General features: G+C 70.3%; 195 protein-coding genes, 5 tRNA genes, 5 pseudogenes and 1 riboswitch. Of the genes and pseudogenes, 81 read left to right on the top strand and 124 right to left on the bottom strand.

Going from position 1 to position 222,189, the window contains the following annotated elements:
* Positions 1-320: 320 nt before the first annotated feature.
* The 3 genes from ACFY1J_RS33685 to thyX all read right to left on the bottom strand — a co-directional run bounded on the left by ACFY1J_RS33685 (position 321) and on the right by thyX (position 3,968).
* Positions 321-2,006 carry a ribonuclease J gene (locus tag ACFY1J_RS33685; RefSeq protein ID WP_390712438.1) on the bottom strand — a complete coding sequence of 562 codons (1,686 nt, stop codon included), beginning with the start codon at positions 2,004-2,006 and terminating at the stop codon, positions 321-323.
* 128 nt (positions 2,007-2,134) lie between these two features.
* Positions 2,135-3,034: a 4-hydroxy-tetrahydrodipicolinate synthase gene (gene dapA / locus ACFY1J_RS33690; protein ID WP_263213342.1), complete on the bottom strand. Its 900-nt coding sequence runs from the start codon at positions 3,032-3,034 to the stop codon at positions 2,135-2,137.
* Between the two features lie 193 nt (positions 3,035-3,227).
* Positions 3,228-3,968, bottom strand: coding sequence for an FAD-dependent thymidylate synthase (gene thyX / locus ACFY1J_RS33695; protein WP_390712437.1), 741 nt, complete (start codon positions 3,966-3,968; stop codon positions 3,228-3,230).
* A 210-nt stretch (positions 3,969-4,178) separates the two neighbouring features.
* On the opposite strand from thyX, the gene ACFY1J_RS33700 reads away from it, so the two are divergent.
* Both ACFY1J_RS33700 and ACFY1J_RS33705 read left to right on the top strand, forming a co-directional pair.
* Positions 4,179-4,415, top strand: a complete 237-nt coding sequence (locus tag ACFY1J_RS33700; protein WP_390712436.1) for a hypothetical protein — start codon at positions 4,179-4,181, stop codon at positions 4,413-4,415.
* Between the two features lie 90 nt (positions 4,416-4,505).
* Positions 4,506-5,060 (top strand): hypothetical protein, encoded by a 555-nt coding sequence (locus ACFY1J_RS33705; protein WP_390712435.1) that lies wholly within the window; start codon positions 4,506-4,508, stop codon positions 5,058-5,060.
* A gap of 694 nt (positions 5,061-5,754) precedes the next feature.
* Here the strand turns inward: ACFY1J_RS33705 and ACFY1J_RS33710 are convergent.
* The 6 genes from ACFY1J_RS33710 to eccD all read right to left on the bottom strand — a co-directional run bounded on the left by ACFY1J_RS33710 (position 5,755) and on the right by eccD (position 12,911).
* The gene (locus ACFY1J_RS33710; RefSeq protein ID WP_390712434.1) at positions 5,755-6,207 is read right to left on the bottom strand and encodes a hypothetical protein; all 453 of its coding nucleotides are present in this window, start codon (positions 6,205-6,207) and stop codon (positions 5,755-5,757) included.
* A gap of 17 nt (positions 6,208-6,224) precedes the next feature.
* On the bottom strand, positions 6,225-6,977 hold the full coding sequence (dapB, locus tag ACFY1J_RS33715; protein ID WP_390712433.1) for a 4-hydroxy-tetrahydrodipicolinate reductase: 753 nt from the start codon (positions 6,975-6,977) through the stop codon (positions 6,225-6,227).
* Positions 6,978-7,029: 52 nt separating this feature from the next.
* Complete coding sequence (locus ACFY1J_RS33720; RefSeq protein ID WP_390732523.1) at positions 7,030-8,409, bottom strand: M16 family metallopeptidase; 1,380 nt, start codon at positions 8,407-8,409, stop codon at positions 7,030-7,032.
* Positions 8,406-10,652 (bottom strand): polyribonucleotide nucleotidyltransferase, encoded by a 2,247-nt coding sequence (locus ACFY1J_RS33725; protein WP_390712431.1) that lies wholly within the window; start codon positions 10,650-10,652, stop codon positions 8,406-8,408. The genes ACFY1J_RS33720 and ACFY1J_RS33725 overlap by 4 nt, the downstream gene beginning before the upstream one ends.
* 302 nt (positions 10,653-10,954) lie before the next feature.
* A complete protein-coding gene (gene rpsO / locus ACFY1J_RS33730; RefSeq protein ID WP_263213330.1) occupies positions 10,955-11,242 on the bottom strand; it encodes a 30S ribosomal protein S15 in 288 nt (95 codons plus the stop codon).
* 199 nt (positions 11,243-11,441) lie between these two features.
* Complete coding sequence (gene eccD, locus ACFY1J_RS33735; RefSeq protein ID WP_390712430.1) at positions 11,442-12,911, bottom strand: type VII secretion integral membrane protein EccD; 1,470 nt, start codon at positions 12,909-12,911, stop codon at positions 11,442-11,444.
* Positions 12,912-13,073: 162 nt separating this feature from the next.
* Here eccD and eccCa point away from each other — a divergent pair, with 162 nt between their 5' ends.
* The 9 genes from eccCa to ACFY1J_RS33780 all read left to right on the top strand — a co-directional run bounded on the left by eccCa (position 13,074) and on the right by ACFY1J_RS33780 (position 25,850).
* The gene (gene eccCa / locus ACFY1J_RS33740; RefSeq protein ID WP_390732524.1) at positions 13,074-17,036 is read left to right on the top strand and encodes a type VII secretion protein EccCa; all 3,963 of its coding nucleotides are present in this window, start codon (positions 13,074-13,076) and stop codon (positions 17,034-17,036) included.
* A gap of 70 nt (positions 17,037-17,106) precedes the next feature.
* Positions 17,107-17,619, top strand: a complete 513-nt coding sequence (locus tag ACFY1J_RS33745; RefSeq protein WP_390712428.1) for a hypothetical protein — start codon at positions 17,107-17,109, stop codon at positions 17,617-17,619.
* Positions 17,619-19,211, top strand: coding sequence for a WXG100 family type VII secretion target (locus ACFY1J_RS33750; protein ID WP_390732525.1), 1,593 nt, complete (start codon positions 17,619-17,621; stop codon positions 19,209-19,211). Before ACFY1J_RS33745 ends, ACFY1J_RS33750 begins: the two co-directional genes overlap by 1 nt.
* A gap of 32 nt (positions 19,212-19,243) precedes the next feature.
* Positions 19,244-20,638 (top strand): type VII secretion-associated serine protease mycosin, encoded by a 1,395-nt coding sequence (gene mycP, locus ACFY1J_RS33755; RefSeq protein ID WP_390712426.1) that lies wholly within the window; start codon positions 19,244-19,246, stop codon positions 20,636-20,638.
* Between the two features lie 51 nt (positions 20,639-20,689).
* On the top strand, positions 20,690-21,106 hold the full coding sequence (locus ACFY1J_RS33760) for a hypothetical protein (protein WP_390712425.1): 417 nt from the start codon (positions 20,690-20,692) through the stop codon (positions 21,104-21,106).
* A gap of 20 nt (positions 21,107-21,126) precedes the next feature.
* A complete protein-coding gene (locus tag ACFY1J_RS33765; RefSeq protein ID WP_390712424.1) occupies positions 21,127-23,394 on the top strand; it encodes a hypothetical protein in 2,268 nt (755 codons plus the stop codon).
* The gene (locus ACFY1J_RS33770) at positions 23,391-24,023 is read left to right on the top strand and encodes a hypothetical protein (protein WP_390712423.1); all 633 of its coding nucleotides are present in this window, start codon (positions 23,391-23,393) and stop codon (positions 24,021-24,023) included. The genes ACFY1J_RS33765 and ACFY1J_RS33770 overlap by 4 nt, the downstream gene beginning before the upstream one ends.
* Positions 24,024-24,097: 74 nt before the next feature.
* Positions 24,098-24,688: a hypothetical protein gene (locus ACFY1J_RS33775; protein WP_390712422.1), complete on the top strand. Its 591-nt coding sequence runs from the start codon at positions 24,098-24,100 to the stop codon at positions 24,686-24,688.
* Positions 24,689-24,779: 91 nt separating this feature from the next.
* Positions 24,780-25,850 carry a hypothetical protein gene (locus tag ACFY1J_RS33780; protein WP_390732526.1) on the top strand — a complete coding sequence of 357 codons (1,071 nt, stop codon included), beginning with the start codon at positions 24,780-24,782 and terminating at the stop codon, positions 25,848-25,850.
* Positions 25,851-25,932: 82 nt separating this feature from the next.
* On the opposite strand, the gene ACFY1J_RS33785 is transcribed toward ACFY1J_RS33780, so the two are convergent.
* Both ACFY1J_RS33785 and ACFY1J_RS33790 read right to left on the bottom strand, forming a co-directional pair.
* Positions 25,933-26,244, bottom strand: a complete 312-nt coding sequence (locus ACFY1J_RS33785) for a WXG100 family type VII secretion target (protein ID WP_390712420.1) — start codon at positions 26,242-26,244, stop codon at positions 25,933-25,935.
* A 34-nt stretch (positions 26,245-26,278) separates the two neighbouring features.
* Positions 26,279-26,617: a WXG100 family type VII secretion target gene (locus ACFY1J_RS33790; protein WP_390712419.1), complete on the bottom strand. Its 339-nt coding sequence runs from the start codon at positions 26,615-26,617 to the stop codon at positions 26,279-26,281.
* A 285-nt stretch (positions 26,618-26,902) separates the two neighbouring features.
* Here ACFY1J_RS33790 and ACFY1J_RS33795 point away from each other — a divergent pair, with 285 nt between their 5' ends.
* Entirely contained in the window at positions 26,903-27,199 is a 297-nt protein-coding gene (locus ACFY1J_RS33795; protein WP_390712418.1) for a DUF397 domain-containing protein, read from the top strand.
* A gap of 65 nt (positions 27,200-27,264) precedes the next feature.
* On the opposite strand, the gene ACFY1J_RS33800 is transcribed toward ACFY1J_RS33795, so the two are convergent.
* The 3 genes from ACFY1J_RS33800 to eccB are packed head-to-tail and all read right to left on the bottom strand — an operon-like array spanning position 27,265 to position 31,543.
* A complete protein-coding gene (locus ACFY1J_RS33800; RefSeq protein WP_390712417.1) occupies positions 27,265-28,767 on the bottom strand; it encodes a PQQ-binding-like beta-propeller repeat protein in 1,503 nt (500 codons plus the stop codon).
* A complete protein-coding gene (gene mycP / locus ACFY1J_RS33805; protein WP_390712416.1) occupies positions 28,764-30,005 on the bottom strand; it encodes a type VII secretion-associated serine protease mycosin in 1,242 nt (413 codons plus the stop codon). Before mycP (ACFY1J_RS33805) ends, ACFY1J_RS33800 begins: the two co-directional genes overlap by 4 nt.
* A gap of 14 nt (positions 30,006-30,019) precedes the next feature.
* Positions 30,020-31,543 (bottom strand): type VII secretion protein EccB, encoded by a 1,524-nt coding sequence (gene eccB / locus ACFY1J_RS33810; protein ID WP_390732527.1) that lies wholly within the window; start codon positions 31,541-31,543, stop codon positions 30,020-30,022.
* A 186-nt stretch (positions 31,544-31,729) separates the two neighbouring features.
* Between eccB and eccE the strand changes: the two genes are divergently transcribed.
* From eccE to ACFY1J_RS33830, 4 genes and pseudogenes are all read left to right on the top strand, one after another.
* Positions 31,730-33,067, top strand: a complete 1,338-nt coding sequence (eccE, locus tag ACFY1J_RS33815) for a type VII secretion protein EccE (RefSeq protein ID WP_390732528.1) — start codon at positions 31,730-31,732, stop codon at positions 33,065-33,067.
* Complete coding sequence (locus tag ACFY1J_RS33820) at positions 33,064-33,852, top strand: hypothetical protein (protein ID WP_390732529.1); 789 nt, start codon at positions 33,064-33,066, stop codon at positions 33,850-33,852. Before eccE ends, ACFY1J_RS33820 begins: the two co-directional genes overlap by 4 nt.
* Positions 33,853-34,168: 316 nt before the next feature.
* Positions 34,169-34,249: pseudogene (locus ACFY1J_RS33825) on the top strand (SCO5717 family growth-regulating ATPase); the annotation flags it as partial.
* 654 nt (positions 34,250-34,903) lie between these two features.
* Positions 34,904-37,846, top strand: a complete 2,943-nt coding sequence (locus ACFY1J_RS33830) for a MinD/ParA family protein (RefSeq protein ID WP_390732589.1) — start codon at positions 34,904-34,906, stop codon at positions 37,844-37,846.
* Between the two features lie 83 nt (positions 37,847-37,929).
* On the opposite strand, the gene ACFY1J_RS33835 is transcribed toward ACFY1J_RS33830, so the two are convergent.
* From ACFY1J_RS33835 to rimP, 9 genes and pseudogenes are all read right to left on the bottom strand, one after another.
* A complete protein-coding gene (locus ACFY1J_RS33835; protein WP_390712412.1) occupies positions 37,930-38,877 on the bottom strand; it encodes a bifunctional riboflavin kinase/FAD synthetase in 948 nt (315 codons plus the stop codon).
* 127 nt (positions 38,878-39,004) lie between these two features.
* Positions 39,005-42,530 (bottom strand): annotated as a pseudogene (locus ACFY1J_RS33840) (trypsin-like peptidase domain-containing protein).
* Positions 42,531-42,813: 283 nt separating this feature from the next.
* Positions 42,814-43,719, bottom strand: coding sequence for a tRNA pseudouridine(55) synthase TruB (gene truB, locus ACFY1J_RS33845; protein WP_390712410.1), 906 nt, complete (start codon positions 43,717-43,719; stop codon positions 42,814-42,816).
* Entirely contained in the window at positions 43,716-44,177 is a 462-nt protein-coding gene (rbfA, locus tag ACFY1J_RS33850) for a 30S ribosome-binding factor RbfA (protein WP_390732530.1), read from the bottom strand. Before rbfA ends, truB begins: the two co-directional genes overlap by 4 nt.
* A gap of 59 nt (positions 44,178-44,236) precedes the next feature.
* Positions 44,237-44,530: a DUF503 domain-containing protein gene (locus tag ACFY1J_RS33855; RefSeq protein WP_263213295.1), complete on the bottom strand. Its 294-nt coding sequence runs from the start codon at positions 44,528-44,530 to the stop codon at positions 44,237-44,239.
* A gap of 576 nt (positions 44,531-45,106) precedes the next feature.
* A complete protein-coding gene (gene infB, locus ACFY1J_RS33860; protein ID WP_390712408.1) occupies positions 45,107-48,181 on the bottom strand; it encodes a translation initiation factor IF-2 in 3,075 nt (1,024 codons plus the stop codon).
* A gap of 146 nt (positions 48,182-48,327) precedes the next feature.
* Positions 48,328-48,624, bottom strand: a complete 297-nt coding sequence (locus ACFY1J_RS33865) for a YlxR family protein (protein WP_363298644.1) — start codon at positions 48,622-48,624, stop codon at positions 48,328-48,330.
* A gap of 102 nt (positions 48,625-48,726) precedes the next feature.
* Positions 48,727-49,713, bottom strand: coding sequence for a transcription termination factor NusA (nusA, locus tag ACFY1J_RS33870; protein ID WP_390712407.1), 987 nt, complete (start codon positions 49,711-49,713; stop codon positions 48,727-48,729).
* A gap of 2 nt (positions 49,714-49,715) precedes the next feature.
* Positions 49,716-50,219 carry a ribosome maturation factor RimP gene (gene rimP / locus ACFY1J_RS33875; RefSeq protein WP_390732531.1) on the bottom strand — a complete coding sequence of 168 codons (504 nt, stop codon included), beginning with the start codon at positions 50,217-50,219 and terminating at the stop codon, positions 49,716-49,718.
* Positions 50,220-50,440: 221 nt separating this feature from the next.
* On the opposite strand from rimP, the gene ACFY1J_RS33880 reads away from it, so the two are divergent.
* The 3 genes from ACFY1J_RS33880 to ACFY1J_RS33890 are packed head-to-tail and all read left to right on the top strand — an operon-like array spanning position 50,441 to position 52,420.
* Positions 50,441-50,974 carry a hypothetical protein gene (locus tag ACFY1J_RS33880; RefSeq protein WP_390712405.1) on the top strand — a complete coding sequence of 178 codons (534 nt, stop codon included), beginning with the start codon at positions 50,441-50,443 and terminating at the stop codon, positions 50,972-50,974.
* Positions 50,971-51,468, top strand: a complete 498-nt coding sequence (locus ACFY1J_RS33885) for a ferritin-like domain-containing protein (RefSeq protein WP_390712404.1) — start codon at positions 50,971-50,973, stop codon at positions 51,466-51,468. The genes ACFY1J_RS33880 and ACFY1J_RS33885 overlap by 4 nt, the downstream gene beginning before the upstream one ends.
* A gap of 43 nt (positions 51,469-51,511) precedes the next feature.
* Positions 51,512-52,420, top strand: a complete 909-nt coding sequence (locus ACFY1J_RS33890; protein ID WP_390712403.1) for an aminoglycoside phosphotransferase family protein — start codon at positions 51,512-51,514, stop codon at positions 52,418-52,420.
* A gap of 393 nt (positions 52,421-52,813) precedes the next feature.
* On the opposite strand, the gene ACFY1J_RS33895 is transcribed toward ACFY1J_RS33890, so the two are convergent.
* From ACFY1J_RS33895 to dxr, 6 genes are all read right to left on the bottom strand, one after another.
* The gene (locus ACFY1J_RS33895) at positions 52,814-54,517 is read right to left on the bottom strand and encodes a proline--tRNA ligase (protein ID WP_390712402.1); all 1,704 of its coding nucleotides are present in this window, start codon (positions 54,515-54,517) and stop codon (positions 52,814-52,816) included.
* Positions 54,518-54,590: 73 nt separating this feature from the next.
* Positions 54,591-55,160, bottom strand: a complete 570-nt coding sequence (locus ACFY1J_RS33900; protein ID WP_390732532.1) for a GNAT family N-acetyltransferase — start codon at positions 55,158-55,160, stop codon at positions 54,591-54,593.
* Between the two features lie 126 nt (positions 55,161-55,286).
* Positions 55,287-56,135 (bottom strand): GNAT family N-acetyltransferase, encoded by an 849-nt coding sequence (locus ACFY1J_RS33905; protein ID WP_390712400.1) that lies wholly within the window; start codon positions 56,133-56,135, stop codon positions 55,287-55,289.
* A gap of 155 nt (positions 56,136-56,290) precedes the next feature.
* A complete protein-coding gene (gene ispG, locus ACFY1J_RS33910) occupies positions 56,291-57,448 on the bottom strand; it encodes a flavodoxin-dependent (E)-4-hydroxy-3-methylbut-2-enyl-diphosphate synthase (RefSeq protein ID WP_390712399.1) in 1,158 nt (385 codons plus the stop codon).
* Between the two features lie 170 nt (positions 57,449-57,618).
* Positions 57,619-58,908, bottom strand: a complete 1,290-nt coding sequence (locus ACFY1J_RS33915) for a M50 family metallopeptidase (RefSeq protein ID WP_390712442.1) — start codon at positions 58,906-58,908, stop codon at positions 57,619-57,621.
* An 8-nt stretch (positions 58,909-58,916) separates the two neighbouring features.
* Entirely contained in the window at positions 58,917-60,185 is a 1,269-nt protein-coding gene (gene dxr, locus ACFY1J_RS33920) for a 1-deoxy-D-xylulose-5-phosphate reductoisomerase (RefSeq protein ID WP_390712398.1), read from the bottom strand.
* Between the two features lie 189 nt (positions 60,186-60,374).
* Here dxr and ACFY1J_RS33925 point away from each other — a divergent pair, with 189 nt between their 5' ends.
* Positions 60,375-60,833, top strand: coding sequence for a lamin tail domain-containing protein (locus ACFY1J_RS33925; RefSeq protein WP_363298655.1), 459 nt, complete (start codon positions 60,375-60,377; stop codon positions 60,831-60,833).
* A gap of 1 nt (position 60,834) precedes the next feature.
* On the opposite strand, the gene ACFY1J_RS33930 is transcribed toward ACFY1J_RS33925, so the two are convergent.
* Together ACFY1J_RS33930 and ACFY1J_RS33935 are read right to left on the bottom strand one after the other, a co-directional pair.
* Positions 60,835-62,766 (bottom strand): acyl-CoA dehydrogenase family protein, encoded by a 1,932-nt coding sequence (locus ACFY1J_RS33930; protein ID WP_390712397.1) that lies wholly within the window; start codon positions 62,764-62,766, stop codon positions 60,835-60,837.
* 334 nt (positions 62,767-63,100) lie between these two features.
* Positions 63,101-63,265, bottom strand: a complete 165-nt coding sequence (locus ACFY1J_RS33935) for a hypothetical protein (RefSeq protein WP_390712396.1) — start codon at positions 63,263-63,265, stop codon at positions 63,101-63,103.
* 210 nt (positions 63,266-63,475) lie between these two features.
* Here ACFY1J_RS33935 and ACFY1J_RS33940 point away from each other — a divergent pair, with 210 nt between their 5' ends.
* Entirely contained in the window at positions 63,476-64,498 is a 1,023-nt protein-coding gene (locus ACFY1J_RS33940) for a LacI family DNA-binding transcriptional regulator (RefSeq protein WP_390732533.1), read from the top strand.
* A 52-nt stretch (positions 64,499-64,550) separates the two neighbouring features.
* Complete coding sequence (locus tag ACFY1J_RS33945) at positions 64,551-66,593, top strand: TIM-barrel domain-containing protein (protein ID WP_390712394.1); 2,043 nt, start codon at positions 64,551-64,553, stop codon at positions 66,591-66,593.
* Between the two features lie 52 nt (positions 66,594-66,645).
* Here the strand turns inward: ACFY1J_RS33945 and ACFY1J_RS33950 are convergent, their stop codons facing one another.
* The 7 genes from ACFY1J_RS33950 to ACFY1J_RS33980 all read right to left on the bottom strand — a co-directional run bounded on the left by ACFY1J_RS33950 (position 66,646) and on the right by ACFY1J_RS33980 (position 76,110).
* Positions 66,646-67,317, bottom strand: a complete 672-nt coding sequence (locus tag ACFY1J_RS33950) for a chorismate mutase (RefSeq protein WP_390732534.1) — start codon at positions 67,315-67,317, stop codon at positions 66,646-66,648.
* A gap of 34 nt (positions 67,318-67,351) precedes the next feature.
* Entirely contained in the window at positions 67,352-68,065 is a 714-nt protein-coding gene (locus tag ACFY1J_RS33955; RefSeq protein ID WP_390712392.1) for a hypothetical protein, read from the bottom strand.
* Between the two features lie 34 nt (positions 68,066-68,099).
* Positions 68,100-70,304 carry a glycoside hydrolase N-terminal domain-containing protein gene (locus ACFY1J_RS33960; RefSeq protein ID WP_390732535.1) on the bottom strand — a complete coding sequence of 735 codons (2,205 nt, stop codon included), beginning with the start codon at positions 70,302-70,304 and terminating at the stop codon, positions 68,100-68,102.
* Positions 70,301-72,268 carry a beta-galactosidase gene (locus ACFY1J_RS33965; RefSeq protein ID WP_390712390.1) on the bottom strand — a complete coding sequence of 656 codons (1,968 nt, stop codon included), beginning with the start codon at positions 72,266-72,268 and terminating at the stop codon, positions 70,301-70,303. Before ACFY1J_RS33965 ends, ACFY1J_RS33960 begins: the two co-directional genes overlap by 4 nt.
* A 132-nt stretch (positions 72,269-72,400) precedes the next feature.
* Positions 72,401-73,339, bottom strand: coding sequence for a carbohydrate ABC transporter permease (locus ACFY1J_RS33970; RefSeq protein ID WP_390712389.1), 939 nt, complete (start codon positions 73,337-73,339; stop codon positions 72,401-72,403).
* Positions 73,336-74,370 (bottom strand): ABC transporter permease, encoded by a 1,035-nt coding sequence (locus tag ACFY1J_RS33975; RefSeq protein WP_390712388.1) that lies wholly within the window; start codon positions 74,368-74,370, stop codon positions 73,336-73,338. The genes ACFY1J_RS33970 and ACFY1J_RS33975 overlap by 4 nt, the downstream gene beginning before the upstream one ends.
* Positions 74,371-74,397: 27 nt before the next feature.
* Positions 74,398-76,110 (bottom strand): extracellular solute-binding protein, encoded by a 1,713-nt coding sequence (locus ACFY1J_RS33980; RefSeq protein ID WP_390732536.1) that lies wholly within the window; start codon positions 76,108-76,110, stop codon positions 74,398-74,400.
* Between the two features lie 343 nt (positions 76,111-76,453).
* On the opposite strand from ACFY1J_RS33980, the gene ACFY1J_RS33985 reads away from it, so the two are divergent.
* Entirely contained in the window at positions 76,454-79,285 is a 2,832-nt protein-coding gene (locus ACFY1J_RS33985) for a glycoside hydrolase family 3 C-terminal domain-containing protein (RefSeq protein ID WP_390732537.1), read from the top strand.
* 106 nt (positions 79,286-79,391) lie between these two features.
* Here the strand turns inward: ACFY1J_RS33985 and ACFY1J_RS33990 are convergent, their stop codons facing one another.
* The 3 genes from ACFY1J_RS33990 to ACFY1J_RS34000 form a co-directional block, all read right to left on the bottom strand.
* Positions 79,392-80,837, bottom strand: a complete 1,446-nt coding sequence (locus ACFY1J_RS33990) for an aldehyde dehydrogenase family protein (protein WP_390712441.1) — start codon at positions 80,835-80,837, stop codon at positions 79,392-79,394.
* 328 nt (positions 80,838-81,165) lie between these two features.
* Positions 81,166-82,839: a PucR family transcriptional regulator gene (locus ACFY1J_RS33995; protein WP_390732538.1), complete on the bottom strand. Its 1,674-nt coding sequence runs from the start codon at positions 82,837-82,839 to the stop codon at positions 81,166-81,168.
* Positions 82,840-82,957: 118 nt separating this feature from the next.
* Positions 82,958-85,105 carry an ATP-binding protein gene (locus ACFY1J_RS34000; protein ID WP_390732539.1) on the bottom strand — a complete coding sequence of 716 codons (2,148 nt, stop codon included), beginning with the start codon at positions 85,103-85,105 and terminating at the stop codon, positions 82,958-82,960.
* A 249-nt stretch (positions 85,106-85,354) separates the two neighbouring features.
* On the opposite strand from ACFY1J_RS34000, the gene gabT reads away from it, so the two are divergent.
* From gabT to ACFY1J_RS34015, 3 genes are all read left to right on the top strand, one after another.
* The gene (gabT, locus tag ACFY1J_RS34005) at positions 85,355-86,689 is read left to right on the top strand and encodes a 4-aminobutyrate--2-oxoglutarate transaminase (RefSeq protein ID WP_390732540.1); all 1,335 of its coding nucleotides are present in this window, start codon (positions 85,355-85,357) and stop codon (positions 86,687-86,689) included.
* A 353-nt stretch (positions 86,690-87,042) separates the two neighbouring features.
* Positions 87,043-87,873, top strand: coding sequence for a serine hydrolase domain-containing protein (locus tag ACFY1J_RS34010; RefSeq protein ID WP_390732541.1), 831 nt, complete (start codon positions 87,043-87,045; stop codon positions 87,871-87,873).
* Positions 87,873-88,532 (top strand): phosphatase PAP2 family protein, encoded by a 660-nt coding sequence (locus ACFY1J_RS34015; protein WP_390712382.1) that lies wholly within the window; start codon positions 87,873-87,875, stop codon positions 88,530-88,532. The genes ACFY1J_RS34010 and ACFY1J_RS34015 overlap by 1 nt, the downstream gene beginning before the upstream one ends.
* Here the strand turns inward: ACFY1J_RS34015 and ACFY1J_RS34020 are convergent.
* From ACFY1J_RS34020 to ACFY1J_RS34055, 8 genes are all read right to left on the bottom strand, one after another.
* Positions 88,471-90,282 (bottom strand): chitinase, encoded by a 1,812-nt coding sequence (locus tag ACFY1J_RS34020; RefSeq protein ID WP_390732542.1) that lies wholly within the window; start codon positions 90,280-90,282, stop codon positions 88,471-88,473. The two genes, ACFY1J_RS34015 and ACFY1J_RS34020, sit on opposite strands and share 62 nt — an antisense overlap.
* Before the next feature lie 539 nt (positions 90,283-90,821).
* Positions 90,822-91,274 (bottom strand): bifunctional DNA primase/polymerase, encoded by a 453-nt coding sequence (locus ACFY1J_RS34025; RefSeq protein WP_390712380.1) that lies wholly within the window; start codon positions 91,272-91,274, stop codon positions 90,822-90,824.
* Between the two features lie 121 nt (positions 91,275-91,395).
* Positions 91,396-92,814, bottom strand: coding sequence for an NAD(P)/FAD-dependent oxidoreductase (locus ACFY1J_RS34030; protein WP_390712379.1), 1,419 nt, complete (start codon positions 92,812-92,814; stop codon positions 91,396-91,398).
* Between the two features lie 29 nt (positions 92,815-92,843).
* On the bottom strand, positions 92,844-93,644 hold the full coding sequence (locus ACFY1J_RS34035) for an ABC transporter permease (protein WP_316757771.1): 801 nt from the start codon (positions 93,642-93,644) through the stop codon (positions 92,844-92,846).
* Positions 93,644-94,567 carry an ABC transporter permease gene (locus ACFY1J_RS34040; protein ID WP_390712378.1) on the bottom strand — a complete coding sequence of 308 codons (924 nt, stop codon included), beginning with the start codon at positions 94,565-94,567 and terminating at the stop codon, positions 93,644-93,646. The genes ACFY1J_RS34035 and ACFY1J_RS34040 overlap by 1 nt, the downstream gene beginning before the upstream one ends.
* A gap of 1 nt (position 94,568) precedes the next feature.
* A complete protein-coding gene (locus tag ACFY1J_RS34045) occupies positions 94,569-95,720 on the bottom strand; it encodes an ABC transporter ATP-binding protein (RefSeq protein WP_390712440.1) in 1,152 nt (383 codons plus the stop codon).
* 5 nt (positions 95,721-95,725) lie between these two features.
* The gene (locus ACFY1J_RS34050) at positions 95,726-96,973 is read right to left on the bottom strand and encodes a PotD/PotF family extracellular solute-binding protein (RefSeq protein WP_390712377.1); all 1,248 of its coding nucleotides are present in this window, start codon (positions 96,971-96,973) and stop codon (positions 95,726-95,728) included.
* 54 nt (positions 96,974-97,027) lie between these two features.
* On the bottom strand, positions 97,028-98,563 hold the full coding sequence (locus tag ACFY1J_RS34055; protein WP_390712376.1) for a gamma-aminobutyraldehyde dehydrogenase: 1,536 nt from the start codon (positions 98,561-98,563) through the stop codon (positions 97,028-97,030).
* Between the two features lie 209 nt (positions 98,564-98,772).
* Here ACFY1J_RS34055 and ACFY1J_RS34060 point away from each other — a divergent pair, with 209 nt between their 5' ends.
* Complete coding sequence (locus ACFY1J_RS34060) at positions 98,773-99,333, top strand: NADAR family protein (RefSeq protein ID WP_390712375.1); 561 nt, start codon at positions 98,773-98,775, stop codon at positions 99,331-99,333.
* Positions 99,334-99,380: 47 nt separating this feature from the next.
* Here ACFY1J_RS34060 and ACFY1J_RS34065 read toward each other — a convergent pair whose 3' ends face one another.
* Positions 99,381-100,148 carry a DUF4190 domain-containing protein gene (locus ACFY1J_RS34065; RefSeq protein WP_390732543.1) on the bottom strand — a complete coding sequence of 256 codons (768 nt, stop codon included), beginning with the start codon at positions 100,146-100,148 and terminating at the stop codon, positions 99,381-99,383.
* A 534-nt stretch (positions 100,149-100,682) separates the two neighbouring features.
* Between ACFY1J_RS34065 and ACFY1J_RS34070 the strand changes: the two are divergent.
* Together ACFY1J_RS34070 and ACFY1J_RS34075 are read left to right on the top strand one after the other, a co-directional pair.
* Positions 100,683-101,864 (top strand): annotated as a pseudogene (locus tag ACFY1J_RS34070) (adenosine deaminase).
* Positions 101,865-101,883: 19 nt separating this feature from the next.
* Positions 101,884-102,597 carry a glycerophosphodiester phosphodiesterase gene (locus ACFY1J_RS34075; protein ID WP_390732544.1) on the top strand — a complete coding sequence of 238 codons (714 nt, stop codon included), beginning with the start codon at positions 101,884-101,886 and terminating at the stop codon, positions 102,595-102,597.
* On the opposite strand, the gene ACFY1J_RS34080 is transcribed toward ACFY1J_RS34075, so the two are convergent.
* Positions 102,579-104,249 (bottom strand): RNA polymerase sigma factor, encoded by a 1,671-nt coding sequence (locus ACFY1J_RS34080; protein WP_390712372.1) that lies wholly within the window; start codon positions 104,247-104,249, stop codon positions 102,579-102,581. The genes ACFY1J_RS34075 and ACFY1J_RS34080 overlap by 19 nt on opposite strands.
* Positions 104,250-104,542: 293 nt before the next feature.
* Between ACFY1J_RS34080 and ACFY1J_RS34085 the strand changes: the two genes are divergently transcribed.
* Entirely contained in the window at positions 104,543-105,706 is a 1,164-nt protein-coding gene (locus ACFY1J_RS34085) for a serine hydrolase domain-containing protein (RefSeq protein WP_390732545.1), read from the top strand.
* On the opposite strand, the gene ACFY1J_RS34090 is transcribed toward ACFY1J_RS34085, so the two are convergent.
* Positions 105,699-106,220, bottom strand: a complete 522-nt coding sequence (locus ACFY1J_RS34090) for a hypothetical protein (protein ID WP_390712370.1) — start codon at positions 106,218-106,220, stop codon at positions 105,699-105,701. The two genes, ACFY1J_RS34085 and ACFY1J_RS34090, sit on opposite strands and share 8 nt — an antisense overlap.
* A gap of 403 nt (positions 106,221-106,623) precedes the next feature.
* On the opposite strand from ACFY1J_RS34090, the pseudogene ACFY1J_RS34095 reads away from it, so the two are divergent.
* Positions 106,624-107,103: pseudogene (locus ACFY1J_RS34095) on the top strand (NADase-type glycan-binding domain-containing protein); the annotation flags it as partial.
* Positions 107,104-107,227: 124 nt separating this feature from the next.
* Positions 107,228-107,926 carry a LuxR C-terminal-related transcriptional regulator gene (locus tag ACFY1J_RS34100; protein ID WP_390732546.1) on the top strand — a complete coding sequence of 233 codons (699 nt, stop codon included), beginning with the start codon at positions 107,228-107,230 and terminating at the stop codon, positions 107,924-107,926.
* A gap of 25 nt (positions 107,927-107,951) precedes the next feature.
* Here the strand turns inward: ACFY1J_RS34100 and ACFY1J_RS34105 are convergent, their stop codons facing one another.
* Both ACFY1J_RS34105 and ACFY1J_RS34110 read right to left on the bottom strand, forming a co-directional pair.
* The gene (locus ACFY1J_RS34105; protein ID WP_390732547.1) at positions 107,952-109,145 is read right to left on the bottom strand and encodes an extracellular solute-binding protein; all 1,194 of its coding nucleotides are present in this window, start codon (positions 109,143-109,145) and stop codon (positions 107,952-107,954) included.
* A 508-nt stretch (positions 109,146-109,653) separates the two neighbouring features.
* Positions 109,654-111,102 carry a gamma-aminobutyraldehyde dehydrogenase gene (locus ACFY1J_RS34110; protein ID WP_390712368.1) on the bottom strand — a complete coding sequence of 483 codons (1,449 nt, stop codon included), beginning with the start codon at positions 111,100-111,102 and terminating at the stop codon, positions 109,654-109,656.
* 170 nt (positions 111,103-111,272) lie between these two features.
* On the opposite strand from ACFY1J_RS34110, the gene ACFY1J_RS34115 reads away from it, so the two are divergent.
* From ACFY1J_RS34115 to ACFY1J_RS34145, 7 genes are all read left to right on the top strand, one after another.
* Entirely contained in the window at positions 111,273-111,794 is a 522-nt protein-coding gene (locus ACFY1J_RS34115; RefSeq protein WP_363298690.1) for an Lrp/AsnC family transcriptional regulator, read from the top strand.
* A 2-nt stretch (positions 111,795-111,796) separates the two neighbouring features.
* The gene (locus tag ACFY1J_RS34120) at positions 111,797-113,161 is read left to right on the top strand and encodes an aspartate aminotransferase family protein (protein ID WP_390712367.1); all 1,365 of its coding nucleotides are present in this window, start codon (positions 111,797-111,799) and stop codon (positions 113,159-113,161) included.
* 255 nt (positions 113,162-113,416) lie between these two features.
* Positions 113,417-114,157, top strand: a complete 741-nt coding sequence (locus tag ACFY1J_RS34125; RefSeq protein ID WP_390712366.1) for an ABC transporter ATP-binding protein — start codon at positions 113,417-113,419, stop codon at positions 114,155-114,157.
* Entirely contained in the window at positions 114,139-115,578 is a 1,440-nt protein-coding gene (locus tag ACFY1J_RS34130) for a hypothetical protein (protein ID WP_390732548.1), read from the top strand. The genes ACFY1J_RS34125 and ACFY1J_RS34130 overlap by 19 nt, the downstream gene beginning before the upstream one ends.
* Before the next feature lie 96 nt (positions 115,579-115,674).
* Complete coding sequence (locus ACFY1J_RS34135) at positions 115,675-116,082, top strand: VOC family protein (RefSeq protein ID WP_390712364.1); 408 nt, start codon at positions 115,675-115,677, stop codon at positions 116,080-116,082.
* 46 nt (positions 116,083-116,128) lie between these two features.
* Positions 116,129-117,253: an LOG family protein gene (locus ACFY1J_RS34140; protein WP_390712363.1), complete on the top strand. Its 1,125-nt coding sequence runs from the start codon at positions 116,129-116,131 to the stop codon at positions 117,251-117,253.
* A gap of 159 nt (positions 117,254-117,412) precedes the next feature.
* Positions 117,413-118,099, top strand: coding sequence for an LAETG motif-containing sortase-dependent surface protein (locus tag ACFY1J_RS34145; RefSeq protein ID WP_390712362.1), 687 nt, complete (start codon positions 117,413-117,415; stop codon positions 118,097-118,099).
* 68 nt (positions 118,100-118,167) lie between these two features.
* On the opposite strand, the gene ACFY1J_RS34150 is transcribed toward ACFY1J_RS34145, so the two are convergent.
* From ACFY1J_RS34150 to ACFY1J_RS34175, 6 genes are all read right to left on the bottom strand, one after another.
* Complete coding sequence (locus ACFY1J_RS34150; RefSeq protein WP_390732549.1) at positions 118,168-118,965, bottom strand: maleylpyruvate isomerase family mycothiol-dependent enzyme; 798 nt, start codon at positions 118,963-118,965, stop codon at positions 118,168-118,170.
* Between the two features lie 25 nt (positions 118,966-118,990).
* Complete coding sequence (locus ACFY1J_RS34155) at positions 118,991-120,013, bottom strand: ABC transporter ATP-binding protein (protein WP_390712612.1); 1,023 nt, start codon at positions 120,011-120,013, stop codon at positions 118,991-118,993.
* Entirely contained in the window at positions 120,013-121,614 is a 1,602-nt protein-coding gene (locus tag ACFY1J_RS34160) for an ABC transporter permease (RefSeq protein ID WP_390732550.1), read from the bottom strand. Before ACFY1J_RS34160 ends, ACFY1J_RS34155 begins: the two co-directional genes overlap by 1 nt.
* 56 nt (positions 121,615-121,670) lie before the next feature.
* A complete protein-coding gene (locus ACFY1J_RS34165; RefSeq protein ID WP_390732551.1) occupies positions 121,671-122,744 on the bottom strand; it encodes a thiamine ABC transporter substrate binding subunit in 1,074 nt (357 codons plus the stop codon).
* A 69-nt stretch (positions 122,745-122,813) separates the two neighbouring features.
* Positions 122,814-122,921, bottom strand: a riboswitch (TPP riboswitch).
* Between the two features lie 35 nt (positions 122,922-122,956).
* The gene (rlmN, locus tag ACFY1J_RS34170; protein WP_363298699.1) at positions 122,957-124,063 is read right to left on the bottom strand and encodes a 23S rRNA (adenine(2503)-C(2))-methyltransferase RlmN; all 1,107 of its coding nucleotides are present in this window, start codon (positions 124,061-124,063) and stop codon (positions 122,957-122,959) included.
* A 261-nt stretch (positions 124,064-124,324) separates the two neighbouring features.
* Positions 124,325-124,459: a hypothetical protein gene (locus tag ACFY1J_RS34175; RefSeq protein WP_390732552.1), complete on the bottom strand. Its 135-nt coding sequence runs from the start codon at positions 124,457-124,459 to the stop codon at positions 124,325-124,327.
* A gap of 460 nt (positions 124,460-124,919) precedes the next feature.
* On the opposite strand from ACFY1J_RS34175, the gene ACFY1J_RS34180 reads away from it, so the two are divergent.
* Both ACFY1J_RS34180 and ACFY1J_RS34185 read left to right on the top strand, forming a co-directional pair.
* Positions 124,920-125,564: an HAD family hydrolase gene (locus ACFY1J_RS34180; RefSeq protein WP_390732553.1), complete on the top strand. Its 645-nt coding sequence runs from the start codon at positions 124,920-124,922 to the stop codon at positions 125,562-125,564.
* Between the two features lie 138 nt (positions 125,565-125,702).
* A complete protein-coding gene (locus ACFY1J_RS34185) occupies positions 125,703-126,305 on the top strand; it encodes a hypothetical protein (protein ID WP_390732554.1) in 603 nt (200 codons plus the stop codon).
* A gap of 172 nt (positions 126,306-126,477) precedes the next feature.
* Here ACFY1J_RS34185 and ACFY1J_RS34190 read toward each other — a convergent pair whose 3' ends face one another.
* The gene (locus ACFY1J_RS34190; protein ID WP_390732555.1) at positions 126,478-127,329 is read right to left on the bottom strand and encodes a DUF1932 domain-containing protein; all 852 of its coding nucleotides are present in this window, start codon (positions 127,327-127,329) and stop codon (positions 126,478-126,480) included.
* A gap of 254 nt (positions 127,330-127,583) precedes the next feature.
* On the opposite strand from ACFY1J_RS34190, the gene ACFY1J_RS34195 reads away from it, so the two are divergent.
* Positions 127,584-127,838, top strand: coding sequence for a hypothetical protein (locus ACFY1J_RS34195; protein ID WP_390732556.1), 255 nt, complete (start codon positions 127,584-127,586; stop codon positions 127,836-127,838).
* 71 nt (positions 127,839-127,909) lie between these two features.
* Here ACFY1J_RS34195 and ACFY1J_RS34200 read toward each other — a convergent pair whose 3' ends face one another.
* Together ACFY1J_RS34200 and ACFY1J_RS34205 are read right to left on the bottom strand one after the other, a co-directional pair.
* Complete coding sequence (locus ACFY1J_RS34200) at positions 127,910-128,926, bottom strand: AAA family ATPase (RefSeq protein ID WP_390732557.1); 1,017 nt, start codon at positions 128,924-128,926, stop codon at positions 127,910-127,912.
* A gap of 231 nt (positions 128,927-129,157) precedes the next feature.
* Entirely contained in the window at positions 129,158-129,529 is a 372-nt protein-coding gene (locus ACFY1J_RS34205) for a GntR family transcriptional regulator (protein WP_390732558.1), read from the bottom strand.
* Between the two features lie 572 nt (positions 129,530-130,101).
* Between ACFY1J_RS34205 and ACFY1J_RS34210 the strand changes: the two genes are divergently transcribed.
* The 23 genes and pseudogenes from ACFY1J_RS34210 (at position 130,102) to ACFY1J_RS34320 (ending at position 145,705) form a co-directional block, all read left to right on the top strand.
* Positions 130,102-130,485, top strand: a complete 384-nt coding sequence (locus ACFY1J_RS34210; RefSeq protein ID WP_390732559.1) for an ATPase — start codon at positions 130,102-130,104, stop codon at positions 130,483-130,485.
* 122 nt (positions 130,486-130,607) lie between these two features.
* Entirely contained in the window at positions 130,608-130,901 is a 294-nt protein-coding gene (locus ACFY1J_RS34215) for a hypothetical protein (RefSeq protein WP_390732560.1), read from the top strand.
* Entirely contained in the window at positions 130,898-131,221 is a 324-nt protein-coding gene (locus ACFY1J_RS34220; protein ID WP_390732561.1) for a hypothetical protein, read from the top strand. Before ACFY1J_RS34215 ends, ACFY1J_RS34220 begins: the two co-directional genes overlap by 4 nt.
* On the top strand, positions 131,218-132,213 hold the full coding sequence (locus ACFY1J_RS34225) for a DUF2637 domain-containing protein (RefSeq protein ID WP_390732562.1): 996 nt from the start codon (positions 131,218-131,220) through the stop codon (positions 132,211-132,213). Before ACFY1J_RS34220 ends, ACFY1J_RS34225 begins: the two co-directional genes overlap by 4 nt.
* A pseudogene (locus ACFY1J_RS34230) lies at positions 132,210-132,859 on the top strand (GGDEF domain-containing protein). The gene ACFY1J_RS34225 and the pseudogene ACFY1J_RS34230 overlap by 4 nt, the downstream one beginning before the upstream one ends.
* On the top strand, positions 132,856-133,185 hold the full coding sequence (locus ACFY1J_RS34235) for a hypothetical protein (protein WP_390732563.1): 330 nt from the start codon (positions 132,856-132,858) through the stop codon (positions 133,183-133,185). Before ACFY1J_RS34230 ends, ACFY1J_RS34235 begins: the two are co-directional and overlap by 4 nt.
* A 28-nt stretch (positions 133,186-133,213) precedes the next feature.
* On the top strand, positions 133,214-134,713 hold the full coding sequence (locus ACFY1J_RS34240; RefSeq protein WP_390732564.1) for a DNA cytosine methyltransferase: 1,500 nt from the start codon (positions 133,214-133,216) through the stop codon (positions 134,711-134,713).
* Positions 134,714-134,874: 161 nt separating this feature from the next.
* Entirely contained in the window at positions 134,875-135,192 is a 318-nt protein-coding gene (locus ACFY1J_RS34245; RefSeq protein WP_390732565.1) for a hypothetical protein, read from the top strand.
* 2 nt (positions 135,193-135,194) lie between these two features.
* Entirely contained in the window at positions 135,195-135,365 is a 171-nt protein-coding gene (locus ACFY1J_RS34250; protein WP_390732566.1) for a pRL2-8, read from the top strand.
* A gap of 69 nt (positions 135,366-135,434) precedes the next feature.
* Positions 135,435-135,761: a hypothetical protein gene (locus ACFY1J_RS34255; protein WP_390732567.1), complete on the top strand. Its 327-nt coding sequence runs from the start codon at positions 135,435-135,437 to the stop codon at positions 135,759-135,761.
* A gap of 80 nt (positions 135,762-135,841) precedes the next feature.
* The gene (locus ACFY1J_RS34260; protein ID WP_390732568.1) at positions 135,842-138,070 is read left to right on the top strand and encodes a cell division protein FtsK; all 2,229 of its coding nucleotides are present in this window, start codon (positions 135,842-135,844) and stop codon (positions 138,068-138,070) included.
* 141 nt (positions 138,071-138,211) lie between these two features.
* Entirely contained in the window at positions 138,212-138,484 is a 273-nt protein-coding gene (locus ACFY1J_RS34265) for a hypothetical protein (protein ID WP_390732590.1), read from the top strand.
* A complete protein-coding gene (locus ACFY1J_RS34270; RefSeq protein WP_390732569.1) occupies positions 138,481-138,675 on the top strand; it encodes a hypothetical protein in 195 nt (64 codons plus the stop codon). The genes ACFY1J_RS34265 and ACFY1J_RS34270 overlap by 4 nt, the downstream gene beginning before the upstream one ends.
* 14 nt (positions 138,676-138,689) lie before the next feature.
* Complete coding sequence (locus ACFY1J_RS34275) at positions 138,690-139,292, top strand: hypothetical protein (protein ID WP_390732570.1); 603 nt, start codon at positions 138,690-138,692, stop codon at positions 139,290-139,292.
* Between the two features lies 1 nt (position 139,293).
* Positions 139,294-139,443 carry a hypothetical protein gene (locus tag ACFY1J_RS34280; protein WP_390712591.1) on the top strand — a complete coding sequence of 50 codons (150 nt, stop codon included), beginning with the start codon at positions 139,294-139,296 and terminating at the stop codon, positions 139,441-139,443.
* Positions 139,444-139,446: 3 nt separating this feature from the next.
* Complete coding sequence (locus tag ACFY1J_RS34285; protein ID WP_390732571.1) at positions 139,447-139,632, top strand: hypothetical protein; 186 nt, start codon at positions 139,447-139,449, stop codon at positions 139,630-139,632.
* Between the two features lie 5 nt (positions 139,633-139,637).
* A complete protein-coding gene (locus ACFY1J_RS34290) occupies positions 139,638-140,099 on the top strand; it encodes a single-stranded DNA-binding protein (protein ID WP_390732572.1) in 462 nt (153 codons plus the stop codon).
* 85 nt (positions 140,100-140,184) lie between these two features.
* Entirely contained in the window at positions 140,185-141,108 is a 924-nt protein-coding gene (locus ACFY1J_RS34295) for a bifunctional DNA primase/polymerase (RefSeq protein ID WP_390732573.1), read from the top strand.
* The gene (locus tag ACFY1J_RS34300) at positions 141,105-142,517 is read left to right on the top strand and encodes a phage/plasmid primase, P4 family (protein WP_390732574.1); all 1,413 of its coding nucleotides are present in this window, start codon (positions 141,105-141,107) and stop codon (positions 142,515-142,517) included. The genes ACFY1J_RS34295 and ACFY1J_RS34300 overlap by 4 nt, the downstream gene beginning before the upstream one ends.
* Positions 142,518-142,580: 63 nt before the next feature.
* Positions 142,581-142,853 (top strand): helix-turn-helix transcriptional regulator, encoded by a 273-nt coding sequence (locus ACFY1J_RS34305; RefSeq protein WP_390732575.1) that lies wholly within the window; start codon positions 142,581-142,583, stop codon positions 142,851-142,853.
* A gap of 74 nt (positions 142,854-142,927) precedes the next feature.
* The gene (locus ACFY1J_RS34310) at positions 142,928-144,169 is read left to right on the top strand and encodes a tyrosine-type recombinase/integrase (RefSeq protein ID WP_390732576.1); all 1,242 of its coding nucleotides are present in this window, start codon (positions 142,928-142,930) and stop codon (positions 144,167-144,169) included.
* A gap of 95 nt (positions 144,170-144,264) precedes the next feature.
* On the top strand, positions 144,265-144,924 hold the full coding sequence (locus ACFY1J_RS34315; protein ID WP_390732577.1) for a DUF4145 domain-containing protein: 660 nt from the start codon (positions 144,265-144,267) through the stop codon (positions 144,922-144,924).
* 280 nt (positions 144,925-145,204) lie between these two features.
* Complete coding sequence (locus ACFY1J_RS34320) at positions 145,205-145,705, top strand: hypothetical protein (RefSeq protein WP_390712582.1); 501 nt, start codon at positions 145,205-145,207, stop codon at positions 145,703-145,705.
* Positions 145,706-145,787: 82 nt separating this feature from the next.
* Here the strand turns inward: ACFY1J_RS34320 and ACFY1J_RS34325 are convergent, their stop codons facing one another.
* The 5 genes from ACFY1J_RS34325 to rpsB all read right to left on the bottom strand — a co-directional run bounded on the left by ACFY1J_RS34325 (position 145,788) and on the right by rpsB (position 150,537).
* Entirely contained in the window at positions 145,788-146,939 is a 1,152-nt protein-coding gene (locus ACFY1J_RS34325; protein ID WP_390712581.1) for a phosphatidate cytidylyltransferase, read from the bottom strand.
* Positions 146,939-147,496, bottom strand: coding sequence for a ribosome recycling factor (frr, locus tag ACFY1J_RS34330; protein ID WP_067041614.1), 558 nt, complete (start codon positions 147,494-147,496; stop codon positions 146,939-146,941). Before frr ends, ACFY1J_RS34325 begins: the two co-directional genes overlap by 1 nt.
* Before the next feature lie 143 nt (positions 147,497-147,639).
* Entirely contained in the window at positions 147,640-148,398 is a 759-nt protein-coding gene (gene pyrH, locus ACFY1J_RS34335; RefSeq protein ID WP_390712580.1) for a UMP kinase, read from the bottom strand.
* Between the two features lie 200 nt (positions 148,399-148,598).
* Positions 148,599-149,444: a translation elongation factor Ts gene (tsf, locus tag ACFY1J_RS34340; RefSeq protein WP_390732578.1), complete on the bottom strand. Its 846-nt coding sequence runs from the start codon at positions 149,442-149,444 to the stop codon at positions 148,599-148,601.
* A gap of 181 nt (positions 149,445-149,625) precedes the next feature.
* On the bottom strand, positions 149,626-150,537 hold the full coding sequence (gene rpsB / locus ACFY1J_RS34345) for a 30S ribosomal protein S2 (protein ID WP_390712578.1): 912 nt from the start codon (positions 150,535-150,537) through the stop codon (positions 149,626-149,628).
* 282 nt (positions 150,538-150,819) lie between these two features.
* Between rpsB and ACFY1J_RS34350 the strand changes: the two genes are divergently transcribed.
* Positions 150,820-151,389 (top strand): murein hydrolase activator EnvC family protein, encoded by a 570-nt coding sequence (locus ACFY1J_RS34350; RefSeq protein ID WP_390712616.1) that lies wholly within the window; start codon positions 150,820-150,822, stop codon positions 151,387-151,389.
* Between the two features lie 7 nt (positions 151,390-151,396).
* On the opposite strand, the gene ACFY1J_RS34355 is transcribed toward ACFY1J_RS34350, so the two are convergent.
* From ACFY1J_RS34355 to proS, 18 genes are all read right to left on the bottom strand, one after another.
* Complete coding sequence (locus ACFY1J_RS34355) at positions 151,397-151,954, bottom strand: TetR/AcrR family transcriptional regulator (RefSeq protein WP_390732591.1); 558 nt, start codon at positions 151,952-151,954, stop codon at positions 151,397-151,399.
* A gap of 93 nt (positions 151,955-152,047) precedes the next feature.
* Complete coding sequence (whiG, locus tag ACFY1J_RS34360; protein WP_390712577.1) at positions 152,048-152,890, bottom strand: RNA polymerase sigma factor WhiG; 843 nt, start codon at positions 152,888-152,890, stop codon at positions 152,048-152,050.
* 301 nt (positions 152,891-153,191) lie between these two features.
* Positions 153,192-154,367: a DNA-processing protein DprA gene (dprA, locus tag ACFY1J_RS34365; RefSeq protein ID WP_390712576.1), complete on the bottom strand. Its 1,176-nt coding sequence runs from the start codon at positions 154,365-154,367 to the stop codon at positions 153,192-153,194.
* The gene (locus ACFY1J_RS34370; protein ID WP_390712575.1) at positions 154,364-155,989 is read right to left on the bottom strand and encodes a YifB family Mg chelatase-like AAA ATPase; all 1,626 of its coding nucleotides are present in this window, start codon (positions 155,987-155,989) and stop codon (positions 154,364-154,366) included. The genes dprA and ACFY1J_RS34370 overlap by 4 nt, the downstream gene beginning before the upstream one ends.
* Before the next feature lies 1 nt (position 155,990).
* Positions 155,991-156,353: a YraN family protein gene (locus ACFY1J_RS34375; RefSeq protein WP_390712574.1), complete on the bottom strand. Its 363-nt coding sequence runs from the start codon at positions 156,351-156,353 to the stop codon at positions 155,991-155,993.
* Between the two features lie 88 nt (positions 156,354-156,441).
* Complete coding sequence (locus tag ACFY1J_RS34380; protein WP_008745401.1) at positions 156,442-156,750, bottom strand: DUF2469 domain-containing protein; 309 nt, start codon at positions 156,748-156,750, stop codon at positions 156,442-156,444.
* A gap of 56 nt (positions 156,751-156,806) precedes the next feature.
* On the bottom strand, positions 156,807-157,310 hold the full coding sequence (locus ACFY1J_RS34385) for an NUDIX hydrolase (protein ID WP_390712614.1): 504 nt from the start codon (positions 157,308-157,310) through the stop codon (positions 156,807-156,809).
* A 52-nt stretch (positions 157,311-157,362) separates the two neighbouring features.
* Positions 157,363-158,142, bottom strand: coding sequence for a signal peptidase I (gene lepB, locus ACFY1J_RS34390; RefSeq protein ID WP_390712573.1), 780 nt, complete (start codon positions 158,140-158,142; stop codon positions 157,363-157,365).
* Between the two features lie 184 nt (positions 158,143-158,326).
* Entirely contained in the window at positions 158,327-159,322 is a 996-nt protein-coding gene (lepB, locus tag ACFY1J_RS34395; protein WP_390712572.1) for a signal peptidase I, read from the bottom strand.
* Positions 159,210-160,301, bottom strand: coding sequence for a signal peptidase I (lepB, locus tag ACFY1J_RS34400; RefSeq protein WP_390712571.1), 1,092 nt, complete (start codon positions 160,299-160,301; stop codon positions 159,210-159,212). The genes lepB (ACFY1J_RS34395) and lepB (ACFY1J_RS34400) overlap by 113 nt, the downstream gene beginning before the upstream one ends.
* Complete coding sequence (gene lepB / locus ACFY1J_RS34405) at positions 160,294-160,989, bottom strand: signal peptidase I (protein WP_390712570.1); 696 nt, start codon at positions 160,987-160,989, stop codon at positions 160,294-160,296. Before lepB (ACFY1J_RS34405) ends, lepB (ACFY1J_RS34400) begins: the two co-directional genes overlap by 8 nt.
* Before the next feature lie 45 nt (positions 160,990-161,034).
* Positions 161,035-161,385 (bottom strand): 50S ribosomal protein L19, encoded by a 351-nt coding sequence (rplS, locus tag ACFY1J_RS34410; protein WP_030612790.1) that lies wholly within the window; start codon positions 161,383-161,385, stop codon positions 161,035-161,037.
* A 135-nt stretch (positions 161,386-161,520) separates the two neighbouring features.
* Positions 161,521-162,354 carry a tRNA (guanosine(37)-N1)-methyltransferase TrmD gene (trmD, locus tag ACFY1J_RS34415; RefSeq protein ID WP_263213190.1) on the bottom strand — a complete coding sequence of 278 codons (834 nt, stop codon included), beginning with the start codon at positions 162,352-162,354 and terminating at the stop codon, positions 161,521-161,523.
* Positions 162,354-162,968, bottom strand: a complete 615-nt coding sequence (rimM, locus tag ACFY1J_RS34420; protein ID WP_390712569.1) for a ribosome maturation factor RimM — start codon at positions 162,966-162,968, stop codon at positions 162,354-162,356. The genes trmD and rimM overlap by 1 nt, the downstream gene beginning before the upstream one ends.
* A gap of 81 nt (positions 162,969-163,049) precedes the next feature.
* Positions 163,050-163,289 carry an RNA-binding protein gene (locus ACFY1J_RS34425; protein ID WP_003973401.1) on the bottom strand — a complete coding sequence of 80 codons (240 nt, stop codon included), beginning with the start codon at positions 163,287-163,289 and terminating at the stop codon, positions 163,050-163,052.
* Between the two features lie 5 nt (positions 163,290-163,294).
* Entirely contained in the window at positions 163,295-163,714 is a 420-nt protein-coding gene (rpsP, locus tag ACFY1J_RS34430; protein WP_390712568.1) for a 30S ribosomal protein S16, read from the bottom strand.
* 304 nt (positions 163,715-164,018) lie between these two features.
* Positions 164,019-164,621, bottom strand: coding sequence for a hypothetical protein (locus ACFY1J_RS34435; RefSeq protein WP_390732579.1), 603 nt, complete (start codon positions 164,619-164,621; stop codon positions 164,019-164,021).
* A 313-nt stretch (positions 164,622-164,934) separates the two neighbouring features.
* Positions 164,935-166,350: a proline--tRNA ligase gene (gene proS, locus ACFY1J_RS34440; RefSeq protein ID WP_390712567.1), complete on the bottom strand. Its 1,416-nt coding sequence runs from the start codon at positions 166,348-166,350 to the stop codon at positions 164,935-164,937.
* A gap of 199 nt (positions 166,351-166,549) precedes the next feature.
* Between proS and ACFY1J_RS34445 the strand changes: the two genes are divergently transcribed.
* Positions 166,550-167,407 (top strand): SAM-dependent methyltransferase, encoded by an 858-nt coding sequence (locus ACFY1J_RS34445; RefSeq protein WP_390712566.1) that lies wholly within the window; start codon positions 166,550-166,552, stop codon positions 167,405-167,407.
* Positions 167,408-167,450: 43 nt separating this feature from the next.
* Here ACFY1J_RS34445 and ftsH read toward each other — a convergent pair whose 3' ends face one another.
* The 6 genes from ftsH to ACFY1J_RS34475 form a co-directional block, all read right to left on the bottom strand.
* A complete protein-coding gene (ftsH, locus tag ACFY1J_RS34450) occupies positions 167,451-169,388 on the bottom strand; it encodes an ATP-dependent zinc metalloprotease FtsH (RefSeq protein WP_390712565.1) in 1,938 nt (645 codons plus the stop codon).
* Between the two features lie 114 nt (positions 169,389-169,502).
* The gene (gene ffh, locus ACFY1J_RS34455) at positions 169,503-171,053 is read right to left on the bottom strand and encodes a signal recognition particle protein (RefSeq protein ID WP_390712564.1); all 1,551 of its coding nucleotides are present in this window, start codon (positions 171,051-171,053) and stop codon (positions 169,503-169,505) included.
* A gap of 120 nt (positions 171,054-171,173) precedes the next feature.
* Positions 171,174-173,624: a [protein-PII] uridylyltransferase gene (locus ACFY1J_RS34460; protein WP_390712563.1), complete on the bottom strand. Its 2,451-nt coding sequence runs from the start codon at positions 173,622-173,624 to the stop codon at positions 171,174-171,176.
* A 40-nt stretch (positions 173,625-173,664) separates the two neighbouring features.
* The gene (locus ACFY1J_RS34465) at positions 173,665-174,003 is read right to left on the bottom strand and encodes a P-II family nitrogen regulator (RefSeq protein ID WP_003997576.1); all 339 of its coding nucleotides are present in this window, start codon (positions 174,001-174,003) and stop codon (positions 173,665-173,667) included.
* Positions 174,000-175,340, bottom strand: coding sequence for an ammonium transporter (locus ACFY1J_RS34470; protein WP_390712562.1), 1,341 nt, complete (start codon positions 175,338-175,340; stop codon positions 174,000-174,002). Before ACFY1J_RS34470 ends, ACFY1J_RS34465 begins: the two co-directional genes overlap by 4 nt.
* Positions 175,341-175,683: 343 nt before the next feature.
* Positions 175,684-177,165, bottom strand: coding sequence for a hypothetical protein (locus tag ACFY1J_RS34475; protein WP_390712561.1), 1,482 nt, complete (start codon positions 177,163-177,165; stop codon positions 175,684-175,686).
* Between the two features lie 457 nt (positions 177,166-177,622).
* Here ACFY1J_RS34475 and ACFY1J_RS34480 point away from each other — a divergent pair, with 457 nt between their 5' ends.
* Complete coding sequence (locus ACFY1J_RS34480) at positions 177,623-178,279, top strand: bifunctional DNA primase/polymerase (RefSeq protein WP_390712560.1); 657 nt, start codon at positions 177,623-177,625, stop codon at positions 178,277-178,279.
* 323 nt (positions 178,280-178,602) lie between these two features.
* Here ACFY1J_RS34480 and ftsY read toward each other — a convergent pair whose 3' ends face one another.
* Complete coding sequence (ftsY, locus tag ACFY1J_RS34485) at positions 178,603-179,814, bottom strand: signal recognition particle-docking protein FtsY (protein WP_390712559.1); 1,212 nt, start codon at positions 179,812-179,814, stop codon at positions 178,603-178,605.
* A 180-nt stretch (positions 179,815-179,994) separates the two neighbouring features.
* Between ftsY and ACFY1J_RS34490 the strand changes: the two genes are divergently transcribed.
* The gene (locus ACFY1J_RS34490; RefSeq protein WP_390732580.1) at positions 179,995-180,966 is read left to right on the top strand and encodes an LLM class flavin-dependent oxidoreductase; all 972 of its coding nucleotides are present in this window, start codon (positions 179,995-179,997) and stop codon (positions 180,964-180,966) included.
* A 156-nt stretch (positions 180,967-181,122) separates the two neighbouring features.
* Here ACFY1J_RS34490 and ACFY1J_RS34495 read toward each other — a convergent pair whose 3' ends face one another.
* The 4 genes from ACFY1J_RS34495 to ACFY1J_RS34510 all read right to left on the bottom strand — a co-directional run bounded on the left by ACFY1J_RS34495 (position 181,123) and on the right by ACFY1J_RS34510 (position 187,981).
* Positions 181,123-182,541 carry a sugar porter family MFS transporter gene (locus tag ACFY1J_RS34495; RefSeq protein ID WP_390732581.1) on the bottom strand — a complete coding sequence of 473 codons (1,419 nt, stop codon included), beginning with the start codon at positions 182,539-182,541 and terminating at the stop codon, positions 181,123-181,125.
* Positions 182,542-182,751: 210 nt separating this feature from the next.
* The gene (locus tag ACFY1J_RS34500; RefSeq protein WP_390732582.1) at positions 182,752-186,870 is read right to left on the bottom strand and encodes an AAA family ATPase; all 4,119 of its coding nucleotides are present in this window, start codon (positions 186,868-186,870) and stop codon (positions 182,752-182,754) included.
* A gap of 243 nt (positions 186,871-187,113) precedes the next feature.
* Positions 187,114-187,317: a hypothetical protein gene (locus ACFY1J_RS34505; protein ID WP_058922942.1), complete on the bottom strand. Its 204-nt coding sequence runs from the start codon at positions 187,315-187,317 to the stop codon at positions 187,114-187,116.
* A gap of 382 nt (positions 187,318-187,699) precedes the next feature.
* On the bottom strand, positions 187,700-187,981 hold the full coding sequence (locus ACFY1J_RS34510) for an acylphosphatase (RefSeq protein ID WP_390712555.1): 282 nt from the start codon (positions 187,979-187,981) through the stop codon (positions 187,700-187,702).
* 168 nt (positions 187,982-188,149) lie between these two features.
* On the opposite strand from ACFY1J_RS34510, the gene ACFY1J_RS34515 reads away from it, so the two are divergent.
* On the top strand, positions 188,150-189,265 hold the full coding sequence (locus tag ACFY1J_RS34515) for a CAP domain-containing protein (RefSeq protein WP_390712554.1): 1,116 nt from the start codon (positions 188,150-188,152) through the stop codon (positions 189,263-189,265).
* 121 nt (positions 189,266-189,386) lie between these two features.
* Here the strand turns inward: ACFY1J_RS34515 and ACFY1J_RS34520 are convergent, their stop codons facing one another.
* Positions 189,387-189,842 (bottom strand): hypothetical protein, encoded by a 456-nt coding sequence (locus ACFY1J_RS34520; protein ID WP_390732583.1) that lies wholly within the window; start codon positions 189,840-189,842, stop codon positions 189,387-189,389.
* Positions 189,843-190,063: 221 nt separating this feature from the next.
* Here ACFY1J_RS34520 and ACFY1J_RS34525 point away from each other — a divergent pair, with 221 nt between their 5' ends.
* Positions 190,064-190,513: a hypothetical protein gene (locus tag ACFY1J_RS34525; RefSeq protein ID WP_390732584.1), complete on the top strand. Its 450-nt coding sequence runs from the start codon at positions 190,064-190,066 to the stop codon at positions 190,511-190,513.
* A 212-nt stretch (positions 190,514-190,725) separates the two neighbouring features.
* Here the strand turns inward: ACFY1J_RS34525 and ACFY1J_RS34530 are convergent, their stop codons facing one another.
* Positions 190,726-191,313 carry a flavodoxin family protein gene (locus ACFY1J_RS34530; RefSeq protein ID WP_363298756.1) on the bottom strand — a complete coding sequence of 196 codons (588 nt, stop codon included), beginning with the start codon at positions 191,311-191,313 and terminating at the stop codon, positions 190,726-190,728.
* A 108-nt stretch (positions 191,314-191,421) separates the two neighbouring features.
* On the opposite strand from ACFY1J_RS34530, the gene ACFY1J_RS34535 reads away from it, so the two are divergent.
* The gene (locus ACFY1J_RS34535) at positions 191,422-191,817 is read left to right on the top strand and encodes a winged helix-turn-helix transcriptional regulator (RefSeq protein ID WP_390732585.1); all 396 of its coding nucleotides are present in this window, start codon (positions 191,422-191,424) and stop codon (positions 191,815-191,817) included.
* A gap of 13 nt (positions 191,818-191,830) precedes the next feature.
* On the opposite strand, the gene mutM is transcribed toward ACFY1J_RS34535, so the two are convergent.
* The 8 genes from mutM to ACFY1J_RS34575 all read right to left on the bottom strand — a co-directional run bounded on the left by mutM (position 191,831) and on the right by ACFY1J_RS34575 (position 200,334).
* Positions 191,831-192,694 carry a bifunctional DNA-formamidopyrimidine glycosylase/DNA-(apurinic or apyrimidinic site) lyase gene (gene mutM / locus ACFY1J_RS34540; RefSeq protein WP_390712552.1) on the bottom strand — a complete coding sequence of 288 codons (864 nt, stop codon included), beginning with the start codon at positions 192,692-192,694 and terminating at the stop codon, positions 191,831-191,833.
* Positions 192,695-192,778: 84 nt separating this feature from the next.
* On the bottom strand, positions 192,779-193,639 hold the full coding sequence (rnc, locus tag ACFY1J_RS34545; protein ID WP_390712551.1) for a ribonuclease III: 861 nt from the start codon (positions 193,637-193,639) through the stop codon (positions 192,779-192,781).
* 8 nt (positions 193,640-193,647) lie between these two features.
* A complete protein-coding gene (gene rpmF, locus ACFY1J_RS34550) occupies positions 193,648-193,821 on the bottom strand; it encodes a 50S ribosomal protein L32 (protein WP_003951102.1) in 174 nt (57 codons plus the stop codon).
* Positions 193,822-193,823: 2 nt separating this feature from the next.
* Positions 193,824-194,474 (bottom strand): YceD family protein, encoded by a 651-nt coding sequence (locus tag ACFY1J_RS34555; protein WP_390712550.1) that lies wholly within the window; start codon positions 194,472-194,474, stop codon positions 193,824-193,826.
* Positions 194,475-194,637: 163 nt separating this feature from the next.
* Positions 194,638-195,738: an ATP synthase F0 subunit B gene (locus ACFY1J_RS34560; protein ID WP_390712549.1), complete on the bottom strand. Its 1,101-nt coding sequence runs from the start codon at positions 195,736-195,738 to the stop codon at positions 194,638-194,640.
* A 120-nt stretch (positions 195,739-195,858) separates the two neighbouring features.
* Complete coding sequence (gene coaD / locus ACFY1J_RS34565) at positions 195,859-196,338, bottom strand: pantetheine-phosphate adenylyltransferase (RefSeq protein WP_390712548.1); 480 nt, start codon at positions 196,336-196,338, stop codon at positions 195,859-195,861.
* A 26-nt stretch (positions 196,339-196,364) separates the two neighbouring features.
* Positions 196,365-196,952, bottom strand: a complete 588-nt coding sequence (gene rsmD, locus ACFY1J_RS34570; protein WP_390712547.1) for a 16S rRNA (guanine(966)-N(2))-methyltransferase RsmD — start codon at positions 196,950-196,952, stop codon at positions 196,365-196,367.
* 160 nt (positions 196,953-197,112) lie between these two features.
* Complete coding sequence (locus ACFY1J_RS34575; RefSeq protein ID WP_390712546.1) at positions 197,113-200,334, bottom strand: helicase-related protein; 3,222 nt, start codon at positions 200,332-200,334, stop codon at positions 197,113-197,115.
* 165 nt (positions 200,335-200,499) lie between these two features.
* Between ACFY1J_RS34575 and ACFY1J_RS34580 the strand changes: the two genes are divergently transcribed.
* Both ACFY1J_RS34580 and ACFY1J_RS34585 read left to right on the top strand, forming a co-directional pair.
* Positions 200,500-202,329 (top strand): HSP90 family protein, encoded by a 1,830-nt coding sequence (locus tag ACFY1J_RS34580; protein ID WP_390712545.1) that lies wholly within the window; start codon positions 200,500-200,502, stop codon positions 202,327-202,329.
* Positions 202,326-205,247 carry a tetratricopeptide repeat protein gene (locus tag ACFY1J_RS34585; RefSeq protein ID WP_390712544.1) on the top strand — a complete coding sequence of 974 codons (2,922 nt, stop codon included), beginning with the start codon at positions 202,326-202,328 and terminating at the stop codon, positions 205,245-205,247. Before ACFY1J_RS34580 ends, ACFY1J_RS34585 begins: the two co-directional genes overlap by 4 nt.
* Here ACFY1J_RS34585 and ACFY1J_RS34590 read toward each other — a convergent pair.
* The gene (locus tag ACFY1J_RS34590; protein WP_390712543.1) at positions 205,231-206,940 is read right to left on the bottom strand and encodes a DAK2 domain-containing protein; all 1,710 of its coding nucleotides are present in this window, start codon (positions 206,938-206,940) and stop codon (positions 205,231-205,233) included. The genes ACFY1J_RS34585 and ACFY1J_RS34590 overlap by 17 nt on opposite strands.
* Positions 206,941-207,197: 257 nt before the next feature.
* Here ACFY1J_RS34590 and rpmB point away from each other — a divergent pair, with 257 nt between their 5' ends.
* Positions 207,198-207,383: a 50S ribosomal protein L28 gene (gene rpmB, locus ACFY1J_RS34595; RefSeq protein ID WP_003993230.1), complete on the top strand. Its 186-nt coding sequence runs from the start codon at positions 207,198-207,200 to the stop codon at positions 207,381-207,383.
* A 123-nt stretch (positions 207,384-207,506) separates the two neighbouring features.
* On the opposite strand, the gene thiD is transcribed toward rpmB, so the two are convergent.
* Positions 207,507-208,298, bottom strand: a complete 792-nt coding sequence (gene thiD, locus ACFY1J_RS34600; RefSeq protein ID WP_390712542.1) for a bifunctional hydroxymethylpyrimidine kinase/phosphomethylpyrimidine kinase — start codon at positions 208,296-208,298, stop codon at positions 207,507-207,509.
* A complete protein-coding gene (locus tag ACFY1J_RS34605; protein WP_390712541.1) occupies positions 208,295-209,260 on the bottom strand; it encodes a thiamine-phosphate kinase in 966 nt (321 codons plus the stop codon). Before ACFY1J_RS34605 ends, thiD begins: the two co-directional genes overlap by 4 nt.
* A gap of 206 nt (positions 209,261-209,466) precedes the next feature.
* Here ACFY1J_RS34605 and ACFY1J_RS34610 point away from each other — a divergent pair, with 206 nt between their 5' ends.
* Positions 209,467-209,700, top strand: a complete 234-nt coding sequence (locus ACFY1J_RS34610) for an Lrp/AsnC family transcriptional regulator (protein WP_003997603.1) — start codon at positions 209,467-209,469, stop codon at positions 209,698-209,700.
* A gap of 20 nt (positions 209,701-209,720) precedes the next feature.
* Positions 209,721-210,239: a DUF3515 domain-containing protein gene (locus ACFY1J_RS34615; RefSeq protein WP_390712540.1), complete on the top strand. Its 519-nt coding sequence runs from the start codon at positions 209,721-209,723 to the stop codon at positions 210,237-210,239.
* Between the two features lie 63 nt (positions 210,240-210,302).
* Here the strand turns inward: ACFY1J_RS34615 and ACFY1J_RS34620 are convergent, their stop codons facing one another.
* The 3 genes from ACFY1J_RS34620 to ACFY1J_RS34630 are packed head-to-tail and all read right to left on the bottom strand — an operon-like array spanning position 210,303 to position 213,309.
* Positions 210,303-211,460, bottom strand: coding sequence for a D-alanine--D-alanine ligase family protein (locus tag ACFY1J_RS34620; protein ID WP_390712539.1), 1,158 nt, complete (start codon positions 211,458-211,460; stop codon positions 210,303-210,305).
* 59 nt (positions 211,461-211,519) lie between these two features.
* The gene (locus tag ACFY1J_RS34625) at positions 211,520-212,530 is read right to left on the bottom strand and encodes an NAD(P)H-dependent glycerol-3-phosphate dehydrogenase (RefSeq protein WP_390712538.1); all 1,011 of its coding nucleotides are present in this window, start codon (positions 212,528-212,530) and stop codon (positions 211,520-211,522) included.
* Positions 212,527-213,309 (bottom strand): lysophospholipid acyltransferase family protein, encoded by a 783-nt coding sequence (locus tag ACFY1J_RS34630; protein ID WP_390712537.1) that lies wholly within the window; start codon positions 213,307-213,309, stop codon positions 212,527-212,529. The genes ACFY1J_RS34625 and ACFY1J_RS34630 overlap by 4 nt, the downstream gene beginning before the upstream one ends.
* 155 nt (positions 213,310-213,464) lie before the next feature.
* Here ACFY1J_RS34630 and cofC point away from each other — a divergent pair, with 155 nt between their 5' ends.
* Both cofC and ACFY1J_RS34640 read left to right on the top strand, forming a co-directional pair.
* The gene (gene cofC, locus ACFY1J_RS34635) at positions 213,465-214,103 is read left to right on the top strand and encodes a 2-phospho-L-lactate guanylyltransferase (RefSeq protein ID WP_390732586.1); all 639 of its coding nucleotides are present in this window, start codon (positions 213,465-213,467) and stop codon (positions 214,101-214,103) included.
* A 210-nt stretch (positions 214,104-214,313) separates the two neighbouring features.
* Positions 214,314-214,526 carry a hypothetical protein gene (locus ACFY1J_RS34640; RefSeq protein WP_390712535.1) on the top strand — a complete coding sequence of 71 codons (213 nt, stop codon included), beginning with the start codon at positions 214,314-214,316 and terminating at the stop codon, positions 214,524-214,526.
* A gap of 78 nt (positions 214,527-214,604) precedes the next feature.
* Here ACFY1J_RS34640 and ACFY1J_RS34645 read toward each other — a convergent pair whose 3' ends face one another.
* From ACFY1J_RS34645 to leuC, 4 genes are all read right to left on the bottom strand, one after another.
* Positions 214,605-215,234: an HU family DNA-binding protein gene (locus tag ACFY1J_RS34645; RefSeq protein ID WP_263213129.1), complete on the bottom strand. Its 630-nt coding sequence runs from the start codon at positions 215,232-215,234 to the stop codon at positions 214,605-214,607.
* 136 nt (positions 215,235-215,370) lie between these two features.
* The gene (locus ACFY1J_RS34650; protein WP_390712534.1) at positions 215,371-215,601 is read right to left on the bottom strand and encodes a hypothetical protein; all 231 of its coding nucleotides are present in this window, start codon (positions 215,599-215,601) and stop codon (positions 215,371-215,373) included.
* A 263-nt stretch (positions 215,602-215,864) separates the two neighbouring features.
* Positions 215,865-216,458: a 3-isopropylmalate dehydratase small subunit gene (gene leuD, locus ACFY1J_RS34655; protein WP_390732587.1), complete on the bottom strand. Its 594-nt coding sequence runs from the start codon at positions 216,456-216,458 to the stop codon at positions 215,865-215,867.
* Positions 216,459-216,464: 6 nt separating this feature from the next.
* A complete protein-coding gene (gene leuC, locus ACFY1J_RS34660) occupies positions 216,465-217,892 on the bottom strand; it encodes a 3-isopropylmalate dehydratase large subunit (protein ID WP_390712532.1) in 1,428 nt (475 codons plus the stop codon).
* Between the two features lie 187 nt (positions 217,893-218,079).
* Between leuC and ndgR the strand changes: the two genes are divergently transcribed.
* Entirely contained in the window at positions 218,080-218,796 is a 717-nt protein-coding gene (gene ndgR / locus ACFY1J_RS34665; protein WP_145883474.1) for an IclR family transcriptional regulator NdgR, read from the top strand.
* Positions 218,797-219,434: 638 nt separating this feature from the next.
* Here the strand turns inward: ndgR and ACFY1J_RS34670 are convergent.
* Positions 219,435-219,959 carry a DUF4188 domain-containing protein gene (locus tag ACFY1J_RS34670; protein WP_390712531.1) on the bottom strand — a complete coding sequence of 175 codons (525 nt, stop codon included), beginning with the start codon at positions 219,957-219,959 and terminating at the stop codon, positions 219,435-219,437.
* A gap of 86 nt (positions 219,960-220,045) precedes the next feature.
* On the opposite strand from ACFY1J_RS34670, the gene ACFY1J_RS34675 reads away from it, so the two are divergent.
* Positions 220,046-220,690 (top strand): MerR family transcriptional regulator, encoded by a 645-nt coding sequence (locus ACFY1J_RS34675; RefSeq protein ID WP_390712530.1) that lies wholly within the window; start codon positions 220,046-220,048, stop codon positions 220,688-220,690.
* Between the two features lie 42 nt (positions 220,691-220,732).
* Here the strand turns inward: ACFY1J_RS34675 and ACFY1J_RS34680 are convergent.
* From ACFY1J_RS34680 to ACFY1J_RS34705, 6 genes are all read right to left on the bottom strand, one after another.
* A tRNA-Glu gene (locus tag ACFY1J_RS34680) sits at positions 220,733-220,805 on the bottom strand.
* Between the two features lie 28 nt (positions 220,806-220,833).
* Positions 220,834-220,905: transfer RNA gene (locus ACFY1J_RS34685), tRNA-Gln, on the bottom strand.
* Between the two features lie 21 nt (positions 220,906-220,926).
* Positions 220,927-220,999 (bottom strand) — tRNA-Glu (locus ACFY1J_RS34690).
* Positions 221,000-221,028: 29 nt separating this feature from the next.
* Positions 221,029-221,101, bottom strand: a tRNA-Glu gene (locus tag ACFY1J_RS34695).
* A gap of 39 nt (positions 221,102-221,140) precedes the next feature.
* Positions 221,141-221,212 (bottom strand) — tRNA-Gln (locus ACFY1J_RS34700).
* A 91-nt stretch (positions 221,213-221,303) separates the two neighbouring features.
* Positions 221,304-222,035, bottom strand: coding sequence for an HAD family hydrolase (locus ACFY1J_RS34705; protein ID WP_390712529.1), 732 nt, complete (start codon positions 222,033-222,035; stop codon positions 221,304-221,306).
* Positions 222,036-222,189: the final 154 nt, after the last annotated feature.

Consider the following 222,189-nt stretch of genomic DNA (forward strand, 5'->3'; position numbering starts at 1 on the left):
CGCTTCCTTTGTACTCACCCTCTCGGGCTTTCCTCCGGGCGCTTCCCTTCGGTCTTGCGTTTCCGACTCTATCAGATCTTTTCTCGACCCGATTTGCTCGGCGCTTTCCAGGTTTCCGCTCTCGCGGTTCCCTTTCCGGCGGCTCCGACTTTATCAGAGATTCTGAGTCGGAATTTCCACCCGCTCCGGGACGACCTCCCGCGCGCACACGGCGGCGGGTTCCCGTTCAGGCGGAGCCGTAAACGTACTGGAGCGGGGCGCCCCGATGCAAATCGGGGCGCCCCGCTCCGGGTTCACGCGTACGAGGGGTCGTACGTGTGTCAGACCTCCACGACGACCGGCAGGATCATCGGCCTGCGCCGATAGGCGTCCGAGACCCACTTGCCCAGTGTGCGGCGGATGAGTTGCTGCAGCTGGTGGGGTTCCACGACGCCGTCCTGCGCCGACCGCTCCAGTACTTCGGTGATCTTCGGGATGACCTCTCCGAAGGCAGAGTCGTCGATCCCGGAGCCGCGGGCGTGGACGTGCGGGCCGCCCGTGATCTTGCCGGTGGACGAGTCGACCACCACGAAGACCGAGATGATGCCCTCGTCGCCGAGGATCTTGCGGTCCTTGAGCGCCGGCTCGCCGACGTCGCCGACCGAGAGGCCGTCGACGTACACATAACCGGCCTGGATCTTGCCGGAGATCTTCGCCTTGCCCTCGACGAGGTCGACGACCACGCCGTCCTCGGCGATGACGATCCGGTCGTGCGGTACACCCGTCAGGGCGCCCAGCTCGGCGTTGGCCCGCAGGTGGCGCCATTCGCCGTGGACCGGCATCAGGTTCTTCGGGCGGCAGATGTTGTAGAAGTACAGCAGCTCGCCTGCGGAGGCATGGCCGGAAACGTGCACCTTGGCGTTGCCCTTGTGGACGACGTTCGCGCCCCAGCGGGTCAGGCCGTTGATGACGCGGTAGACCGCGTTCTCGTTGCCGGGGATGAGGGACGAGGCCAGGATGACCGTGTCGCCCTCGACGATGCGGATCTGGTGGTCACGGTTGGCCATCCGGGACAGGGCCGCCATCGGCTCTCCCTGGGAGCCCGTGCAGACCAGGACCACCTCGCTGTCCGGCAGGTCGTCCAGCGTCTTGACGTCGACCACCAGTCCCGGTGGGACCTTCAGATAGCCGAGGTCGCGGGCGATGCCCATGTTGCGGACCATCGAGCGGCCGACGAAGGCGACCCGGCGGCCGTACTCGTGTGCCGCGTCCAGGATCTGCTGGATGCGGTGGACGTGGCTGGCGAAACTCGCCACGATGATCCGCTTGCGGGCACCCGCGAAGACCTGGCGCAGGACGTTGGAGATGTCCCGCTCGTGCGGGGTGAAGCCGGGGACCTCGGCGTTCGTGGAGTCGCTGAGGAGGAGGTCGATGCCTTCCTCGCTCAGGCGCGCGAACGCGTGCAGGTCCGTCAGACGGTTGTCCAGCGGCAGTTGGTCCATCTTGAAGTCGCCCGTGTGCACCACCATGCCGGCGGGGGTGCGGATGGCCACGGCCAGGGCGTCCGGGATGGAGTGGTTGACCGCGACGAACTCGCAGTCGAAGGGGCCGACGCGCTCGCGGTTCCCTTCGGCCACTTCCAGGGTGTACGGGCGGATGCGGTGCTCCTGGAGCTTTGCCTCGATGAGTGCGAGGGTCAGCTTGGAGCCGATCAGCGGGATGTCCGGCTTCTCGCGGAGAAGGTACGGAACGCCGCCGATGTGGTCCTCGTGGCCATGGGTGAGGACGATGCCCTCGATGTCGTCGAGGCGGTCCCTGATGGACGAGAAGTCCGGCAGGATCAGGTCGATTCCGGGTTGCTCCTCCTCGGGGAAAAGCACTCCGCAGTCGACGATCAGCAGACGGCCGCCGAACTCGAAGACCGTCATGTTGCGGCCGATCTCGCCGAGGCCACCGAGCGGGGTGACCCTCAGACCACCTTCGGGGAGCGGCGGGGGCGGGCCCAGTTCAGGATGCGGATGACTCAAAAGACTCTCCTCACCACGCACGCCACGTACCGGTAGGGCACGTGGCGCGCGTGACGTTCGTGCAGAAGCAGTTGTCGTTGTGGGGTGCAGGCACCGGTGTCCTGCCTATTCAGTTGTGAAGTCTGGTGTCAGAGCTGTACCCCGCCCGCGGCAAGATCGATCTTGAGCTGGGCAATCTCCTCGGTCGAGCACTCGACCATGGGCGCGCGCAGCGGCCCGGCGGGCAGGCCCTGGAGGGCGAGCGCGGCCTTCGTCGTCATGACGCCCTGGGTGCGGAACATGCCGGTGTAGACCGGGAGCAGCTTCTGGTGGATCTCGGTGGCCTTCTGTACGTCGCCGGAGGTGAAGGCCTCGACGAGGGCCCGCAGATCCGGGGTGACCACATGGCCGACGACCGAGACGAAGCCGACCGCGCCCACGGAGAGCAGCGGCAGGTTGAGCATGTCGTCGCCGGAGTACCAGGCCAGGCCGGACTGGGCGATGGCCCAGCTGGCGCGGCCGAGGTCGCCCTTGGCGTCCTTGTTGGCGACGATTCTCGGGTGCTCGGCGAGGCGGACGAGTGTCTCCGTGTTGATCGGGACGCCGCTGCGGCCGGGGATGTCGTACAGCATGACCGGCAGCTCGGCGGCGTCGGCGACGGCCGTGAAGTGCCGGTACAGGCCCTCCTGCGGGGGCTTGTTGTAGTACGGGGTGACGACCAGGAGGCCGTGTGCGCCCACGCGCTCGGCGGCTCGCGCCAGCTCGATGCTGTGGTGGGTGTCGTTGGTGCCGACGCCGGCCACGATGTGGGCCCGGTCGCCGACGGCCTCCAGTACGGCTCGTACGAGGTCCGATTTCTCCGCGTCGCTGGTGGTGGGGGACTCACCGGTGGTGCCGTTGATGATCAGGCCGTCGTTGCCTGCGTCCACCAGGTGGGTGGCGAGCCGCTGCGCGCCGTCGAGGTCAAGTGCGCCGTCCGCCGTGAAGGGCGTGACCATGGCGGTGAGGACCCGCCCGAAGGGGGTCTGCGGAGTGGAGGTCGGAGCCATGGGTAACACGCTACTCGCTGCTCAATGCGTGGTCTGCCCTTGGGGTGCGGGGAAAGTCATGACAAATGCGGAGCCCGGCACTGCCTGCTCGGGGGTTCAAGCAGTGCCGGGTCCGTTTGATCAGGCTAGATGAACTTCTACAAATGCCGCAATACGGACACTTCACCAGGCTGACCCGCACACGTGTACCGCGCTACGGCGCGACGCGGCCGTTGCCGTTGAAGGCGGCGTACGTCAGCGGCATGAGCTCGGCCCATGCGGCCTCCATTCGCTCGCCGACCATCTCGATCTCCCGCTGCGGGAAGGACGGCACCCTGGCCAGCTCGTGCTGGGTGCGCAGGCCGAGGAAGTGCATCAGCGACCGGGCGTTGCAGGTGGCGTACATCGAGGAGAACAGGCCGACCGGAAGAACCGCGCGGGCCACCTCGCGGGCGACACCCGCGGCGAGCATCTCCTGGTACGCCTCGTACGCGTGGACGTACGAGTCCTCCATCACGCGGCCGACCAACTCCTGCTGGGCCTGGGTGCCCTCCACGAAGACGTACTTGCCCGGGCGGCCCTCCTGGACCAGCTTGCGGGACTCGTCGGGGACGTAGAAGACCGGCTGGAGCTCGCGGTAGCGGCCGCTCTCCTCGTTGTACGACCAGCCCACTCGGTGCCGCATGAACTCGCGGAACACGAAGATCGGGGCGCTGATGAAGAACGTCATCGAGTTGTGCTCGAAGGGGCTGCCGTGCCGGTCCCGCATCAGGTAGTTGATCAGGCCCTTGGAGCGCTCCGGGTCCTTCTTCAGCTCGTCCAGCGACTGCTCGCCGGCGGTGGAGACTCGGGCGGCCCACAGCACGTCGGAGTCGGCCGCGCTGTGCTTGACCAGCTCTACGGTGACGTCGCTCCGGAAGCTGGGCTTGAGGGCGTCGGCGGGGGTGTCGGTCACGGCTCGGAGGGTCCTTCCATCACTTCTCTCGGGCGGCGCCCACTCTACGGCCCGGCACTGACATCGGGGCGTTCGGTACCGGGGCGCGACATCTTCGGCGAACTTCGGAGAACTTCTGTGAATTCGGGGCAAGAGGGCACCTTTTGCGTCTCTCGCTCGTCTGTGTTGGTGAGACCCACTCGTTCGATCCCCGAAGGGAGACGCAGTCCGATGTTCCGTCGGCGCGAACCCGTCCCGTTCGCCTTCCTCGCCGAAGCCGACACGTTCCGCAGCAATGTCGCTCCACCGCCCCGTCAGCGGTCCTCCGTCGGTCAGATGGCCGGGCGCTGGCTGCTGGGGCTCACGATCGTCGCCGGGCTCGTGGGCTCCGTGGTCCTCGGTGGGCCGGCGCTGTCCACTCCCTCCACCACGCAGACCCAGCAGTCCCAGGCGTCCCAGGGGCACTGACCCTTCCGGCCCCCCAAGGGTGGTGAGCGTGTACCCAGGCGGATAGCCTCACCGGGCACAGCCCATGCATGGAATGAGTGAGGACCAGCCGTGCCCCTGCCCTTCCTGACGGCCGACCGCACCTTCGAGGCAGCCGACGACGCCGCCCTGCCGTACGACGACCGCACGCGCTGGCGGCGCCCCTACCGGCCCGGGCCGTGGCGAGTGGCCGTCGCGGCGCTGTGCCTTCTCCTCGCCTCGTATGTGCTGTTCGCGGCGGTCCTCATCGCCCTGACCGGCTCGTCCTCCTCCGCCGCGGTGATCCTCTGCATCGCGCTGGCCATCATCGCCAGCGCGCTGCGGCTGCTGCGCATGGGCGTGTGGGTGAGCGCGCGCGGGGTGCGCCAGGTGGCCTTCTTCGTGACGCGTACGGTGCCCTGGAAGCGGGTGGTCTCGGTGCGCACGGTGCAGCAGCCGGTGCGCTGGCTGGGTCTTCCTCGCACGGTGCAGGGCCAGGCGCTGACCTTCGTACGGAAGGACCGCCCCGCCGAGGACACGGCCCCGCTGCTGAGCACACACGGCCTCGACTTCCTGAGCCGCGCCTCGGCCTTCGACAGAGCAGCGGACGCGGTGGAGGCATGGGCGGCGGAGTGCCACCGGGGCTGACGGGGGCTGCTGGGGGCTGCCGCTCGGGGCGACGCGAAGGACCGGTCCGCTGCAGGGCGGGCCGGCGTCTGCTTCGTGCAGGTGCCCCGCGGGTCCGCTGAAGGCGTGGATGACGAAACCCGGCGGGTCTGCCACCCGGGGCAACGCGATGGGACCGGTCCGCCGTGATGCGGACGACCTCTCGCGCAGGCGCGGCCGAGGTCCCGCTGGAGGCGCGGACGGCGGAATGCGGCGGGGCTGACGCCCCAGGCAAAGCGAAAGACCGGTCCGCGATGGTTCGGGCCAGCCCCTCCCTCGTACACACGTGCGGATAAAGGTCCGCTCCGGTACATCCACGGCCAAGGCCGGTTGAAGACATGGCGGCTGAGGACCGACGCAGACGCCGGAAGCAACGCGAAAGGGCCCCGCGGTGATGCGGGCAGACCGGGCAGACCGTCCTGCTGCACCCGGGCCAAGGCCCGCCGAAAGCATGCGCGGCCCAGTGCCGACCAGTTGCCACCCGGGGCAACGCGAGAGGGCCGCCCCCTCCTGCGTACACGTGCGGACATAGATCCGCTCCGGTGTGGCCACGGCCAAGGCCCATTGAAAGCATCCGCGGCTCAGTGCCGGCCGGGCCAACGGTGGGACCAACGCGAAGGGGCCCGTCCGCGGCGGTGCAGGCCGGCCCCCTGATGCGTACGCGTACGCCTCCCTGTCAGGGCTGGGTCGGCTTGGCTGCGTGGAGGGTGATGGCTCGTTGCATTGCCTTGCGGGCTCGGGGGGTGTCGCGGGCGTCGTGGTAGGCGACGGCCAGGCGGAACCAGCTGCGCCAGTCGTCGGGGGACGCCTCCGTCTCGGCCTTGCGCTTGGCGAAGACCTCGTCGGCCGAGTCACGGTCGATGCGGCCGCCGGGGGTGCGCCTGAGCTCGTCGACGGGCAGGCCGCACTCCGCGTCGAGCTCGGCGGCGAGCCGGTTGGCGTTGCGGACGAACTGGGTGTTCTTCCACAGGAACCACAGACCGATCACCGGCAGGATCAGCACCGCGACCCCGAAGGTGACGGTGATGAGCGTGCCGGACTGGATGAGCATCACGCCGCGGCTGCCGACCAGGACGAAGTAGAAGACCAGGACGGCGGCCGTCACGGCATAGGAGATCTTCGCGCGCATGTGCTGGGGTCCTCGAATCAGCCCAGGTCCAGGAAGTGCTCCAGGCCGAACGTCAGGCCCGGGGTCGACACCACGCGGCGGACGCCGAGCAGGATGCCCGGCATGAAGCTGCTGTGGTGCAGGGAGTCGTGGCGAACGGTGAGGGTCTCGCCCTCGCCGCCCAGCAGGACCTCCTGGTGGGCCAGCAGGCCGCGCAGACGGACCGCGTGCACCGGGATGCCGTCGACGTCGGCGCCCCGGGCACCCTCCAGGGCCGTCACGGTCGCGTCCGGCGCCGGGGCCGTGCCGGCGGCGCGGCGGGCCTCGGCGATGAGCTGGGCGGTGCGCGTGGCGGTGCCGGACGGGGCGTCGACCTTGTTCGGGTGGTGGAGTTCGACGACCTCCACCGACTCGAAGTACGGTGCCGCGATCTGCGCGAACTTCATGGTCAGAACGGCCCCGATGGAGAAGTTCGGCGCGATCAGCACGCCGACCTCCGGGGACTGGGCGAGCCAGCCCCTGAGCTGCGCCAGGCGCTCGTCGGTCCAGCCGGTCGTGCCGACGACCGCGTGGATGCCGTGGCGCACGCAGAAGTCGAGGTTGCCCATCACCGAGGCGGGGGTGGTCAGTTCGACCGCGACCTGGGCACCGGTCTCCGCCAGGGTCTCCAGCTTGTCGCCCCGGCCGAGGGCGGCGACCAGCTCCATGTCCTCGGCGGCCTCGACGGCCCGTACCGCCTCGGAACCGATCCGGCCCTTGGCACCGAGGACCGCCACGCGCAGCTTGCTCATCTTCTTGTTTCCTAACCGGAGAAGTTTGGCCGGGGTGTTCAGCCGGAGGGTTTCAGGCGACGGCGTCGTGCAGCCGGGAGGCCTGCTTGTCCTTGAGCGGGCCGATGACCGACAGCGACGGACGCTGTCCCAGGATGTCGCGGGCGACCTCGCGGACCTCGTCCGGGGTCACGGCCGCTATCCGGGTCAGCATGTCGTCGACGGACATCTGCTCGCCCCAGCACAGTTCGCTCTTGCCGATACGGTTCATCAGCGCGCCGGTGTCCTCAAGCCCCAGGACGGTCGAGCCCTGCAACTGCCCTATGGCGCGGCCGATCTCGTCGTCCGACAGACCGTTCCCGGCAACGTGGTCGAGTTCGTCGCGGCAGATCTTCAGCACGTCGTGGACCTGCGAGGGACGACAGCCCGCGTACACGCCGAAGAGGCCGCAGTCGGCGAAGCCCGAGGTGTACGAGTACACGCTGTAGGCCAGGCCGCGCTTTTCCCGGACCTCCTGGAAGAGACGGGAGGACATACCGCCGCCGAGGGCCGTGTTCAGCACGCCGAGCGCCCAGCGGCGGTCGTCCGTGCGGGCCAGGCCGGGCATGCCGAGGACGACGTGCGCCTGCTCGGTCTTGCGGCCGAGGAGCTCGACGCGGCCCGCGGTGCGGATGCTGCGCCGGCCGTTGCGGGGCGCGACGGGCTCGGCCGCGGTGCTCTTGAAGGCGCCCGCCCTGTCGAAGGCGGCACGGACCTGTCGCACGACCTTGTTGTGGTCGATGTTGCCCGCGGCCGCGACCACCAGGTGGGTGGGGTCGTAGTGCTTCTTGTAGAAGCGGCGGATGCGGTCGGCGGTCAGGGCGTTGACCGTGTCGACCGTGCCGAGGACCGGGCGGCCGAGGGCGTTGTCGCCGAACATCGTGTGCGCGAACAGGTCGTGCACACAGTCGCCCGGGTCGTCCTCGGTCATCGCGATCTCCTCGAGGATCGCGCCGCGCTCGACGTTGACGTCCTCTTCGAGGATCAGCGAGCCGGTGAGCATGTCGCAGACGACGTCGATGGCGAGCGGCAGGTCGGTGTCGAGCACGCGCGCGTAGTAGCACGTGTACTCCTTCGCCGTGAACGCGTTCATCTCGCCGCCGACCGCGTCGATGGCGGAGGAGATGTCCAGCGCCGACCTGCGGCCGGTGCCCTTGAAGAGCAGGTGCTCCAGATAGTGCGTGGCGCCGTTCAGCGCGGGCGTCTCGTCGCGGGAGCCGACGTGCGCCCAGATGCCGAAGGTCGCCGAGCGCACGGAGGGCAGGGTCTCCGTGACGATGCGCAGGCCGCCCGGGAGGGTGGTCTTACGGACCGTACCGATCCCACCGGCGCCCTTGATCAGGGTTTGGGTACGGGCGACGGCCCGCGCCTCCGAAGAGGTGCGGGCCGTCGTCTTGGAGCTACTCGACGTCACTTGTCGGTGTCGTCCTTCTTGTCCTCGCCGCCCGCGGCGGAGCCGCTGTCGGCTGCGGATTCCTCGCCCTCGATCACGGGGATCAGGGAGAGCTTGCCGCGGGAGTCGATCTCGGCGATCTCGACCTGGACCTTCTGGCCCACGCCGACGACGTCCTCGACGTTCTCCACGCGCTTGCCGCCGGCCAGCTTGCGGATCTGCGAGATGTGCAGCAGACCGTCCTTGCCGGGCAGCAGGGAGACGAACGCACCGAAGGTGGTCGTCTTCACGACCGTACCGAGGTAGCGCTCGCCGACCTCGGGCATCGTCGGGTTGGCGATGCTGTTGATCGTGGCGCGCGCGGCCTCGGCGGACGGGCCGTCGGCGGCACCGATGTAGATCGTGCCGTCGTCCTCGATGGTGATGTCGGCGCCGGTGTCCTCCTGGATCTGGTTGATCATCTTGCCCTTGGGGCCGATGACCTCACCGATCTTGTCGACCGGGATCTTGACGGTGATGATCCGCGGGGCGTGCGGGGACATCTCGTCGGGCCGGTCGATGGCCTCCATCATCACGTCGAGGATGTGGAGACGGGCGTCGCGGGCCTGCTTGAGGGCCGCGGCCAGGACGGAGGCCGGGATGCCGTCCAGCTTGGTGTCGAGCTGGAGGGCGGTCACGAACTCCTTGGTGCCGGCGACCTTGAAGTCCATGTCACCGAAGGCGTCCTCCGCACCGAGGATGTCGGTGAGGGTGACGTAGTGCGTCTCACCCTCGATCTCCTGGGAGATCAGACCCATGGCGATACCGGCGACCGGGGCCTTCAGCGGCACACCGGCGTTCAGCAGCGACATGGTGGAGGCGCAGACCGAGCCCATGGACGTCGAGCCGTTGGAGCTCAGCGCCTCGGAGACCTGGCGGATCGCGTACGGGAACTCCTCGCGCGCCGGCAGCACCGGCACCAGCGCGCGCTCGGCGAGGGCGCCGTGGCCGATCTCGCGGCGCTTCGGGGAGCCGACGCGGCCGGTCTCACCGGTGGAGTACGGCGGGAAGTTGTAGTTGTGCATGTAGCGCTTGCGGGTCACCGGGGAAAGGGTGTCCAGCTGCTGCTCCATGCGGAGCATGTTCAGGGTGGTGACGCCCAGGATCTGGGTCTCGCCACGCTCGAACACCGCGGAGCCGTGCACCCGCGGGAGGGCCTCGACCTCGGCGGCGAGCGTACGGATGTCCGTCACGCCACGGCCGTCGATGCGCTTCTTCTCCTTGATCACGCGCTCACGGACCAGCTGCTTGGTCAGCGAGCGGTACGCGGCGGAGATCTCCTTCTCGCGGCCCTCGAACTCCGGCAGGAGCTTCTCGGCGGCGAGCGCCTTGACGCGGTCCAGCTCGGACTCGCGCTCCTGCTTGCCCGCGATGGTCAGCGCGGAGGCGAGCTCCGGGCGGACGGCGGCGGAGAGCGCCTCCAGGATGTCGTCCTGGTAGTCGAGGAAGATCGGGAACTCGCCGGTCGGCTTGGCGGCCTTCGCGGCGAGGTCGGCCTGGGCCTTGCACAGGACCTTGATGAAGGGCTTGGCGGCCTCGAGGCCGGCGGCGACGACCTCTTCGGTCGGCGCCTCGGAGCCGCCCGCGACCAGCTGGATGGTCTTGTCGGTGGCCTCGGCCTCGACCATCATGATCGCGACGTCGCCGTCCTCCAGGACGCGACCGGCGACCACCATGTCGAAGACGGCGTCCTCGAGCTCGGTGTGCGTCGGGAAGGCGACCCACTGGCCACGGATCAGCGCGACGCGGACGCCGCCGATCGGGCCGGAGAAGGGCAGACCGGCCAGCTGCGTGGACGCGGACGCGGCGTTGATCGCCACGACGTCGTACAGGTGGTCGGGGTTGAGGGCCATGATCGTCGCGACGACCTGGATCTCGTTGCGCAGGCCCTTCTTGAAGGACGGGCGCAGCGGGCGGTCGATCAGGCGGCAGGTGAGGATCGCGTCCTCGGAGGGACGGCCCTCACGGCGGAAGAAGCTGCCGGGGATCTTGCCGGCGGCGTACATCCGCTCCTCGACGTCCACCGTCAGGGGGAAGAAGTCGAGCTGGTCCTTGGGGTTCTTGGATGCGGTGGTGGCCGACAGCACCATGGTGTCGTCGTCCAGGTACGCAACGGCGGAGCCGGCGGCCTGCTTGGCCAGGCGGCCCGTCTCGAAGCGGATCGTACGGGTGCCGAAGGCGCCGTTGTCGATGACGGCCTCGGCGTAGTGGGTCTCGTTCTCCACTAGCGTTTTCTCCTCGTCTTCGTCCCTGGCTGCCCGTATGACAGGGGGACGGTTGCGGAGAAGCGCTCCGTGCGGTGCGGGCCGGTCTTCGATCGAAGCACCCGGGGTTCGCTTCCCCCGGGGGCCACTACCGAGGACCGGCGGCGGCTTGGTGCGCTTCTCCTCTTCTTGTTGTGCTGTGTCGTCCGTAATGCGTTGTGCTACCACACTACAAAGCGTGAGTGACACTCCGCACGTTTCCGCACGTACGGCAAAGGGAGCGGCCCCCGAGTCCTATCGGGAACCGCTCCCTTCACGACGTCTTACTTGGCGCCCGCAGCACCGCGGCGGATGCCGAGGCGGTCGACCAGCGTACGGAAGCGCTGGATGTCCTTCTTGGCCAGGTACTGCAGCAGCCGACGGCGCTGACCGACCAGGATGAGCAGACCACGGCGGGAGTGGTGGTCGTGCTTGTGGGTCTTGAGGTGCTCCGTCAGGTCGGAGATCCGACGGGAGAGCATAGCGACCTGGACCTCGGGGGAGCCGGTGTCACCCTCCTTGGTACCGAACTCGCCGATGATCTGCTTCTTCGTAGCGGCGTCGAGCGACACGCGTACTCCTCATAGTCTGTGAGTGGCCGACCGAGCGCCCCCGGTCTTCTGCTCGGGGGAACTTCCGTCACTCGGAAGGCGGGGATCCGCTGCGCGCGGCCTCCAGGGCTTGCAGGGGGTGCCTGCGGGGCTCCGGGGGTGCGTACACAAACGGCCGTCACTCAGGGTACCAGTGCCCACGGGCTGCAATGCCGTCGGCCTAGCCGACCATGGATCGTACGTCGGTGAGGACGCCCAGCACCGCGAGGCACAGGGGGACCAGAGCGAGCAGAACGGCTCCCTCGGCGAGGTCGAGGAAGCGGCCCCAGAAGGGTGACAGGCCCTTGCGCGGTACGACGAGACCGATCGCGGTGATCAGTGCGGCACCGGCGGCGACGGCCGCCGTGAGCCAGGCCGTGCGCAGGTCGAGGGCGCCACGGTCGCCGTGCAGGACGAAGTCGGTCAGGGCGTCGGACGGCGGGTTCAGCGCGAGGCCGAGCAGCAGGAGCGCGACGGCCGCGAGGCCGGCGACCAGGACGCAGGCCACCTGGGCGGTGTACCGGAAGAGCCGCGCGCGGATGAGCATGGCCAGGCCCGTGGTCAGCGCCAGGAGCTGGCCCCACAGGTTGTCGGAGAAGCCGAGGACCGCGGCGGAGGCGACGACGACGGCCGCCGTGCCGCCCACCAGTCCGAGCAGCATCTCGTGACCGCGCCTGGCCTGGGCGGCGATGCGTTCGGCGTCGAGGGGGTCCGCGTCCGCGCCCTGCGTGGGGTCGGGGTCGAAGTCGTCGTGGGTGGCGGAGCGCGGCGAGGCGTAACCGATGGGCAGCCGGGCGAAGCGTGCCGACAGGCCCGGCAGGAAGGCGACCAGTCCGATCGCGACGGGGGCGCACACCGAGGCGGCGTCGGTGGCGGAGGCGTCGGTGAGGACGGCCGCGAAGGTCGCCAGGGTGCCGACGGTCGCCAGGAAGGAGGCGGCCACGAAGGGCGCGTCCCCTCCGGGGGTGAGTGCGACCAGGGTGACCGAGGCGACCAGGACGGCCACACAGCCGAGCATGAACTGCAACTTGCCCGGTCCCTGCCCACCCGCCGGCGCGACGACCCCGGAGCCCGCGATCATCAGCAGGGGCAGCGCGCCGAGTCCGAGGGCGACCGCCGAGGCCCGGTCGGCGTACACCCGCGCGCGTACGCCCGCGAAAGCCGTCAGCAGCAGGCCGAGACCGCCGGCGATGATGCCGGGCAGGCCGTGCATGTCGTGGCGTACGGGGTCGGCGTACCAGAGGACGAATCCGCACAGCAGCAGGAGCAGCGCACCGGCGGTGAGTCCCGCGACGCGCAGCAGTTCGTCGCTCCACAGGTGCCGGTCGCGTACGACGGCGGAGGCAACCGCGTCCGAGACGTCGTCGTAGACCGCGGGCGGCAGCGACTCGGCGAAGGGGCGCAGGCTCAGCACCTCACCGTCGAGCACCCGTTCGTCGGCGAGGGTGCGGGCGCCGTCGAGGACGCTGCCGTCACGGCGGACCAAGTGGTACCCGGTCGGGGCGCCGGCGGGCTGGGTCTGGCTCGTGAGGCGGAGGATCTCGGGGTAGACGTCCGCGACGGCGATGTCCACCGGGAGAGCCACGTCGATCCGGCTGTCGGGCGCCACCACCGTGACCCTGCAGAATCCTGTCGCCGCGGTCGTACTCACCTTCACTGACCCCCTGTTCGCGGATGCGTACGCTGCGGGCGTCACCCTACCGGCACTCAGTGTCAGTGGTGGCAAGTAGGATCGCCGGCAAGCGGACGACGGCCGTCACCACGGGGGTGCCGGTGATCAACCGATCGTCCGTATAGGGAGATTGATGCTCCGGTGAGCCAGCTCGTCATCAGGCGCCCACCACGCTCCCTGCCGCCCGAAGTGTCCTCGGACGAGCTACAACTGGAAGCTCCTCCCGAGCTGCCGCGCGGGCAGCAGGAGGGCATGCTGATGCAGGTCCTGCCCACTCTCGGCATGGGCTCGTCCGTGGTGTTCTACTTCGCGTCTCCGAACGCCCACCCGTTCATGCGGATCATGGGCGTGGTGATGCTGATGTCGACCGCCGCGATGGTGGTCTCACAGATCGTCCGCTACCGCCGCGGTACGCAAGGGCAAATGGCAGATGTGCGCCGCGACTACCTCCGTTACCTCGCGCAGACCCGGCGTACAGTGCGCAAGACCGCGCTGCGCCAACGCGACGCGCAGCTGTACCTCCACCCGTCTCCCGAACAGCTGTGGTCGGTGGTCGCCGAGGGCAGCCGGGTGTGGGAACGGCGCGTCGGCGACGGTGACTTCGGGCAGGTGCGGATAGGACTCGGCCCGCAGCAGCTGTCCACTCCCCTGATGGCACCGCACACCGCGCCGGTGGACGAGCTGGAGCCGCTGTGCGCCGGTGCCATGCAGCGGTTCCTGGCCGTGCACGGCCAGATGGACGGCCTGCCGGTGGCGGTCTCGCTGCGCGCCTTCTACCACGTCACGGTGTCCGGCGCGCCGGAGTGCGCCCAGTCCGCGGCACGCGCGCTGGTGGCCCAGGCCGCCACGTTGCACTCCCCCGACGACCTGATCGTGGCCGTGGTGACGGCGCCGGGCGCGGTCGCCCGCTGGGACTGGACGAAGTGGCTTCCGCACTGCCAGCTGGCGGGGCAGTTCGACGGCGCGGGCACGCGCCGCCTCTTCGGAGACGACCTCGGCGAGCTGGAGCAACTGCTGGCGGCCCGCCTGGACGGCCGGCCGCGCTTCAGCCGGGACGGTCAGCCGCTGCTGGACCAACCGCACATCCTGGTGGTTCTCGACGGCGGCATGGTGCCCCCGACTTCGGCGTTCGCGGCGGCCGAGGGCCTGCAGGGCGTGACCATCGTCGAGGTGGTCTCCGGCGACCTCGACCAGCCCCGCGGTGATCTGTCGATCGTTGTACGGCCGGAACGCCTGTGGCTGGACTCCGGTGGCGGGGTCGCCTACGAGGGTGTGCCCGACGGGCTGTCCCTGCCCGCCGCGGAGGCGCTCGCACGCCAGCTCGCACCGCTCCGTATGGGCGGCGGGGACGATGACGAACCCCTGCTCGCCAACCTGGACTTCACGGATCTGCTGGGTCTCGGCGACGCTGCCTCCGTGGACGTCACGCGCACGTGGCGGCCCCGTTCGACACCGGAGCGGTTGCGGGTGCCGATCGGTGTCGGCGAGGGCGGCCAGCCCGTCATGCTGGACCTCAAGGAGGCCGCGCAGGACGGCATGGGCCCGCACGGCCTGTGCGTGGGCGCAACCGGCTCCGGCAAGTCGGAGCTGCTGCGGACCCTGGTGCTGGGCCTGGCGGTCACGCACTCCTCCGAGACGCTGAACTTCGTGCTCGCCGACTTCAAGGGCGGCGCGACCTTCGCCGGCATGTCGCAGATGCCGCATGTCGCCGCCGTGATCACCAACCTCGCCGACGACCTGACCCTGGTCGACCGCATGGGCGACGCGATCCGCGGTGAGCTCCAGCGGCGCCAGGAACTGCTGCGCGCGGCCGGCAACTACGCCAACATCCACGACTACGAGAAGGCGCGCGCCGCCGGTGCACCCCTGGAGCCACTGGCCTCCCTCGTCCTCGTGATCGACGAGTTCAGCGAACTCCTCACGGCTAAGCCGGACTTCATCGACATGTTCATCCAGATCGGCCGCATCGGCCGCTCCCTGGGTGTGCACCTGCTGCTGGCCTCGCAGCGTCTCGAGGAGGGCAAGCTCCGGGGCCTGGACACCTATCTGTCGTACCGGATCGGTCTGCGGACGTTCTCCGCGGCGGAGTCGCGCGCGGCACTGGGCGTGCCGGACGCCTACCACCTGCCGTCGGTGCCCGGTTCCGGGTACCTGAAGTTCGGCACGGAGGAGATGGTGCGCTTCAAGGCGGCGTACGTCTCCGGGACGTACCGCGCGGGCGGGCCCGAGGTCACGCAGGGCAGCCTGCCCATAGAGCGCCGCCCGGCGCTCTTCACGGCGCCACCCGTGCCGGTGGCGTATGTGGCTCCGGATCCGGCGCAGACGAACGCACCGGCCGCCCGTCCGGAGGACGACGCCCTGGCCGACACCGTCCTGGACGTCATCGTGCAGCGGCTCGAGGGCCAGGGCGTACCCGCGCATCAGGTGTGGCTGCCCCCGCTGGACCAGGCACCGACGCTGGACCAGTTGCTCCCGGCGCTGGCGGTCACCCCCGAGCGCGGCCTGCAGGCGCCGGAGTACACGCGCCTGGGCGGCCTGACGGTTCCGCTGGGTCTGATCGACAAGCCCTTCGAGCAGAAGCGCGAGGTGTTGTACCGGGACTTCTCGGGTGCCGCGGGCCACGCGATGATCGTGGGTGGTCCGCAGTCCGGAAAGTCGACGTTCCTGCGCACCTTGGTGACGTCGTTCGCGCTGACGCACACGCCGCACGAGGTGCAGTTCTACTGCCTGGACTTCGGTGGCGGCGGTCTGGTGACGCTGGCGGACCTCCCGCACGTGGGCGGCGTGGCGTCCCGGCTCGACCCCGAGCGCGTGCGCCGTACGGTCGCGGAGGTGGCGGGCATCCTCAACCGCCGCGAGCAGTTCTTCCGCGCCAACGGCGTCGACTCCATCACGACGTACCGCAGGCGCCGCGCGGCGGGCGAACTGCCCGGCGAGGCCTGGGGTGACGTGTTCCTCGTCATCGACGGCTGGGGCAACTTCAAGACGGACTACGAGGGCCTCGAAGGCATCGTCAACGACATCGCGGGCCGGGGCCTGGGCTACGGCGTCCATGTCGTCATCTCGGCCTCGCGCTACATGGAGGTCCGTGCGGCCCTCAAGGACCAGATCCTGGGCCGCCTGGAACTGCGCCTGGGCGACGTCATGGATTCCGAGTTCGACCGCAAGGTCGCAATGAACGTACCGGCGGGCGTCCCCGGCCGCGGCCAGGTGCCGGAGAAGCTGCACTTCATGACGGCGCTGCCGCGCATCGACTCGTCACCGTCCCCGGACGACCTGGCGGAGGCGACGGCACAGCTGGTCCAGGCGGCGAAGGCCAACTGGCAGGGCCCGGCGGCCCCCACGGTCCGCCTGCTCCCCCGCAAGCTGCCCGCCGACCAGCTGCCCAAGGGCTTCGAGTTCCCGCAGCACGGCATCGCGATCGGCATCGACGAGGCGAACCTGGAGCCGGTCTTCATCGACCTCGACAGCGACCCGTTCTTCCTCGTCTTCGGTGAGAGCGAGTCCGGCAAGACGAATCTGCTGCGGCTGATCGCGCAGCAGATCGCGGAGCGCTACACGCCGGCGGAGGCGCGCATCGTCGTCGGCGACTACCGGCGCACGATGCTGGAGGCGGTGTCCGAGGAGCACCTGCTGGAGTACGCCCCGATGGCGTCGGCGATGCAGGTCCACATGGACGCGATCCGTCAGTTCATGGAGATGCGTGCGCCGAAGCCGGACATCACGCCCCAGCAGCTTCGCGACCGCAGTTGGTGGAACGGCCCGCAACTGTTCGTCCTCATCGACGACTACGAGCTGGTCGCCAACAATTCGGGCAACCCGCTGTCCCAGCTGGTCGACCATCTGCCCTTCGCACGCGACGTGGGTGTCAAGTTCATCATCGCCCGCAGCGCGGCCGGTGCCTCCCGTGCCATGTACGAGTCCTTCATGCAGCGGGTCAAGGAGCTCGGCGCGCAGGGCGTGGTCCTTTCGGGCGACCCGAGCGAGGGCGACATCCTCGGCACGGTGCGAGCGCGGCCGATGCCGCCGGGACGTGGCGTGTTCGTGTCGCGCAAGCGCGGTACGTCGCTGATTCAGGTGGGGTTGCTTCCGCAACGCCATTAGAGTGATCGATCGAGTCTTTACTTCGTTCGGGTGAACGGAGCGCAACGGGGAGAACGGGGAGGCAGCTGAAGTGAGTTCGAACGGGGGCGGCGGGTCGGGCGGTGCCCACGACGCGCCGGACACGGGCAAGTCCTTCGACAGCCTGGCCGGAGTGAACCCGCAGATGGCGCTGGACATTCAGCACAGCGCCATGAAGAACTTCAAGAAGCGCGTCGACGAGCTCCTGATCGAGCTCGACAAGTCGGAGGCGGCCCCGGGCAAGGTCGGCCAGGACCGCCTGTCCCGCGCCCAGCTGGGCTCCTCCGACTTCAAGGAAGCACAGTTCCTCTACGACTCGTACACCCTCGTCCACGACGAGTTGGAGAACCTCTCCAAGGCGCTCGGCGCGCAGATCGAGGGGATGGGACTGGCGGTGCACGCGTCGCGGGTGGGTTACGCGAACCTGGACGACGACATCCGGACGCGGATGAAGGAGGTCAACGCGGAGGCGGAGAAGTACTACGTGGTTGACCGGGATCCGTACGTGGAGCAGCCGGACACCTCGACCACGTCCGGTTCCGAGGGCACCAAGGAGAAGTGGTGATGGGCGAGCAGCCGAACAGGCGGGAACCGCAGCCGGCCCGCACCGACTTCGAGTCGATGACGCACGAGCAGCTCGCCGCCCTGATCGACTCGGCAAGCTCGTCGGGCGCGTCACACCTGACCGGCAAGTTGGCCAAGGCCGCCTCGACGATCACCAAGATCGGCGACGACCTCATGAAGCACGTCAAGGGCCTCGAGTGGCAGGGCGAAGGCGGCGACGCGTTCCGGGACTGGGGCGGGCAGACGGCAAGCGCCACGCTGCGCCTGGGGCAGTACGCCGAGGTGGCGTCCCGCTGGATGGGCACGGTGTCGCAGGCCATCGCCGAGGCGAAGGCGGCCATGCCGGACGTCTCCGAGACGACGCGGGCCAAGACGGATCTCGCCGATGCCCACGCCACGATCGCAGCGGCCAAGCAGCCCGGCGCCCACAACGATCCCGACGCGCGGAAACTGGCCCAGACGGCCAAGACCGACGCCACGGCGGCACAGGGACGGATCGAGGCAGCTCGGGCTGAGGCGGCTCAGCAGATGCGGAAGCTTGCGCAGACGTACGAGTACTCTGCGCAACAGGTGAACAGTGTGACTCCGCCTACGTTTTCGCCGCCGGCAGGGCGGGCGGGGTCGGATCGTTGGTGGTACGGCGGCGGCAAAGAGCACATGTCGGCGAGCGACACGTCTCTGGAGGGCGGCACGTCGTCGTCCATGGCCCATGGTTCAGGGATGGCTGCCACGGGGTCCGGTGGCCGTGGCGTCGCTGCTTCCCACACCATCCCCGAGCAGACCACATCGCACGTCGCCACGCCGCGCATTCACGCCTCGGAGCCCGCGTCCCTCGGCCTTGACGGGGTGGACACGCTCCCGCGGACCCCAACTCCGAGCACGACGGTTCCTCCCACGCCTCATACAGCCGTCCCCCACCAGGACCTGCCGGTGACCGGCCAGCCGACCACCGTGCCACCTGTCTTCGGCAGCGGCAACCGTGTACCCGGCCCGGCCTCCACGCCGCGGCTTCCATCGCCCTCCCAGCTTCCGCAGACAACCGCATCCGGTGGTACCGCGAACGGGCGAACACCGCGTGTCCCGCGAGAGACCGGTATCACCGGAGGCCGACCTGTCACGTCGGGCCCGGCCCGGCCGCAAAACGGCATCCCGCGTGGAACGGTCATCGGTAAGGAAGGCATCCAGGGCCGGACAGGCATGACACGCGGGGTCCCCACGGGGACCGGGACCCCTGGCGAAGGTCCGGGCTCCGCCAAGGGCCTGGCCGGCGGCCGTCGCCTTGCGTCGGAGACGGGCGGCGTCGTCGGCAATCGGCCGGTGCAGCAGGTCCGCGGCGGTGGACGTCCCTTCACACCAGGAGGCTCGGGTCTCGTCCGCCCGGCATCCAATGCGGCCGAAGGAGCGCACGGTGCGGCGACCGGCCGCGCAGGAACAACGACCTCCTCTGGCCGTACGGGGACGGTGGCGAACGCGGCGCAGCCCTCGGGCTCGCGTAAGGACCAACAGCATGGTCAGCGCCCGGACTACCTCGCCGAGGACGAGGAGACCTGGGTGCGCGGCGACCGTCGGCCCCTCCCCCCAGTCGTCGGCTGAGCCCGGGCCACCCCTTGCCACCAGGAAGGCATATGCGTACCAACAGCAAACAAAGGACACGGCTCTGGTCGGCGGTGTCGGCCGCTCTCGGCCTGTTGCTCGTCGGCATCGGTGCCACTCCTGCCCATGCGGACTCCGTCCGCGCACAGCAGTGGCATCTGGATGCCATGCACGCCACCGAGATGTGGAAGAGAAGCACGGGGCGTGGCATCACCGTGGCCCTCATCGATTCGGGAGTCGACGGCTCTCTCACGGACCTCAAAGGGCAGGTCCTGGACGGCAAGGACTACTCCAGCCAGCGCGGCGACGAACACACCGACATCGACGCCCATGGCACGGACATGGCCGCGCTCATCGCCGCGACGGGTGCGCGCGGGGCACTGAACGGTTCATACGGTCTCGCACCCGGCGCCAAGATCCTTCCTATCCGAATGCGCTACGCCACGGAGGACTTCGGGCAGGTAGACGCGGGGGCCGAGTTCTCCAGGGTGTTGTCGCAGGCCATCCGGTACGCCGCGGATTCCAGGGCCCAGATCATCAACATCTCCATGGGTGCCAACAACTCTCCCGGCCGGACGAACGTGAGCACTCCCCAGCTCGCGGCTGCCGTCAAGTACGCGCTGGCCAATGGAAAGCTGATCTTTGCCGGTGTCGGTAACAGTGGAGACAAGTCCAATCTGCCGGCGTACCCGGCCGCCACACCCGGCGTAGTCGGCGTCGGGGCCGCGGACGAGAACGCCAAGGTGGCTCCGTTTTCCCAAACGGGGATTCAGGTCGACTTGGTGGCACCGGGCGTGGACATGGTTCACGCCTGTCTCGGTGGAAGCGAGATCTGCAAGTCCAAGGGAACCAGTGACGCAACCGCCATCGCCTCCGCGTCGGCGGCCCTCATCTGGGCCAAGCACCCCAACTGGACCAACAACCAGGTCCTCCGCGTCATGCTGAACACGGCCAGCAAGCCCTCGGGCGGCGAGAAGCGGAGCGACTTCGTCGGCTACGGCGGCGTGCGGCCCCGTGTCGCACTGGAGAATCCGGGCGATCCGGGTCCCGCCGGCGAATATCCGCTCCCCGACCTGGCCGCAGCGGGATCCAAGTCACCGTCTCCCGAGGCATCCCGGTCCGCTGGATCCGCGGGTGACAACGAGACCGACGACAAGCCCGCAGCCGCACAGTCGAAAGACGACGGGAACACAACCCTCTGGATCGGCCTGGGAGCCGGAGCAGCCGCGCTCCTCGGCACAGCCATCGCGATCCCCGCGATCCGCGCACGCCGCCGACGCTCCACTCAGCGGTCGGCCGTCCCGACGCTCCCACCCGGGTACCCTCCGAACGCTCCCCAGCAGCAGTACCCGTCCTTCGGCCCATCCCAAGGCCACGTCACTGGCACACCAACCGATAGAGCACCCCACCCAGGACAACAGCCCTGAGCGAGCGTGCATGCAATCGATCAGTCGGCAGTGACAACCGAAAGGACCACCATGTCATTCGATGAGATGTGGGGCCAGGCTCGCACCAGTGCCGTGGCTCGTCAGCACAGCAGTATGGAGCTGAACCAGCTGCCGGCGGATCCTGGCGGTGATTCCTCGGGGAAGAAACTCGTGACAGACTCCGGATTCCTGAGGCACCGGGCAACCAATGCGGATACGGTCCGCGATGACTTCACGAAGGCAGACAACTCGGCTGCCAAGGAAACCGATCAAGTTGGCCCCAGCTTGAAGGGGTTCAAATCAGGACCGGCATTCTCCACGTTCATGACCAGGTGGCGCGGACAGATGAAGTACGTAGAGAGCCTGCTGAAGAACGACATCGCAGGCGCATTGCGCTCCAGCGCGAATGACTACGCAGCACGTGAACAAAAAGAAAAAGCCCGCCACGGTCACGAGAAGCTCAAGTAGTACCACCGAACGGGGAAAACATGCTGGACTATCAGACACTCCTTCATGCAGATTTCAGTGAGTTGAATGAAGCTGTGACCAAGTGGCGCAAGCTTCCAGAAGAATTCAAGAAGGTTCACAAACAGTACGAAAACACTGTCGAAAAGGACCTTGAGGGATCTGACTGGAAGGGCAAAGCCGCCACCGCCGCTCTCGAAAAGGCCAAGGTCGTCGGAAATCAGATCAGTGCGGCGGCGGACGAAGCCGATGACGTGTACAAGCTGTTGGACAACGCTCGTGAAATCTTCACCAGCTCCCAATCCAAGCTGAAGAGTCTGAAGCACGACATCGAGTCCGACAAGTATCTCTCGATCAAGCCTGACGGCGAGGTCTATTTTGACCCGCCAGAGGATACCCCCACCGAAAACATTGCGGCACTTAACAAAGGGTACCAGGAAACGCTGCAGGCTTATCGGAGTAGCATCCGTTCGGTCATCGATACCGCTCAGGAAGCAGACGACACCCTTTCCTGGGCTCTGAGTCAGGACTACAACGGCCGCGGAAAGGGATTCAACTCGAATACCTATCACAGCATTGCCGATGCCAAGAAGGGTCGCGAGCAGGCCGACAAGGACCTGAAGGAACTTGAGAAGCTGACGGGCGACAAGAGCAAACTGGCACTGGCCGGGGCTGACGACTCTTTGGATCCCGCCACGCTTCGTCGCATTAATACACTCATGGCTCGACATGAAGGCGACCCATACTTCGCAGAGAAGTTCGCAACCCACTTGGGTGGTAAGGGCACGCTGGAACTCTGGACCCGGATTGCTGACCGAGTGCAGACCGGTGGCGACCAGAGCAAAGCGTCTGCGGCCATTCAGAAATCGCTGAGCGTCACCTTGGCGACCGCTTCACACTCCGATAGCAAAGCCATGGAGCGCTGGAAGCATGACGTCATTGCCATGGGAGGCAAGCAGGTCGACTACCTGGACATGGAGAGGGGGACAGTACAGAAGGGACCCTACGGGTTCCAGGTAATGAGTAGCCTGATGCGCTACGGGGACTACGATCGTAATTTCCTGGATGACTACGGCCAGAAACTCATCGGTTTCGAGAAGTCACACAAGGACGAGAAACCCAACGACCTATGGCGAGCGGATGGGGACCCTTCGCCTTTCTTGAACTTCGGCTCAGGCAACGATCAGGGGGTCGATCCCATGGCCGGATACATGGAGGCTCTGGGGCACAACTCTGATGCCGCCAAGGATCTATTCTATTCAAAGGACTGGGACAACCACAACAAACTCGACCCTGACCTGGACTACCTCCTGAACAAGCGCGAATGGCCGAATGGTAACCCTCTGGCCGAGAACAGCAGGGGCTACGGATACGACGAATTTGGCCATGCGCTCGAAGCCGCCACACTCGGCGTTCCTTACGACTCCTCAGACGGATTGCTGCAGCGCGACAATCGCACTGCAAACATCATGGAACAGGTCGCATTCACCGTTTCTGGCGACATGGGCTTTGTGGACGATAAACCGGGAATTGGCGACAGCCTTGCTCGAATGGGGGCAGGGTATATGGACGATCTCAACTGGTCCGCCATTGACGAAGGCGGACGCGGCGACATTTTGGGCCGCAATGACCTTTACCACCACCAGGGCGAAGGACACATCAACCTCAAACAGTCAACAGCGAGCAATTTCCTCTATAACGTCGGCCAGCACGACAGCGGCTACAAGATCCTTTCGTCTGCTGAACAAGCATTCACCTTCAGCGCCCTGCAGGCGCATGGCGACTCACCAGAGGACGCACGCAAGATCCTCAACAATGGGGGATATGTGCACGGCATCCTGGATGAGTCCCGAATCTCCTATCTCGACAAGCAGTACGGAGACGCGACAGACAAGATCAATGACAAGCTCGCGGAATCGGCCGAGTGGAAGAAGTTCGGAATCAGCCAAGGCATTGGTGTAGCAACGGGGCTTGTACTTCTCCCAGTAGGGGGGCCAGCTGTTTCTGCCGCCGCGGCATTTGTCGTCCCCACTCTGGTCGAAGGAGCAGCTGGAGCTGCAGAAACGCAGTGGGGGATCGATATCGACGCGGAAACCAAGGAGAAAGAGGCTGATCTCTCCAACAAGAATCGCATGACCGAGATCCGCTTCAATGAACTCGGGAAACTTCGAGCGTCGACGCCGGCACTTCTCTACATGAAGGAACATCCCGGTGACTACACGGAAAGCGTCCTGAACGCATACGATCGCGGAGCAAATACTACAGATCGCACAGACGGAGGTCGTCGGTGAGGCGCTACCAAATTGCCATCCTTCCTGCAGCGCTCATCGTGATTGCCTGCGCAGGATGCGGAGACGACAAACCACCTCATGGATCCGCCGCACTCAAAGAGGCATGCGGTGCTGTTCTGGACTCCACAACCATCAAGGAAGCCCAGAGGAGCGAGAACTTCAGTCGCCTGTACGATGCTACGGCCTCGGCTGATTCACACTCATCTGCCGCGAAGACTCTACTCACTAAGGATCACGCCGCTTACGTATGTCAGATTGCCCTCGACGATGACCCGACGCCTGGCTCTGCCGGCCTGTCGATCAAATTCACGCCGGGCCAAGGCAGATTGTTCTCAGAAGAGCAGAAGTACAGCATGACCTCGTACAAGGCTTACAAGCTGGGTTCAGGTATGCAGGCGACCACCGAAGCGGGTAGTGCCGACGTATATTTCCCGTGCAAGTTGGAGGATGAGGATACTCCGCTTTACGTGACGGGCAACATCTACAACGACCTGGATCTCTCCGTTCAATCGCGATTCAGGGTCCTCTTCCGCTCCTCCTTGAAGATGGCGAAGCTCCTCAAATGTGAGAACAAGATCAGCTTTCCGTCGACGGAATCGATGAAACCTCTCCCCCTCGACAAGGGCTGACGTCTTCCATACTTCGCCAAGCACTTGGCCAGTGTGGCCGCAGTTGTCGTCCTCTTTGGGTTGGTGTACTTCCGGTGACCGGGATAGTTGTCCTCTTCTTCGTACTCGCGGCTGTGCTCATGGCGGTTGGGCTCGCCGATCAACGCAAGCTCTACTGGCGCTTCGCCGCCTGGCGATTTCGGAATCCGGAGGCCAATGAGCCGTCGGATGCCGCCTTTGCCTGGCAGCGTGGGGTGTTGTTCGTCGGGGCCGCGGTGATGGTGTTCCAAGGGTGCAGCGCGATGGACGACGCCGACAAGAGTTCTTGGAGTAGGGAGGAGCTGCGGCAGGCGGTTACCCAAGCCGCCTCCTCGATTGAGGATGAGCCTCAGGTCAGTGAGCCCTCCGCGGACTACTCCACGCTGATCGAGGACGCGGTCACCGATGCCGGCAAGGGGCTGGGGCCCAGTTACGCGGTGAGCGTCGAAGCCACCGATTCCGACCCCGAGTCGAAAGCCGGGGACTATGTCGTGACCGCCGACGGCGCCGGTGCCGCCTTCTGCATGAGCATCACCCGGACCCTGTCCGACGACGGTGGGTTCAGCGTGCCCGGCGTCGATGATCAGTCGGGGACTTACGTCCCGGCGTACGACCTGAAGGCCAGTGTGAGTGAGGGACGCTGCTGATTGGCGCAGGCCCGTCGGACCCAGCCACCCCGCCGTCTGCTCCGTCGGCCCGAACGCAGCGGAGATGGCGGACAGGAAGCAGTAAAGGTTGATGAACAGCATCAAGATACGACGCTCACACATCTGGGTCGTCGTCGCCCTCGCAGTCCTCTTTGGCGGTGGCTACGCCTGGTACTGGAACTTCGCGCCCAGCGCCCGGGTCGGCAGGGCGTGTGATGGGATGTTGCCGGTCGACGACACGCTGGCGATGAGCGGGAAGCACGCGCGTCTGGGTGGGCAGGCCGGTCTGAAGGTGTCCACCTGGCACTACGATCCGTCGTCCGACGTGAGCGAACGGACGGGGCTGTCGGTGGCCTGCCAGGTCAACGGCGTCGAGGTGCACGTCGAGCCGTCCGCCGGGAGTTTCAGTCCCTTCGGCAGTTACACCTTTCAGCAGGGCAACGATGTGTTGCCGGTCCCCCTCGGCGACGGCTGGTCGGGGTTCCTGGTCGCCGGCCACGAGGACGGCCTCGGCGTGTCGGTCCTGCTGAACTGCACGAACTGGGAGCCGAGTCGGGGTAGCGGCATCCTGGTCACCGCCGACGCCGACAACGACAGCGACAGCGCCTCGGCCAGGGCCCGGATTGCTCGTATCGCCACGCTGACGGCGAAGAAGGCGGCTGAGAAGACCGACTGCGACGCGGAGCCGGGAAGCAGAATCTCCCGGGTCGATCCCCAGTCGACGACCGCCCGCAAGAGCGCTGACCGAGCCACCGGCACCTGCGCAGGTACGCGCTCGCGATCGAGCGTGCGGGAAACGGCGGCGCGCTCGGCGCCGGTCGAGTACTGCCTGCTCGGGGACGAGCTGCGGCTGTGGGCTTCGTACGGGCCGTTCACCAATAGCGCCGAGACCCGGTACGACGGCCCGTACGGCGGTTACGACAAGCCCTCGGGGCTCAGGCCCGGCACCGCATGGGGAACCGCGACGTGCGCGGGAGCGCAGGGCATGGGGCTCTATACGGTGGCCCCCGTCGAGGGCTCCGACCGTCGCTTCGATTCCCGGCCACTCACGACGCGGGAGTGGCAGGACCTGCGGCAGTTCGCCCAGCGCTCCGCCGCACGCCATCACTGCTCGTCGCCCGTCCTGCCCCGGGCCACCGCTGTTCCCGCGTCCGGTACCTGACCACCAGTCGGATCAGCAGGATCAGCCACCGAGGGGAGGCGGTATGGCGCCGCCTCCCCTTTCGTTCGTCCGGGATCAGCGATCAGCCCATCAGCATCCGGAACCGCGCCGCGTTTCCCTTGTCCGTGTCCTGGTAGCCGATGACCGAGTCGTCGAGCAGCTGGGCGATGCGGGCCAGCTTCTGGCACATCTGGTCCATCTGGGCGTTGCTGTCCCGCTGGATCTCGCCGTAGGCGGTCTTCGCCTCGCCCTCCCAGGTCTCGGCCACGGCCTTGACCCGGCGCATGAGGCCCTCGAGCTGCTCGGACAGGTTCTTGGCCGTGCTGCGGACGTCGCTGGCGGCCTGGGTGACCGTGTCGTAGTTGACTGCTGTGCGATCGGCGTTGTAGCTCATGATTCGTATCTCCGTCGTGGATGCGGCGTCGGGCTCAGGCGAGGTTCGTGATGCTGCTCTTGACCTCGTAGGAGTTGTCCACCTTCCGAATGTCGGAGATGCGCTCCTGCTCCTGGTCGGTGAAGCCGCCGACGCTTGCCCGCATCGCTTCTTCGAGGTCGACGAGATCGTCCTGGAGCTTCTTGAGGTGCCTGTTCACACCTTGCTGAACGGTGTCGAACTCCTTGCCCGCCGCGCCCTTCCAGCCGGCCTGGATCATGTCCACGACGCGGTTGAGCGAGGTGACCCGCTCACTCACCTGGTGGTGGAAGTCGCGGATGTCGTTCGCCAGACCTGTGAGCGCGTGCGCGCTGAGGTCAACGCCTGAAGCCATGCGTTCTTGCCCTCCTGGTTGAAGCGATGGTGACCTTCACCACCGCGACGGGTCCGCCTGGACTCATGTCCCAGCTCTCCTGGCGGGCAAGACCTGCTGCGTTCTCCACGCGACGCGTGGCCGCAACGTCGCGCCGCCCCCGTGCGGTACCACATGCGTGATACCCGCAGCCACTCTAGTCAGTTGACGTTGCGCTTCCAACTGCAAAGGGGAGACAGGGGAGTTCCGGCGGCCAGTAGTGTGGCCTGGCACAGCGTTCGTACGGCGGGAAGGGGTCGCTGCGTCATGGCGGAGACGGCTGAGGAGATCAAGGCACGCAAGGAGCGCGAGCGCGACGAGCTGTACGCCCTCGACATCTCCGGTGTGGAGTGGCACTGCGCTCCGGGCACGGAGGAGCACGAGGAGCGGGTCGAGATCGCCTACCTTCCCGAGGGTGCCGTGGCGATGCGGTCCTCGCTCGACCCGGGGACCGTACTGCGGTACACGGAGGCGGAATGGCGAGCCTTCGTACTGGGCGCGCGGGACGGGGAGTTCGATCTGGAGCCCGGGACCCACAACGGAGGCCTCACAGGCGCGGAGTGATTGAGCGACCAGGGGCGGTACGCGTGCGCGTGCCGCCCCTGGTCTCGCGGTGACGACCGTCCGCGTCAGTGCTTCAGCCCGGCGCTGCCCACCCCGAGAACCGACAACACCGGATACGTGGGATGGTCGTCGTCGCGGACCAGCTCACGTCTCGCGAAGAAGATCCGGCCCTGCTCATAGACGATCTCCGTCTTCTCCGGATCGCTGAGTTCGTACTCGTCGTCCTCCGGAAGCTGGAACAGGAGGTACGGGGTCTCCTTGTCGGTGCGAGGGTTCCACGTCACCACGGCCGCAGGCTGGACGGAGTCCATGCTGCGGCGGTAGATGAGCAGGTCGTTTCCGCTCATGCGCAGGGGGACGACCATCTGGAAGGGGCGGCCCTCGAATTTGCGCGCCGAGTGGCCGTTCTCGATGTCGAAGGCCACGATCCAGTCGGAGGGCTGTTTGATGTCGGTCTCCTCCTTGCTCATCACAAAGATCTGGTGGCGCCCCACAACCATGCCGTCGCAGTTGTCCGCCACGCCGAAGAACGGCGAGAAGTAGTACCGCTTGCCGCACTTGGGGTCGTAGCCGCTCATCGAGATGGTGGCGAGGCGCTTGCCGTTCTCGGAGTCGAGCGTGATCAGGTCCGTGACCTCGTTGTCGCCCGCCTCGACAGCGAGGACGGGCGGGTCGGAGGAGGGCAGGTAGACGTCCGAGACGCCGTTCGCGACCTTGTAGCTCCACTCTGTCTTGCCGGTGCGCGCGTTCAGCTTCTCCACGCGGTAGGTGGCGTCCGTGGACTCCCCGCAGGAAACGAGCACCAGCAGCGCGCGGCCGCCGGCGAAACCCTTGTCCTCGCACTGGGACAGGGTCGTGCTGTCCCAGAGCTGCTTGCCGCTCTTCGTGTCGTACGCCACCGAGCCCCGGCCCCATGCGACGGCCACGACGCCCTTCGTCAGGGTGAGGTCGGTGTTGCTGACGTAGGCGAAGTCGGCCGCGGGCATCTTCTTGCGCCACAGCTTCTTGCCGGTGTTCAGGTCGAAGAAGACCACCTCGTCACAGACGCCCTTGGTGGCGGATTTCGTGGCCTTCGCCGGCTGGACGACGACCGCGGTACGGCCGTCCGCCGTGACGTGCCGGCTGGTGGCGCAGATGTGGCCGTCCAGGTTAAGCGTCCATGCCTTCTCGTCGTACGTGGGCTCGATCTTGTAGCCCTCGATGCGGTTGGCGACGCCCCGCGCGAGAATCTTGCCGGTGGCCCAGGTGCCGGGCGCGTACCGCGGGTTGGCCTCGGTGTTCTTGGAGAGCTTCTCCTCGTCGTGCTGGATCACGATCTGGCCCTCGGGCGAGCGGGGGGCCTTCTCGGCACTCTCCCGGATCTCGTCCGGGGCCTGTCGGACCGCCACCGGGTCGGTCTTGGCCTTGGCCTTGTCAGCGGACTGGGACCAGAGCAGACCGGCGCCCAGACAGAGGACCGCGGTGACAGCGGCGGTCGTTCCCAGGACGCGTCTGCGCCGTCTCGTGCGTGTCTTGTCCGCCGCCAGCGCGGACTCGGTGTAGAGGGACGGGGGCGGGCCGAAGCTCACGCTGACAGGTCCTTTCGGTGGCGGCGACGTATGTCGCGTGTGACTACGGCCGTGCCGGTGATGATCGCCACGAGGACCACGGTGATACCGAGGGCGTAGGTGGCGTACCGCTGGTTGCGTTCCTCCGGTGTCTCGGCCAAGGAGAACCGTGCCACGTCCGGGGCGGGGGCCTTGGACGGGCCGGGGTCGGGCACCGGGGAGGACGCCCCGTCGGCGGTGTCGGACTCCTGGACGGCGCGGACGGGGTCGACGACGCCCCAGCCGACGTAGTTGTCATGGCCGTTGATGGAGCGCTCCGCCGTCTGTTCGATCTGGGTGACGATCTGGGCGGTGCTCCACTCCGGATGCTTCTCCTTGAGCAGGGCCGCGACGCCGGCGACGAACGGGGCCGAGAAGCTCGTGCCGTTGTCCGTGCACTGGCCGCCGCCCGGGACGGTGGAGACGATGTCCACGCCGGGGGCCGCCACGCCCACGAAGGTGCCGGCCTGGGAGAAGGTGGCGCGTTCGTTGTTGCGGTCGGAGGAGGCCACGGCCAGGACACCCTTGAAGGCGGCCGGGTAGGTGTTCTTGGCCTTGCCGTCCAGGCCGTCGTTGCCCGCGGAGGCGACCACGACGACCTTCGCGTCGATCGCCTTGCGTACCGCTTCCGCGAGTCTGGAGGTGGCCGACAGGGGCTTCGTCGTGTCCTGGGAGATGTTGATCACGTCGGCGCCCTGGGTGACGGCGTAGGTGATGGCCTGCGCCATCGTGTCCGAGTCGCCGCTGTTGTCGGCGTCGTTCTGCCGGATGGGGATGATGGTGGCGTTCGGTGCCAGACCGACGAAGCCCGTGCCCGAGCGGGGCCGGGCCGCGATGATGCCGGCGACCTTGGTGCCGTGACCGACCTCGTCGTTCGTCGGGTCGGCGCCCTTTCCCTTGGTGAGGTAGTCGCGGCCGGCCGCCGTGTCGACGGCCGGGGTGAGCTGCTTGTTCTTGTCGTCGACGCCCGTGTCGATGACCGCCACCCGGATGCCCTTGCCCTTGTCGGTGCCCTGCCAGAGCTGGTCGAGCAGGACCCGTTGCAGGGACCAGGGAGTGCCCTTGATCTGGTGGGCGGGGAAGGTGCATTCGCCGCTGCCGTCCAGTGCGTCCAGCCGTGCGGGTGCGGGCGGGGCCGCGCCGAGTGTGGTCAGGAGTACGGCCGCGGCCAGCAGAGTTGCCTTCATCGGCGACACCGGTAGGTCGCTCCTGTTCGTCATGTCCGTTACGGGGGTCACGAACCCTGCGGCTGCCGGGCGCTGTTGGTGTCGAGGCGCGGTCCCTTGGCGAGGAACTCCGACCAGGCGAAGGGGACCTTGGCGGGCCTGACGTTCTCGTAGCCGAGCTTGACCCGGGCCTCGCTCGGTTCGGGGCTGCCGTCCGAGGTCTTCTTGCCGTCGGAGCCGATGTCCGACCTGTGGCTGTCGCTGTCCCCGTTGGACTGGACGGCGTACCGCAGTCCCGTGTCGGTGACGAGGAAGAGGGCTCCGGCGCCGGTCTCGGTGCCCTGGATCTGTGTGTAGAGCAGACCGGTTCCGGGTGTGACGTAGGTGCTGGTGCCGTCGGCGGTGATCTCGGCGGGGTAGTCGGTGCCCGCCCAGGTGCTGAGCGTCGCCGTGTTGTCGTTGTCCACGTCGCGCAGCACGCTGCACACCGTGTCGCGGCCCGAGGTGGTGGCGGCCGAGTTGACCTGCCGGGTCCGCTGGGTGGGCCACTTCGCGGGCTGGCCGGCGAAGGCCTCGGTGTCGGCGGTGAAGTCCTGCAGGTCCACGGTGCGGGCCTCGCCGTTCATGTTCAGCGGGGCCGTCTGGGGCGAGGCGATCAGCAGCCTGGCGGTGAACTCGCTGATCGGCTGCGCCTTGCCGGGCAGGACGACGAAGTGCTTGGTGCCCTCGCCGGTCTCCGTGCTGAGGACCATGCCGACCTTGTTGTCGTCCGCCGAGAGCTGGCCCGGGACGTGCGCGGCCGTACCGACGCCGGAGGGGAGCCGGGGGAAGCCGATGGGGGCGCCCTGGTGGAGGGTCCCGAGCCATTTCTTCGTGACGAGCTGCGGCTTGCGGGAACCGACGAGGGCGGTCGTGAGCGTGTCGGACTCGGTGCCGGTGACGGCGTACGACGTTCCCCCCGCGTCGACCAGATAGCGGTCGCCGGTGCGGGTCTTGACGTAGAGCACGTCGCCGCCGGACAGACGACGGGAGCCGTCCGTCTTCGCCGTGTCCCGCTGGGCGAGGACGAATGTCGCCTCCTGCACGGTGTCGCCCTTGCCGCCGGGCTGCTCGCACACGGCCCAGCGCTTGGCCTTCCCGGCCTCGTCGGCCGAGGGCAGGCGGTCCGGGGCGTAGGGGATGCCCAGGATCGGGCCGCGCGGCAGCTTGCCGGAGTCGAGGATGTCGTCGCTGACCTGGATGACCTGGTAGCCGGCGTCGTTCATCAGCAGGCGGGCGGAGGCCAGGTTCAGGACGGGGTGCAGGCGCGTGGTCCCGCCCGTCTTGAGGACGACGTAACGGGTCGTCGACTGTTTGCCGACGATCACACGGGTGCCGGGCTCGTCCCAGCCGGAGGGCGCGGAGGGCTGGAACATGCCCCAGGCCCCGAACGCGGCGAGTGTCAGCGCGCCGGCGACCAGGCTCGGTACGACCGCGCGCAGCGGCTTGGGCGCGCCTTCTTCCGAACCGGACGGTGACGGCTGGAGGAAGGCCGCGAGCGTGCGCCTCTTCGCGAACGTATAGGCGTTGAGTTCATCCCGCCGTGATGCCATGAATGCCTGTTTCTCCCCGTTGTCGCACCCGCGGGTGAGCGTCCCCGCCCTGCGATGTCAGACCAGCCCCCTACTATGCATGGTGTCCGCATGGACTGGTGGAGCGGGTAGGGTACCGGGGCCTTCTGGAGGCCCAAGTGTGAGTGCCGTTCCAGTGAGTTGTGAGCAAAACGGGGGGATGGAGTGATGGCTTCCGCTACTCGGGCGCGGTCGCGCGGCCAGGCGCGGGCCCAAGGTTCCCGGGCGCGGGGCCCGGAGCCCGCGGGGCGGTCGGCGGCGCCGGAGCCACGACCGCAGGGTCTGGGGACGCCGCATCTCAGGACACGCCCGGGTGGGGGCAGTTCGTTTCGGCTGCAACGGCTTGTCCTGCTGGAGTTGGCGGCCGCCGTGCTGGTCGTCGGCTGGGCGATCGGCCCCGTCGCGCTGGTGCCCACGGCGCTCGTCGCCGTCGCGCTCGTGCTCCTCGCCCTGGTCCGCCGTCGGGGCCGTGCCCTGCCCGAATGGCTCGCCACCGCAAGGGAATTGAAGGCCCGGCAGCGGCGTGCCGCGAGCACGCCGATACCGCCGGGCACGGAGCCCGCGCTGGTGCCCGCCGTGGAGTGCGAGCCGGGCCTGCGGACTTACGCCTACGGAGTACGGGACAGACGTCCCGTCGGCATCGTCGGGGACGGGACGTTCGTCACCGCCGTGCTCCAGGTGGAGGCCGACGCGACCGCGCTGCGGGCCGAGCGGAGCCGGCGGCCGCTGCCGCTCGGGCTGGTGCGGGACGCGCTCGAAGTGGACGGGATCCGGCTGGAGTCGGCGCAGATCGTGCTGCACACGCAGCCCGCGCCGGCGCTGCACCTGCCGCAGCAGTCCGTGGCCGTCGCCAACTACTTGCCGCTGCAGGAGCAGACCGGCGCTCCGGCGGTGCGCATCACCTGGATCGCGCTGAAGCTCGATCCCGAGCTGTGCGCGGAGGCCGTCGCCGCGCGCGGGGGCGGGCTGCTCGGGGCGCAGAAGTGTGTCGTGCGGACGGCCGACCACCTCGCGAGCCGGCTGACGGGGGCCGGATTCCGGGCGACCGTGCTCGACGAGGAGGAGCTGGTCGCCGCCCTCGCCACGTCGGCCTGTGCCAATCCCCTGGTGACGGCCGACGCCGGGCGCACCGGGGCCAGGGAGCGGCGGACGCAGGAGTCCGGCCGGAGCTGGCGCTGCGACAACCGCAGACACACGACGTACTGGATCCGCCGGTGGCCCCAACTGGGCGGCGGCAGAGAGGCGTCGCTGCCCCAGCTCGTCGCCCAGGTCACGGCCGTACCCGCGCTGGCCACCACCTTCAGCCTCACCCTCGCGCGCGGTGAGCGTCAGGAGGTGTCGCTGTGCGGGCACCTACGGGTGACCGGACGCAGTGATGACGAACTGGTCGCGGCCCGGCGCGCGTTGGAGGGTGCGGCACGACAGGCGGGTGCGGGACTCGCCCGGCTCGACCGGGAGCAACTGCCCGGAGTGCTGGCCACGTTGCCCCTGGGAGGTGCGCGGTGACGACCCCGGTGACTCAGCGGACCGGTGCGCCGCAAGCGGCTCCGGAGGGCGGCTCGGCCTCCGGAGGCCGGCGGCTGGGTGAGCGGCTGCGCAACGGCTTCGGCCTGATCGGCCCCCGGCACGGGCGGCACGCGTTGTCCGCGCAGTTGCTGGACGCGCTTGCGCTGCCGATAGGTGACGACGGGGTGGTCGCCGGGGTGGACACGGAGGGGCAGCCCGCCGTGCTGGGGCTCAACCGGCCCACGCCGTACGACGTCGTGCTGATCGGCGGGCTGTGGACGGCTCAGGTGCTCGCGCTGCGCGCCGCCGCGACGGGGGCGCGGGTGGCCGTGGAAACGGGACGGCCGCAGGCCTGGACGCAGATGGTGCACGCCATGGGCGGCGGCCAGAACGGCCTCGCCGTGTACGACGTGGGACGCGTCCCGCCCCAGGGCGCGTCCGCCGGTACCCCCGTCCTGGTGGTACGGGACTGCGGCATGCGGCCTCCGCGGGGGCGGGTCGCGTCCGGTCCCTGGCAGTCGGTGGTGACGCTGCTGCCGTACCTCAGCCCGGTCGCGCCCCGGCTGCTGAAGCAGGCGCGGCTCGCCGGCATCCAGCGGGTCTCCCCGGACGAGGCCGCGCAACTGGGGCGCACCATGGGGCTGTCCCGGACCGAGGTCGAATCCCTGCCCGCGCTCCCCGACGGCGTCACGCTGTGGTGCACCGACCGGGACCGGCAGTACGTGATGACGCAGCCCACCGAGGCCGAGATCGGGCTGTTGGGTACGCCACGGCGGATGGACTGACCGGATGGCCTGAACTGGCCAGTCTTGCCCGTTATGTTCGCCAATTGTTCGCCAATAGGAAGGCTGCGTACGGCTCTTCCGGGCAAGGTGTGCGGTGATGGGCGGGTGCTGACAGGTGGACGGGCCTGCCGAGGTGGGGCGTGCGGTGATTAGGCTGGGACCGGGCGCGATGCCAGAACCCGTGGACCGGGCGTCGGCGGCCCCGGGGGAGAGCCGGTGGATCGGACTGCCTCGAACGACTTCGGACGACTGAGAACGACACGAACATGGTCGGCCCGGCACGGCATGAGGGTGCTCGACCACACCAGGAGGAACTGTGAGCAGCGATCGGGACGGGATCCGCGGGGGCTGGGCCACACCCGGCGATGACCAGCCCGACGCCGAGTCCGCCATCGAGACGACGGGCGAGTTCACCATCGACTACGCACCGCCCGCCTGGTACACGCAGAACGCGTCGCCCGGGGCGTCGGGAGCCTCGGGGGATTCGGGGAGTTCGGACGCGGGTGCGGGTGCCGGCGGGGCCTCCGGGGCGCCGGCCCGGCCCACGGGGGCGGCCGGGCCGGGGGGTTCACCGTTCCCGGCGGGCGCTCCGCTTCCGGGGCTGACCCCTCCCCCGCACGCGACTCAGGCGGCCGGGGCTCCGGCACCCGGTGCGCCGTTCACTCCGCCTCCGCCCGCGCCCGCACCTGGTGCGCCGTTCACTCCGCCCGCTCCGCCCGCTCCGGCGGCCCCTGCGCCCGGGGCGCCTTTCACGCCGCCGGCTCCTCCGGCTTCGGGTCCCGGCGCGCCGTTCACGCCGCAGGGCGGGAGCCCCGTCGCCGTGCCCAGGCTGCCGGTGGGGAGCGGGTTCGAGCCGCAGCGGCCGCAGGCGGAGTCACCGGCGCAGCGGCCCGCGGAGCCCGTGTCGCCGACGGCCGTTCCGAACATTCCGGCGGGTGGGTATCAGGCTCAGTGGGCTCCTTCCACGCCCCCGGCACCTCCGGCTCCGCCTGCCGCTCCTGTCGCGGACGAGCAGGAGTCCGGCAGTGGTGACCTGGAGAGCGGCGCGACCATGCGGTTCTCCGCCGTTGCGCTGAAGCGCGAGATCGCCGAGGTCGCGGAGCGGAAGGCCGCGGCCGAAGCCGCCGTCGGGCCGGAGGAGCCCGAGGAGTCCGAGGAGTCCGAGGAGTCCGAGGAGTCCGAGAAGGGTGCGGGTGACGACGACTCCGCGGACGCCGATGTGGTCGCGAACGGGGCCGACGAGGAGGACACCGGGTCCGTGTCCGCGGAGGCCGAGGCAGAGGCGGAGGCGGCGGCCGAGGAGGTCGCGCCGCAGGCTGCCGCTGCGGAGGACGTGGAGGCGGACGAGGATGTCGAGTCCGACTCCGTGGAGATCGAGGCCGAGACCGAGTCCGCCGAAGCCGAGACCGAGTCCGCCGAAGCCGAGCTCACGGAAGACACCCCTCAGGGTGACGCCGTGTCGGATGACGCCGATGACGTGGCTCAGGTCGTGACGGACGACGCGATCACCACTGAGGCCGAAATCGCCGACGAGGCGCCCGCGGAGCCCGAGTTCGACGAAGACGCGTCGCCTCAGGACTCCGCCCCTGCCGACGTCGAGCCCATGGACGCCGTACCGCAGGACAGCGCGCCCGAGGACGAGGTCCCCCAGGACGCCGTACCGGCCGCACCCCCCGCGCCGCAGGACGCGCCGCCCGCCTGGGCCCCGCCGCCGGCACCGCAGGGCGGGCTGCCGCCGCTGCCGCCGTCGTACCAGTCCGCCGCTCCCGCTCCGGCGGCCCAGTGGCCCGTACAGCCCGCGCCGCAGCAGCCGGACCCGGTGCCCGGTCCGCCGCAGCCCGCGGCCGCACAGGGCCCGTCCGCCGTGCCGCCGACCCCGCAGCAGCCGTTCCAGCCTCAGGCACCGCAGCCCGCACCGGCCGCCTGGAACCAGCCCGCGCCCCCGCAGCCTGGGCAGCCTTACGCCCCCGGTGTCCCGGCGGCACAGCAGCCTCCGGCGCCCCAGGCTCCCGTCGCACCCAACCCCCAGGCCGGCTACGGCTTCCCGCAGCCGGGCGCCCCCACCCCGCCGGCACCGGATGGCTACGGCTTCCCGAACCCCGGCGCCCCGGCCCCCGCCCCGGCAGCCCCTCAGCCTCCGGCACCGCAGCAGCCCAACGCCGTTGCCCAGCCCCAGGCCCAGCCGCCGGCCGCCACTCCGGCTCCGGCTCCGGCTCCCAACTCGCCCGTCGGCTACGGCTTCCCGCAGCCGCCCGCCCCGGCTGCGCCGGCACCTCAGCCGCCCAACCCCCAGAGCGGCTACGGCTTCCCGAACCCCGGCGCCCCGGCCCCCGCCCCGGCAGCCCCTCAGCCTCCGGCACCGCAGCAGCCCGACGCCGCTGCCCAGCCCCAGGCACAGCCGCCCGCCGCCACCTCCGCTCCGGCTCCCGACGCGCCCGCCGGCTACGGCTTCCCGCAGCCGGGCGCCCCCACCCCGCCGGCACCGGATGGCTACGGCTTCCCGCAGCCCGCAGGCACCGCGGACGCCCCCGGCATCCCCGGCGCGCCCAACTCCCCTGCTCAATCGGGCGGTTACGGCTTCCCGCAGTCACCCGCCCCTCAGGGGCAGCAGCCCGGACAAGCACCGCAGGCACCGCAGGTCCCGCACGACCCCCAGGCACCGCAGGCGCCCCAAGCCCCCCAGATGCCGCAGCAGCCGGTCGACCCCCGGGCCGGAGCCGCCTGGCCGCAGCCCATCCGGCACGATCAGCGGCAGCCGACCAACCCGGGTGCCGCGCCGCTCGGTTACACCGCGGCCGTGGAACTGTCCTCGGACCGGCTGCTCAACAACAAGAGGCAGAAGGCGAAGAGCGGACGGCCCGCGGCGGCGCCGAGCCGGTTCAAGATCGGCGGCAAGAAGGAGGAGGCCGAGCGGCAGCGCAAGCTCGACCTGATCCGGACGCCCGTGCTGTCCTGCTACCGGATAGCGGTCATCAGCCTCAAGGGCGGTGTCGGCAAGACCACCACGACCACCGCCCTCGGCTCGACGCTCGCCACCGAGCGCCAGGACAAGATCCTCGCCATCGACGCCAACCCGGACGCCGGCACGCTCGGCCGCCGGGTGCGTCGCGAGACCGGGGCCACCATCCGTGACCTCGTCCAGGCGATCCCGTACCTCAACTCGTACATGGACATCCGGCGGTTCACCTCGCAGGCCCCCTCCGGCCTGGAGATCATCGCCAACGACGTCGACCCGGCCGTGTCCACGACCTTCAACGACGAGGACTACCGGCGCGCCATCGACGTGCTCGGCAGGCAGTACCCGGTCATCCTCACCGACTCGGGCACCGGACTGCTGTACAGCGCCATGCGCGGTGTGCTGGACCTCGCGGACCAGCTGATCATCATCTCGACGCCGTCGGTGGACGGTGCGAGCAGCGCCAGTACGACGCTGGACTGGCTGTCCGCGCATGGATACGCCGACCTCGTGTCCCGTTCGATCACCGTCATCTCCGGTGTGCGTGAGACCGGCAAGATGATCAAGGTGGACGACATCGTCAGCCACTTCGAGACGCGGTGCCGCGGTGTCGTGGTCGTGCCCTTCGACGAGCACCTCGCGGCCGGTGCCGAGGTCGACCTCGACATGATGCGGCCGAAGGTGCGGGAGGCGTACTTCAACCTCGCGGCCATGGTCGCCGAGGACTTCGTACGGCACCAGCAGGCGCACGGGCTGTGGACCAACGACGGCAACCCGCCGCCGGTGGCCGCCCCGCCGATGCCGGGCCAGCCCCTTCCTGGCCAGCCGGGTCAGCAGGGGCAGCCGTATCCGGGCCAGCCGTACCCGCAGCAGGCCCCGGCGCAGCCGTACCCACCGCAGCAGCCCCAACAGCCACAGCAGCCGCAGCCGCCGGCCCAGCCCTACCCCCAGGCTCCGGCGCCCGGCCAGCCGTACCCGCCGCAGCAGGGGCAGCCCTACCCGCAGCCGTACCCGCCGCAGGCCCCGCCCCAGCAGTAGGGCGACGGCGACAGAACGCGAAGGGCGGCCGGTGCCTCGAAGGCACCGGCCGCCCTTGTGCGACGCCGCTTGTCGTCGCGCGCCTACTCGTCCGCCGCGATCAGCTCGCGGCAGCGCTTCACGTCCTCGGCCATCTGCTCCAGCAGGGCATCGAGGGAGTCGAACTTCGCCTGACCGCGCACATAGGACAGGAAGTCGACGCCGACGTGCAGGCCGTACAGGTCGAGCCCCACGCGGTCGATGGCGTACGCCTCCACCGTGCGCTCGGTGCCGTCGAACTGCGGGTTCGTACCGACGGAGATCGCGGCCGGCATGATCTCGCCCTGGGCGTGGAGGTAGCCCGCGTAGACGCCGTCGGCGGGGATCGCGGTGTGCGGCAGCGTCTCGACGTTGGCCGTCGGGAAGCCCAGCTCACGGCCGCGCTGGGCGCCGCGGACGACCACGCCCTCGACGCGGTGCGGGCGGCCCAGGATCTCGCGGGCGCCCTCGACGTCGCCCTCGGCGACCAGACGACGGGTCAGGGTCGAGGAGAAGGGCTCGCCGCCGCCCGCGGCGCCGGTGACGTACAGATCGACGACCTCGACCTCGAAGTCGTAGACCTTGCCCTGCTCGACGAGGAACTCGACGTTCCCCGCGGCCCGGTGCCCGAAGCGGAAGTTCGGGCCCTCGACGACCGCCTTGGCGTGCAGCTTGTCGACCAGCACCTTGACGACGAACTCGGCGGGCGAGAGCTTCGAGAACTCGGTCGTGAAGGGGAGGATCAGCACCGCGTCCACGCCGAGGTCCGCCATCAGCTCCGCACGGCGGTGGTGCGGGGCGAGCAGCGGCGGGTGGCTGCCGGGGCGGACGACCTCGCTGGGATGCGGGTCGAAGGTGACGACGACGGAGGGAACGCCCAGCTCACGGGCGCGGTCCACGGCGTGCTTGATGATCAGCTGGTGACCGCGGTGGACTCCGTCGTAGGAACCGATGGTGACGACGCTGCGCCCCCAGTCCTGGGGGATGTCCTCCAAGCCACGCCAGCGCTGCACTGTGACCGCTCCTCGAACCCGTGTCCGTATCTACCGACCTGTTACGCAGGTCTAAGGGTGCCATGCCGTGCGCCCCGGGCCCGCATCGGCATGGGGGCTGTGACGGGGCGCACGTGCGGAACCGGGGTCAGGCCGGGACCCCGACGCCCGCCAGGTCCCCGATCATGCGCCGGGTGCCGGGCCCCACGACCGCGGCCCACTCGTCCGGGGTGTCGGTGAGCCAGCGGGCCATCAGCACGGCGAAGCCGGGGACGTGGCGGCCCAGGTCGACCAGGCCGCGGTCGAAGCGGGTCGCTCCGTCCGGGGTGCGGACCAGGAGGAGGCCGGTGCGGTGGACGAGGTCACGGACGTCCTCGCCGCCGTATGCGACGGAGTGCAGCAGGGCGTCCAGGACGTCCGGCTCGCGCTCATGGGTGAGCAGGAACTCCAGGAGCTCGCGGCGCAGCGGGCGGGAGGCCGGGGTGCCGGGCGCGGCGAGCACGGCCGTGGTCGAGGCTGCGGTCGACGTACGCCGCCACGTGCCCAGCGATGTCCGGCCGCAGCTCGACGGCCTCGCGGACGAGCACGGCGACCCGGCGGGCCAGCGCGGGTGTGGTGACGTCGGCGAGGGCGCACAGCGCCTCGCCCGCGTCCGGACCGACGCGCACCCGGTCACGGAAGGCGTCGAGGACCGGGTCCGCGTGGGTGGCCAGGGCGGGGACCAGGGCGCTCGGCGGGATCCGGGGGTCGCCGGACGCGAAGTGCCGCAGGGCCCGGGGGAGGTGGCGGGCCCGGGTGCGCGGGTCCCGGACGAGGAGGGCGAGCGCGCCGCCGTGCAGACTGCGGTCCGCGGGGTGGGCCAGCAGGGCGAGCGCGGCGTAGCGCAGCAGCTCGCGGTCGGCATCGGTACGGACGTGGGGTGCGACGCTCAGCCCGTACGCCACCGCAGCCGCCCGCCGGTCCGGGCGCGCGTCGTGCGCCCACCGGTCGACCGCCCGGCACACGGCCGACGGCTCGTCCTCGGCCAGCACGGAGAGCAGCTCGTCGGACCGCCGGTGTGCGCTGTTCACCAGCAGCTCGGTGAGCTCGTCCAGGGCGCCGTGCCGATGGGTGTGCAGCAGCGCCTGCGCGGCCGTGGCCACGGTGGCGTGCGGGGTCGCGGGCAGCGGGCGCTCGTCGTCGAACCAGCGGGTCAGGTGGGGTTGTACGGCGGTGGGGTCGGCGGCGAGCAGACGGGCCACGGCGTCGAGGTGGCGGAGGTACCGGGTGCTGCCGGGACGGGCCCCGAGGACGTCGAGGGCGCTTCCGCCCAGGCCTTCGGGCCGGCCCCCGTCCGCTCCCCCGGGCTCCGGAGCCTCGTCCGCCAGGACCAGCCCGCGCAGCAACTCGAAGCGCTCGGCGTCCGGGACGGGCAGGGCGGTCCAGAAGGAGGGGCCGAACTCGGCCGGTACCGGGCGCTGTCGGCGGCGCCAGGTGACGATCCGGTCGGCCAGCATACGCAGCACGTCGGTGTACGGCGTCGCGTCGGGCACGCGCAGCAGCGTCTGGGCGAGCAGTCGGGCGGCCCACCAGGAGGCGGGGGCGGCGTCCAGGGCGTGGATCAGCTCTTCCATGCGGCGGGCCAGTCGGCAGGCGCCGTGCTGACGGGCGAGGAGGAGCAGGGCCTGGACGACGGGGCCGACGCGGTGGTGCGGGACGGGCAGGGGGTCGGCCGCCGGTGGGGTGCGGCGGCGGTGGACCAGGGCCCGCAGGGCCTCGTCCAGGTCGAGGTGCATGCCCTGGATCCAGTCGGCGAACTCCTCGTGGGCGAAGCGGTAGCCGGCGCCGGCGGGGACCAGGAGGCCCTCGGCGAGCACGGCGTTCGCCCAGCCGGTGCCGCCGCCCAGCCGGGCCGGGGCGGGGCCCCAGGGGAACACCGCCTCGAAGGACTCCCGGTCCAGTTCGCCGTGCCCGGGACCCAGACTGCGCCGGGCGGCCTCGTGGATCTGTCCGGAGACCCGGGCCGCGAGGCGGCGTACGGCCGTGCCCCGCAGTCCGTTCTCGGCGGCGAGCCGGACCGCGACGCGCAGGCACATCAGGTCGAGGTGGGCGGAGAGGACGTCGTGACGGTCGAGGCCGGTGATGGCCGGGGCGTCCGGGAGCGCGGCGCGGACCTCCGAGAGGAGCCGGAGGGTGAGGGGGTGGCGGGCGTCGCGCTCGGCGAGGGCGCCGACCGGGACGGCGTAGCGGGAGCGGGCCCGGTGGGCCTCGTCGGGGGTGAGGTCGGTCAGGTGCACGCAGGGTGGCAGGGTGTGCGGGGCGTCGGCCGGGACGTACGGGTGCAGCAGCTCGCGCGGGAACCGCGCCCCGGCGCCCTCCCAGTACTCCTCCCGGCATGCGACCACCAGCCGGGCCCCGGTCTCGCGCAGCCACGCCGCCGTCTTTTCGGTCCACTCGCGCAGACGGTGGGCGAGGACGGGCGGCATCTCCTCGGGGCCGTCGAGGAGGAGCAGCAGGGGGCGGCCGGTCCGCCGGGCGAGGCGGGCGAGGCGCTCCGGGGTGATGTCGCCCAGGTCACCGGGGTGCAGGGACCGGGAGGCGGTGACGATACGGGCCGCCCGCTCCAGCGTCCGGCGCACCGCGTCGGCCACCGACTCGTCGCCGTCCTTGAGATCGGCGCCGCGCAGCCACAGCGTGGGGGCCGGTTCCGTGCCGCGGTTGCGGCGGGCGGCGAGGGCCGCCAGCTCCGTCGTACGACCGCTGCCCGGGGCGCCGACGAGGCCGAGCACGGTGGCTCCGACAGGGCCGGGCGCGGTGGCTCCGCCGGCCGCGAAGGCGGTCAACTCCCGTGCCGCATCCGCCCGTTCGACCGGATCCACCGGGACCGGTCCCTCGGCGCCGACCCGGCCGACATGGCCGTCGAGCGCTCCCGGCGGGCCGTCCTGCCCGATCGAGGTGGCCGTGAGCTCCAGTACTCCCGCCAGGTTGAGGTCGGCGCCGTAGGCGGGCACGGTCGCCGCGTTGCGGGCGAGCAGCTCGGCCAGCGGGCCCGAGGCGGCGCGCAGCCGCACCGCGAAACCGGCGTCGCGCTCGCCCGACTGGAGCGCCGTGCCGAGCACACCGAGCACGGCGCCGGTCTCGGCGTCGAGCACGGGCCCGCCGGCCGCCCCGCCGCCCAGCCGCAGCGCGTCCCGCCCGGCCGTGCCGATCGCCAACTCCAGTGCGTCGCCGAGGAGATGGGTACGGTCCGTGGCCGTGTACGTCACCCGGGTCGCGCCGAGCACCCGGGCCTCGCGCCAGCGGTCCGCGGCGATCCGCACATACGTACCGGCCTTGATCCGCTCCCGCACGGTGATCGGAAGCGGGTCCCCGCCCAGGCCCTCGGTGCGCACGAGGGCCAGGTCGAGGGCGGGCAGCGGGGTGAGGGCGTCAGCGGTGACGACGCAGGTCCGCTCGCCGGCGGTGTGCAGCACGAGCCGGGACAGGCCGTCGACTGTCTCGTGACTGGTGACGACCGTGCCGTGGTGATCGGCCAGGAAGCCGGTGCCGCGCGGTCGGCCGGCCAGGTCGCTGATCCGCACCAGGGAGGCATACGAAGGACGCGACCGATCCGGAAGAGCCAACTGATCCGTCGCCTCCGGCGCACCGGCCGCCGATCGGCGGCCGCACCCGGTCCCGAGCCCCTGTACCGCCATGATCGAACCTCCCCGCCCGTACATCCGTGCCCTGTCCTCGAAGGTAGGCGCGGAATGATCAGCGGGACAGATCACGCAGGGAAAGCGCCCCCTTCCGCTCCCCCGGTTCACTCCGAGCGCCTGCTCGGTCGGGTGAATAGGCGGGGGCGGGTGGATACACCCTAGGGGTGGGGGAACCGAGGGGGGACCGTGGAGCGGCGGCAGTGGATGTACCCCGTGGTCGCCGCTCCACGGGCAGACACCCGCGGGTCCCCGGACCGGCCGGCCCGGCCGGTCCGCCGGGTCAGCCGAAGACGGCCAGGCTCTTCGCCTTGCCCTTCTGCTCCTCGACGAGCGCGAGGAAGCGGCCCTCGGGGTCGAAGACGGCCACGGGGCCGGTGCCCGCGTACTCGTCGGGCATCTCCAGCCGCACGCCGTTGGTGAGCAGCCGGGCCCGTTTGGCGTCCACGTTCCAGCGCGGGAACGCGGCCGCGGCGGCCTCCGCGATCGGCATCACGGTCAGCTCCTGCTGGAGCTGGTCGAGGGTGCGTGCCGAGTCCAGCTTGTACGGTCCGACACGCGTGCGGCGCAGGGCGGTGAGGTGTCCGCCCACGCCCAGGTCGGCGCCCAGGTCACGGGCGAGGGCCCGGATGTAGGTGCCGGAGGAGCAGACCACCGAGACCACCAGGTCGAGCACCGGGGTGCCGTCCTCGGCGACGGCGTCCCGGACGTCGTACACGGCGAAGGACGAGACGGTCACGGGCCGTGCGGGGATCTCGAAGTCCTCGCCCTCCCGCGCCCGCTTGTACGACCGCACACCGTCGATCTTGATGGCGCTGACCTTGGACGGCACCTGCATGATGTCGCCGGTCAGCTTGGCGATGCCGGCGTCGACGGCTTCGCGGGTGACCTTGGAGGCGTCGGTGGACGAGGTGATGTCGCCCTCGGCGTCGTCGGTGACCGTGTTCTGGCCGAGACGGACGGTGCCGAGGTACTCCTTCTCGGTGAGGGCGAGGTGCCCGAGGAGCTTCGTCGCCTTCTCGATGCCGAGGACGAGGACGCCCGTCGCCATGGGGTCGAGGGTGCCGGCGTGACCGACGCGGCGGGTCCTTGCGATGCCCCGCATCTTGGCGACGACGTCGTGCGAAGTGAAGCCCGACGGCTTGTCGACGATGACGAGGCCGTCGGGCGGGGTGGGCTTGCTGGTCATTCGGCGGCGTCGTCCGTCTCGTCGGCCTCGTCCTCGGCATCCGGCTTCTTGTACGGGTCCGCCTCACCGGCGTAGGCGGCGCCGGCGGAGGCCTCGCGCACCTTCGCGTCGGAGGCGCGCGCCTTGTCCAGGAGGTCCTCGATGTTCCGGGCGGTGTCCGGGAGGGCGTCCGCGACGAAGGCCAGGGTCGGCGTGAACTTCACGCCGGCCGCACGGCCGACCTCGGAGCGCAGGATGCCCTTGGCGCTCTCCAGGCCCGCGGCCGCGGACTTCCGCTCCTCTTCGTCGCCGTAGACGGTGTAGAAGACGGTCGCCTCCCGCAGGTCCCCGGTGACCCGGGTGTCCGTGATGGTGACGTGCGAGCCGAGCCGCGGGTCCTTGATCCCGCGCTGCAGCTTCTGGGCCACCACCTCTCGGATGAGGTCCGCCAGCCTTTTCGCCCGCGCGTTGTCGGCCACTGGTCCGTCTCCCGTTCTTTCTTCTCTGCGTTGTGTGGAGTTCTGTGGAGTTCTGCGGTCTAGTCGTCGTCACCGTGGAAACGCCGTCGCACGGACAGCAGTTCCACCTCGGGGCGCGCGGCGACCAGTCGCTCGCACCGGTCCAGCACGTCGGTGAGGTGTGCCGCGTCTCCGGAGACCACGGCGAGGCCGATGATGGCTCGCCGGTGGAGGTCCATGTGGTCCACCTCGGCCGCGCTCACGGCGTACTTCCGCTGGAGTTCGGCGACGATCGGGCGGACGACGGAGCGCTTCTCCTTCAGCGACCGTACGTCGCCGAGGAGGAGGTCGAAGGACAGAGTCCCCACGTACATGTGTGTAGCCGGTTCACCCGCCGGTACGGGATCGATGGCCCTGCGTTGGTGTGGGCAGGGACATCAGAACCGTACAACGAACCTGCCGGTGGCTCGACGGGGTTTATCTTTGCCCGCCCGCCCACCCGACTCGGTCGGCGGGATGGTCACCCACCCTGGGGCTCCCGCCCCAGACCCCGGGCGGGGGCTCCGCCCCCTGCACCCCCGAACAGGGCCGACCGTGCGGTCGAGGAGGCGCGAGGGCGCCCTGCCGGCCAACCAGGCCCGGCGGACGGACCCCCACGAGGGTGCCGGGGACAAGGTCCCCAGCCGGGCTCCGAGGCAAGCCCCGGGACCACCCCGGGTGCGGGGCGAAGCCCCGAGACCGGGCCGGCTGGCCCTTCCGGCCAACCGAGACAGGTGGGCGGCTGGGCAATCCAAAAGGGTGCAGCGGACCGTGTCCCTGCCCGGGTTCTGGGACCGAGCCCCAGGGCCGGGCGGGCACCTGTCCAGCTGACCGAGTCAGGTGTGCGAGTGGGCAGACTGCTGGCCGACAGGGAGTGATCCCCGTCGGCCAGCATCAGCCGTCGGCCGAAATTACGCCCGCGGCTTCTCGCGCATCTCGTACGTCGCGATGACGTCGTCGACCTTGATGTCGTTGAAGTTTCCGAGGTTGATACCGCCCTCGAAGCCTTCGCGGATCTCGGTGACGTCGTCCTTGAAGCGACGCAGACCGGAGATGGTGAGGCTCTCCGCGATGACCTTGCCGTCGCGGATGAGGCGCGCCTTGGTGTTGCGCTTGACCTCGCCCGAGCGGATGAGAACACCCGCGATGTTGCCGAGCTTGGACGACTTGAAGACCTCGCGGATCTCCGCCGTACCGAGCTCGACCTCCTCGAACTCCGGCTTGAGCATGCCCTTGAGGGCCGCCTCGATCTCCTCGATCGCCTGGTAGATGACCGAGTAGTAGCGGACGTCCACGCCCTCGCGCTCGGCCATCTGCGCCGCGCGGCCTGCCGCACGGACGTTGAAGCCGATCACGATGGCGTCCGAGCCCATCGCCAGGTCGATGTCCGACTCCGTGACCGCACCGACGCCGCGGTGCAGGACGCGGATGTCGACCTCTTCGCCGACGTCCAGCTGGAGCAGGGAGGACTCGAGAGCCTCGACCGATCCGGACGCGTCGCCCTTGATGATCAGGTTCAGCTGCTGGACCTCGCCGGCCTTCAGCACCTTGTCCAGGTCCTCCAGGGACACGCGGCGCGTGCGCTTGGCGAACGCGGCGTTGCGCTCACGGGCGGCGCGCTTCTCGGCGATCTGACGGGCCGTACGGTCCTCGTCGACCACCAGGAAGTTGTCGCCCGCACCCGGGACGTTGGTCAGGCCCAGGACCTGCACCGGCGTCGACGGGCCCGCCTCGGCGACGTTGTTGCCGTTGTCGTCGAGCATGGCGCGGACTCGGCCGTAGGCGTCGCCCACGACCATCGTGTCGCCGACCCGCAGCGTTCCTCGCTGGACGAGGACCGTCGCCACGGCACCACGGCCGCGGTCGAGCCGGGACTCGATCGAGATGCCCTGCGCGTCCTGGGCCGGGTTGGCCCGCAGGTCGAGCGAGGCGTCTGCGGTGAGGACGACGGCCTCCAGGAGGCTGTCGATGTGCAGACCCTGCTTGGCGGAGATGTCGACGAACATCGTGTCGCCGCCGTACTCCTCGGCCACCAGGCCGTACTCGGTCAGCTGACCGCGCACCTTGGTCGGGTCGGCGCCCTCGACGTCGATCTTGTTGACCGCGACGACGATCGGGACGTCGGCCGCCTTGGCGTGGTTGAGCGCCTCGACCGTCTGCGGCATGACGCCGTCGTTGGCCGCGACGACCAGGATCGCGATGTCGGTCGACTTCGCACCACGGGCACGCATGGCGGTGAACGCCTCGTGACCCGGGGTGTCGATGAAGGTGATCTTGCGCTCTTCGTCGTTGACCTCGGTCGCGACCTGGTAGGCACCGATGTGCTGGGTGATGCCGCCGGCCTCGCCCGCGATGACGTTCGTCTTGCGGATGGCGTCGAGCAGTCGGGTCTTGCCGTGGTCGACGTGACCCATGACGGTGACGACCGGCGGACGGACCACCAGGTCCTCCTCGTCGCCCTCGTCCTCGCCGAACTCGATGTCGAAGGACTCGAGCAGCTCGCGGTCCTCCTCCTCGGGGCTGACGATCTGAACGCCGTAGTTCATCTCGCCCGCGAGGAGCTGCAGCGTCTCGTCGGAGACGGACTGCGTGGCCGTGACCATCTCGCCCAGGTTCATCATGACCGCGACGAGCGACGCCGGGTTGGCGTTGATCTTCTCCGCGAAGTCGGTGAGGGAGGCACCGCGCGACAGGCGAATGGTCTCGCCGTTGCCGCGAGGCAGCATCACGCCGCCGACCGACGGGGCCTGCATGGCCTCGTACTCCTGGCGCCTCTGCCGCTTCGACTTGCGGCCACGACGCGCGGGACCACCGGGTCGGCCGAAGGCGCCCTGCGTGCCACCACGGCCACCGGGACCACCCGGACGACCGCCGAAGCCGGGACGGCCACCGCCGCCACCGCCGAAGCCGCCGCCACCACCGGCACCGGGGCCACCGCCACCGGGACGACCGGCGAAGCCGCCGCCACCCGGACGGGCACCGCCGCCGCCACCGGGACGACCGGCGAAGCCGCCGCCGCCCGGACGGCCACCGCCGCCACCGGGACGACCGGCACCGGCCGGACCACGCCCACCACCGGGGCCGCCGCCGGGACGCGGGCCGGCAGCGGGACGCTGCGGCATCATGCCGGGGTTCGGACGCGGACCACCGGGACCGCCGCCGGGACGCGGACCGCCCTGCGGACGGGGCATACCGGACGGGCTCGGACGGGAACCGCCCGGAGCCTGCGGACGCGGACCGCCGCCCTGGGCGCCGGGCGCCTGCGGACGGGGACCGGCGCCGCCGGGACCGCCATGGCCGCCGGGACGGGGGCCGCCCTGCGGACGGGGCGCCTGCGGACGCGCCATGCCGGTGGAGCCACCGGACGTGAAGGGGTTGTTGCCCGGACGCGGACCGGCCGGACGGGCACCCGGACGCGGGGCCTGGGCACCGGGACGCGGACCACCCTGACCGGGACGGCCCTGGCCCTGGCCGGGACCGGCCGGACGGGCACCGGGCTTCGGGCCGCCGGGGCCGGGACGGGCACCGGGGCGCGGACCCTGCGCGGCGGCCGGGGCCGGAGCCGGGGCCGACGGCGGGGCCGTGAACTCGGGCGCGGCCGGAGCCGGACGCGGCGCGGGCTTGGGACCCGGGACCGGACGCGGACCGGAAGCGGCCGGCGCGGGGGTCACCGGGGCCGGAGCCGCGGGGGCCGCGGGCTGCTGGGCCACGGGAGGCTTGGGGGCGGCCGGCTTCGGTGCAGCCGGACGCGCCGCCTGCACCGGAGAGGGCGCGGCGGGCTTGGGGGCAGCCTTGCGCGGGGCGGGCTTGCCGGCGGACTTGCCGTTGCCACCCTGGAAGGCGTCAGTCAGTTTGCGTACTACGGGCGCCTCGATCGTCGAGGACGCCGAACGGACGAATTCACCGAGTTCCTGGAGCTTGGCCATGACGACCTTGCTCTCAACCCCGAACTCCTTGGCGAGTTCGTATACCCGGACCTTAGCCACTTCGCTCCTTTTAGGTCCGGGTGTGTCCGGACCGTCGCTACTTCATGGGCGTACTCATCGCGTGCTCATCGAGTGCTCATCGCAATCTCGACCTACTTCCAACTCGCGGGGTACCAGAGCCGCGCGGACGTTCCGTGCGACGCTTCTTACGGTGTTGCCTGCTCGGCAACTGTCGTCTGCTCGACGTACCGGCGCAACGCCTTTGTGTCGAGCGCTCCCGGGGCGCGAAGCGCCCTCGTGAACGCCCGGCGGCGTACCGCCTGGTCGAGACAGACCAGGGCAGGGTGCACATAGGCACCCCGGCCGGGCAGCGTACCGCGAGGATCGGGGACACATGTGTCCTTGATCGCCACGATGCGCAGCAGTTGCGTCTTGGCCGATCGCTCCCGACACCCCACACAGGTGCGTTCAGGGCATGCTCGGGCGTGCATCCGGCCAGACACAGCTAAGTCTACCTCCCCGCGGCAACCTCACCCTTTTGGGTAAGGTCTCGAACAGTTGCCGCGTTGTAACCTGACGTAATCTGAGCCACCGCAGGCCGAGATCTATTCCCCGGACTGCTCCGTGTCCGGACGGATGTCGATCCGCCAGCCGGTGAGCCGGGCCGCGAGCCGGGCGTTCTGGCCCTCCTTGCCGATCGCCAGCGACAGCTGGTAGTCCGGCACGGTGACCCGGGCGGACCGGGACGCCAGGTCGACGACCTCCACCTTGGTCACCCGCGCGGGTGACAGCGCGTTCGCCACCATCTCGGCCGGGTCGTCCGACCAGTCGACGATGTCGATCTTCTCGCCGTTCAGCTCGCCCATCACGTTGCGCACCCGGCCGCCCATGGGACCGATGCACGCGCCCTTGGCGTTCAGACCCGAACGGGTGGACCGGACGGCGATCTTCGTGCGATGACCGGCCTCACGGGCGATCGCCGCGATCTCGACGGACCCGTCGGCGATCTCCGGCACCTCCAGGGCGAAGAGCTTCTTCACCAGATTGGGATGTGTACGCGAAAGAGTGACGGACGGACCGCGCACACCCTTCGCCACCCGGACGACGTACGAGCGCAGGCGCATGCCGTGCTGGTACGACTCCCCGGGCACCTGCTCCTGCACCGGCAGGATGGCCTCCAGCTTGCCGATGTCGACGAGCACGTTCTTGGGGTCGCGCCCCTGCTGGACCACACCGGTGACGATGTCGCCCTCGCGGCCGGCGTACTCACCGAGCGTCGCGTCGTCCTCGGCGTCGCGCAGCCGCTGCAGGATCACCTGCTTGGCGGTGGTCGCGGCGATGCGGCCGAAGCCGGACGGGGTGTCGTCGAACTCGCGGGGCTCCTGGCCCTCTTCGAGGTCCTCGGGGTCCTCCTTCGCCCACACGGTCACATGCCCGGTCTCCCGGTTGAGCTCCACGCGCGCGTGCCGGCGGCTTCCCTCGGTGCGGTGATAGGCGATGAGGAGGGCCGACTCGATCGCCTCGACCAGCAGGTCGAAGGAGATCTCCTTCTCCCGTACCAAGCCCCGCAGGGCACTCATGTCGATGTCCACGGCTACGCCTCCTCTTCCTTCTCGTTCTTGTCCTTGCGGCTGAACTCGACCTGCACGCGCGCCCTGTCGATGTCGGGGAAGGCGAGTCTGCGGGCGGTGGCCTTGCGGCCCTTCACTCCGGGGACTTCCAGGTCGAGGCCCTCGTCGTCGACCTTCAGGATCCTGGCGACCAGTTCGCCGCCCTCGGCCAGCTGGAACTTGACCAGCCGGTCCATGGCGCGCACATAGTGCCGGTGTTCCGTGAGGAGGCGCTCCGCGCCCGGGGTTCCGACCTCCAGGTCGTAGGCCCCCTCGCCCATCGCTTCCGTCTCGTCGAGCTTCGCCGAGAGCGCGCGGCTCACATCGGCGATCCGGTCCAGGTCCGCACCGGTGTCGGAGTCGACTACCACGCGCAGCACCCGCTTGCGTCCGACGGAGTCCACGGCGATCTCTTCGAGATCCAGGCCCTGTGAGGCGACGAGCGGTTCCAGCAGTTCCCGCAGCCTCTCGCTCTGGGTGGTGCTCATCCGGGTGACTCCTCGGCCGCGTGTGCTGTTGTGGGATGGGTCGCGTGTCTGGTCAAAGGGTATCCGGTCGCGGACGGTGTTGCCGTCCACCTGGGGCCGGGCGGTGCCGATGAGGGGTGTCGGGCGGTGCCGGTGACTGGTGCCGGACGGGTGCGCGGGTACCGTGATCACTGGCGTGCCCGCCCCCCCTTCTTCGTACGAGTTCCCCGAGGACGTCTGCCGTGCCGTTCCCCCCGCTCTCGCGCACCCCCTCGGGGCCGCGCAGAAGGTCCCTGCTCGCCTCGGCCGCGGGGGCGGCCCTGCTCGTGGGCTGTTCCTCGGGCGCCGATCCGGACGGCGACACGGGCGGCGGTCCGTCGGCCACCGAGCGGGCACGCGCGCGTGCGGCCCGGGACAGCCTGGGGCTGGTGGAGCGGTACGACGCGGTGATCGCCGTGCATCCGGCGCTCGCGGAGCGGCTGCGGCCGCTGCGGGCCGAGGTCGCGGCGCACGCGCAGGCGTTCACGGACGGCACGCCCACGCCCACGCCGTCGAGCTCGCCGAAGGAGTCCGGCTCGGCCTCCCCGTCCGCCTCCCCGATCGTCCCGGCGGTCGAGAAGGACGCCCTCGCCGATCTCGCCGCCGCCGAGCGGTCGCTGGCCGACCGGCGGGCCAAGGCCCTCTTGGACGTCCCGGGCGAGCTGGCCCGGCTGCTGGCCTCGGTGGCGGCGGCCGGGGCGGCGCACGCGTATCTGCTGACGGAGGGTGGCAAGTGAGCGACGAGGCCAAGAACGGCGAACTGAAGGCCCTGCAGGCGGCGCTGGCCGCCGAGCACGCGGCGGTGTACGGCTACGGGGTGGTCGGCGGGCGGATCGGCAAGGAGCGGCGGACCCAGGCGCAGACGGCGTACGACGCGCACCGGGCCCGGCGCGACGCGCTGGTGCGCGAGGTGCGCGACCTGGGCGGTGAGCCCATCGCCGCGAGCGCCGGGTACGCACTGCCCTTCCCGGTGCCGGACTCGGCCGCGGCGGTCCGGCTCGCCGCCGAACTGGAGGACCGGGTGGCCGGGGTGTACTCCGACCTGGTGCGGGCGGCGGTGGGCGAACGACGCGGCGCGGCCGCCGCGGCGCTGCGGGAAGCAGCGGTGCGGGCGGTGCGCTGGCGCGGGGAGAGCGTAGCCTTCCCTGGTCTCGCCGAGCGGGCGGGCCAGGCGGCCGGTACGGCATCGCCCTCGGCCCCGGCCTCGGCCTCGGCGACCGCGTCGGCGTGACCGAACACGCCGCCCCGTACAGCAGGAAGGGAACGACTCGCGCATGGCTTTCGAACCGCCGCAGCGCCTGGTGAGGGCGCTCGGTGAGACGGCGCCCGAGGGCGACGACTGGTTGGAGAAGCTGCCGGAGGCGGCACAACAGGCCGTCGCGCTACGCGAGTTGACCGTCGAGCGGGTCCAGGTGCCGGGCGGCCGCAGCAGCCTCGTCGTGCTGGTGCGGCGGCCGGACGGCACCCCTGCCGTGCTGAAGCTGGCCCCGCCCCGGGCCCGGCCGGAGAGCGAGCGGGCGGCGCTGCGGCACTGGGACGGCCTGGGCGCCGTACAACTGCTGGAACCCGCCGCGACCGAGGGCGTGCTCCTGCTCGAACGACTGCATCCGGACGTGTCCCTGCGGTCGCTGCCGGAGGCGAAGGCACTGCTGGAGGCGGCGGGGACGCTGCGACGGCTGTGGGTGGAGCCTCCGGGTGACGACGCCGCGCCTCGCTTCGAGACCGTGGCCGAACGGACCGGCCGGCAGGCGGAGGCGATGCGGGCGAGCGCCGGTACGGATCCAAAGGCGGCACCGCTGGTCGACGCGGCGCTCGCGGTCCGTGCGGAACTGCTGGCCGCACCGCCCGAGCACCGGCTGCTGCACGGCACCTTCCGGCAGAGCAAGGTCCTCGCCGGTGAACGTTCGCCGTGGCTGGCCGTGGGCCCGGACCCGGTGGTCGGCGAGTGCGCCTTCGACCTGGCCCGGCTGGTGCGCGACCGCGTGGAGGACCTGATCGCCTCACCGTCGGGAGCGGCGACCACCCGTCGACGGGTCAAACGGCTCGCCGAGTCCCTGGACGTGGACCAGGACAGGCTGCGCGGCTGGACCCTGTTCCGGGCCGTGGAGTCCGGGGTACGAGCGCTCCGGGTGGGACGGCCGAAGGATGCCGAGCTGTTGCTGGAGTTCGCCGGGTGGCTTTAGGGCGGTTCCGGGAGACGCGGTGAGCGATCCGGTGATGTCCTGAACGCGGATCTGCCGGCCGCCCGCCGGGGGCTCCCCCGCAACGGCCGGGTCGCTGTTGAGCCTGACCGGGAAGCCCGCGGCGCGCACCAGCAGGGCGGCGGCCCAGGCCTTGACCGTGGCGCCCGGGTCGAGGCGGACGCCCTCCGGGACGGTGACCGTTCCGGTCGCGCGGTCGAGCCACACAGGAGTCGATCAGGGCAGGTGGCGTCGGCTGAGCCGTCGGCACAAGACGCCGGCAGGCCGGTGGATGACGAGGTGTCGGTGTCCGTGGTGCCGCCGGGCGAGCCGGAGTTGGTGCCGGCGGCGGCCGTCAGTGTGACTGCCGCCGCCGTCGGGTTCTGAGGAGTTCCCTTACCGCGCCGTGAGGCGGGCGATCGCCTCGTCCACCGTCAGTTCCTCGCGCTCACCCGTCTTGCGGTCCTTGAGCTCCAGGACACCCTCGGCGGAGCGGCGGCCCGCCACCAGAATCTGGGGTACGCCGATGAGCTCGGCGTCCGTGAACTTCACGCCCGGGGAGACGCCGGCCCGGTCGTCGACCAGGACGCGCAGGCCGGCCGCCCGCAGCTTCTCGGAGACGTCCAGGGCGAGTTCGGTCTGCAGGGCCTTGCCGGCGGCGACGACGTGCACGTCGGCCGGGGCGACCTCCTTGGGCCACACCAGGCCGTGCTCGTCGGCGCTCTGCTCGGCGATGGCGGCCACCGCACGGGAGACACCGATGCCGTAGGAGCCCATGGTCACGCGGACCGGCTTGCCGTTCTGGCCGAGCACATCGAGCTTGAGGGCGTCGGTGTACTTGCGGCCCAGCTGGAAGATGTGGCCGATCTCGATGGCGCGGTCGAGCTTGAGACCGGTGCCGCACTTCGGGCACGGGTCGCCCTCCTGCACCACCACGACGTCGACGTACGTGTCCACCTCGAAGTCACGGCCCGCGACGACGTTCTTCGCGTGCATGCCCGCCTTGTTGGCACCGGTGATCCAGGAGGTGCCGGGGGCGACGCGCGGGTCGGCGAGGTACTTGACCTTCTCCAGGCCCTGCGGGCCGACGTAACCGCGGACCAGGTCCGGGCGGTCCGCGAAGTCGGCCTCGGTGACCATCTCGACGACCGCCGGGGCGAAGTGCGCCTCGACCTTGTCCATGTCGACCTCGCGGTCGCCCGGGACGCCGACGGCGACGATCTCGCCGTCGACCTTCACGAGGAGGTTCTTGAGGGTGGCGGAGGCCGGGACGCCGAGGTGGGCGGCGAGGGTCTCGATGGTCGGGGTGTCCGGGGTCGGGATCTCCTCGGCGGCGGGCACGTCGGTGGCGTCCACCGGCTTCAGCTCGTACGTGATCGCCTCGGTGTTGGCCGCGAAGTCGCAGTTCGGGCAGTCCGCGAAGGTGTCCTCGCCGGCCTCGGCCGGGGCGAGGAACTCCTCGGACTTGGAGCCGCCCATGGCGCCGGCGGTCGCGGCGCAGATGCGGTAGTCGAGGCCGAGGCGCTCGAAGACCCGCTGGTATGCCTGGCGGTGCAGGGCGTAGGACCGGGCGAGGCCCTCGTCCTCGGTGTCGAAGGAGTACGAGTCCTTCATCAGGAACTCACGGCCGCGCAGGATGCCGGCGCGGGGACGGGCCTCGTCACGGAACTTGGTCTGGATCTGGTAGAGGATGACGGGCAGGTCCTTGTAGGAGGACGCCTGGTCCTTCACCAGCAGGGTGAAGATCTCCTCGTGGGTCGGGCCGAGGAGGTAGTCGCCGCCCTTGCGGTCCTGCAGCCGGAACAGCTCGGCGCCGTACTCGTCCCAGCGGCCCGTCGCCTCGTAGGGTTCCCGCGGCAGCAGGGCGGGGAGCGACACCTCCTGGGCGCCGATCGCGTCCATCTCCTCGCGGACGATCCGCTCCACGTTGGAGAGGACCTTCTTGCCGAGCGGCAGCCAGCTCCAGATGCCGGCCGCGGTACGGCGGACATAGCCGGCCCGGACGAGGAGCTTGTGGCTGAGGACCTCGGCGTCCGCCGGGTCGTCGCGCAGCGTCTTCGCCATCAACTGGGACATGCGCTGGACCGGTGCGTTCGCCATGGTTCTCGTACTCCTGCCGGGAAAGGGTGATGGCAAGGAGGTTAGCCGGGCTTGCTGTGCCGGTGGAAATCGGTTAACGGCGGCGCAGGGGCAGCGGGGCGCCCATGACGGCGTACGGCTTGGGGGCGCTGGGGAAGAGGACCTGGCGGGCCAGGTCCTGGTAGCCCAGGGAGTGGTAGAGGCCGCGGGCCGGGCTGTCGGTGTCGATCGCCGAGAGGATCGAGCGGGGTTCGGCGGCGCCGTCGGTGATCGTGGTGATCAGGGCGCGGCCGATGCCGCGGTTCTGGTAGCGCGGGTGGACGTGCAGCTCGGTGATCACGAAGGAGTCGTCGAGCCATTCGTCGTGGCCCTGGGCGCGCAGATAGGGCTCCACGACGGTGGACCACCAGTGGGCGCGGTCGTTGGGCATGCCGTACACGAATCCGGCCAGGCGGCCGTCGGGGGTGGTGGCCCCGAGGGCGCGGGCACCCGGGAAGGTCATGTGGCGCAGGACGATCTGACGGCGTACGGCGATCTCGTCCGCGCCGAGCCCGAAGGCGACGGCCTGTACGGCGAGGGCCTCGTCGACGCGGGCCGGCAGGTCGAGCGGGCCGATCACGATGTCCTCGGGATGGCGGTGACCGTGACCGGGAAAGCGCAGCATGCGGGGAGACTACAGGTCTCGCACCGGGCTCAGAACTGCACTGCGGAGCGCGGCCGGATCACGCTGCGCGGGAGCCGGCGGCAGGCGTCGGAGGCACGAGCCGGATGCAGGAGCTGGAAGCACGAGCTAGAACAGGATGCTCATGAACGCGCCGACCTCCTGGAACCCCACTCTTCGGTAGGTCCGCCTGGCCGCCGTGTTGAAGTCGTTGACGTACAGGCTCACCATCGGCGCCACGTCCGCCAGCGCATACCGCAGCACCGCCGCCATGCCCGGCGCCGCCAGCCCCTTCCCCCGGTGCTCGGGGGCCACCCACACGCCCTGGATCTGGCAGGCCTGGGTGGTCGCCGCGCCGATCTCCGCCTTGAAGACGACCTTGCCGTTCTGGTCGAGGCGGGCGAAGGAGCGCCCGGAGCCGACGAGTTCGGCGACCCGGGCCTGGTAGAGCAGCCCGCCGTCACCGGCCAGCGGGGAGACGCCGACCTCCTCGGTGAACATCGCCACGCACGCCGGCATGATCGTCTCCATCTCGTCCTTGCGGATGCGGCGGACGTAGGGATCTGGGGCGATGTCGGCGGGCATGCGGTCGGTGACCATGAGCGGCTGGCGGGCTCGGACGTCGCGGGCCGGACCCCAGTGCGGCTCCAGGAGGCGCCACAGCTCGGAGGTGGACTCGGCGGGGCCGACGATGGAGGAGCAGCGGCGGCCGGCCCTGCGCGCGCGGTCCGCGAAGGCGCGTACGGCCCTCGGGGTGGCGCAGATGGGGACGAGGTTGGCGCCCGCGTAGCACAGGGACGTCAGCATGCCGTCCTCGTACCAGCCCCACATCTCGCCGCCGAGTCGCCACGGGTCGAGGCCTGCGATCTGGACCCGGGAGGTCACGAAGGCATTCGCGACGGGCTCGCGGTCGAGGACCGCGAGCGCCGCGTCCAGGTCGCTCGGTTCGAGCACCCGAGAGGTGGTCTGGGTCAACACGTGCGGGGCCTCACCCTGGGGTTCTGCTGATCTCCGCACTATAGCTGCGCTGCTTTGGCTGTGCGCCTTCGAGCTCGGGGGGCTGGGTTCGCTTGGCGAGTGCCGGATCGTCGTGGCTTGTCGCGCAGTTCCCCGCGCCCCTTCGGGGCGCGGGCTCAGCCCGCCACCGACACCGACGGCTCGCCCGACGCGGTGCCCTCCGCCTCCATCTTTTCGGCCAGCTTCATGGCCTCCTCGATGAGGGTCTCCACGATCTTGGACTCGGGCACGGTCTTGATGACCTCGCCCTTGACGAAGATCTGGCCCTTGCCGTTGCCGGAGGCGACGCCGAGGTCGGCCTCGCGGGCCTCGCCGGGGCCGTTGACGACGCAGCCCATGACGGCGACGCGCAGCGGGACCTCCATGCCGGTCAGGCCCGCCGTGACCTCCTCGGCCAGCTTGTAGACGTCGACCTGGGCGCGGCCGCAGGACGGGCAGGAGACGATCTCCAGGCCGCGCTGGCGGAGGTTGAGGGACTCCAGGATCTGGTTGCCGACCTTGACCTCCTCCACGGGAGGCGCCGACAGGGAGACGCGGATGGTGTCGCCGATGCCCTGGCTGAGCAGCGCGCCGAAGGCGACCGCCGACTTGATGGTGCCCTGGAAGGCCGGGCCCGCCTCGGTCACGCCGAGGTGGAGCGGGTAGTCGCACTGGGCGGCGAGCTGGCGGTACGCCTCGATCATCACGACCGGGTCGTTGTGCTTGACGGAGATCTTGATGTCCCGGAAGTCGTGCTCCTCGAAGAGGGACGCCTCCCACAGGGCCGACTCGACGAGCGCCTCGGGGGTGGCCTTGCCGTACTTCTGGAGCAGCCGGCGGTCGAGGGAGCCCGCGTTCACGCCGATGCGGATCGGGGTGCCGTGGTCCTTCGCCGCCGTGGCGATCTCCTTGACCTTGTCGTCGAACTGCTTGATGTTGCCGGGGTTGACCCGGACGGCCGCGCAGCCCGCCTCGATGGCGGCGAAGACGTACTTCGGCTGGAAGTGGATGTCCGCGATCACCGGGATCTGCGACTTGCGGGCGATGGCGGAGAGCGCGTCGGCGTCGTCCTGCGTGGGGCAGGCGACTCGGACGATCTGGCAGCCGGACGCGGTCAGCTCGGCGATCTGCTGGAGGGTGGCGCCGACGTCGGACGTGCGGGTCGTGGTCATGGACTGCACCGACACCGGCGCGTCTCCGCCGACCGCCACGGAGCCGACCATGATCTGCCGGCTCCTGCGCCGCTCGGCGAGCTTGGTCGGAACGGACGGCATGCCGAGAGAAATCGCAGTCATCTGCTGTGCAACCCCAAGTCGTGGATCAAGGTCCGGTCCCGTGACCGGCGGGCTCCAGGCTTCGAGATTACGGCACTGGCCAAGGGCCGAGCACATCCCACCCGGTTAAACCCACTCATGGGAAGGCGGCCCGGAGCGCAGGGCTGCGGGCCGCCTCGAACGTGACGTGGCTATGAGATCTTCACCGGGTTGACCACGTCCGCGATCAGCACCAGGATCGTGAAGCAGATGAAGATCCCGGCCACCACATAGGCCACCGGCATCAGCTTCGCCACGTCGAACGGACCGGGGTCCGGGCGGCGCAGCACCTTGGCCAGATGACGGCGGACGGACTCCCACAGGGCGCCCGCGATGTGCCCGCCGTCCAGCGGGAGCAGCGGGAGCATGTTGAAGAGGAACAGGGAGAGGTTGAAGCCGGCGACCAGCATCAGGGCCATGGCCAGTTGCTGGGTCGGCGGGATGTCCAGCGTGAAGATCTCGCCGCCGACGCGGGCCGCGCCGACCACGCCCATCGGGGAGTCGGGCTGACGGGGGGCGCCGTCGAAGGCCGCGTCCCACAGGGCCGGGATCTTGCCGGGCAGGCCCGCGATGGAGTCGACGGCCTCGCCGAGCCGGTCGCCCATCCAGGTCAGGGACTGGCCGAAGTCCTGGCGGACGACGCCGCTCGCGGCGCTGAAGCCGAGGAAGCCGGCGTAGGTGTAGCCGTCGACGATCTGCCCGTGGCCGTCCTTCTTGGCGACCTTGTTCCTGACGAGCTTGGCCTGCAGGGTCACCTCGTGGCCCTTGCGTTCGACGACGATGGACACGTTCTTGTCGGGGTTGGCCCGGATCAGGTCGGAGAGCTGGTTCCAGCTTTCGGTCTTCACCCCGTCGAAGGAGACGATCTTGTCGCCGGCCTTCAGTCCCGCTGCCGCCGCCGGGGAGACGGGGTCGGACTTCTTGCACGTGTCGCGCTTCTCGGTCTGCGCGATCACGCACTGGGAGACGGAGCTGACGCTCGTCGTCTGCTGGGAGATGCCGAAGCCCATCAGGACCGTGAGGAACAGGGCGACCGCGAGGACCAGGTTCATGAACGGGCCCGCGAACATCACGATGACGCGCTTCCAGGGCGCGCGCGTGTAGAAGAGGCGGGTCTCGTCGCCCGGCTTGAGCTCCTCGAAGGCGGCCGAGCGGGCGTCCTCGATCATGCTGCGCCAGGGCGAGGTGGAGCGCGCGGTGATCCGCCCGTCCTCGCCCGGCGGGAACATGCCGATCATCCGGATGTAGCCGCCGGCCGGGATCGCCTTGATCCCGTACTCGGTCTCGCCCTTCTTCCGCGACCAGATGGTGGGGCCGAAGCCGACCATGTACTGCGGTACGCGGATGCCGAAGAGCTTGGCGGTGGACAGATGCCCCAGCTCGTGCCAGGCGATCGAGACCAGCAGGCCGACCACGAAGACGACTATGCCGAGGATCATCATCAGGGCTGTCATGCACGCGCCTCCGCGGTCGCCTTGTGCGCTGTCAGTTCCCGGGCCCGGGTCCGTGCCCAGGTCTCCGCTTCGAGGACGTCCGACACCGTGAGTGGAGTTCCCGTACGGGGCGTTCCGTGCTCCTCGACCACCCGTGTGACGGTCTCCATGATCCCGTTGAAGGGCAGGGCACCGGCACGGAACGCCTCGACGCACTCCTCGTTGGCCGCATTGAACACCGCCGGTGCGGTGCCCGCGAGCTGTCCGACGTGCCGGGCGAGGTCGACCGACGGGAAGGCCTGGTTGTCCAGGGGGAAGAACTCCCAGGTCGAGGCCTTGGTCCAGTCGAAGGCGGGCGCCGCGTCCGGTACCCGTTCGGGCCAGCCGAGACCGATGGCGATCGGCCCACGCATGTCGGGGGGCGTCGCCTGGGCGAGTGTGGATCCGTCGGTGAACTCAACCATCGAGTGGACATACGACTGCGGGTGCACGACAACCTCAATGCGGTCGAAGGGAATGTCGTACAGCAGGTGTGCCTCGATGACCTCCAGGCCCTTGTTGACGAGGGTCGCGGAGTTGATCGTGATGACCGGGCCCATGGCCCAGGTGGGGTGCGCGAGGGCGTCCTCGACGGTCACCCGCGCCAGCTCCGCCTTCGTACGGCCGCGGAACGGGCCGCCGGAGGCGGTGACGACCAGCTTGCGCACATCCGCGCGGGTACCGGCGGCCAGCGCCTGGAAGAGCGCGGCGTGCTCGGAGTCGACCGGGATGATCTGGCCGGGCTTGGCGAGCGCCTTGACCAGCGGGCCGCCCACGATGAGCGACTCCTTGTTGGCGAGCGCGAGGGTGCGGCCCGCCTCCAGGGCGGCGAGGGTCGGGGCGAGGCCGATGGAGCCGGTGATGCCGTTGAGGACGGTGTGACACTCCGAGGAACCGGCGGCCAGCTGGGTGGCGGCGTCCGGTCCGGCGAGGATCTCGGGGAGCGTCTCCCCGGCGCCGTACTGCGCGGAGAGCGCCTCGCGCAGGGCCGGTACGACGTCCTCGCGGGCCACGGCGACGGTCCGCACCCGCAGCCGGTACGCCTGCTCGGCGAGGAGGGCCACCCGTCCGCCGTTGGCGGACAGGGCGGTGACCCGGAAACGGTCGGGGTTGCGCAGCACGAGGTCGATGGCCTGGGTGCCGATGGACCCGGTGGAGCCGAGGATCACCACGTCCTTGGGCCCGTCCCCGGTGTGAGGGTCGTGGACGAGGTGCGGGTCGGCGAGGGGCGCTGGACTGTCGCTCATCCCCCCATTGTTGCCGCAACCGGTGTCCGGCAGGACAAGTGCGTCCCTCGGGAGGGTGCCTTATCAGCTCTCGTTGCCGAATGGGGCGAAATCGCCTTTGTGAAGTCGGCGTGAAGATCTTGTGATAACTCTTCTGTTCTGGCCGGTGGAACAGCCGGCCCGCGGACGACATCCTGGGGGGATCTCTCCATGCGTACCCTGCGCATACGCGCTGCCCTGCCCGCTCTCGCGGGCGCGGCGCTGCTCACCGGCACCCTGCTCAGCAGCCCGGCCGAGGCCGCCGGTGGCGTGATCATCCATCACGTCTGGTTCGACAGCCCCGGCTCGGACACCGGGTCCAACACGAGCCTGAACGGCGAGTGGGTGCAGATCAAGAACACCAGCGGCTCGGCGATCTCGCTGAGGGGCTGGATCCTGAAGGACGCCTCCAACCACAAGTACGTCTTCCCGAACGTCAAGATCGGTGCCGGGAAGTACATGAAGATCCACACCGGCAAGGGCACGGACACCGCGTCGAACAAGTACCAGGGCCGACGCGCCTACGTGTGGAACAACACCAGCGACACGGCGACGCTGACCAAGGCGAGCGGCACCAAGGTCGACTCCTGCTCCTGGACGACGCGGGATCCGAGCGACAAGTACTGCTGACCTACCGGATGGGGCGGTGCACGTTCTCCCTCATGCTGGGACCCGGGGTCGCGTCGGCGATCCACGGGCCCTCGCCCGAGGGGTCGACGATCCCCTGCTCCAGCCACTCGTAGTCGCCGCCGAGGACACCCTTGACGATCTTCCGGTCGTTGTCGTCGGTGTTGCTCCACAGGCGGCCGAAGAGCTCGTCGACCCGGATGCGGGACTGCCGGCAGAAGGCGTCGGCGAGCCGGTAGGCCTCGCGGCCGTGGTCGCCCTGGCTGCGCAGGAGCTCGGCCCGGACACAGGCCGCGCTCATCGCGAACAGCTCGGCGCCGATGTCCACGATCCGGCCCAGGAAGACCTGCTTGGTCTCCATCCGGCCCTGCCAGCGGGACATGGCGTAGAAGGTGGAGCGGGCCAGCTTGCGGGCGTGCCGCTCGACGTAGCGCAGATGCGGGGCGAGGTCCACTCCGTGCTTGAACCGGCCGTAGGAGGACGGGAGTTGGCCGGGTCCGGCGACCAGCTTGGGCAGCCACTTGGCGTAGAAGACGCCCGCGTTCGCGCCGGCCTTCGCCTTGTCCGACAGGGACTTCTCGGGGTCGATGAGGTCACCGGCGACCGAGAGGTGGGCGTCGACGGCCTCGCGCGCGATCAACAGATGCATGATCTCGGTGGAGCCCTCGAAGATGCGGTTGATGCGCAGGTCGCGCAGGATCTGCTCGGCGGGGACCGCGCGCTCGCCGCGGGCCCCGAGCGACTCCGCCGTCTCGAAGCCGCGGCCGCCGCGGATCTGCACCAGCTCGTCCGCCATCAGCCAGCCCATCTCGGAGGCGAACAGCTTGGCGAGCGCGCCCTCGATGCGGATGTCGTTGCGGTTCTCGTCGGCCATCTGGCACGACAGCTCGCTCACGGCCTCCAGGGCGAAGGTGGTGGCCGCGATGAAGGAGATCTTCGACCCGACCGCCTCGTGCTGGGCGATCGGCTTGCCCCACTGCTCGCGCGCCGCGGACCACTCCCGGGCGATCTTCAACGACCACTTGCCGGCGGCGACGCACGAGGCGGGCAGGGACAGCCGCCCGGTGTTCAGCGTGGTCAGCGCGATCTTCAGGCCCGCGCCCTCCGGCCCGACACGGTTGGCGGCGGGCACCCGGACCTGGTGGAAGCGGGTGACACCGTTCTCGATGCCGCGCAGCCCCATGAAGGAGTTTCGGTTCTCCACGGTGATGCCCGGCGAGTTCGTCTCCACGATGAAGGCCGTGATGCCGCCCTTGTGTCCGTCGCTCTTCGGCACCCGGGCCATGACCACCAGCAGGTCGGCGACCACGCCGTTGGTGGTCCACAGCTTGACCCCGTCGAGGACGTAGTCGTCCCCGTCGGGCACCGCGGTCGTGGCCAGGCGGGCGGGGTCGGAGCCGACGTCGGGCTCGGTGAGCAGGAAGGCGCTGATGTCGGTGCGGGCGCAGCGCGGCAGGAAGGCGTCCTTCTGCTCCTGCGTGCCGAACAGCTTCAGCGGTTGCGGTACGCCGATCGACTGGTGCGCCGAGAGCAGCACGCCGACCGCGGGGCAGGCAGAGCCGACCAGGGCGAGCGCCTTGTTGTAGTACACCTGGGTGAGGCCGAGCCCGCCGTACTTGGTGTCGATCTTCATGCCGAGGGCGCCGAGCTCCTTGAGCCCGTCGATGACCTCGTCCGGGATCCGCGCCTCGCGCTCGATGCGGGCCGAGTCGATCCGTGTCTCGCAGAAGTCGCGCAGCTTGGCGAGGAACTCCTCGCCGCGCTGCACATCCTCGTCCGCCGGGAGCGGATGGGGGTGGATGAGGTCGAGCCGGAAGCGGCCGAGGAACAGTTCCTTGGCGAAGCTGGGCTTGCGCCAGTCCTGTTCCCGGGCGGCCTCCGCGACCTGCCGGGCCTCCCGCTCGGTGACCGTGGGTTTGGTGATGGGGGCGGACATGAGGCTCACCTCGCCGCGAATAGGGTTGTCGGGGACCGTTCGCTACTGACCAGTGCTACTGGATCGTTGGTACCCGAAACGGGCCGCCCCCACCAGTCCTCGTGCGTCCGATCGGCGCGTGTATCAGCCGATGTCGACGGAGTACGACTTCGTATCGAGCCGCCCGGAGCCCTTGAACACCTCGGTCCCGGCCTCGATGCCGGAGACGTACTTGTCATTGCTCATCAGCTTGCGCCGAACGAGTGCCTGGGTGAAGTCGTCGAGGTTCAGTGTGGCGCTGGGAGCGCGACAAGGTGCGACCAGCCGGGGGCGTTGCCTACACAGCCTCGGCCGGTCACGGCCGAGAGGTGACGTAGTACTTGCCGAGCATGGCGCAGGCCGCGCACGTCTTGCTCGCCCAGCCTGCCGCCACGGTGACGCCCGCGGCGGCCGCCGGGGCGACCGAGGCCGCGACGAGCGTCTTCGCCTTCGTGGACAGGCGCGGTCTGCGGTGTTGCATCGGGGGTCCTTCCGGGGGACGGTTCGTGTGCCGCCTGTCTGTGGTCGCCACCGGCCGAAAGGCTGCCGCCCTTTCGCCACACCAAAAACTGTCGAAGCGCTTCGACACCTATGGACACCCACCCCCGCTGAAGCTACTGTCGAGACACCCTCACTCACCCTTGCCGGCAATGCGCACTGTCGAAGCGCTTCACACAACTTGGAGAGCTGGATGGTCACCCTCGCCGAGGTCGCCCAGCACGCCGGAGTCTCGGCGAGCACGGTGAGCTATGTCCTCAGCGGCAAGCGGTCCATCTCCGCCATCACCCGGCAGCGGGTCGAGCAGAGCATCCGGGAGCTCGGCTACCACCCGAACGCGGGCGCCCGTGCCCTGGCCAGCAGTCGGTCGAACATCATCGCGCTGATGATTCCGCTGCGGACGGACATGTATGTGCCGGTGATGATGGAGATCGCCATCGCGGTGGCCACCACGGCGCGCACGCACGGGTACGACGTCCTGCTGCTCACCGGCGAGGAGGGCCCCGACGCGGTGCGCCGGGTCACCGGCAGCGGGCTCGCGGACGCGATGATCCTGATGGACGTCGAGCTGGAGGACGAGCGGCTGCCGCTGCTGCGCGGGACCGACCAGCCGTCGGTCCTCATCGGGCTGCCCGCCGACACCACCGGTCTGACCTGCGTCGACCTGGACTTCGCGGCGACGGGCGCCCTGTGCGTCGAGCACCTCGCAAGGCTCGGTCACCGCGACATCGCTGTCGTCGGAGAGGCGCCCGCGGTCTACGAACGGCACACCGGCTTCGCCGAGCGCACCCTCGTCGGACTCCGTTCCCGCGCGCGGGAGCTGGGCCTTCGGGTGCTGCACCGCCCGTGCGAGGGCGGGTACGACGCGATGGCCGTCACCCTCGCCCGGATCTTCGACGAGCGCCCGGGCACCACCGGGTTCGTCGTGCAGAACGAGTCCGCGGTCGAGCCGCTGCTCGCCCTGCTGCGCCAGCAGGGCCGGGCCGTGCCCGAGGACGTGTCCGTGGTCGCGATCTGTCCGGAGCAGGTCGCCGTCCAGGCGTCGGTGCGGCTGACGTCCGTCGCCATCCCCGCGCAGGAGATGGGCCGGTACGCCGTGGAGCACCTGGTGGCCAAGCTCGACGGCCGTGGAACCGACGAAGTCGTGCTGATCACACCCGAGTTGACGGTACGGGCCAGCTCGGGTCCGGTCCCGGCCGCCCCCGCCTCCTCCTGACCAGCCTTCGCTGCCCTCCGGGGCACCTCATGTCGTTTCGGGAGCACCCTTCGTGAATCAGCCTGCCGAAAACCAGCCCCAGGTGAGCCTCGCGCAGTCGTCACCCACCGTCGGCACCTTCCGCGAGCGGGACGGCGCGCTGGAGTGGAGCGGCCGTCAGGAGACCGTACGCATCGAGCCATGGGGTCCGGACGCGGTCCGGGTCCGGGCACGCATCGGTGGCCCGATACTCCAGGGGCTCCCGGGCGCGCTGCTCGACGACGCCCCGGCGACGCCGTACACCGTCAAGACCGAGGACGGACAGGGGCGGTTGACGGTCGGCACCCTCACCGTCGAGGTGAGCGCCGAGGGCCTGATGCGCTTCGTCCGCACGACCGACGGGAGCGAACTGCTCGCCGAGGAGCGCGCCCACTTCTGGTGGCCCGGCCCGCGCCTGTACACCGCGGTCGGCAACGGTCACCACCGCCTGGAGCAGCGCTTCGCCGCCTACGACGACGAGATGCTCTACGGCCTCGGCCAGCACCAGCACGGCCGGCTCGACCAGAAGGGCCTGGTCCTGGATCTGGTCCAGCGCAACGCCGAGGTCGCCATCCCGGTCCTCACCTCCAGCCGCGGCTACACCCTGCTGTGGAACAACCCGGCGATCGGCCGGGTGGAGCTGGCCGGCAACGGCACCCGCTGGGTGGCGGACTCGGCGCGCCAGATCGACTACTGGATCACGGCGGGCACCCCGGCCGACGGCCAGCGCCGCTACAGCGAGGTGACCGGCCGCACGCCGATGCTGCCTCAGTGGGCGGCGGGCTTCTGGCAGTGCAAGCTGCGCTACCGCACCCAGGACGAACTCCTCGTCGTGGCACGGGAGTACAGGCGCCGTGGGCTGCCCGTGTCCGCCATCGTCTGCGACTTCTTCCACTGGACCCATCTGGGCGAGTGGAAGTTCGACCCGAAGGAATGGCCGGACCCGGCGGCGATGGTGCGGGAGCTGGCGGAGCTGGGCATCAAGCTGGTGGTGTCCGTGTGGCCGTCGGTGTCCCCGCTGTCCGAGAACCACTCGGTCATGGAGCAGCGCGGCTACTTCATCGGCACGCAGTACGGCCCGATGGCGCACGCCGACTGGCCCGACAAGGAGGTCGCCTCGACCGTCCAGGTGGCCTTCTACGACGCCACGAACCCGGACGCCCGTGACTTCCTCTGGTCCCGGATCAAGGAGAACTACCTGGACCCGTACGGCATCACGGCCTTCTGGCTGGACGCCTGCGAGCCCGAGCTGAAGCCCGGCTTCCAGGAGAACCTGCGTTACTGGGCCGGTCCCGGCCTGGAGGTCGGCAACCTCTACCCGCGCGAGAACGCCCGTGTCTTCGACGAGGGCCTGCGCGCGGCCGGCGAGACCGAGGTGATCACCCTCAACCGCTCGGCGTGGGCGGGCAGTCAGCGCCATGGTGCCGCCCTGTGGTCCGGTGACATCGGCACCGACTTCGCGACCCTGCGCCGCCAGATTGCGGCCGGCCTCAACACCTCCCTCTCCGGCATCCCCTGGTGGAACACCGACATCGGCGGCTTCCACGGCGGCGACCCGGACGACCCGGCGTATCGCGAGGTGATGGTCCGCTGGTTCCAGTTCGGCGCGCTGTCCCCGCTGATGCGGCTGCACGGCTTCCGCGACCCGGGCAGGCCGCTGGGCCCGGACATGACGGGCGGCCCCAACGAGGTCTGGTCGTACGGCGAGGAGGCGGGCGCCGTGCTGGAGAAGTACCTGCGGCTGCGCGAGCGCCTCAAGCCGTACGTCCTGAGTGTGATGAGGGAGGCCCACGAGGAGGGCCTGCCCGTGATGCGCCCGCTGTTCCTGGAGTTCCCCGAGGACCAGGCGTCCTGGTCGGTCGACGACGCCTACCTCTTCGGCCGCGACCTGCTCGTCGCCCCGGTGCTGACGGCGGGCGCCACGGCCCGCACGACCTACCTCCCGGCGGGCGCGTGGTGGACGGACGCGTGGACCGGTGACCCGTACGAGGGCGGCACGGCGGTGACGGTCGACGCCCCCCTGGACCGCATCCCCCTGTTCCTGCGGGACGGAGCGAAGCTGCCGATCACAAAATGAGCGCGCCGAGGCGCCGGCCCCTGCCCGGAACAGGCGCCTCGGCACAGCGGGGTCAACTTCCGCAGACCGAACGCAGGGACCTGGCCAGCGCCTTGGTGTGCAGGTGATCCAGACCTTTCTCGTGGTGGACCTGGAGGGCGGCGAGGACGAGTTCGGGCACACACATGACCGCGGACCGGTCCGTCGCTGTGTCGGCGAGGGCCTGGACGAGCGCCGTGTTGATGCGGTTGATCTCCTTGCGGATCACACTCAGGTCCGGGCGGGTGGTGGGCGCCTGGTCCGGGTGGTCGGTCCAACGCCGGAACAGGGCACGCTGCACGATCTTGTTCGCCTCGATCTGGTCGCGGAAGATCCGCCGCGCCTCGTCCGGGTCGGCGCCGAGCTGCTGCGCCTGGGCGGCCACGGAATCGAGGACCTGCTGTTCGCGGGCGGGGTCGTCGATGGGGCTGTCGGTGCCCCACTTCGCGGCGGCCACCAGGTCGGCGGTGGCGAGCCGCTCGGCGGAGAGGTCGGCGATCGGACGGAGGGCGGCCGGGTCGGCGACGGCTGCGGTGATGCGCGCGGGGGCGGGCCCGGATGCGGAAGCCGCGACCGCGGGTCCCGGCGCGGTGAGCGCGACGGCCGCGACCGCGGGGCCCGGCGCGGTGAGCGCGACGGCCGCGATCGCGGTGACGGCGGTCAGGACGCGGCGCACAGGGGTGGCGTGGGAGGTGGTGATTCGCATGCCCCCATCAAACTCGACACCGCTCCCGTCCGCATCAACTGCTGCTGACCGTCAGACTGTTGGTGGTGAAGTTCAGGCCGCCGGACGAGCTGGTGATCTCGTAGCCGAACTGCACGTCGCCGATGGTCACGTTGCCGAACCAGCCCTTGGTGTCCTTGATCCACTTCAGGATGGGCAGGACGTTGACCGTGCCGGAGGTCGAGTGAGAGGTGCGGACGAACGAGAAGACGTCGTTGGAGCCGTTGTTGCCCTTGTAGACGGTCCAGGTGTGCCCGCCCAGCGTCAGATTGCCCTGCGAGGTGCCGAGCGGGCCGACGGCTCCGGTCTTGTTGACCCAGAGCATGATCTCGTAGTGGTAGGCCGTGTCCCAGATGTCGTACGAGGTGTTGTACGCGCCGGACGACGGCACCGTGACGTTGTAACTGCTGGTGAGCGATCCGAGGGAGGTGATCGGCTTATTGATCACCTTCTTGGCGTTGGGGTAGGACTTGATGCCACCGGTGTTGGGGTGATTGGCCCAGACGCCCCAGTTGGTACCGGAGTTGGCCCAGACGCACTGGCTGCCGGCGCCGGAGCCCCAGATGTTGTTGTAGAGGGTGTAGCCGTTCAGGGTCGTGTTGCCCCACTGGTCGCAGGAGCTCCACACGGCGGCGGAGGCGGGGGCGGAGGCGAGTGCGACGGTGGCGCCGAGCGCCAGGGCGGGGGCGAGCAGGGCCTTGGTGACCCGGCTCAGGGTGCTGGTTGCCATGGTGTCCCTTCCATGGGTGGGGGATGGGGTGGGGTCACCGCGCCCTCAGGGTGAGGACGCGGTCTTCTCCGGCGACCAGGTCGAGCGGCTGTGCGCCGGAGGAAGTCCGCAGGTCGATGCGGTGGGTGCGGGTCGGTCGGACGACCGCCATGGCACCGCCGGGGCTCCAGGCCAGGTCGATCTCCGCGCCGAACCTGGTGCGCACACCGCGGAGTTCGCCCTCCGGGTACGCCGCCGGCAGCGCGGGCAGCAGGACCAGCCGGTCGGGGGTCGACTGGACGAGCGTCTCGATCAGCACGGCGGGCAGGGTGTGCGCGGCGTCCGCGTTGTAGACGTCGCGGCCGGGGTAGTGGGCGCTCATCAGGGATGCGTGGAAGAAGTCGCCCTCCAGCACCCAGGCGAGGGCGTGGGCGACCCGGTCGGCGTCCCTGAGCCGGGCGGCGATCAGGGCGTGGTGCAGATGGCCGTGGGCCGAGTGGTTCTCCGAGCCGCGCAGTTCGAGGGCGCGGTGGGCGGCCTTTGCCAGGTCCGGGGTGTCGTACGGGTTGATCTCGTCGAGGGGCCAGACCCCGTACAGATGGCTGAGGTGGCGGTGGTCGTAGGTGTCCTCCAGGCCCGGCCGGGCCCATTCGGCCAGGGCGCCGTCGGCGTTGACGCGGTGCGGGGGGAGCCGGCCGGCGAGGGCACGCCAGGCGGCCGCGTGCTCCGGATGGCGGTCGGCGGCCGTGAGCAGGGCGTGCCGGGCGGCGGAGAGGTCCATGGCCGCGTTGATCGCGCCCCAGCTCCCGTTGGCGGGCCGGTTCTCGGGTGAGTAGGAGGGGACGACGACCAGGTGCCCGTGCTCGTCGGTGCGGGTGAGGAAGTCCTCGTAGAACCGTGCGACCTCGGCGAGGGCGGCGGCGGTGCGCGGGTCCCGCTCACCGCTGGTCTCCTCGTGGTCGACGAGCGGCTTGAGCAGCCAGTCGGCGCCCGCGGTCCACAGGTGCAGCGGGTACTCGCGGCTGAAGTGGTACGACAGCCCGGACTCGCCGTCGGTGTGCGAGGGCGCGACCACGCCCCGGGTGCCGAAGATCGTGCGGGCGTTGTCCCGCCAGTCGAAGAGTTGACGGTGTATCAGCTCGACCTGTGCCGCGGTGACTTCGGGGAGCGCGGCGGACGCCGCCGAGGCCGTCTGGAGGTTGAGGTTGGCGTCGGTGGTGAAGGCGCCGGACCAGGCGGTGTTCCAGTCACCGGTCCACAGGCCGGTGAGCCTCGGCGGAAACAGGCCGCTCGCGGAGAGCAGGTGGTAGCGGCCGGCCGCGAAGAGCCGCTCCAGGAGGGCCGGGCCGAGCGGGTGCTCCAGCAGGGCGGAGCCGGGCAGGGCGCGTTCCGCCGGGTCGGCGGCGAGGTCGAGGGTCACGCGGCGGTAGGCGGTGCGGTGGAGGGAGAGATGGCGGTCGAGGAGGTCCTCGTACGACCGTGGTCCGGGCGCTTCCGTGAGGAGGTCGCGCAGGGCCCGTGCCTCCTCGACGACGGCCGGTTCCCCGGTGTGACGCCGTACCCGGGTGAGCAGCAGGACGGACTCGCCGCCCTTCAGGCGCACCCCCGGTGGGACGAGGGTCGTCGTACCCCCTCCGGTCGCGACCAGGGTCACGCCCGTGTAGGCGCGGTCGCTGCCGGGATAGCGGGCATGGAGGCTGAGCACGGCGCCCTCGGGGATGCGCAGGGCGCCGTGGCCGACGCCCAGGCCGGTGGGCGCGCCGGGGAGCCGATGGTCCAGCCGGATGTCGAGCGTGAGGTCGGTGGCGGTGACCTGCTGGACGATCACGTCGTCCGCGCGGGAGACGAAGACCCGGCTGCTCCAGCCGTCGCAGTGGGCCGTCGCCTCGCCGGTGGCGAAGTCGAGGGACCGACGGTAGTCGTGCCGGTCGCCGGGAGGCCGCCGCAGCCGTATCTGGAAGGCAGGGTGGAACGGCTGCACCCACTGCAGCGGACGGCCGTCGGTGAAGCCCTCGGCGGCCGTCCGGTCGCCCGCGAGCAACCGGTCCTGGAGGGCGGGGAGTTCGGCGGCGAGCTGCGGAGGACGGGCCGACTCGCCGCCGTTGGGGCGGACGAGGGTGTGATGGGTGACGATGACACGGTCGGCGTTCGGATCACCGAACACAAGGGTGCCGTGGTGGCCGTTGCCGCTGAGGAAGGCTTCCTCCCAGCGGGCGGCCGGGAGGGGCTCCCAGGTTCCGTGGACGGGTCCGGTGGTCATGACCTGAGCACCGCCGCACCGTAGCGGCCGAGGGTGACCTCGTCCGTGACCGTCGTGCCGGTGAGCAGGTCGCGGTGGGTGCCGGGGCACTCGACGGTGACCGACTCGCGCCCGTGGTTGAGCAGGAACAGCAGATCGCCGCGGCGGACGGCCTCCACGCCCGGCGGGACTCCGTCGAGCACCGGGCGGACACCCGCGTCGGCGGCGACACGGGCGAGCAGTCCGCGCAGCGCCTCGGGCTCCGGGAGCGTGGAGACGTACCACGCCTGGCTCTTGCGCAGGACGGCGGGCAGGCCGTCGAGTTCCCCGCCCTTGTAGCGGACCGTCTCGGTGGCGTCGGGCGCGGCCTCGATCTCCTCCGACCACAGGGTCCCGCGGAAGCCGTCGCAGGCGACGGTCTCCCCGGCGTCCAGGGGCCACCACTCGTGCAGCGTGCGGATGCCGAACAGCTCGCGCAGCCGGGCGTCCATGCCGCCGGGCCGCACCCGGTCGTCCTTGTCGGCGACGCCGGTCATGAAGCCGCAGACCAGGGTGCCCCCGCCGCGGACGTGGGCGAGGAGGTTCTCGATCGCCGTGTCGGTGAGGAGGTAGAGCTGGGGGACGACGACGAGCTTGTAGCCGGACAGGTCGTGCTCGGGGTGGGCGAAGTCGGTGGTGAGGTGGGACTCCCACAGGGCGCGGTGCCAGGCGTGCAGGAGGGCCGGGTGATCGACCTCGGTGGAGGGGCGGCCCTCCTGGGCACCGGCCCACCAGGCGTGCCAGTCGTGCAGGATCGCGATGTCGCAGCGGATGCGGCCGCCCACCGCTTCGGGTCCGATGAGCGCGAGTTCGGCGCCGAGCCGTCTGATCTCCTGGTACGTACGGCCCCGCTCCCCCGCGTGGCCGACCATCCCGGAGTGGAACTTCTCCGCGCCCTGCCGGGACTGGCGCCACTGGAAGTAGCAGACGGCGTCGGCACCGCGGGCCACGGCCTGGAGGGACCAGAGGCGGTTGAGGCCGCGGGGCTTGGGGTGGTTCACACCCCGCCAGTTGACGGGTCCGGCCGCCTGTTCCATGAGCATCCAGGGACCGCGGGCCTGGGACCGGGTGAGGTCCTGGATCAGCGCACCGTGCTGCGGGCCGAGGGGGTCGCGCGGGTCGGGGTAGAGGTCGACCGAGACGACGTCCTCCTCCTCGGCCCAGCGCCAGGCGTCCTGGCCGGTCCACAGCGGCATGAAGTTGGTGGTGACCGGGATGTGCGGGGTGTGCCGGGCAACGATGTCGCGCTCGGCCGTGAAGCACTCCAGGAGCATGTCGGAGGTGAAGCGGCGAAAGTCCAGCACCTGGGCCGGGTTCTTCAGGTAGTGGGTGTGGCGCGGGGGGAGGATGCCGTCCCAGGTGTCGTATCCCTGGCCCCAGAAGGCCGTGCCCCAGGCCGTGTTGAGGGCGTGGAGGGTGCCGTACCGGTCGCGCAGCCAGCGGCGGAAGGCGGCGGCCGCCTCGTCGCCGTGGTCGAAGGTGCAGTACTCGTTGTTGATGTGCCACAGGGTGAGGGCCGGGTGGCCGGCGTAGCGGGCGGCGAGGTCCTCGGTGATGGCGGCCGCGTAGCGCCGGTAGGTGGCGCTGGAGTGCGAGAAGTGCTGGCGGCCGCCCCACCACTCGGTGCACCCGTCGGCGTCGCGGGGCAGTGTGTCCGGGTGGAGCCGGCCCATCCAGGGCGGGGGCGAGGAGGTGGGGGTGGCGAGGACGACGCCGATGCCGGCCGTGTGCATCAGGTCCATGAGGGTGTCCAGCCAGCCGAAGTCCCGCTCCCCCGGCCGGGGTTCGAGCTTCGCCCAGGAGAAGACGCCCATCGTCACCGAGTTGACACCCGCGTCCCGCATGAGCCGGACGTCCTCGTGCCAGGTCTCCTCGGGCCACTGCTCGGGGTTGTAGTCACCGCCGAAGAGGACGCGGCCACGGGTGACGTCGCTCAGCTTGGGCATCTTGGGGTTCCTCGCAGGTGGGTTGGGATCGGGACGCGCCCCGAAGGGGCGCGGGGAACTGCGCGACCAGCCACGACGCGGCAGCAGACGCATCGCGGCCGGCACCCCGACGGCGCTCACCCGGGTCGGGCTTCAGCCCTTCACCGCGCCGGTCAGCATGCCCTTCTTGAAGTGCCGCTGGACGAACGGAGACAGCACGGCCACCGGCAGCAGCGCCATCACCATGACCGCCATCTGTACCGCGAGCCCAGACAGCTGGCCCGTCTTGATCGCCTGGCCCAGGCCCACCGGGGCCTCCTGTTTCTGGACCAGTTGGATCATGACGTTCTGCAGCGGCATCATTTCCTGGTCGTTGAGGTACAGCGAGGCGTTGAACCAGGCGCTCCAGTAGCCCACCGCGTAGAACAGGGTGATCACGGCGAGCACCGCCCTGGAGAGCGGCATGACGATCTGCCACAGGATCCGGACGTCACCCGCGCCGTCGATCCGCGCGCTGTCGATGAGTTCCTGCGAGATGCCCATGAAGAACCCGCGCAGGACAAGGATGTTGAAGACGCTGATCGCGCTCGGCAGGATCAGGGCGAGGTAGGTGTCGGTCAGCCCCAGGGACTGCACCAGCAGATACGTCGGGATCAGGCCCGCGCTGAAGAACATCGTGGCCAGCAGGATCATCAGCAGCCAGCGGTGACCGAGCGACCCGGTGCGCGAGAGGCCGTACGCGCACAGGACGGACACCGTCATCGAGAACAGCGTGCCGACGAGGGTGATCAGGATGCTGATCACCGCCGCGCGGGTGACCTGTCCGCCGCTGAGGAGTTCCTGGTAGGCGACGAAGGTGATGCCCTTGGGGATCATCACCAGACCGCCGGCCTCGTCGATGGTCCTGCGTGAGGAGAGGCTGGTGACGAGGACGATCCACAGCGGGAAGAGGATGCCCAGGCAGGCGAGCGCAAGGACCAGGCCCTTGCCCGCGAGGCCGGCCCTGCTGGGTCGCTCCTCCCACACCGGGCGAGGCGGCGCCTGCCACCGGCGGGGCTCGGCGTTCGGCGGCCTGTCGATCACGGCGGTCACTTCTTGTACACCCCCTGCTCGCCCATGAGATGGGCCACTTTGTTCGCGGCGAGGACCAGGCCGAGGCTGACGACGCCCTTGATCAGTCCGGCGGCCGCCGCATAGCCGAAGTCCTGGTTGCGCACGCCGTTCCACCACACGAAGGTGTCGAGGACCTCCGCCGCGCCCGGCCCGACGGCATCGCGTTGCAGCAGGATCTGTTCGAAGCCGACGGTGAGGGCGTCGCCCACGCGGAGCACCAGGAGCAGGGCGATCACCGGGCGCAGCGCGGGCAGGGTGACGTGCCACATGCGGCGCCACCGGCCGGCGCCGTCCATCGCGGCGGCCTCGTACAGGTCCGGGCTGACCGAGGCCAGCGCGGCGAGGAAGACGATGATCCCCCAGCCGGCGTCCTTCCACACGCTCTGCGCGGTGATCAGGAACTTGAAGGTGTCCGGGTCGGTCATGATGTCGAGGCCGTCGTACCCGTGCTGCCGCAGCAGTTGCGAGAGGATGCCCGCGCCGCCGAAGAGCTGCTGGAAGACCGCGATGACCAGCACCCAGGAGAAGAAGTGCGGCAGGTAGAGGATCGCCTGCGACAGCGCCCGGACCCGGGGCCTGACCACGCTGTTGATGAGCAGCGCGAGCCCGATCGGGATCGGGAAGTACAGCACCAGCTGGAGGAAGAACAGCACCAGCGTGTTGCGGACGGCGTCCCAGAAGGCCGAGTCCTCGAAGATCCGCTGGAAGTTCTCGACGCCGACCCAGGGGCTGTGCAGCATGGAGACGCCGCCGTTGTCGCTGACGTACGGGTCGTAGTCCTGGAAGGCGACGATGTTGCCGAGGATCGGCACATAGTTGAAGAGCAGGACCAGCAGGACGGCCGGCAGCGTCATCAGGAGCAGCGTGCGGTCACGTCTGAATCTGAGCCGCACGCTCGGCTTCCCGGACTGCCGTTTCTCCCGGGAGCCGGTGGCGCCGCCTGACGCCACCGGGGTGCTTCCCGTCGTGTCGGCCTCGGCCCTGCTCCGAGGCACCGTGCTGTGGGACACGGTCGTTCTCCTTGCCTCGGTGCCCGGTCAGCCGGCCGCGGAGCCGTTCTCGTCGAGCAGCTTGCGGTACCAGTCGCGGAGCTTGTCCCCGCCCTTGCTCTTCCAGTCGGCGACGGCCTGCTGCATGTCACTGATCTTCTTGCGGCCGCGGACGATGTCGTCCTCCAACTGCTCGAAGTCGTTGGAGAGATTGGTGTAGCGGGTGGGCTCGGTGATCTGCTGGCCGTAGAAGGCCGACTTCTTGGTGAAGGCGCCCATCCGCTGCTGCCACTCGACCTGGCCCTTGGCGACGTCGGGGAAGTCGGGGTGGGCGATGGTCGCGGCGGGGCTCGCGACCATGACGTAGGCGTTCAGGACCTCGTTGTTGCCCTGGGTGGTCTTGGTGGGCACGCCGTTCCTGACGGTGTAGTGGGTGCCCTCGACGCCGTAGTTGGTGAGCATGTACTCCTCGGTGCCGTACGGCGCGGCCGTGACGTTGGCGACGGCCAGCGCGTCCCGGATCACGGACTCAGGGGCCTTCTTGCTGATGAAGGCGAAGATATTGGCGGGCTGCGTGGCGAACAGGGCCGGGTCGCCGCCGTCGTGGCCCCAGATGTCCATCCCCCAGATCTTGTAGTCCGGGTTCTGGGTGGCCTGTTCGGCGGTGCGGCTCCACCACTGCGAGATGTCCTGGTTGTAGATCAGGAACTCGGCGGCGGCGAACTTGGGGCCGGGGTCGGTGGCGCTGCTCTTGCCGAGCTCGGCGTCGGGGTGGACGACGCCGGCCGCGAACAGCTTGCGGGTCCACTCCAGCGCCTCCAGGTACTCCTGGGTCTCGATGCGGTTGATCAGCTTGCCGTCGACGAGGTTCCAGCCGAGCGGCTTCTCGCTGCCGGAGAGCACCCCGAAGCTGTTGAACGCCGTCCACTTCATGTCCGTGCAGGCCCAGCGCTTGGCCCTGGCGTTGGTGATCTCCTTGGCCAGCGCCATGAACTCGTCGGCCGAGCGCGGGATTTCGTACCCCTCCTTGTCGAAGATGTCCTTGCGGTAGAGGGGCACGATGTTGGTGACGTAGGAGGCGGGCATCGGCAGGCCGCGCAGCCTGCCGCCGAAGATGCAGCGCCGCCAGGCGTCGGTGGGGATGGCCGCGAGGTTCGGGTAGTCCTTGACCGCGTCCCCGGACAGATAGGGGCCGAGGTCGGCGAACTTGCCGATGATGGCGCTGGGTATCTTGCCGCCCATGTTCCAGCCGGGGACGACCACCATGTCCGGTACGTCGCTGGAGGCGAGGACCGCGCCGAGCTTCTGGTCGTAGGTGTTGCCGTCCTGGTTCTGCCAGGCGACGTCGACGCCGATCCGGTCGTTCATCGCCCGGTAGTAGGCGTTGTCGGCCTTGGGCGGGGTGCCCCAGAACGGCGACATGATGCTGACCTTGCCGCCCTTGCCGAGTTTCTTCGGCACCGACGTCTTGAGGGTGGCGAGGTCGAGCTTGCCGGTGAAGCCGACCGCCGAGCCGTTCTTCGAGGCGATGTCCGGGGTCACCACATTGCCCGCGACGTAGGCCGGAAGCAGCTTCTTCGCGCCCTTGCCCGACGAGGATCCCCCGCCCGAGCCGCTGTCCGCACCACCGCAGGCGGCGAGCAGCGGCATCCCTCCCGCCACCGCTGCGGCGGCGACCGCCGTGGAGGCGAGGAAGCTTCTCCGGCTGGGCGCGGAGGAGGCGGGGGAGGCGGAGGAGGCGGAGGAGGCGTTCGGCGTCATTGCGTCAACCCTTCGTGGCGCACCAGGGACACCCGGCGGTGGCGGCCGCGGTGTCTCGAGTGGAACTGGCTGAGCCGAAGCGGTCCTCCGACGCGTGCCCCGGTATGCGCACCTCCCGGCCGCAGACCTCTTCGTCGAAGCGCTTCGATGTGCTGCGAGGTTAAGTGAACACCCAGGGGCGCACAAGGGTCGCTTCCAAGATTCCTCCGAGGCGTACGAGGCGACCTCTCCTTATGTGCTGCTTGAAATATCGGCGAGGACGTCTTGACACCCACCCCTGTGTCGAATGAGCATCGAAGCGCTTCGAAAGCAGCTCGTCGCTCCGTAGCAAGGGGAACCGCACGTGACCGCATACACGCCGCCCACGCCGCCCTTTCGCGATCCGCACCTGCCGTTCGCGAAGCGCGTCGACGACCTGCTGGCGCGGCTCACCCCGGCCGAGAAGGTCTCCTTCCTGCACCAGTTCGCTCCCGCCGTCGAGCGGCTCGGCATCGCCGCGTTCCGCACCGGCCAGGAGGCATTGCACGGTGTGGCCTGGATGGGCCCGGCCACCGTCTTCCCGCAGGCGGTCGGCCTCGGCGCGACCTGGAACACCGACCTCGTGCGGCGCGTGGGCGAGGCGGTGTCCCGGGAGGTCCGCGCGCTGCGCGCCCACGACGACCGCGTGGGCCTCAACGTCTGGTCCCCGACGGTCAATCTGCTGCGCCACCCGCTGTGGGGCCGCAACGAGGAGGGCTACTCCGAGGACCCGAAGCTGACCTCGGCGATCGCCACCGCGTACACGCACGGCCTGCGCGGCGACCACCCGGTGTACTGGCGCACCGCGCCGGTCCTCAAGCACTGGCTGGCGCACAACAACGAGACGGGCCGGGACGTCACGTCCTCCTCGGTGCGCCCGCGCGTGCTGCACGAGTACGACCTGCGCGCCTTCAGGGAGACGGTGCGGTCGGGCGCGGTGGCCGGTGTGATGCCCGCCTACAACCTGGTCAACGGCCGCCCCAATCACCTCTCCCCGCATCTGCGCGAGCAGCTGCGCGCCTGGACCGACGAGGACCTCCTGGTCTGCTCGGACGCGGGCGCGCCCTCCAACCTGGTCGACACCGAGCACTACTTCGACACCCATGAGGAGGCGACGGCGGCGGCCGTCCTGGCCGGCGTCGACAGCTTCACCGACCACGGCACGGACAGCTCGAAGATCACCGCCCGGCTCCGGGGCACCCTCGAACAGGGCCTGCTGACCGAGTCGGACATCGACACCGCGGTCCGCCGCCAGCTCTCGGTCCGCTTCCGGCTCGGCGAGTTCGACCCGCGCCACGACCCCCACGTGGGCACCGGCGAGTTCGACACGCCGGCGCATCGCGCGCTCGCCCAGGAGGCCGCCGAACAGGCGGTGGTCCTGCTGAAGAACGACGGTCTGCTGCCCCTCGCCCACGACACCCGCGTCGCCGTGGTGGGCCTGCTCGCCGACGAGTGCAAGCTCGACTGGTACAGCGGCACGCTCCTGCACCGGTCCACACCGCTGGAGGGGCTGTACGAGCGGTTCGGCGCCGAGCGTGTGGAGTTCGCGGAGGGCGTGGACCGGATCCGGCTGCGGACGTCCGCCGGTACGTTCCTCCATGTGCCGCCGGCTCCCGAGGCGCCCGAGGAGGCGCGCGGGGCCGAGGGCGCCCTCGATCCCGCCCTGCTCTGCGGCCGCACCGATCTGCCCCCGCTCACCACCGATGCCACCGGCACCGAACTCGCCCTCGTCGACTGGGGCGAGGGCGTCCTCACGCTCCGCGCCCCCGACGGCCGCTACCTCTCGGTCGCCGAGGACGGATATGTGCGCGCGTCCGCGGACCAGCCCGGCGGCTGGGTCGTCCAGGAGACGTTCCGCCTCGAACCCCACGACAACGGTCACCTCCTGCGGCATGTCGGCACGGGTCGCCCCGTCCGTGTCGCCGCCGACGGAGTGAAGGTTGCCGAGGGGGAGCCGGAAATCTTCGAGCTGGTCGTGACCGAGCGCGGCGAGCAGGTGGTGGCCGCCGTCGCGGCACGGGCCGATGTGGTCCTGGTGGTCGCGGGCAACGACCCGCACATCAACGGCCGCGAGACCGAGGACCGTACGACCCTGGGCCTGCCCGCCCAGCAGGAGCGGCTGCTGCGCGCCGCCCGCGCCGCGAACCCCCGTACGGCGCTGGTCCTGGTCTCGGCATACCCCTACGCGGTGGATGTCGCGCGGCTGCCCGCCGTGCTGTGGACCGCGCACGGCGGGCAGGCGGCGGGCACCGCGCTGGCCCGGGTGCTGGCGGGTGACGCCTCCCCCGCGGGCCGCCTCCCGCAGACCTGGTACGCGGCCGACTCCGACCTGCCCGACCTGCTCGACTACGACGTCATCGGCGCCCGCCAGACCTATCTGTACTTCGAGGGCACCCCGCTGTTCCCCTTCGGCCACGGCCTGTCGTACGCGTCGTTCGCGTACGCCGATCTGTCGGCCCGCGTCGAGGACGACTCCGTCCAGGTGTCCTTCACGGTCACCAACACCGGTGATGTCACGGCGGACGAGGTCGTCCAGCTCTACACCCGTGCCGTGGAGCCGTCGGCCGTCCGTCCGCGCCGCGAACTGGTCGCGCACCGCCGCATGACCCTGGCCCCGGGCGCGCGGACGGAGCTGACCTGCCAAGTCCCGCTGTCCGCATTCGAGTTCTGGGACGTGGCCCTGGGCCGGTGGCGTCTGGAGCAGGGCCCGTACGACCTGCTGGTCGGCGCGTCCAGTGAGGACGTCCGGCTGCGTACGACCGTCCTCCTCGACGGCGAGCCCGCGGCGCCGCGCCCGGTGTGCGAAACCGGCCTGGACGCGGCCGACTTCGACGAGCAGTCCGGCATCGCCATAGTCGACCGCACGAAGGTGTCGGGGGACGCGGTCACCCCGGTGGACGGCGGCAGCGGCGAACTCGTCTACCGGCACTGCGACTTCGGTGACGGTGTGACGGAGGTGACGGCGCAGGTGGCGGGCGAGGGCGTGGTCGAGCTGTTCCTGGACGGCGGCCCGGTGCCGGTCACGCTGATGCCGGGCACACCCGGTCCGTACGACTACCGGACGCTCGGCGCCGGGATCGTCGCCGAGGGCGTGCACGACGTCCGCGTCAGGCTGCGCGGGCCGGTGCGGCTCGCGCATGTCGGCTTCTCCGGTTGAGGGTCCGGAGGAGGCCGACACAGAGAAGGGGCCCGGCACCGGAAGGCATCGGTGCCGGGCCCCTTCGGGGGACCTGTGTGCAAACGGTCCCCGCGAACCACGTGAGCTAGAGGGCGAGCCCGGTGAGGACCAGCACGCGCTCGTAGGTGTAGTCGTCCATCGCGAACTTCACGCCCTCGCGGCCGACGCCGGACTGCTTGGCGCCGCCGTACGGCATCTGGTCCGCGCGGTAGGACGGCACGTCGCCGATGACCACGCCGCCGACCTCCAGCGCGCGGTGGGCGCGGAAGGCGACCTGGACGTCATGGGTGAACACGCCCGCCTGAAGGCCGTACTTGGAGGAGTTGACCGCCGCGAAGGCCTCGGCCTCGCCGTCCACCTTCTGCACGGTGAGGACCGGTCCGAAGACCTCCTCGCAGGCGATGGTGGTGTCGGCCGGCACGTCGGTGAGGACGGTCGGCGCGTAGGAGGCGCCGTCGCGGTCACCGCCGGTGAGCAGGGTGGCACCGGCCTCGACGGCCTCCTTCACCCAGGATTCGACGCGCTCGGCGGCGGCCTCGCTGACCAGCGGGCCGACATCCGTCCTGTCGTCGGACGGGTCGCCGGTGGCCTGGGCCTCGACGGCGGCGACGATGCGCGGCAGCAGACGGTCGTGGACGGAGGCGTCGACGATCACGCGCTGCACCGAGATGCAGGACTGGCCGCCCTGGTAGTTGGAGAAGGTCGCGATGCGGGTCGCGGCCCAGTCCAGGTCCGCGTCGCTCGCGAAGTCACCGAGGACGACGGCCGCGCCGTTGCCGCCCAGCTCCAGGGTGCAGTGCTTGCGCGGCACCGAGTCCATGATCGCGTAGCCGACCTTGTCGGAGCCGGTGAAGGAGATGACCGGCAGGCGCTCGTCCTGCACGAGGGCGGGCATCTTGTCGTTGGCGACCGGGAGGACCGACCAGGAGCCGGCGGGCAGGTCGGTCTCGGCGAGCAGGTCGCCGATGATCAGGCCGGAGAGCGGGGTGGCGGGCGCCGGCTTGAGGATGATCGGGGCGCCGACGGCGATCGCAGGGGCGACCTTGTGGGCGCACAGGTTCAGCGGGAAGTTGAACGGCGCGATGCCGAGCACGACGCCCTTGGGGAAGCGGCGGGTCAGCGCGAGGCGGCCCTGGCCGCCGAGGTCGGTGTCGAGGCGCTGGGCCTCGCCGCCGTTGAACCGGCGGGCCTCCTCGGCCGCGAACCGGAACACGGACACGGCGCGGCCGACCTCGCCGCGGGCCCACTTGATCGGCTTGCCGTTCTCGGCGGAGATCAGCTGGGCGATCTCCTCGGTGCGCTCGGCCAAGCGCTTGCTGACGTGGTCCAGGGCGGCGGCGCGCACATGGGCCGGGGTGGCGGCGAACTCGTCCCGCACGGCGTAGGCGGCGGCCACGGCCTCTTCGACCTGGGCGTCCGTCGGCACGCTGACCTTGCCGACCAGTCGGCCGTCCCACGGGGAGGTGACGTCGAGGGTGTCCTCGCCGGTGACCTGGCGGCCGGCCAGCCAGAAGGCGTGGGTGGCCCCCACATTTTTTGTCTGGGGCATGTGCGAGTCCCGGCCTTTCCGCGTTGGGGGATGTGCGTTCGTGTCCCACGGTAGGACGGGGGTGAGCGGCGGGCGCTTGTCCGAGTCGTAGTGGTGGGGGGTGGGGATGCGCCGTATTGGCGTGGTGGGGGGGCTGGGGCCGCGAGTTTTTCGCCCCCGCCGCCCCTACCCGTCCCGTCCCGTCCCCAAGGGCTCCGCCCCTTCGACCCCGCCAGAGGGCTCCGCCCCCTGGACCCCACATCGGCCTGAACGGCCTCGTCCTCAAACGCCGGACGGGCTGTCTTTGTACGGACGGGCTGTCTTTGTACGGCTACTCCGGGGTGGTCGCCTTCAATGCCAGCCACAGCTCCATCCGGACGTCGGGGTCGTCGAGACTGCGCCCCAGGATCTCCTCGACCCTCCGCATCCGGTACCGCAACGTATGCCGGTGCACACCGAGGTCCGCCGCGGCCGCGTCCCACTGGCCGTGGCGGGAGAGCCAGGCGCGCAGGGAGGCCACCAGGTCGCCGCGCCCGGTCGCGTCGTGCTCGTACAGCGGGCGCAGCAGACCGTCCGCGAACGCCTTCACCGCGTCGTCGGCCAGCAGCGGCAGCACCGAGCCCGCCGCCAGCTGCTCGTGCTCCACGAGCACCCGCCCCCGCCGCCGGGCCACCGACAGCGCCTGTTCGGCCTGCTTGTACGCGGCGGCCGCGGCGATCGGCCCGGCCGGCGCCGACAGGCCCACGACCAGCTCGTCCTCGTCCACGGCGGCCTGATCGGGTACGGCCCGTGCCGCCTCCAGCGCCGCCGCGTACTCGGCGCAGGCGGCGACCGCCGCTCCCCCGTCCCCGGCCAGTACGACCAGCCGCTCCCCCTCGGGGACGACCAGCACGGCCTCACCGGAGCGCGCGGCCGCGGCCTCCACGGTCTCCGCGAGCCCGCCCAGCGGATCGCCGCCCGCGTCGGCGGCGGCCAGCGCGCCGGCCGGGCTGGGCTTGGCCACCGGCATCGGTACGCCCGAGTGGGCGTGGGCGTCCGCGTGCGCCCGGGCGGCCGACGCGGACACCGGCTCGGCGACGATCACCCGGAAGGGCGCGTCGAGGAGCCCGCCGTACAGGTCACCGGTGACGGCCCGGGCGTGGTCCGGCTGACCGGCCAGCAGCATCCGCAGCACGGCCGCGCCGATCCGCTGCTCGGCCGCCTGTAGCGAGCGGGAGCGCTCGGTGGTGAGGGTGAGCAGGGCGATCGCGGAGTGGACGGCGTACCGTTCGGCGGTGCCGAGGGCGGCGGCGGTGCCGACGGCGAGCGCGGCCCGCGGGCGCCTGCCCGTGCCCAGGGAGTGCAGTTCGACGCGGTCCTCGGTCTCCGGGCTGCCGACCACCGACGAGGCGGGCGCGGGCCGCTCCCGCAGCCGCTCCACGTCCGCGGTGATCCGTGCCGCGCGCCGCCCGGCCCATTCCGGCGCGGTCGCGACGACGGCGCCCGAGGCGTCGTACAGGGCCGCCCAGCCGTCGACCTGTGCGGCGAGCGCGGCGAGCAGTCCCTCCGGGCCCGCGCTCAGCGCCTGCCTGGTCAGCTCCCGCTGGGCGGCGAACCCGGCCGTGACCGCGCGGTACTGGTCGGCGGCGATCGCGGCGGACACCGCCTTGCTGATCGCGAGGAAGGGGGTGCGGCGCGGCACCTCCAGCAGGGGCAGGCCCTCCTGTTCGGCCGCGTCGACCAGGGCCTTGGGGATCTCGTCGTAGTTGACGCCGACGGCGAACCCGAGCCCGACGACTCCGGCGCCGACCAGCCGCTTCACATAACGGCGCATCGCCTCGGGGTCGTCGGCGTCCAGCTTCAGCGCGGTGATCAGCAGCAGTTCCCCGCCCTCCATGTAGGGCACGGGGTCGGCCAGCTCGCTCACATGCGCCCAGCGGACGGGCACGTCCAGGCGGTCCTCGCCCGCCCGCACGGTCAGCTTGAGCGCGGAGTGGTGGACGAGCGAGGCGAGCGTCGGGGGCATGAGGCCTTCAGGTCTGGGGAGATCGGGTGATCATTGCGATCATTTGGCCGCTTCGTATGAACAGCCTATGCCGATTCTGCCGCACCGTATGGAGACCGGGTGACCTTATGGACGGACCTCAGCCGCGGAGGTCCACCAGCAGAGGCGGGGCGTGCTCGCCCTTGACGTTCGTGAGCGACAGCACCGCATGCCCCGGCGGCACCCCATGCGCCAGCTCGGACGCCGACCAGCGCTCCCGCTCGACCTGCCGGACGGTCACCGCCCGCGCGGTCGGCGCCTTGCCGGTGATCACCCGGCGCAGCACGTGCACGGCCTTGCCGGCCGGGGTCTCGGCGATGATCTGCCGGTCGGTCACGTCCCGCGCCTCGGTCCACTCCTTGCCCCACACCTCGGCGAAGTCCTGACCGTCCCACGGGGTGAGCCCGGACAGGGCCATCCGGCACCCGGCGGCGCCCAGCAGCGGCCCGCGCAGCGGCCGGGGTACGTCGTCCAGGGTGCGCAGGGTGAGCACGGCACCGGCATTGGCGGAGCGCAGCCGCTGGATCCCGCGCACGGCCTCCGGGGTCACCGCTCCGGTCGCGTCGTCCAGCAGCAGGCAGGCGAACAGCGACCGGTCCTCCCGTACCGCCACGCTCGCCGTGAACTGGGCGAGCACCAGCCGCGCCAGGATGCGCGAGGCGTCCGCGTGCCCGCGCTCGGGCAGGTCGATACGGACCCGCACCGGGTGGTCGAGCGCCTTGAGCGAGAAGGGCCGGGACTGCCCGGAGGTGTCGAAGAACCCGGCGAAGGCGGGCCGGTCGAGCAGTGCGATCCGGTCGGCGAGCACCGCGCCCACGTCCCCGGGGTGGCCCAACTGCCGCTCGCGCGCGTCGAGTTCGCGCAGCAGCGACTCCTGCCCGGTGTCCTGCAGCGCCTTGCGGAGCGCGGCCAGCGGACCGGGGGTCCCGTCGAGCAGCTGACGCAGCTCCGGTACGGAGGGGAAGCGGGCGTGGACCGCCCGGAACGGGCCGAGCAACTGGGCGAGGACGGTGGTGGAGCGGCGGCTGTCGCCTCCCGGGTGCGGGTCGGCGAGATCGCCGACGAGGGCCTCGGCGAGTATGGCGGCGGCCTCGTCCGGGTCGGTGGTGCCGCCGTACAGATCGAGGTCGTACACCGATTCGGGATGGGCGATCCGTACGACGACGTCGTACGCGTCGGACGTGCCGAGCCCGGCGCCCGCCGCGCCGACCACCACGACGGAGGCCCGTCCGGCGAGCGCGTGCAGGCACAGCGACTCCGCGAGCGGCCGGACGACGCTGCCGGTCTTGCCGGAGCCGGCCGGGCCGACGGCGAGCAGGGAGGTGCCGAGCAGGTCGGTGCCGAGGGCGAGTCCGGAGCCGCGGTAGTGGTAGGGGTTGCGCGGGTCGTCCGCGGTGGTCCCGAGCCGCACCTGCCCGGTGACCAGGTCGTGCCGGGCGAGGCGGCCCGGCAGGTCCCGCTCCCCCGAGGGGTGCAGACAGGCGGCGGCGCCGTCCTTGACGACGGCGGTGGTGAAGGCGGCGAGGCTGTGCCGGCCGCTGCGCACGCCCTGCCAGGCGCGGGCGATACGGGCGAGGTCGACGTCGCGCATCAGCCCGGAGCGGGCCTCGGCGGCGAGCCGGTCGGCGGCGTCGGCGGCCCCGGCGGCGCGCAGGTGGGGCCACTGGGCGGGGTCCTCCTCCGGGGCGGGCGGTTTCTCCGCGGTGGGCACGGCCCGGGTCCAGGCAGGGGGGCCGTAGCGCCGCCAGACCTCGCCCCAGCGGCCGAGACGGCCCACGGCGAGCATGATCGCGCCTGCGATGAGCGTGTAGTAGCCGTACCAGAGGACGGCGTTCCCGACCCGGTCGCCGCTGTGCCGCCAGGAGTCCGGGGTGAGGAGTTCCAGGGGCAGCACCCACCAGCCGCCGAGGTAGCCGTTCCACAGCAGCGACCAGAGCAGCCACCCCACCAGGAAGGCGATGAGCGCACCGCTCAGCAGCTGCCGCGCCGGAATCTGCTCGGGCTCCTCCTTCGGCCGCGGCCGGTGCCCGAACCGCCACACTCCCGGTGCCGCGTCCGGCCGGGGCGCCCGCAGCCAGGCCAGGAACGCCGAGCCGTCGGGCAGCGGGGGAACCCCTGGGGCCCGGGTCGGCCGGGGCGGTGCCGAGGGCGCCTCGCGGGGCACCGCGGGAGCGTCCTGCGGCATCGCCGGACGCGGTACGGGATTCGCATGCGTACCCCGCGTGTCCTGCGTCCCGTCGCTGTCCATCGCCCTTTCCCCCTGACCAGCCGTATCGTGCACCATCAGCGAGTCAATCTAACGCCCCCGCAAGGGGAGTTCACCGCTTACGCGGCCGAGCGGTCCGGCCCGGGCCCGACCGTGCCGTCACCCCGCTATGTCCACCGCGGACAACCGCAGGTCCTGACAACGCCCACATGGAGCATGCCCACCCCCCATTCCCGGTCCTAGCCTGCGAGAAAAGAAGACAAGAGTCCGTAATACCCCCGGGAGCCCCTCATGAGCGCACTTCCGCAGGAGCGCCGCGTCGTCACCGCCATCCCCGGCCCGAAGTCGCAGGAGCTGCAGGCCCGCCGTACCGCCGTGGTCGCGCAGGGCGTCGGCTCCGTGCTGCCCGTGTTCACCGCGCGCGCGGGCGGCGGCATCATCGAGGACGTCGACGGCAACCGCCTCATCGACTTCGGCTCCGGCATCGCCGTGACCTCGGTCGGCGCCTCCGCCGAGGCCGTCGTACGCCGTGCGAGCGCCCAGCTGGCCGACTTCACCCACACCTGTTTCATGGTCACCCCGTACGAGGGCTATGTGGCGGTCGCCGAGGCCCTCGCCGAGCTCACCCCGGGTGACCACGCCAAGAAGTCCGCGCTGTTCAACTCGGGCGCCGAGGCCGTCGAGAACGCCGTCAAGATCGCGCGTGCGTACACCAAGCGCCAGGCCGTCGTCGTGTTCGACCACGGCTACCACGGCCGGACCAACCTGACGATGGCGCTCACCGCCAAGAACATGCCGTACAAGCACGGCTTCGGTCCCTTCGCCCCCGAGGTCTACCGCGTCCCGGTCGCCTACGCCTACCGCTGGCCGACCGGCCCTCAGAACGCGGGCCCCGAGGCCGCCAAGATGGCCATCGACCAGATGTCCAAGCAGGTCGGCGCGGACAACATCGCCGCGATCATCATCGAGCCGGTGCTCGGCGAGGGCGGCTTCATCGAGCCGGCCAAGGGCTTCCTGCCGGAGATCGTGAAGTTCGCCAACGACAACGGCATCGTCTTCGTCGCCGACGAGATCCAGTCGGGCTTCTGCCGCACCGGCCAGTGGTTCGCCTGCGAGGACGAGGGCATCGTCCCCGACCTGATCACGACGGCCAAGGGCATCGCGGGCGGTCTGCCGCTCGCCGCCGTCACCGGCCGCGCCGAGATCATGGACGCCGCGCACGCCGGCGGCCTCGGCGGCACCTACGGCGGCAACCCGGTCGCCTGCGCCGGTGCGCTCGGTTCCATCGAGACCATGAAGGAGCTCGACCTCAACGCCAAGGCGAAGAACATCGAGGCGGTCATGAAGGCGCGCCTGGGCGCGATGGCCGAGAAGTTCGACATCATCGGCGACGTCCGCGGCCGTGGCGCGATGATCGCCATCGAGCTGGTCAAGGACCGTACGACGAAGGAGCCGAACCCGGAGGCCACCGCCGCCCTCGCCAAGGCCTGCCACCAGGAGGGCCTACTGGTCCTGACCTGTGGCACCTACGGCAACGTGCTGCGCTTCCTGCCCCCGCTGGTCATCGGCGAGGACCTGCTGAACGAGGGCCTCGACATCATCGAGCAGGCGTTCGCGCGTATCTGAGGCGCAGTCCGACGCCCAGCGTCAGGCCGTGTGAAGAAGGTGTGCGAGGTGGATGGCGGGACGCGATTCCGTCTGTCTTGGAGCCACCCCCTGCCGTAGGTTCTTCCTCAGATGAGAGATACACCCGCCCACAGGGGACTGTGGGCGACATCAGGCCGTCGCCTCCCCAGCTTCGACCTGGTCGTGCCCTCGCGCACACAACCGGGGCCTTCGGCTTCGGAATCTCCTCACCGATCGGACAGTCGCCCGCCCCAAACCCCCCGGGGCGCGCGGCGTTCCGATCCGGACGGCCGCCCCGGAACTACCCCCCCCTGTTCCGGGGCGGCCGACCTCCTTCTCCGACACTGGTGACCATGCGTCGCATTCCGACATGTGTCCTCAGTGACTCCGAGCCGCCGAAGGTCGGCGACGGCCATGCCGTCGACCGTTTCGTACAGATCGGCTCCCTCACCAAGGTCCTCACGGGCACCGCGCTCATGCGCTTGGCGGCAGCCGGCGCCCTCACCCTCGACGACCCCGTGGAGCGCTGGCTGCCCGCCGCCCCCGGGACCGGGATCACCCTGCGGCAACTGGCCGACCACACCTCCGGCCTCCCCCGGCTGCCACCCCAGGCCGCCGGCCGGGACCCGTACACGCCGTTCGACGACCGCGCGCTGCGCGACGTGCTGAACCGGCTCGACTCGATCGCGATCCGGCCCGCGGGCCAGGAGGAGGAGTACTCCAACCTCGGCTACGCCGTTCTCGGCGCGGCCCTGGCCGCCGCCACCGGCACCTCGTACGAGGAACTGGTCACCGAGCATGTGCTCCGGCCGCTGGACGTGGCCGAGGTGAGCGCCGACCCCGATCCCGCGCGGTGTCTGCTGGCGCCGGGTCTGTTCGGGGGGACCCGCAGGCCCTGGACGATGCGGGGCCCGATCCTGCCGGCCGGGGGTCTGTGGGCCACTCCGCGAGCGGCCGCAGATCTGCTCGTGCGTCTGCTCGTGGAGCGCCGGCTGGGCGATCCCGCCCCGACCTGGCAGACGGCCGGGCCGCTGCGCTGGCACAACGGGGCCACCCGCGACGCGTCGGTCTTCGCCGGGGCGACGAACGACGGCCGCTGGGTCGTGGTCCACCGGCTCAACGGCGATCCGGAAGACACCGATCGGGTGGGAATCGAGGTTCTCAAGGAGTCGCGGCAGCGCTGATGAGGACTCCTGAGAGGCTGTGGCCCGTGACCGCTGTACCCATCCTCCTGTTCGTGCTGATCACCTGGCAGGTCATGGCCGACGGCCCGCTGCTTCGCGTGGACGAGCGGGTGAGCCGCGCCCTCGTCCATCCCGACCGGTTCTCGGCGGCCCTCTCCGACCTGGGCAATGTGCAGGTGGCGGTTCCGGTGCTCGCGGTCGCCATAGGCCTCGTCCTCTGGCTGGGCCGCCGCGACGGCGGCGACCGCTGGTGGCTGCCACCGGTCGCCGCCGCCGTCCTGATGGCGCTGGTCCCGGCGATCGTCGTGCCGTTGAAGGCGTGGACCGACCGTCCGGGAACCCCGGTCATGCCCTGGGCGGGCGGCTTCTACCCGTCCGGCCATACGGCCACCGCGACCGTCGCATACGGCGCGGCGACGCTGATCCTCCTGCCCTGGCTCGTCACGGCGCTCGCCCGGCGGCTGCTGGTGGCCGGGTGTGCCGTGGTCAACCTCGGTGTCGGTTTCGGGCTGATCCGACGCGGCTACCACTGGCCGCTGGACGTCGTGGCCAGTTGGTGTCTGTGCTCCGTGCTGCTGTTCGCGCTGTGGGTGTTCCTCAGCCGAAGTACGCGTCGAAGGTCTTCTGGAACTCCCAGTTGGCGAACCGGTCCCAGTTGACCGACCACGTCATCAGGCCGCGCAGGGCGGGCCAGCTGCCGTGGGTGGCGTACGAGCCGCAGTTCGACCTCTTCGTCAGACAGTCGAGGGTCTTGGTGACCTCCGACGGGGAGACATAGCCGTTGCCCGCGTTGGTGGACGCCGGCATGCCGATCGCCACCTGGTCGGGGCGCAGCGGCGGGAAGACGTTGTTGGCGTCGCCCGCGACCGGGAAGCCGGTGAGGAGCATGTCGGTCATGGCGATGTGGAAGTCGGCGCCGCCCATCGAGTGGTACTGGTTGTCGAGGCCCATGATCGGGCCCGAGTTGTAGTCCTGGACGTGCAGGAGCGTCAGGTCGTCGCGCAGGGCGTGGATGACCGGGAGGTAGGCCCCGCAGCGCGGATCCTGGCCGCCCCACTTGCCGGTGCCGTAGTACTGGTAGCCCAGCTGCACGAAGAAGGTCTCTGGGGCCATGGAGAGGACGAACTTCGCGCCGTAGCGGGCCTTGAGGGTCTTCAGGGCCGAGATGAGGTTGACGACGACGGGTGTCGTCGGGTTCTTGAAGTCCGTGTCGTTGGCGTTGAGCGACAGCGAGTGGCCCTCGAAGTCGATGTCCAGACCGTCGAGGCCGTAGTCGTCGATGATCCTGGAGACGGAGGAGACGAAGGTGTCACGGGCCGCCGTGGTGGTCAGCTGCACCTGGCCGTTCTGGCCTCCGATGGAGATCAGCACCTTCTTGCCGGCCGCCTGCTTGGCCCTGACCGCCGCCTTGAAGTCGGCGTCGCTCTCGACGTTCGGGCATTCGGTGACCGGGCAGCGGTTGAAGCGGATGTCGCCGGAGGTGACCGTGGTCGGCTCGCCGAAGGCCAGGTCGATGACGTCCCAGCTGTCGGGGACGTCGGCGAGACGGGTGTAGCCGGAGCCGTTGGCGAAGGTGGTGTGGAGGTAGCCGACCAGGGCGTGCGCAGGCAGGTCGGTCGAGCCGCCGGATCCGGCGGTCGTCGTGGCGGTCACCGTCGCGGACTTCGCGGACTCGCCCGCGTCGTTGACGGCGGTGACCTGGAAGCCGTACGCCGTCGAGGGCGTCAGGCCGGTCACGGTCGCCGAAGTGCCGCTCACCGTCCGGTCCTTGACCCCGTTGCGGTAGACCGCGTAGCCGGTGGCGCCGGTGACCGCCGTCCAGGACAGGGCGACGGTGGAGGAGGTGACAGTGCCCGCCTTGAGACCGGTCGGGGCCGCGGGCGGCCGGCCCGGGTCGACGCCGGGGCCGGTCAGGGAGATGTCGTCGGCGTAGTAGGCGCCGGTGCCGTACCAGCCGTGGGTGTAGATGGTGACCTTGGTGGTGGCGGCGCCGGTGCGGAAGGTCGTGCTGAGCTGCTGCCAGGCGGGGGCCGACTGGGTCCAGGTGGAGACATCGGTGGTGCCGGTGCCGCCGGCGCCGAGGTAGACATAGGAGCCGCGGACGTAGCCGGACAGCGTGTACTGGGAGTCGGGTTTCACCGTCACGGTCTGCGCGCACTGGGCGTTGTCACTGCCGGCCGGTGTCGCTTGGAGGGCCGAAGTGCCGCCGTGCACAGGAGAGTTGACGGTGGCACCACTGTTCGCCGTACAGCTCCAGCCGTCGAGACCGGACTCGAAGCCACCGTTCCTGGCGAGGTCGGCGTCGGCCGCACGGGCGGCCGTCGAGAGCACGGTGATGCCGGGTACGGCCAGAAGCGCCGCCGTGAGCGCGGCGAGGAGGGATCTGGTGCGAGGTCTGACGCGATCCACAAGTGCCTCCGGGCATGGGGGGATTGGAGGGTGGAGTGCGCTCAACTTGGTCCAGACCAATCCGGTTGTCAAGACCTCCGGCGAGCGACTGCGGGCCACGGTGCCCTGGGCCACGCCCGGAGGGGTGCGCGCCCTGGCGCCGGACGCCGGTCACCGGCACGAGCCCGTCGCTGCGCGTCGGGGAACCGCCCGTGCGGATCGGGGCGGCGAGCATGGCCGAACCGCGCGCCGCCCCCGGTGACGGCCCGTGCCTGCACGCCCGCCGGGGCGCCCGCGCCCATGTGCACCCACGACTCACGCCCGGCCCCGCCGTGCTGCACGCCGACGACCACGACGGACAGAGCATCAAAGACGCGCCGCAGGACCGCCGTACCCACTACCCGCCCTCATCCATCGCCAGACGCGCCCCCGCCTCGTGCAACGCAACTTCCAACAGCACCGGATCGGAGAGCGCGCCGGAACCATCCGGCGAAACCAGCCGGCGGACCACGCCGGCCGAACGCACCCGGCACGACGACCGTCTACCGCCGACCGGCCCACTACCCGCCCTCATCCGTCGCCAGGCGGGCCGCCGCCTCGTGCAACGCCACTTCCAACAGCGCCGGATCGGTGAGCGTGCCGGAGCCGTCCGGGGGGATCAGCCAGCGGAGCGCGTCGGTCGGACGGGTCGGGTACGGGACGGTGATCCAGGTGCCCGCACCGATCGTGCGGATGCCCGTGCCGAGCCAGCATTCGGCTGTGCCCGGTGGTACGAAGAAGCCCATCCGCTCGTCGGCGAGGTCGACCAGCACCGGGCCGGGGTGGTCGAGTATGCGGGTGAGCACGTCGAGGGCAGGGCGGCCGAGCGCGCCCGGCACGTCGAGCACGTCCCACGCCTTGCCTGCCGGAAGGAGCGTGACCCCACGAGGGTTGCGTTCCCACTCCCAGCGGCAGGCCTCGGGATCCGGTGCGACCGATGCCAGCCACTCGACCGCCGACTTCACTCCAGCCATGGGAAGACCTCCCTCTCTCCCGTCGACGCGGTCGCGTCAGCAGGAGAGAGGGAGGTCCTCAGCAGGCATTACGCGGGTTGCGGTCCCTCCTTGGAGTGAACCGGACCTCGCCCGGCAGGGCTCAGCTGTCGAAGCCCAGCCCCAGCCGGTCCATCGTCCGCAGCCACAGGTTGCGCCGCCCGCCGTGCTCGTCCGCGCGGGCCAGCGACCACTTGGTGAGGGCGATGCCGGTCCAGGCGAAGGGCTCGGGCGGGAAGGGCAGCGGCTTCTTGCGGACCATCTCCAGGCGCGTGCGCTCGGTGTCCTCGCCCGCCAGCAGGTCCAGCATCACATCGGCGCCGAACCGGGTGGCGCCCACGCCGAGGCCCGTGTAGCCCGCCGCGTACGCCACCTTGCCCTGGTGGGCGGTGCCGAAGAACGCCGAGAAGCGTGAGCAGGTGTCGATCGCGCCGCCCCACGCGTGCGTGAAGCGGACGCCCTCCAGCTGCGGGAAGCAGGTGAAGAAGTGCCCGGCGAGCTTGGCGTAGGTCTCGGGGCGGTCGTCGTACTCGGCGCGGACGCGGCCGCCGTAGGGGTAGATCGCGTCGTACCCGCCCCACAGGATCCGGTTGTCGGCCGACAGCCGGAAGTAGTGGAACTGGTTGGCGCTGTCCCCGAGGCCCTGGCGGCCCCGCCAGCCGATCTCGGCGAGCTGTCGCTCGGTGAGCGGCTCGGTCATCAGGGCGTAGTCGTAGACCGGCACGGTGTAGGCCCGGACCCGCTTGAGCAGGCTCGGGAAGATGTTGGTGCCCAGCGCGACCCGGCGGGCGCGCACCGAGCCGTACGGGGTGCGTACGGCCATGCCCGCGCCGTACGGCTTCAGGTCCAGGGCGGGCGTGTGCTCGTAGACGCGCACGCCCAGTTGGAGGCAGGCGCGCTTCAGACCCCAGGCGAGCTTGGCCGGGTGGAGCATGGCCACGCCCCGGCGGTCCCACAGCCCCGCCTCGAAGGTCGGCGAGTTCACCTGCTCGCGCACGGCGTCCGCATCCAGGAACTCGATGCCGTCGGCCAGGCCCTTGTCCTTCAGCTCCCGGTGCCAGTCGCGCAGCTCCCGCGCCTGGTAGGTCTCGGTGGCGACGTCGATCTCGCCGGTGCGCTCGAATTCGCAGTCGAGGGAGTGCCGGGCGACCGCCTTCTCGATCTCGTCGAGGTTGCGCTCGCCCAGCTCCTGGAGCGTGTGGATCTCGTCCGGCCAGCGGGCGAGACCGTTGGGCAGTCCATGGGTGAGGGAGGCGGCGCAGAAGCCGCCGTTGCGGCCCGAGGCGGCCCAGCCCACCTCGCGGCCTTCCAGCAGCACCACGTCCCGCTGCGGGTCGCGCTCCTTGGCGCCCAGCGCGGCCCACAGTCCGCTGTAGCCACCGCCGACGACCAGCAGGTCGCAGGTCTCGGCGCCGGTGAGGGCGGGCTCGGGGTGGGGCTTGCCGGGGTCTTCGAGCCAGTACGGGACCGGCTGTGCTTCGGAAAGAGACTTGGTCCAACGGGTCATGGCGCTTGGGGCCATGATTTCAACTCCCTACAGAGTTCTTCCGGTCATGCCTTTTGCTTGTTGCGGCGATTCGTGACGACCATCGAGGTCAGCACGAGCAGTACGGCGACCAGGAACATGGCCGTACCGATGACGTTGATCTGAACGGGCGTGCCGCGCTGCGCCGAGCCCCACACGAACATGGGGAAGGTGACGGTCGAGCCCGCGTTGAAATTGGTGATGATGAAATCGTCGAAGGAGAGCGCGAAGGAGAGCAGCGCGCCCGCGGCGATTCCGGGGGCCGCGATGGGCAGGGTGACCCTCAGGAAGGTCTGCGCGGGACCGGCGTACAGGTCCTGTGCCGCCTGCTCCAGGCGCGGGTCCATCGACATCACGCGCGCCTTGACCGCGGTGACGACGAAGCTGAGGCAGAACATGATGTGCGCGATCAGGATCGTCCAGAAGCCCAGCTGGGCGCCCATGTTGAGGAACAGGGTGAGCAGCGAGGCGGCCATGACGACCTCGGGCATGGCCATGGGCAGGAAGATCAGCGAGTTCACCGCGCCGCGTGCGCGGAAGCGGTAGCGGACCAGGGCGAAGGCGATCATCGTGCCGAGGAGCGTGGCGCCGATCGTCGCCCACAGGGCGATCTGGAGGCTGAGGGACAGCGAGCCGCACATGTCGGCGACGCCGCACGGGTCCTTCCAGGCGTCCGTGGAGAACTGCTGCCATTCGTAGTTGAAGCGCCCCTTCGGTTTGTTGAAGGAGAACACCGTGACGACGACATTGGGCAGCAGCAGATAGGCGAGCGTCAGAAGTCCCGCGATGACGACGAGATGGCGCTTGAGCCAGTTGACGAAGGGCATCAGACCAGATCCTCCGTCCCGGACCGGCGAATGTAGATCGTGACCATGAGCAGAATCGCGGCCATGAGGATGAAGGAGAGGGCGGCGGCCGTCGGATAGTCCAGAATGCGCAGGAACTGCGTCTGGATGACGTTGCCGATCATTCGGGTGTCGGTGGAGCCGAGGAGTTCGGCGTTGACGTAGTCGCCGGCCGCCGGGATGAACGTCAGCAGCGTTCCGGAGACCACACCGGGCATCGACAGCGGGAAGGTGACCTTGCGGAAGGTCGTCCAGGGCTTGGCGTACAGATCGCCCGCGGCCTCGTGCAGCCGGCCGTCGATGCGCTCGAGCGAGGTGTAGAGCGGCAGGATCATGAACGGCAGGAAGTTGTACGTCAGACCGCACACCACGGCGAGTGGCGTCGCGAGGACGCGGTCGCCCGCGGTCCAGCCGAGCCAGTTGGTGACGTCCAGGACGTGCAGCGTGTTGAGGGCGCCGACGACCGGGCCGTTGTCCGCGAGGATCGTCTTCCAGGCCAGGGTGCGGATCAGGAAGCTGGTGAAGAACGGGGCGATCACCAGGATCATGATCAGGTTCCGCCAGCGGCCCGCGCGGAAGGCGATCAGATACGCCAGCGGGTAGCCGAGCAGCAGGCACAGGACGGTCGCGGCGGCGGCGTAGAAGACCGAGCGCAGGAACTGCGGCCAGTACTCGGCCAGCGCGTCCCAGTAGGTCACGAAGTGCCAGGTGACCTTGTAGCCCTCCTCCAGGGAGCCCGTCTGCACGGACGTGGAGGCCTGGTAGAGCATCGGCAGCGCGAAGAAGATGATCAGCCAGAGGATGCCGGGCAGCAGCAGCCAGTAGGGGGTCCACCTGCCGCGCTTGCGCGGGGGCTTCTTCTCGGGGGTCGGCGTCAGGGGTGGCGCCTCGGTGACAGCGGCCATCTCAGGCGGCCTCCTCGTCGACCGTCTCCACGCCCGCGTCGATGTCCTGGTCCGCGTCCAGACCGAAGGTGTGGGTGGGGCTCCAGTGCAGGACCACGTCGGCTCCCGGCACCAGACGGGCGTCGCGCTCGATGTTCTGGGCGTAGACCTCGAACTCGGGGCAGACGGCGCTGTCGATGACGTACTGCGTGGAGACGCCGATGAAGCTGGAGTCGGCGATCTTGCCGCTGATGCGGTTGCGGCCCTCGGGGATCGAGCCCGCGTCGTCGGCGTGCGTGAGGGAGATCTTCTCCGGGCGGACGCCGACGAGCACCTTGCCGCCGGTGCGCGTCGGGGCGGAACAGCGCGCCTCGGGCAGCACCAGCTTGCCGCCGCCCGCCTTGAGGACGATGTCCCCGCCGTTCTTGCCGTCGACCTCGGCCTCGATGAGGTTGGAGGTGCCGAGGAAGTTGGCGACGAACGTGGTCTGCGGGTTCTCGTACAGGTCGGTGGGCGCGCCGAGTTGCTCGACCCGGCCCGCGTTCATCACGGCGACCGTGTCGGCCATGGTCATGGCCTCCTCCTGGTCGTGCGTGACATGGATGAAGGTGATGCCGACCTCGGTCTGGATGCGCTTGAGCTCCAGCTGCATCTGGCGGCGCAGCTTGAGGTCGAGGGCGCCGAGGGGCTCGTCCAGGAGCAGCACCTTGGGGTGGTTGATCAGCGCGCGGGCGACGGCGACGCGCTGCTGCTGACCGCCGGAGAGCTGGTGCGGTTTCTTGCGGGCCTGCTCGCCGAGCTGGACCAGGTCGAGCATCTCCTCGACCTGCTTCTTGACGCTCTTGATCCCGCGCCGGCGCAGGCCGAAGGCGACGTTCTCGAAGATGTCCAGGTGCGGGAAGAGCGCGTACGACTGGAAGACGGTGTTCACCGGCCGCTTGTACGGCGGCAGGTGCGTCACCTCCTGTTCGCCGAGGTGCACGGTGCCGGAGGATGGCTCCTCCAGGCCGGCGATCATGCGCAGGGTGGTGGTCTTGCCGCAGCCCGAGGCGCCGAGCAGGGCGAAGAAGGAGCCCTGCGGCACGGTCAGGTCGAGCGGGTGTACGGCGGTGAAGGAGCCGTAGGTCTTGCTGATCCCGGTGAGGCGGACGTCGCCGCTGGTGTCTGTCGTCATCATCGTCACGCCCCTGTGAGCTTCGCGAACTTCTCTTCGTAGGCCGTCTCTTCCTTCTGGCTCAGCGAGCGGAAGGCATGGGACTTGGCCTGCATGGCCTTGTCGGGAAGGATCAGCGGATTGTCCGCCGCGCCCTTGTCGATCTTCGCCAGGTAGGGCTTCACGCCGTCGACCGGGCTCACGTAGTTGATGTAGGCGGCGAGTGCGGCGGCCTGTTCGGGCTCGTAGTAGAAGTCGATGAGCCGTTCGGCGTTCGTCTTGTGGCGCGCCTTGTTGGGGATCAGCAGGTTGTCGGTCGACGTCATGTAGCCGCTGTGGGGGATGACGAAGTCGACGTCCGGGCTGTCCGACTTCAACTGGACGACGTCTCCGGCCCAGGCGACACAGGCCGCGAGGTCGCCCTTGGTCAGGTCGGACGTGTAGTCGTTGCCGGTGAAGCGGCGGATCTGGCCCTTGTCGACGGCCTTCTGCAGCCGGGCGATCACGGCGTCGAAGTCGTCGTCGGTGAAGTTCGCCGGGTCCTTGCCCATGTCGAGCAGCGTCATGCCGATGCTGTCGCGCATCTCGGACAGGAAACCGACGCGGCCCTTGAGCTTGGGGTTGTCGAGCAGGTCCGAGATGGACTTCACCTCGATGCCGTCGAGCGCCTTCTTGTTGTAGGCGATCACGGTCGAGATGCCCTGCCACGGATACGAGTAGGCGCGGCCCGGGTCCCAGTCGGGGTTGCGGAACTGCGGCGACAGATTGGTGTACGCATGCGGCAGGTTGGACGGGTCCAGTTTCTGGACCCAGCCCAGGCGGATCATCCGGGCGGCCAGCCAGTCGGTGAGGACGACGAGGTCGCGACCGGTGTCCTGACCCGCGGCGAGCTGCGGCTTGATCTTGGCGAAGAACTCGTTGTTGTCGTTGATGTCCTCGGTGTACTTGACCTGTATGCCGGTCCGCTTGGCGAACGTCTCCAGCGTCGGGTGGTGCTTGCCGCTGTCGTCGAGGTCGATGTACTCGGTCCAGTTGGAGAAGTTGACGACCTTCTCCTGCTTCGAGTGGTCCTCGGCGGACGTGCCGCCCTGGGTCTTGCCGGCCGCGGGGATACCGCAGGCGCTCAGCGCCCCGAGTCCGCCGACTGTGAGCGCGCCCCCTGCGGAGGCGCGCAACAACGATCGGCGGGTCATGGCCGCCCTGCCATTGCGGAGGCTGCGCCGCATGGCGGCCGCTTGGGCCGCGGTCAGGCGGTCGGGCTCGTACTGCTCCATGCGCTTGGTGCCCTTTCGGGAGGTGGTGGCCGCGGGTCGTGCGGCCTGTTGTCGCTAGCGGTCCCCGAAGATCGTGCGGTGCCAGTCCTTGCGGACTACCGCCGCATTGTCGAACATAACGTGCTTGACCTGCGTGTACTCCTCGAACGAGTACGTCGACATGTCCTTGCCGAAGCCGGACTGCTTATAGCCGCCGTGCGGCATCTCACTGATGATCGGAATGTGGTCGTTGACCCATACACACCCCGCCTTGATCTCGCGGGTGGCGCGGTTCGCCCGGTAGACATCCCGGCTCCATGCCGAGGCGGCGAGGCCGTAGGGGGTGTCGTTGGCCAGCCGGATGCCCTCATCATCACTGTCGAACGGCAGAACGACCAGCACCGGACCGAAGATCTCGGACTGGACGATCTCGCTGTCCTGGGGCGCGTCGGCGACGAGGGTCGGCCGATAGTACGCGCCGTTCTTGAGCTCCGCCTGGGGAGCCTCGCCGCCGGTCACCACGCGCGCGTAGGCACGCGCCCGGTCGACGAAGGCGGCCACGCGGTCGCGCTGGACGTGCGAGATGAGCGGGCCGAGATCGGTGCCGGCGGCGAACGGGTCGCCGAGCCGGACGCTCTCCATCAGTTCCGCGGTCTTCTCGACGAACGCGTCGTACAGCGGCCGCTGTACGTACGCGCGCGTGGCGGCCGTGCAGTCCTGCCCGGTGTTGATGAGCGCACCGGCGACCGCGCCGTTGACCGCCGCCTCCAGGTCCGCGTCGTCGAAGACGACGAACGGGGCCTTGCCGCCGAGCTCCAGGTGGATGCGCTTGACGGTGGCGGTGGCGATCTCGGCGACGCGCTTGCCGACGCCGGTGGAGCCGGTGAAGGAGGTCATGGCCACGTCGGGGTGGCCGACGAGGTGCTCACCTGCCTCCCTGCCCGTGCCGGTCACGATGTTGACGACACCGTCGGGGATCCCGGCGTCCGTGGCCGCCTGGGCGAACAGCAGCGAGGTCAGCGGTGTGAGCTCGGCGGGCTTGAGCACGATGGTGTTGCCCGCGGCGATCGCCGGGAGGATCTTCCAGGCGGCCATCTGGAGCGGGTAGTTCCAGGGCGCTATGGACCCGACGACCCCGATGGGCTCACGGCGGATGTACGACGTGTGGTCGCCGGAGTACTCACCGGCGGACTGCCCCTGCAGATGCCGGGCCGCGCCCGCGAAGAACGCGATGTTGTCGATCGTGCCCGGGACGTCGAACTCCCGGGTCAGCTTGAGCGGCTTGCCGCACTGCAGGGACTCGGCACGGGCGAATTCCTCGGCGCGGTCGGCGAGCACGGCGGCGAAGCGGTGCAGCGCGTCGGAGCGCTCGCCGGGGGTGAGACCGGCCCAGCCCGGGAAGGCGGCACGGGCCGCGGCGACCGCGGCGTCCACGTCGTCGGTCCCGGCCAGTTCGTAGGTGTACACCTCCTCGCCGGTGGCGGGGTCGACCACGGCGTGGCGGCGGCCGGACGTCCCCTTGGTCAGGCGTCCGGCAATGAACTGTGCACCGTCCGCGAGGCGCTCCTGCGCCGGGAATCGTTCCGGGATCGCGGTGCCCGGGTTGTCCATGTCGCTCTCCTCCGCCGTCGTCCCGTCCCAGGGGGGCGGGTGGCGTAGCTCCAGCTCGATTTGAGTGCCGATCCTGACAGAGCAAGGGGAGTCCAACAAGTGATTCCGTTGTTGCCTTTTGGTTACGCGACGGAATCTGTCGACCAGGTGTCGAGTCGGCACGGAAAAGGCAGGACGGAGTGTCAGTGGTGCGTGCCACACTCGCATGCATGGGGAAGATCGCTAGTTTGGAATCCCTGACCAGGGAAGTTCGCGCGGGTACGCGCATCAAATATCTGCACTTCTGGGGGCACCGGCCGCGCCCCGACGGGCAGATCGGGGCGAGCTGTCTCAGTCAGTGGTGGCCGTCACCGTTCGTGGTCGACGACGTCGCCTACGCGACGGCCGAGCACTGGATGATGGCGGGCAAGGCGCGGCTCTTCGGGGACGCGGAGGCGGAGCGACGGATTCTGGCGGCCGGCCATCCCTCCGTGGCCAAGAAGGCCGGGCGGCTGGTGCGCGGCTTCGACGAGGCGATATGGGAGCGGGAGCGCTTCCGGATCGTCGTGGAGGGCAGCGTCCACAAGTTCACCGCGCACGCCGACCTGCGCGGGTTCCTGCTGGGCACGGGCAGCCGCGTGCTGGTGGAGGCGAGCCCCGTGGACCGTGTGTGGGGCATCGGGCTCGCGGCGGACGACGAGGCGGCCATGCACCCGGAGCGGTGGCGGGGTCCGAATCTGCTGGGGTTCGCGTTGATGGAGGCGCGGGAGCGGATCGCCGGGGGCGTCTGAGGTCTCCCCTACGGGCGTCGTCGGCGCTTGTCGGCTCTCTGCGAGGGTCAGGTGGCGTTCGCGATCTCGAACGCGACCATCACCAGGGCGAGGACGATGCCCGCGGAGCCGCAGATGATGCCGGCCAGGGACTGACCCGGGTTCGTGGCCTCACCGCGGCGGGCCTTGCCACGGCCTATCCCGCCGAAGATCACGCCCAGCACGCCCAGCACGAGGGCCAGCGGCCACAGGCAGAAGGTGATGGCCGCCAGAATGCCCAGCACCAGCCCGGCCGTACCCATGCCGTTGCTCGGCATGGGGTGCATGCCCGGCCATCCGTAGTAGCCGGCCGGGGCGCCGTGCGGTGCCGGATAGCCGTACCCGGCGGGCCCGCCCGGGTAGCCGTACCCGGCGGGCCCGCCCGGGTAGCCGTACGGCAGCTGCCCCGGACCGTCGGGGGCTATGGGCGGCGGCGGAACGAGGGCGTCCCGGGGGTGAGGTCCTGCCGCGGCGGGCGGGGCGAAGGGGTTTCCCGCGGCGGAGGCGGGGGCCGGCGGGGCGAAGGGGCTCGGTGCCGGGGGCGTCGGGGACGCGAAGGGGTTGGCCCAGGCCGGGGGTGCGGCCTCGTTCGGGAAGGACGCGATCGTCTGCTGGTCGTGGACGGAGGGCGGAGGCGGGGTCCCGGTCCCGCCGGAGAACACCGTGTCACCGGGGCCGGGGCGGGCCGCCGGGGTGTCGTCGGCCGGGGGCGCCCAGGGGTTGGGGTCGGGCCGGTGCGCCGCCGGTGGCACGGGGCCCTGGGCCCCGGTCCCGCTCGCGGGCTTGTCCAGAGGCACCCCGGAAGCCACACCCCACGCGGGAGAACCAGGCGACCCGGACGACGGAACCGCGTCGGCAGGTCCCCCATCGGCGGGTGGCGCCCAATGGCCGGAGTCGGGCCGGTGCGCCGCCGGTGGCACAGGGTGTTCGGCCCCGGTCCCGCTCGCCGCCTTGTCCAGGGGCACCCCGGGGGCCGCACCCCACGCGGGAGAACCAGACGACCCGGACGACGGGACCGCGTCGGCAGGTCCCCCATCGGCGGGTGGCGCCCAAGGGCCGGAGTCGGGCCGGTGCGCCGCCGGTGGCACAGGGTGTTCGGCCCCGGTCCCGCTCGCGGGCTCGTCCAGAGGCACCCCGGAAGCCACACCCCACGCGGGAGAACCAGACGACCCGGACGACGGGACCGCGTCGGCAGGTCCCCCATCGGCGGGTGTCGCCCAGGCACCCGGGGAGCCTGAGTCGTGCGAGGTGTCGTCCCGAGGAGTCGGCCGGTTCTCGGCGGTGTTCTCCGGTGACTGCGGCACCTCGTCGGCCATTGCCTGGGATCCCCTCTGCTCTGCGTCCCGTCATGCTACGGGGCGCACCCGCCGCTCTCGGGCCCGGCCTACGATGACCCCGGATCACCGATCAGCCGATCACCCGCGCCCGGACCACGGTCCGCCGGCGCCGTTCCCGGGGAGGGACCCTTGACCGACACCGCCGCCCGCGATCCGCACGCCTTCATCGCCGGACTGCCCAAGGCCGAACTGCACGTCCACCACGTCGGCTCCGCCTCCCCGCGCATCGTCTCGGAGCTGGCCGCCCGCCACCCCGACTCCAAGGTCCCCACCGACCCCGAGGCCCTGGCCGACTACTTCACCTTCACGGACTTCGCCCACTTCATCGACGTATATCTGTCCGTCGTCGACCTCGTCCGCACTCCGGAGGACGTACGTCTGCTGACCTACGAGGTGGCTCGTGACCTGGCCAGGCAGCAGGTGCGCTACGCCGAGCTGACCATCACGCCGTTCTCCTCGACCCGGCGCGGCATCGACGAGCGCGCCTTCATGGACGCGATCGAGGACGCCCGGAAGGCGGCCGAGGCCGAGTTCGGGACCGTGCTGCGGTGGTGCTTCGACATCCCCGGCGAGGCGGGTCCGGAGGCCGCCGAGGAGACGGCACGGCTCGCCACCGACGACCGGATCCGCCCCGAGGGACTGGTGTCCTTCGGGCTCGGCGGGCCGGAGATCGGCGTACCGAGGCCGCAGTTCAAGCCGTACTTCGACCGCGCCATCGCCGCCGGACTGCGGTCCGTGCCGCACGCCGGCGAGACGACGGGGCCCGAGACGGTCTGGGACGCCCTGCGGGAGCTGGGCGCCGAGCGCATCGGGCACGGCACCAGCTCGGCACAGGACCCGAAACTGCTCGCCCACCTCGCCGAGCACCGCATCGCCCTGGAGGTCTGCCCGACCTCCAACATCGCCACCCGCGCGGTCCGCACGCTCGACGAGCACCCGATCAAGGAGTTCAGCCGGGCCGGGGTCCTGGTCACGATCAACTCCGACGACCCGCCGATGTTCGGCACCGACCTGAACAGCGAGTACGCGGTGGCCGCCCGGCTGCTCAAGCTCGACGAGCGGGGCCTTGCCGACCTGGCGAAGAACGCGGTCGAGGCCTCCTTCCTGGACGCGGCCGGCAAGGCCCGGATCGCGGAGGAGATCGACACGTACACCTCTGCGTGGCTCGCGCCCTGACGCGCAGCACAATGGGCCCATGCAGACCCTGACCGCCGTGGCCCACCGCGGCGCCCCCTACCGCTTCCGCGAGAACACGCTCGACTCGCTGCGTTCCGCGCTCCAGCAGGGCGCGGACGCGGTCGAGTTCGACGTACGGCTCACCCGCGACGACGTACCCGTGCTGCTGCACGACGAGACGCTGAAGCGGCTGTGGGAGCACGACCGGCCGCTGCGGTCGCTGTCCGCGGACGAGGTGCGCGGGCTCACGGCGGGCGGGGTGCCGACGCTGGCGGACGCGCTCGCCGCGACGGACGGCAGCCGGGTGCTGGTCGACCTGCCGGGGCGGGTCGACCGCAGGACCGCTCGCGCCGTCCTGGACGTCGTCCGCCAGTGCGGGGCGCAGGAACGCGCCTACTACTGCGCGGACGCCGAGGCGATGCTCGCGGTGCGCGCGGCCGACCCGTCCGCCGAGATCGCCCTGACTTGGAAGAGCCTCGCCCCGCCGCGTCCGGCGCTGCTGGCGGCGGTGCGCCCGCGCTGGCTCAACTACCGCTTCGCGCTGGTGGACCACGACCTGGCCGCCCGCGTCCATCGCGGCGGCCACCTCCTGTCCGTCTGGACCCCCGACACCCGCCGCTCCATGCGCCGCCTGGTCGACCTGGGCGTCGACTCGATCACCACGAACCGCATCGACTCCCTGTGCGCACTGCGCGGCGCCGGCGAGGGCGAGGGTCACACGCGCGAGCGCTGAGCGACCGTCGCCGCGTCGGCCGGGGTCGTCCGGGTGACGTACTGCGGCACGGGTGCCGAGTCCTTGCCGTCGTCGCGCACCAGGCCGTAGCGGATCGCGCCCTGCGCGGGCCCGGTGTCGATGTCCTGGCTCACCGCGTCCCAGGTCGACGGGAAGACGATGATGCCGTAGTCGCAGCCCCGTTCGTTCTGGGTGAGGGTGACCGTGCCGTCGAGGTAGAAGTACTCGTTCTGCCACATCTGCTGGGTGCCGTCGGGCAGCACGGCGTAGCCGATGGCCGGGCCGCCCATGCCGGTCGCGTAGCCGTCGGGGCTGCCCGCGAGCGCGTCGTCCATCCGGCGCCCGCCGCCCGACGCGACATGGAACAGCCTGCCCTCCAGTCCGGTCCAGGCCGGCATGACCAGTGCTCCGGGCCGGTACTTCGGTGATATCTGCCAGCGGACCAGGACGTATCCCTTGCCGCTGAGCGTCACGTGCTCCCCGCGGTGCTGCATGACGGCCTTGGCCCCGCCGGTGCTGGTGATCCCGGTCTCGGGGCGGCGCGGGAGAGCGGCGGGCCGTGCGTTCGGGTCGGGGGCCGTATCGACGGCGTCGACGACCGAGCCGTAGAGCTCGGCCTTCGCGGTCCGCTGCGAAGGAGAGGGTGAGGCCGACGGGGTGGGCGAGGGCGGGCGTGTGCGGGCGGGTGGTGCGCCGGTGACGGCGGCCGTGGGGGTGACGGCCACGCGCGGCGGCGGGTCGTCCGGGGTCTGTACGACGACGTAGGCGCCCCCCGCGACGATCGTCGCGCCCGCCGTCACCGCCACGGCGGGCTTGGTCAGGGCGCCCAGGACCTTGGCGGACCAGCCCGCGGAGGTGGCGGCGACCGCCGTCTTGCCGCCGAGGGCCAGCGACAGCGTGAACCCCACCGGGACCGGCACGAGGGCGATGCCGGCCAGGAGGCGCTCGGCCGGTACGACGGACTCGCGTGTGTCGCCGCAGTAGCCGCAGCCCCTGATGTGCCGGGCCAGCCGCTTGCGCCACACCGAGTCGGGCCGCCCGTCCCAGCGGACGGTCAGCTCCCGCAGTTCGGGGCACGCCCCGTCGAGGGCGCGCACGATGCCGCGCGAGGTCTCCAACCGCTCCTTCATCCGCTGGACCCGTACGGCCGCGTGCTGTCGGCTGATGCCGAGGGCCGCCGCCAGCTCGCGCCGGGTCAGCCGGCCCGCGACCTCCAGCCACCACAGCGACAGCAGTTGCCGGTCCTCGGCGTCCAGCCAGCGCACCGCCTCCGCGACCTCGCGCCGCTGACCCTCCAACTGCAGTCGCAGCACGGTGAGTTCGGCGAAGTCGGCGGTGTCCTGCGGCACGCTCTCGTCCAGCGGCTGTGTCGGTCTGCGGCGGGCCCGGTCCCGTATCTGCCGCATGGCGATGGCCATCAGCCAGGACCGGAAGCTGTCCGGGTCGCGGAGCGCGCCGAGGTTGCCGACGGCGCGGATCATGGTCTCCTGGACGACGTCGTCGACATCGGCGTGGCCGTTCAGGGCGCGGCCGACGACGTTGTACACCAGCGGCAGCCAGCCCTCGACCAGTTCGTCCAGCGCCCGCCGGTCGCCCGCCTGCGCGGCCTCGATGGTGGCGCGCCACTGCCGCCCGTGCACGTCCGTCCTCATGCCCGCACCCTCTCAACCGGGGACGTCATGTTGGCAATGTCCGGGATCACAGTGCGGAGACGGAGTGAGTGCCTCCGGAATAACACTTTTTCGCCGGCCGCGATGTCCGACGGTCTCCGCAATCCGCGCCCCTAGGGGGCCGACCCGGACAACACCCTTGCGGAACAGGCGACTTGCTGGGGGAGGTACCAGGGCCGCATGCCCTCCCCGCCGACGATCCGGGCGTCGCCGAACGACCGGAGGATGATCACGAACTTCTCGCAGCCCGGCCCCGATCTCCTCAGGAGCACCCGATGCACGTCAGTCGCCGCGCCACCGTCCTCACCGCCTCCTCCCTCGTCCTCACCCTCTCCCTCGCGGCGGCCCCGTCCTTGGCCGCCCCCGCCTTCGCCACCACGGCCCCGGTCTCGGCACCCGCCACGGCCGGCCCGGACGCCGAGGCCCTGCGCGCCGCGCTCGCGGGCCTGCCCGACGCGGACGCCACGGTCGCGCTGGTCCGGGTCGGCGGCACCGACGGCAGCTGGCGCGGCAGCGCGGGCGTGCACGACCTGGCGAGCGGCCGGGCGGCGGACCCCGACGCCCGCTTCCGGGCCGGCTCGACGACAAAGGTGGTGACGGCCGCGGCCGTTCTCAAACTCACCGCGCAGGGCCGGATCGACCTGGACACGCCGATCCAGCACTACCTTCCGGGGCTGCTCACCCGGGACTTCGAGCCGATCTCGGTACGGCAGCTGCTGAACCACACCAGCGGCATCCGGGCGTGTGACGGCTGGGGCGACTCCTTCGAGGACCAGTACGCGCACCGCTTCGACACGATCACCCCGGAGCAGGTCGTGAGGTCGGCGGTGGCCAAGGGGCCGGAGTTCCGCCCGGGCCGGAAGCAGGACTACCTCAACATCAACTACACGATCCTCGGCCTGCTGATCGAGAAGGTGACGGGACACTCGTACGCCTCGGAGGCCACCCGGCTCGTGCTGCGCCCGGCCGGGATGCGGGACACGTACTTCCCGGGCACGGACCCCCGTATCCACGGCCCGCACAACCACGGCTACCAGGCGGTGCAGCGGCCCGACGGGACGACGCAGTTCGTGGACGTGACGGAGTGGAACCAGGCGGACCGGTGGGCGGCCGGCGACATGATCTCCACGACGGCGGACCTGGAACGCCTGCTCACCTCGCTCTTCCGGGGCCGGATCGTGCCCGGATCGCAGTTGGAGGAGATGTTCACGGTCCCGGCGGGCATCAAGGGCGCCACCTACAGTGCCGGGCTCCAGCGGTTCGCGTACCAGGGCCGGGTCTACTGGCTCAAGTCCGGTGCCCGGTACGGCTACAGCGCGGTGCTCGGCGGGACCCGCGACCTGAGCCGGACCCTCGTCTACTCGGTCGGCTCGACGGACGCCAAGGGCGAGGACATGAACCCGGTGGCGCAGCGGATCGCCCTGGCGGCGCTCAAGTAGCGAGCGCGGTCGCGGGAGCCGGGGTCAGTGCCTCCAGCCGCTTGATCTTCTTCCGTACGACGTACAGCGGGACGATCCCGAACACCCCGAACGACATGTCGATCAGGCTCCACCAGAAGGGGATCTGGCGGATCGGTCCGCAGATCAGCGCGAGCGGGACGATCCCGGCACAGGCGATCATCCCGAACTCGACCACCCAGATGTTGCGGACCGGATCGCGGTAGGGACCGTAGAAGGCGACGGCGATGACGAGGTGAGCGAACGCCAGCCAGTCCGTGCCGTACAGGACGAAGGGGTACTCGGCGTCGGCGGTGTCCAGGCCCTGCCTCACCCGCGAGATCCAGTCCATCAGGCCCGGCAGATGCTCCGGCACGGACAGGGACCGCAGGGCGTCCTCCGTCCAGCGCAGTTCGTGCACCAGCGCGAAGGCGGTGGCACCGCTGAGCACCAGACACACGACGAAGGAGACCAGCCAGACGCGAATGCCCTTGAGCAGGGCGGCTCTGTCGCTCATGACCAGAGCGTACGCCGAGAATTGAACATGTTCAAAACTGCCTCGGGGTGCGGTCGTGTCCGTCGCGGGCGCGGTGATGCGGACCGGCAGGTGTACGGGAGCCGACGTCCCGGTGTGGCCCGGGCGGCAAAAGGATCAGGAGTCCGTGGACGGCCCGCCCGCCGTACCTGCCGCGGCTGCGTTGAGGCGGTGCGGACACAGCAGCAGTCGGGCAAGGGCCGGACCGGGGACGCACCGCAGACCCCCCGCAGCCCTCTCCCCGCCGGACCGGCTCCCTCCGGCACCGCCCACCACTGTCAGTGAAGGCCTCATGGGCCGGGGTCCAGGAAGGCGTGACGGTCCCGCTGTCGAACAGCCAGGTCGACTTCGAGAAGCCAACCCGCGCCGCTATCAACGAATTAGGGTCCAGGCGACCCGCGACCACTTCGCCAAGCGTGCCCCGGTGGCCCCGGACGGTGTGAAGGCATCCCACTCCTACCCGGGCCACAAGCCCGAGCCGGCCTTCGACAAGCTCAACAACACATGGTGTGGACCCGGGGTTTCGGAGTCCGGCCAAGGTCAGTGGATCGAGGCACGCTTCGCCGAGCCGACGCGGCTCCTGGACCTGGTCGTCACGCCGGGGGTCTCGACCCGCCCCGACCAGCTCTCCCAGTCGGCGCTCCCGCACCATGTCGAGGCGCGTGTCACCACGGCCGACGGCAGGACCACGACCCGTGAACCCACCCTCGACCAGGGCGCGGGCGGCCAGCGCCGGGCGTTCCGCGTCGGCGACGTCACCGCGGTCCGCTTCACCATCGAGTCGGCCTACCAGACCTCCGCGAGCAAGCAGGCGTCCATCGCAGAGATCGAGTTCTTCGGCCCGTCGAACGCAAACTCGTCCTGACGCCACCGGCCCTGGCGGAACTCGGGCCCGCTCCGGCTCTACGTGAGGCACGACACCTTGATGAACGAAACGGTTTCGTTCAGGATGGGGGTGAACCCGCGCCTCCAGCAGGGAGAAGACAGCCATGGTCTCCGTACTCGTGGTCACCGACCAGTCCCTGCAGCGCCTCGCCCTGCGCACGCTCCTGGCCGCCGAGCCCGGCCTGAGCGTCGTCGGGGAGGCGGCGAGCGGGGCCGAGGCCGTCCGCAGGAGCGCCTCGCTCCGTCCCGATGTCGTCCTGGTGGACAGCCCGCGCTCCCGGGCGGACGGCATCGAGACGGTCCGGCGCATCGCCCAGCCGGCCCGCCTCCCCCGCCTTCTCGAACCGGCGGAAGCCGGAGCGCACGCTCCCCGCGTCCTGGTACTCACCCCCGCCGACCACGAGGAATACGCCTACGCCGCCCTGCGCGCCGGAGCGGACGGGTTCCTCCTCGACGACGCCGACCCGGCCGAACTGACCGCTGCCGTCCGCGTGGTGGCCGTCGGTGACGCCGTCATCACTCCCGGCCTGACCCGCGCCCTGATCGACACCGTCCGGCACCAGCGCACCCCCCACCCCCTGCAGCGGGCATCCACGCTCGACACCCTCACCGCACGCGAACGCGACATCCTCGTCGCCGTCGCCGCCGGCTGGTCCAACGCCGAGATCGCCCACTGGCTGTCCATCGCCCCGACCACCGTCAAAACCCACGTCAGCCATGTCCTGGCCAAGATCGGCGCCCGCGCCCGGGTCCAGGCCGTGACCTTCGCCTACGAGTCGGGACTCGTCCGGCCCGCGGCGTGAGGGGGAGAAACGGCGCCGGCTGTCGCTACAGCCCCACGATCTTGTTCCAGCGCTTCGCGAACTCCACCCGCTCCGTCGCCTTGATGTCCCGGGGGATCGCCAGGCGGTTGCGCATCGCGGTGTCCGGGAAGATCAGCGGGTTGTCGGCGAGGGCCGCGGTGTCCTTGTCCTTGGAAGCCGCCAGTACCTCCCTGGCCGCCGGGACCGGGCAGACGTAGTTGACCCAGGCGGCGAGCTCCGCGGCGACCTCGGGCTCGTAGTAGTAGTCCACCAGCCGCTCGGCGTTGGCCTTGTGGCGGGCGCGGTTGGGGATCATCAGGGAGTCCGACCAGAGCTCCGCGCCCTCCTCGGGGACGACGAAGCGGATGTCGGGGTTGTCGGCCTGGAGCTGGATGACGTCGCCGGAGTAGGCCTGACAGGCCAATACGTCCCCGCTGACCAGGTCCTTGGTGTAGTCGTTGCCGGTGAAGCGGCGGATCTGGCCCCGGTGGACCTCCTTCTCCACCTGGTCGCAGACCCGGTGGAAATCGCCGGCCGTCCACTTGGTGACGTCCACGCCATTGCCCTGCATCAGCAGCGCGAACGCCTCGTCCAGGCCGGACAGGAGGGTCACCCGGCCCTTGAGGTCGCTCGCCCACAGGTCGGAGACATGACGGATCTCGCGGCCCAGCTTGCGGCGGTTGTACGCGATGCCGGTGATGCCGGACTGCCACGGCACGGTGAACCTGCGGCCGGGGTCGAAGGCCGGCGAGCGCAGAAGCGGGTCGAGGTACTTCGCCACGTTGGGCTGCCGGGCCCGGTCCATCTTCTGGACCCACCCCAGCCGCACGAACCGCGCGCACATCCAGTCGCTGATGACGATCAGGTCGCGGCCCGTCGACTGGTGGTTCATCAACGACGGGCTGATCTTGCCGAAGAACTCGTCGTTGTCGTTGATCTCCTCGATGTAGTCGACGGATATCCCGGTGCGCTTCCCGAAGGCCTCCAGCGTGGGCCGCTTGTTCGGGTTGTCGTCGTCCGTATCGATGTAGAGGGGCCAGTTCGCCCAGGTCAGCTTCTTGTCCGTGGCGGACAGGTCGGCTACGGCACGGTCGCCGGGCTTCACGTACGCGGCGGGCACCCCACAGCCGGCGAGAGCGCCGAGCGCGGCGGTGCCGCCCAGCGCGCGCAGCAGGGAGCGGCGGGAGAGCGCGGGCGTGTGAGAAGAAGTCCGGGGCACCCTGGCAGCATGCCTGCCCGCCCCGTGGACGGACAATCGACGGTGCGTCGAGCAGGCCCGGGCGGAGCCGACACCTTGTCGATTCGATCACGTCCCCGCGCGGGGTGAAGCACCGACCGGAGCCAGACCGACCCCCACGGCCGGCCCACCGTGCGGATGCATCCACCCCGGTCCGGACAGCGATCCAACTGCCCTCCCCCGCCGGGAGGTTGAGCCGTACGGAATGGTCGGCAAGGCTGACGACCAGGCGCTCCGGCAACTGTGGATCGCCCAGCGCCGTCGCGGAGTCGACCCGCGCCTCCACCTGGGGACCTCCGGTCGGCAGCCGCCCCTTGACCGGCTCCGCCAAGTCGACGCGCTCCCGCCGCTCCAGCCCCCGCAGCAGACCGCCCTCAGGGACGACAGGCCCTCCCCCGTCGCGCCTCCCACGACCGTGCGACCACCGCGCAGAAGGAACACCGCGGCCCCGGGCGGGCTGTCCTCCGTCCGGGGCCGCGGGGTTGTGGTGTCAGCCGTCCAGGGACGTCATGACGTGCTTGATGCGGGTGTAGTCGTCGAAGCCGTACGCCGACAGGTCCTTGCCGTAGCCGGACTTCTTGAAGCCGCCGTGCGGCATCTCGGCGACCAGCGGGATGTGGGTGTTGATCCACACACAGCCGAAGTCGAGCTTCTTGGACATCCGCATGGCGCGGCCGTGGTCCTTGGTCCAGACGGAGGAGGCGAGGGCGTACTCGACGCCGTTGGCCCACTCGACGGCCTGGTCCTCGTCGGTGAAGGACTGGACGGTGATGACCGGGCCGAAGACCTCGTTCTGGACGATCTCGTCGTCCTGCTTCAGGCCGGAGACGACGGTCGGGGCGTAGAAGTAGCCCTTGTCGCCGACCCTCTGGCCGCCCGCCTCGACCTTGGCGTGGGCGGGGAGGCGCTCGATGAAGCCGGTGACCTGCTTGAGCTGGTTCGGGTTGTTGAGCGGACCGAACAGCACGTCCTCGTCGTCCGGCTGACCGGTCTTGGTCTCGGCGGCGGCCTTGGCGAGCGCTGCGACGAACTCGTCGTGGATGGACTCCTGGACGAGGACGCGGGTGGCGGCCGTGCAGTCCTGGCCGGCGTTGAAGAAGCCCGCCACGGAGATGTCCTCGACGGCCTTGGCGATGTCGGTGTCGTCGAACACGACGACCGGCGCCTTGCCGCCCAGCTCCAGGTGGACGCGCTTGACGTCCTTGGCCGCGGACTCCGCGACCGACATGCCGGCGCGGACGGAGCCGGTGATGGAGGCCATCGCCGGGGTCGGGTGCTCGACCATCCGGCGGCCGGTCTCACGGTCGCCGCAGATGACGTTGAAGACGCCCTTGGGCAGGATCGAGCCGAGGATCTCGGCGATCAGGACCGTGGAGGCCGGGGTGGTGTCCGAGGGCTTCAGGACGACGGTGTTGCCCGCCGCGATCGCCGGGGCGAACTTCCACACGGCCATCATCATCGGGTAGTTCCACGGAGCGACCTGGGCGCAGACGCCGACCGGCTCGCGGCGGACGATGGAGGTCATCCCCTCCATGTACTCACCGGCGCTCCGCCCCTCCAGCATGCGGGCGGCGCCCGCGAAGAAGCGGATCTGGTCGACCATCGGCGGGATCTCCTCGGAGCGGGTCAGCCCGGTCGGCTTGCCCGTGTTCTCCACCTCGGCCGCGATCAGTTCCTCGGCGCGCTCCTCGAACGCGTCCGCGATCTTCAGGAGGGCCTTCTGCCGCTCCGCGGGCGTCGTGTCGCGCCAGCCGGGGAAGGCCGCGGCGGCGGCCGCCATGGCGGCGTCGACGTCCGCCTGCCCGGACAGCGGCGCGGTCGCGTACGCCTCGCCCGTCGCGGGGTTGACCACCTCGGTGGTCCGTCCGTCGGCGGCGTCCCGGAACTCGCCGTCAATGTAGTTCCGTAGTGTGCGCAGCCCACGCAGCTCGGTGCTCACTGCCGGCCTCCTGATCAGGTTCAAGCTGTCCAATCGCTGAGACACCCACCCTAATCCGCAGTCCCACGTTTTCAACACCCCCGTCCGGGCAACTTCTGCGAAATCCGCAGGACCAGGTCACGAAAACAACGAATTTCATCGATACGGCCTTGCGGAAGTGTCGAGACGTCGTGCACAGTGAGCTCGTGGCCAGTCGAAGCGCAGACCAGAGGGACTCGTCCCGCGAGTCCAGGAACGGCAACAGTCCCCAGCTGGACGCCGTCTCCCTCGCCATCATTCAGCAGCTCCAGGAGGACGGCCGCCGGCCGTACGCCGCGATCGGCAAGGCCGTCGGCCTCTCCGAAGCGGCCGTGCGCCAGCGCGTCCAGAAGCTGCTGGACCAGGGCGTGATGCAGATCGTCGCCGTCACGGACCCGCTCACCGTGGGCTTCCGCAGGCAGGCGATGGTCGGGATCAACGTCGAGGGCGATGTCGAGTCGATCGCGGACGCGCTGACCGCCATGTCGGAAGTCGAGTACGTGGTGATGACCGCGGGCTCGTTCGACATCCTCGCCGAGATCGTCTGCGAGGACGACGACCACCTGCTGGACGTCATCAACAAACGCATCCGGGCCCTGCCCGGGGTGCGCTCCACCGAAAGCTTCGTCTATCTGAAGCTGAAGAAGCAGACCTACATGTGGGGAACCCGATAACCGTGACCCAGAAGGACCTCAGCCGCACCGCGTACGACCACCTGTGGATGCACTTCACCCGCATGTCCTCGTACGAGAACTCCCCCGTCCCGACCATCGTCCGGGGCGAGGGCACCTACATCTACGACGACAAGGGCAAGCGCTACCTCGACGGTCTCGCCGGTCTGTTCGTGGTCCAGGCCGGTCACGGCCGCACGGAGCTCGCCGAGACCGCCTTCAAGCAGGCCCAGGAGCTGGCGTTCTTCCCGGTGTGGTCCTACGCCCACCCGAAGGCCGTGGAGCTGGCCGAGCGCATCGCCGACTACGCCCCGGGCGACCTGAACAAGGTCTTCTTCACCACCGGCGGCGGCGAGGCGGTCGAGACCGCCTGGAAGCTGGCCAAGCAGTACTTCAAGCTCACCGGCAAGCCGACCAAGTACAAGGTCATCTCCCGCGCGGTCGCCTACCACGGCACCCCGCAGGGCGCCCTGTCCATCACCGGCCTGCCGGGCCTGAAGGCCCCCTTCGAGCCGCTGGTGCCGGGCGCGCACAAGGTCCCGAACACCAACATCTACCGCGCCCCGATCTTCGGCGACGACCCGGAGGCCTTCGGTCGCTGGGCCGCCGACCAGATCGAGCAGCAGATCCTCTTCGAGGGCCCCGACACCGTCGCCGCGGTCTTCCTGGAGCCCGTGCAGAACGCCGGCGGCTGCTTCCCGCCCCCGCCCGGCTACTTCCAGCGGGTCCGCGAGATCTGCGACCAGTACGACGTGCTGCTCGTGTCGGACGAGGTCATCTGCGCCTTCGGCCGCCTGGGCACGATGTTCGCCTGTGACAAGTTCGGCTACGTCCCGGACATGATCACCTGCGCCAAGGGCATGACCTCGGGCTACTCCCCGATCGGCGCCTGCGTGATCTCCGACCGCCTCGCCGAGCCGTTCTACAAGGGCGACAACACCTTCCTGCACGGCTACACCTTCGGCGGCCACCCGGTCTCCGCGGCCGTGGGCCTGGCCAACCTGGACCTGTTCGAGCGCGAGGGCCTCAACCAGCACGTCCTCGACAACGAGTCCGCGTTCCTGTCCACCCTGCAGAAGCTGCACGACCTGCCGATCGTCGGCGACGTCCGCGGCAACGGCTTCTTCTACGGCATCGAGCTCGTCAAGGACAAGGTGACGAAGGAGTCCTTCAACGACGATGAGACCGAGCGCGTCCTGTACGGCTTCCTCTCCAAGGCGCTCTTCGAGAACGGCCTGTACTGCCGTGCCGACGACCGCGGTGACCCGGTCGTCCAGCTCGCCCCGCCGCTGATCTCCAACCAGGACACGTTCGACGAGATCGAGCAGATCCTGCGCGCGACGCTCACGGAGGCGTGGACGAAGCTCTGATCTTCCGCCTGGATGATCAACGCCGACCCCGGTGCCGTCCGTTCGAGTGAGAACGGACGCCCGGGGCCGTGTGCTGTCCGGCCTCCCGCCGGGACCTGCCTAGCGTGCCAGTGACCGATCGGCCCGGCTTTCGTTCCCCCGGAAGGCCCTTTCGTCATATTCCCGTCGCCCGTCCGGAGGGCAGGCGGGCGTGCGACGAGGGGGCCTCACGGGGGACCGGGCACGGGAAAACGGATCAGAACCGAGGTGTACGCCATGGAGGCCCCGCCGGACAACGACGTGCTCTGGGCACGCTCCCTGCACTACCGGCACCCCGACGGCTCGCCCGCGCTCGCCGGCGTCTCGGTCGGTGTGCGGGAGGGCGAGATCCTCGCCGTCAGCGGCCCGCGCGGCAGTGGCAAGACCACCCTGCTGCGCTGTCTGTCCGGCCTGGTGCCGGTGCGGCACGGCGAGGTCTGGTTCAACAGCGTGCCCGTCCACACCATGGGTCCCGTCGGCCGCGAGCGGCTGCGCCGGGACCGCTTCGGCTGGATCGATCCGGCACCGCTGCTCGTCCCCGAGCTGAACGTCTGGGAGAACGCGGCCCTCCCCCTGATGCTGCGCGGGACCAGCCGTCGCCGGGCCAAGATCGCCGCCCTGGAGTGGCTGGAGCGCCTCGACATCGGCGACAAGGCACGCAGGCGCCCGCACGAACTGCTCCAGGCCGAACGGCAGCGCGCCTCGATCGCCCGGGCCCTTGCGCCCGCCCCGACCGTCCTGTTCGCCGACGAGCCGACGGCGCCGCTGCACCGCGCCGACCGCTCCCATGTCCTGCGCACGCTGATGACGGCGGCCCGCTCGCACGGCATCACGGTGGTGCTGGCCACACACGACTCCGAGACCGCGGCCCTGGCCGACCGCACGGTGTCCCTGCTGGACGGGCGGCGCGTGAACACCGTGCATCTGCCTCCGGCGCCCGATACGGAAGGCCGGGCCGCGTGCTCGCTCTCCGCCTGAGCCGGGTCGCCCACCCCGCGGTCCAGCTGCGCCGCCTCCTCGTGGCCACTGCCGCCGCGGGCACCGGCTTCCTGCTCCTGGCCGCCCTCGGCTACGCGCTGAGCCATCCCGATGACCCCGCCGCCCCCGCCGCCGGATCCCTGCGCCTGGCCTGGTGCGCGCTGCCCCTGGCGGCCACGGTGCATCTCGCGGTCGGCGTCGCCCGCACCGACCCCGGCACGAAGCCCCGCCCCGGCCTGTCGGCCCTCGGTCTCGGCCCGGCCCGGCTGATGGCGATCTCGGCGCTCACGACGGCCCTGTCCTGCGCGCTGGGCTCGATGCTGGCGCTGCTGTTCTTCCTCCATCTGCGCGGCGATCTCACCGGCATGCCCTTCGACGGCGCCGCAAAGGAGTTCCTGGCGGCGGGCGAGCCCCTCCCGCTGCCGGCCGCGCTCACCCTCCTCGCGCTGGTACCGGGGATCGCGTCCGCGGCGGTGGCCCTCACGCTGCGCCCCCGCGACGCCCGTCCCGCGGCCGGCCGCAGCGCTCGCACGGGCGGCCGCTTCGGGTCGCACGGCCACGCGGCATCGCGGGAGACGTTCGGGGCGTACGGCCGCTTCGGCACACGCCTGAGGATCGGCGGCGGCCGCCCGGCCCCAGGCGGCCGGGACACGGGGACGGACGCCCGCCCGGCCACGGGCGTCCCGGCACCAGGTGTCTCGGCACCAGGTGTCCCCGCACCGGCGGACGGCACCTCGCACGACCCGGACCACGAGTCCGACCCCCACGCAGCGGCTCCGCACGCCGCGCGCTGGACCGGCACCCTCGCTCCCGCCCCGCACGGCTCCCCGGCCGGCCTCCCCTGGGGCTTCGCCGTTCTCGCCGCGGGCCTCGCCGTCGAGGCGTACACGAGCCGCTCCGGCCCCGTGACCCTCCCCGGCGACGCCGTCGGCGGCACGGCCGGAGTACTGGCCGGCTGGGCCCTGACGGCCCTGGGCCTGATCCTGGCCGCCCCGGGCCTCACCCACCTGTGCGGCCGCCTGCTGCAGGCGGCGCGCCCGGGAGCGCTCCGCCTCCTCGCCGGCCGTGTCCTCATGGCGGAGGCCGGCCGCATCGGGCGCCCCGTGGGCGTGGTCTGCGCGGTCGCGTCGGGCACGTACACCATGACCGCGCTGTACGGCGGCGCCGCACCCTCCTTCTTCGGCCCGCTGACCGTCCTCGGCACCCTCCTGGTCACCGGCTGCACCGTGGCCACCCTGTTCACGGCGGCCGTGGAGGCCAGGCAGTCCCGCGCCGACACCACCGCCGCCCTGCTCCGGCTCGGTGCACCCACGCGCATGCTGCGCAGTGCCGCCGCCCTGCGCGCGGGCGCCCTGCTGGCCCTCTTCGCCCCGCTCGCGCTGGTGACCGCGCAGCTGACGGCGCTCCCGCTGGCCCGCTGAGAATCCGCGGAAAAAAGTTCGCGGACCTCCGATGATTTCTCCGGCGGCCCGGTGTCTACCCCTGCGAACGGCACGAACCCCGAGGGAGAGAACGGCATGTACCAGCAGATGATCTTCGTGAACCTGGCCACCAACGACGTCGACGCCGCGAAGAAGTTCTTCACGGAGCTCGGCTACTCGATCAACCCGCAGTTCAGCACCGACGACTGCGCCTGCGTCGTGATCAGCGACACGATCATCGCGATGCTGCTGAGCAAGCAGCGCTACGCCGACTTCACGAAGAAGGAGATCGCCGACTCGACGAAGACCAGCGAGACGCTGATCTGTCTGAGCGCCGAGAGCCGCGAGAAGGTCGACGAACTGGTGGACAAGGCGATCGCGGCCGGCGGCTCGGCGACCGGCGAGACCCAGGACCAGGGCTTCATGTACGGCCGCGCCTTCGACGACCTCGACGGCCACACGTGGGAGGTCATGTGGATGGACCCGGCCGCGGTGCAGAGCTGACGGGACACCGGTCCGCCGCCCCGAACGCCTGTGCCAGCATGGGCGGGTGCATCCGACACCCGCCCAGCCCAACCGCGCCGCCCACGACCATGAGATCGAGTCGCTCGCCGAGTTCGACGAGGTCGTGGCCGGACCCGGCTCGCTCGCCAGGTTCCGTGTCCAGGCCGTCGATCTGACGGACCGTACGGACGCCCTGCTCTCCGTCGACTCCGCCGGGGCCGTCTTCCTCGGCTGCCCGATGGACCCCGAGGCCGCCGCCCGGGTGCGGGCTGCAGGCGCGCTGGTGTTCCCGCCCGTGCCGGACCTCCCCTTCGACCCGTACCGCGGATTCGTCTACTCCCCCGACGAGCTGTTCGAATCGCTCGACGAGGGGTACGAGGCGACTCCGGACGCACGGGCCTACGGCTGGTTCCAGCGGACGAAGGCCGACGGGGACGTGTACGCCTCCATGCTGCGCGCGGTCCACGACGACGCCGTCTCCGACGCGCTCGACGAACTCCTCGCGGACACCCGGGTGGTGGGCGTCATGGGCGGACACGCCATGGCCCGCGGCACGGAGGCCTACGGCGACGCCGCCCGCCTCGGCCGCGAGCTGACGCGCGCCGGTCTCACGGTGGCCACCGGCGGCGGACCGGGCGCCATGGAGGCGGCGAACCTAGGCGCGTACGCCGCCCCGTTCGACGACGGGATGCTGCCGGAGGCGCTGCAACTCCTCGCCAAGGCACCCTCGTTCCGGCCGTCCGTCACCGACTGGGCCCGCGCCGCCTTCGAGGTGCGCGACCGCTGGCCGGGCGGCGGCGGCTCCGTGGGCATCCCCACCTGGTTCTACGGCCACGAACCGCCCAACGCCTTCGCCTCGCTCATCGCCAAGTACTTCGCCAACTCCGTGCGCGAGGACGGCCTGCTGGCCCGCTCCACCGGGGGCGTGGTGTTCCTGCCGGGCGCCGCCGGGACCGTACAGGAGATATTCGACAACGCGACTCCCAATTACTACGAGTCGCGCGGTGAGCCCACGCCGATGGTGCTGGTGGACCGGGCGCACTGGACGGAGCGGCTGCCGGCCTGGCCGTTGTTGCAGGCGCTCGCCAGGGAACGGCGGATGGAGGCCAGAATCGCCCTGGTTGACCGGATCGAGGAGGCTTCGGAGGCGCTGAAACGTCTCGGCGGTTAATGAGCGGGCAAAGTCAACACCTGTAGGCGGCATATGCATTGACACTGCCGTTGAGGCGCTTATAAACCTGTGAGTCACCTGGGGCGGTGGAGCCTCGCCTCGTCATTGCTTCATCTGCCCCTCAGCCCCCCGCAGTTGTGCAATCCGTAAAGGACAAACGTGTCCATAACCCGCCGCAGTGCACGTTCCGCGCGCATCCTGGGTGTCGCCTCCGCTTCCGCCGCGCTGGTACTGGGCGTCGCCAACACCGCGCTCGCGTGCAACATCAAGGAGTTCTCCGCCGAAGCCACCTGTGACGGCTCCAAGGGCGTCATCGTCGTCACCGACAAGGACCCCTCCGGTACCCCGGCCGTCATCACCGTGTTCCTGGAGAACAACGGCGCCGACGCGAAGAAGGTCGGCAAGCCGGAAAACATCAAGGGCTCCAAGGAAGGCACCACGGTCACCTTCGCCGAGGACTGGAAGCCGAACGCGACGTACCGCATCCACGTCAAGGCCGGCAACCAGGTCAACGCGGACATCACGCCGAACCTGACCACCCCGTCCACGGCCTGCAAGACCGAGGACAGCCCGACCCCGACCCCGTCGGCCACCCCGTCGCCGTCGAAGTCCACCCCGGCCGAGTCCGACTCCCCGACCCCGTCGGCTTCTCAGAGCACCAGCACCGCCCCGGCGGCGACCCCGAGCAACGCACCGTCCCCGGCGGCCGGTGACTCGAACCTCGCCGAGACCGGTGCGAACTCCAACACCGGCCTGATCGCCGGCATCGCGGCCGCCCTGGTCGTCATCGGCGGCGGCGCCGTGTTCTTCGGCATGCGCCGCCGCGGGACGAACAACGGCCGCTGAGGCCGCACTTCACTCCCGTACACCGTCGTGGCCCGTCCCCGCAGCCCCGGGGGACGGGCCACGCCCGTTCAGCCGAACGTGGTCTTCTCCAGCCAGAACTCCAGCAGCTCCCGCTCGCCGAGGACCTCCAGCTCCAGGCTGTCGAGCGGCAGCCGGCGGTAGAAGGCGAGCAGGACCGAGGTCAGCGGGCCGCGCAGGGCGACGGTGGCCTTCTCGTGACCGCGGCGCCAGTGCACACCGTCCTCGGCGAGTTCCACCAGCCATTCCGCGTTCAGGTCCGGCGCGGTGTCCGTGGCGTGCAGATGGATGCTGCGGGCGGGTCCGCGCAGTTCCTTCGCCGCTTCGTGCGGCGCGTTCCGCTGCACCCACTCCACCAGTTCGAGCCACTCGTCGAGCGCGTCGGCGGCGATGTCGGGCGCGACGTCGTAGGGCAGTCCGGCCGCGAGCGTGGCGTCCGCGCGGTGGACGGTGATCTCGTGCGCCATACGGCGGGCCCAGAAGCCTGAGGTGGCAACCCCGGCCCAGGCCCAGACCTCGGCGTCGGGCCCGGCCTCCCGGAGCGCCTCGACGACCAGCCGGCCGCTCTCCGCGAGCCAGGCGTCCAGCACGGCGGGGGCGCAGCCGGGCTCCGGTCCGTCGTACTCCGGGACCTGCTCGGTCGGGATGTTCTCCCGCCCCCGGGTCCGCACCAGCAGGTCGACCCAGCGCAGGGCGCCGCCCATGTGGCGGACCAGTTGCTCCAGCCGCCAGTCGGGGCAGGTCGGCACGGTCGCGGACAGATCGGCGCCGGACGTCACGACGGCCCTCAACTGCCCCACCTGGTGGGCGATCTCGTCGACGTAGCGATCATGTGCGAGTAGCGTCATGACCGTCACCCTAGGACGCAGATGATCAGCCGAGTACGACGATTTCGGTCGTGTCGAACTCCACGCCGACCGCTGTCCCGACCTCCGGTGCCTCCCGCAGTGCGCACGCCGCTTCCAGGCGTGGGGTGCCGTCCTCCGGGCGGAGGTGGAGTGCGACATGGGTGCCCTTGAAGGTGCGGGCGGTCACCGTGCAGCGCAGGCCCTCGTCGGCCGCCACGAGCCGCACCCCGGCGGGCCGTACCAGCAGCGAGCACGCACCCTGCGGCGCGTCCTCCGGTACCGGGAGCTTGCCCCACGGCGTGACCGCGGCCGTCCCCGCGACCGTCGCCGGCACCACGTTGTCGAAGCCGAGGAAGCGGGCCACGAACTCGTCCGCCGGGCGCTGCCACACATCGAGGGGCGTTCCGGACTGGGCGATGCGTCCGTCCCGCATCACCACCACCCGGTCGGCGAGCGCGAACGCCTCGCCCTGGTCGTGCGTCACGGCCAGCACGGTGGTGCCCAACCGGCCGAAGAGCTCCCGGAGTTCGACCACCAGCCGTTCCCGCAGCGAGCGGTCCAGCTGGCCGAGCGGCTCGTCCAGCATCAGCAGCCGGGGCCGGGGCGCGAGGGCCCGGGCCAGCGCCACCCGCTGCTGCTCACCGCCGGACAGCCCGGCGACGGCCCGGCGGGCGGCGCCAGGAAGTCCGACGAGCTCCAGCAACTCCCGTACCTGGGCGTCCTGTTCCCCCTTGGCCGCCCCGTGCATCCGCAGCCCGAACGCCACGTTGCCGCCCACGTCCCGCTGCGGGAACAGCTGATGGTCCTGGAACATCAGCCCGACCCCCCGCTTGTGCGCGGGGATCCGGGCCTGGTCGCGCCCGTCGAGCGACACCCGTCCGAGGTCCAGCGGCTGGAGCCCGGCCACCGCTCGCAGCAGCGTCGACTTGCCGCTGCCGCTGGGCCCGAGCACACACACGATCTCGTGCTCGGAGACATCGAGGTCGACGGCGTCGAGCACGGCCCGCCCGCCGAAGCGCACGGTCGCGGACTCAAGGCTCAGCAGCATCAGAACTCCCCCGTCCGGTCGGTCCGCAGCCGCTCGAGCACCAGCAGCGCCACCGCGCACACCACCATCAGAATCGTCGACAGGGCCATCGCCTGCCCGTAGTTGAGATCACCGGGCCGGCCGAGGAGCCGCGCCACCGCGACGGGCAGCGTCGGGTTGTCGGGCCGCGCGATGAACACGGTCGCGCCGAACTCCCCCAGCGACACGGCGAAGGCGAACCCGGCCGCGATCAGCAGCGCCCGCCGCACCATCGGCAGATCGACCTCCCGCCACACCCGCCACGGCGACGCCCCGAGCACGGCCGCCGCCTCCCGAAGCCGACCGTCCACCGCCCGCAGCACGGGCAGCATGGTCCGTACGACGAAGGGCACACCGACCAGCGCCTGCGCGAGCGGCACGAGGATCCAGGACTGGCGCAGATCCAGCGGCGGCCTGTCGAGGGCGATGAGGAATCCGAAGCCGACGGTCACCGCGGACACGCCCAGCGGCAGCATCAGCAGCGCGTCGAATCCGCGGACGATCCGGCCCGCGTCACGGCGGGCGAGCGCGGCCGCGGCGAGCGCGCCGATGACCACGGCGATGGCGGTGGCGGCGACGGCGTACTGGAGCGAGTTCCCGATCGCGCTGACCGGCGCCACCAGGAACGTACCGCCGTCGTCGCGGGTCAGCGCCCGGTAGTAGCCGAAGCCGGGGGTGTCGAAGGACCGCTGCACCAGGACCGCGAGCGGCAGGACGAGGAGGACGGCGACCGTGGCGAGGACACCGGCCAGCAGCGCCCACTGCCCCGCACCGCGCGGCCGGCGCGCCGTCACCGACGCGTCCACCAGCCGCAGCGCCGTCTCCCGGCGCCGTACGGTCCACGCGTGCACGGCGAGGATCGCGCCCACCGCGACGAACTGGACGATCGTGAGGACGGCGGCCGTGGAGAGGTCGAAGATCTCTGAGGTCTGCCGGTAGATCTCGACTTCGAGGGTGGAGAAGGTCGGACCGCCGAGGATCTGCACCACACCGAAGGAGGTGAAGGTGAACAGGAACACCATCAGCGCGGCGGCGGCCACGGCGGGCGCCAGCGCCGGGAGGGTCACCTTGCGCCAGGCCGCCAGGGGCGAGGTGCCCAGCATCCGCGCGGCCTCCTCCTGGCGCGGGTCGAGTTGCGACCACAGACCGCCCACCGTGCGGACGACGACCGCGTAGTTGAAGAAGACGTGCGCCAGCAGGATCGCCCACACGGTCGTGTCCAGCCGTACGCCCCACAGGTCGTCGAGCAGCCCGCCCCGGCCGACCAGCGCGAGGAACGCCGTACCGACGACGACGGTGGGCAGCACGAACGGGACGGTGACGACGGCCCGCAGGACCTGCTTGCCCGGAAAGTCGAGGCGCGCGAAGACATACGCGGCGGGCAGCGCGACCAGCAGGGTGAGCGCGGTGGAGGCGAGCGCCTGCCAGGTGGTGAACCACAGCACGTGCCGGATGTCGGACTGCGCGAGTACGTCCGTGATCCGCCCCAACCGCCAGACTCCGTCGGCCTTCAGACCGCGGGCGACGATCGCGGCGACGGGGTAGGCGAAGAACAGCGCGAAGAACGCGACCGGCCCGGCCATCAGCCCGAGCCGCGCCGCGCTCTTCGTACCGCTACGAAGGGTGCCCTTCCGTGGGGCTACTTCAGTACGAGCGACGTCCACGACTTGACCCACTGGTCACGGCTGGCGGCGATCTTGTCGGGGGCCATGATCTCCGGGTCCTTGGCCTGCGGGCCGTACTTCACGAACTCGGCGGGCACCTGGGCGCCCTCGCGCACCGGGTAGACGAACATGTTGAGCGGCATGTCCTCCTGGAACTCCTTGCTGACCAGGAAGTCGAGGAACGCCTTGCCGCCCTTGGTGTTGCGGGCGTTGCTCAGCAGGCCCGCGTACTCGGTCTGCCGGAAGCAGGTGCCGGCGGCCACGCCGGTGGGGGCGGCGCCGGGCTTCGGATCGGCGAAGATGACCTCGGCGGGCGGCGAGGAGGCGTACGAGACGACGAGCGGACGGTCGCCGCCCGCCTTCTTGCCGCCGGCCGAACCGGAGAACTCCTGGTTGTAGGCCTGCTCCCAGCCGTCGACCACCTTGACGCCGTTGGCCTTCAGCTTCTTCCAGTAGTCCTGCCAGTTGTCGTCGCCGAACTTCGCGGCGCTGCCGAGCAGGAAGCCGAGGCCGGGCGAGGAGGTCGCCGCGTTCTCCGTGACGAGGAGGTTCTTGTACTCCGGCTCGACCAGGTCGTCGAAGGACGACGGCGGGGTCAGCTTGTGCTTGTCGAAGTACGCCTTGTCGTAGTTGACGCAGATGTCGCCGGTGTCGATGGGCGTGACCCGGTGCTTGTCCTGGTCGACCCGGTACTGGGGCAGGATCAGATCGGAGCCCTTGGCCTCGTACGACTGGAACAGCCCGTTGTCGAGGGCGCGGGAGAGCAGGGTGTTGTCGACGCCGAAGAAGACGTCGCCCTGCGGGTTGTCCTTGGTCAGGATCGCCTTGTTGACGGCCTGGCCCGCGTCGCCGTCCTCGAGGACCTTGACCTTGTACCCGGACTGCTTCTCGAAGTCCTTGAGCACCTTCTTCGAGACGGCCCACGAGTTGTGGCTGACGAGGGTGACGGTCTTGGAGTCCGCGGACCCCTTGCCGTCGGACGACCCGCACGCGGACAGCGTGACCAGGCCGAGCCCGACGGCTACGGCGACGAAAGTCTTGTTGTGCACTGGATTCCTCCTGGGGTTGACCAGGAAGAGACGCGGCCCTGCCCGGATTGTCCGGGCAGGGCGCAACAGCTTGAGTAGTGACCGAACTTCCTACCCAGAATGACCTGGGCGAGGTTCAGAGGGTCTGCGGCCCGATTGCCGCACTCTCAGCGCTGTGGCGCTCCCCTGTCGGAATATGAAGATGTGGTGAGACGCAATGGAACTCAGCCAGATTACCTCTCGGTGGCCGCGAGCTGACCACACGCTCCGTCGATCTCCTGGCCACGGGTGTCCCGGATGGTGACCGGCACCCCGTGAGCCGCGATGGCCTCGACGAACGCCTTCTCGTCCTCCGGCCGCGACGCGGTCCACTTGGAACCCGGCGTCGGGTTCAGCGGGATGAGGTTGACGTGCACGGGCTTGCCCTTGAGCAGCCGGCCGAGCCGGTCGCCGCGCCAGGCCTGGTCGTTGATGTCCCGGATCAGCGCGTACTCGATGGACAGCCGGCGCCCGGACCTGGCGACGTACTCGAATCCGGCGTCGAGCACCTCGCGCACCTTCCACCGCGTGTTCACGGGGACGAGGGTGTCGCGCAGCTCGTCGTCGGGAGCGTGCAGGGAGATCGCCAGCCGGCACTTGAAGCCCTCGTCCGCGAAGCGGTGGATGGCCGGGACGAGCCCGACCGTCGACACGGTGATCCCGCGCTGCGACAGCCCGAGCCCGTCCGGCTCGGGATCGGTGAGCGCACGGATCGCCGCCACGACCCGCTTGTAGTTGGCGAGCGGCTCGCCCATGCCCATGAACACGATGTTGGACAGCCGGGCCGGGCCGCCGGGCACCTCGCCGTCCCTGAGCGCCCGCATCCCGTCCACGATCTGGTGCACGATCTCGGCGGTGGACAGATTCCGGTCGAGGCCCGCCTGCCCGGTCGCGCAGAACGGGCAGTTCATCCCGCACCCCGCCTGCGAGCTGATGCACATCGTCACCCGGTCCGGGTACCGCATCAGCACCGACTCGACGAGCGTCCCGTCGAACAGCCGCCACAGCGTCTTGCGCGTGGTCCCCTGATCGGTCGACAGATGCCGCACGACGGTCATCAGCTCGGGAAGCAGCGCTTCCTGCAGCTTGCCGCGAGACGCGGCCGGAATGTCGGTCCACTCGGCCGGGTCGTGCGCGTACCGCGCGAAGTAGTGCTGAGACAGCTGCTTGGCACGAAACGGCTTCTCCCCGACGGCGGCAACGGCCTCCTTCCGCTCGGCGGGCGAGAGGTCGGCAAGATGCCGCGGCGGCAGCTTGGCTCCGCGGGGGGCGACGAAAGTGAGTTCTCCGGGCTTAGGCATGGCTGTACCAGTGTCGCAGATCAATTCCTGTGACCTGCGGTCGTCGCCTCCGGGGGTGGTCGTTGACGGTCGTTGTTGGTCGTCGTTGATCTCCCTCGGACGGCCCACAGACGGCCCGGCCCATGGGGCCAGACGGGACGTCTGCGCAGGTGAAGCGGCCTCGCTCTGGCGCGCGGGCTCGGAGGCTTTTCCGGGTGTGGCTGAGCGTCTCAGCTGGCCACTTCGACCAACTGAGACGCTCAGGAGATGCTGGGCGGCGGATTACCGCTCGACGATGCCCTTGCTCGTGCGGCGCCGGTAGCGAATGCAGCGGAGGGCTCCGAGGGCCACGCCGACGGCGCCGAGCTCGGGGATATCCGGCTGGAGGTGGAGCAGGTAGTAGAGGGCGCCAGCCACGAGCGCATCAGCGGCGTGAGGGCGTCGCCACTCGACTCCTAGGCCGCGCCACCCTTGTGGTTCCATGGGCAGAGTCCTTCCTTCTTCTTTCGCGGGGAGAGGGTTCTGGACGTTCGCGAGGGGTCGCCTGGCCGGGCGGCCCCTCGCTTCGTGATGAAACACGGTAGTCACATTCGAGGGTGGCGCGTGCCACGTGCGTGTTACGGATTCCCCGATCACGGCCCCTGCCTTCCCCTGGTCAGCTGCGCGTTTGGGCTGACAGGCTGCTTGACCAGGGTTGCTCTCGATCAGGAATTTGCACAACGGCTATCCACCAGGTACCGGGCGCAGCTCCGCGTTGACCGGTCGTAGAACGGCATACTCGCCACATCTTTGTGGTTCTCGACGTCCGCACCTGTGCCGTGCACGGCTATGAAGGAGACGGAAACTGAGACGGGCGCCCGTCGCGTACCGTCACCCTGTGCTGGCACTCTTCGACCTAGACAACACTCTGATTGACCGACGTGGCGGCCTGGAGGACTGGGCACGACGCTTCGTGCACTCGCGGCGACTGCCCCGCGCGTCAGAGTTCGTCATCTGCGATCGGCTAAGTGAGCGGGCATACCCCGCAGACTTCGTAGAGCTGCGGGAAACGCTGAGGCTCAGCGACGACCCGGGTGGCCTCTGGCATGAGTACGTCGACGGCATCGCTCGCTCCGTGCACTGTGCCCCGGAGGTTCGGAAGGGCCTCGAAGAGCTGCGCGGCGCGGGGTGGACGCTCGGGGTCGCGACGAACGGCGCCGGGGACATCCAGCGGGCCAAGCTCGCCGCGGCAGGGCTCACGTCACTCTTCGACGGCATCTGTGTGTCGGAGGAAATCGGCGCCCGGAAACCGGCGTACGAGCACTTCGAGGCTGCGGCGTCGTTGTGCGGCACCCGACTGAGCGCGGGCGGGTGGATGGTCGGGGACAACCCCGAGACGGACATGGAAGGCGCACACGCGGTTGGGCTGCGTACGGTGTGGGTGTCCTCCGGCCGTGGATGGACGGATGGCCTCCGTGAGCCCGACATCGTGGTTCGGGGCGTGCTAGAGGCCATCGGGGCAATGCGGGCATTGGCTGATTAGTCTGCCCACCCGATGGCAGGTCGGTCGAGACTTCTCGGCTGCACTGCGTTCTGCCTCCACTTTGCGCGACCGCAGACATGAACCTAGTCTGAAAAGAGGTTCCGAGCGGCTACCTTGACCTCCATGGGGAGCGTCTTAATGGACGTCGGCCTGACAGCTAGGGCAGTGAGCGACTTCGCAACTGCTGGCGCCGTGGTGGTCGGCGGAGTCTGGTCTTACTTCAAGTTCATCCAAGGTCAGACATTCGCAGGCAGGGTCGAAATCAAAATCTACCAAGAGCTGCATACTTATCGCAATTGCCACACCCTCGACGTAGACATCACGTTGCGCAACATCGGAATATCGAGAATCAATCTAGCCACGGAATCGTGCGTGGTAGAGATTTATGGCGCGGACGCATTTCCAGCAAACAATGAAGTCGAGTGGACCAGATTCGGGGGCGCGCTCGCCTTCCCACTCGACGATGCGGTCGAGTCGGGAGAAGCGATACATCACAAGACTGTGGCCCCCATACCGACCACAGGACAAAACGGCTCTTGGCTGGCATTCCGTGCAGATGTGACCGTCGTTGCGGCGAAGAAGAGGTTCCGCAGGATTTCCGACGAGTGGCACGACCATGACATTTTCCATCCGCCGAAGCCCCGAGGGAAATCCCCATCAGGAAGCATTCACGATCATGACAGGCCACAAGCGGATCACAGACACAGAGAAACAAGAGATCGCACAAAAGGCCAAAGGTAAAAATGCCTTGACGCGAAAGAGCGATCGGGCAATCCATTCAATCGTTAAAAAGGACGGGAATTTGTTGCGGGTCCGTGCACTCACTAACCCTCCGCCCCCTGCCCCGCGCGCCTCGTCTCAGAAGTAGAAACTGGGGCGCCCAGCGATCCGGTTTGCCCGCGTAGCGTCCGACCTAGCTGGGCTCACCGTCCGCGGCGTCGTGTAGATGGTCAAGCGCTTGCGGGATACCCAGAGACGAATCCTTCAGACCGTCCCATCTACTCATGATCGCGGCCGACGCATCGGCTAGGTCGGGAGGAAGCCCGGCTTCCTGGAGGGCCTGCGCCACCTCTCGCATTTCGGGACCCCAGCGCCAGGACCGCGCGGCCACCTTCGGGATGTAGGCCGTCTCAGCGAGATAGCTGGTCGTGCGGTCCTGCGCAACGTCGAGTAGTTCGTCTTCCACGCCGTAGTCACGGGCGAGGGCGTACGAGACCGCCGCCAGTACGCGGCTCGCCTTCTGGTAGCTGCTGTACGACAGCTTCAGTGCGGACGCACGACCGATACCCCCGGGTAGGAGGTGAGGCCGTACCGCTGAGCCTGTGAAGAGGGCAGCAACAGGCGTCAGTGCGTCCGCGGAGCCAGACAGGTACAGGCGAGTCGACCTTGAAGCGGACGGGGGCGAACCAATGAGGGAGCCGTCGACGACGGTTGCTCCGGTCCGGGCCACGATGGCGCAGACGCGCGCCGTGCTGGCCGGTGAGATCGCGTTGCCGTCGACGTAGATTCCCGTGAACGGGTGAGCCGAGACTTCGACGGCGACGTCCTCCGCGTACTCAGGGGGACAGATGCTGAGGATGATGTCGGCTCGCTCCGTCAGCTCTGCAAGGTCATCCACTGCCGTCAGTCCGTACCGCTGAGCCCGTTCCCTGGTCGCGGAGCTACGGCCGTGGGGACACCACAGAACCTCGGCTCCATTGAGGCTGGCCTGCGCGGCCACGGCCGCGCCCATGCTGCCCGGATGAAGGAGCCCGACGACAGTCATCCGACCAGCCCACGGATATCGCGCTCTTCGGCAGGCACGCCGGCCGATCGGGCGTCGTCGATGGCTTGCGCTGCCTGCGCTGGACTCATCTGGTCAGTTCGGATTACGAGTGACCAGGGCTCTGCCGCGTGATCCAAGAGATCCTGCCGGGTCTCGTGCCACACCTTCAGCCGGGTGTCCAAGTCTCTGTCCCCGCGTCCCTGGCAGCGTTGCCGTGTGACTTCTTCGGGGCACCACAACAGGACCCGCACCCAGTGAACGGGGAAGACGGTGACTGCGTGTGCCCCGGCAACCTGACCCATGTGGAGGACAGGGAAGCGTCCGCTGTCGACGAGGGCGGAAACCGCACCGCGATCGATGGCGTATTCAGCGTCGTACCGGCTGTTCCGGTACAGGATTTCACCGGCCTGTGCCATTACCTCAATGTGCTGTGCCGTGGTGAGCCGGTATCCCGTGGTGCGCCCAGGACCCGCCTTGAGCCGCTGGAAAAGCGCGTATTCCGGCCGTAGACGCGATAGCCCGGCTGTGATCGTGTCCTTCCCCGCCCCCGGGGGGCCGTAGAGGATGACACCGGAAGGGTTCACAGCCCGCCTCCACTCAGCACGTCACGAGCTTCGTCGACCAGAGCCACGGCGGCGCCAAGCCGGTTGTCGACGATGAAGTGCGGCCCCTGCGGTCGCATCTCCAGGTTGAGACCCGAGACGTACTCCTCCCATGATTCCATCTTCCAAGCGTCCCGCGCCGCTCCGCGGAATTCGATGTACTCACGCATCGACTCAGGGTCACACTGAACCCATATCGTCGCGACGGCAACCCGCTTGGACCGGCAACGGTTCTGGAAGCGCTGCATCCATTCAGTCTGGGAGAATTCAGAGATGAACGGCGCGTCGAGGATCACGGAAGTTCCGCAGTCCACGTTGTCCCATGCCGCTTCCATGAGGCAGCGATATTCGAGCGGTCGCACCTTTTCCCGGTAAAGCTCTGAACTTCGATCGTGGGCCTGCCCACCCATGGCAACCAAGAGTTGGTCGACGAGTGGACGCGTCAAAGAGTCTTTGTCCAGGATCGGCCAGCCGGTGAGCCCTCCGAGGAACTTCGCGAACTCGGACTTCCCGGAGCCTGCAAATCCTCCGACCAGGATCACAGTGGGGCCGTCGACGCTCCCACCTGTTGCGTGGCGATGCCATGCGTCAACCACACGGTTAAGCAGAGCCTCACTGTCCACGTCATCCGTGCCTTCACGGATGCTGCTCAGCGCTCGGCGTACAACGTCTGGTTGGTCCGAGAGCTTTCGCTCAGTGGATGTGGGCGCCGATACGGATTCCACAGGGGCATCCTCTCCGGGCAGGGCGCGACGGAAGCCGAGTTGGGCCTCATTCCGATGGTAGAGGCGGCAATACGCCCGGCGGTAATGCGGGCCCGGATACACCGTTCCCTTCTCGTGACCCCAGATCGTTTGGAAGTTTGCGGCGATATTGAAGCCGTGACGCTCCGCGATTTCACGGAGCTTTTCCCCTGTGTCCTCCAGGGTGAGCCCTACTTCCTCGCGATGCATTCGCAGGAGATCGGGCTTCCAATCTGGGTGCTTCCGAGCCATCTGCCCCTCCTATAGCTAGTCGAGCCGCGAGTGTAGCGGCTCGACTAGAGCTGTGGAAATTCGTGATAGCGCATGTGTAAGCGGATGTATAAAACCGCTGGGACTTTCTCAGGTAGCGGGACGTGATACCGGTTTTCGCGCCTCGGCGGTGAACTTGTGCTCACACCGAACGAGGAGGTTCAGATGCCCCGCGACACGGCCGTCCGGCCCCACCCTCGGCTTACCGGAGGCTCAGTCCCCTTCCAGGGTTGCGACGCGCCGGCGCAGGTCCCCGACCTCACTCCGCAGTTTCTCGACCTCCGCGCGCAGTTCGGTCACCAGCTCGGCGGGATCGGCAAGCTGTGCGGCGCGGTCGGCGTTTGGCGTCAAGAACGCACCCTTGCCCTGGTGGCTCACCGCAAGGCCGTCTGCCTTCAGCTGGTTGATGGCGGCGCGGGCCACGGTGACCGTGACGTCGTACTTCTCCTGGAGCTGCGCAAGCGAGGGGAGTTGCCCGGTCTTGGCAAACTCACCGGCCGCGATGCGCCGCCGCAGGTCATCGGCCACCTGCTTGTAGGCAAACCTGCCGGTCCACTCGACCATCTGCACCCCAAGTTTCGTCACGGTCTCTGCCTCATAGTGCCCAAGTCGCAGAGGTAGAACCAGCGCCCCATCCCGCTTGTTCCGCGAGAAGACTTGACGCACTCTGCCTCACAGTGCACTCTGAGGCAGAGTTGACCAAGCGGCTTCAGCCCCGGAAGGGACGGAGCGCTTGCACGACCGGTTTGACCTGCACGAATGCACAGGGCGGGGACGCTGCAATCCCGCTAAAGGCCAGGCAGAACAGGGTTTCGGCCCGTACTGGCGAGGTGGCCCGGCGACCGCGAGCAACGGCCGGAGAGTGGGGACTCAAGTCCCCCTTGCAGTGCGTATCCCCTGTTCAGCGACTTGAAGGAGTGGCAGTGAGTCAGCGAAAGCGATGGGCGCGGCCGTGATCGACCGGCACGGCGGCGCCGTTCCATCTCTGGCCCGTGAACACCTCAGGGTGCAGCGGGCGACCGGTCACCTTCCACCGAATCGCGGCGGATAGCGCCGCGCCGGTTGCTCGCCCTGCCCGTCCGGGCGCTCTGCGGAGCGGTCCCGTACGGGCGGGGTTGAGAGGAGCCGGAACATTCCTTCGCTTCCTGGGAGTCCTCATGACCGTCGCTGTTGAGATCGTCTCGTTCGGCTACCTGCACGACGAGCCCCCCACCGCGCACCTGACCATCGACCTGCGCCACCACTTCCGCGACCCGCACGTATCGCCGGAGCTGCGGTACCTGACCGCCGATGACGAGCCGGTCAGGGCCGCGGTGCTGGGCACTCCGGGCGTCGCGGCTCTCGCGTTGGCGACGGCCGCCGCGGTGGAGGCGTTCGCGTCCGGTCCGTCCGCCGGAACCATCACGGTCGCCGACGGATGTGCGGGCGGTCGGCACCGTGCGCCGGCCTTCGCTCGGGCCCTCGCTGAGTTGCTGCTGGATGCCGGACACGACGTGACGGTCCGACACCGCGACCTGGACAAGCCCGTCGTCCAGCGCTGACGCCCTGTCCCTCCCACCGCCCCTCCCCTGCCGCGTTCGCGGCGGGGGCTCCGGAGTGGTCGCCGTCTCACCACACGCCTGCGACCGCTCCGGCTCCAGTCCCTCCGAATCAGGAGTCTCCTATGCGTACGTACATCGGCGGTCATCAGGCCGTCTCCGTGAACGACTTCATCGAACTGGCCCTGGGTACCCCGGCTGAGCTGTGGCTCGGGGTGGAGGGCGAGACCGACAAGGAGCGCGCGGCCCGTCTGGACGCCGCGCGCGACATCCTCGCCGACAACCCCCACCTCCCGGATGGCGTGTCCTGTGTCGTCGCCGAGGTGATCGAGGCGCACGCCCCGGAGCTGTTCAATGTCATCCCGCTGATCCGCCCGGCTGGGCGCCGGCGGCCCTCGCGGAGGGGAGCGGCGGCGTGAACGAGCTGCTGACGCTGGACGGGCTGGCCGCTCCACTGCGCGTGCTGCGGCTGCTGGCCGCTGACTTCGGGCACCTGCCCGCCCCGGACGTCGACCTGTCCCGCATCTACCCCGAGCAACTGACCCTGCGGTTCCACGAGGGTCTGCACGCGTTCGAGGCATGGCGGGAGGCCCTGGCCGTGCCACCGGAGAAGGTGGCTCACAGGGTGCAGAGCGACGGCATGACTCGCGTGCTGAAGGCGTCGACCGACTACGCGGGTGCAGAGCTGCACCTGATCGGCTACACCGACGTGCCCGCTGCGGACGGGGGTGCGGAATGACCACCCCCGAGACGACACCCACCGCTGAACGTCCGGCCGTGCCGCCGCTGACGAAGCCGGAGATGGGCCTTGCCGGCGTCGGCGCGCTCGCCGCCGCCGCGGTCGGCGCCCTGGGACTGATCTCCTCCTTCGACGCGGTGTCCCTCGCCGCAGCCCGCTGGGGCTTCACTCAGCCTCACATCCTGCCCGTCGCAATCGACGTGGCCATTCCGGTGTTCACGCTGGCCAACCTGCTGCTGATCCGGCTGGACATGGCGTTGGCGTGGGTGCGGTTCGTGCCCTGGGTGCTCACCTTGGTCACCTGCTGGCTGAACGTCGCGGCTGGGCAGTCCCTGTCCGCGAAGGTGGCGCACGGCACGATGCCGCTGCTGTGGGTGGTCTTCTCCGAGATCGGCGCGCACGTCTACGCCGTGCGTATCGGCGCCGCCACCGGACGGCGCATGGAGAAGATCCGGTTCTCTCGCTGGCTGCTGGCCCCGGCGTCCACGTTTGCGCTCTGGCGCCGGATGACGTTGTGGGAGGTCACCTCCTACACCGACGCCCTCGCGCTGGAAAAGGAACGGTTGCTGGCCCGCGCGGACCTGCGCGAGCGCTACGGCCGCACCTGGCGCCGCCAGACCCCGCGCCGCGAACGCGTCCTGCTGCGACTGGGCGAACTGGCCCCGGCCGCCACCGCCATCCCGCCCGCCCCGACGCCTGACCAGGCCCCGGCGGAGCCGAAGCGCAAGGCATCCAAGCCGCCGCGCAAGCGGCCGACCAAGGGCAAAGCCACCGCGTCGCAGCGCAACCCGGCCGAACTGCTCGCTGAGGCGCGCACGGTCACGGCCGACTGGACGGACGCCGCGATCAACGCCGAGTCGCTGCGCAAGGCCCTGCACTGCGGCTCCGGCCCCGCCCGGCAGGTGCGTGACGCCCTCCTCGCCGAACGGGCCGACGGACGTGCCCTGCACCCCGTGGACGCGTCCGACGACCGCGAGGAGGTGGCCGCGTGAACACCCTGGCCACGGTCCTGCTGTCCGCACTGCCGCTCGCCGCAGGTTGGGCGCTTCACGTGTGGTGGCTGCGCGCCTGCCTGAACACCGCCCGGCTTGACCGCTCACCGGGTTACGCACCCGCGACGGCTTCACCCGCCGCGCCACGGCCCTGCTCAAGGACCCGCGCGCGGTCGTCGTGCTCGCCGACGTCGACAGGTTCAAGCACGTCAACGACACCTACGGGCACGCCGCCGGAGACGCCCTGTTGAAGGCGACCGCCGACCGCCTCGCCCACCACGTCGGACGCAATGGGGTCGCTGGACGGCTCGGGGGCGATGAGTTCGCCGCCGTCCTCATCGACGACCTCAGCACCGCTGGCGACCTGCTCGCCGTGCTGCACGGCGTGCTCGCCCGGCCGGTCGACGGCCAGGACCCCGCCGCCTGCACCACGGTCAGTCTCGGGTGGGTGCGTGCCGTGGACTTCCCCGCCGATGACCTGTCCGGCCTTCTGCGGCGGGCGGATGAGGCGATGTACGCGGCCAAGCAGGCCCGTGCCGGAGCCCGCCGCGCGGGCTTGGGCCGGCTGTTCGCCACCGTCGCCGGCCGCCGTGCCGGTCGCACCGGCGCCCGCGCCGAAGTGCCGGTCGTGGGGGTGGTCGCATGAGTGAGCCGCTGGCTGGGGTCGGCACGTGGCGGCCGGTGATGGAGGCAGCGGGTCACCGCTGCCAGTGCGCGGGCGAGTGCGGTAACCCGCACGCCAAGAGTGAGGGCCGCTGTCCGCGTGAGCACGACGGCTACACCAGCAAGCACGGTCACCGTGTCCGTCTGATGGCCGCGCCCGCCGACCCGCTCATGCCCGCCGTTGAGGCCGTCGCGCTGCCGGTGGGGGAGTTGCGGGCCTGGTGCCCGGAGTGCCACACCGCCGCCGCCCGCAAGGCACGCACCGCCACGGCGCCCGCCGAGGGTGCGCCCGGCCTGTTCGAGCTGTGAATCCCCTGCTGTGAAAGGAAGTTCAGGCATGAGCCTGACGTTCACCGATCTGTTCTGCGGTGCCGGTGGCTCCTCCACCGGACTGGTCGCGGCCGGGCTGGAACTGCGGCTCGCGGCGAACCACAGTGCGGTGGCCATCGAGACCCACGCGGCCAACCACCCGGACGCCGACCATCTGTGCGCCGACATCGACCACTACGACATGCGCCGCCTGCCCCGCACTAACGTGCTGTGGGCCTCGCCCATCTGCACCGAGCTGTCCCCGGCCGGCGGGCGCCGCCGCAACAAGGTCTCGCCGGGCCAGCTCGCCCTGGAACAGGACGGGCCGGTCTCCTCCGGCCTGTACGAGCGGACCCGGGCCACGTTCTGGGACGTGATCCGGGCGACCGAGGTGCACCGCTACCCGGTGGTCCTGATCGAGAACGTGGCGGAGGCCGCCGACTGGGAGCTGTTCGACGTCTGGCTGTCCGGGATGCGCACTCTCGGCTACCGGCATCAGTTCGTGTCCGTCTCCTCCGCCCACATCGGCGGCCCCAGCAACCTCCCGGCGCCGCAGTGGCGCGACCGGATCTATGTGGTGCTCACCCGCGAGGGCATCCCGCTGCCGGACGTGCAGCCGCGCCCGCCGGCCTGGTGTGCGGTGTGCGGGGAGACGGTGGCCGCGTTCCAGTCCTGGAGGAAGCCCGGCGGTAGGCAGTTGGGCAAGTACGGGCAGCAGTACGACTACCGCTGCCCCAACGGCCCGCGCTGCCGCCACGCCCTCGTGGAACCGTACGTGCGGCCCGCGGCGGACATCATCGACTGGACGAACCTCGGGGTACGCATCGCGGACCGGCCGCGGCACAGGCTGCCGCCGCTGGCCGCGAACACGCTGCGGCGCATCCGCACCGGGCTGGATCTGCTCGGCACCCGGCGGATGGTGCTCACGGTCAACCACGGCGGGCACGACGGCCGCCCGGTGCCCGCCGACGCGGCGCCGCTGGCCGCGCGCACGGCGAAGATCGGGGACGCTCTGTTGGTCCCGGCCGGAGGCACCTGGAACACCACACCGACCAGTACGGCCGAGCCGATGCGCACCCGGCTGGCGAACCCGAAGGGGTTCGAAGCGCTGGTCACCCCGCCCGAGGCGGCCGAGGACGCGTTCATCGTGACCCTGCGCCGCAACGCCACCCCGACGCCGGTCGGCGAGCCGGTGGACACTGTTACGGCCAAGGGGCGGCATCACTGGCTGGTGATCCCCTACCGCAACGCGGCGACCAAGACCACCGCGGAGCCGCTGCACACCCTGGGCACGGTCGATTCGGCCGCGATCGCCTCCCCGGCCGCGGTGCTGGAGGAGTGCCACTACCGGATGATCCAGCCGCGCGAACAGCTGCTCGCGCAGCGCTTCCCGGCCGACTACATCGTGCACGGCACCAAGGGCGAGCAGACCATGCAGGCCGGCAACGCCGTCTCCTGCAACGTCGCCCAATGGCTCGGCGAACGCGTGGTCGGCGCCCTCAGCCGCACGGCCGCGAACGCGGCCTGACGACCTGCCCTGTTCGCGAGGAACGGCGCAACGGGCTCGGCCGACCACCTCCCACAGCGGCGGCCGCCCGCGCCGGCATCACGCCCACGCCCGAAAGCGCGGCCGCCGCATCCGGTCGATGACCGCGCCGCGACGACACACACCCCGAGGAGGGGTTGACCATGGCCAAGCCCGACACCCGCCGCCTGGACCGCGAGATCCAGCAGACCACCCGCAAGCTCAAGGCCGTCCAGCAGCGCGAGATGTGGCCGCTGACCGGCCGCGAGCGGCGCACCGTCCTGGCCGCACTGGCCGGCGGCTCCTACAAGGTCGTGCGCAGCAACAGCCCCGCGCGCGCCGAACGGAAGCTGGACACCGCGTGGGGCGCCGCCGAGACACGGCTGGCCGCGGAGATCACCGCCCTGCAGAACGAGCGGCAGCGGGTCGTGAACGAGGCCGCCACCGCGAAGGCTGCCAAGAAGTCCTCGGGGTGGTGGTGACCATGGCCGCTCCGGAGACGCCTCCTGGCGAGTGCCCGCAGTGCTGGCAGCACGCCCACGATCCGCGCGCACACCGCAACCTCGGCCCCCGCGAGGACTGCCCGCAGTGCGTGGACCACATGATCAACGGCCACCCCTACATCGTGCCCAAGAAGGCGTCCCGCTGGTGGTAGCCGCCGCGACCGGCGACGCGCCGGGCCTGTCTGGCCTGTAACCCCTGTGCTTTCGGAAGGAGTTCAGGCGTGAGCCTGAAATGGATCACCGGTCTGTTCCGCGGCTCGGGTGGCTCGCTCGGTCGGCCGCTCCCCGCCGACTCGGCGCGGTTCGTCTGCCTATCTGGCAGCAAGTTCGGTGTTCACGGCGTGATCCCGGCGTCCTACGCCCGCTTCACGGTCAGCCGACGCCGGGCATGGGGACACGACGTCCGCGCCTATCCGACCACCGCCCGCGACGGCACCGGGTTGACGGTCATCTACACCCGCGTCGCCTACGCCGACGACCCCGGCCTTGAAGTCCTGGTCACGGTCTTCGAGTTCCCCGCCGGCAGCGCACTCCCACCCGACATGTAAGCAGACGGGCCCGGCCGCCCACCTCCTACAGCGACGGCCGGTCCCGCTCTCCCTCACACCCAAAAGTGGAAGGAAGCTCAGTGAACCACCCCGACGACAACGAACTGTTCAACCGGCTCGAAGCCGAGATGGCCGCCGACTCCCGCCCCGACTCGGGGGGAGAGGTGGTCGACCTCGACAAGGCCCGATCGGCCCGTACCGAGTCGGCCGACCCGACCGCCCGACCGGATGCCGACCGGTCGCCCGACTCGCACGCCGACGAGTCGGCCGACCCGGCCACCCCCGTCATGGTCGACCAGCCGACCGCGAGGGCGGCCGGTCCGGGCTACCTCGGTCGGCTCGCCGCCGCCAAGCGCCGCGACGTGATCCCCATCTGGCTGCGCTCGACCGCCGAACTGCGCACCGCCGCCCGATGGGTGGCCCGCCACTACACCCACACGGCTGGCTACCACGCCGTCCGCTCCCCGGTGTACGCCGCCCGCCTGACCATGCAGGCACCGACCGGACTTGCCCGGTTCGTCGGCGGCACCATGCGGTGGGTCGCCGACCGCGAGGGCGAACCGGTCCGACTCGCCGCGGTCCGGCGCGAGGACGCCGCCGAGTACCTGAAGCTGTCGCGGCAGCGCGACGGACGGGTCCGGATGCGCACCCTCGTGGCCGTGCTCGCCATGTTCGTCGGGCTCGGCTCCGCGCTCGCCATCTACGTGCTGGCCCCCGACTGGTTGCAAGACCTCGCGGTCGGCGCCCTGGTACTGGCGCTCGGCTACAACGGCCGCCAGGCCGACAGCCCCGTCATCCACCGCGCGGTGGATGTTCCGAAGGCATCCAAGCTCACCTCGGACATCGTCCTGCGGGCGCTCGGGGCGATCGGCGTTCCTGCGATCAACCAGGCGCAGGCCAAGGGGCGGGACGGGTTCGAGTTCACCGCCCCGATCACCCGCGACGGGCCCGGCTGGCGTGCGGAGGGCAACCTCCCCTTCGGCGTCACGGTCACGGACGTGATCGAGAAGCGGGAACGCCTCGCCTCGGGTCTGCGCCGGCCGCTGGGCTGCGTGTGGCCGGAAGCGGAGTCAGAGGAACACCCCGGCCATCTGGTGCTGTGGGTCGGTGACCAGACCCTCAAGGCCGCCCCGAAGCCCATGTGGCCGCTGCTGAAGTCCGGCACCGTGGACTTGTTCCAGGCCATCCCGTACGGCACCGACCAGCGCGGACGCTGGGTCGCGGTCACCCTGATGTTCATCGCCGGGATCATCGGCGCGATCCCCCGCATGGGCAAGACGTTCCTTCTGCGGCTGCTGCTGCTCATCGCCGCGCTGGACCCGCGCGCGGAGCTGCACACCTACGACATGAAGGGCACCGGCGACCTCGATCCGGTCGGCGAGGCCGTCTCGCACCGCCATGGCGTCGGCGAGGAGGACGAGACGATCTTGTACGCGCTCGCCGACTTCCGCGCCCTGCGCGAGGAACTGCGGCGCCGCACCAAGGTGATCCGGTCGCTGCCCCGGGACATCTGCCCCGAGTCCAAGGTGACCAGCCAGCTCGCCGACAAGCGCTCCCTCGGCCTGCACCCCATCATCATCGGGGTGGACGAGTGCCAGGTCCTGTTCGAGCACGCCGAACACGGCAAGGAGTTCGAGGCCATCGCCACCGACCTGGTCAAGCGCGGTCCTGCCACCGGGATCGTGCTGCTGCTGGCCACCCAGCGCCCGGACGCCAAGTCGCTGCCCACCGGCATCAGCGCGAACGCCAGTACCCGGTTCTGCCTGAAGGTGATGGGCCAGACCGAGAACGACATGGTGCTCGGCACCTCCAGCTACAAGCGCGGGGTGCGAGCCACGATGTTCGCGTGGGGCGACAAGGGCCTGCACTACTTCGTCGGCGAGGGCTCTGACGCCCGGATCGTCTCCAGCACCTTCCTGGACGCGCCCATGGCCGAACGCGTCGCCACCCGCGCCCGCACCATCCGCGAGAAGGCCGGACGGCTGTCCGGCTACGCCCTCGGGGAAGCCCCCGAGGTGGTCACCGGCCCGTCCTACGACCTGCTCGCCGACGTTGCCGTGGTCGTCCCGTCCTTGGAAGAGCGGGTGTGGAACGAGCGGATCGCCGCCCGCCTCGCCGAGCTGCGGCCGGAGGTCTACGGCGGCTGGAAGGGCGAGAACGTCACCAGCGCGCTCAAGCCGCACGGCATCCGCACCCGCGACGTGGCCGGCACGACCGACGACGGCAGCCGCACCACCCGCCGGGGCATCGTCCGCGCCGACCTCATGAAGGCGATTGCGGAGCGTAACGAAAACCCGGGCGCCGCATAGCCCCGGCACGGTGCTACCGGTAGCAGGCACACCTGCTACCGGTAGCACCCCCGCTAGCACCCCAAACCCGCCCCCACCTGTGATCTAGCGGATAGCACCCCACCTGCGGAAACACCGGAAAACCCGCCCGGAGGGCCCATGATGACCCCCATCCTCCTTGCTATCACCTGCCTGCTCGCCGTCACCCTGAGTTACGGCGGGCTGTGTGCGGCCTCGCCGTTCGGCAACTGCCGCAAGTGCCGCGGCATGGGCCACAAGCTCAAAACCGACCGCAAGGGACGCCTCAAGCGCGGCAAGGACTGCCGCCGCTGCCACGCCACCGGCAAGCGCATACGCATCGGCCGCTGGCTCTACAACCGCTGGGCCCGCATCTACCGCGCGGGCACCGACACTCGCCCGGAGACACCGCGATGACCCTCACCTTCTCCGCCGTCCTGCTGTTCGGCGTCGCCTCCGCCGTCGCCGTCAAGACCAGGGCCACCGGCGCGGGCGCCGCGGTGCTGCTGTTCCTGTTCGGGTTCTTCACCGCCGGGACCGGCGCCTACGGGCCCATCCACGACCTGGTGGCGTCCTTCGCCCGCTTCCTGTCCCAGCTCGGCAACTGACGGGAGACACCCCCGTGAACCTACCCATCATCGCGCGGCACTGGCTTGTCGCTGCCGCGCCCAAGGCCGCCCCCGCCATCACCACCACGACCGTGCTCGCCCTCGCACGGATCTGGAACGCCAACGGCGCCGAACACTCCGTCGGCAACGCCGCCCTCATGACCGTCCTCGCCGCCGGGGCCGCAGCGGGCGGCGCGTCGCTGGCCCGTGCCGGAGAACCCGTGCTCGCCGCTGTCGGCTACGCCGTCTCCGGCAGCCTCGCCCTCGCGGGCGTCGCCGGATACTCCGACGGCCTGTCCCTGCCCCTGCTGCTGTGGGCACTGGCCACCGTGCTCGCCTACTGCTTCGCCGCCCGCCACTGGCGCCAGGAGCGCCGCGACACCCTCGACCACGAGCGGCACCTGAGCGAGCGGCGCGAGGAACACGCCCACATCGAACGTGTCGAAACCATCCGCGCCACCACACAGATCGAGGTAGCCCGCACCGGCGCCGCCTACGCCGAACAACTCGCCGCCGCCCTGGTCCACCGCGCCGCGCTGCCCGGCTTCGACCCCACCGCCCTGGAGCGCTCGGGACTGCCCGCACTGCCCTCCCTCGACATCACCAAGGAGCACTGAGGTGGACATCGACCCGGACGAGATCGTCACCGTCGAACTGCGCTGGGACAACGGCGGATGGCTGCCGGAGACCTACAGCCGAGACCTCACGCGCCGTCAGCTCGGAGACCTGCTCTTGCAGGTCGACGACATGGCCGCCGAGGCGGAGTGAGTCGTGTTCGAGATCCGCGTCATCTGCCCGCCCGGCGACGCCGACCGCGTCAGCGCCGCTCTGGCCACCGCATTCGCCACCGGCCAGGCACGCCGGTACCCCACCCGCGACGGCAAGCGGCTACGGCTGTACGTCACCGCCGACCACCACGACTCCAGCACCAACCCCCACCACACCGAAAGCGAGTGATCCCCATGGCCGTGGGAGAGACCCCCATCACCGTCGTCGGCAACCTCACCGACGACCCCGAACTCCGCTTCACCCCCTCCGGGGCCGCACTGGCGAAGTTCTCCGTCGCCTCCACCCCGCGCACCTACGACAAGACCTCCGGCCAGTGGCAGGACGGCACCGCGATGTTCCTGCGCTGCACCGCATGGCGTGACCTCGCCCAGCACGTCGCCGAGAGCCTGACCAAGGGCATGCGCGTGGTCGTCACCGGCCGCCTGCGCCAGCACAACTGGCAGAACGACCAGGGAGAGAACCGCTCGATGCTCGGCCTGGAAGTCGACGACATCGGCCCCTCGCTCCAGTTCGCCACGGCCAAGGTCGAACGCGTCCAGCGCAAGGGCGCCACCCCCGCCCCGGCCGCCGACCCGTGGAACACCGCCGCCCCCGCCGGCGGCGACCGGCGCCAGGGCGACGAGCCGCCCTTCTAGATACGCCCGGGGCGGGCGCCGTCTCACCACAAGCCTGCGCCCGCCCCGGTTCTCCCGTCCCTCCAAGAGAACAGGAACCCCCAGCATGCCTCAATTCGCCGAGACCTCGCGAGAGCGCACCAAGCCGCGTCCGGGCGCCCCGCACAGCCATCTGTGCGCCGCGCTGGCGCTCGCCGCGCGCGGTGTGCCGGTTCTGCCGCTGCGCGCGGGGAAGGTGCCGTTCGGGAACTGCCGCGCGTGCGCCAAGAACGTCTGCGGCGGACGCCCGAACATGAAGTCCGCCGGCCCCTGCCGCTGCCCCGCCCCCTGCCACGCGTGGGCCGCCGCCACCACCGACCCGGCCGTCATCGGCTCCCCCCGGTGGGCAGTGGCATGGGAACACGCCGTCTGCGTCGGCTACCACCCCGGCGGGGTGCGGCTGACCGTGGTGGACCTGGACAACGCGGCGGCCGTCGCATGGGCCCGCGGGGCCCTGCCCGACACCCGTACCGTGGTCACGACGCGCGGCGAGCACTGGATCTACCGGGACGCCATGCGCTCCCACAACGCCGTTCGGCCCGGCGTCGACATCAAGTCGCTCATGGCCTACGCCCGCTGGCTCGGACCCGGCACCGGCACCATGACCGGCCTGCCACCCGCCGTCCGCGCACTGGCCGAACGGGAAGACACCACCCCCGCCCGTGGGGAGGTGGTCTCTTCCACCCCCGCCCGCGCCGTGTGGGACCGGTCTGTTGCCACCGGATGCCGCCACACCGAGCGCTTCGTACGCACCGGTCTCGAACACGGCCTCGCCCTAGTCCGTGAGCGCACCGAATCCGGCGCCGGATCCCAGGCGTTCGGCGTGGCCCGGTTCCTCGCCGCGCAGCACACCGACTGCCCTGGGCCCTGCGGGCTTCCCGTCCTCGCCGAGGAGATCGTGTCCGCCGCCGTGGCCGTGGGGGTCCCTGAGGCCTACGCCCGCCGCGCCGTCGGCAACGGTCTCGACACGGGCCCGGGAGCCGCAACGTGACCGGCACGGAAGAACTCCCCCCACCCACACACCCGATGGCCGTCGCCCGCCGTCTGCTGCCGGACTGGCAGACCGACGACGGCCGGCTCACCTACCGGCGCTGGCGCGCCTCATGGATGCGCTGGAACGGAACCTGCTGGCGCGAGATGGACGAAGCCCAGGTACGCAAAGCCATGTACGAGCGGCTCGAACACGCCGTCTACCTCGCGCCCGGCAAGGACGGCGGACCCGAGGAACGCGACTGGGCACCGACCAAACCGAAGATCAGCAACCTGCTCGATGCCCTCGGATCCATCACCCTCCTGCCCACCGACACCGACGCCCCCGCCTGGATCGACACCGACGGCACCACCGTGGACGCCGTCGGCGAGGGGCCAATCGTGGCGTGTGAGAACGGGCTGTTGCGGATCCGGGACCGCGCGCTTCTGCCGCACGGCCCCCACTTCTTCAACCTCGTCTCCGTCCCCTTCGCCTACGACCCCACCGCCACGGCACCCACCTGGGAACACTTCCTGGGGCAGATCTGGCCCGAGGATCCCGACGCCATCCACGCCGTTCAGGAGTGGTTCGGCTACGTCCTCTCAGGCCGCACCGACCAACAGAAGATCCTTCTCATGGTCGGCCCGTCCCGCTCCGGCAAGGGAACCATCGCCCGCGTCCTCAAAGAGCTGGTCGGCAAGGAGAACCTCGCCGGGCCCACCCTCGCCGGTCTCGGCACGAACTTCGGCCTGTCCACCCTGGTCGGCAAGCCGCTCGCCGTGATCTCCGACGCCCGCCTGTCCGGCAACGACAACACTGCCGTGGTGGAACGGCTGTTGACGATCTCCGGTGAGGACACGATCGACGTGGACCGCAAGTACCGCGCGGTATGGACTGGCAAGCTCCCCACCCGGCTGATGATCCTTTCCAACGAACTGCCGCACTTCGGCGACTCCTCCGGCGTCATCGCCCGCCGGTTCGTGGTGCTCAGCATGACGGTCTCCTGGCTCGGCAGGGAGGACCCGACGTTGTTCGGCCGGCTCATCACCGAGATGCCCGGGATCCTGAACTGGGCCCTGGACGGGCTCGCCCGGCTCCAGGCCAAGGGCCGCATCACGGAACCGGCGTGCAGTCGTGAAGCGATCACCTCCATGCAGGACACCGCCTCACCCACCAGCGCGTTCGTCCGCGAACGCTGCACCACGGGACCCACATGCAGCATCCCCGTGGACACGCTGTGGGCCGTCTGGCGGGACTGGGCAGAGGACAACGGCGTGAAGCCCGGCACGAAACAGCTCTTCGGCCGCAACCTCCAGTCCGTCATCCCCCAGCTCAACCGCACCCGGCCCCGGGACGCGTACGGCCGGCAGGTAGCCACCTACACCGGCATCACCCTGAACGCGTCCGAACCACATTGGCCTGAGTCGTGACTCATCGCGACTCAAGCCCCCTCCCAACCCGCTCTGAGTCGCGATGAGTCACGACTCAGAGCAATGTCACTCCAACTCATGGAGGACCCCGTGAGCGCGACCGCCCCTTCCCCGGCCGACCCTCGCGCCACCCTTCGCGGCGGACTCCCCGACCGGTACCTCACCCCCGACGACATCGCCGAGATGTTCGAGGTGCCGAAAGAGACCGTCTACCAGTGGCGGAAGAAGCGCACCGGCCCGCCCGGATTCCGCGTCGGCAAGTACGTCCGTTACGACCCCGCTGACGTCCGTGCCTACATCGTCCAGCGCAAGAACGCCGAGCAAGAAGCCGCATAACTGAACCATCACAACACACAGCAGGGAGAGCCTTGGGCTCTCCCTGCTGTGTGTTGAGAGAGGACCGCCGCCACATGGCAGGCCACATCCAAGACCGCTGGTTCAAGACCGAGACCGACGCCAACGGCAAAGAGGTTCGTGTCAAGACCGACCGCTACGGCACGGGCATGCGCTACCGGGCCCGGTACATCGGCCCCGACGGCACCGAGAAGTCCAAGAGCTTCCCTGACGGACAGAAGCGCCTCGCCGAGAAGTGGCTCACCAACACCGCGTCCGACATGTCGCGCGGCCACTACATCGACCCGCGCGCAGCGCGGATCACCTTCAAGACCTACGCCGAGAAGTGGCTCAAGGCTCACACAGCCGACGTGTCGAGCCAGATCGTCACCGAACAGCGGCTGCGCCTGCACGCGTTCCCCGTCGTGGGCACACGACCGCTGGACTCGTTCCGCCCCGAGCACATCCGCGAACTCACGAGCACGCTGGAGGCGAACCCTGCCGTGAGCGGCGCGTACGCACGCAACATCTACGGCGACGTTCGCGCCGTGCTGAGCGCGGCCGTGGACGACGGCCTCTTGCCCCGTAACCCCTGCTCCGCTAAGTCCGTTCGCCCGCCGGCGGCCGAGCGGCGCCGCGTCATACCGTGGCTTCCCACCCAGGTGCACGCGGTCCGCGCGGCGCTCCCCGAGCGGTACCGGACCATGGTCGACACCGGAGCAGGGTGCGGACTGCGACAGGGGGAGATCGTTGGTCTCGCTGAGGACGCGATCGACTTCGAGGGCGGCATCCTGCGGGTGGTCCGGCAGGTGAAGCTCATCCGGGGGAAGGCCGTGTTCGCCCCGCCGAAGTGCAACAAGGAGCGGGACGTACCGCTGCCGTCGTCGGTGGCTGAGGCCCTGCGTGTCCACATGGACGCCTTCAAGCCCGTTGGGATCACGTTGCCGTGGCGGAAGCCGGACGGCCCGAAGGTGTCGGCCCGCCTCCTGTTCACGAACACCGCGAGCGGGGTCGTGTGGCGCAGCAACTTCAACATCCAGGAGTGGAAGCCCGCGCTCGCGGTCGCTGGCCTCATCCCGGACGCTGGGGAAGACGGCAAGTACGCGTCGGCACGCGAGCACGGCATGCACGCGCTGAGGCACTTCTACGCGTCCGTCCTGCTGGACGCTGGAGAGAGCATCAAAGCCGTTAGCCAGTACCTCGGGCATACCGACCCGGCGCTGACGCTGCGGGTGTACGCGCATCTCATGCCGAGCAGTCAGCAGAGGACCCGACGAGCCATAGATGCAGCGCTGCGGCAGCAGCCCATAATTCCGTGACGGGCACAACTTGCGGGCCCTAGCCTTCCGTTATGGGAGAAGCTAGAACGTGCGGCTGGTGCGGTGATCGCTGCAACATGCAGATAGTTCACGAGGTGGCCATCGCGGGTGGCTGGGGCGGAGACGCCGTCAACGTAGTGTTTCAGTGCGATGGCTGTGACCGCCTCAGTCTCGTCACCGGACAGCGACAGGGAGACCCCTTCGCGGGCGTCCGGCGTCTGGTGCTCAACCACTCCGACTGGCTCCCACGCCAAGTTGGTAAGCGCACGTTCGAGGATGTCCCGGCGCCCATTGCCGACATGGCTGCAGAAGCTCATCAGTGCCTCGGTATCGAAGCTAACCGTGCAGCCGTAGCGCTGGCACGTGCGGTTGTGGAAGCAACGGCGAAGGAACGAGGCATCGTCAGGGGCAGCCTCGAAAAGAAAATCGACAAACTGTTCGATGACAAGCTCATCCGCGAGTACGTCCGGGATGCCGCTCACGAAGTTCGCTTCGGCGGAAACGAGGTCGCGCATGGCGACCTCGTTTCAGAACCGATGGACAACGCCACCGCAACGGAAATTCTGGGTCTGATGGACGAGATTCTGGACGAAGTCTTTCAGTCTCCCGCTCGTGTAGCGCGTCTCAAACAACAGCGACTGGAGCGGGAGCAACGTCTTAAGGCGGGGGGAACCGACTCCCCCTCCGACCCCGACGCGCCGGACGGCGCTTCCATAGCGGAGATTGCGCTCCCCGATGTCAACGAACCTCTCTAAGGAGTCTTGACGGCCCAGCGACGGCCCAGCAACCGCCGATCGGCTCCCGCTAGCGGCAAACGCGCAGGTAAGAGGCCGGTTCCCGCCGGAACACTGCAAGTTCTCCGGGCTTAGGCATGGCTGTACCAGTGTCGCAGATCCACATGGGTGGCCCGGGGGCCCACCGTTTCGCCGTGGATGGATCACAGTCGCCGCGCTTGGCGCGAACATGACCGAAGAGACATGACGTGTTCACGTTTGATTTGCACGGACACCTCCCCTGCCCTCAATTCTCGCGATCATGAAACCGCTGAAGACCCTGCGCCTGACCGTGCCCATGGGACTCGCCGCCCTCATGCTCACCGTGGCGGGCTCGCTGTCCACGGCGTCCGCGGCGACCGACTGGACGTACAAGAACGCCTACGAGGGCAACTGCCTCACCGCGTCGACCGTGACCGACAGAGTCTGGTCGGGCTCCTGCAACCAGTCGCCGGGCACCTACTGGAACTGGGGCGGCGAAACCTGGCAGGACTACCCCTCCGGGCGGACGTACCGCCGGCTGGTGAGCGCGGCCACCGGCCAGTGCCTCACCACGGACACCAAGTCCGCCACCAACGCTCTGTGGATGTCCGCCTGCGGGAACGGTCCCGATCAGTTCTGGAACGCCGACTACGACGACCTGCGCAACCTCGACGGAAACCTTCTGCGCACCTCGGCCAACGGTGATGCCGTCTACTCCACCCCCTGGGGCCAGGACGGCATCGAGACCTCACGCTGGACCTGGTACGGCACGCACTACTGACGCCGACCGCTCCACGACGCACACGCAGGCGAGCCCCCGTCCTCGGTGAGGGCGGGGGCTCGCTCGCGGTGGTGGGCCGTGGCTATGCCGAGCCGACGAACAGGACCAGCAGCAGCCATACCACCGGTGCCGTCGGCAGGAGCGAGTCCAGGCGGTCCATGATGCCGCCGTGGCCGGGGAGCAAGGTGCCCATGTCCTTGATGCCCAGGTCCCGCTTGATCATGGATTCGCCGAGGTCGCCGAGCGTGGCGCTGGCCGCGACCGCGAGGCCCAGCACCAGGCCCTGCCACCAACTGCCGCCGTCGATCAGGAACTGCATGCACAGGGCGCCGGCCACCATCGCGAAGGCGACCGCGCCGAGCAGGCCCTCGCGGGTCTTGCCGGGGCTGATGCGCGGGGCGAGCTTCGTCCTGCCGAAGCGCCAGCCGACGGCGTACGCGCCGGTGTCGCTGACGACCGTCAGGAGGAGGAAGGTCAGGACGCGGAACGGGCCGTCGTCGGCCGTCAGCATCAGCGAGACGAACGTGGCCAGGAACGGCACGTAGAACGCCGCGAAGACACCGGCCGTGACATCCTTGAGGTAGCCCTCGGGCGGCTCCGTCATGCGCCAGACCAGCACCGCGAGCGCGGTCAGCGCCATCGCCACCCAGGCGCCCTCGACACCCCGGACGTACCCGGCGACGACCATCGCGGCGCCGCCGAGCGCCAGCGGCACCAGGGGCGCCTTGATGCCCTTGCGCTCCTGGAGACGGCTGGTCAGCTCCCACAGGCCCACCACGACGGCGACCGCTATGACGCCGACGAACACGGCCTTGACGATGAACAGAGAGGCGACGATCACCACACCGAGCCCGACGCCGACGCCTATGGCAGCACTCAGATCGCGGCCCGCACTCTTTTTCTGCGGTGCGGGCGCCGGCTGCGGTGCGTCGGGCATGGGCTCCGGATTCTGCGGCGTCACCGGGTAGGGCTGCGCCGTCGGGGTCTCGTCTCGGAACAAGGGGCCGCTCAGCCGGGCGGCCCCCCGGTCCTCATCCTGGTCTCCGCCGTACGCGGGTACGTCGTCGGGCACGATGGGCATGGGGCGAGTGTGCTGCGCGTCAAGCGCATCGTACGCGGGACCCGCCGGGGCGGCTCCCTGGGCATGGCCCTGGACGTAGCCGTGGCCATGCCCCTGGTCGGTGGGCCCCCAGTACCCGGTCTGTGGCGGCGCCCCCCAGGAAGAGTCGTTCATCAGACCTCGAGCAGCTCCGCTTCCTTGTGCTTCAGGAGCTCGTCCACCTGAGCCACGTATTTCGCGGTGGTGTCGTCGAGCTCCTTCTCCGCACGGCGGCCCTCGTCCTCGCCGACCTCGCCGTCCTTGATCAGCTTGTCGATGGCGTCCTTGGCCTTGCGGCGCACGGAGCGGATGGACACCCGCGCGTCCTCGGCCTTGCCCTTGGCGACCTTGATGTAGTCGCGACGGCGCTCCTCGGTGAGCTCGGGGAACACCACGCGGATGATGTTGCCGTCGTTGCTCGGGTTGACGCCCAGGTCGGAGTCGCGGATCGCCTGCTCGATGTTGCGCAGGGCGCTCTTGTCGAACGGGGTCACGACCGCCATGCGCGGCTCCGGCACGGAGAACGAAGCCAGCTGGTTGATCGGCGTCGGCGCGCCGTAGTAGTCGGCCACGATCTTGTTGAACATCGCCGGGTGCGCACGGCCGGTGCGGATCGCGGCGAAGTCCTCCTTGGCGACCACGACGGCCTTCTCCATCTTCTCCTCGGCTTCGAGGAGGGTCTCTTCGATCACCACTTGCTCCTGCGTGTCTTGAGTAGGCCCGGCTGCGTTCCTTGGCGGTGGCGGCGGCCGGCTGCGTCGCGTCTTCTTCCTGCACGGTTCCCGACCGGCAGGACATTGTCCATCCCCCGGTCAGGGACCGGGTGCATCTACGGTCAGTCCCGGGTGCCCTGGTCACCCACCAGCGTGCCGATCTTCTCACCCTTGACGGCCCGCGCGATATTGCCCTCCGCGAGGAGCTCGAACACGAGGATCGGCAGCTTGTTGTCGCGGCACAGCGTGATGGCGGTGGCGTCGGCGACCTTGAGGTCGCGCGTGATGACCTCGCCGTAGCCGAGGGAGTCGAACTTGACGGCGTCCGGGTTGGTCTTGGGGTCGGAGTCGTAGACCCCGTCCACCCCGTTCTTGCCCATCAGCAGCGCCTCGGCGTCGATCTCCAGGGCGCGCTGGGCGGCGGTGGTGTCGGTGGAGAAGTACGGCATGCCCATACCGGCGCCGAAGATGACCACACGGCCCTTCTCCAGGTGGCGCACGGCGCGCAGCGGGATGTACGGCTCGGCGACCTGACCCATGGTGATGGCGGTCTGCACCCGGCTGTCGATGCCCTCCTTCTCCAGGAAGTCCTGGAGGGCGAGGCAGTTCATCACGGTGCCGAGCATGCCCATGTAGTCCGAGCGGGCCCGGTCCATGCCGCGCTGCTGGAGTTCGGCGCCGCGGAAGAAGTTGCCGCCGCCGATGACGACGGCGATCTCCGCGCCGTCCCGCACGACGGCCGCGATCTCGCGGGCGATCTTGTGTACTACGTCGGGGTCCACGCCCAGGCCCCCGCCGCCGGAGAATGCCTCACCGGACAGCTTCAGCAGAAACCGGCCGTGTACTTTGCCGTCATCGCTCTTCTGGGGCTTGGTGGTCATGGAGATCCCGCCTCTTTCACGTGTTGCACATACGAAGAAGGCCATTGCCGATGGGGTCGTTTTTCGCTCCCATGCGCGGCAATGGCCTCCTCGTCAGATCTGCTGTCGTCCGTCACGCGCGTGTGCGGGGCGGCATACGCGAACGGAACGGCCGACTGCTGTCGACCCTATCGGGGTCGCGCGTCGATCGCGGTACGGACTCAGATGCCGACCTTGATGCGCGTGAAGCGCCTCAGGGTGACACCGGCCTCGTCCAGCACCTTCTGGACCGACTTCTTGTTGTCCAGCGCGTACGGCTGGCCGAGCAGCGTGGCGTCCTTGAAGAAGCCGTTGACACGACCCTCGACGATCTTGGCGATCGCGGCCTCGGGCTTGCCCTCGGCGCGGGTGGTCTCCTCGGCGATGCGGCGCTCGGACTCGACGACCTCGGCCGGGACGTCCTCCTTGGAGAGGTACTTCGGCGCGAAGGCGGCGATGTGCTGGGCGACGCCCTTGGCGACGGCAGCGGCCTCATCGTTCTGCTTGTCGAGCTCGACGAGGACACCGATCTGCGGGGGCAGGTCGGGCATCGTGCGGTGCATGTAGGCGGTGACGAAGCCGTCGGAGAACTGCGCGAAGCGGTCCAGGACGATCTTCTCGCCGAGGTTGGCGTTGGCCTCGTCCACGAACGCCTGGACGGTCTTGCCGGGCTCGATCTCGGAGGCGAGCAGGGCCTCCAGGTCGGCCGGGGAGGTCTTGGCGACGTGCTCGGCGATGGTGTTGGCCACGGCCTGGAACCTGTCACCCTTGGCGACGAAGTCCGTCTCGCACTTCAGCTCGACGAGAACGCCGGAGGAGTTGTCGTCGGCGATGATGGAGACCACGGCGCCGTTCTCGGCGGAGCGGCCCTCGCGCTTGGCGACGCCCTTCTGGCCCTTGATGCGCAGCGCCTCGACAGCCTTCTCGACGTTGCCCTCGGCCTCGTCCAGCGCCTTCTTGCAGTCCATCATGCCGGCGCCAGTGAGCTCACGAAGCTTCTTGACGTCGGCGGCGGTGTAGTTCGCCATGAGTCTGTGAATCTTTCTCGAAGTCTGGAGGATCGAAGATCAGGGGATCTGCAGTTCCCGTATAGCCGGGGCTGCCGACGCGCCGCTGATCCGCGGGTGAACGGCGGGGGCGGACTTCACCGCGCCGGAGGCGCTGATGGATGGAGTGCCGCCCCCGCCGTCAACACTGACGCTGACGGAGTCAGGCCTGCTCGCCCTCGGCGGCCGGGGTCTCGGCAGCGGGAGCCTCGGCAGCGGGAGCCTCGGCGGCGGGGGCCTCGGCAGCCGGAGCCTCGGCGGCGGGGGCCTCGGCAGCCTCGGCGGCCGGAGCCTCGTCCTTCTTCTCGCCCTCGAGCAGGTCGCGCTCCCACTCGGCGAGCGGCTCGCCCGCGGCCTTCTCGCCCTTCTCGCCGGTGGCGACGCCGGAGCGGGCGATGAGGCCCTCGGCGACGGCGTCGGCGATCACACGGGTGAGCAGGGTGACGGAGCGGATCGCGTCGTCGTTGCCCGGGATCTTGTAGTCGACCTCGTCGGGGTCGCAGTTGGTGTCGAGGATGGCGACGACCGGGATGTTGAGCTTCCGGGCCTCACCGACCGCGATGTGCTCCTTCTTGGTGTCCACGATCCAGACGGCGCTGGGCACCTTCTGCATCTCGCGGATACCACCGAGGGTCTTCTCCAGCTTGGCCTTCTCGCGCGAGAGCACGAGAAGCTCCTTCTTGGTCAGACCGGACGCGGCGACGTCCTCGAAGTCGATCTGCTCGAGCTCCTTGAGGCGCTGCAGACGCTTGTAGACGGTGGAGAAGTTGGTGAGCATGCCGCCCAGCCAGCGCTGGTTGACGTAGGGCATGCCGACGCGGGTGGCCTGCTCGGCGATGGCCTCCTGCGCCTGCTTCTTCGTGCCGACGAACATGACCGTGCCGCCGTGGGCGACGGTCTCCTTGACGAACTCGTAGGCGCGGTCGATGTACGACAGCGACTGGAGCAGGTCGATGATGTAGATGCCGTTGCGCTCGGTGAAGATGAAGCGCTTCATCTTCGGGTTCCAGCGACGGGTCTGGTGACCGAAGTGGACGCCGCTCTCCAGCAGCTCCCGCATCGTGACGACGGCCATGGCCGTTCTCCTTGAGTTTCTCGGTTGTGCCGCGGGTACCGGCCGGCACCCGCGCCTGACGCCCGAGTGCGCCTTGCCGCGAGGGACCGAGAGGCGCTGACACCTGTTTGTGATCATCAGGTGTCGGGGCGTGCGAAGTCGACCCGGTGGCCCGGATCGCCAAAAGAAGTGTACGGGACCCGCGAGGCACCGGGTGACGCCGCCGTCCACAACCGGTGAGTTGTCCACAGATCCCAGCCATGATCGACGGGGCTGCGGGACCGTTCTGACATGCGACGAGTGATGCGACGAGCGAGGCCTTGCGGGTGGACGTGGGCGGCGTTGCCGCTGGGACTGGCGGCGGTACTACTCGCCCCGTTCGCCCGGGCGGACGCACCGCCACCGGCTCCGCCACCGCCGGTACCCGCGATCGGCCGCGCCTGGCCGGTGGGGACGCGTCCCGCGGTGGTACGGGGCTGGGAGCCCCCGGCGACACCGTACGGTCCCGGCCATCGCGGAGTGGACCTGGCGGCGGCACCCGGGACACCGGTGCGCTCGGTGGCGGCGGGCCGGGTGTCCTTCGCGGGCCGGGTGGCGGGCAGAGGTGTGGTCGCCGTGCAGCTGGCGGGAACGGATCTGCGGACGACGTACGAGCCGGTGCGCCCGTCGGTGAGGAAGGGCGACGAGGTGGCGGCCGGGGAGGTGGTGGGGGTGCTGGAGCCGACCGGGTCGCACTGCGGGAGTGCGTGCCTGCACTGGGGCCTGATCAGGGGCGAGACCTACTTGGCCCCGCTGTCCCTGCTGCCGCCGTGGCTGCTGAACCGCGGGCCGTCGAGACTGCTGCCGGTGCTGGGCGTGCCGCTGCCCGCCTGAGCGGGGCTCAGCCCCGCACACCCCGCAGCGCCATCGCCACGGCCGCGTCCGTGATGTCGGCGGGGTCCTCGGCCGCACCCAGCTCGATGCGGCGCACCGCCGCGTCCACGACCCCCTGGAGCAGCATCGCCGCCAGCCGGGGCTGCGCGTGTCCCATCTCCCCCAGCGCCTCGACGATCATCGCGACGAGCCCGCCGTGCGCGGCCCGGATCTTCTCGCGTGCCCCTGTGTCCAGCTCACTCGCCGAGATCGCCACGACGGCCCGGTGCCGGCGGTCCCCCACCAGCGCCAGCTGCTTGCGCACATACGCCTCGACCTTGTCCTCGGCCGACTCCGTCCGCTCCATCGCCGCCGCGACCTCGGCCGCCCACACCGGGAAGTCGACCTCGCACAGCTCCTCGACCACGGCGGCCCGCGACCGGAAGTACTCGTACACGGACGACCGCGCAAGCCCCGTCCGCTCGGCGAGGGCCGGGAAGGTCAGCGCCTCCGTCCCGCCCTCGGACAACAGGGACCGTGCCACGTCCAGCAGGGCGGCTCGCTGCATCGACCGGTGCTCGGCCACGGAGGCCGCTCGAATCCTTGGCACGTCAACCACTTTACGGATGTATCACCCCGGACGGGAGGCACTCCGGCCTCACACGGCGTTTCCGCCGGCTCACCGGCCGAAGCTCGCCAGCTTCGCCCGCAGCTGCAGCACCGACTTGGTGTGGATCTGGCTCACCCGGCTCTCGGTGACCCCCAGCACGTTCCCGATCTCGGCGAGTGTGAGCCCCTCGTAGTAGTAGAGGGTGACGACGGTCTTCTCCCGCTCCGGCAGCGTGTTGATCGCCCGCGCCAGGAACCGTCGCAGTTCCCGGTCCTCGGCGACCTCCACGGGATCGTCGGCGGCGGTGTCCTCCAGCGTGTCCATCAGGCTCAGCCGGTCCCCGCCCTCACCCCCGACGTGCAGCAGCTCCTCCAGGGCCACCACGTTCGCCAGCGACAACTGACTGAACACCGCGTGGAGTTCGTCGACCTCGATGCCCAGCTCCGACGCCACCTCGTGCTCCGAGGGGGTGCGTCTGAGCCGTGCCTCCAGCGTGGCGTACGCCCGCTCCACGTTCCGCGCCTTCTGCCGCACCGACCGGGGGATCCAGTCCAGCGCCCGCAGCTCGTCGATCATGGCGCCACGGATCCGGGTGATCGCGTACGTCTCGAACTTGATCTCCCGCTCGATGTCGAACTTCTCGATCGCGTCGATCAGCCCGAACACCCCCGAGGACACGAAGTCGGCCTGCTCCACGTTCGGCGGCAGCCCGACGCTCACCCGTCCCGCCACATACTTCACCAGCGGCGAGTAGTGCAGGATCAGCTGTTCCCGCAGCCGATCGTCCCCTGTCGCCTTGTAGGACCGCCACAGCTCGTCGAGCGTCGACGGAGCGGGCGGCCGCACGCTGCCACCGTCGCGGGCGGCTGGGGGGATCGCCGCCCGGTCGGACCCGGAGGTGTGCTGGGGCATTCGTCGCCTTGTGCCGTTCTGCAGTGAAGTGCCGGGAAAGGGTGAAAAAGGGTGAAAGTGATTGCCTGCGTGAGCTGTCGGTCTGGTGTCGAGTTGGCGCGGTCTGCGTCGGGGTCTTCGTGAGCGTAGCGTGACTGGGGAGTCGCGGTGTGCGAACAACGAGGCACCACCCCTGCGCGAACCCCCTCCGAGGCGCACCCCACCGAGCTCCGCACGTCGCTCTGCGTGACGGAGCGGGGGTGTCAACTGGGGGAAATCCCAAGGGCGTCGGGGATTCCCCCGGACGGCCGAACCCATTCGGTCAGCACCGACTGTGACCGCCCCGGACCGAGATCAGGGCCTGGCGTGTCAACTTCCAGCCAACGCCGTGTCGTTCGACATAGCCAAGTGATCGGAGTTCGTACAGCCTCGCGATCGCCTCGTCCTCCGTCGTCTGCGCGCCGCGCGCGATCTCCCCGGGCGGTGCGGCACGGCCCCCGGGCACGGCGGCCAGGACCTGCCCCGCGGCCGGTTCCAGCAGGTCGCGGGGAAGCACCGGGCCGCGCCGGGCCGGGGCCAGCTCACCCATGTCACCGATCAGCTCGACGACTTCCGCGGCATCGGTGACCAGGGCCGCCTCCCCGCGCAGCAGCTCGTGCACGCCCGCGGAGAGTCCGCTGGTGACGGGTCCGGGCACCCCCATGGTGTACCGCCCCAGGCGCTGCGCCGCCCGCGCCGTGACCAGCGAGCCGCTGCGGTAGGCGGCCTCCACGACCACCGTGCCCCTGGTGAGCGCCGCGATCACTCTGTTCCGCAGCACGAACCGGCTCGGCGTCGGATGGTCACCGGGCGGCAACTCCCCCACCACCAGGCCCTGTTCCGCGATCCTCGCGATCAGCTGGGTGTGCCCGCGCGGATAGGGCCGGTCGACCCCGCAGGCCAGTACGGCGACCGTGGCGCCGCTCGCGCCGAGGGCGCCCCGGTGAGCGGCGCCGTCGACCCCGTAGGCGCCGCCGGACACCACCACCCACCCGTGTTCGGCGAGCCCCGCGGCCAGCGTTGACGCCATGTGGGCGCCGTATTCCGTGCAGGCCCTGGCCCCGACGACGGCGACCGACCGGAGCGCCCACATCCGCAGGCTGGGGCTGCCGCGCACCCACAGTCCCGTGGGCCGGGCGTCCCCCAGGTCGTCGAGCTGGGCGGGCCACTCGCCGTCCCCGGGGCACACGAACCGCACGCCGGCGTCCCGCGCGATGTCCAGATCCCGCCGGGGCTCGGCCTGCGCGGCCCGCGCCACCAGCCCCGCCCAGCGCGTCCCGCTCACCCCCGGCAGCGGCTCCCCACCGGCCCGCAACCGCCGGGCGACCTCCCGCACCCCGTACTCCCGCAGCCAGCGCCCACCGGTCTCGTCGCCGGGTTCGATGACACGGGTGAGCAGGACGCGGCAGAGCAGGTCGCGGGCGTGCGGGTCGCCGCCGGGATCGTCGCCTGCGCTCACGTCAGTGCCCCGATGGCCATGGGCACGCCCCGTGGGACTCCGGTGCGCAGTTGAAGGGCGAGGGCGACGTCCGTGGCGTCGGGCCGGTCGTGGCCGACGAGGTCCGCGACCGTCCAGGCGACCCGTAGGACGCGATCCAGCCCGCGGGCGGTCAGCACGCCTCGTTCGAGGTTCCGCTCCGCCTCGTCCATGGCGCCGGTCGTCGCGTGCCAGGTGCTGCGCAGTTCCCGCCCCGGCACCTCGCTGTTGGTCCGCCACGGCGTTCCGACGAGGCGTGCCGACGCTCGTTCCCGGGCTGCCCTGACCCGGTCGGCGACCGTCGCGGTGGACTCGCCCCGGGCGCCGGGGTCGGTGAGCTGGGCCCGGGTCACGGGGTCGACCTCGACGCGGAGGTCGACCCGGTCGAGCAGGGGGCCGGACAGTCGCGCCTGATAGCGGCGGATCGCCGACGGCGGGCATTCGCACAGGGTGTCCCGCTGGGAGAAGCGGCCGCAGGGGCACGGGTTGGCCGCGAGCACCATGAGGAACCTCGCCGGGAACCGCACCACACCCGCGCTGCGCGCGATCACGACGTGCCCCGACTCCAGGGGCTGGCGCAGGGAGTCGAGCGTCTGGCTGTGGAACTCCGGGGCCTCGTCGAGGAAGAGCACTCCCCGGTGGGCCAGTGACACGGCACCGGGCCGTGCGACGCCCGGGCCGCCGCCGACCAGCGACTGCATGGTGGCCGAGTGGTGCGGGGCGCAGTAGGGGGCGACGTCGATGAGCGGCTTGCCCGGGGGCAGGAGTCCGGCCACCGAGTGCACGGCGGTGACCTCCAGGGACTCCTCCCGGGTGAGCCGGGGCAGGACGGCGGGCAGCCGCTCCGCGAGCATCGTCTTGCCGGCACCGGGCGGCCCTTCCAGGAAGAGGTGATGGCCGCCCGCGGCGGACACCTCCACCGCCGTGCGCGCCGAGCGCTGGCCCACCACGTCGGCCAGGTCGTGGTCCTGATCGTGCTGGGCGGTGCCCAGGCTGTGCATGCCCGTGGCGGCTCCGGTGCCGGGCACGCGCAGACCGGCCAGGAGCGGATCGGGGCGGCCCTGCTCGTCCGGTACCTCCTCGGGCACCGGCTCGTCCGTCAGCACGGCGATCAGCTGCCGCAGGCTGCGGATGCCCAGCACCGACACCCCGGGCACCAGTGAGGCCTCCGCGGCGGCGCACTCCGGCACCACCACCTGCTCGTATCCGGCGTCGGCCGCGGCCAGCACCGCCGGCAGGACACCTCGGACCGGGCGCACCCGGCCGTCCAGCCCCAGCTCTCCGATCATCACGATGTCGGCGAGCACCCGCGGGTCGATCCGCTCGGCGGCGCCGAGCACCGCGCAGGCGACGGCGAGGTCGAAGCCGCTGCCCGCCTTCGGGACCGACGCCGGGCTCAGGCCGACCGTGAGCTTCTTCGAGGGCCAGGAGGCGCCGGAGTTCACCACGGCCGCCCTCACCCGGTCCTTGCTCTCCGTCAGGCTCTTGTCCGGCAACCCCACCAGCGTGAACGCCGCCACCCCGGGTTCCAGGTCGGCCTGGACCTCGACGACCACGCCCTCGACGCCCACCAGCGCCACCGAGCACGTACGGGCGAATCCCATGTCAGGCCACCCCCCGCGCATGCTCGACGACCGGCGCGCCGCGGTCGGGCACCAGGACGCCGACCAGGTCGATGCGGACGCCTCCGGGCGGGGCCCCGCCGTGGGCGTGGATCCACCGCTCGGCCAGGCCGCGCAGCCGTCCGGCCTTCTCGGGCGTGACCGCCGCCATCGGATGCTCGAAGCCACCGCTCCTGCGGGTCTTCACCTCGCAGACGACCAGCACGTCGCCGTCCCTGGCAACGATGTCGATCTCGCCCGTCCTGCCACCGCGCCAGTTGCGCTCCAGGACCGTCATCCCGGCCTCGACCAGCCGCCGGGCGGCCAGTTCCTCGCCGTACCTGCCGAGTGCACTGCGTGCGTTCATGTCGGCACCACCTCCGGCGCCAACGCTCACGCATCCGCCCCCAAGAAGTGGATCTTGGTGGACGGCTCAGCGGTTGTGGACAACTCCGTCACCCGCCCGGGAGTTCCAGATCGGTCTTGTTCAGCTCCTCGATGTTCACGTCCTTGAACGTGAGGACGCGTACCTGCTTCACGAAGCGGGCGGGCCGGTACATGTCCCAGACCCAGGCGTCGGCCATCGACACCTCGAAGAACACCTCGCCCTGGACCGAGTGCACCTGCATCTCGTAGTCGTTGGTGAGGTAGAAGCGCCGCTCGGTCTCGATCACGTATTTGAACAGACCGACGACATCGCGGTACTCCCGGTAGAGCTTGAGCTCCATCTCGGTCTCGTACTTCTCGAGGTCCTCGGCGCTCATGGCATGTTCCCCTTCACCCGTGCGATCCCACCATTGTGCGCCAGTCCCGCGGGCCCCTAGACGATTTCCGGGTCAAGGGTCACGGGCCTGGCCGGGGGACCTTCGTCGAGCAGCCTCCGCAGCAGCTCGGCGAGTCTGGTCGGATACACCGTCTCATGCGCCCGGGTCAGTTCCTGGCACGTCCACCATCGAGCTCCGGCGACGCTGCGCCGCTCCAGCTCGGTCAGACCGGCCGCCTCGGTCACCGTCTGGGCCGTACGAGCCAAGTAGTACCACTCGTCCTGGTCCCAGCGGCGGCCCGCGAACGGGAACGAGCACATACGCCGCCACAGCACCGGACCGAGTTCGACCTCGGTGATACCGGTCTCCTCGGTGAGTTCCCGCAGCGCGGCCTGTTCACGGGTCTCGTCGCCCTCCAGGCCGCCGCCCGGAGTGAACCACCAGTCGTCGGCCGGATCGTCCGGCTCATGCCCGTGCAGCAGCAGGATACGGTCCTCGGGGTCGAGCAGGACGACCCTGGCGACCTTGCGCAGACCGCCCTGGTACGAGTCCTCGTACACGTCCCCCGGGCCCCCGTCGTCCCTGGCGGCCGTCTCGCCCGCGTCCGTGGCCTCAGCCGGCACTGGCCGGCTCCGGCCGCGTGCCGGTGCGGGAGCGGGCAGCCCGCTTGGCGATCGGGCCGTACGCGCCGCCGCCGAGGACGAGGACCGCACCGCCGACGATCAGACAGAAGATGATGCGCAGCGGGCCGGGCTGGGACAGGGCGCCGAGGGCCTCGAAGCCGGTGGGGCGCTTGAGCATGCCGTCCATCGGCCAGATGACGGCATCCACGCGGGCGCTCACGGCGTTGCGCGAGACGGTGCCTCTGGCCGCGTCCGTGAGGTGGGCGGTGGAGTCCAGGGAGCCCTGGCGTTCGTCGCCGAGGAGGAAGAGCCGGCCCTGGGGGACCTTCACGGTCGGGATGTTCTTGGCCTCGGCCAGGCTGCCCTTGGGCAGATACGGCTCCTCGATCTGCTTGCCGTTGACGGTGAGCTTTCCGTCGGTGCAGCAGGAGACCGTGTCACCGCCGACCGCGACCACGCGCTTGACCACGTTCGCGTTGGTGACCCAGGACTTGTCGCGGAAGACGACGACGTCACCGCGGCGCACCTCGTTGCCGTCGACGCGCTGGGCCAGGACGCGGTCGCCCATGTTGATCGTCGGCGCCATCGAGCTGGTGGGGACGGTGTACGGCCGGTAGATCACCGCTGCCCACGCGAATCCGCCGAGGAACAGCACGAGACCCAGCGCGACGGCCAGCCCAGACAACCGCTGTCCCAGCCGGCTGCCGACCTGCGCCGTGCCTGTGCCGCCGCTGCGCGGGGCCGTACGTGTAGTGCTCTCGCCACCCATGGACCCGCACCCTACCCGGCGGTACGGGGCCGGGGGAGCCCCTCTTTCGCGACCCCGGTCACAAGCTTTCCAAAGCTTCCACGGCTCCCGGAGGACTTCACCGCCTCCTGGGGGCTTCACGAGGGTCATGTCTGGGCCCCCGACCCGTCACCGGACCGGGGGCCGCGAGTCGCCGGTTGTGGGCCTAAGCCCTGGTGCCGGGCTCGGTCGTCCGGGCGGCGGTGCGCCTGCGCCGCCACACCGCCACCGGCAGCACGCCCACGAGCGCGAGGCCCTGCGGCGCGACCGAGAGGGACGCGGCGGCGGAGGACTGCTGGTCGAGGGGCTGGTCGAAGGTGTCCGGGACCGGCAGCGTGCCCCAGCGGTTGATCGGCCAGGCCTTGACGATGGCGCGGCCGACGACCTTGTCGACCGGGACCATGCCGTGGTTCTTGTCGTCCTGGTTGTAGCGCGAGTCACGCGAGTTCTGGCGGTGGTCGCCCATCACCCAGATGTAGCCCTTGGGGACCTTCACCTTGAACTGGCCGCCCTGGTCGTCGACGCTGCACGGCGTGTTGCCGGGGTAGACATAGGGCTCGTTCAACGCCTTGCCGTTGACCTTCAGCGGGCCCGAGCCCTTGCACTCGATCGTGTCGCCGCCGACGCCGATGACCCGCTTGATCAGGTCCTTCTCCTCAGCGGAGGGCATCAGGCCGATCCAGCTGAGGACCTGCTGCACGGCGTTGGGGGTGGGCGTCGGCTCGCCCTTGAGCCACTCGGCCGGGTCGTGGAAGACGACGACCTCGCCGCGCTCGGGCTCGGAGCCGAACCAGGGGGTGAGCTTGTCCACCAGGACGCGGTCACCCTGCTGGAGGGTGTTCTGCATCGAGTCGGACGGGATCGAGAACGCCTGCACCAGGAACGTCTTGATCAGCAGCGCCAGCACCAGCGCGATACCGACCAGGATCGGCAGCTCCTTCCAGAAGGAGCGGGGCTTCTTGGGGCCGGCGGCCGAGCCGCCCGGCCCGTCCTCCCCGCTCCCCGGCCGCTGCCCGCCCGAGGACGGGCCGCCGCCGGCCGGTCGGGGCTCATTCCCTGAGGTCATGTCGCCGTCCGGGCCGGGGACACTCTCTTCCGCGGGGCGCCCGGGGTGCTCCTCGCCGTCGTGTCCCGACCGTGCGCCAACCGCTACATCCCCCACGCCAACTCCTTACTCTGTGCCGCCGCCTGCCCCATGCACGACGCAGGCCCACCACTCCCATAACGAGCGGGAGTTCCGCAGGGGTCGGGAGTTGGATGAATCCGTTCGGTTCGTCGGAGGCAACCCTATGCGACAGTTCGGGAGCGGCGGTCGACCCCGACACGGAGTTCGACACGCTTGCGAAGGTTTTAGGTTCCTGCAGCCTGGTCCAGTGCCCGACGGGCCAGCCGATCACCATGGCCCGGCCCACCACGGAGTCCTCGGAGACCGTGCCGCCGTAGTCGGTGTTCTGGTGCGCGCGGGAGTCGGCGGAGTTGGCCCGGTGGTCGCCCATCACCCACAGCCGTCCCTGCGGGACGGTGATGTCGAACGGGGTGGTGGAGGGGGCGTTGCCCGGATACAGATAGTCACCCTCGGTCAGGGGCACGCCGTTGACGGTCACCCGTCCCTGTGCGTCACAGCACTTGACGTGGTCGCCGCCGACCCCGATGACCCGCTTGATGAGGTCCTTCTCGTTGTCGGAGGGCAGCAGACCGATGAAGGTGAGCCCTTCCTTGAACTGCTTGACGACCACCGGATCGTTCTTCTTGGTGGTCTGCTCGTCCGCCAGCCAGCCGCCCGGGTCGTGGAAGACGACGACGTCCCCGCGCTGCGGCTTGGAGCCGAACCACGGGGTGAACTTGTCGACCAGGACGCGGTCGCCGATCCGGATCGTCTGCTCCATGGAGCCCGACGGGATGACGAAGGCCTGGACGAGGAACGTCTTCAGTACGAGGGCTATCAGGACGGCCACGCCGACCAGCAGCGGTATCTCACGGACCGCGCTGCGCCTGCGCTTGCGCTTGACCTTGCGCTGGAGCTTGCGCCGCTCCGCGCGGGAACGGCCGCCGGCCGGGCTTGCGGCGCGCCGGGTCCCGGTGGGCAGCAGGTTCTCCGCGGCGCTGCTCGGCACGCCGCGCGGTTTTCCGCGGTTACCCATGCGCGCCCTCCGCCGCGGGCACGCGCGCGTAGGCGGCGGGGCGGTTCAGGTGCCTCCAGTGGCCCGTCGGCCAGACGATCCAGTCGGCGCGGCCGATGACGTCCCCGACGGGGATCATGCCGCCGCCCGGGGAGCCCAGGTGGTCACGGGAGTCGCTGGAGTTGCTGCGGTGGTCGCCGAGGACGAACAGTGTGCCGCTGGGCACGACGACGTCGAAGGGGACGGCGGACGCGCTGTCCCCCGGGTGGAGGAACGCCGTCTCGTCGACCGGCCGGCCGTTCACTTCGATCCTCCCCTCCTTGTCGCAGCAGACCACATGGTCTCTCCCCACACCTACGACGCGCTTGATGTAGTCGGCGTCCCCGAAATACCCGGTGCCGTCGAACACGACGACGTCACCGCGCCGCGGCTCGGCACCGAAACGGTACGCCAACTTATTTACGAGAACGCGGTCCCCGATCCTCAATCCCTGTTCCATGGATCCGCTGGGAATCTGGAAGGGTTGCACCACGAAAGTGTTGAGAAGCAGCAAAAACAGCAGGCAGACGAAGAGCGTGAGGGTGATCCACCCGCCCGGCAGCCACTCGGTGATCCGCGACACCAACGCGAAACGCGACCGTTCCTCCACGGCCCCCGTGTCGGGGCGGGAGGAGCGGTCGCGTTCCGTCGGCTGTGCTTCGGTGTCCATCGGAGCCAGATGCTATCCGGCCCCGCTGTGACTTCCGGGAAGCGCTCAGCTCTCGCGCTTCTCCTTGATCTTCGCGGCCTTGCCACGCAGCTCGCGCAGGTAGTACAGCTTCGCGCGACGCACGTCACCACGGGTGACGAGCTCGATCTTCTCGACGATCGGGGTGTGCACCGGGAAGGTGCGCTCGACGCCGACGGAGAACGAGACCTTGCGGACCGTGAAGGTCTCACGGACACCGGAGCCCTGACGGCGGATCACAACGCCCTTGAACTGCTGCACACGGGAGCGGTTGCCCTCGATGACGCGGACGTGGACGTTGACGGTGTCACCCGGACGGAAGGCCGGGATGTCGCTGCGCAGCGACGCGGAGTCGACGGAGTCGAGCAGGTGAGACATTTCGTCTGCTTTCTTCGCTGATGCCACAGGTCATCAACGGGAACTAGGTTTCCATGAGGACTGCCGTGCGGGTCGGGGCGGTCGTCGTGTCCCCCCGTGGCAGGGGCGCTCGCCGGACGGACGCACAGCAGCGGTCTATTCTTCCATGCCCTCTGGCCTGCGCCAAAATCGGCCGTACGGCTCCCCGTCCGGGTCCGGGGCCCAGCCCAGGATGGAGAGCATCTCGCGGTCCTTCTTGTCGAAGGCCTTGGGGTCGCAGCGCTCGATCAGATCGGGCCGGTTGGCCGACGTACGCCTGAGTGCCTCGTCCCGACGCCAGCGGGCGATCTTGCCGTGGTGGCCGCTGAGCAGCACGTCCGGGATGTCCCGGCCGCGCCAGACGGGCGGCTTGGTGTAGACGGGCCCCTCCAGGAGGCTCGCCATCGCGCCGGGCGCGAAGGAGTCGTCCCGGTGGGACTCGGCGTTGCCGAGGACGCCGGGCAGCAGCCGGGCGACGGCCTCCGTGACGACGAGTACGGCCGCCTCGCCACCGGCCAGGACGTAGTCGCCGATGGAAACCTCGTACACCGGTATCCGGGTGGCGTACTCGTCCATGACGCGCCGGTCGATGCCCTCGTAGCGGGCCGGCGTGAAGATCAGCCAGGGGCGCTCGGAGAGCTCCACGGCCAGTTCCTGGGTGAACGGGCGGCCGCTGGGGGTGGGGACGATCAGCGCGGGCGCGTGGGAGCCCGTCTCGTAGCCGTCGGCGAGGACGGAGTCCAGGGCGTCGCCCCAGGGGTCGGTCTTCATGACCATGCCGGGACCGCCGCCGTACGGCGTGTCGTCGACCGTGTTGTGCCGGTCGTACGTCCAGGACCGCAGGTCGTGCACGTGCACGTTCAGCTGCCCACGCGCGCGTGCCTTGCCGACCAGGGAGACGTTCAGCGGCTCCAGGTACTCGGGGAAGATCGTGACGACGTCGAGGCGCATCAGGACGCTTCTCCCGCCGAGTCCTGCGCGGAGTCCTGCGCGGAGTCCTGCGCCGGCTCCTGCGCGGAGCCCTCCGCCGGTTCCCGGGAGGAGGCGATCTCGGCCCGGTCGTCGATCAGGCCCGGCGGCGGGGAGACGACCGCCCGCTGCTCCTCCAGGTCGATCTCGGTGACGATCTCCTGGACGAACGGGATCATGACCTCGGTCCCGTCCGGCCGCTCCACGATGAACAGGTCCTGCGAGGGCAGGTGCGAGATCTCCGTGATCCGGCCGACCTCCATGCCGTCCTCGGTCACCACGTCGAGGTCGATGAGCTGGTGGTCGTAGTACTCGTCCTCGTCTTCGGGGAGCTCGTCGGGGTCGACCTCGGCGATCAGGAGCGTGTTGCGGAGCGCCTCGGCGGCGGTGCGATCGTCGACCCCGTCGAACCGCAGGAGGAGCCGACCGCTGTGCACCCGGCCGGCCGCGATGGTCAGCGGCCCCGCGGAGGCGGGATCGGTGGCGAGTACGGCGCCGGGGCCGAGCCTGAGTTCCGGCTCGTCGGTACGGACCTCCACGGTGACCTCGCCCTTGATGCCATGGGCACGACCGATCCGTGCGACTACCAGCTGCACTGTGCTTGCTCTCCTGTCATACGACTGCGGGCCGGGGACGGCCCAGTGGCCCTCCCCGGCCCGAGCCGGTGCTGCGAAACGTCAGCGGACGTGGTCCACGTCGACGAGGTCGACACGGACACCGCGGCCGCCGATGGCGCCCACGACGGTGCGCAGGGCGCGCGCGGTGCGGCCGTTGCGGCCGATCACCTTGCCGAGGTCGTCGGGGTGGACCCGGACCTCGAGAACGCGCCCGCGGCGCAGGTTGCGCGAGGCGACCTGCACATCGTCAGGGTTGTCGACGATGCCCTTCACGAGGTGCTCAAGCGCCTCTTCGAGCATGCTGCTCAGGCCTCGGTCGACTCGGACTCAGCCGCGGCCTCGTCCTTCTTCTCAGCCTTCTTCTTCTGGGTGATGGCCTCACCCTTGCCCTCGTCGTCACCGCCGAGAGCCTCGAACGACGGACGCGTGGCCTTCGGCGCGGCGACGAGCAGCGGCGCCGGGGCGGGCTCGCCCTTGAACTTCTGCCAGTCGCCGGTCTTCTTCAGGATGGCGAGGACGGGCTCGGTCGGCTGCGCGCCGACACCCAGCCAGTACGCCACACGCTCGGCGTCCACCTCCATGACCGACGGGTTGTAGGTCGGGTGGTACTTGCCGATCTCCTCGATCGCACGGCCGTCACGACGGGTGCGGGAGTCGGCGACGACGATGCGGTAGTGAGGCGAACGGATCTTGCCCAGACGCTTCAGCTTGATCTTGACTGCCACGGGAGTGGATTCTCCTGGATTTGACGTGGTTGGGCACGGCGAGACTGCCGCGTGGGGTTGCGGTACCCGAGTGCCCGATGGACGCGTCAGCCGGAGGAGAGAGGGGTCCTGTGCGGCTGTCGAGTACAGCTAGCCATTGTGCCACACCCTGCGGGTCGCTTTTGGCCGAGGGGTCCGGGCGGGTGATCTTGGGCATGCCTATGGGGCACCCGGCGCGGAGGTGACCGTACGTCGGGTGCGCCACTCGGCACCGGCGACCTGCCGACTGTGACTGCGACTGCGACTGCCACGAGCAGTCGCAGCCTCAGCTCGCCGCCGCTCCCACGACCTCCGGGATGCGGAACGGCTTTCCGCAGCCGCCGCACACGATCGGGGCCTGGGCCAGGACCGACGGAACCACCCGGACGTTGCGGCCGCAGTCGCAGACCGCCTTGACGCGGACGCCGCCGCCGGAGGAGCCGTGGCGGGCGGCCGGGCCGCGGAAGGTACGGGTGGTGTCGGCGGACGTGGCCACCGTGTGGGCCTTCAGGGCGCGCTGAAGGCGTTCGATCGTCGGCCGGTAACGCCGCTTCGCCTCGGCGTTCAGCGCGACCAGGGAGAAGCCACTGCTGGGATGCGGTTCGTCGGGGTGGTCCAGGCCCAGTTCCTCGGCGATCGCGAGGAACCTGCGGTTGTGGTACCGGCCGGCGCGGGAGGTGTCGCGGACCCCGCGCGCGGCTGCGATGCCATGGACTGCCTCGTGGAGCAGTCGTTCGAAGGAGAGCTCGTGACCGCAGGCGGACGACGACTCCCCGATCAGGGACTCTGGCGCGGCAAGGTCGGGCAGTTCGGGGTGGTACCGCTGAATGTCGGCCCACGCCTCTGCCAGCTCTGCGGCGAGAACAGGTGGTGTCTGTGTCGTGCTCACGTAATGACAACGAGCCTGAGGGCTCCAGTGTTCCGATTCCGGGGCATCCCAAATAATTTGCACTTACCCGTCAGTTGCCGCTGATGCGTCCTGACGAGGGCGGGTGCGCTGATCTGCGGAGAAGCCTCACAGCTCATACCAAGCTGGTGCGTAGTCTGACGTACGCACACCCGTCTCCCACCACCACCCTCAACGGAGGCCCTTCGGGCCGCATTGTTGATCTGCGCGTAGATCCGGTCCGCGCGCCGTGGCGGCTGTGGTCGGCGGTTGCGCAAGAGACGTTTCGGTCGCTCTCGTGCCCAAGGTCGCTACTTCAGTAAGCGCGCGCGACGACCGCGACGTTACTCGGGGCGTCCCCGTCCTCGGGCACCGACCCGTCCTCGGCGAGCAGACACCGTACGGTCATCGCGTGCTCGGCCAGCCCGGCCTCGCCCTCCTCGCCGAGCGTGCCCCACGGGATGCGCGCCCAGCCGCCGGCGGTGACCGCCTCGACGGCCTCCTCGATCGTCGAGACGTCCGCGGTGCGGGACTCGCGGCGCTCCCGGGACTGCTTCAGCAGCAGCGCCTGATCCTCCTGGAGGATCGTCGGGAGGAGCCCGGCCAGGGTGTCCAGGGCCACCGGCTCCTTGCCGCCCGGGATACGGCGGACCAGCATCGCCGTGCCGTTCTCCAGGTCACGGGGTCCGATCTCGATGCGGACGGGCACGCCCTTCAGTTCCCAGTCGACGGCGCGGCGGCCGAAGGGGATGTCGGTGCGGTCGTCCACGTGGACCCGGATGCCCGCCGCCCTGAGCCGCTCGCCGATCTCACGGACCTTGGCCAGAACCGTCTCCTCGCCCTTGATCGCGAGGACGACCGCCTGGATCTGCGCCAGCCGCGGCGGGACCCGCAGACCGTTGTCGTCGCCGTGCGTCATCACCAGCGCGCCGATCATGCGGGTCGTCGAGCCCCAGGAGGTCTGCCAGACGTACTCCTGCGTACCGTCCTTGGACAGATACCGGGTGTTGAACGGCTTGGCGAAGTTCTGGCCCAGTTCGTGGCTGGTGACCATCTGCAGGGCCTTGCCGTCCCCCATCATGCTTTCGAGCGTGAGGGTGTTGACGGCGCCCGCGAAACGCTCCTTGACCGTCTTGCGGCCGGAGACGAAGTCCGTCGCGAGGACGTTCTCCAGGAAGTCCCCGTAGACGTCGCGCTGGATGCGCGCGGCGAACTCGCGCGCCTCCTCGTACGTGGCGTGCGCGGTGTGTCCCTCCTGCCACAGGAACTCGGAGGTGCGCAGGAAGAGACGCGGGCGCAGCTCCCAACGGACCACGTTCGCCCACTGGTTGATGAGCAGCGGCAGGTCCCGGTAGCTCTGCACCCACTTCGAGAAGTACTCGTTGATGATGGTCTCCGACGTGGGACGGACGACCGCCGGCTCCTCCAGCTCCTTGCCGCCGCCGTGCGTGACCACCGCGAGTTCGGGCGCGAACCCCTCGACGTGGTCGGCCTCCCTGGTGAGGTACGACTGCGGGATCAGCAGCGGGAAGTACGCGTTCTGAGTGCCCGTCTCCTTGATGCGGGCGTCCATCTCCGCCTGCATCCGCTCCCACAGCCCGTAACCGTACGGTCGGATCACCATGGTGCCGCGCACCGGCCCGTTGTCGGCCAGCTCGGCCTTGGCGATCAGATCCTGGTACCAGCGCGGAAAGTCGTCCGCCCTGGGGGTGAGAATGGATGCCTTTGCCATGGCCCGATGGTATGGGCTCAGGTTGCGGGCATGTGAAATCTCGCCACGTGTGCCGCGAACCCACAAGCAGGGCCCCTCGACCCCTGGACGGCACCGCGAGCCGGGAGTTACCTGACATACGTGGGGAGTGCGAGCGCACATCACGGGGGCCACGGAATCGGGCACACCACCAACTCTCGGCGGATTGGGGCGCTTACCTATGACACCAACGCTCGTGCGGCACACCCTGTCTCACGCGGGATCCGCACCCCGCGTGAACCTGGACGCACGCGCGCGTGACTGGTCCGAGATCCAGGAGCGGATGCTCGTCCCGCTCTACGAGGCCGTCTACGAGCGACTTGAAGTGGGCCCCGCCAGCAGGCTGCTGGGCCTCGGCTGCGGCTCCGGGCTCGCCCTGCTGATGGCGGCCTCCAGAGGAGCGGCCATCACCGGTGTCGACTCCGCCCGTCCCGAACGGCTCGTCCTCGCACGGGCCCGGCTGCTGCCCGACACCTGGGGCACGCGCGCGCGTGCGGCCACCCGGATCGTCGAGCGCTTACCCGGGGACGCGGCCGGCACCAGGACGCCCGCGTACACCCTCGTGACGGCCTTCGAGCCGATCGGATGCCTGGCGGGCGACTCGGAAGGACTCGGTGAGCTGCTCGCCTCCGCGACACCGCTCGCCGAGCGCGGAGCGCCGGTGGTGCTGGCCGGCTGGGGTCCGCCGGAACGCTGCGCCACGTCGTCCGTGCTGCGCGTGGCCACGAAACTGGCCGATCCGCTGCGCAGCGCGGGCAGTTGGCGCCCCGCCCTGCGCGACGACCTGGAGGAGGTCGCCCAGCGGGCCGGGCTGAAGCCGGACGGTTCGGGCCGGGTCGCCTGTCCGTTCGGGTACGCCGGTCCCGACAGCGCCGTACGCGGCCTGCTGTCGACGGGCCTGTTCGACGCGGCGATCGCGGCCACGGACCAGGAGCAGGTGGACAAGGAACTGACGGAGGCACTGCACCCGTACCAGCGGCCGGACGGGACGGTGTGGATGCCGAACGTGTTCCGCTATCTGATCGCCCGCACGCCCTGAGCATCACGCACGCCCCGAGCATCGCGCACACCCCGAGCGTCCCTCACGCCTCCGCGTCCTTCGTCAGGCGCGTGATGCCCGCGATCCGGTACGCGTCCGCCTCCTCCAGCGTCTCGTTCTCCAGCAGGGCCTCGGTCAGGGCGTCCAGCTGGGAGCGGTGGTCGTGGAGCTTGCGGCGGGCCTCCTCGTAGCACTCGTCGACGATCCTGCGCATCTCGGCGTCGATCGCGTCGAGGGTCTGCGGAGCGGCCGAGAGTCCGTAGGCCTGCTGGGCGTCGCTCGGCAGGGCGGAGAGCCGGCCGATGCGCTCGCTCATGCCCCAGCGGGCCACCATTCCGCGCGCGATGGCGGTGACCTGTTCGAGGTCGTTCTCCGCGCCCGTGGTCACGACGCCGTAAACCACCTCTTCCGCCGCCATACCGCCCAGGGCGCCGATGATCCGGCCGCGCAGATACCCCTCCGAGTGCGCGTACCGCTCCACCTCGGGGGTCGACATCGTCACGCCGAGCGCCCGGCCGCGCGGCACGATGGTGATCTTGCGGACGGGGTCGGCGCCGGGCTGCAGCATGCCGAGCAGGGCGTGCCCGCTCTCGTGGTAGGCGGTGCGCCGGCGGTCCTCCTCGGGCATCACGAGGGTGCGCTCGGCACCGAGCTGCACCTTCTCCAGCGCCTCGGACAGGTCGGACCGGGTCACCGTCTCCTGCTTGCGCTTGACCGCGAGCAGCGCTGCCTCGTTGGCGAGATTGGCCAGATCCGCACCTGTCATACCCGGGGTGGTCCGGGCCACCTGGGCCAGGTCGACGTTCGGATCGAGCGGGATCTCACGGGTGTGGATGCGCAGGATCGCCTCGCGCCCGCCCCGGTCCGGCGGGGAGACATGGACCACCCGGTCGAAGCGGCCGGGCCGGGTCAGCGCCGGGTCCAGGATGTCGGCGCGGTTCGTCGCCGCCACCACGACCACGCCCTCCGAGCCGGAGAAGCCGTCCATCTCCGTGAGGATCTGGTTCAGCGTCTGCTCGCGCTCGTCGTGGCCGCTCACCGACGGGCCGCCGCCGCGCTGCCGGCCGATCGTGTCGATCTCGTCGATGAAGATGATCGACGGGGCCACCTTGCGGGCCTCGGCGAACAGCTCCCGGACCCGGGACGCGCCGACACCGACGATCATCTCGATGAACTCGGAGGCGGAGGCGGAGAAGAACGGCACGCCCGCCTCGCCCGCCACCGCGCGCGCCAGCAGGGTCTTGCCGGTGCCGGGCGGGCCCGCGAGCAGCACACCGCGCGGCATCTTCGCACCCATCCTGCGGTAGGCGTCGGGGTTCTCCAGGAAGTCGACGACGTCGTCCAGCTCGCCCTTGACCTCGTCGATGCCGGCCACGTCGGCGAACGACGTGCGCTGGGTGCCCGGCCGGAGCCCGACCGGCTTGGGCGGGGCCTTGCGGCCGAGCATGCCGCCCGCACCGCCCAGTCCCCCGCCGATCCGCCGCGCGAAGAAGATCCACACGGCGACCAGCAGCACGATCGGCACCAGCGAGATCAGCAGGTTGGACAGCAGACTGCGCTCCTGCACGACGGGCTGCGCGGTCACCGTGACGCCATGACTGCTCAGGTTCTGCCAGAGCCTGTCGTCCGCGAAGGCCGGGCGCTGCGTCCTGAACTTGGTGTACTGGCCACCGCCGCTGGGCTTGGCCTGGGGCGTCTTGAGCTCGCCCTGGATCGCGTCGCCCTTGGAGTAGATCTTGGCGACGTTGCCGTCGCCGACCTGTCTGCTGAACTCCGTGTAGGAGATCGTCGGCTCGTTGCCCTGGCCCAGGTAGTTCAGCCCGATGTAGGCGAGCAGAAAGACGATCACCGCGGTGACGGCGAGGCCCCACCACTTCCCGCGTATCCGTCGGCCACCGGGCCGCCGGGGCGACTCGTCCGGGGTGCCTTCGGTACGCCACGGCTGATCAGGGTCTTTCCGTGGCGGCGCGGCATTGCTCATATCTGGACGTTACGGCACACAGCGGGCCGCGGCACGCGCTGAGGGCGCCCTCCCCGAAGGAGGACGCCCTCAGTGCCGTACGACGTCGGTCCGCGGCGGCCCGTGACCGTCGGGTCAGCCCATGAACTTCTTGAACTCGTCCGGCAGCTCGAAGTCCTTGCCGCCCTGCTGCGGCAGGCCGAAGGCGCCACCGCCCTGAGCGGCCGCCTCGCGACGCTGGGCCTCCTCCAGCTCCTGCTGCTTGCGCTTCATCGGGTTGCCGGAGCGCTGCTTGCCCTTGGCCTTCTTCGGCTGCTTCTTGGTGCGGCCGGGTCCGCCGCCCATGCCCGGGATCCCCGGCATGCCGGGCATACCGCCGCCCTGGGCCATGCGGGACATCATCTTGCGGGCCTCGAAGAACCGCTCGACCAGGTTCTTCACGGCGCTGACCTCGACGCCGGAGCCCTTGGCGATACGGGCGCGACGGGAGCCGTTGATGATCGTCGGCTCCTGGCGCTCGCCCGGGGTCATCGACTTGATGATCGCGGCCGTGCGGTCGACGTCCCGCTCGTCCAGGTTGTTGATCTGGTCCTTGATCTGGCCCATGCCCGGGAGCATGCCGAGCAGCTTGCTGATGCTGCCCATCTTCCTGACCTGTTCCATCTGGGCCAGGAAGTCGTCCAGGGTGAAGTCCTGGCCCTTCTTGGACGCCAGCTTGGAGGCCATCTTCTCGGCCTCTTCCTGGCTGAACGTCTTCTCCGCCTGCTCGATCAGGGTGAGCAGGTCACCCATGTCGAGGATGCGGGAGGCCATCCGGTCAGGGTGGAACGCGTCGAAGTCGTCGAGCTTCTCGCCGTTCGACGCGAACATGATCGGCTTGCCGGTGATCTGGCGGATCGACAGGGCGGCACCACCGCGGGCGTCACCGTCGAGCTTGGAGAGCACCACGCCGTCGAAGCCGACGCCGTCGCGGAAGGCCTCCGCGGTGTTGACGGCGTCCTGACCGATCATCGCGTCGACGACGAAGAGGATCTCGTCCGGGGAGACGGCGTCCCGGATGTCCGCGGCCTGCTGCATCATCTCCTGGTCGATGCCCAGGCGGCCGGCGGTGTCCACGATCACGATGTCGTGGACCTTGGTCTTCGCGTGCTCGATGGAGTCCTTGGCGACCTTGACCGGGTCGCCGACGCCGTTGCCCGGCTCGGGCGCGAAGACCGCGACGCCGGCGCGCTCGGCGACGACGCTCAGCTGGTTGACGGCGTTGGGGCGCTGGAGGTCGGCGGCGACGAGCAGTGGCGAGTGGCCCTGCCCCTTGAGCCAGTGGCCCAGCTTGCCCGCGAGGGTGGTCTTACCGGCACCCTGCAGACCCGCCAGCATGATCACGGTGGGAGGCTGCTTGGCGAAGCGCAGGCGCCGGGTCTCGCCGCCCAGGATGGTGACGAGCTCGTCGTTGACGATCTTGAGCACCTGCTGGGCGGGGTTCAGCGCCCGGGAGACCTCGGCGCCGAGGGCCCTTTCCTTGACGTTCTTGATGAACGTCCGGACGACAGGCAGGGCCACATCCGCTTCGAGGAGCGCAATGCGGATCTCGCGGGCCGTGGCGTCGATGTCCGCCTCGCTGAGGCGCCCCTTGCCGCGGAGATTTTTGAAAGTCGCGCTGAGGCGGTCGGAGAGGGTATCGAACACGGTGGCGTCGGTCCTCGGGGTCGGGGTCGTTTTGGGCTGCCCTCCAGGGTATCTGGCCGCGCAAGCAAATCGTCCCCGCCCGCTGGGTTCGGCGGGCGGGGACGGAAAGTCGCCGCGGGATCACGCCCGCAGCGTCTCCTCCAGCTTCCGGGCCACCGAGGCGGCCTCGTCCCCGGGCAGTGGTGAGCTGTCCGTGCCGGTGACGTAGAAGGCGTCCACGGCGTTGCTGCCCAGCGTGCTCACATGGGCGCTGCGCACCCGTACGCTCGCGTCCTCCAGGGCCTGGCCGATACGGAACAGCAGTCCCGGCGCGTCCTGCGCACGGACCTCGATCACGGTGGCGTGCCGGGAGGCCGCCGAGGCCACCGCAACGCGGGCGGGCGGTGCCACCCAGCCGCGGCGCCGCGGGTAGGCCGCGTCGCGTTCGGCGAGGCGGGACGCGATGTCCAGGGAGCCGTCCAGGGCGCGGACCAGGTCGGCGCGGAGCCGGGCCGCCTGCGGCAGGGAGCCGTACTCCGCCGCGACCCGCCAGTTCAGCAGCAGGACGGAGCCTTCGTCGACGTCGTTCGGGAGGCGCAGGGCACGCAGTTCCGCGGTGCGGACGGTCAGCCGGTGCACGGCGAGCACACCGGCCACCGCGGGCAGCACGCCCGGCTGGTCCGGTACGGCGATGACCAGCTCCACGCCGAGGGGCTCGGGCTCCCCGGTCGGTTCGTCCTCGGGCCGGGGTTCGGTCTGGGCGCGCAGGGCCAGCACCGGGCCGCCGGTGCGGAACGCCTCGATGGCGAGCCGTTCCTGTTCCGCGGTGGGCGCGGCGGGCTCGGGCTCCTCGGGGGCGTCCCCGGCGAGCACGGCCGAGACCCGTTTCACCAGGTCGGCAACGAGGGAGCCGCGCCAGGACGACCAGGCGGCCGGGCCGGTCGCCAGCGCGTCCGCCTCGGTCAGCGCGTGCAGCAGTTCCAGCGTGCTCTGCGAGCCGACCGCGTCGGCGACCGAGCGGACGGTGGCGGGGTCCTCAAGGTCGCGCCGGGTGGCCGTCTCGATCAGCAGCAGATGGTGCCGTACGAGGGTGGAGAGCACCGCCACGTCCGCGCGGTCGAAGCCGATGCGCGCCGCCACGTCCTTGGCGATGATCTCGCCGGCCACCGAGTGGTCGCCGGGCCAGCCCTTGCCGATGTCGTGCAGCAGCGCGGAGACCAGGAGGAGGTCGGGGCGGCTGACGTGGCGGGTCAGCTCGGAGGCGCGGACCGCCGTTTCGATGAGATGGCGGTCGACCGTCCAGATGTGGACGGCGTTGCGCTGCGGGCGGCAGCGGACCCGCTCCCAGTCCGGGAGCAGTTGTGTGATCAGCCTTTCCGCCTCCAGCGCCTCCCAGACGTCGACCGTCGGGCGGCCCGAGCCGAGCAGGGTCACGAGCTGCTCGCGCGCCTCGGCGGGCCAGGGCGTGGGCAGCGGGCGCGCGGTGGCGGCCAGGTGCCGTACGGCGTGCAGGGAGAGCGGGAGGCCGGCCTGTGCGGCGGCGGCCGCGGCGCGCAGGGGAAGCACCGGGTCGCGTTCGGGGCGCGCGGCGCGGGCGAGGACCACCTCGCCGTCCTGCTCCACCACGCCCTCGGCCAGCGGAGACCTTTCGGCGACGGGCTTGCCGCCGCCCAGCATGGCGCGTAGCCGCGGGCGCACGGCGCGTGATCGCAGGACGCGGCCCACTTCACGCCAGGTGACATCACTGGCGTACGAGATGACGCGCGCGGCCTCGTAGACCTGGCGCAGCAGGGTGTCGGCATCGAGCAGGCCCAGTTCGGCCGCGACCTGGTCCTGTTCCTGCAGGGCCAGCCGGTCGGTGGCCCGCCCGGTGGTCAGGTGCAGTGCGTCGCGCACGTCGAGCAGGCGCCGCCGGGCCTCGGCGAGGCCCTCGCGGGGGGCGTCGGCCAGCCAGGACGCGGCGACCGCGCGCAGGGCGGTGACGTCCCGGAGGCCGCCGCGGGCCTCCTTGAGGTCGGGTTCCAGGAGGTACTGGAGCTCGCCCTGGCGCTCGGCGCGCTCGTCGCACAGCTCCTGGAGTTCGGGGAGGCGCTTGGGAACCTGGTTGCGCCAGTCGGCGAGGACGGCCGTGCGCAGTCCGGCGGTGAGGCCGAGGTCGCCCGCGATGTGCCGGGCGTCGAGGAGACCGAGCTGGACCTTGAGGTCCTCACCGGCCGTTCTGCGGGCCTCGGCTGGGGTGCGGACCGAGTGGTCGAGCGCGAGGCCCAGGTCCCAGACGGGGTACCAGACACGGTCGGCGAGGGCGGCGACCGCCTTGCTGTCGCCGCCGTCGTGCAGCAGCAGGAGGTCGAGATCGCTGCGCGGGGACAGCTCGCCGCGTCCGTAGCCGCCGACGGCCACCAGCGAGACGCCCTTCAGTCCCTCGGCGGCCGCGGTGAACAGTCCCGTCAACCACTCGTCCGTCAGTTCGGCGAGGGCCGCACGGCGCGGCGGCCCGGACGGCGCCCCCTCGGTGAGGAGGCGCAGCCGGGCCGCCGCATAGCCGCTGGGTCCCGAGTCCTCTGCGTCTTTCCGAACATTGGTACTCGTCACCCGGCGACTCCTGTCCGTCTTCTGTGGTGAGCGTGTCCGCTCAGAGCGCGTCGGGACCGCGCTCGCCGGTCCGGACCCGTACGGCGGTCTCGACCGGGAGGGACCAGACCTTGCCGTCCCCGATCTTGCCGGTACGTGCGGCCTTGACGATGACGTCGATCAACTGCTCGGCGTCGTCGTCCTCGGCCAGCACCTCGATGCGGATCTTGGGGACCAGGTCGACCGTGTACTCGGCACCGCGGTAGACCTCGGTGTGGCCCCTCTGACGACCGTAACCGCTGGCCTCGGTGACCGTCAGGCCGTGGACGCCGAAGGCCTGAAGGGCCTCCTTGATCTCGTCGAGCCGGTGCGGCTTCACGACGGCGGTGATGAGCTTCATGCGTCCACCTTCTTGCTCTGCGTACCGGCCAGGGCGGCAGCGGAGGCGCTGCCGACGACACCGCCGCCAGTGCCGCTGAAGTCGTATGCGGTCTCGGCGTGCTCCGCCTGGTCGATACCGGAGACCTCCTCGTCCTCGGTGACCCGCATACCGATGGTCTTGTCGAGGAGGAAGGCGAGGATCGCGGAGGCGACCAGGGAGTAGGCGAGGACCGCGAAGACACCGGCGCACTGCTTCCACAGCTGGTCGAAGGAGTGGTCGCCGTAGAAGACACCCGTCGCGGTGGACTGGCCCTTGCCGGTGGCGAAGAAGCCGATGAGCAGGGAACCGATGATTCCGCCGACCATGTGGACGCCGACGACGTCGAGGGAGTCGTCGTAGCCGAACTTGAACTTCAGGCTGACGGCCGCGGCGCAGGCGACACCGGCGATGGCTCCGACGGCGATCGCGCCGAGCGGGGAGACCGCGCCACCGGACGGGGTGATCGCGACCAGACCGGCGACCGCACCGGAGGCGGCGCCCAGCGTGGTGAACGCGCCGTGCCGGATCTTCTCGTAGGCGAGCCAGGCCAGCATGGCGGCGGCGGTGGCGACCTGCGTGTTGACGAACATCAGCGCACCGACGCCGTCGTCGTTGCCGAGCCACGAGCCGGCGTTGAAGCCGAACCAGCCGAACCACAGCAGACCGGCGCCGAGCATGACCAGCGGGAGGCTGTGCGGGCGCATCGGGTCCTTCTTGAAGCCGATGCGCTTGCCGATGACCAGGATCACGCCGAGGGCCCCGGCACCCGCGTTGATGTGGACCGCCGTACCACCGGCGAAGTCGATCACGCCGAGCTTGAAGGCCCAGCCGTCGGCACCCCAGACCCAGTGGGCGACCGGGACGTAGACGATCGTGACCCACAGGGCGACGAAGAGCGCCCACGCCGAGAACTTGACGCGGTCCGCGAGGGCACCGCTTATCAGGGCCGGTGTGATGATGGCGAACATCATCTGGAAGACCATGAAGACGAAGATCGGGATGGTGTAGCCGTCCCAGAGCTCCGTCAGCCCGATGTTGCTGAGGCCGAACCAGTCGGAGTTCCAGCCGATGAGGCTGTTGTTCGTGCCGAAGGCGAGGGAGAAGCCGTAGAGCACCCAGAGAATGGTGACGATCCCGATGCTGATGAAGCTCATCATCAGCATGTTGAGGGTGCTCTTGACCCGGACCATGCCCCCGTAGAAGAAGGCCAGGCCCGGGGTCATGATCAGAACCAGGGCGGAACAGATGAGCATGAAGCCTGTGTTCGCGGCGGACAACTTGGGTGCCTCCGCGGCAAGCGTGATGGCTGGTGCCATCGGCGTCTCCTCGTCGGTTGGTACGGCCCCGTGCGGGCGAAGCCTGAGAGCGGTCCGGTCATGTGAGGGGTGGGCCGGTTATGCGCCATGAGATTGGCGCAGCGCGGTTTCGGTGGAAGCCCCTCGTTGTTTCGCCGGGGTGACGAAGACGCCCTGCGTGTTACGCGTCGATGAATTGCCAGATGTCCGGCCGCGGGATCGTTATCGTGGCGCAACCTTCTCTGAAGGAAAAGAAGCCGGCCGCGGCGGGCCTTCCGAGGACCTGGCGTGGGGGAGCCGAGTCGGACAGTTCGGGAGGGCCGGCCGCGGCCGGGGCTATGGGTTTCCTTCGGATTTCCGGGCCTCAGACCGCCTCGGCGGTCTCGGGGAGGTCCACGGCGAGCTGCTCGGTGAGGTCGATGACCTCCGCCAGGTGCCCGAACTCGCGCACGGCCGTGTCGACGGTCTTTCGGATACGAGTGTTCACCCGCTCGGAGCGGACCTTCTTGGCGATGCCCATGGCCGTGGAGGCATAGGCGGTGCTCTGCTCGGGCTCGCGGCGCAGCAGATGCACGGTGGCCATGCCGATCAGGTTCAGTGCGTACGACCGCTGGTGCTCGGAGTCGTTCGCGAACCGCTCCACGGCCCGCTGCATCAGGGGCTCGGCCAGGGAGGCGTAGGTGGGGCTGCGGCCGGCGACATACGCCAGGTCGCGGAACGAGTGGGAGTTCTCGCCGTACAGCTCGGCCTCGGAGAAGAAGCGGATCCAGTCGGGGTCCGGATCGTCCCACTCGTCGACCTCGGCGAAGGTGTCCTCGGCCATCCGGACGGCCCGCTTGCACTTGCCGGGCTGGCCCATGTTGGCGTAGGCGCGGGCCTCCATCGCATACAGCATGGACTGGGTCCGCGGGCTGGCGCAGTCCCGGCTGCCGTACTGCGCGAGGTGGATCAGCTCCAGGGCGTCGTCGGGCCGGCCGAGGTGGATCATCTGGCGGCTCATGCTGGACAGGACGTACGAACCGAGCGGCTTGTCCCCCGCCTCCTTGGCGGCGTGCAGAGCCAGCACGAAGTACTTCTGCGCGGTGGGCTGGAGTCCGATGTCGTAACTCATCCAGCCGGCCAGCTCGGCGAGCTCGGCGGCGACCTTGAAGAGTTTTCTGCTGGTGGCCTCGGGCTGGGGCTCCTGGAGGAGGTCGGTGACCTCGTGCAGCTGGCCGACGACCGCCTTGCGGCGCAGGCCGCCGCCGCACTGGGCGTCCCACTGGCGGAACATCACCGTGGTGGACTCCAGCAGGTCCAGCTCGGGCTTGGACAGCCGGCCCGGGCGGCGGGAGTCGTGGTACGGCTCGGGCTCGGGCTCGGCGAGCGGTCCGGACGGCGTGGGGACGAGCCAGCGCTGCATGGGCTCGATGAGGGACGGGCCCGCGGACAGGGCCAGCGAGGTCCCGAGGAAGCCGCGCCGCGCCAGCATGAGGTCGCTGCGCGAGAACTCGCTGAGCAGGGCCACCGTCTGCGGGCCCGTCCAGGGCAGGTCGACCCCGGTCGCGGAGGGTGACTGGCGGGCCGGCCGCAGGCCGAGGTCCTCGACGGAGACGACACAGCCGAAGCGCTCGGAGAACAGCTCGGAGAGGATTCTCGGGATCGGCTCGCGCGGGTTCTCCCCGTCCAGCCAGCGGCGCACCCGGGAGGTGTCCGTGGAGATGTGATTGGCACCCAACTGGCGTGCCCGCCGGTTCACTTGCCGGGCGAGCTCGCCCTTGGACCAGCCACTGCGCACGAACCACGAGCCGAGCAGCTCATTGGGGCGCTTGTCAGCGTTCGTCCCGCCACCGCCGTTGCCGCCCACTGGAACGCCCCCATCCCTGAGACCACTTGTCGCCGAGTGCGCCAAGCCCTATCAGAATGCCGTCAAACAGGGCCGCCCGTCCGGTGGTTCTCATCCTTCGAACGGGATGCCGACTTGCCTCCGGCATACCCACGAGGGCATGTGCCCCCAGGCCTCGTGCACTCAAAGTAATCCTACGATCACGGGTCCAGCCATGGCGATCCCGGAAACGCCACCATTCGCCACCCCTTCGAATGAACTCACGGTCGCCCAGGCGCGATTCACTTGACACAGGACGGCCACGAGTGGATGCAGGAGTGCACTCGGGGGCGCACATCGCCGGGTGCACCACCGAAGTCACCTCGGCGCGCCGCTTGCGTTCAGCAAGTGTGGGCACCTCTGGTGACAAGGAGTCACTTTCCGCTTCCGTCCCGTTCCGTGGCGTAACCACCGGCGCGCTGGACCCGTTGGAGGGGGTATGGGCTTCACGATCGGCGGTATTCGCGAGATCCGCACCGGCGCGCGTCGGCGCGGCCGTTCGTCGGAGTGCACCGATGTCGCCGAGTTCACCGGGCTGTGGGGCTGGGACGTGGTGCCGGGGGCGCGGGCCGCCGCGGGCGTCTGTTCGTGCGGCCGGGCGGACTGCGGTGCGCCGGGCGCGCATCCGCTGGAGTTCGCGCCCCAGATCTCCGCCGGGGCCACGCTCGACGAAGTGACCAAGGCCTGGGGCGAGTTCCCGGGTGCTTCGGTGATGCTGCCGGTCGGGCGGGCGTTCGATGTCATCGAGGTCGCCGAACCCGCCGGGCGCCGCGCCCTGGTCCGCCTCGAACGCATGGGCCTCCCCCTCGGCCCGGTGACCGCGACACCGGACGGCCGCGCCCAGTTCCTCGTCGCCCCGGGCGCCACCGCCGAACTGCCCGCGCTGCTCTACCGCATGGGCTGGGACGACCCGTCCTCCCTCGACCTGCACGGCCTCGGCCCCGGCACGTACCTCACGGCGCCGCCCTCCGACCGGGGCGGACTCGGCCCGGTGCGCTGGCTGCGGCCACCGGCACTGGACTCGGTGTCGAAGCCACCCGCCGCCCGACTGCTGCTGGGGACGCTGGCCTACGTGGCGCACCGGTCACGGGCCTAGGTCCTGTCGTCAAATCCCCGTCGTTCGCCCGGAGGGCGGGCCTTGCGGCGTCATGGGGGTCCCCCTGCTCGACGAAGCCGAGAGCTTGGGGGAGCGTGCTCTCGGCGTGCCGGGCCTCGGCCCTCGTACTGGACGTACTTGGGTCGGGGCCCGGTGCGGCGAGAGGGCGTGCATGGCGTCGCCGGGCAGGCGGGGATTTGACGACAGGGCCTAGCACCTGCCCTACGGTTCCCCCGGTCGTACACGCGGACGGCGAAGCGCCCGTCCCAACTGGACCTTGGGACGGGCGCTTCTCGACGGCGTAGTGAATACGGTGGGTGACTTCACTCCCCGATAAGGGCGTCAACGAACGCCTCCGGCTCGAACGGCGCCAGGTCGTCGGCCCCCTCGCCGAGACCGACCAGCTTGACCGGCACGCCCAGCTCGCGCTGGACCGCGACCACGATGCCGCCCTTGGCGGTGCCGTCCAGCTTGGTCAGCACGATGCCGGTGATGTCGACGACCTCGGCGAAGACACGGGCCTGGACGAGGCCGTTCTGACCGGTGGTGGCGTCGAGGACGAGCAGCACCTCGTCGAGCGGGGCGTGCTTCTCGACGACGCGCTTGACCTTGCCCAGCTCGTCCATGAGGCCGGTCTTGGTGTGCAGTCGGCCGGCGGTGTCGATGAGCACCACGTCGACGCCCATCTCCTTGCCCTCCTTCACCGCGTCGAAGGCGACGGAGGCGGGGTCACCGGCCTCCGGCCCGCGCACGGTGTAGGCGCCGACCCGCTCGCCCCAGGTCTGCAGCTGGTCGGCGGCGGCGGCACGGAAGGTGTCGGCGGCGCCCAGCACGACGGTGCGCCCGTCGGCCACCAGGACCCGGGCGAGCTTGCCGGTGGTGGTGGTCTTGCCGGTGCCGTTGACGCCGACGACCATCACGATGCCGGGCTTGCGGTCCTCGGGCTCGGTTTTCACGGTGCGGTCGACATCGGTGCCGACCAGCTTGAGGAGCTCGTCGCGCAGCAGGCCGCGCAGTTCCTCGGGGGTGCGGGTGCCGAGCACCTTGACGCGCTCACGCAGACCCTCGACCAGCTCCTGGGTGGGCTGGACGCCCACGTCGGCGGTGAGCAGCGTGTCCTCGATCTCCTCCCACGTCTCGTCGTCCAGGTGCTCGCGGGAGAGCAGGGTGAGCAGGCCCTTGCCGAGGGCGTTCTGCGAGCGGGAGAGCCGGGCGCGCAGCCGCACCAGGCGTCCCGCGGTGGGCTCCGGGATCTCGATCGCGGGAGCCTCGACGGCTTCGGCGGCAGGGGGTTCCTCGACGGCGACGGAGGCCGAGCCGTCCGGGAGGTCCACCTCCTCTATCGTCCGGCGCGGTTCTTCGCGCGGCGTCTCGGCCTCGTCGCCGACGTGCGGCTCGGCCGGAGGTGCGGTGATGTCGGGCGTGACGGAGGGCGGCGGGGGCAGCTGCTTCTTGCGCCGGCTGCCGACGACGAGCCCGCCGAGCACCGCGAGCACCACCACGGCGATGACTACAGCAAGGATGACGGTTTCCATAACGCGTCCAGTATCCATCCCTCCCCCAGCACGGCCCTTGATCCGCCGGGAGGGTTTTTTCGTAGATTCCTCCAAGGCGGCCCGGGGCGCTCGATACGCACGCCACCGCCATGGCGATCTGACGAACCGTCAGCTAGCCTCCCTCCTCGCCGACACCCCACCCGGCGAAGGGGACGTCCCATGCCCGTCACGGTCGTACGTTTCAATCTCGTCGAACCCGGCGCGACCCCCGCCTCCCTCGCCGCCCGCTACCGGGCCGCCCTGGAGATGGCCGCGTACGCCGACGAGCACGGCATCACCACCGTGCAGACGGAGGAGCACCACGGAGCCGCGAACAACTGGCTCCCGTCGCCGTTCGCCTTCGCGGGCGCGGTGTTCGGGGCGACCCGGCGGATCGCGGTCACCGTCTCGGCGATCATCGGCCCGCTGCACGACCCGCTGCGGCTGGCGGAGGAGATCGCAGTGCTCGATCTGCTGAGCGGCGGACGGCTGGTCACTGTCGCCGGGATCGGTTACCGGCCCGAGGAGTACGCCCTGTTCGACGTGGACTGGAAGCGGCGCGGCAGGCTCCAGGACGAGCTGCTGGAGACCCTGCTGAAGGCCTGGACCGGCGAGGAGTTCGAGTACCGGGGCCGTACGGTACGGGTCACCCCGCGCCCGTACACCGATCCGCACCCCCTGCTGCTGGTCGGCGGCTCCTCGAAGGCCGCCGCCCGCCGGGCCGCCCGGCTCGGCCTGCCGTTCTTCCCCAGCGCGCATCTGCCGGAGCTGGAGGCGTACTACAAGGAGCGGCTCGTCGAGTACGGCACCGAGGGCTGGACCATGATGCCCGCCGCCGAGACCCCGCTCCTGCACATCGCCGAGGATCCGGACCGGACGTGGGCCGAGTACGGCCGGCACTTCCTGCACGAGGCCAGGACGTACGCCTCCTGGCAGTCCGGGGACATCCGCTCGGCGGTGCGGTCGGCGGCCACGACGGTGGACGAACTGCGCGCCGAGGGCGTCTACCGGATCCTCGCTCCGGAGCAGTGCGCGGCCCAGGGCCTGGACAGTCTCGTCCTGCATCCGCTGGCGGGCGGCATGCCGGTGGAGGAGGGGTGGCGGAGCCTGCGACTGTTCGCGCAACGGGTGGTTCCGGCGTTGGGCGGCTGACCCACGGGAGTTCGTGCGCTCGTCTCGACGAGGTGGTGAGTCCCCGGACATGACACCGCCGCCCCGGTCCGGGCAGTGGCCGGGCCGGGGCGGCGGAGGGGTACGAGGAGAGGGGCAGCGGGGACTTGGCCCTTCTCCTCGAGTCCGCGGGGCGGGTCAGCCCATCTCCTCCAGCGACTTGCCCTTCGTCTCCTTGACGAACTTCAGGACGAAGGGGATGGAGAGCGCCGCGAAGGCCGTGTAGATCACGTAGGTGACGGAGAGGTTCCAGTCGGCCAGGGACGGGAAGCTCGCGGTGATGGCCCAGTTGGCGATCCACTGCGCGGCGGCGGCCACGCCCAGGGCGGCGGCGCGGATCTTGTTCGGGAACATCTCGCCGAGCATGACCCAGACGACCACGCCCCAGGACAGGGCGAAGAAGAGGACGAAGACATGGGCGGCGATCAGGGCGATCCAGCCCTGGGTGGCCGGCAGCCTGCCGTCGACCAGGTCGTAGGAGAACGCCCAGGCCTCCAGCGCGAGACCGACGGCCATGCCGACGGAGCCGACGAGGGCGAGCGGCTTGCGGCCGACGCGGTCCACGAAGATCATCGCGATCACGGTGCCGACGATGTTGATGATCGACGTCGTGAAGGAGTAGAAGAACGAGTCCGTCGGGTCGACGCCGACCGACTGCCACAGCGTCGAGGAGTAGTAGAACGCGACGTTGATGCCGACGAACTGCTGGAAGACCGACAGGCCGATGCCGACCCAGACGACCGGCTTGAAGAAGAAGCCGCCGCCGAGCAGGTCCTTGAAGGTGGACCTGTGCTCGCTGTTCATGGCCTGCTCGATCTCGGCGACCCGGGCGTCCAGGTCACGGCCCTGGCCCTCGACCTCGGCGAGGATCTCGCGGGCGCGCTCGCGCTTGCCGACGGAGATCAGGAAGCGGGGGGACTCGGGGATCGCGAAGGAGAGCAGGCCGTAGAGAGCGGCCGGGACGACCATCACGCCGAGCATGACCTGCCAGGCCTCCAGGCCCATCAGCCGGCCGCGCTGGTTGCCGTCGGCGGCGTTGAGCAGGCCCCAGTTGACCAGCTGCGAGATGGCGATGCCGATGACGATCGCGGCCTGCTGGAAGGAGCCGAGGCGGCCGCGGTAGGCAGGCGGGGCGACCTCGGCTATGTAGGCGGGGCCGATGACCGAGGCCATGCCGATGGCGAAGCCGCCGACGACGCGCCAGAGGGCGAAGTCCCACAGCGAGAAGGGCAGCGCCGAGCCGACGGCGCTGACGGTGAACAGCAGGGCGGCGATCTGCATGACGCGGATGCGGCCGATCCGGTCGGCCATGCGGCCTGCCGTCGCGGCGCCGATGGCACAGCCGATCAGGGCGATGGCGATGACCTGGGCCAGCGCCGCGGAACCGATGTCGTAGCGGTCCCGGATGGCCTCGACCGCGCCGTTGATCACGGAGCTGTCGTAACCGAAGAGGAAACCGCCCATCGCGGCCGCCGCCGCGATGAAGATGACGTGCCCGAGATGTTCGGGTTGAGCCGTCCCGGCTCCTGACGTGGGTGCCTGCGCTGTGCTGGTCACGAAAAACTCCTGGGGCACCCGGCAACGCTGCCGGGGTGGGGGTGAGCCCTTCAACCTGAAGGTAAAAGCAACGTTGCAGAGACTATGCCTTCAAGTATCGAAGTCAATAGGCCTAGTGATGTGACCTCAGGAGGCACCCGTGGTGAGAGTGGCTTCAAGAAGTGAAGAAATCAAGAAGTGCAGGTCGCGATAGGTGTAGATCGCACCGGTCTAGCGCAGGCGCTGCGAGATGACCTTCGACACACCGTCACCCTGCATGGAGACGCCGTAGAGCGCGTCGGCGACCTCCATGGTCCGCTTCTGGTGCGTGATCACGATCAGCTGCGAGGACTCCTGCAACTCCTGCATGATGCGGATCAGCCGCTGCAGGTTGGTGTCGTCGAGCGCGGCCTCGACCTCATCCATGACATAGAACGGGCTGGGCCGGGCCTTGAAGATCGACACCAGCATCGCGACGGCCGTGAGCGACCTCTCGCCGCCGGAGAGCAGGGAGAGCCGCTTGACCTTCTTGCCCGGCGGCCGGGCCTCGACGTCGACGCCGGTGGTGAGCATGTTGTCGGGGTCGGTCAGCACCAGCCGCCCCTCACCGCCCGGGAACAGCCGGCTGAACACGCCCTCGAACTCCCGGGCCGTGTCCCGGTAGGCCTCGGTGAAGACCTGCTCGACGCGCTCGTCGACCTCCTTCACGACCTGAAGCAGGTCGGCGCGGGTCTTCTTCAGGTCCTCCAGCTGCTCGCTGAGGAACTTGTGCCGCTCCTCCAGGGCCGCGAACTCCTCCAGAGCGAGCGGGTTCACCTTGCCGAGCTGCTGGTACGCCCGCTCGGCCGCCTTCAGCCGCTTCTCCTGCTCGGCCCGTACGAAGGGTCTCGGCCGGTTGCGCGGGTGCTCCGGGTCCTCGGGGAGCACCTCTCCCTCGGCGGGCGGGGACGGCGGTACGAGCTGATGCGGGCCGTACTCGGAGACGAGCCCGGTCGGCTCCACGCCCAGCTCCTCCAGCGCCTTGGTCTCCAGTTGCTCTATCCGCAGCCGCTTCTCGGCGCCGAGCACCTCGCCGCGGTGCACCGAGTCCGTCAGCTTGTCGAGCTCGGCCTTGAGATCGCGTCCGGTGCCGCGGGCGGCGGTCAGTTCCTGCTCCCGGCGCGCCTTGGCGGCCTCGGCCGCGGCCCGCTCCCGCTCGGCCCGGCCGAGCGACACCTCGACGTGCGCGAGCAGTTGCCGCGCACCCGAGGCGACCGCCTCCGCGACAGCGGCCTCGTGGCGCAACCGCGCCCGCCGCTGCTCGGCACGCGCGCGTGCCTCGCGTTCGGCGCGGGCGCCCCGGTCGAGCGCGTCGGCCCGCCCGGCGAGCCCCTTGACCCGCTCCTCGTGCGTACGCACCTGGAGCCGGGCCTCCATCTCGGTCTGCCGGGCGTTGGCACCGTCGGCGGCGAGCCGGTCGCGCGCCGAGGTGTCCGGCTCCTCCTCGATCGGCATCTCCTCGGCGACGGCGAGCCGTTCGGCGAGCTCCTCGGCATCCTGTACGGCCTTGTCGAGCGCCTCCTGCGCGCGTGCCGCCGCCGCGGTGGACCGTTCGGCCTCACCCGCGGCACCGCGCGCCTGCCCGGCGAGCCGTCCCAGCTGCTGGGCGACGGCCGACTTCTCCCGGTCGGCCGCCCGCCGCCGCTCCCCCAGCTCCTCGACCAGCGCGGCACACTCCCCGCGCCGCTCGGCGGCCCGGCCCTGCGCCTCGGACAACTCCTCGCAGCGCACGGCCAGCTCGGCCAGCTCGGCCGCGGCCTCGTCCACGGACGCCTGCACCTCGATCAGACTGGGAGCCCCCGCGGACCCGCCGTGCGCGAAGTGCGCCCCCAGCAGGTCGCCTTCGGCGGTGACGGCGGTGAGGTCCGGGTGGGCGTATACGAGATCCTCGGCGTCCTCAAGGGTGCCGACGACGACGATCCCGCGCAGCAGGCGGCGTACGGCAGGCATCAGGTCGGCGGGACCACGAACGAGGTCGGCGGCGAAGGGGTGGCCCTCGGAACGGAGGCCATCCGCCGGCCGCTCGCCGGACCCGACGGCATGAACGTCGGCTGGGGCACCGATTCCGCCCGCAGCACCCGTACCGAAACGGCCGTCCTCGGCACCCACGGCTGCCGAGGAAGCCGGCCCACCTGCCGCACCGCTCATGACGCCCGGATCGAACCCGCTCACACGCGGCTCGCCGGAGCCGGGGGCTGCCGGGGCCCCGACGGCACGCACGGCGTCCGGCGAACCCGCTCCACTCGCCGCACCCGTACCGAAACGACCGGCCCCGTCGCCCGCAACTGCCCAGGAAGGCGGCCCGCCCGCCGCGCCGCTCATGGCGCCCGGATCGAACCCGCTCACGCGCGGCTCGGCGGAGACGGGGGCTGGCGGGGCCCCGACGGCACGCACGCCGTCCGGCGAACCCGCCCCACTCGCCGCACCCGTAACCAAACGACCGGCCCCGACACCCGCGTCCCCGGTGCCGGCAGCCGACCGCGGCTTGTCCGGACCGTGGGTACCCGCCCCGGACCCGTCCACGCGAAACCCGTCGGGGGCCTCCGCGGGAGCGGTCCCGTCCGCCCCATCGGTCGGCGCCGGGACCTCCGGTGCCCCCGCCAGCAGGAGGGACGCTCGGCCGGCGTCCTGTTTGCGCAGGAGTCTGATTGCCTCGGCCGCCGATGCCGGGGTCGTCACCGCGATCGCGTCCGCCGCCGCGCCGAAGGCGGCGGCCAGGGCGACCTCGTGGCCCGGGGTCACCGTCAGCAGCTCGGCCGCCGGGCCGAGCAGGCCGCTGAGCCGGTCCTTGGCGCCGAGCAGCACGCCGGTGCCGTCCTTGCGCCGCAGGCCCAGGGCCAGCGCCTCGTGCCGGGCCTGGGTCGCGGCGCGCCGACGCTCCGCCGCGGTGGCGGCCTCGCGGGCGGCGGTGAGGGCGGACTCGGCCTCCGCGAGCTGCCGCTTGGCCGCGTCGTGCCGCTCGCCGAGTTCGGCGTCGCCCGCGTCGAGGCCGTCGACCTCGGCCTTCAGGGCCTCGTACTCCTCCTGCGCGGCGACGGCCCGCTCCTGGGCCTCGTCCCGCGCCGCGGCCAGCCGGTCGATCTCGGACTGGGCGGCCGCGGCACGCGAACGGGCCGCGTTGACCTGCCCGTTCAGCCGAGCCAGGCCCTCACGGCGGTCGGCGATGGCACGGGCGACGTCCTTGAGGCGCCGTTCCTCCAGGGCCAGTTCGCGTTCCAGTTCGGCGCGGTGGGCGACGGTGTCGTCGAGCGCGCGCTGGGCCGCTTCCAGGGCGGCCTCCAGCTCGGCCTCCTGCTCACGGATGCGGGCGGCCTCGCGCTCCATGTCCTCGGGGTCACGGCCGCGCCGTTCCTCGGCGGGCACGGACGTGGCGCTCTTCACCCGGGCGTCGGCCAGCGAGATCGTGCCGCGGACGCGCTCGGCGAGCTGGGAGAGCTCGTACCAGGTCTGCTGGGCGCGCTGCAGGCGCGGCGTGAGCTGCCGTACCTCGTCCTCCAGGAGCGCCTCGCGCTGGAGAGCCCTCTTCAGCTCCTGCTCGGCGGTCTCCTTGCGCTCCTTGAGCGCGGCCTCGTCGGCGATCTCGCTCTTCAGGGCTTCCCGGAGCCGTACGAGATCGTCGGCGAGCAGGCGCAGACGGGCGTCGCGCAGGTCGGCCTGGATGACGGCGGCCCGCCGGGCGACCGCGGCCTGTCGTCCCAGCGGCTTGAGCTGCCGGCGCAGCTCGTCCGTGAGGTCCTGCACGCGCGCGAGGTTGGCCTGCATCGCGTCCAGCTTCCGCAGCGCCTTCTCCTTGCGCTTGCGGTGCTTGAGGACGCCGGCCGCCTCCTCGATGAAGGCACGGCGGCCCATGGGGTCGGCGTGCAGGACGGAGTCGAGCTGGCCCTGGCCGACGATGACGTGCATCTCGCGGCCGATGCCGGAGTCGGAGAGGAGTTCCTGGATGTCGAGGAGACGGCAGGTGTCACCGTTGATCTGGTACTCGCTGCCGCCGTTGCGGAACATGATCCGCGTGATGGTGACCTCGGCGTACTCGATCGGGAGCGCCCCGTCGGAGTTGTCGATGGTCAGCGACACCTCGGCACGGCCCAGCGGGGGACGCCCGGTGGTGCCGGCGAAGATGACGTCCTCCATCTTGCCGCCGCGCAGCGACTTGGCGCCCTGTTCGCCCATGACCCAGCTCAGCGCGTCCACGACATTGGACTTGCCCGAGCCGTTCGGCCCCACGACACACGTGATCCCCGGCTCGAACCGGAGCGTGGTCGCCGAGGCGAACGACTTGAACCCGCGGAGGGTCAGGGCCTTGAGGTGCACGCCGCTGGACTCTACCTTCCGCCGCTATCTCACTCCATGAACCTTGGCAACCCCGCGGTTTCGCCCATGAACATGCAGGGCACATCAGACGTTAAAGAGAGTGAAAGGATGCGCGGGGTAGGTAAAGACAGAGACGGGGGCAAGAAAGAAGGGACGCCGAAGCGTCCCTTGCAACTCTGACAACTTAGCGGTTGATACGGGCAGCCCAACCACTGCGTGTGCTGTCGTGGAGCGATGCAGCGATCAGGTGAGCGCAGGCTCCGCCTGGTGTGCGTCGATGCTCTCCATGATCCTGTCGTGAGAAGCGGCAGCCGTCAGCGCGTCGTTCTCCGCCTGGATTCGTACGAGCTCCGATTCCAGGTCCTGTACGCGCTGCTGGAGCCGTCGCATCTCGGCGAGGAGTCGAGGGTCGGAGCCGCCGACGTAACCGAGAAGCGCCTTTGCCATGATGGATGGTCCTCCACACTGAGTGACCGACCGAAGCGGTGTGGGTCGTGAGGGATTCGCACCCGCGGTGCTTGACACACTCGAGTGTTGCTCTGCCGTTGCTACATGCCAAACAGCTAAGGTGCGCGGGGCTTTCAGCGTCTCACCAAAAAGTTTGACGGTCAACACGATCACGCCCCGTATTGGCGGGCAACCCGGGCGTGCGCGGCCGGGAAGCGGCGGCGCTGCGAGTCCTGCGGGGCCCTCGGGGCGTAGCGGTGATCCGTATCTGCGGAGCCTGCCACGACGAGCGGTTCTTGGCAACCACCAGGTGGTTTCTGCTGTGGGCACCTGCCAGTGGCATGCCCCTCCGCGTCGACCTGCGGGGCTTTGCGGAACGGGGTCAGCGGACGGCGAAGCCGTCGTAGCCGCCGCGGGGTGTGTCCCAGATCTCGGTGACACCCTCCACACGCCCGGGCGTGTCGTTGCCCTGGAGCCAGTCGAGGAGGCCCTCGCATCCCTCGCGCGAGCCCTCGGCGACCACCTGGACCCGTCCATCGCCCAAATTGAGAGCAAAACCACTCAGGCCGCCGATCTCCAGCGCCTTGGCCCGCGTGAACCAGCGGAAACCCACACCTTGGACGCGTCCACGCACCCAGGCGACCAGTCGCACATCCTCACTCATGGCTGCAACCTAACCAACCAATGTCACTCGCAGCACTTCTTCCTCAGGCGCCATGCGGTACCGTCCCGACCCAATGAATCTCATATGAAACTCGCTCGATCGAGTGAGTTGGGTTGACCCACAAGATCGTATGGGTGCGGTTGACCGCGAGACGAGGAAGGCAAGGACATGGGACGCCACCGACGCTCCGCCGCCGGCCGCGCCGCCACGAGCCGCGCCACGGGGGTCACACAGACGCACGGCTCGTACTCGGGGAGCCACGACCCGCAGGACTCGTACGCGGGCGATCACGCCACCATGGGCATCGCTCCGTATCTGAACCCGGAGGCGTACGCCGACGCCAACGCGAGAAGCTCGGCGTATCTGTACGCGACGGAAGACGGATACGCGCCGGTCACGCAGACGGCCGTCTTCCCCGCGGACGGGTTCAGCCCGGCGGGTGCCCCTCGGGAACGCGGGCACCGACGCAAGAAGAAGGCCGCCACACCCGTGCGCACGGGTCTGCTCGGGGTCTCCGCCGCCGTCGCCCTCGGCACGGTCGCGGTGGCCACGGGCGCGGTGCCCGGCCTCGACAACTACCGGCTCGGCGGCACCACCAGCACCTCCGGCAGTGACAAGGTGCAGGCCGCGGGCTCGCCCAGCAACACGGCCGCCGAGCAGGGCGGTACCTCCGGCAGCGCCGACAACGGCCGTGGCGGCGGTTCCGCCGGCTCCTCGACGAGCCACGGCACGGGCCGCTCGACCTCGCCGGCGCCGTCCGCCTCGGCGTCCTCCGCGCCCACGCCGACGAAGCCTCCGGCCGCGGAGCCGACGGCCACCACGCCGTCGAAGAAGCCGAAGGGCAAGCCGCAGAACAAGGCGCCGAAGGCCCCGCCGAAGAAGTCGTCGCCGGCCACGATCTCCGCCCCGGCCGCCGCGGAGGCACAGGTGCTGAAGCTCGTCAACGAGGAGCGGGCGAAGGTGGGCTGCAGCCCGGTGGCCGCGAACAGCTCGCTCTCCAAGCTGGCCGAGGCCTTCAGCGACGACATGGCCCTGCGGGGCTTCTTCGACCACACCGACCCGGACGGGGCGACCCCGTGGGACCGCGCCGCCCAGGCCGGCATCATCGGCCTCGGCGGCGAGAACATAGCCCGCGGCCAGAGCGACGCGGCCGCGGTCATGGAGGCCTGGATGAACAGCCCGGGGCACCGCGCCAACATACTGAACTGCGACTTCAAGACCCTGGGCGTCGGTGTGCACCTCGGCGCCGGCGGTCCCTGGTGGACGCAGGACTTCGGGTACTGAGATAACCGCAGGTCAGCGACCTAGGAACCTTCCTGAGCCGTCTCGGGGCCGTCATCCGCAGGCTCGTCGTCCTCGAAGACGCGGTCAACGGCGGCCCGGGTCCGGGTCTCGCTCGACGGCATCAGGTGCGTGTACGTGCGCAGCGTGAAGCCGGGGTCGTGGTGCCCAGGTACTCGCTCAGGGCCTTGATGCTCTCCCCCGCGTCCAGGAGGGCTGAGGCATAGAAGTGCCTCAGCGCGTGCATGCCGTTGTCCCGCCCTGTCTCGACACCCACGGTCCGAAGGGCAGGACGCCAGACGCGATCATTGAAGCGGTTCCGGTCCGGCGCCAGGCCCGCGGACCCAGTGAAGATCAGTGATGCCGTGACCGGTGGCCCGTCGAGGGTCTTCCACGGCAGCGTGATCCCTGTCGCCGGGTGGCGCTTCAGGTGACCAGCCAGCGCGAAGGCGACGGACTCAGGCAGCGGTACGTCACGTTCCTTGCCACCCTTCGGCGGAGCGAACACCGGCCGGTGGCGCTGAAGCAACTGGGTCTGCTGCACGATCGGGTGACTGACCTGCCCACTGAGCAGGCCCAACAGGCGTCCGTCAAGTCCCGAATTAGGGTGGCATGACGTGCCCGGGTCGGGCAGGGCTTACTGGACTCACAAGGCCACAGACCTCCCGGCGGCGCGACCCGTCGGGCATGTGTCCCGCTGGTGGACCACCGCCATACAGGCTGGGCCGGTCGAGTGTGCCCCTCACCATTCTCTCGAAGGAGAATTCCGTGTCTTGTGCTATCCGTCCTCAGCGTCTGGCGTTGCTCGCCGCCACGATCGGCCTGGGAGCGGCAAGCGTGCTGCTGCCCACCAGCGCCTTCGCCGCTCCTGCCACGGGGCGCACCGCAGAGCATCTGGCTACGCCTGCCACCAAGCCTCTCTCGGAGAAGAGCCTCGTGACGACGCCCGCGGATACCCCTCCACAGTCGTATTGCCTCTACCAAAAGGAGCTCAACCAGCCCTGGACGCTGGGTCACTGCAGGGGTTATGAAGCGGGAGAAGCGGCTGGCAAGAAGGCCGGCGGCATGTGTTGGCCGGTATCGTGGCCGAAATTTCCGCCATATGGCGAGGGTATCTACGGAGAAGGCTTCAAGGTCGGCTACAGGCTCGCCTACAGGTACTACTACAACGAGGCTTGGACGCAAGCCGGTTGCCAGCACACCCTTTTCAAGCCGTTCAGGGATATGTCAGCAATCCGTCATAGCTCGTAGTAGCGCGGCGGCCCCGCGGCTATCTTTGGGGCCGTCTCGGGGCCGTCTCGGGGCCGTCGGAGGGTGCTCAACGACGACCAACGCTGACAACCGTCGACAGCCAAGTCGCAGGTCGCAGCGTTGATCGATTACACGGCCGCAGGTCAGAGACCCAGCCCTTCACTTCTTCGGGTACTAGACCCGGCGCACCCGGTGACGGTGACGGCGGTCGCTCAGGCGGCCGTCGCGCGTCCCTGAAGGAACACCTTCGCCGTCTCGGCGACCCGGCGCCCCAGGTGCTCGGCCGTCGCCACGTCCGCCTTGTGCACGGCCTCCGGGCCCTCGTCCACGTTGGTCTGCGCGGCCGCGCCGGCGAAGACGCCGAGGCGGTTGAGGTCGTGCTCGGAGCCCGCGCTGTTGTTCCAGCCCGGGTGCAGGCCGAGGTTGACCCAGTTCATGCCGTGCTGGGCGGCGAGGATCTGGAAGAACTGCAGGGTGTGCAGCTTGTCGCCGCTCTTGGAGCCGGAGTTGGTGAAGCCGGCGCCGAGCTTGTCCTTCCAGTCCTGTCCGAACCAGCGCTTCGAGGACGCCTCCGCGAACACGTGGAAGGCGCCGGACGCCGTGCCCATGTAGGTGGGCGAACCGAAGACGATCGCGTCGGAGGCGTCGAGAGCCGCCCACTGCTCGTCGGTGATCTCGTCGACCTTGATCAGGTGCACCTCGGCTCCGGCCTCGGCCGCTCCGGCGCGGACTGCTTCGGCGAGGACGGCGGTGTGGCCGTAGCCGGAGTGGTAGGCGATGGAGACAACGGGGGTGGTCATGATGAGTACTCCTCGAATGGGCAGCTCAACTGCAATGACCAAAGGAAAGCACTAACCAGAAGTTAGCGCAACCTGTCGGCTGGCGCTGCGTTCGAGTACGCTTGGGACATGAACAGCACCGAGGAGCGCACGGAGGAGCAGGACCTCGCCTACAACGTGTTCGCCAAGGCCTGCCCGTCGCGGGGCACGCTGGAGCACGTCACGGGCCGCTGGGGCGGGCTCACGCTCGGCGCGCTGCACGAGGGCTCGATGCGCTTCAACGAGCTGCGCCGCCGTATCGACGGCGTGAGCGAGAAGATGCTGTCCCAGACCCTGCACGCGCTGGAGCGCGACGGCCTGGTGCGCCGCGAGGCACAGCCGACGAACCCACCGCGCGTGGACTACGAACTGACCCCCCTGGGCCATCAGATCGCCGAACGGCTGCTGAGCCTCATCCACTTCGTGGAGGGCTCCATGGACAACGTGCTCCGGGCCCGCCAGGAGTACGACTCCCGGCAGCCGTAGGCAGCCTCGTGTGTCAGGCGGTCCGCACGCGCGGGGGCCGCTGGCACTTCGGGCAGAAGTAGCTGGAGCGGTTCATCCAGGGGCGGCGGCGCATCGGTGTGCCGCACCTCTTGCACGGCAGGCCCTCGCGCCCGTACGCGTCCAGTGAGCGGTCGAAGTAGCCCGACTCGCCGTTGACGTTGACGTACAGGCTGTCGAAGCTGGTGCCGCCGACGGACAGGGCCGCGTTCATCACGTCCCGCACATGGCCGAGGAGTTCGGCGGTGCGCGGGCGGGTGAAGCTCGCGGTCGGGCGCTCGTAGTGGACACGGGCCCGCCACAGGGCCTCGTCCGCGTAGATGTTGCCGACTCCGCTGATCAACGACTGGTCCAGCAGGGCCCGCTTGATGGTGGTCCGCTTGCGGCGCAGGGCTTGGTGGAAGGCCTCGTCGTCGAACAGCGGGTCGAGGGGGTCACGGGCGATGTGCGCGATGACCGAGGGCAGTCCCTCGGGGGTGTTGTCGTGCAACGACAGCCCGCCGAAGGTGCGTTGGTCGACGAAGCGCAGCTCCGTGTCCACCTCGTCCGCGAAGCGGATGCGGATGCGCAGATGCTTCTCGTCCGCCGCCTCGTGCGGCTGGACCAGCAGCTGCCCGCTCATGCCGAGGTGGGCGAGGACGGACTGGTCCGTGTCCTCCAGGGGCAGCCACAGGTACTTGCCACGCCGGCTGGGGACGCCGATGCGATGGCCCTTGAGACGGTGCGCGAAGTCGTCGGCACCGGCCACATGACGGCGTACGGCGCGCGGGTGGAGCACCTCGGCGTCGGCGACGGTGCGATGGGCGACCCACCGCTCCAGGCCACGCCGTACGACCTCGACCTCGGGCAACTCGGGCATGGTGACCCCCGTAACGGACCGTGTATGAGCCGAGCGCCCGCCCCCGGGGCGGGAGCGGGCGCTCGGGTTGCGCTGCTGCGTTCGTCAGGCGGAGGCGGAGGGCGGGACGGCGTCGCCGCCGGCGGCCTCCGTGGCCGAGTCGAGGGCCTGCTTGGCCTCCTCGGCCGCCTTGGCCCGCTCGTCCGCCGCGGCCCGGATGGACCGCCAGGCGGACTCGGCGGCCTGCTGCTCCGCCTCCTTCTTGCTGCGGCCGGTGCCGGTGCCGTACGAGACGCCTCCGACGCGGGCGGCAGCAGTGAAGGTCTTCTCGTGGTCGGGGCCGGTCTCCGTGACCAGGTACTCGGGCACGCCGAGCCCCTCGGTCGCGGTGAGCTCCTGGAGGCTGGTCTTCCAGTCCAGTCCGGCTCCGAGGTTGGAGGACTTCTCGATCAGCGGGTCGAAGAGCCGGTGCACCAGCTCCGACGCCGAGTCGAGGCCCTGGTCGAGATAGACCGCGCCGATCACCGCTTCCAGGGTGTCGGCCAGGATGGACGCCTTGTCCCGGCCGCCCGTGCCCTCTTCACCACGGCCGAGCCGGATGAAGGAGCCCAGGTCGAGACCTCGGCCCACCTCCGCGAGCGCACGCGAGTTCACCACCGCGGCCCGGAGCTTGGCCAGCTGGCCCTCGGGCAGGTCGGGGTGGGTGCGGTACAGCGTGTCCGTGACGACGAGGCCGAGCACGGAGTCCCCGAGGAACTCCAGCCGCTCGTTCGTCGGCAGACCGCCGTTCTCGTACGCGTACGAGCGGTGGGTCAGTGCACGCACCAGAAGGGCGGACTCGACCTTGTAGCCGAGCCGCCCTTCCAGAAGCGTGTGGGACGAGGCCGTGCTGTCCGTCTTCTTCTTGGCGGATGGGTCCGCCTTGGCGTCATCCGCCTTCTTGGGACTGGACACTGTGCCTCTCACCTGGCCACTCAGACTTCGAGGACCTGGCGCTTGTTGTAGGTGCCGCAAGACGGGCACGCGATGTGCTGCTGCTTGGGCTCGTGGCAGCGCTCGCACGCAACCAGGGTGGGGACCGCAGCCTTCCACTGCGACCGGCGGTGGCGCGTGTTGCTGCGCGACATCTTCCGCTTCGGAACAGCCACGGCTACTTCTCCTGCTTCTCGTCGACGCCCGCTTCCGCGTCAGCGCCGCTCATCTCGTCCTTCTCGCCGTCCTTCATGGAACCGGCGAGTCCCTGCAAAGCCGCCCAACGGATGTCGACGGCGTCGTGATGGTGGTCCGGGTCGTCCGCAAGGCGTGCCCCGCACTCGGCGCACAGTCCTGGGCAGTCTTCCTGGCACACCGGCTGCATCGGCAGTGCGAGCACCACCGCATCGCGCAGCACCGGTTCGAGGTCGAACAGTCCGTCCTCGAGGAAGAGCCTGTCCTCGTCGTCCTCGGCGTCGTCGCCCGGCTCCGCGATCACGCGGCCCCGGTCGTCGGCGTCAGGGTACGAGAACATCTCCTGGAAGTCCGCTTCGAGATCGAACCCGAGCGGCTCCAGACACCTTACGCACTCCCCCTCGGCCTGTGCACGGGCGGTGCCTGTGACGAGCACACCTTCCATGACCGACTCGAGTCGGAGTTCGAGCTCCACCGGGGCGCCTTCCGGCACCCCGACGACTCCCTTGATACCGAAGTCCTTGGGAGCGTCGATCGTGCGGGTCAGCCGCTGCAGCGCACCAGGACGCCTGCCCAGCTCGTGCGAGTCGAACACGAGAGGGTTGCGGTGGTCGAGGCGGGCGTTAGAGGCCATTCCTGCTTTCGATCTTTGAGCTCAGAGGGACACTGCCCTTCGGTGTTCCCGGGCAGCGCTGATCGCGGACGTACACGCGACCGAAGAGCCAGGATACTGGACCTTTCGCTCTCGGCCCAATCCGGTGGGTGCTCCCGGCCCGCGCGGGCGTTCGGGGCGCCCCTTACAGGCCGCGTTCCCGCTCGTAGGCCCGCAGTTGCTCGGGGGTGATCATGCTGGTGTCGAAGAGGCTGGTCTCGTCGAGCGAGTAGCCCTGGTGCCCCTGCTGCGCCTGGTTCGGGACCTGCCCCTGGTGCGGGACCTGCTGCTGGTCGTAGGCCGCCTGCCCTCCGTCGTAGCCCTGGAAGGGCGCGCCTTCCGCCTGGGTGTAGCCGGAGGCGGGGGCGTACGGATCGGCCTGCTGGTAGCCGTACGCGTCCTGCTGGGTGTAGTCCTGCTGCTGGTAGCCGCCGTAGACGTCCTGCTGCTGATAGCCGTAGGCCGGCTGCTGGTCGTACTGCTGCGCCACGGGCTGCGGCGGCGGCTGCTCGGCCGGGGCGTCCTGCTCGGCGAGGGCCGCGAGGTCGGCCAGGTAGTCGGAGTCGCTGGAGTGCTGGAAGGTCGTGTTGTCGTCGGCGAGGGCGCCGAGGTCGTCGGAGGCGATACGGCCGTGCAGCTTCTGGCGGCCGCGGCCGACGGCCTCCAGGGTCTTGGCGAGGACCGCCTCGAAGGCGCCCAGCTTGGCGTCCACATAGGCGTCCGCGTCGCGGCGCAGGGTCTCCGGGTCGTGGCTGCGCTCGGGGGCGTCCTCGTCCTCGTAGCCCTGCTCGTCGAGGCCCGGGCCGGTGCCGAGGAGCTTCTCGCGGCCGCGGCCGACCGAGCCGAGGGTCTTGGTGAGGACGACCTCGAAGTTGGCGAGCTTGGAGTCGACGTAGTCGTCGGCCTCCACGCGCACGTCCTCGGCCTCCTTGCGGGCCTCGGCCAGGATGCGGTCGCCCTCGGCCTGGGAGCGGCGGGCGACCTCGGTGTCGGAGATCAGCGAGCCGCGCTCGGCGTGCGCCTGCCCGATGATCCGCTCGGCCTCCTGCCGGGCCTGCTCGACCATCTGCTCGCGGCCGCCGATCAGCTCCTCGGCCTGCGCGAGGGAGCCGGGCAGGGCCTCGCGCACTTCTTCGAGCATCGCGAGCAGGTCGGCGCGGTTGATCACGCACGACGCCGACATGGGCATGGCCCGGGCGCCGGAGACCATGGCCACGATCTCGTCGAGCTTCTTCTGCACGTCCACCTGTGCTCGCCACTCTCTACCGCTGTGTTGGAGACGGACGGGACGACTGTACGGCCATGGGGCGGCCGTCCGACACCGGGTGATGGATTGTCAGGATCCGGCGGGTTTCGCTGTGCGCCCTCAGTCCTGCTTCAGGCGCTCGGTGAGGGCCTCGAGCACCACCGGCGGGACCAGGTGGGAGACGTCGCCGCCCCAGGTCGCGACCTCCTTGACCAGGGAGGACGACAGGAAGCTGTAGGTGGGGTTGGTGGGCACGAAGAGGGTCTCGACGCCCGAGAGGCCGTTGTTCATCTGGGCCATCTGCAGCTCGTAGTCGAAGTCGCTGACGGCGCGCAGGCCCTTGACGATGGCGGGGATGTCGCGCTGCTTGCAGAAGTCCACGAGGAGGCCGTGGAAGGCCTCGACGCGGACGTTCCCGTACTCGGCGGTGACCTGGCGGATCAGGTCGATCCGCTCGTCGATCTCGAACAGGCCCTTCTTGGCCTTGTTGATCATGACCGCCACATAGACCTCGTCGTACAGGCGCGAGGCACGGGAAATGATGTCGAGGTGTCCGTTGGTGATGGGGTCGAACGACCCGGGACAGACGGCGCGGCGCACTTGTGATCCCTCGCTCTCCGGTCCGGTCATCGTGCGTCTTCGCACGTAGAGGCGGCGCGACCGTACCAAAACGTTCCCTCGCCGTAGCGACGGGCCCGGAGCGCTTCGAAACCGTCCGGCCAGCGGAATTCGCCGCCTCTGGTGCTGCGCTCCACGGTGACGAGGGCTTCCTCCGCGAGCCACCCCTGCGAGCGGAGTGTGAGCAGAATCTCCCGAAGATCCTCGTCCGAGACGGCGTAGGGAGGATCGAGGAAGACGATGTCGTACGGCTCGGCCGGCGCCGGTGTCCTGATGATCTGTTCCGCTTTGCCCGCCCTGACCTCGGCGCCCGGGAGGCCGAGGCTGCGTACGTTCTCCCGGACCGTGCGGGCCGCGCGGGCGTCGGCCTCGACGAGCAGGGTGTGGCTCGCGCCGCGGGAGAGGGCCTCCAGGCCCACGGCGCCGGAGCCGGCGTAGAGGTCCAGAATCCGCTCGCCGTCCAGGGGGCCGCCGAGCAGGGACTGCCAGGTGGAGAAGAGACCCTCGCGCGCGCGGTCGGAAGTGGGGCGGGTGCCGGTCCCTGGCGGGACGGCCAGGCGGCGTCCGCCGGCTGCGCCGGCGATCACGCGGGTCATTTCGGGGTCCTTGTTCGGGGACGGCTGTGCGTTCAGTTTGGCAGGCGTAGGGGGTGGGTGCGTGATGACCGTCGGCCTGTGCGGCTGCCGCCGCGCGGTCGCGCCCGCGCGGCGGCAGCCGCACAGTCCATACAGCCCCGCGCCCCTGGGTGGGACCGGCTCAGCCCTTTTCCAGGTACTGCTCCCTCTCGTCGTCCAACAGGGCGTCAAGGGCCGTGCGAAGGCCCGGCAGCCCGTCCAGCTCGGGGTCGGCCGCCACCACCGCCGCGGCCTCCTCCCTCGCCTCCACGATGATCTCCTCGTCGTCGATGACCGCCAGGACCCGCAGGGAGGTGCGGGCGCCCGACTGGGCCTGGCCCAGGACGTCGCCCTCGCGGCGCTGTTCCAGGTCGATGCGGGAGAGCTCGAAGCCGTCGAGGGTGGCGGCGACCGCGCCCAGCCGCTGGCGGGCCGCGCTGGCCTCGGGCATCTCGGTGACCAGCAGGCACAGACCGGCGGCGGAACCACGGCCGACGCGGCCGCGCAGCTGGTGGAGCTGGGACACGCCGAACCGGTCGGCGTCCATGATCACCATCACGGTGGCGTTCGGGACGTTGACGCCGACCTCGATCACGGTCGTGGCGACCAGGACGTCGGTCTCCCCGGCCGCGAAGCGGCGCATGACGGCGTCCTTGTCGTCCGGGTGCATACGGCCGTGCAGCACCTCCACCTTCAGGCCGGTGAGCGGGCCCTTGGCCAGTTGGTCGGCCACGTCGAGGACGGCGAGCGGCGGGCGCTTCTCGGCCTCGTCCTCGGGGGACTTCTTCTTGGGGTCCACGTCCTCGTCCCCGATCCGGGGGCAGACGACGTACGCCTGATGCCCGCTCGCCACCTCCTCGCGGACCCGCTCCCAGGCGCGGGCCAGGAAGTGCGGCTTGTCGGCGGCCGGGACGACATGGCTGGCGATGGGCGAGCGACCGGCCGGAAGCTGGTCCAGGACCGAGGTCTCCAGGTCGCCGAAGACGGTCATCGCGACCGTGCGCGGAATGGGCGTGGCGGTCATGACGAGCAGGTGCGGCGGCTGCTTTCCCTTGCCGCGCAGGGCGTCGCGCTGCTCGACCCCGAACCGGTGCTGCTCGTCGACCACGACGAGCCCCAGGTCGTGGAACTGCACCTTGTCCTCGATCAGCGCATGCGTGCCGATCACGATCCCGGCCTCCCCGGTGACGAGATCGAGCAGCGCCTGCCGACGTGCGGCCGCTCCCATGGATCCGGTGAGCAGCACCACCTTGGTGGCCTGCTCGGCCCCGCCCAGCATCCCGCCCTCGGCGAGCTCCCCCATCATCTCGACGACCGACCGGTGATGCTGCTGGGCGAGCACTTCGGTGGGCGCGAGCATGGCGGCCTGACCGCCCGCGTCGACGACGGCGAGCATGGCGCGCAGGGCCACCATCGTGTTGTGGGTCACCGTGAAGTTGTCGGTGACGTAGGCACGGCTCGGATGAGCGACACTGATGCACTGGACGGGCTTCCGCCCGACGTACTCGACCGCCCGAATCCCCCGTCGGAACGTGTTGTATTTCGGTCGGGGACCCACCTTTTCGGCCTTGCGCGTCAGCCTGAACGGGGTGTACGCGCCGGGCAGGGAAACGGAGACGTTGAACGCCGCCCGCTTCGGCAGGATCCGCGCCCGGCCCCCCAGCGAGCGAACCAGCCAGGCGACGTCTTCCGCGAGCCTCCGCGAGGCAGAGCAGAACGAGGCGCTGAGGCCGCCCGTGCGGACCGTGCCGTCGGTGTCCATCAGCCCCTGGAGCACAGCGAGACGGTTCTTGATCGTTGTGTTCTTGAAGGCGTCGGGAACGAATTTCCCGTGCGACGTCACGCCCCAAAGGCCCAAATGACGCAATGCCTGGATCACCGGATTGCGCATACCGCCCGTACGGTGGGCCGGCTGGATGGTGTGGTCGCAGCGGGATCCCTTCACCGGCACCAATTGGCATTCGGGTGCCAGGGCCGCCGCCGCTGCATCACGGATCTCGGCATCGATCGTGGACAGGCGCAGGTTGTGACGGAATGAGCCGTCTCCCAGGAGAAGGCCGAACAGGTACGGATCGAGAGGCAGCCCGGAGTCGTCTCCAAAATCGACTGGAGTAGCTGCCGGAACGTACCACTTCGATGATCCGTTGGCCTTGTAGGTGTCCGCGCGGATCTCCCGAGTCGCCATGACTTTGGGAGCCTGTCCCCGATGCCACCCGCAACTCGTGCCGACGATCCAAAGATGCTCGTCGTCGCACTCGACGGAACTTCCATCGGAAAGGACCAAACGCCAGACTTCGCGCTCTCCTTGTGGAAAGACACCGTCGATCAACGCGATCTCTCCGTCCGGCACGACGATCTCGTCTCCCACCTTCAAGTCTCCCATGCGACGGAAGCCAGCAGGAGTGAGCACGAGCGAGTCGAGAGGCTGAGCCTTGCCCGAACCCACCTCCCCCTGCAGCAGCCGGTGCATCGGATGCTCGGTGGCCAGGTCGTCGAAGATCTCCTTGGAGACCTTCTGCTGGCCTTCGGTGAGGGTGAACGGGAGGCGGTCGTCGAAGGCCGTGAGGAGGCCGTCGCTCTTCGGCCTGCGCGGGACCGCCGGGAGTTGCGCGTCGGCGTACCGGCGGCGGGCCAGGGCGATCTGGAGGACGAAGGCCTCGTCCCACTTGAGGCGGGCGCGGGCGTCGGCGATGTCCGCCTTGGTGTGCGGGCGGTGGATCTTGAGGAGGGCCTCGGGGAGGGAGACCAGGCCGCGGCCCTCGCGCAGGGAGTCGGGCAGCGGGTCGAGGGCCTCCTGGGCGCTGGGCAGCACCGTCTGGATCGCCTTGCCGATCTTCCAGGACTCCAGCTTGGCGGTGGCGGGGTAGATGGGGATGAGGGCTCCGGCCCAGGTCTCCACCGCTTCCTCGGTGTCGCCCCGCAGAAGTTCATAGGCCGGGTGCGCCAGTTGGAGCCGCCGGTTGAACACGGAGACCTTGCCCGCGAACATCGCGCGTGTGCCCGGCAGCAGCTCCTTGTGGGGCTTGTGAACGCCGTTGCCGAAGAAGACCAGTTGGAGGCGGCCGCTGCCGTCCGTGATGGTGACTTCCAGGCGCTGGCCCTTGCCGCGGGGGGCCTTGGCGGAGGCGAAGGAGTGCAGGCGGGCGTCGGCGACCTGGGCGACCACCGTGACGTGCTCGTCCATGGGGAGGTCGGCGAGGTGGGTGAGCTGGCCGCGCTCCTCGTATCTGCGCGGGTAGTGGTGCAGGAGGTCGCCGACGGAGTGCAGGCCGAGATGCTCGGCCATCACCTTCGCGGTGGCGGGGCCGAGCACTGACTTCAGTGGTTGTTTCAGCGGTTCTTTCAGTGCGGGCACGAGATCCATTGCACACCACGTCACTGACATTGACGTATACGTCCCGGGAAACCCCTGGTCAGACGGGCTGTTCGGGCTTTAGGATGGCCCGCTCCGGCCATCCCCCGCGGTCACCGCCCCACCAGGGACCGCCCGACCCCGCGCCGAAGCACCTCCCCCACCGGCGCTGCGACGATGGACTTCCAGACCTCACAGTCATCCCAGGCATCACAGTCACCTCATACGTTCCAGGTCGACCTGCGTGGTTTGGTGGACCTGCTCTCCCATCACCTGTACTCCAGCCCCAAGGTCTATCTGCGCGAGCTGCTGCAGAACGCCGTGGACGCCATCACCGCCCGGCGGGGCGACGAGCCCGAAGCCCCGGCCCGGGTGCGGCTGTACGCGGACGGCGGAGCGCTCCGGGTGGAGGACTCCGGCGTCGGGCTCACCGAGTCCGATGTGCACAGCCTGCTGGCGACCATCGGCCGCAGCTCCAAGCGCGCGGACGGGCTGCAGGAGGCCCGCTCCGACTTCCTGGGCCAGTTCGGCATCGGGCTGCTCGCCTGTTTCGTGGTCGCCGAGCGGATCCGGGTCGTCAGCCGCAGCGCCCGTACGCCGGATGCCCCGCCCGTGGAGTGGACGGCGCGCGACGACGGCTCGTACACCCTGCGGACCCTGCCGGACGAGGCACGTCCCGAACCGGGCACCACCGTGCACCTGGTGGCGCGGGCCGGGGCCGCGGAGTGGCTCTCGCCGGAGCGTGTCCGCACCCTGGCGCGGGACTTCGGGTCGCTGCTGCCGTACGACGTGCGGGTGGGCGACGAGCCGGTCACCGACCTTCCGGCGCCCTGGGACCGCGCGTACCCCTCCCCCGCCGGCCGCCGGGTGGCCCTGGCCCGGCACTGCCACGAGCTGTTCGGCTTCACCCCGCTGGACTCGATCGAGCTGAACGTGCCGCTGGCCGGGATCCGCGGGGTGGCCTACGTGCTGCCGTCGGCGGTCAGCCCCGCCCAGCGGGCCACGCACCGCGTGCACCTGAAGGGCATGTTGCTGACCGAGCGGGCCGAACAGCTGCTGCCGGACTGGGCGTTCTTCGTGCGCTGTGTCCTGGACACGGACAGTCTGCGGCCCACGGCCTCGCGCGAGTCGCTGTACGAGGACGAGACCCTCGCGGCCGTACGGGAGGCGCTCGGCGAAAGGATTCGCTCCTGGCTGACGGGGCTCGCGGCGGGCGATCCGGAACGGCTGTCCGCGTTCCTGTCGGTGCACCACCTGGGCGTGAAGTCGCTGGCGCGGCACGACAGCGAGATGCTGCGCACGATGCTGCCGTGGCTGCCGTTCGAGACGACCGACGGGCGGCTGTCCCTGGAGGAGTTCGCGCAGCGGCACCCGGTGGTGCACTTCACACGGACGGTCGAGGAGTACCGGCAGGTCGCGCCGATCGCCTCCGCGCAGGGCGTCGGGGTGGTCAACGGCGGTTACACCTACGACAGCGAGCTGGTCGAGGCGCTGCCGTCGGTGCGCCCCCGGACGGTGGTCGCCGAGCTGGACGCGGACACCGTGACCGCCCATCTGGACGCGGTCGATCCGGCCGAGGAACTGGCGCTGTCCGGCTTCCTGGCGGCCGCGCGGGCGAAGCTCGACCCGCTGGGCTGTGACGTCGTACTGCGCGCCTTCCATCCGCTGTCCGTGCCCGCGCTGCACCTGGACGACCGGGCGGCCAGGCACGAGCAGGCGCGGGCCGAGGCCGAGGAACAGGCCGACGATCTGTGGGCGGGCATCCTCGGCTCGCTGCGCGGCAGCGCCCCGCGCGCGCGTCTGGTGCTCAACCATCTCAACCCGCTGATCCGGCGCATCAGTTCCCTGACGGAACCGGAGCTGATCGGCACCGCGACGGAGTCGCTGTACGGGCAGGCGCTGCTGATGGCGCAGCGTCCCCTGCGGCCCGCCGACTCCGCGCTCCTGAACCGGGCGTTCATCGGCCTCCTGGAGTGGGCCACACACGGGGAGGACGGTCACCGATGACCGAAGAAACCGGGATCACGGACTTCGACGCGCTGCGCCGGGCGATGGCGGACAACGGCGAGCAGCCGGAGGGCCCGGCCCGCAACGCGCGCGCGGAGCAACTGCTCGTCGAGGCCGAGCGGCTGAACATCCCGCTCGCCGTGATCGAGGCGCTCGGGCACCAGCTGAAGGTCTACAACTACAGCTCCGAGAAGGACAAGATGTTCGTCCCGTTCGCGCGGCTGCTGCGCCTGTGGGACGAGCGGCCCGAGGACTTCGACGAGTACGAGACGCACTCGCTGCACTGGGTCTTCAAGTGGATGTCGGCCGGGATGCTGGACCAGCCGCACATCCCGCTCGCCTCGATCGAGAAGTGGCTCGGCGAGATGGAGCACCGCTACCGGCTGGCCGGGCACTCGGAACGGGCGGTGCGCAGCGCCGAGTTCAGCGTGGCGGCGCACATCGGCGACCTGGACCGCGCGGGGCGGGCGTACGACGCCTGGCTGGCCGCCGACCGGGACCGGATGGCGGACTGCCATGCGTGCGAGCTGCACGGGCAGGGCACCTGGCTGGTGGAACTGGGCCGGGACGCCGACGCGCTTGAGCTGTGGCGGCCGGTCCTGGAGGGCGAGTACACCTGCGCCCACGAGCCGCACACCGTCCTCGCGTCCTCACTGGCGCCGCTGCTGCGGCTGGGGCGCGTGGACGAGGCCCGCGCCCACCATCTGCGCGGTTTCCGGCTGGTGCGGCCCATGGAGAGCATGCGCGGCGCGTACGCGGACCACGTGGAGTTCTGCGCGCTGACCGGCAACGAGGCGCGGGGGCTCGAACTGCTCGCGGAGCGGCCCGCGTACTTCACGGACACGGGGCAGCCGCGCAGCCGGCTGGACTTCATGGCCGTGGTGACCCTGCTGATGGACCGGATGACCGGACTCGGGCACGGCGATCAGCGGGTGCCAGGGCCGGCCGGGCGGGCGTGGACCGCCCGGGAGCTCGCCGCCCACGCGCGCGGGGAGGCCCTGGAACTGGCCGCGCGGTTCGACCGGCGCAACGGTTCGCCGTCCGTCGGCGAGCGGGTACGCGCGCGCATGGAGCAGCGGCCGCTGGTGGAGCGGCTGCCGCTCGGGGTGCGGACGGCCGCCGTGCACTCCCCCGTGGCAGCCCCGCCCGCCCCCGTCACGGTCGCGGACCCGGCGGGCGAGCCGGATCTGCCCGCGCTGCTCGCCGAGGCCCGGCGGCTGTCGGACACCCTCCGTCCCCACGCGATCGAGGCGTGGGCGGCGGTCGCGCGGGCCGCCGAGGGCGTCGAGCTGGACGCGCGGGACCGCGCGGAGATCGCCGACCACGAGGCGATGGACCGCGGCCCCGACGGCGTCGGCCTCTTCGAGCGGGCCGCCGAGCTGTACGCGGAGGCGGGCGACCCCGGGGAGGCACTGGCGGCACGCACGCGTGCGGCGTACGTACGCGCCCTGTCGGGTGAGGTCGACGAAGCGCTGACGGCGGTCGCGGAGCCGTACGACGAGGTCCTCGCGCTCTACGCCGACGAGGCCACCGGCGTACGGCAGACGGCGTCCGTGCTGATGGGGCGGGCGCGCATCCTGATGCGGCGGGTGCACGAGGACGCCCCGGGTGCCGTCGCCGCGGCCGAGCAGGCCGTACGGGAGCTGCTGGCGCTGGTGAACGGGCACATCGGCGACGATGTGCGGCTGGCCTCCCGGGCCGCCGAGGGGCGGGCGATGCTCGCGGAGCTGGCGGAGCACGCCGGGGACGCCGAGCGCGCGGCGGAGCTGTTCCGGCGGGCCGCGCGGGGGTTCGTGGAGGCCGGGCTGCCGTGGTTCTGCGTGGAGTACGAGGTGCGGGTGGCCGCTCTCGCGCACCAGGGCGGCGACATGGCGGAGGCGGAACGGGCGCTGCGGGCGTCCCTGGAGCACGGCGGGCCGTACCTGGAGGCGACCGGACGGGCCCAGCTGCATCTCCAGCTCGCCGAGGTGGTGGGCGGCCGGGGTGCGGTGCCGGAGGCCGCGGAGCACGCCCTGCAGGCCGCGCACTGGGCCGACGAGGCGGGCGAGAGCGCCACGCTGGGCGCCTGGGCGCGGCACCAGCTGGGCGGATTCCTGCTGCGGCAGGGGCGGTTCGCCGAGGCCGCCGAGGTGCTGGAGTCGGCACTGCCCGACCTGGACGCGGACACGCACGGCGACGGCGCGATCGTGCAGACCCAGTGGTGGCTCGGCGACTGCCTGAGCGAGCTGGGCGAGCACCGCGCCGCCGCCGAACACCGGCTGCAGGCGGCCGAGATCGCCCGGCACTGGCCCGAGCAGCAGGACCACGCGACGCTCGCCCACCTCGCCGCCGAGTCCCTCGGGCAGGCCGGGCTGCAGGAGGAGGCGGACCGGGCCTACGCGCGCGCGGGCGACCTGTGGCGCTCGCTCGGCAATGTGCATGGTCTCGTCCGCTCGCTGCGCGCCCGCGCATGGCTGGCGCTGCGCACCGAGGACGGGCCGGCCGGGGCGCGGGAGCTGATGGCGGGCGCGGTCGAGGAGTGCGCGACGGCGCGGGCGGCGGCCGGCGACGAGGAGACGCGCGGGCGGCTGCTCGCGGAACTCGGGCACACCCACCGTCAGTTCGGCGACCTGCTGGCCCGCTCGGTGTCCGAGGAGGCCGAGGAGGAGGTGATCCGGGCCGCGTTCGAGGAGGCGCTGGCCCAGATGGAGCGGGCGGTGGCGGTGTTCGGCTCGCTCGGCGACGACGCCCTGCACAGCCGTACGGGGGCGGAGCTGGCCGCGGGCTGGCTGGAGGCCGACCTGGGCCGCCCGGCCGACGCGGCCGCACGCGCGCGTGCGGTGCTGGCGGCTTACGAAGAGGCCGACGACGCGGACGAGACCCTTCAGGCACGCCGGGCCGAGGCGGGCCAGATGCTGGAGCTCACTCCACGCCGATGAGCAGCAGGGCTCCCTGCCGCCCGCCCCGGTACACCACCGTGTCGACGGCGAGGTAGGACTCGCGGACGCGCGCCTCCAGGCGGTCGGCGATCTCCTCCGGCGCGTCGTCGCCGAGGACGAGGGTGACCAGTTCCCCGCCGGCCTGGAGCATGCGGTCCAGGACGGTCTCGGCGGCGGCGGTGACGTCCGAGCCGATGACCGCGACGTCGCCGTCGATGAGGCCGAGGACGTCGCCGGCCTGGCAGATGCCGGCCATGGTCCAGGACTGGCGCTCGGCGACGGCGACCTCGGCGTAGCGGGTGGCGCCCGCGGCCGAGGTCATCTGGACGACGTCCTCGTCGAAGCGGCGCTGCGGCTCGTGGACCGCGAGCGCGGCGATGCCCTGGACCGCCGAGCGGGTCGGGATGAGGGCGACGCGGATGCCTTCCGCGCGGGCCTGTTCGGCCGCCGCGGCCGCCGTGTGCCGCAGCTCCGCGTCGTTGGGCAGCAGCACCACCTCGCGCGCGTGGGCACGTCGTACGGCCTCGACGAGCTCCCCGCTGGCGGGCGGCTCTCCGGGGCGGGCGAGCACGGTGGTGGCGCCGGCCTCGGTGTACAGCCCGGCCAGGCCCTCACCGGGCACGACGGCCACGACGGCGCGCTGGACCCGCTCGCGGGGCGGCCGCGCGCCGCCGGTGTGCACATCGCCGAGCCCGAAGTGGGTGATCCGGATCCGGTACGGCCGCCCGGCCTCGACGCCTGCCTCCACGGCGGCGCCCGCGTCGTCGACGTGCACATGGACGTTCCACAGCCCGTCCCCGCCGACCACCACGAGGGAGTCCCCGAGGGCGTCGAGCCGCTCCCGCAGCCGCGCCACGGCGTCGTCGCCGGCCTCCAGCAGATAGATCACCTCGAAGGCGGGCCCGCCGTCCTGCGCCCCGTCGCCGCACCCGGCCGCCTCCGCGGAGGCGGCCACCCCGCGCGCGTGCGCCTCCGCGACGGCCTCCAGGTGCCCCAGGTAGGCGGGCGCCGCCCCCTGCGCGCCCGTCGGCGCCTCCCCCGTGAACGTCTCCACCAGGGCGGCCAGAACCGCCACCAGCCCCCGGCCGCCCGCGTCGACCACTCCGGCCCGCTCCAGGACGGCCAGCTGCCCCGGAGTCGCCGCGAGAGCCGTACGCGCCCCCTCGTAGGCCGCGCGGGCGACCGTCCCGCAGTCCCCCTCGGCGCCCTCGGCGGCGTCGGCGGCGGCCGCGGCGACGGTCAGGACGGTGCCCTCGACGGGGTGGGCCACGGCCTGGCGGGCGGAGTCGGCCGCGTGCCGCAGGGCGAGCCGCAGCCCTTCGCCGTCCGTGTGAGCGGCCGCACCGTCGGCGGTGAGCACCTGGGTCATGCCGCGCAGCAGCTGGGCGAGGATCGTCCCGGAGTTGCCGCGCGCCCCGATGAGGGCCCCGTGCGCCATGGCGTGCACGGCATCGGCCAGCGACGGTCCCGTGCCGTTCGCCGGAGCCGCCTCGTACCCGGCGAAGACCGCCTCGACCGCGGCCACGGCCGACTCCAGGGTCAGATACAGGTTCGTGCCGGTGTCCCCGTCCGCCACCGGATACACGTTGATCGCGTCGATCTCCTCGCGCGCCTGCCCCAGCGCCCGGAGCGCGAGACCGCACCAGGTGCGTACCGCGAGAGCATCGAAGAATGTCTGCGGCACCTGCGCCACCTGCGCCTCCCTGAGCTGCTGGACGTCGGACGCAGCGTAGACCCCGGGTCGCCGTCCACCGGAAGAGGGCCGGGAGCGGGCCCCTGAGCTGCCATGGTAGTTTCGTTGTACGGGCGCAGTCGTTGTATGCTGCTCCGGTTGCCCGATCCGATCGGGCCATTCCCCTGGCAACGCCACTCAAGATCTCAGGTTCTAAGATCTAGATCCCGGCATGCCGGGATCAACCGTAAGTGCATCTGAAGTCTTTGGAGTGACCCGTGGCTGCCAACTGCGACGTCTGCGGCAAGGGGCCGGGCTTCGGCAACAACATCTCGCACTCGCACCGCCGTACGTCCCGCCGCTGGAACCCGAACATCCAGCGTGTGCGTACCGTGGTCGGCGGGACGCCGAAGCGCGTGAACGCTTGCACCTCGTGCATCAAGGCCGGCAAGGTCTCGCGCTGACGCACATCCCCCAAGCTCTGAACGAGCAGGGGGGACCCCCATCGCGCGCGGCCACTGCTGGTTCGCTGCAACAAGCCGGTCCACCTGCGGGTGGGTCGGCTTTTTGCCGTTCCTACGGATCGATCAGGCCCGGAACCGCCAGGCGTGATCCACCGGCCCGATCCCCCCGCCCAGCGCGAACCCGCCCGCGATCGCCCCGGTGACGTACGCCTTCGCCTCGGTGACCGCCTCCGGCACGGAGCGCCCCTTCGCCAGCCCCGCCGCGATCGCGGACGCGAGTGTGCAGCCGGTGCCGTGCGTGTGCCGGTTGTCGTGCCGCGGTGCTCGCAGCCAGTGTTCCTCGGAGCCGTCGGTGAGCAGGTCCACGGCGTCCCCGGGCAGATGGCCGCCCTTGATCAGCACCCAGCGCGGGCCGTGGGCCAGCACGGCGGCTGCGGCCTCCCGCAGCCCCTCCTCCGACTCGACCCGCACGCCGGTGAGTTGGGTCACCTCGTCGAGGTTCGGGGTGGCCACGGTCGCCACCGGCAGCAGCTTCGTGCGCATCGAGTCCAGCGCGGAGGCGGCCAGCAGCGAGTCCCCGTGCTTGGAGACGCCGACCGGGTCCACGACCGCCGGGGCGTCCGTGTCGCCGATCAACGCGGCCACCGCCTCGACGAGTTCGGCCGAGGCGAGCATGCCGGTCTTCACGGCCTGTACGCCGATGTCGTCGACGACGCTGCGGTACTGGGCCCGCACCGCCTCCACCGGCAGTTCCCAGGCCCCCCGCACGCCGAGGGAGTTCTGCGCGGTGACCGCCGTGATCACGCTCATGCCGTGCACACCGAGCGCGAGCATCGTCTTGAGGTCGGCCTGGATGCCCGCGCCCCCGCCGGAGTCGGAGCCGGCGACGGTCAGGACCCTCGGCGGGGCGCTCACGGCTCCATGTCCCCGAAGTGGTCCCAGCCGCCCTTGCTGGTCCACGGCGCCCCGTCGACCGTCACCTGGGGCAGCGCCGAGGGGTTGAGGACCTCGCCGATGATCTTCCAGCGGGCCGGCAGCTTCACGTCCGGCGGGAAAGTCGCCACGATCGCGTGGTCCTCGCCCCCGGTCAGCACCCACTGGAGCGGGTCGACGCCGACGGCCTGACCGATGTCGTTCATCTGGGACGGGATGTCGATCGCGCCGGAACGGATGTCTATGCGGACCTTGCTGGCCTCGGCGATGTGCCCGAGGTCGGCGATCAGTCCGTCGCTCACGTCGCACATCGCGGTCGCGCCGAGCCCGGCGGCCGCGGGACCCGCGTGGTACGGCGGTTCGGGGCGGCGGTGGGCCTCGACGAAGGCGCGCGGCGAGCGGAAGCCGCGGGAGAGCACCGCGTACCCGGCCGCGGACCAGCCGAGCCAGCCGGTCACCGCGACGAGGTCGCCGGGCTGTGCTCCGGCCCGGGTCACCGGCTCCTGGTTGCGCAGATCGCCGAGCGCGGTGATCGACACCATGATCGTGTCGCCCCGTACGACATCTCCGCCGACCACGGAGGCGCCCGCGACCTGGCACTCGTCGCGCAGGCCGTCCATCAGCTCGCTGGGCCAGGTGACCGGGAGTTCGGCGGGGACGACCAGGCCGAGCAGCAGCGCGGTCGGTACGGCGCCCATGGCCGCGATGTCCGCGAGGTTCTGCGCGGCCGCCTTGCGCCCCACGTCGTACGCCGTGGACCAGTCACGGCGGAAGTGCCGCCCCTCCAGGAGGATGTCGGTGCTCGCCACGACCCTGCGGTCGGGCGCGGCGACCACCGCGGCGTCGTCGCCCGGGCCGACCCGGACCACCGGGGTGGTCGTCAGACGGGAGGTGAGCTCCCTGATGAGCCCGAATTCCCCGAGCTCACCAACAGTGCCCTTCATTGACCCTTCGCCCCTTCTGTCCCTGTCCGTACCCGCTCGCGCACCATCATCGTCCTCGATACGGTCGAGGTGACCGTCAACTTCTGTCGTGCCTGCACCCCGGCGCGGATGTCGGGGTCTGCGCAGGTCTCCCCGCGGCGAGCGACGACGCGATACCGTGGCGTTCCTTTTCCCCACATGATCCTCGTGGCCGCCCTGGAGGTTCCGTGGTACAGGCGTACATCCTGATCCAGACGGAGGTCGGCAAGGCGTCGACCGTCGCCGAGACGATCAGCAAGATCCCTGGAGTCATCCAGGCCGAGGACGTGACAGGACCGTACGACGTCATCGTGCGGGCGCAGGCCGACACCGTCGACGACCTCGGCCGCATGGTGGTCGCCAAGGTCCAGCAAGTGGACGGCATCACCCGCACCCTGACCTGCCCGGTCGTGCATCTCTAGCCCCCGTCTACCCTTGGCCGGTGGACATCTTCCGTCACCGGCTCATCGGTCTGCCCGCGCTGGCCCTGCTGATCTCCGTCGCGGGCTGCTCATCAGCAGACGACAGCGCCACCGTCGCGGTTCCCAGTCCCGACGCGAAGACGGCCGGGATGTGCCGCGAGCTGCACGAGGTGCTGCCGAAGAAGCTGGACGGACGGAGCCGCAACGACCCCGAACCCCGGTCCGCCTACACGGCGGGCTGGGGAAGCCCGGCGATCATACTGCGCTGCGGTATCGTGCGGCCGCCCAAGATGATCGACCCCAAGGTGGCCCAGGGCGCCGACCCGAACGCGATCGGCGGCGGGGTCAACGGCGTCGACTGGCTCATGGAGAAGCAGGACGACGGGACGTGGCGGTTCACCACGGCCAAGCGCGAGGCCTATGTGCAGCTGATCCTGCCGAAGGAACTGTCGGGCCAGGACGACAGCGCCCGGGTGCTCGCCGAGATGGCGGCTTCCGTCAAAAAGGCGATCCCCACGGGGATCGCCTCGATGACATGACGGCCGCACGGACATGACGGCCGCGGGCCGGGGTCCGACCCGCCGGGACCGGAGTCCGACGCCCTAGCGCAGCCCGGTCGAGCGGCGCAGGGCGGCCTCCACGAGCCGGTCCACCAGCTCCGGGTAGCTGATCCCGGTCGCCTGCCACATCTGCGGGTACATCGAGATCGGTGTGAAGCCGGGCATCGTGTTGATCTCGTTGATCACGAACTCGCCGTCCTCGGTGAGGAAGAAGTCGGCGCGGACCAGACCCTCGCACGAGGCCGCCTCGAAGGCGTCGACCGCGAGCCGCCGCACCTCGGCGGTCTCCTCGTCGGTCAGCGGCGCCGGGACGATGCCGGGCGTGGAGTCGATGTACTTGGCCTCGAAGTCGTAGTACGCGTGCGCGTCCGGCGGCGGGATCTCGGCCGGGACGGAGGCCCGCGGCCCGTCCTCGAACTCCAGGACGCCGCACTCGATCTCGCGGCCGCGCACCGCGGCCTCCACCAGGATCTTGGGATCGTGGCTCTGTGCCTCGGCGATCGCCTCGTCCAGGCCGGACAGGTCGTCGACCTTGGTGATGCCGATCGACGAACCCGCGCGCGCGGGCTTCACGAACAGCGGCCAGCCGTGCTCGCCGGCGAAGTCGATGATCTTCTTGCGGGCGGCGGACTCGTCCTGCTGCCACTCGCGGGGCCTGATCACCACATACGGGCCGACCTTGAGCCCGAAGGAGGTGAACACCCGCTTCATGTACTCCTTGTCCTGGCCGACGGCCGAGGCGAGCACACCCGCGCCCACGTACGGGACGCCGGAGAGCTCCAGGAGGCCCTGGAGGGTGCCGTCCTCGCCGTAGGGGCCGTGCAGCACCGGAAAGACCACGTCGACCTCACCGAGGGCCTTGGGCACCGATCCGGGCTCGCTGTAGACCACCTCGCGGTTGGCGGGGTCGACGGGGAGCACCACGCCGCCCTCGCTGGACTCCGCGAGCTCCTCGACGCTCGGGGTGCGGCGGTCGGTGATGGCCATCCGGTCCGGCTCGTCGGCGGTGAGCGCCCAACGGCCGTCCCGGGTGATGCCGATCGGGAGGACGTCGTACTTCGTCCGGTCGATGGCGCGCAGTACGGCGCCGGCGGTGACCACGGAGATCCCGTGTTCGGAGCTGCGTCCGCCGAACACGACGGCCACGCGCGGCTTGCGGGACGGCTGCTCAGGGCTCTGGGGGAGGTTCTCGGTGCTCATATCGCGTTGAGAGTACCCGGTGGTAGGGCCCCGAGACAGCGTCCGACAGCCCAGATCGCTCAGCGTCGTTCCGGCTTCGCACTGCGCGACATCAGCTCCTTGAGGGCCACCACCGGCGGCTTTCCCTCGTGCACGATGTCCACGACCGTCTCCGTGATGGGCATGTCGACGCCGTGCCGGCGGGCCAGATCCGCCACGGACTCGCACGACTTGACACCCTCGGCGGTCTGCTTGGTGACCGCGATCGTCTCCTCCAGGGTCATGCCCTTGCCGAGGTTGGTGCCGAAGGTGTGGTTGCGGGAGAGCGGCGAGGAGCAGGTGGCCACCAGGTCGCCCAGGCCCGCGAGTCCGGAGAAGGTGAGCGGGTCGGCGCCGAGCGCCAGACCGAGCCGGGTGGTCTCGGCGAGACCGCGGGTGATGAGCGAGCCCTTGGCGTTGTCGCCGAGGCCCATGCCGTCGGCGATACCGACCGCGAGGCCGATCACGTTCTTGACCGCGCCGCCGAGTTCGCAGCCGACGACGTCGGTGTTGGTGTACGGGCGGAAGTACGGCGTGTGACAGGCGCCCTGGAGCCGCTGGGCAACCGCCTCGTCGGTGCAGGCGACCACGGCGGCGGCGGGCATGCGGGCGGCGATCTCCCGGGCCAGGTTGGGCCCGGTGACCACGGCGATACGGTCCTGGCCGACCTTGGCGACGTCGTCGATGACCTCGCTCATCCGCATCGCGGAGCCCAGCTCGACGCCCTTCATCAGGGACACCAGGACGGTGCCGGGAGCCAGCAGCGGAACCCATTCCGCGAGGTTGGCGCGCAGGGTCTGGGAGGGGACGGACAGAACCGTGAAGTCGGCGCCGGCGGCGGCCTCGGCCGGGTCGGTGGTGGCCCGCAGGTTCTCCGGGAGCTCGACGCCCGGCAGGTAGTCCGGGTTCGTCCGGGTGGAGTTGATCGCCTCGGCGACCTCCGCACGGCGCGCCCAGATGGTGACCTCGCAGCCCGCGTCGGCGAGCACCATGCCGAAGGCCGTGCCCCACGAACCGGCGCTGAAGACCCCTGCCTTGACCGGCTTGCTCACTTGCCCTGTCCCTGCCCTTCTGCCTGCTTGGTCTGGGTCTGCGTCTGCGCCTCGGTCCGGCGCCGCTGCTCGATCCGCTCCCGGCGCGGGTCGTAGGGCGTATCGGGCGCCTTCTCGCCGCGGATCTCCTCCAGCAGGCGGGTGATGGCGGCCATGATGACCTCGGTGGCCTCCTTGAGGAGCTCCGGAGTCATCTCCTGGTCGTAGAAGCGCGACAGGTCGACCGGGGGGCCCGCGAGGACGTGGTGCGTCTTGCGCGGCCAGAGGTTGGGCTTCTTGGCGTACGGCGGCAGCAGCTCGTTGGCGCCCCACTGGGCGACCGGGATGACCGGGCACTGGGTCTGCAGCGCCACCCGCGCGGCACCGGTCTTGCCGGTCATGGGCCAGCCGTTCGGGTCGCGGGTGAGGGTGCCCTCGGGGTAGAAGGCGACGCACTCGCCGCGCTCCACGGCGTCGATCGCGGCCCGGAACGCGCTGAGCGCGTCGGTGCTCTCGCGGTAGACGGGGATCTGCCCGGTGCCGCGCATCGCGGCCCCGACGAATCCCTTCTTGAAAAGCCCGCTCTTCGCCAGGAATCGCGGAACCCGTCCGGTGTTGTACTGATAGTGCGCGTACGCGAAGGGGTCCACGTGTGAATTGTGGTTCACCGCGGTGATAAATCCGCCGTCGGCCGGAATGTTCTCCATTCCACGCCAGTCCCGCTTGATCAGAACCACCAGCGGCGGTTTGCAGAGGACCGCTGCGAAGCGGTACCAGAACCCGATTCTGCGGCGGGACACACGGACACCTTCCTCTAGGCCTTCTCCCCGGGTGCGGGGGCCGCACAAGTGTCGCCCCGGGCCGCCGGTCTGTCGAGGACACCGTACGCCCGATGACCGGAACCGCCGGATGACCCGGGTGACAATGTCCGCAACAAGAGAGGGACGGTACGTCGGTGCAGTGGACCTTGGTCATACCCCTCAAGCCCCTGGCGCGGGCCAAGAGCAGGCTCTCGGACACGGCCGCCGACGGGGTGCGCCCGGCACTGGCCCTCGCGTTCGCGCAGGACACGGTGGCCGCGGCGCTGGCATGTCCGCAGGTCAAGGATGTGGCGGTCGTCACGGACGACGAGCTGGCCGGCCGCGAGCTGGCGGCGCTGGGTGCCCGGATCGTCCCGGACGAGCCGGCCGGCGGCCTGAACGCCGCACTGGCGCACGGAGCGGGGGTCGTACGGTCGTCGCGTCCGGGAACTCCCGTGGCGGCCCTGAACGCCGACCTGCCGGCCCTGCGGCCCGCGGAATTGTCCCGGGTGCTGGCGGCCGCGGCGGAATTCCCGCGTGCTTTTCTCGCGGATGCGGCCGCAATCGGCACGACCCTGCTGGCGGCGGCCCCCGACCGGGAATTGCACCCGGCATTCGGCACCGATTCCCGCTCCCGGCACCGCGCCTCGGGGGCGGTGGAACTCCGCCTCGACGCGGTCGACTCGGTACGACAGGACGTGGACACGGGCGAGGACCTACGAGCGGCCCTGGCCCTCGGGGTGGGCCCACACACGGCATCGGTATCGGCAGGCTTGCTGATCCCGGAATCCTGAGACACCCGGCGCCGGCGCTGGGCGGGGTTGGGGGCGCTCGCCGGCGCTTGCGGGGCTTGCCGGCTCGGGGTTGCAATGGAGCCGACGGCAACTGCAACCCCCCAGGGGCGCGGGGAACTGCGCGATCAACCACAACGCACCCGCACCCGGCAGCCGCCCCGCAGGCCCAACGGCGCGACTCCGCACTCGGCGAGCATTAGGCTGGCCGACATGCAGGCGACCGCATACACGTACGACCCCCAGACCCGCAGCGGTCAGGTGCTGCTCGACGACGGCACCCCGGTGCCCTTCGACGCCCCGGCGTTCGACGCCGGAGGCCTCCGGCTGCTGCGGCCCGGGCAGCGCGTACGGATCGAGACGGAACCGGCGGAGGGCTCCGGAAAGGACCTCCGCATCACGCTGGTGACCCTGCAGACGTTCTGAGCGTCTGCCCGAACGCGCCGCGGGCCGGGCTCCCGAGGGGAGTCCGGCCCGGCGTGTGAGTGCCCTGTGCCCTGCCGATCAGCGGGCGGTGGCCTTCTTGGCGGTGGTCTTGCGTGCCGTCGACTTCTTGGCGGGGGCCTTCTTGGCCGTGACCTTCTTCGCCGGGGCCTTCTTGGCGGTGGTCTTCTTCGCCGCCGCCGTGGTCTTCTTCGCCGCGGCCGTGGTCTTCTTGGCGGTCGTCTTCTTCGCCGTGGTCTTCTTCGCGGTGACCTTCTTCGCGGGTGCCGCCTTCTTGGCGGTGACCTTCTTGGCAGCGGCCTTCTTGGCGGTGACCTTCTTCGCGGCGGCCTTCTTGACCGTCGCGGCCGCGCCGCCGGTCAGGCTGCCCTTGGGCGCCTTCTTGACGGCGACCTCGCCGCCGCGCGGGAGCTTCTTCGTGCCGCTCACCAGGTCCTTGAAGCCCTGACCGGCGCGGAAGCGCGGCACGGAGGTCTTCTTGACCCGAACCCGCTCGCCCGTCTGGGGGTTGCGGGCGTAGCGGGCGGGACGGTCCACCTTCTCGAAGGAACCGAAACCGGTGACCGAGACCCGGTCCCCGGCGACCGTCGCGCGGACGATGGCGTCCAGGACCGCGTCGACAGCGTCGGCGGCCTGCTGGCGGCCGCCGAGCTTGTCGGCAATCGCTTCTACGAGCTGCGCCTTGTTCACGTCTTCCCCTTCGGAGACATCGCCAGAACGAAAGTGTTCAAGCTTTTTCGCACGTTAGGCAGATATATACCGCAAATCAAACACGAAACGGGCTTATCACCCGTGCGCCGCAACGGACTCGGCTGTCTCGTGCGGTTCAGCCTTCCTCGTCGGGGAATCGACCCTCGTCGAGGTCCGCCGTGAACCGCTCCAGACGCCTTGCCGCATCGGCGAGATCGTGCTTGGCCGCGGCCGTAATGACCAGCAGCTTCCGGGTCAGCGCCATCCGTACGCCCTCCGGGACTTGCAGTGCGCGCACTCTTGTGTGCGCTTCCTTCAGTTGGTCCGCGACCGCCGTATAGAGCTCGAGTTGGCCGTCGTGTTCCATGCACAGATTGTGCCATCTGGGGCGAGTTGTCGCCTGCGCAGGGTGCAACTGCCGCCTCGAATGGCCTTCCGGGCACTTGCGAAAGGCTCGGATACTGCACTCACGTACCCCGGCAACAGCCTTCGTAACGTGAGAAGTTGGGCCGACGTGCGAGAACGCGCAGGGCCGTTCGGGTGCAGACATGGCTGTACCCCCAATCGTGGCGATCGGGGGTACAGAAGAGGTGTTGCGGTGGCCGAAATCAGACCTGGATCAGGCGCCGGTCAGCTCTGGAGCGTCTGCGGCTTGTACGACGGGCGCTTGGCCTCGTACGTGGCGATGTCGTCCTCGTTCTGGAGGGTGATGGAGATGTCGTCCAGGCCGTTCAGCAGCCGCCAGCGGGAGTTCTCGTCCAGCTCGAAGGAGGCGGTGATGCCCTCGGCGCGCACCTCACGCGCTTCGAGGTCCACCGTGATCTCGGCCGTGGGGTCCTTCTCGGTGAGCTCCCACAGCGCGTCCACGGTCTTCTGCTCCAGAACCACCGTGAGCAGGCCGTTCTTCAGCGAGTTGCCGCGGAAGATGTCGGCGAAGCGGGACGAGATCACCGTCTTGAAGCCGTAGTTCTGCAGCGCCCAGACGGCGTGCTCACGGGAGGAGCCGGTGCCGAAGTCGGGGCCCGCGACCAGGACCGTGGCGCCCTTGCGCTCGGGCCGGTTGAGGATGAAGTTCTCGTCCTTGCGCCAGGCCTCGAACAGCCCGTCCTCGAAGCCGTCCCGGGTCACCTTCTTGAGCCAGTGAGCAGGGATGATCTGGTCGGTGTCGACGTTGCTGCGGCGCAGCGGGACGGCCCGGCCGGTGTGGGTGGTGAATGCTTCCATGACTGATCAGACTCCAGCGGGCGCGGGGGTGTCGGCGGACAGGTCGGCGGGGGACGCCAGGTGGCCCAGGACGGCCGTCGCGGCCGCGACCTGCGGCGACACCAGGTGCGTACGACCGCCCTTGCCCTGCCGGCCCTCGAAGTTGCGGTTGGAGGTGGACGCGGAGCGCTCACCGGGGGCCAGCTGGTCCGGGTTCATGCCCAGACACATCGAGCAGCCCGCGTGCCGCCACTCGGCGCCGGCCTCCTTGAAGACCACGTCCAGGCCCTCGGAGACGGCCTGCAGGCCCACGCGCGCGGAGCCCGGGACGACCAGCATCCGTACGCCGTCGGCGACTTTGCGGTCCTTGACGATCTCGGCGGCGGCGCGCAGGTCCTCGATGCGGCCGTTGGTGCAGGAGCCTACGAAGACGGTGTCCACCTTGATGGAGCGCAGCGGCTGGCCGGCCTCCAACCCCATGTATTCCAGGGCCTTTTCGGCGGCCAGGCGCTCCGAAGCGTCTTCGTACGAAGCCGGGTCGGGGACGGACGCCGAAAGCGGCGCGCCCTGGCCGGGGTTGGTGCCCCAGGTGACGAACGGCGAGAGGGCGGCGGCGTCGATGTGCACCTCGGCGTCGAAGACCGCGTCCTCGTCCGTCTTCAGGGTCTTCCAGTACGCCACGGCGGCGTCCCAGTCCTCGCCCTCGGGGGCGTGGGCGCGGCCCTTGATGTACGCGAACGTCGTCTCGTCGGGGGCGATCATGCCCGCGCGGGCGCCGGCCTCGATCGACATGTTGCAGATGGTCATGCGGGCCTCCATCGAGAGCTTCTCGATGGCGGAGCCGCGGTACTCCAGGATGTAGCCCTGACCGCCGCCCGTACCGATCTTGGCGATGATCGCCAGGATCAGGTCCTTGGCGGTGACGCCCTCGGGCAGCTCGCCGTCGACCGTGATGGCCATGGTCTTCGGGCGGGCCAGCGGCAGCGTCTGGGTGGCCAGCACATGCTCCACCTGGGAGGTGCCGATGCCGAACGCCAGCGCGCCGAAGGCACCGTGCGTGGAGGTGTGGGAGTCGCCGCAGACGACCGTCGTACCGGGCTGGGTCAGACCCAGCTGCGGGCCGACGACGTGCACGACGCCCTGCTCGACGTCGCCCAGCGGGTGCAGCCGCACGCCGAACTCGGCGCAGTTCTTGCGCAGGGTCTCCAGCTGGGCGCGGGAGACCGGGTCCGCGATGGGCTTGTCGATGTCGAGGGTGGGGGTGTTGTGGTCCTCGGTCGCGATGGTGAGGTCGAGACGGCGCACCTGGCGGCCGTTCTGGCGCAGACCGTCGAAGGCCTGCGGGCTGGTCACCTCGTGCAGCAGGTGCAGATCGATGAAGAGGAGGTCGGGCTCGCCCTCGGCGCGCCGGACGACGTGGTCGTCCCAGACCTTCTCCGCGAGTGTCCTACCCATCGCTTTCCCTCCGGCCGGCAAAGGTGCGCCGGCCCAACTAGAGATCTTGGGAGGCGGTCCCCGCACCCTGTGCCGGGCGCCTGCCGCCAGGCCCGTTCGGTGCGCGGGCCGCTGTGCCTAACAAGGGTTGCGCGTCTCACGGAAAATTGAACTTGCGTTTCACAGAGTGAGACGTGAGTATCGTTGCATGGACAACAGTAGCGGCGTCGGCGTTCTGGACAAGGCAGCCCTTGTCCTCAGCGCTCTGGAGTCCGGTCCGGCCACCCTCGCGGGTCTGGTCGGGGCCACCGGACTGGCACGACCCACGGCTCACCGGCTGGCCGTGGCTCTGGAACACCACCGCATGGTGGCACGCGACATGCAGGGCCGGTTCATCCTCGGGCCGCGCCTGGCCGAGCTGGCCGCGGCGGCGGGCGAGGACCGCCTGCTCGCGACGGCGGGCCCGGTGCTCACCCACCTCCGCGATGTCACCGGCGAGAGCGCGCAGCTCTACCGGCGCCAGGGTGACATGCGTATCTGTGTGGCCGCGGCGGAACGGCTGTCCGGGCTTCGGGACACCGTCCCGGTCGGCTCCACGCTCACGATGAAGGCGGGCTCGTCCGCGCAGATCCTGATGGCCTGGGAGGAGCCGGAGCGCCTGCACCGGGGCCTGCAGGGCGCCCGCTTCACGGCGACGGCCCTGTCGGGCGTGCGGCGCCGCGGCTGGGCCCAGTCCATCGGCGAGCGCGAGCCCGGCGTCGCGTCCGTCTCCGCGCCCGTGCGCGGCCCGTCCAACCGTGTGGTGGCCGCGGTGTCCGTCTCCGGCCCCATCGAGCGCCTGACGCGCCACCCGGGCCGTATGCACGCCCAGGCGGTCATCGACGCCGCCGGCCGCCTCTCCGAGGCACTGCGCCGCTCCGGCTGACCCCTTCGAACCCCCGGGACACGACACCGGGGAGGACCCGCCCCAACGCCGCGGCAGGCCCTCCCCAGTCCCCCGCATCAGTCGGCCCTCTCGGCCTCGACGACCGACCACGACCGGTACGCGAACCCGCCGCGGCCGGACCCAGTCCACCGGCGAGCGCGCGCCACCTGAGCCGCATGCACGCCCAGACGGCCATCGACGCCGCCGGCCGCCTCTCCGAGGCCGCGGCAGGCACTCCCCGGCCCCCGCATCAAACTGCCCTCTCGGCCTCGACGACCGACCACAACCGGTACGCGAACCCCGCCGCGGCCGGACCCAGTCCACCGGCGAGCGCGCGCCGCCCGGGCCGCATGCACGCCCAGACGGCCATCGACGCCCCCGGCCGCCTCTCCGAGGCACTGCGCCGCTCCGGCCGAACCCACGCATCCTCGGGGTACAACACACCGGGGAGGACCCGCCCCAACGCCGTAGCAGGCCCTACCCCGCCCCCGCTTCAAACTGCCCTCTCGGCCTCGGCGACCGATACGCGAACCCACCGCGGCCGGACCCAGCCCACCGGCAAGCGCGCGCCGCCCGGGCCGTATGCACGCCCAAGGACCCGCCTCGACAGCGCGGCAGGTCCTCCCCCGCCCCCCGCTTCAGCCGGCCTTCTCGGTCTCGGGCGCCGGCTGCGACCGGTACGCGAACCGGTCCTTCGCGTACCGGCCCCGCCGCTCCAGCGGGACCTGTCCGTGCGCCGCCGCCAGGCCGAACGCCGGCATGTCGCCGTAGACGGATTCGTACGATCCCTCCGGCGCGACATACGTCTCGTGCCAGATGCCCACGTGCCCGCGCGCCCTCCCGGCCTTCTCCTCGCGGTTGACCAGCGTCCAGGCCCGGTGATGGAAGGCGTCGGGCGCGGTCGCGTACGCGTAGAGCTTCTCCTTGGACTCCCAGTACTGCACGACGTAGTACGTTCGCGGCGAGGCGGTCAGCAGGATCCGCCCCAGCAGCCCCCGGCTCCTGTCGCGAGCCAGTTCCCCCAGCATGCGCAGCATCGCCAGCATGACCGGGAGCCACTGGTGCACCGCCCAGAAGTGGTTGATGCGCATGCCGATGAGGAGGACCACCACGTCGCCTTCTGCCTCCGCGGTGGTGCGGCCCGGAACCGGTCTGGTGGACATGGCGACCCTCTCGTCCCATCAGATAGCGGCACTATCCTTCTGCGCAATGCTTGGATAGTGGCACTTCCCAAGGAAAGGCGCAAGGCATGCGGCTTGCCGAGCTGAGTGAGCGCAGCGGTGTGTCCACCGCCACGATCAAGTACTACCTGCGCGAAGGGCTGTTGGCGCCGGGCCGCCAGGTCAACGCGACGACCGCCGAGTACGACGAGGAGCATCTGCGCCGGCTGCGACTGGTGCGCGCGATGATCCAGGTCGGCCGGCTGCCGGTGGCGACGGTGCGGGAGGTGCTGGAGCATGTCGACGACGAGTCGCTGGGCCGCACCATCCGGCTGGGCGCCGCTCTGTGGGCGCTGCCGCAGGTGCCGGAGCCGGACGAGGACGACGAGTACGTCCAGTCCGCCCATCGTGAGGCGGACGGGCTGCTGGAGGTGCTGGGCTGGACCAACGCCCAGATGCTCACCACCATCTCCCCCTCGTACCGCTCCCTGGTGGTGGCGATCGCCGCGTTCCGCCGGCTCGGCTACGACTGGGACGCCCAACGGCTGGTCTTCTACGCGATGTTGATGCACGAGGCGGCGCGGTACGACCTGGATTTCGTGGAGGCGCAGCCGTCGGAGGCGGAGAAGGCGGAGAGCGCGGTGATCTCGGCGGTGCTGGTCGAGCCGATGCTCCAGGCGCTGCACCGGCTGGCCCAGGAGGAGGAGTCGGCACGGCGGTACGGCTTCGAGTAACGACGAAGGCCCTCCACCGAGGTGGAGGGCCTTCGTCCGATGTACCCCCGACCGGATTCGAACCGGCGCTACCGCCTTGAGAGGGCGGCGTGCTAGGCCGCTACACAACGGGGGCGAGGATCTTACGTTTCCGCAGATCCGAGCTGGTCTACCTGGACTCGAACCAAGACTAACTGAACCAGAATCAGTCGTGCTGCCAATTACACCATAGACCAATGATGGTTTAGACCAGTCAGTACCCCCGACCGGATTCGAACCGGCGCTACCGCCTTGAGAGGGCGGCGTGCTAGGCCGCTACACAACGGGGGCCCTAGCGATTCCGAGTTGATCGGAACCAGTACCCCCGACCGGATTCGAACCGGCGCTACTGCCTTGAGAGGGCAGCGTGCTAGGCCGCTACACAACGGGGGCTTGCGGATGGGATCCGCTGGTGCAGATGAGCTCTGCGAGCTGGCCTACCTGGACTCGAACCAAGACTAACTGAACCAGAATCAGTCGTGCTGCCAATTACACCATAGGCCACTGGAACGCAAGCCCTTGAGGGCATCTTGTTCTAGTTTTGCGCCCCGGGGTCCCGGTCTTCCGACCCGCTCCCCTCGGCGCAGGAAGAACATTACCCGAAGGTGGACGGCGCTCCAAAACGGGTATCCGCGCCGACGATGGCGGGGAGTTCGGCGAGCGTGGAGATCCGGTGCGGTACGGCGGCCCCCGCACCGTCCCCGTACACCCCGCCGCGATCGATCCACACGGACAGCAGACCGGCCTCGGCGGCGCCCCGCCCGTCGATCTCCGGGTGGTCGCCGACGTACGCGACCTGGTGCGGGGCGAGCTCCAGGGCGTCGCACGCGGCGAGGAACGCCTCGGCCTTCGGCTTGGAGACGCCCAGTTCGGCCGCGCACAGGACGGCCTCGAAGCGGTCGCGCAGGCCGAGCACCCGCAGCTTGCGGTCCTGGACCGTGAGGCTGGAGTTGGACAGCACCGCGTGCCGGTGGCTGGCGGCGAGGGCGTCGAGGGCGGGCAGGACGTCCGGGAACAGGGTCCAGGCGGCCTCGTAGTGACCGACGTAACGCTGGAACCAGGCGTCCGCCTCGGCGTCGGTCAGCTCCTGGTCCAGGAACACCCGTACGCGGTCGCGCCGCTGGCCCTCGAAGGACGTCTTCCCCGCCGAGAACCGGGCCCACTGCTGATCGGTGATCTCCCGCCAGCGCACCAGGGCCCGCTCCGGGGTCCCGTACCCGTGGAGCATGCCCTCGGCCGCCAGATGGGAGCGCATGCCCTCGCGATCCGCGCTGGTGTAGTCGAAGAGGGTGTCGTCCACGTCCCAGATCACGGCCCTGATCGTCATGTCCCCACCCTAGGCCGAACACCTGCTCCCGTCAGGACAGCACGAGGGGGGGGGGCCCCGGGGGGGGGGGGGGGCCCCCCGGGGGGGGGGGGGGCCCCGGGGGGGGGCCCCCCCCGGCCCCCCCCGCCCCCGCCGGGGGGGGGGGGGGGGTGTA

Origin of the sequence: Streptomyces sp. NPDC001406 (genome assembly GCF_042895285.1) — a bacterium.
In the GTDB taxonomy this organism is placed as follows: Bacteria; Actinomycetota; Actinomycetes; order Streptomycetales; family Streptomycetaceae; genus Streptomyces.

Excerpts from the sequence above, each read along its gene's own strand:
- dapA (WP_263213342.1), bottom strand. The coding sequence starts at position 3,034 with ATGGCTCCGACCTCCACTCCGCAGACCCCCTTCGGGCGGGTCCTCACC.
- ACFY1J_RS33700 (WP_390712436.1), top strand. The coding sequence starts at position 4,179 with ATGTTCCGTCGGCGCGAACCCGTCCCGTTCGCCTTCCTCGCCGAAGCC.
- ACFY1J_RS33710 (WP_390712434.1), bottom strand. The coding sequence starts at position 6,207 with ATGCGCGCGAAGATCTCCTATGCCGTGACGGCCGCCGTCCTGGTCTTC.
- dapB (WP_390712433.1), bottom strand. The coding sequence starts at position 6,977 with ATGAGCAAGCTGCGCGTGGCGGTCCTCGGTGCCAAGGGCCGGATCGGT.
- ACFY1J_RS33750 (WP_390732525.1), top strand. The coding sequence starts at position 17,619 with ATGGGCGAGCAGCCGAACAGGCGGGAACCGCAGCCGGCCCGCACCGAC.
- mycP (WP_390712426.1), top strand. The coding sequence starts at position 19,244 with ATGCGTACCAACAGCAAACAAAGGACACGGCTCTGGTCGGCGGTGTCG.
- ACFY1J_RS33760 (WP_390712425.1), top strand. The coding sequence starts at position 20,690 with ATGTCATTCGATGAGATGTGGGGCCAGGCTCGCACCAGTGCCGTGGCT.
- ACFY1J_RS33765 (WP_390712424.1), top strand. The coding sequence starts at position 21,127 with ATGCTGGACTATCAGACACTCCTTCATGCAGATTTCAGTGAGTTGAAT.
- ACFY1J_RS33780 (WP_390732526.1), top strand. The coding sequence starts at position 24,780 with ATGAACAGCATCAAGATACGACGCTCACACATCTGGGTCGTCGTCGCC.
- ACFY1J_RS33785 (WP_390712420.1), bottom strand. The coding sequence starts at position 26,244 with ATGAGCTACAACGCCGATCGCACAGCAGTCAACTACGACACGGTCACC.
- ACFY1J_RS33790 (WP_390712419.1), bottom strand. The coding sequence starts at position 26,617 with ATGGCTTCAGGCGTTGACCTCAGCGCGCACGCGCTCACAGGTCTGGCG.
- ACFY1J_RS33795 (WP_390712418.1), top strand. The coding sequence starts at position 26,903 with ATGGCGGAGACGGCTGAGGAGATCAAGGCACGCAAGGAGCGCGAGCGC.
- mycP (WP_390712416.1), bottom strand. The coding sequence starts at position 30,005 with ATGACGAACAGGAGCGACCTACCGGTGTCGCCGATGAAGGCAACTCTG.
- eccB (WP_390732527.1), bottom strand. The coding sequence starts at position 31,543 with ATGGCATCACGGCGGGATGAACTCAACGCCTATACGTTCGCGAAGAGG.
- eccE (WP_390732528.1), top strand. The coding sequence starts at position 31,730 with ATGGCTTCCGCTACTCGGGCGCGGTCGCGCGGCCAGGCGCGGGCCCAA.
- ACFY1J_RS33830 (WP_390732589.1), top strand. The coding sequence starts at position 34,904 with ATGCGGTTCTCCGCCGTTGCGCTGAAGCGCGAGATCGCCGAGGTCGCG.
- truB (WP_390712410.1), bottom strand. The coding sequence starts at position 43,719 with ATGACCAGCAAGCCCACCCCGCCCGACGGCCTCGTCATCGTCGACAAG.
- ACFY1J_RS33855 (WP_263213295.1), bottom strand. The coding sequence starts at position 44,530 with ATGTACGTGGGGACTCTGTCCTTCGACCTCCTCCTCGGCGACGTACGG.
- rimP (WP_390732531.1), bottom strand. The coding sequence starts at position 50,219 with ATGAGCACCACCCAGAGCGAGAGGCTGCGGGAACTGCTGGAACCGCTC.
- ACFY1J_RS33890 (WP_390712403.1), top strand. The coding sequence starts at position 51,512 with ATGGCTTTCGAACCGCCGCAGCGCCTGGTGAGGGCGCTCGGTGAGACG.
- ACFY1J_RS33895 (WP_390712402.1), bottom strand. The coding sequence starts at position 54,517 with ATGGCGAACGCACCGGTCCAGCGCATGTCCCAGTTGATGGCGAAGACG.
- ACFY1J_RS33900 (WP_390732532.1), bottom strand. The coding sequence starts at position 55,160 with ATGCTGCGCTTTCCCGGTCACGGTCACCGCCATCCCGAGGACATCGTG.
- ispG (WP_390712399.1), bottom strand. The coding sequence starts at position 57,448 with ATGACTGCGATTTCTCTCGGCATGCCGTCCGTTCCGACCAAGCTCGCC.
- ACFY1J_RS33915 (WP_390712442.1), bottom strand. The coding sequence starts at position 58,908 with ATGATGATCCTCGGCATAGTCGTCTTCGTGGTCGGCCTGCTGGTCTCG.
- dxr (WP_390712398.1), bottom strand. The coding sequence starts at position 60,185 with ATGAGCGACAGTCCAGCGCCCCTCGCCGACCCGCACCTCGTCCACGAC.
- ACFY1J_RS33925 (WP_363298655.1), top strand. The coding sequence starts at position 60,375 with ATGCGTACCCTGCGCATACGCGCTGCCCTGCCCGCTCTCGCGGGCGCG.
- ACFY1J_RS33930 (WP_390712397.1), bottom strand. The coding sequence starts at position 62,766 with ATGTCCGCCCCCATCACCAAACCCACGGTCACCGAGCGGGAGGCCCGG.
- ACFY1J_RS33935 (WP_390712396.1), bottom strand. The coding sequence starts at position 63,265 with ATGCAACACCGCAGACCGCGCCTGTCCACGAAGGCGAAGACGCTCGTC.
- ACFY1J_RS33940 (WP_390732533.1), top strand. The coding sequence starts at position 63,476 with ATGGTCACCCTCGCCGAGGTCGCCCAGCACGCCGGAGTCTCGGCGAGC.
- ACFY1J_RS33950 (WP_390732534.1), bottom strand. The coding sequence starts at position 67,317 with ATGCGAATCACCACCTCCCACGCCACCCCTGTGCGCCGCGTCCTGACC.
- ACFY1J_RS33955 (WP_390712392.1), bottom strand. The coding sequence starts at position 68,065 with ATGGCAACCAGCACCCTGAGCCGGGTCACCAAGGCCCTGCTCGCCCCC.
- ACFY1J_RS33960 (WP_390732535.1), bottom strand. The coding sequence starts at position 70,304 with ATGACCACCGGACCCGTCCACGGAACCTGGGAGCCCCTCCCGGCCGCC.
- ACFY1J_RS33965 (WP_390712390.1), bottom strand. The coding sequence starts at position 72,268 with ATGCCCAAGCTGAGCGACGTCACCCGTGGCCGCGTCCTCTTCGGCGGT.
- ACFY1J_RS33980 (WP_390732536.1), bottom strand. The coding sequence starts at position 76,110 with ATGACGCCGAACGCCTCCTCCGCCTCCTCCGCCTCCCCCGCCTCCTCC.
- ACFY1J_RS33995 (WP_390732538.1), bottom strand. The coding sequence starts at position 82,839 with ATGCCCCCGACGCTCGCCTCGCTCGTCCACCACTCCGCGCTCAAGCTG.
- ACFY1J_RS34000 (WP_390732539.1), bottom strand. The coding sequence starts at position 85,105 with ATGGACAGCGACGGGACGCAGGACACGCGGGGTACGCATGCGAATCCC.
- gabT (WP_390732540.1), top strand. The coding sequence starts at position 85,355 with ATGAGCGCACTTCCGCAGGAGCGCCGCGTCGTCACCGCCATCCCCGGC.
- ACFY1J_RS34010 (WP_390732541.1), top strand. The coding sequence starts at position 87,043 with ATGCGTCGCATTCCGACATGTGTCCTCAGTGACTCCGAGCCGCCGAAG.
- ACFY1J_RS34015 (WP_390712382.1), top strand. The coding sequence starts at position 87,873 with ATGAGGACTCCTGAGAGGCTGTGGCCCGTGACCGCTGTACCCATCCTC.
- ACFY1J_RS34025 (WP_390712380.1), bottom strand. The coding sequence starts at position 91,274 with ATGGCTGGAGTGAAGTCGGCGGTCGAGTGGCTGGCATCGGTCGCACCG.
- ACFY1J_RS34030 (WP_390712379.1), bottom strand. The coding sequence starts at position 92,814 with ATGGCCCCAAGCGCCATGACCCGTTGGACCAAGTCTCTTTCCGAAGCA.
- ACFY1J_RS34035 (WP_316757771.1), bottom strand. The coding sequence starts at position 93,644 with ATGCCCTTCGTCAACTGGCTCAAGCGCCATCTCGTCGTCATCGCGGGA.
- ACFY1J_RS34040 (WP_390712378.1), bottom strand. The coding sequence starts at position 94,567 with ATGGCCGCTGTCACCGAGGCGCCACCCCTGACGCCGACCCCCGAGAAG.
- ACFY1J_RS34045 (WP_390712440.1), bottom strand. The coding sequence starts at position 95,720 with ATGACGACAGACACCAGCGGCGACGTCCGCCTCACCGGGATCAGCAAG.
- ACFY1J_RS34050 (WP_390712377.1), bottom strand. The coding sequence starts at position 96,973 with ATGGAGCAGTACGAGCCCGACCGCCTGACCGCGGCCCAAGCGGCCGCC.
- ACFY1J_RS34055 (WP_390712376.1), bottom strand. The coding sequence starts at position 98,563 with ATGGACAACCCGGGCACCGCGATCCCGGAACGATTCCCGGCGCAGGAG.
- ACFY1J_RS34060 (WP_390712375.1), top strand. The coding sequence starts at position 98,773 with ATGGGGAAGATCGCTAGTTTGGAATCCCTGACCAGGGAAGTTCGCGCG.
- ACFY1J_RS34075 (WP_390732544.1), top strand. The coding sequence starts at position 101,884 with ATGCAGACCCTGACCGCCGTGGCCCACCGCGGCGCCCCCTACCGCTTC.
- ACFY1J_RS34080 (WP_390712372.1), bottom strand. The coding sequence starts at position 104,249 with ATGAGGACGGACGTGCACGGGCGGCAGTGGCGCGCCACCATCGAGGCC.
- ACFY1J_RS34085 (WP_390732545.1), top strand. The coding sequence starts at position 104,543 with ATGCACGTCAGTCGCCGCGCCACCGTCCTCACCGCCTCCTCCCTCGTC.
- ACFY1J_RS34090 (WP_390712370.1), bottom strand. The coding sequence starts at position 106,220 with ATGAGCGACAGAGCCGCCCTGCTCAAGGGCATTCGCGTCTGGCTGGTC.
- ACFY1J_RS34100 (WP_390732546.1), top strand. The coding sequence starts at position 107,228 with ATGGTCTCCGTACTCGTGGTCACCGACCAGTCCCTGCAGCGCCTCGCC.
- ACFY1J_RS34125 (WP_390712366.1), top strand. The coding sequence starts at position 113,417 with ATGGAGGCCCCGCCGGACAACGACGTGCTCTGGGCACGCTCCCTGCAC.
- ACFY1J_RS34135 (WP_390712364.1), top strand. The coding sequence starts at position 115,675 with ATGTACCAGCAGATGATCTTCGTGAACCTGGCCACCAACGACGTCGAC.
- ACFY1J_RS34150 (WP_390732549.1), bottom strand. The coding sequence starts at position 118,965 with ATGACGCTACTCGCACATGATCGCTACGTCGACGAGATCGCCCACCAG.
- ACFY1J_RS34155 (WP_390712612.1), bottom strand. The coding sequence starts at position 120,013 with ATGCTGCTGAGCCTTGAGTCCGCGACCGTGCGCTTCGGCGGGCGGGCC.
- ACFY1J_RS34160 (WP_390732550.1), bottom strand. The coding sequence starts at position 121,614 with ATGGCCGGGCCGGTCGCGTTCTTCGCGCTGTTCTTCGCCTACCCCGTC.
- rlmN (WP_363298699.1), bottom strand. The coding sequence starts at position 124,063 with ATGCCTAAGCCCGGAGAACTCACTTTCGTCGCCCCCCGCGGAGCCAAG.
- ACFY1J_RS34185 (WP_390732554.1), top strand. The coding sequence starts at position 125,703 with ATGGACGTCGGCCTGACAGCTAGGGCAGTGAGCGACTTCGCAACTGCT.
- ACFY1J_RS34190 (WP_390732555.1), bottom strand. The coding sequence starts at position 127,329 with ATGACTGTCGTCGGGCTCCTTCATCCGGGCAGCATGGGCGCGGCCGTG.
- ACFY1J_RS34200 (WP_390732557.1), bottom strand. The coding sequence starts at position 128,926 with ATGGCTCGGAAGCACCCAGATTGGAAGCCCGATCTCCTGCGAATGCAT.
- ACFY1J_RS34210 (WP_390732559.1), top strand. The coding sequence starts at position 130,102 with ATGACCGTCGCTGTTGAGATCGTCTCGTTCGGCTACCTGCACGACGAG.
- ACFY1J_RS34215 (WP_390732560.1), top strand. The coding sequence starts at position 130,608 with ATGCGTACGTACATCGGCGGTCATCAGGCCGTCTCCGTGAACGACTTC.
- ACFY1J_RS34225 (WP_390732562.1), top strand. The coding sequence starts at position 131,218 with ATGACCACCCCCGAGACGACACCCACCGCTGAACGTCCGGCCGTGCCG.
- ACFY1J_RS34235 (WP_390732563.1), top strand. The coding sequence starts at position 132,856 with ATGAGTGAGCCGCTGGCTGGGGTCGGCACGTGGCGGCCGGTGATGGAG.
- ACFY1J_RS34240 (WP_390732564.1), top strand. The coding sequence starts at position 133,214 with ATGAGCCTGACGTTCACCGATCTGTTCTGCGGTGCCGGTGGCTCCTCC.
- ACFY1J_RS34245 (WP_390732565.1), top strand. The coding sequence starts at position 134,875 with ATGGCCAAGCCCGACACCCGCCGCCTGGACCGCGAGATCCAGCAGACC.
- ACFY1J_RS34250 (WP_390732566.1), top strand. The coding sequence starts at position 135,195 with ATGGCCGCTCCGGAGACGCCTCCTGGCGAGTGCCCGCAGTGCTGGCAG.
- ACFY1J_RS34265 (WP_390732590.1), top strand. The coding sequence starts at position 138,212 with ATGACCCCCATCCTCCTTGCTATCACCTGCCTGCTCGCCGTCACCCTG.
- ACFY1J_RS34270 (WP_390732569.1), top strand. The coding sequence starts at position 138,481 with ATGACCCTCACCTTCTCCGCCGTCCTGCTGTTCGGCGTCGCCTCCGCC.
- ACFY1J_RS34290 (WP_390732572.1), top strand. The coding sequence starts at position 139,638 with ATGGCCGTGGGAGAGACCCCCATCACCGTCGTCGGCAACCTCACCGAC.
- ACFY1J_RS34295 (WP_390732573.1), top strand. The coding sequence starts at position 140,185 with ATGCCTCAATTCGCCGAGACCTCGCGAGAGCGCACCAAGCCGCGTCCG.
- ACFY1J_RS34305 (WP_390732575.1), top strand. The coding sequence starts at position 142,581 with ATGTCACTCCAACTCATGGAGGACCCCGTGAGCGCGACCGCCCCTTCC.
- ACFY1J_RS34310 (WP_390732576.1), top strand. The coding sequence starts at position 142,928 with ATGGCAGGCCACATCCAAGACCGCTGGTTCAAGACCGAGACCGACGCC.
- ACFY1J_RS34320 (WP_390712582.1), top strand. The coding sequence starts at position 145,205 with ATGAAACCGCTGAAGACCCTGCGCCTGACCGTGCCCATGGGACTCGCC.
- ACFY1J_RS34325 (WP_390712581.1), bottom strand. The coding sequence starts at position 146,939 with ATGAACGACTCTTCCTGGGGGGCGCCGCCACAGACCGGGTACTGGGGG.
- pyrH (WP_390712580.1), bottom strand. The coding sequence starts at position 148,398 with ATGACCACCAAGCCCCAGAAGAGCGATGACGGCAAAGTACACGGCCGG.
- tsf (WP_390732578.1), bottom strand. The coding sequence starts at position 149,444 with ATGGCGAACTACACCGCCGCCGACGTCAAGAAGCTTCGTGAGCTCACT.
- rpsB (WP_390712578.1), bottom strand. The coding sequence starts at position 150,537 with ATGGCCGTCGTCACGATGCGGGAGCTGCTGGAGAGCGGCGTCCACTTC.
- ACFY1J_RS34350 (WP_390712616.1), top strand. The coding sequence starts at position 150,820 with ATGCGACGAGCGAGGCCTTGCGGGTGGACGTGGGCGGCGTTGCCGCTG.
- whiG (WP_390712577.1), bottom strand. The coding sequence starts at position 152,890 with ATGCCCCAGCACACCTCCGGGTCCGACCGGGCGGCGATCCCCCCAGCC.
- ACFY1J_RS34370 (WP_390712575.1), bottom strand. The coding sequence starts at position 155,989 with ATGGGATTCGCCCGTACGTGCTCGGTGGCGCTGGTGGGCGTCGAGGGC.
- ACFY1J_RS34375 (WP_390712574.1), bottom strand. The coding sequence starts at position 156,353 with ATGAACGCACGCAGTGCACTCGGCAGGTACGGCGAGGAACTGGCCGCC.
- ACFY1J_RS34380 (WP_008745401.1), bottom strand. The coding sequence starts at position 156,750 with ATGAGCGCCGAGGACCTCGAGAAGTACGAGACCGAGATGGAGCTCAAG.
- lepB (WP_390712573.1), bottom strand. The coding sequence starts at position 158,142 with ATGGGTGGCGAGAGCACTACACGTACGGCCCCGCGCAGCGGCGGCACA.
- lepB (WP_390712571.1), bottom strand. The coding sequence starts at position 160,301 with ATGGGTAACCGCGGAAAACCGCGCGGCGTGCCGAGCAGCGCCGCGGAG.
- lepB (WP_390712570.1), bottom strand. The coding sequence starts at position 160,989 with ATGGACACCGAAGCACAGCCGACGGAACGCGACCGCTCCTCCCGCCCC.
- rplS (WP_030612790.1), bottom strand. The coding sequence starts at position 161,385 with ATGTCTCACCTGCTCGACTCCGTCGACTCCGCGTCGCTGCGCAGCGAC.
- trmD (WP_263213190.1), bottom strand. The coding sequence starts at position 162,354 with ATGCGCCTCGACGTCGTCACGATCTTCCCCGAGTACCTGGAGCCGCTG.
- ACFY1J_RS34425 (WP_003973401.1), bottom strand. The coding sequence starts at position 163,289 with ATGCTCGAAGAGGCGCTTGAGCACCTCGTGAAGGGCATCGTCGACAAC.
- proS (WP_390712567.1), bottom strand. The coding sequence starts at position 166,350 with ATGGCAAAGGCATCCATTCTCACCCCCAGGGCGGACGACTTTCCGCGC.
- ACFY1J_RS34445 (WP_390712566.1), top strand. The coding sequence starts at position 166,550 with ATGACACCAACGCTCGTGCGGCACACCCTGTCTCACGCGGGATCCGCA.
- ftsH (WP_390712565.1), bottom strand. The coding sequence starts at position 169,388 with ATGAGCAATGCCGCGCCGCCACGGAAAGACCCTGATCAGCCGTGGCGT.
- ACFY1J_RS34465 (WP_003997576.1), bottom strand. The coding sequence starts at position 174,003 with ATGAAGCTCATCACCGCCGTCGTGAAGCCGCACCGGCTCGACGAGATC.
- ACFY1J_RS34470 (WP_390712562.1), bottom strand. The coding sequence starts at position 175,340 with ATGGCACCAGCCATCACGCTTGCCGCGGAGGCACCCAAGTTGTCCGCC.
- ACFY1J_RS34480 (WP_390712560.1), top strand. The coding sequence starts at position 177,623 with ATGGGCTTCACGATCGGCGGTATTCGCGAGATCCGCACCGGCGCGCGT.
- ftsY (WP_390712559.1), bottom strand. The coding sequence starts at position 179,814 with ATGGAAACCGTCATCCTTGCTGTAGTCATCGCCGTGGTGGTGCTCGCG.
- ACFY1J_RS34490 (WP_390732580.1), top strand. The coding sequence starts at position 179,995 with ATGCCCGTCACGGTCGTACGTTTCAATCTCGTCGAACCCGGCGCGACC.
- ACFY1J_RS34505 (WP_058922942.1), bottom strand. The coding sequence starts at position 187,317 with ATGGCAAAGGCGCTTCTCGGTTACGTCGGCGGCTCCGACCCTCGACTC.
- ACFY1J_RS34510 (WP_390712555.1), bottom strand. The coding sequence starts at position 187,981 with ATGAGTGAGGATGTGCGACTGGTCGCCTGGGTGCGTGGACGCGTCCAA.
- ACFY1J_RS34515 (WP_390712554.1), top strand. The coding sequence starts at position 188,150 with ATGGGACGCCACCGACGCTCCGCCGCCGGCCGCGCCGCCACGAGCCGC.
- ACFY1J_RS34530 (WP_363298756.1), bottom strand. The coding sequence starts at position 191,313 with ATGACCACCCCCGTTGTCTCCATCGCCTACCACTCCGGCTACGGCCAC.
- ACFY1J_RS34535 (WP_390732585.1), top strand. The coding sequence starts at position 191,422 with ATGAACAGCACCGAGGAGCGCACGGAGGAGCAGGACCTCGCCTACAAC.
- mutM (WP_390712552.1), bottom strand. The coding sequence starts at position 192,694 with ATGCCCGAGTTGCCCGAGGTCGAGGTCGTACGGCGTGGCCTGGAGCGG.
- ACFY1J_RS34555 (WP_390712550.1), bottom strand. The coding sequence starts at position 194,474 with ATGGCCTCTAACGCCCGCCTCGACCACCGCAACCCTCTCGTGTTCGAC.
- rsmD (WP_390712547.1), bottom strand. The coding sequence starts at position 196,952 with ATGACCCGCGTGATCGCCGGCGCAGCCGGCGGACGCCGCCTGGCCGTC.
- ACFY1J_RS34575 (WP_390712546.1), bottom strand. The coding sequence starts at position 200,334 with ATGGATCTCGTGCCCGCACTGAAAGAACCGCTGAAACAACCACTGAAG.
- ACFY1J_RS34580 (WP_390712545.1), top strand. The coding sequence starts at position 200,500 with ATGGACTTCCAGACCTCACAGTCATCCCAGGCATCACAGTCACCTCAT.
- ACFY1J_RS34585 (WP_390712544.1), top strand. The coding sequence starts at position 202,326 with ATGACCGAAGAAACCGGGATCACGGACTTCGACGCGCTGCGCCGGGCG.
- ACFY1J_RS34605 (WP_390712541.1), bottom strand. The coding sequence starts at position 209,260 with ATGAAGGGCACTGTTGGTGAGCTCGGGGAATTCGGGCTCATCAGGGAG.
- ACFY1J_RS34620 (WP_390712539.1), bottom strand. The coding sequence starts at position 211,460 with ATGAGCACCGAGAACCTCCCCCAGAGCCCTGAGCAGCCGTCCCGCAAG.
- ACFY1J_RS34640 (WP_390712535.1), top strand. The coding sequence starts at position 214,314 with ATGCAGGCGACCGCATACACGTACGACCCCCAGACCCGCAGCGGTCAG.
- ACFY1J_RS34650 (WP_390712534.1), bottom strand. The coding sequence starts at position 215,601 with ATGGAACACGACGGCCAACTCGAGCTCTATACGGCGGTCGCGGACCAA.
- leuD (WP_390732587.1), bottom strand. The coding sequence starts at position 216,458 with ATGGAAGCATTCACCACCCACACCGGCCGGGCCGTCCCGCTGCGCCGC.
- leuC (WP_390712532.1), bottom strand. The coding sequence starts at position 217,892 with ATGGGTAGGACACTCGCGGAGAAGGTCTGGGACGACCACGTCGTCCGG.
- ndgR (WP_145883474.1), top strand. The coding sequence starts at position 218,080 with ATGGACAACAGTAGCGGCGTCGGCGTTCTGGACAAGGCAGCCCTTGTC.
- ACFY1J_RS34670 (WP_390712531.1), bottom strand. The coding sequence starts at position 219,959 with ATGTCCACCAGACCGGTTCCGGGCCGCACCACCGCGGAGGCAGAAGGC.
- ACFY1J_RS34675 (WP_390712530.1), top strand. The coding sequence starts at position 220,046 with ATGCGGCTTGCCGAGCTGAGTGAGCGCAGCGGTGTGTCCACCGCCACG.
- ACFY1J_RS34705 (WP_390712529.1), bottom strand. The coding sequence starts at position 222,035 with ATGACGATCAGGGCCGTGATCTGGGACGTGGACGACACCCTCTTCGAC.